This is a genomic window from Sphaerotilus uruguayifluvii (assembly GCF_013294065.1).
GTDB classification, from domain to species: Bacteria; Pseudomonadota; Gammaproteobacteria; order Burkholderiales; family Burkholderiaceae_C; genus Sphaerotilus; species Sphaerotilus uruguayifluvii.
This window is the reverse complement of the sequence record NZ_JABSNM010000001.1, coordinates 77,925-302,187: the sequence shown is the minus strand read 5'-3', so window position 1 is coordinate 302,187 and position 224,263 is coordinate 77,925. Positions and strand designations below refer to the sequence as shown.

At 71.1% G+C, this 224,263-nt stretch carries 198 protein-coding genes, 1 pseudogene and 1 riboswitch (1 of these 200 running past the window's edge); of the genes and pseudogenes, 93 read left to right on the top strand and 106 right to left on the bottom strand.

What is annotated here, in order from left to right:
- The 4 genes in view from HNQ01_RS01325 to yajC are tightly spaced (at most 58 nt apart) and all read right to left on the bottom strand, a layout consistent with a single transcriptional unit that may run on beyond the window.
- Window positions 1-2,111, bottom strand: partial view of a DUF1631 family protein gene (locus HNQ01_RS01325; RefSeq protein WP_173803505.1) — the 5' portion only. The gene continues 529 nt to the left of window position 1, outside the view; the window shows 2,111 of its 2,640 coding nt (coding positions 1-2,111); the start codon lies at window positions 2,109-2,111; its stop codon lies off the left edge, out of view.
- Between the two features lie 55 nt (window positions 2,112-2,166).
- Window positions 2,167-3,210, bottom strand: coding sequence for a protein translocase subunit SecF (gene secF, locus HNQ01_RS01320; RefSeq protein WP_173803504.1), 1,044 nt, complete (start codon window positions 3,208-3,210; stop codon window positions 2,167-2,169).
- 16 nt (window positions 3,211-3,226) lie between these two features.
- The gene (gene secD / locus HNQ01_RS01315; protein ID WP_173803503.1) at window positions 3,227-5,140 is read right to left on the bottom strand and encodes a protein translocase subunit SecD; all 1,914 of its coding nucleotides are present in this window, start codon (window positions 5,138-5,140) and stop codon (window positions 3,227-3,229) included.
- A 58-nt stretch (window positions 5,141-5,198) separates the two neighbouring features.
- Window positions 5,199-5,522: a preprotein translocase subunit YajC gene (gene yajC, locus HNQ01_RS01310; RefSeq protein WP_173803690.1), complete on the bottom strand. Its 324-nt coding sequence runs from the start codon at window positions 5,520-5,522 to the stop codon at window positions 5,199-5,201.
- A gap of 142 nt (window positions 5,523-5,664) precedes the next feature.
- Here yajC and HNQ01_RS01305 point away from each other — a divergent pair, with 142 nt between their 5' ends.
- A complete protein-coding gene (locus HNQ01_RS01305) occupies window positions 5,665-7,026 on the top strand; it encodes a bifunctional diguanylate cyclase/phosphodiesterase (RefSeq protein ID WP_173803502.1) in 1,362 nt (453 codons plus the stop codon).
- Here HNQ01_RS01305 and HNQ01_RS01300 read toward each other — a convergent pair.
- Together HNQ01_RS01300 and HNQ01_RS01295 are read right to left on the bottom strand one after the other, a co-directional pair.
- A complete protein-coding gene (locus tag HNQ01_RS01300; RefSeq protein WP_173803501.1) occupies window positions 7,007-8,698 on the bottom strand; it encodes a S8 family peptidase in 1,692 nt (563 codons plus the stop codon). The two genes, HNQ01_RS01305 and HNQ01_RS01300, sit on opposite strands and share 20 nt — an antisense overlap.
- 234 nt (window positions 8,699-8,932) lie before the next feature.
- Window positions 8,933-11,005: an ATP-dependent helicase gene (locus tag HNQ01_RS01295; RefSeq protein WP_173803500.1), complete on the bottom strand. Its 2,073-nt coding sequence runs from the start codon at window positions 11,003-11,005 to the stop codon at window positions 8,933-8,935.
- Between the two features lie 103 nt (window positions 11,006-11,108).
- Between HNQ01_RS01295 and HNQ01_RS01290 the strand changes: the two genes are divergently transcribed.
- Complete coding sequence (locus HNQ01_RS01290; RefSeq protein WP_173803499.1) at window positions 11,109-11,384, top strand: VF530 family protein; 276 nt, start codon at window positions 11,109-11,111, stop codon at window positions 11,382-11,384.
- Between the two features lie 20 nt (window positions 11,385-11,404).
- Here the strand turns inward: HNQ01_RS01290 and HNQ01_RS01285 are convergent, their stop codons facing one another.
- Together HNQ01_RS01285 and cynS are read right to left on the bottom strand one after the other, a co-directional pair.
- Entirely contained in the window at window positions 11,405-14,311 is a 2,907-nt protein-coding gene (locus tag HNQ01_RS01285) for an ImpA family metalloprotease (RefSeq protein ID WP_173803498.1), read from the bottom strand.
- A gap of 127 nt (window positions 14,312-14,438) precedes the next feature.
- Window positions 14,439-14,882 carry a cyanase gene (gene cynS, locus HNQ01_RS01280; protein ID WP_173803497.1) on the bottom strand — a complete coding sequence of 148 codons (444 nt, stop codon included), beginning with the start codon at window positions 14,880-14,882 and terminating at the stop codon, window positions 14,439-14,441.
- Between the two features lie 130 nt (window positions 14,883-15,012).
- Between cynS and HNQ01_RS01275 the strand changes: the two genes are divergently transcribed.
- Window positions 15,013-15,735, top strand: coding sequence for a DUF1345 domain-containing protein (locus HNQ01_RS01275; protein ID WP_173803496.1), 723 nt, complete (start codon window positions 15,013-15,015; stop codon window positions 15,733-15,735).
- Window positions 15,736-15,739: 4 nt separating this feature from the next.
- Here HNQ01_RS01275 and gndA read toward each other — a convergent pair whose 3' ends face one another.
- From gndA to HNQ01_RS01260, 3 genes are all read right to left on the bottom strand, one after another.
- On the bottom strand, window positions 15,740-17,161 hold the full coding sequence (gene gndA, locus HNQ01_RS01270) for an NADP-dependent phosphogluconate dehydrogenase (RefSeq protein WP_173803495.1): 1,422 nt from the start codon (window positions 17,159-17,161) through the stop codon (window positions 15,740-15,742).
- Between the two features lie 154 nt (window positions 17,162-17,315).
- Window positions 17,316-17,876: a cytochrome b gene (locus HNQ01_RS01265; RefSeq protein WP_173803494.1), complete on the bottom strand. Its 561-nt coding sequence runs from the start codon at window positions 17,874-17,876 to the stop codon at window positions 17,316-17,318.
- Between the two features lie 128 nt (window positions 17,877-18,004).
- On the bottom strand, window positions 18,005-18,637 hold the full coding sequence (locus HNQ01_RS01260; RefSeq protein ID WP_173803493.1) for a biliverdin-producing heme oxygenase: 633 nt from the start codon (window positions 18,635-18,637) through the stop codon (window positions 18,005-18,007).
- 282 nt (window positions 18,638-18,919) lie between these two features.
- Between HNQ01_RS01260 and HNQ01_RS01255 the strand changes: the two genes are divergently transcribed.
- A complete protein-coding gene (locus HNQ01_RS01255) occupies window positions 18,920-21,181 on the top strand; it encodes a GAF domain-containing protein (protein ID WP_173803492.1) in 2,262 nt (753 codons plus the stop codon).
- Here HNQ01_RS01255 and HNQ01_RS01250 read toward each other — a convergent pair.
- The 3 genes from HNQ01_RS01250 to HNQ01_RS01240 all read right to left on the bottom strand — a co-directional run bounded on the left by HNQ01_RS01250 (window position 21,165) and on the right by HNQ01_RS01240 (window position 23,965).
- Complete coding sequence (locus HNQ01_RS01250) at window positions 21,165-22,133, bottom strand: DUF3616 domain-containing protein (protein ID WP_173803491.1); 969 nt, start codon at window positions 22,131-22,133, stop codon at window positions 21,165-21,167. The genes HNQ01_RS01255 and HNQ01_RS01250 overlap by 17 nt on opposite strands.
- 43 nt (window positions 22,134-22,176) lie before the next feature.
- Window positions 22,177-22,659 (bottom strand): GreA/GreB family elongation factor, encoded by a 483-nt coding sequence (locus HNQ01_RS01245; protein ID WP_173803689.1) that lies wholly within the window; start codon window positions 22,657-22,659, stop codon window positions 22,177-22,179.
- Between the two features lie 301 nt (window positions 22,660-22,960).
- Window positions 22,961-23,965, bottom strand: a complete 1,005-nt coding sequence (locus HNQ01_RS01240) for an Abi family protein (RefSeq protein ID WP_173803490.1) — start codon at window positions 23,963-23,965, stop codon at window positions 22,961-22,963.
- A 110-nt stretch (window positions 23,966-24,075) separates the two neighbouring features.
- Between HNQ01_RS01240 and HNQ01_RS22270 the strand changes: the two genes are divergently transcribed.
- The gene (locus HNQ01_RS22270) at window positions 24,076-24,204 is read left to right on the top strand and encodes a hypothetical protein (RefSeq protein ID WP_286180418.1); all 129 of its coding nucleotides are present in this window, start codon (window positions 24,076-24,078) and stop codon (window positions 24,202-24,204) included.
- A pseudogene (locus HNQ01_RS01235) lies at window positions 24,146-24,969 on the top strand (IS5 family transposase). The gene HNQ01_RS22270 and the pseudogene HNQ01_RS01235 overlap by 59 nt, the downstream one beginning before the upstream one ends.
- Before the next feature lie 110 nt (window positions 24,970-25,079).
- On the opposite strand, the gene HNQ01_RS01230 reads toward HNQ01_RS01235, so the two are convergent.
- From HNQ01_RS01230 to glmS, 5 genes are all read right to left on the bottom strand, one after another.
- Window positions 25,080-26,948 carry a hypothetical protein gene (locus HNQ01_RS01230; protein WP_173803489.1) on the bottom strand — a complete coding sequence of 623 codons (1,869 nt, stop codon included), beginning with the start codon at window positions 26,946-26,948 and terminating at the stop codon, window positions 25,080-25,082.
- Window positions 26,945-27,460, bottom strand: a complete 516-nt coding sequence (locus HNQ01_RS01225; RefSeq protein ID WP_056642957.1) for an ABC-three component system middle component 2 — start codon at window positions 27,458-27,460, stop codon at window positions 26,945-26,947. Before HNQ01_RS01225 ends, HNQ01_RS01230 begins: the two co-directional genes overlap by 4 nt.
- Window positions 27,448-28,449, bottom strand: coding sequence for an ABC-three component system protein (locus HNQ01_RS01220; RefSeq protein ID WP_217427360.1), 1,002 nt, complete (start codon window positions 28,447-28,449; stop codon window positions 27,448-27,450). The genes HNQ01_RS01225 and HNQ01_RS01220 overlap by 13 nt, the downstream gene beginning before the upstream one ends.
- Before the next feature lie 23 nt (window positions 28,450-28,472).
- Window positions 28,473-28,889, bottom strand: coding sequence for a hypothetical protein (locus HNQ01_RS01215; protein ID WP_173803488.1), 417 nt, complete (start codon window positions 28,887-28,889; stop codon window positions 28,473-28,475).
- Between the two features lie 307 nt (window positions 28,890-29,196).
- Entirely contained in the window at window positions 29,197-31,059 is a 1,863-nt protein-coding gene (glmS, locus tag HNQ01_RS01210; RefSeq protein ID WP_173803487.1) for a glutamine--fructose-6-phosphate transaminase (isomerizing), read from the bottom strand.
- A 161-nt stretch (window positions 31,060-31,220) separates the two neighbouring features.
- Between glmS and HNQ01_RS01205 the strand changes: the two genes are divergently transcribed.
- On the top strand, window positions 31,221-31,709 hold the full coding sequence (locus HNQ01_RS01205) for an Lrp/AsnC family transcriptional regulator (RefSeq protein ID WP_173803486.1): 489 nt from the start codon (window positions 31,221-31,223) through the stop codon (window positions 31,707-31,709).
- 1 nt (window position 31,710) lies between these two features.
- Here the strand turns inward: HNQ01_RS01205 and HNQ01_RS01200 are convergent, their stop codons facing one another.
- Together HNQ01_RS01200 and glmU are read right to left on the bottom strand one after the other, a co-directional pair.
- Window positions 31,711-32,148 (bottom strand): J domain-containing protein, encoded by a 438-nt coding sequence (locus HNQ01_RS01200; protein WP_173803485.1) that lies wholly within the window; start codon window positions 32,146-32,148, stop codon window positions 31,711-31,713.
- On the bottom strand, window positions 32,145-33,533 hold the full coding sequence (glmU, locus tag HNQ01_RS01195) for a bifunctional UDP-N-acetylglucosamine diphosphorylase/glucosamine-1-phosphate N-acetyltransferase GlmU (RefSeq protein WP_173803484.1): 1,389 nt from the start codon (window positions 33,531-33,533) through the stop codon (window positions 32,145-32,147). The genes HNQ01_RS01200 and glmU overlap by 4 nt, the downstream gene beginning before the upstream one ends.
- A gap of 121 nt (window positions 33,534-33,654) precedes the next feature.
- Between glmU and HNQ01_RS01190 the strand changes: the two genes are divergently transcribed.
- Window positions 33,655-34,503: a DUF6279 family lipoprotein gene (locus HNQ01_RS01190; protein WP_173803483.1), complete on the top strand. Its 849-nt coding sequence runs from the start codon at window positions 33,655-33,657 to the stop codon at window positions 34,501-34,503.
- Here HNQ01_RS01190 and HNQ01_RS01185 read toward each other — a convergent pair.
- A complete protein-coding gene (locus HNQ01_RS01185) occupies window positions 34,484-35,161 on the bottom strand; it encodes a DUF4136 domain-containing protein (RefSeq protein WP_173803482.1) in 678 nt (225 codons plus the stop codon). The genes HNQ01_RS01190 and HNQ01_RS01185 overlap by 20 nt on opposite strands.
- Before the next feature lie 59 nt (window positions 35,162-35,220).
- Complete coding sequence (gene ttcA, locus HNQ01_RS01180) at window positions 35,221-36,219, bottom strand: tRNA 2-thiocytidine(32) synthetase TtcA (RefSeq protein WP_173803481.1); 999 nt, start codon at window positions 36,217-36,219, stop codon at window positions 35,221-35,223.
- A gap of 129 nt (window positions 36,220-36,348) precedes the next feature.
- Between ttcA and ppk2 (HNQ01_RS01175) the strand changes: the two genes are divergently transcribed.
- On the top strand, window positions 36,349-37,275 hold the full coding sequence (gene ppk2 / locus HNQ01_RS01175) for a polyphosphate kinase 2 (protein WP_173803480.1): 927 nt from the start codon (window positions 36,349-36,351) through the stop codon (window positions 37,273-37,275).
- A gap of 25 nt (window positions 37,276-37,300) precedes the next feature.
- Here the strand turns inward: ppk2 (HNQ01_RS01175) and HNQ01_RS01170 are convergent, their stop codons facing one another.
- Complete coding sequence (locus tag HNQ01_RS01170; RefSeq protein WP_173803479.1) at window positions 37,301-37,672, bottom strand: dihydroneopterin aldolase; 372 nt, start codon at window positions 37,670-37,672, stop codon at window positions 37,301-37,303.
- 30 nt (window positions 37,673-37,702) lie between these two features.
- On the opposite strand from HNQ01_RS01170, the gene HNQ01_RS01165 reads away from it, so the two are divergent.
- Window positions 37,703-38,821 carry a class I SAM-dependent methyltransferase gene (locus tag HNQ01_RS01165; protein ID WP_434801472.1) on the top strand — a complete coding sequence of 373 codons (1,119 nt, stop codon included), beginning with the start codon at window positions 37,703-37,705 and terminating at the stop codon, window positions 38,819-38,821.
- Window positions 38,822-38,836: 15 nt separating this feature from the next.
- The gene (locus HNQ01_RS01160) at window positions 38,837-39,028 is read left to right on the top strand and encodes a DUF2905 domain-containing protein (protein WP_173803478.1); all 192 of its coding nucleotides are present in this window, start codon (window positions 38,837-38,839) and stop codon (window positions 39,026-39,028) included.
- Window positions 39,029-39,040: 12 nt separating this feature from the next.
- Here the strand turns inward: HNQ01_RS01160 and HNQ01_RS01155 are convergent, their stop codons facing one another.
- A complete protein-coding gene (locus tag HNQ01_RS01155; RefSeq protein ID WP_173803477.1) occupies window positions 39,041-40,273 on the bottom strand; it encodes a multifunctional CCA addition/repair protein in 1,233 nt (410 codons plus the stop codon).
- A 191-nt stretch (window positions 40,274-40,464) separates the two neighbouring features.
- On the opposite strand from HNQ01_RS01155, the gene HNQ01_RS01150 reads away from it, so the two are divergent.
- Window positions 40,465-41,082 (top strand): PEP-CTERM sorting domain-containing protein, encoded by a 618-nt coding sequence (locus tag HNQ01_RS01150; RefSeq protein ID WP_173803476.1) that lies wholly within the window; start codon window positions 40,465-40,467, stop codon window positions 41,080-41,082.
- 31 nt (window positions 41,083-41,113) lie between these two features.
- Here the strand turns inward: HNQ01_RS01150 and HNQ01_RS01145 are convergent, their stop codons facing one another.
- Window positions 41,114-42,079, bottom strand: a complete 966-nt coding sequence (locus tag HNQ01_RS01145) for a complex I NDUFA9 subunit family protein (RefSeq protein ID WP_173803475.1) — start codon at window positions 42,077-42,079, stop codon at window positions 41,114-41,116.
- 4 nt (window positions 42,080-42,083) lie between these two features.
- A complete protein-coding gene (locus HNQ01_RS01140) occupies window positions 42,084-44,162 on the bottom strand; it encodes a lytic transglycosylase domain-containing protein (RefSeq protein WP_173803474.1) in 2,079 nt (692 codons plus the stop codon).
- 210 nt (window positions 44,163-44,372) lie between these two features.
- Here HNQ01_RS01140 and HNQ01_RS01135 point away from each other — a divergent pair, with 210 nt between their 5' ends.
- A complete protein-coding gene (locus HNQ01_RS01135; protein WP_173803473.1) occupies window positions 44,373-44,969 on the top strand; it encodes a 5-formyltetrahydrofolate cyclo-ligase in 597 nt (198 codons plus the stop codon).
- Window positions 44,970-45,112: 143 nt separating this feature from the next.
- Here HNQ01_RS01135 and HNQ01_RS01130 read toward each other — a convergent pair whose 3' ends face one another.
- From HNQ01_RS01130 to ppk2 (HNQ01_RS01110), 5 genes are all read right to left on the bottom strand, one after another.
- A complete protein-coding gene (locus HNQ01_RS01130) occupies window positions 45,113-45,718 on the bottom strand; it encodes an OmpW/AlkL family protein (RefSeq protein WP_173803472.1) in 606 nt (201 codons plus the stop codon).
- A 179-nt stretch (window positions 45,719-45,897) separates the two neighbouring features.
- Window positions 45,898-46,755: a methylenetetrahydrofolate reductase [NAD(P)H] gene (metF, locus tag HNQ01_RS01125; protein ID WP_173803471.1), complete on the bottom strand. Its 858-nt coding sequence runs from the start codon at window positions 46,753-46,755 to the stop codon at window positions 45,898-45,900.
- Between the two features lie 52 nt (window positions 46,756-46,807).
- Entirely contained in the window at window positions 46,808-47,566 is a 759-nt protein-coding gene (locus HNQ01_RS01120; RefSeq protein ID WP_173803470.1) for a TlyA family RNA methyltransferase, read from the bottom strand.
- 22 nt (window positions 47,567-47,588) lie between these two features.
- The gene (gene ahcY / locus HNQ01_RS01115; protein ID WP_173803469.1) at window positions 47,589-49,022 is read right to left on the bottom strand and encodes an adenosylhomocysteinase; all 1,434 of its coding nucleotides are present in this window, start codon (window positions 49,020-49,022) and stop codon (window positions 47,589-47,591) included.
- 150 nt (window positions 49,023-49,172) lie between these two features.
- Window positions 49,173-49,259: riboswitch (S-adenosyl-L-homocysteine riboswitch) on the bottom strand.
- Between the two features lie 77 nt (window positions 49,260-49,336).
- Complete coding sequence (gene ppk2 / locus HNQ01_RS01110; RefSeq protein ID WP_217427359.1) at window positions 49,337-50,599, bottom strand: polyphosphate kinase 2; 1,263 nt, start codon at window positions 50,597-50,599, stop codon at window positions 49,337-49,339.
- A 137-nt stretch (window positions 50,600-50,736) separates the two neighbouring features.
- On the opposite strand from ppk2 (HNQ01_RS01110), the gene purT reads away from it, so the two are divergent.
- Together purT and HNQ01_RS01100 are read left to right on the top strand one after the other, a co-directional pair.
- The gene (gene purT, locus HNQ01_RS01105) at window positions 50,737-51,939 is read left to right on the top strand and encodes a formate-dependent phosphoribosylglycinamide formyltransferase (RefSeq protein WP_173803468.1); all 1,203 of its coding nucleotides are present in this window, start codon (window positions 50,737-50,739) and stop codon (window positions 51,937-51,939) included.
- 65 nt (window positions 51,940-52,004) lie between these two features.
- Window positions 52,005-53,078, top strand: a complete 1,074-nt coding sequence (locus tag HNQ01_RS01100) for a ProQ/FINO family protein (protein WP_173803467.1) — start codon at window positions 52,005-52,007, stop codon at window positions 53,076-53,078.
- 105 nt (window positions 53,079-53,183) lie between these two features.
- Here the strand turns inward: HNQ01_RS01100 and metK are convergent, their stop codons facing one another.
- Window positions 53,184-54,365: a methionine adenosyltransferase gene (metK, locus tag HNQ01_RS01095; protein ID WP_173803466.1), complete on the bottom strand. Its 1,182-nt coding sequence runs from the start codon at window positions 54,363-54,365 to the stop codon at window positions 53,184-53,186.
- A gap of 207 nt (window positions 54,366-54,572) precedes the next feature.
- Between metK and HNQ01_RS01090 the strand changes: the two genes are divergently transcribed.
- The 10 genes from HNQ01_RS01090 (at window position 54,573) to HNQ01_RS01045 (ending at window position 65,146) form a co-directional block, all read left to right on the top strand.
- Complete coding sequence (locus tag HNQ01_RS01090) at window positions 54,573-55,484, top strand: lysophospholipid acyltransferase family protein (protein WP_473964404.1); 912 nt, start codon at window positions 54,573-54,575, stop codon at window positions 55,482-55,484.
- The gene (locus HNQ01_RS01085; RefSeq protein WP_173803464.1) at window positions 55,481-56,377 is read left to right on the top strand and encodes an LpxL/LpxP family acyltransferase; all 897 of its coding nucleotides are present in this window, start codon (window positions 55,481-55,483) and stop codon (window positions 56,375-56,377) included. The genes HNQ01_RS01090 and HNQ01_RS01085 overlap by 4 nt, the downstream gene beginning before the upstream one ends.
- Entirely contained in the window at window positions 56,377-56,781 is a 405-nt protein-coding gene (mntA, locus tag HNQ01_RS01080; RefSeq protein ID WP_217427358.1) for a type VII toxin-antitoxin system MntA family adenylyltransferase antitoxin, read from the top strand. Before HNQ01_RS01085 ends, mntA begins: the two co-directional genes overlap by 1 nt.
- Window positions 56,771-57,196 (top strand): type VII toxin-antitoxin system HepT family RNase toxin, encoded by a 426-nt coding sequence (gene hepT / locus HNQ01_RS01075; protein WP_173803463.1) that lies wholly within the window; start codon window positions 56,771-56,773, stop codon window positions 57,194-57,196. Before mntA ends, hepT begins: the two co-directional genes overlap by 11 nt.
- A 12-nt stretch (window positions 57,197-57,208) precedes the next feature.
- Window positions 57,209-58,084 (top strand): diaminopimelate epimerase, encoded by an 876-nt coding sequence (dapF, locus tag HNQ01_RS01070; RefSeq protein ID WP_173803462.1) that lies wholly within the window; start codon window positions 57,209-57,211, stop codon window positions 58,082-58,084.
- Window positions 58,085-58,197: 113 nt separating this feature from the next.
- The gene (locus HNQ01_RS01065) at window positions 58,198-58,893 is read left to right on the top strand and encodes a DUF484 family protein (protein WP_173803461.1); all 696 of its coding nucleotides are present in this window, start codon (window positions 58,198-58,200) and stop codon (window positions 58,891-58,893) included.
- 200 nt (window positions 58,894-59,093) lie between these two features.
- On the top strand, window positions 59,094-60,959 hold the full coding sequence (locus HNQ01_RS01060; protein WP_173803460.1) for an adenylate/guanylate cyclase domain-containing protein: 1,866 nt from the start codon (window positions 59,094-59,096) through the stop codon (window positions 60,957-60,959).
- A gap of 74 nt (window positions 60,960-61,033) precedes the next feature.
- Complete coding sequence (locus tag HNQ01_RS01055; RefSeq protein ID WP_217427357.1) at window positions 61,034-62,236, top strand: phosphatase PAP2 family protein; 1,203 nt, start codon at window positions 61,034-61,036, stop codon at window positions 62,234-62,236.
- A 1-nt stretch (window position 62,237) separates the two neighbouring features.
- A complete protein-coding gene (locus tag HNQ01_RS01050) occupies window positions 62,238-64,388 on the top strand; it encodes a S8/S53 family peptidase (RefSeq protein ID WP_173803458.1) in 2,151 nt (716 codons plus the stop codon).
- 176 nt (window positions 64,389-64,564) lie between these two features.
- On the top strand, window positions 64,565-65,146 hold the full coding sequence (locus HNQ01_RS01045) for a hypothetical protein (protein WP_173803457.1): 582 nt from the start codon (window positions 64,565-64,567) through the stop codon (window positions 65,144-65,146).
- Here the strand turns inward: HNQ01_RS01045 and xylB are convergent, their stop codons facing one another.
- The 8 genes from xylB to HNQ01_RS01005 form a co-directional block, all read right to left on the bottom strand.
- Window positions 65,147-66,613: a xylulokinase gene (xylB, locus tag HNQ01_RS01040; RefSeq protein WP_173803456.1), complete on the bottom strand. Its 1,467-nt coding sequence runs from the start codon at window positions 66,611-66,613 to the stop codon at window positions 65,147-65,149.
- A 35-nt stretch (window positions 66,614-66,648) separates the two neighbouring features.
- A complete protein-coding gene (locus HNQ01_RS01035; protein ID WP_173803455.1) occupies window positions 66,649-67,584 on the bottom strand; it encodes an AraC family transcriptional regulator in 936 nt (311 codons plus the stop codon).
- Between the two features lie 17 nt (window positions 67,585-67,601).
- Window positions 67,602-69,014 carry a D-arabinitol 4-dehydrogenase gene (gene dalD, locus HNQ01_RS01030; protein WP_173803454.1) on the bottom strand — a complete coding sequence of 471 codons (1,413 nt, stop codon included), beginning with the start codon at window positions 69,012-69,014 and terminating at the stop codon, window positions 67,602-67,604.
- A gap of 32 nt (window positions 69,015-69,046) precedes the next feature.
- On the bottom strand, window positions 69,047-69,781 hold the full coding sequence (locus HNQ01_RS01025) for an SDR family oxidoreductase (protein WP_217427356.1): 735 nt from the start codon (window positions 69,779-69,781) through the stop codon (window positions 69,047-69,049).
- Complete coding sequence (locus HNQ01_RS01020; RefSeq protein WP_173803452.1) at window positions 69,781-70,812, bottom strand: ABC transporter ATP-binding protein; 1,032 nt, start codon at window positions 70,810-70,812, stop codon at window positions 69,781-69,783. The genes HNQ01_RS01025 and HNQ01_RS01020 overlap by 1 nt, the downstream gene beginning before the upstream one ends.
- A 35-nt stretch (window positions 70,813-70,847) precedes the next feature.
- Window positions 70,848-71,678, bottom strand: coding sequence for a carbohydrate ABC transporter permease (locus tag HNQ01_RS01015; RefSeq protein WP_173803451.1), 831 nt, complete (start codon window positions 71,676-71,678; stop codon window positions 70,848-70,850).
- A 20-nt stretch (window positions 71,679-71,698) separates the two neighbouring features.
- On the bottom strand, window positions 71,699-72,559 hold the full coding sequence (locus HNQ01_RS01010) for a carbohydrate ABC transporter permease (protein WP_173803450.1): 861 nt from the start codon (window positions 72,557-72,559) through the stop codon (window positions 71,699-71,701).
- A 134-nt stretch (window positions 72,560-72,693) separates the two neighbouring features.
- Window positions 72,694-74,004, bottom strand: coding sequence for an ABC transporter substrate-binding protein (locus tag HNQ01_RS01005; RefSeq protein WP_173803449.1), 1,311 nt, complete (start codon window positions 74,002-74,004; stop codon window positions 72,694-72,696).
- Between the two features lie 336 nt (window positions 74,005-74,340).
- Between HNQ01_RS01005 and HNQ01_RS01000 the strand changes: the two genes are divergently transcribed.
- The gene (locus HNQ01_RS01000; protein ID WP_173803448.1) at window positions 74,341-75,522 is read left to right on the top strand and encodes a class I SAM-dependent rRNA methyltransferase; all 1,182 of its coding nucleotides are present in this window, start codon (window positions 74,341-74,343) and stop codon (window positions 75,520-75,522) included.
- A gap of 33 nt (window positions 75,523-75,555) precedes the next feature.
- Here HNQ01_RS01000 and HNQ01_RS00995 read toward each other — a convergent pair whose 3' ends face one another.
- Complete coding sequence (locus HNQ01_RS00995; protein WP_173803447.1) at window positions 75,556-76,062, bottom strand: TlpA disulfide reductase family protein; 507 nt, start codon at window positions 76,060-76,062, stop codon at window positions 75,556-75,558.
- A 146-nt stretch (window positions 76,063-76,208) separates the two neighbouring features.
- Between HNQ01_RS00995 and HNQ01_RS00990 the strand changes: the two genes are divergently transcribed.
- The 3 genes from HNQ01_RS00990 to HNQ01_RS00980 all read left to right on the top strand — a co-directional run bounded on the left by HNQ01_RS00990 (window position 76,209) and on the right by HNQ01_RS00980 (window position 79,583).
- Window positions 76,209-76,799, top strand: a complete 591-nt coding sequence (locus HNQ01_RS00990) for an Lcl domain-containing protein (protein WP_173803446.1) — start codon at window positions 76,209-76,211, stop codon at window positions 76,797-76,799.
- Between the two features lie 111 nt (window positions 76,800-76,910).
- Window positions 76,911-78,362, top strand: a complete 1,452-nt coding sequence (gatB, locus tag HNQ01_RS00985) for an Asp-tRNA(Asn)/Glu-tRNA(Gln) amidotransferase subunit GatB (RefSeq protein WP_173803445.1) — start codon at window positions 76,911-76,913, stop codon at window positions 78,360-78,362.
- Between the two features lie 81 nt (window positions 78,363-78,443).
- Window positions 78,444-79,583, top strand: a complete 1,140-nt coding sequence (locus tag HNQ01_RS00980) for a branched-chain amino acid ABC transporter substrate-binding protein (protein ID WP_173803444.1) — start codon at window positions 78,444-78,446, stop codon at window positions 79,581-79,583.
- On the opposite strand, the gene HNQ01_RS00975 is transcribed toward HNQ01_RS00980, so the two are convergent.
- Window positions 79,584-80,255, bottom strand: a complete 672-nt coding sequence (locus HNQ01_RS00975; protein WP_173803443.1) for a hypothetical protein — start codon at window positions 80,253-80,255, stop codon at window positions 79,584-79,586. It abuts the gene before it with no gap.
- Window positions 80,252-80,947 (bottom strand): orotate phosphoribosyltransferase, encoded by a 696-nt coding sequence (pyrE, locus tag HNQ01_RS00970; RefSeq protein WP_173803442.1) that lies wholly within the window; start codon window positions 80,945-80,947, stop codon window positions 80,252-80,254. The genes HNQ01_RS00975 and pyrE overlap by 4 nt, the downstream gene beginning before the upstream one ends.
- 18 nt (window positions 80,948-80,965) lie before the next feature.
- Between pyrE and HNQ01_RS00965 the strand changes: the two genes are divergently transcribed.
- From HNQ01_RS00965 to pelG, 9 genes are all read left to right on the top strand, one after another.
- A complete protein-coding gene (locus tag HNQ01_RS00965) occupies window positions 80,966-81,775 on the top strand; it encodes an exodeoxyribonuclease III (protein WP_173803441.1) in 810 nt (269 codons plus the stop codon).
- A 154-nt stretch (window positions 81,776-81,929) separates the two neighbouring features.
- A complete protein-coding gene (locus HNQ01_RS00960; protein WP_286180385.1) occupies window positions 81,930-82,616 on the top strand; it encodes a hypothetical protein in 687 nt (228 codons plus the stop codon).
- Between the two features lie 238 nt (window positions 82,617-82,854).
- On the top strand, window positions 82,855-85,695 hold the full coding sequence (locus HNQ01_RS00955; RefSeq protein ID WP_173803440.1) for a bifunctional glycoside hydrolase/polysaccharide deacetylase family protein: 2,841 nt from the start codon (window positions 82,855-82,857) through the stop codon (window positions 85,693-85,695).
- Window positions 85,661-89,494 carry a tetratricopeptide repeat protein gene (locus HNQ01_RS00950; protein WP_173803439.1) on the top strand — a complete coding sequence of 1,278 codons (3,834 nt, stop codon included), beginning with the start codon at window positions 85,661-85,663 and terminating at the stop codon, window positions 89,492-89,494. The genes HNQ01_RS00955 and HNQ01_RS00950 overlap by 35 nt, the downstream gene beginning before the upstream one ends.
- A gap of 78 nt (window positions 89,495-89,572) precedes the next feature.
- Window positions 89,573-90,124: a penicillin-binding protein activator LpoB gene (locus HNQ01_RS00945; protein WP_173803438.1), complete on the top strand. Its 552-nt coding sequence runs from the start codon at window positions 89,573-89,575 to the stop codon at window positions 90,122-90,124.
- A gap of 16 nt (window positions 90,125-90,140) precedes the next feature.
- Window positions 90,141-91,523 (top strand): PelD GGDEF domain-containing protein, encoded by a 1,383-nt coding sequence (locus HNQ01_RS00940; protein WP_173803437.1) that lies wholly within the window; start codon window positions 90,141-90,143, stop codon window positions 91,521-91,523.
- The gene (locus HNQ01_RS00935) at window positions 91,520-92,596 is read left to right on the top strand and encodes a hypothetical protein (protein ID WP_173803436.1); all 1,077 of its coding nucleotides are present in this window, start codon (window positions 91,520-91,522) and stop codon (window positions 92,594-92,596) included. The genes HNQ01_RS00940 and HNQ01_RS00935 overlap by 4 nt, the downstream gene beginning before the upstream one ends.
- Window positions 92,593-94,158: a GT4 family glycosyltransferase PelF gene (gene pelF / locus HNQ01_RS00930; protein WP_217427354.1), complete on the top strand. Its 1,566-nt coding sequence runs from the start codon at window positions 92,593-92,595 to the stop codon at window positions 94,156-94,158. The genes HNQ01_RS00935 and pelF overlap by 4 nt, the downstream gene beginning before the upstream one ends.
- A complete protein-coding gene (gene pelG, locus HNQ01_RS00925; protein ID WP_173803435.1) occupies window positions 94,134-95,501 on the top strand; it encodes an exopolysaccharide Pel transporter PelG in 1,368 nt (455 codons plus the stop codon). The genes pelF and pelG overlap by 25 nt, the downstream gene beginning before the upstream one ends.
- Here pelG and HNQ01_RS00920 read toward each other — a convergent pair.
- The 3 genes from HNQ01_RS00920 to HNQ01_RS00910 form a co-directional block, all read right to left on the bottom strand.
- Window positions 95,488-97,452, bottom strand: a complete 1,965-nt coding sequence (locus HNQ01_RS00920) for an ATP-binding protein (protein WP_173803434.1) — start codon at window positions 97,450-97,452, stop codon at window positions 95,488-95,490. The two genes, pelG and HNQ01_RS00920, sit on opposite strands and share 14 nt — an antisense overlap.
- Complete coding sequence (locus HNQ01_RS00915) at window positions 97,449-98,519, bottom strand: HD domain-containing phosphohydrolase (RefSeq protein WP_173803433.1); 1,071 nt, start codon at window positions 98,517-98,519, stop codon at window positions 97,449-97,451. Before HNQ01_RS00915 ends, HNQ01_RS00920 begins: the two co-directional genes overlap by 4 nt.
- 85 nt (window positions 98,520-98,604) lie before the next feature.
- Window positions 98,605-99,594: a Bug family tripartite tricarboxylate transporter substrate binding protein gene (locus tag HNQ01_RS00910; protein ID WP_173803432.1), complete on the bottom strand. Its 990-nt coding sequence runs from the start codon at window positions 99,592-99,594 to the stop codon at window positions 98,605-98,607.
- Window positions 99,595-99,700: 106 nt separating this feature from the next.
- Here HNQ01_RS00910 and HNQ01_RS00905 point away from each other — a divergent pair, with 106 nt between their 5' ends.
- The 3 genes from HNQ01_RS00905 to HNQ01_RS00895 all read left to right on the top strand — a co-directional run bounded on the left by HNQ01_RS00905 (window position 99,701) and on the right by HNQ01_RS00895 (window position 104,478).
- On the top strand, window positions 99,701-101,242 hold the full coding sequence (locus HNQ01_RS00905; protein ID WP_173803431.1) for a DUF2868 domain-containing protein: 1,542 nt from the start codon (window positions 99,701-99,703) through the stop codon (window positions 101,240-101,242).
- Window positions 101,239-102,777: a DUF3482 domain-containing protein gene (locus HNQ01_RS00900; RefSeq protein ID WP_286180383.1), complete on the top strand. Its 1,539-nt coding sequence runs from the start codon at window positions 101,239-101,241 to the stop codon at window positions 102,775-102,777. The genes HNQ01_RS00905 and HNQ01_RS00900 overlap by 4 nt, the downstream gene beginning before the upstream one ends.
- 141 nt (window positions 102,778-102,918) lie before the next feature.
- On the top strand, window positions 102,919-104,478 hold the full coding sequence (locus HNQ01_RS00895; RefSeq protein WP_173803430.1) for a methyl-accepting chemotaxis protein: 1,560 nt from the start codon (window positions 102,919-102,921) through the stop codon (window positions 104,476-104,478).
- Window positions 104,479-104,484: 6 nt separating this feature from the next.
- Here the strand turns inward: HNQ01_RS00895 and HNQ01_RS22265 are convergent, their stop codons facing one another.
- The gene (locus HNQ01_RS22265; protein ID WP_173803429.1) at window positions 104,485-105,600 is read right to left on the bottom strand and encodes a glycosyltransferase; all 1,116 of its coding nucleotides are present in this window, start codon (window positions 105,598-105,600) and stop codon (window positions 104,485-104,487) included.
- Entirely contained in the window at window positions 105,597-106,313 is a 717-nt protein-coding gene (locus tag HNQ01_RS00885) for a sugar transferase (protein WP_473964403.1), read from the bottom strand. Before HNQ01_RS00885 ends, HNQ01_RS22265 begins: the two co-directional genes overlap by 4 nt.
- Window positions 106,314-106,697: 384 nt before the next feature.
- Here HNQ01_RS00885 and HNQ01_RS00880 point away from each other — a divergent pair, with 384 nt between their 5' ends.
- The 7 genes from HNQ01_RS00880 to HNQ01_RS00850 are packed head-to-tail and all read left to right on the top strand — an operon-like array spanning window position 106,698 to window position 116,117.
- Window positions 106,698-108,113 carry a Wzz/FepE/Etk N-terminal domain-containing protein gene (locus HNQ01_RS00880; RefSeq protein ID WP_173803427.1) on the top strand — a complete coding sequence of 472 codons (1,416 nt, stop codon included), beginning with the start codon at window positions 106,698-106,700 and terminating at the stop codon, window positions 108,111-108,113.
- 14 nt (window positions 108,114-108,127) lie between these two features.
- On the top strand, window positions 108,128-109,045 hold the full coding sequence (locus tag HNQ01_RS00875) for a hypothetical protein (protein ID WP_173803426.1): 918 nt from the start codon (window positions 108,128-108,130) through the stop codon (window positions 109,043-109,045).
- Between the two features lie 2 nt (window positions 109,046-109,047).
- Complete coding sequence (locus tag HNQ01_RS00870; RefSeq protein WP_173803425.1) at window positions 109,048-110,337, top strand: oligosaccharide flippase family protein; 1,290 nt, start codon at window positions 109,048-109,050, stop codon at window positions 110,335-110,337.
- Window positions 110,334-111,668 carry an oligosaccharide repeat unit polymerase gene (locus tag HNQ01_RS00865; protein ID WP_173803424.1) on the top strand — a complete coding sequence of 445 codons (1,335 nt, stop codon included), beginning with the start codon at window positions 110,334-110,336 and terminating at the stop codon, window positions 111,666-111,668. Before HNQ01_RS00870 ends, HNQ01_RS00865 begins: the two co-directional genes overlap by 4 nt.
- Entirely contained in the window at window positions 111,665-112,753 is a 1,089-nt protein-coding gene (locus HNQ01_RS00860; RefSeq protein ID WP_173803423.1) for a glycosyltransferase family 2 protein, read from the top strand. The genes HNQ01_RS00865 and HNQ01_RS00860 overlap by 4 nt, the downstream gene beginning before the upstream one ends.
- Window positions 112,754-112,777: 24 nt before the next feature.
- Window positions 112,778-113,845, top strand: a complete 1,068-nt coding sequence (locus tag HNQ01_RS00855; RefSeq protein WP_173803422.1) for a glycosyltransferase family 4 protein — start codon at window positions 112,778-112,780, stop codon at window positions 113,843-113,845.
- Between the two features lie 13 nt (window positions 113,846-113,858).
- On the top strand, window positions 113,859-116,117 hold the full coding sequence (locus HNQ01_RS00850; RefSeq protein ID WP_173803421.1) for a polysaccharide biosynthesis tyrosine autokinase: 2,259 nt from the start codon (window positions 113,859-113,861) through the stop codon (window positions 116,115-116,117).
- On the opposite strand, the gene HNQ01_RS00845 is transcribed toward HNQ01_RS00850, so the two are convergent.
- From HNQ01_RS00845 to HNQ01_RS00830, 4 genes are all read right to left on the bottom strand, one after another.
- Window positions 116,111-117,091 carry a right-handed parallel beta-helix repeat-containing protein gene (locus HNQ01_RS00845; RefSeq protein ID WP_173803420.1) on the bottom strand — a complete coding sequence of 327 codons (981 nt, stop codon included), beginning with the start codon at window positions 117,089-117,091 and terminating at the stop codon, window positions 116,111-116,113. The two genes, HNQ01_RS00850 and HNQ01_RS00845, sit on opposite strands and share 7 nt — an antisense overlap.
- Before the next feature lie 401 nt (window positions 117,092-117,492).
- Window positions 117,493-118,026 (bottom strand): GDP-mannose mannosyl hydrolase, encoded by a 534-nt coding sequence (locus HNQ01_RS00840; protein ID WP_173803419.1) that lies wholly within the window; start codon window positions 118,024-118,026, stop codon window positions 117,493-117,495.
- Between the two features lie 66 nt (window positions 118,027-118,092).
- The gene (locus HNQ01_RS00835) at window positions 118,093-119,391 is read right to left on the bottom strand and encodes a YfiM family lipoprotein (RefSeq protein ID WP_173803418.1); all 1,299 of its coding nucleotides are present in this window, start codon (window positions 119,389-119,391) and stop codon (window positions 118,093-118,095) included.
- A gap of 49 nt (window positions 119,392-119,440) precedes the next feature.
- Window positions 119,441-120,103 carry a hypothetical protein gene (locus HNQ01_RS00830; RefSeq protein WP_173803417.1) on the bottom strand — a complete coding sequence of 221 codons (663 nt, stop codon included), beginning with the start codon at window positions 120,101-120,103 and terminating at the stop codon, window positions 119,441-119,443.
- A gap of 295 nt (window positions 120,104-120,398) precedes the next feature.
- Here HNQ01_RS00830 and HNQ01_RS22520 point away from each other — a divergent pair, with 295 nt between their 5' ends.
- Together HNQ01_RS22520 and HNQ01_RS00820 are read left to right on the top strand one after the other, a co-directional pair.
- Entirely contained in the window at window positions 120,399-123,035 is a 2,637-nt protein-coding gene (locus HNQ01_RS22520) for an SNF2-related protein (protein ID WP_173803416.1), read from the top strand.
- 55 nt (window positions 123,036-123,090) lie between these two features.
- A complete protein-coding gene (locus HNQ01_RS00820) occupies window positions 123,091-123,717 on the top strand; it encodes a DUF4126 domain-containing protein (RefSeq protein WP_173803415.1) in 627 nt (208 codons plus the stop codon).
- On the opposite strand, the gene HNQ01_RS00815 is transcribed toward HNQ01_RS00820, so the two are convergent.
- The 7 genes from HNQ01_RS00815 to argS all read right to left on the bottom strand — a co-directional run bounded on the left by HNQ01_RS00815 (window position 123,686) and on the right by argS (window position 130,408).
- Entirely contained in the window at window positions 123,686-123,937 is a 252-nt protein-coding gene (locus HNQ01_RS00815) for a hypothetical protein (RefSeq protein ID WP_173803414.1), read from the bottom strand. The two genes, HNQ01_RS00820 and HNQ01_RS00815, sit on opposite strands and share 32 nt — an antisense overlap.
- A 169-nt stretch (window positions 123,938-124,106) precedes the next feature.
- Entirely contained in the window at window positions 124,107-125,774 is a 1,668-nt protein-coding gene (gene rpoN / locus HNQ01_RS00810; RefSeq protein ID WP_173803413.1) for an RNA polymerase factor sigma-54, read from the bottom strand.
- A 7-nt stretch (window positions 125,775-125,781) separates the two neighbouring features.
- Window positions 125,782-126,558 carry an LPS export ABC transporter ATP-binding protein gene (lptB, locus tag HNQ01_RS00805; RefSeq protein ID WP_173803412.1) on the bottom strand — a complete coding sequence of 259 codons (777 nt, stop codon included), beginning with the start codon at window positions 126,556-126,558 and terminating at the stop codon, window positions 125,782-125,784.
- Window positions 126,555-127,130, bottom strand: a complete 576-nt coding sequence (gene lptA / locus HNQ01_RS00800; protein ID WP_173803411.1) for a lipopolysaccharide transport periplasmic protein LptA — start codon at window positions 127,128-127,130, stop codon at window positions 126,555-126,557. The genes lptB and lptA overlap by 4 nt, the downstream gene beginning before the upstream one ends.
- A gap of 179 nt (window positions 127,131-127,309) precedes the next feature.
- The gene (locus tag HNQ01_RS00795) at window positions 127,310-127,981 is read right to left on the bottom strand and encodes a thiol:disulfide interchange protein DsbA/DsbL (RefSeq protein ID WP_173803410.1); all 672 of its coding nucleotides are present in this window, start codon (window positions 127,979-127,981) and stop codon (window positions 127,310-127,312) included.
- 56 nt (window positions 127,982-128,037) lie between these two features.
- Window positions 128,038-128,691 (bottom strand): SPOR domain-containing protein, encoded by a 654-nt coding sequence (locus HNQ01_RS00790; protein WP_173803409.1) that lies wholly within the window; start codon window positions 128,689-128,691, stop codon window positions 128,038-128,040.
- 31 nt (window positions 128,692-128,722) lie between these two features.
- The gene (argS, locus tag HNQ01_RS00785; protein ID WP_173803408.1) at window positions 128,723-130,408 is read right to left on the bottom strand and encodes an arginine--tRNA ligase; all 1,686 of its coding nucleotides are present in this window, start codon (window positions 130,406-130,408) and stop codon (window positions 128,723-128,725) included.
- Between the two features lie 97 nt (window positions 130,409-130,505).
- Between argS and HNQ01_RS00780 the strand changes: the two genes are divergently transcribed.
- From HNQ01_RS00780 to HNQ01_RS00745, 8 genes are all read left to right on the top strand, one after another.
- Entirely contained in the window at window positions 130,506-131,849 is a 1,344-nt protein-coding gene (locus HNQ01_RS00780) for a serine/threonine-protein kinase (protein ID WP_173803407.1), read from the top strand.
- 114 nt (window positions 131,850-131,963) lie between these two features.
- On the top strand, window positions 131,964-132,248 hold the full coding sequence (locus HNQ01_RS00775) for a PsiF family protein (RefSeq protein WP_246606962.1): 285 nt from the start codon (window positions 131,964-131,966) through the stop codon (window positions 132,246-132,248).
- 76 nt (window positions 132,249-132,324) lie between these two features.
- Entirely contained in the window at window positions 132,325-132,765 is a 441-nt protein-coding gene (locus HNQ01_RS00770) for a CopD family protein (protein WP_173803406.1), read from the top strand.
- 9 nt (window positions 132,766-132,774) lie between these two features.
- Window positions 132,775-133,941 (top strand): VanZ family protein, encoded by a 1,167-nt coding sequence (locus HNQ01_RS00765; RefSeq protein ID WP_286180379.1) that lies wholly within the window; start codon window positions 132,775-132,777, stop codon window positions 133,939-133,941.
- An 18-nt stretch (window positions 133,942-133,959) separates the two neighbouring features.
- On the top strand, window positions 133,960-134,289 hold the full coding sequence (locus tag HNQ01_RS00760; protein ID WP_173803405.1) for a (2Fe-2S) ferredoxin domain-containing protein: 330 nt from the start codon (window positions 133,960-133,962) through the stop codon (window positions 134,287-134,289).
- On the top strand, window positions 134,286-134,903 hold the full coding sequence (locus tag HNQ01_RS00755) for an alpha/beta hydrolase (protein WP_173803404.1): 618 nt from the start codon (window positions 134,286-134,288) through the stop codon (window positions 134,901-134,903). The genes HNQ01_RS00760 and HNQ01_RS00755 overlap by 4 nt, the downstream gene beginning before the upstream one ends.
- 86 nt (window positions 134,904-134,989) lie before the next feature.
- Entirely contained in the window at window positions 134,990-136,141 is a 1,152-nt protein-coding gene (locus HNQ01_RS00750) for a D-alanyl-D-alanine carboxypeptidase family protein (protein WP_173803403.1), read from the top strand.
- Window positions 136,142-136,158: 17 nt separating this feature from the next.
- Window positions 136,159-136,443 carry a YbeD family protein gene (locus HNQ01_RS00745; protein WP_173803402.1) on the top strand — a complete coding sequence of 95 codons (285 nt, stop codon included), beginning with the start codon at window positions 136,159-136,161 and terminating at the stop codon, window positions 136,441-136,443.
- Window positions 136,444-136,489: 46 nt separating this feature from the next.
- On the opposite strand, the gene HNQ01_RS00740 is transcribed toward HNQ01_RS00745, so the two are convergent.
- Window positions 136,490-136,699: a DUF2788 domain-containing protein gene (locus HNQ01_RS00740; protein ID WP_173803401.1), complete on the bottom strand. Its 210-nt coding sequence runs from the start codon at window positions 136,697-136,699 to the stop codon at window positions 136,490-136,492.
- Between the two features lie 80 nt (window positions 136,700-136,779).
- Window positions 136,780-137,499: a DUF2189 domain-containing protein gene (locus tag HNQ01_RS00735; protein WP_286180378.1), complete on the bottom strand. Its 720-nt coding sequence runs from the start codon at window positions 137,497-137,499 to the stop codon at window positions 136,780-136,782.
- A gap of 134 nt (window positions 137,500-137,633) precedes the next feature.
- Between HNQ01_RS00735 and HNQ01_RS00730 the strand changes: the two genes are divergently transcribed.
- The 3 genes from HNQ01_RS00730 to HNQ01_RS00720 all read left to right on the top strand — a co-directional run bounded on the left by HNQ01_RS00730 (window position 137,634) and on the right by HNQ01_RS00720 (window position 139,777).
- Window positions 137,634-138,173: a helix-turn-helix domain-containing protein gene (locus tag HNQ01_RS00730; protein ID WP_286180377.1), complete on the top strand. Its 540-nt coding sequence runs from the start codon at window positions 137,634-137,636 to the stop codon at window positions 138,171-138,173.
- A gap of 382 nt (window positions 138,174-138,555) precedes the next feature.
- The gene (locus HNQ01_RS00725; RefSeq protein WP_173803399.1) at window positions 138,556-138,843 is read left to right on the top strand and encodes a hypothetical protein; all 288 of its coding nucleotides are present in this window, start codon (window positions 138,556-138,558) and stop codon (window positions 138,841-138,843) included.
- Between the two features lie 82 nt (window positions 138,844-138,925).
- Window positions 138,926-139,777, top strand: a complete 852-nt coding sequence (locus HNQ01_RS00720; RefSeq protein ID WP_173803398.1) for an HDOD domain-containing protein — start codon at window positions 138,926-138,928, stop codon at window positions 139,775-139,777.
- A 20-nt stretch (window positions 139,778-139,797) separates the two neighbouring features.
- On the opposite strand, the gene HNQ01_RS00715 is transcribed toward HNQ01_RS00720, so the two are convergent.
- Together HNQ01_RS00715 and HNQ01_RS00710 are read right to left on the bottom strand one after the other, a co-directional pair.
- Window positions 139,798-140,274: an Lrp/AsnC family transcriptional regulator gene (locus HNQ01_RS00715; protein WP_173803397.1), complete on the bottom strand. Its 477-nt coding sequence runs from the start codon at window positions 140,272-140,274 to the stop codon at window positions 139,798-139,800.
- 77 nt (window positions 140,275-140,351) lie between these two features.
- The gene (locus tag HNQ01_RS00710) at window positions 140,352-141,290 is read right to left on the bottom strand and encodes an esterase/lipase family protein (RefSeq protein ID WP_173803396.1); all 939 of its coding nucleotides are present in this window, start codon (window positions 141,288-141,290) and stop codon (window positions 140,352-140,354) included.
- Between the two features lie 147 nt (window positions 141,291-141,437).
- On the opposite strand from HNQ01_RS00710, the gene HNQ01_RS00705 reads away from it, so the two are divergent.
- A complete protein-coding gene (locus HNQ01_RS00705) occupies window positions 141,438-143,135 on the top strand; it encodes a long-chain-fatty-acid--CoA ligase (protein WP_173803395.1) in 1,698 nt (565 codons plus the stop codon).
- Between the two features lie 109 nt (window positions 143,136-143,244).
- Here the strand turns inward: HNQ01_RS00705 and HNQ01_RS00700 are convergent, their stop codons facing one another.
- The gene (locus HNQ01_RS00700) at window positions 143,245-143,664 is read right to left on the bottom strand and encodes an SET domain-containing protein (RefSeq protein ID WP_173803394.1); all 420 of its coding nucleotides are present in this window, start codon (window positions 143,662-143,664) and stop codon (window positions 143,245-143,247) included.
- A 739-nt stretch (window positions 143,665-144,403) separates the two neighbouring features.
- Here HNQ01_RS00700 and HNQ01_RS00695 point away from each other — a divergent pair.
- Together HNQ01_RS00695 and HNQ01_RS00690 are read left to right on the top strand one after the other, a co-directional pair.
- Window positions 144,404-145,546 carry a branched-chain amino acid ABC transporter substrate-binding protein gene (locus HNQ01_RS00695; RefSeq protein ID WP_173803393.1) on the top strand — a complete coding sequence of 381 codons (1,143 nt, stop codon included), beginning with the start codon at window positions 144,404-144,406 and terminating at the stop codon, window positions 145,544-145,546.
- A 249-nt stretch (window positions 145,547-145,795) separates the two neighbouring features.
- Complete coding sequence (locus HNQ01_RS00690; RefSeq protein ID WP_173803392.1) at window positions 145,796-148,474, top strand: bifunctional acetate--CoA ligase family protein/GNAT family N-acetyltransferase; 2,679 nt, start codon at window positions 145,796-145,798, stop codon at window positions 148,472-148,474.
- 19 nt (window positions 148,475-148,493) lie between these two features.
- On the opposite strand, the gene HNQ01_RS00685 is transcribed toward HNQ01_RS00690, so the two are convergent.
- Both HNQ01_RS00685 and HNQ01_RS00680 read right to left on the bottom strand, forming a co-directional pair.
- A complete protein-coding gene (locus tag HNQ01_RS00685) occupies window positions 148,494-149,348 on the bottom strand; it encodes a 2OG-Fe(II) oxygenase family protein (protein ID WP_173803391.1) in 855 nt (284 codons plus the stop codon).
- On the bottom strand, window positions 149,345-149,677 hold the full coding sequence (locus HNQ01_RS00680; RefSeq protein ID WP_173803390.1) for a nucleotide pyrophosphohydrolase: 333 nt from the start codon (window positions 149,675-149,677) through the stop codon (window positions 149,345-149,347). The genes HNQ01_RS00685 and HNQ01_RS00680 overlap by 4 nt, the downstream gene beginning before the upstream one ends.
- Window positions 149,678-149,729: 52 nt before the next feature.
- Between HNQ01_RS00680 and HNQ01_RS00675 the strand changes: the two genes are divergently transcribed.
- The 5 genes from HNQ01_RS00675 to kefC all read left to right on the top strand — a co-directional run bounded on the left by HNQ01_RS00675 (window position 149,730) and on the right by kefC (window position 154,433).
- A complete protein-coding gene (locus HNQ01_RS00675) occupies window positions 149,730-150,599 on the top strand; it encodes a Rossmann-like and DUF2520 domain-containing protein (protein WP_217427353.1) in 870 nt (289 codons plus the stop codon).
- Between the two features lie 92 nt (window positions 150,600-150,691).
- Window positions 150,692-151,129 (top strand): hypothetical protein, encoded by a 438-nt coding sequence (locus HNQ01_RS00670; RefSeq protein WP_173803388.1) that lies wholly within the window; start codon window positions 150,692-150,694, stop codon window positions 151,127-151,129.
- Between the two features lie 90 nt (window positions 151,130-151,219).
- Complete coding sequence (locus HNQ01_RS00665; protein ID WP_217427352.1) at window positions 151,220-152,029, top strand: DNA/RNA non-specific endonuclease; 810 nt, start codon at window positions 151,220-151,222, stop codon at window positions 152,027-152,029.
- 12 nt (window positions 152,030-152,041) lie between these two features.
- Window positions 152,042-152,593: a glutathione-regulated potassium-efflux system oxidoreductase KefF gene (gene kefF / locus HNQ01_RS00660; RefSeq protein ID WP_173803387.1), complete on the top strand. Its 552-nt coding sequence runs from the start codon at window positions 152,042-152,044 to the stop codon at window positions 152,591-152,593.
- Window positions 152,594-152,597: 4 nt separating this feature from the next.
- Complete coding sequence (kefC, locus tag HNQ01_RS00655) at window positions 152,598-154,433, top strand: glutathione-regulated potassium-efflux system protein KefC (RefSeq protein ID WP_173803386.1); 1,836 nt, start codon at window positions 152,598-152,600, stop codon at window positions 154,431-154,433.
- An 11-nt stretch (window positions 154,434-154,444) separates the two neighbouring features.
- Here kefC and HNQ01_RS00650 read toward each other — a convergent pair whose 3' ends face one another.
- Window positions 154,445-155,134 carry a transaldolase family protein gene (locus HNQ01_RS00650; protein ID WP_173803385.1) on the bottom strand — a complete coding sequence of 230 codons (690 nt, stop codon included), beginning with the start codon at window positions 155,132-155,134 and terminating at the stop codon, window positions 154,445-154,447.
- 130 nt (window positions 155,135-155,264) lie between these two features.
- On the opposite strand from HNQ01_RS00650, the gene HNQ01_RS00645 reads away from it, so the two are divergent.
- A complete protein-coding gene (locus HNQ01_RS00645) occupies window positions 155,265-156,494 on the top strand; it encodes an ROK family transcriptional regulator (protein ID WP_173803384.1) in 1,230 nt (409 codons plus the stop codon).
- On the opposite strand, the gene HNQ01_RS00640 is transcribed toward HNQ01_RS00645, so the two are convergent.
- Both HNQ01_RS00640 and HNQ01_RS00635 read right to left on the bottom strand, forming a co-directional pair.
- Window positions 156,475-157,443 carry a pseudouridine synthase gene (locus HNQ01_RS00640; protein WP_286180376.1) on the bottom strand — a complete coding sequence of 323 codons (969 nt, stop codon included), beginning with the start codon at window positions 157,441-157,443 and terminating at the stop codon, window positions 156,475-156,477. The two genes, HNQ01_RS00645 and HNQ01_RS00640, sit on opposite strands and share 20 nt — an antisense overlap.
- Window positions 157,440-158,588, bottom strand: a complete 1,149-nt coding sequence (locus HNQ01_RS00635; RefSeq protein WP_173803383.1) for an endonuclease/exonuclease/phosphatase family protein — start codon at window positions 158,586-158,588, stop codon at window positions 157,440-157,442. Before HNQ01_RS00635 ends, HNQ01_RS00640 begins: the two co-directional genes overlap by 4 nt.
- A 184-nt stretch (window positions 158,589-158,772) precedes the next feature.
- Here HNQ01_RS00635 and HNQ01_RS00630 point away from each other — a divergent pair, with 184 nt between their 5' ends.
- The 3 genes from HNQ01_RS00630 to HNQ01_RS00620 all read left to right on the top strand — a co-directional run bounded on the left by HNQ01_RS00630 (window position 158,773) and on the right by HNQ01_RS00620 (window position 165,101).
- Window positions 158,773-159,783, top strand: coding sequence for an AEC family transporter (locus tag HNQ01_RS00630; protein WP_173803382.1), 1,011 nt, complete (start codon window positions 158,773-158,775; stop codon window positions 159,781-159,783).
- 135 nt (window positions 159,784-159,918) lie between these two features.
- The gene (locus HNQ01_RS00625; protein WP_173803381.1) at window positions 159,919-164,541 is read left to right on the top strand and encodes an EAL domain-containing protein; all 4,623 of its coding nucleotides are present in this window, start codon (window positions 159,919-159,921) and stop codon (window positions 164,539-164,541) included.
- A complete protein-coding gene (locus HNQ01_RS00620) occupies window positions 164,538-165,101 on the top strand; it encodes a hypothetical protein (RefSeq protein WP_173803380.1) in 564 nt (187 codons plus the stop codon). The genes HNQ01_RS00625 and HNQ01_RS00620 overlap by 4 nt, the downstream gene beginning before the upstream one ends.
- A 16-nt stretch (window positions 165,102-165,117) precedes the next feature.
- On the opposite strand, the gene ypfJ is transcribed toward HNQ01_RS00620, so the two are convergent.
- The 6 genes from ypfJ to HNQ01_RS00590 all read right to left on the bottom strand — a co-directional run bounded on the left by ypfJ (window position 165,118) and on the right by HNQ01_RS00590 (window position 170,183).
- A complete protein-coding gene (gene ypfJ, locus HNQ01_RS00615) occupies window positions 165,118-166,011 on the bottom strand; it encodes a KPN_02809 family neutral zinc metallopeptidase (RefSeq protein ID WP_173803379.1) in 894 nt (297 codons plus the stop codon).
- An 88-nt stretch (window positions 166,012-166,099) separates the two neighbouring features.
- Window positions 166,100-167,014, bottom strand: coding sequence for a LysR family transcriptional regulator (locus HNQ01_RS00610; protein ID WP_173803378.1), 915 nt, complete (start codon window positions 167,012-167,014; stop codon window positions 166,100-166,102).
- Between the two features lie 146 nt (window positions 167,015-167,160).
- The gene (locus HNQ01_RS00605) at window positions 167,161-167,472 is read right to left on the bottom strand and encodes a 4a-hydroxytetrahydrobiopterin dehydratase (RefSeq protein WP_434801475.1); all 312 of its coding nucleotides are present in this window, start codon (window positions 167,470-167,472) and stop codon (window positions 167,161-167,163) included.
- Window positions 167,473-167,815: 343 nt separating this feature from the next.
- Window positions 167,816-169,111, bottom strand: a complete 1,296-nt coding sequence (locus tag HNQ01_RS00600; RefSeq protein ID WP_173803377.1) for a hypothetical protein — start codon at window positions 169,109-169,111, stop codon at window positions 167,816-167,818.
- Between the two features lie 116 nt (window positions 169,112-169,227).
- A complete protein-coding gene (locus tag HNQ01_RS00595; RefSeq protein ID WP_173803376.1) occupies window positions 169,228-169,788 on the bottom strand; it encodes a hypothetical protein in 561 nt (186 codons plus the stop codon).
- Window positions 169,789-169,895: 107 nt separating this feature from the next.
- The gene (locus HNQ01_RS00590) at window positions 169,896-170,183 is read right to left on the bottom strand and encodes a hypothetical protein (protein ID WP_173803375.1); all 288 of its coding nucleotides are present in this window, start codon (window positions 170,181-170,183) and stop codon (window positions 169,896-169,898) included.
- Window positions 170,184-171,339: 1,156 nt separating this feature from the next.
- Here HNQ01_RS00590 and HNQ01_RS00585 point away from each other — a divergent pair.
- The 4 genes from HNQ01_RS00585 (at window position 171,340) to HNQ01_RS00570 (ending at window position 178,903) form a co-directional block, all read left to right on the top strand.
- A complete protein-coding gene (locus HNQ01_RS00585) occupies window positions 171,340-172,038 on the top strand; it encodes a haloacid dehalogenase type II (protein ID WP_173803374.1) in 699 nt (232 codons plus the stop codon).
- A 60-nt stretch (window positions 172,039-172,098) separates the two neighbouring features.
- Window positions 172,099-174,306 (top strand): malate synthase G, encoded by a 2,208-nt coding sequence (locus HNQ01_RS00580; RefSeq protein ID WP_173803373.1) that lies wholly within the window; start codon window positions 172,099-172,101, stop codon window positions 174,304-174,306.
- 266 nt (window positions 174,307-174,572) lie between these two features.
- Window positions 174,573-177,515 (top strand): ATP-binding domain-containing protein, encoded by a 2,943-nt coding sequence (locus HNQ01_RS00575; RefSeq protein ID WP_173803372.1) that lies wholly within the window; start codon window positions 174,573-174,575, stop codon window positions 177,513-177,515.
- Between the two features lie 176 nt (window positions 177,516-177,691).
- Window positions 177,692-178,903: a multidrug effflux MFS transporter gene (locus tag HNQ01_RS00570; protein ID WP_173803371.1), complete on the top strand. Its 1,212-nt coding sequence runs from the start codon at window positions 177,692-177,694 to the stop codon at window positions 178,901-178,903.
- On the opposite strand, the gene HNQ01_RS00565 is transcribed toward HNQ01_RS00570, so the two are convergent.
- The 4 genes from HNQ01_RS00565 to HNQ01_RS00550 form a co-directional block, all read right to left on the bottom strand.
- Entirely contained in the window at window positions 178,893-179,069 is a 177-nt protein-coding gene (locus HNQ01_RS00565) for a DUF1328 domain-containing protein (RefSeq protein ID WP_173803370.1), read from the bottom strand. The two genes, HNQ01_RS00570 and HNQ01_RS00565, sit on opposite strands and share 11 nt — an antisense overlap.
- A 44-nt stretch (window positions 179,070-179,113) precedes the next feature.
- Complete coding sequence (locus HNQ01_RS00560) at window positions 179,114-179,290, bottom strand: hypothetical protein (RefSeq protein ID WP_173803369.1); 177 nt, start codon at window positions 179,288-179,290, stop codon at window positions 179,114-179,116.
- A 1-nt stretch (window position 179,291) separates the two neighbouring features.
- Window positions 179,292-179,504, bottom strand: a complete 213-nt coding sequence (locus HNQ01_RS00555; protein WP_173803368.1) for a CsbD family protein — start codon at window positions 179,502-179,504, stop codon at window positions 179,292-179,294.
- Window positions 179,505-179,565: 61 nt separating this feature from the next.
- Window positions 179,566-179,751 (bottom strand): CsbD family protein, encoded by a 186-nt coding sequence (locus HNQ01_RS00550; protein ID WP_149505006.1) that lies wholly within the window; start codon window positions 179,749-179,751, stop codon window positions 179,566-179,568.
- Window positions 179,752-179,889: 138 nt separating this feature from the next.
- On the opposite strand from HNQ01_RS00550, the gene HNQ01_RS00545 reads away from it, so the two are divergent.
- On the top strand, window positions 179,890-180,186 hold the full coding sequence (locus HNQ01_RS00545) for a hypothetical protein (RefSeq protein ID WP_173803367.1): 297 nt from the start codon (window positions 179,890-179,892) through the stop codon (window positions 180,184-180,186).
- A gap of 1 nt (window position 180,187) precedes the next feature.
- Here HNQ01_RS00545 and HNQ01_RS00540 read toward each other — a convergent pair whose 3' ends face one another.
- Entirely contained in the window at window positions 180,188-180,862 is a 675-nt protein-coding gene (locus HNQ01_RS00540; protein WP_173803366.1) for a YiaD family glycine zipper/OmpA-like lipoprotein, read from the bottom strand.
- A gap of 219 nt (window positions 180,863-181,081) precedes the next feature.
- Between HNQ01_RS00540 and HNQ01_RS00535 the strand changes: the two genes are divergently transcribed.
- A complete protein-coding gene (locus tag HNQ01_RS00535; protein WP_173803365.1) occupies window positions 181,082-182,380 on the top strand; it encodes a THUMP domain-containing class I SAM-dependent RNA methyltransferase in 1,299 nt (432 codons plus the stop codon).
- Between the two features lie 66 nt (window positions 182,381-182,446).
- Entirely contained in the window at window positions 182,447-183,271 is an 825-nt protein-coding gene (locus HNQ01_RS00530; RefSeq protein ID WP_173803364.1) for a hypothetical protein, read from the top strand.
- 21 nt (window positions 183,272-183,292) lie between these two features.
- On the opposite strand, the gene HNQ01_RS00525 is transcribed toward HNQ01_RS00530, so the two are convergent.
- The 7 genes from HNQ01_RS00525 to HNQ01_RS00495 all read right to left on the bottom strand — a co-directional run bounded on the left by HNQ01_RS00525 (window position 183,293) and on the right by HNQ01_RS00495 (window position 191,308).
- Window positions 183,293-184,021, bottom strand: a complete 729-nt coding sequence (locus HNQ01_RS00525) for a DUF4197 domain-containing protein (RefSeq protein ID WP_173803363.1) — start codon at window positions 184,019-184,021, stop codon at window positions 183,293-183,295.
- 55 nt (window positions 184,022-184,076) lie between these two features.
- A complete protein-coding gene (locus HNQ01_RS00520) occupies window positions 184,077-184,514 on the bottom strand; it encodes a ribbon-helix-helix domain-containing protein (RefSeq protein WP_173803362.1) in 438 nt (145 codons plus the stop codon).
- A 15-nt stretch (window positions 184,515-184,529) separates the two neighbouring features.
- Complete coding sequence (locus HNQ01_RS00515; RefSeq protein WP_173803361.1) at window positions 184,530-185,105, bottom strand: DJ-1/PfpI family protein; 576 nt, start codon at window positions 185,103-185,105, stop codon at window positions 184,530-184,532.
- A 137-nt stretch (window positions 185,106-185,242) separates the two neighbouring features.
- Window positions 185,243-185,707: a hypothetical protein gene (locus HNQ01_RS00510; RefSeq protein ID WP_173803360.1), complete on the bottom strand. Its 465-nt coding sequence runs from the start codon at window positions 185,705-185,707 to the stop codon at window positions 185,243-185,245.
- A 114-nt stretch (window positions 185,708-185,821) separates the two neighbouring features.
- Window positions 185,822-186,526 carry a response regulator transcription factor gene (locus HNQ01_RS00505; protein ID WP_173803359.1) on the bottom strand — a complete coding sequence of 235 codons (705 nt, stop codon included), beginning with the start codon at window positions 186,524-186,526 and terminating at the stop codon, window positions 185,822-185,824.
- Window positions 186,523-188,391, bottom strand: a complete 1,869-nt coding sequence (locus HNQ01_RS00500) for a PAS domain S-box protein (protein WP_173803358.1) — start codon at window positions 188,389-188,391, stop codon at window positions 186,523-186,525. Before HNQ01_RS00500 ends, HNQ01_RS00505 begins: the two co-directional genes overlap by 4 nt.
- Window positions 188,369-191,308: a chemotaxis protein CheB gene (locus tag HNQ01_RS00495; protein ID WP_173803357.1), complete on the bottom strand. Its 2,940-nt coding sequence runs from the start codon at window positions 191,306-191,308 to the stop codon at window positions 188,369-188,371. Before HNQ01_RS00495 ends, HNQ01_RS00500 begins: the two co-directional genes overlap by 23 nt.
- A 232-nt stretch (window positions 191,309-191,540) precedes the next feature.
- Between HNQ01_RS00495 and HNQ01_RS00490 the strand changes: the two genes are divergently transcribed.
- Both HNQ01_RS00490 and HNQ01_RS00485 read left to right on the top strand, forming a co-directional pair.
- Window positions 191,541-192,860 carry a tryptophan--tRNA ligase gene (locus HNQ01_RS00490; RefSeq protein WP_173803356.1) on the top strand — a complete coding sequence of 440 codons (1,320 nt, stop codon included), beginning with the start codon at window positions 191,541-191,543 and terminating at the stop codon, window positions 192,858-192,860.
- 2 nt (window positions 192,861-192,862) lie between these two features.
- Complete coding sequence (locus HNQ01_RS00485) at window positions 192,863-193,636, top strand: Crp/Fnr family transcriptional regulator (RefSeq protein WP_173803355.1); 774 nt, start codon at window positions 192,863-192,865, stop codon at window positions 193,634-193,636.
- Window positions 193,637-193,725: 89 nt separating this feature from the next.
- On the opposite strand, the gene HNQ01_RS00480 is transcribed toward HNQ01_RS00485, so the two are convergent.
- Window positions 193,726-194,739 (bottom strand): LLM class flavin-dependent oxidoreductase, encoded by a 1,014-nt coding sequence (locus tag HNQ01_RS00480; protein ID WP_173803354.1) that lies wholly within the window; start codon window positions 194,737-194,739, stop codon window positions 193,726-193,728.
- An 85-nt stretch (window positions 194,740-194,824) separates the two neighbouring features.
- On the opposite strand from HNQ01_RS00480, the gene HNQ01_RS00475 reads away from it, so the two are divergent.
- Window positions 194,825-195,460 carry a tRNA-uridine aminocarboxypropyltransferase gene (locus tag HNQ01_RS00475; protein WP_173803353.1) on the top strand — a complete coding sequence of 212 codons (636 nt, stop codon included), beginning with the start codon at window positions 194,825-194,827 and terminating at the stop codon, window positions 195,458-195,460.
- On the opposite strand, the gene HNQ01_RS00470 is transcribed toward HNQ01_RS00475, so the two are convergent.
- Window positions 195,426-196,760, bottom strand: coding sequence for a leucine-rich repeat-containing protein kinase family protein (locus tag HNQ01_RS00470; protein ID WP_353621615.1), 1,335 nt, complete (start codon window positions 196,758-196,760; stop codon window positions 195,426-195,428). The genes HNQ01_RS00475 and HNQ01_RS00470 overlap by 35 nt on opposite strands.
- A gap of 160 nt (window positions 196,761-196,920) precedes the next feature.
- On the opposite strand from HNQ01_RS00470, the gene HNQ01_RS00465 reads away from it, so the two are divergent.
- The gene (locus tag HNQ01_RS00465; RefSeq protein ID WP_173803352.1) at window positions 196,921-199,194 is read left to right on the top strand and encodes an EAL domain-containing protein; all 2,274 of its coding nucleotides are present in this window, start codon (window positions 196,921-196,923) and stop codon (window positions 199,192-199,194) included.
- A 7-nt stretch (window positions 199,195-199,201) separates the two neighbouring features.
- On the opposite strand, the gene HNQ01_RS00460 is transcribed toward HNQ01_RS00465, so the two are convergent.
- Both HNQ01_RS00460 and HNQ01_RS00455 read right to left on the bottom strand, forming a co-directional pair.
- Window positions 199,202-200,317: a 3-deoxy-7-phosphoheptulonate synthase gene (locus HNQ01_RS00460; protein ID WP_173803351.1), complete on the bottom strand. Its 1,116-nt coding sequence runs from the start codon at window positions 200,315-200,317 to the stop codon at window positions 199,202-199,204.
- Between the two features lie 29 nt (window positions 200,318-200,346).
- Complete coding sequence (locus tag HNQ01_RS00455; protein ID WP_173803350.1) at window positions 200,347-203,964, bottom strand: indolepyruvate ferredoxin oxidoreductase family protein; 3,618 nt, start codon at window positions 203,962-203,964, stop codon at window positions 200,347-200,349.
- A 128-nt stretch (window positions 203,965-204,092) separates the two neighbouring features.
- Between HNQ01_RS00455 and HNQ01_RS00450 the strand changes: the two genes are divergently transcribed.
- Window positions 204,093-204,587, top strand: a complete 495-nt coding sequence (locus HNQ01_RS00450; protein WP_173803349.1) for an Lrp/AsnC family transcriptional regulator — start codon at window positions 204,093-204,095, stop codon at window positions 204,585-204,587.
- Here the strand turns inward: HNQ01_RS00450 and HNQ01_RS00445 are convergent.
- Together HNQ01_RS00445 and HNQ01_RS00440 are read right to left on the bottom strand one after the other, a co-directional pair.
- On the bottom strand, window positions 204,544-205,455 hold the full coding sequence (locus HNQ01_RS00445; RefSeq protein WP_173803348.1) for a DMT family transporter: 912 nt from the start codon (window positions 205,453-205,455) through the stop codon (window positions 204,544-204,546). The genes HNQ01_RS00450 and HNQ01_RS00445 overlap by 44 nt on opposite strands.
- Window positions 205,452-205,877 (bottom strand): MerR family transcriptional regulator, encoded by a 426-nt coding sequence (locus tag HNQ01_RS00440; RefSeq protein ID WP_173803347.1) that lies wholly within the window; start codon window positions 205,875-205,877, stop codon window positions 205,452-205,454. The genes HNQ01_RS00445 and HNQ01_RS00440 overlap by 4 nt, the downstream gene beginning before the upstream one ends.
- Window positions 205,878-205,930: 53 nt before the next feature.
- Between HNQ01_RS00440 and HNQ01_RS00435 the strand changes: the two genes are divergently transcribed.
- Entirely contained in the window at window positions 205,931-207,013 is a 1,083-nt protein-coding gene (locus HNQ01_RS00435) for an MBL fold metallo-hydrolase (RefSeq protein WP_173803346.1), read from the top strand.
- Here the strand turns inward: HNQ01_RS00435 and HNQ01_RS00430 are convergent, their stop codons facing one another.
- From HNQ01_RS00430 to HNQ01_RS00410, 5 genes are all read right to left on the bottom strand, one after another.
- The gene (locus HNQ01_RS00430; RefSeq protein ID WP_173803345.1) at window positions 207,014-207,838 is read right to left on the bottom strand and encodes a ParA family protein; all 825 of its coding nucleotides are present in this window, start codon (window positions 207,836-207,838) and stop codon (window positions 207,014-207,016) included. It lies immediately after the preceding gene.
- Window positions 207,839-207,876: 38 nt separating this feature from the next.
- Window positions 207,877-208,491 carry a LysE family translocator gene (locus tag HNQ01_RS00425; protein ID WP_173803344.1) on the bottom strand — a complete coding sequence of 205 codons (615 nt, stop codon included), beginning with the start codon at window positions 208,489-208,491 and terminating at the stop codon, window positions 207,877-207,879.
- Window positions 208,492-208,507: 16 nt separating this feature from the next.
- Complete coding sequence (gene rsmG / locus HNQ01_RS00420) at window positions 208,508-209,158, bottom strand: 16S rRNA (guanine(527)-N(7))-methyltransferase RsmG (RefSeq protein WP_173803674.1); 651 nt, start codon at window positions 209,156-209,158, stop codon at window positions 208,508-208,510.
- Window positions 209,148-211,145 carry a tRNA uridine-5-carboxymethylaminomethyl(34) synthesis enzyme MnmG gene (gene mnmG, locus HNQ01_RS00415; protein WP_173803343.1) on the bottom strand — a complete coding sequence of 666 codons (1,998 nt, stop codon included), beginning with the start codon at window positions 211,143-211,145 and terminating at the stop codon, window positions 209,148-209,150. The genes rsmG and mnmG overlap by 11 nt, the downstream gene beginning before the upstream one ends.
- Before the next feature lie 81 nt (window positions 211,146-211,226).
- Window positions 211,227-211,874, bottom strand: a complete 648-nt coding sequence (locus HNQ01_RS00410; RefSeq protein ID WP_173803342.1) for a UPF0149 family protein — start codon at window positions 211,872-211,874, stop codon at window positions 211,227-211,229.
- A gap of 105 nt (window positions 211,875-211,979) precedes the next feature.
- Between HNQ01_RS00410 and HNQ01_RS00405 the strand changes: the two genes are divergently transcribed.
- Entirely contained in the window at window positions 211,980-212,258 is a 279-nt protein-coding gene (locus tag HNQ01_RS00405) for a YkgJ family cysteine cluster protein (RefSeq protein WP_173803341.1), read from the top strand.
- Window positions 212,259-212,311: 53 nt separating this feature from the next.
- Window positions 212,312-212,935 carry a glutathione S-transferase family protein gene (locus HNQ01_RS00400; RefSeq protein WP_173803340.1) on the top strand — a complete coding sequence of 208 codons (624 nt, stop codon included), beginning with the start codon at window positions 212,312-212,314 and terminating at the stop codon, window positions 212,933-212,935.
- Between the two features lie 60 nt (window positions 212,936-212,995).
- Here HNQ01_RS00400 and HNQ01_RS00395 read toward each other — a convergent pair whose 3' ends face one another.
- The 5 genes from HNQ01_RS00395 to HNQ01_RS00375 all read right to left on the bottom strand — a co-directional run bounded on the left by HNQ01_RS00395 (window position 212,996) and on the right by HNQ01_RS00375 (window position 217,004).
- Complete coding sequence (locus HNQ01_RS00395; protein ID WP_173803339.1) at window positions 212,996-213,316, bottom strand: BON domain-containing protein; 321 nt, start codon at window positions 213,314-213,316, stop codon at window positions 212,996-212,998.
- A 167-nt stretch (window positions 213,317-213,483) separates the two neighbouring features.
- A complete protein-coding gene (locus HNQ01_RS00390) occupies window positions 213,484-214,371 on the bottom strand; it encodes a helix-turn-helix transcriptional regulator (RefSeq protein WP_173803338.1) in 888 nt (295 codons plus the stop codon).
- Window positions 214,372-214,525: 154 nt separating this feature from the next.
- Window positions 214,526-214,990, bottom strand: a complete 465-nt coding sequence (locus tag HNQ01_RS00385) for a methylated-DNA--[protein]-cysteine S-methyltransferase (protein ID WP_286180374.1) — start codon at window positions 214,988-214,990, stop codon at window positions 214,526-214,528.
- A 65-nt stretch (window positions 214,991-215,055) separates the two neighbouring features.
- A complete protein-coding gene (locus HNQ01_RS00380) occupies window positions 215,056-216,516 on the bottom strand; it encodes an Ada metal-binding domain-containing protein (protein ID WP_173803337.1) in 1,461 nt (486 codons plus the stop codon).
- A gap of 347 nt (window positions 216,517-216,863) precedes the next feature.
- Window positions 216,864-217,004 carry a hypothetical protein gene (locus HNQ01_RS00375; protein WP_173803336.1) on the bottom strand — a complete coding sequence of 47 codons (141 nt, stop codon included), beginning with the start codon at window positions 217,002-217,004 and terminating at the stop codon, window positions 216,864-216,866.
- 309 nt (window positions 217,005-217,313) lie between these two features.
- Between HNQ01_RS00375 and HNQ01_RS00370 the strand changes: the two genes are divergently transcribed.
- Both HNQ01_RS00370 and HNQ01_RS00365 read left to right on the top strand, forming a co-directional pair.
- Window positions 217,314-218,294, top strand: a complete 981-nt coding sequence (locus tag HNQ01_RS00370; RefSeq protein WP_173803672.1) for a M14 family zinc carboxypeptidase — start codon at window positions 217,314-217,316, stop codon at window positions 218,292-218,294.
- Window positions 218,275-219,192: an alpha/beta fold hydrolase gene (locus HNQ01_RS00365; RefSeq protein WP_173803335.1), complete on the top strand. Its 918-nt coding sequence runs from the start codon at window positions 218,275-218,277 to the stop codon at window positions 219,190-219,192. The genes HNQ01_RS00370 and HNQ01_RS00365 overlap by 20 nt, the downstream gene beginning before the upstream one ends.
- On the opposite strand, the gene HNQ01_RS00360 is transcribed toward HNQ01_RS00365, so the two are convergent.
- Together HNQ01_RS00360 and HNQ01_RS00355 are read right to left on the bottom strand one after the other, a co-directional pair.
- Window positions 219,117-220,280 (bottom strand): glycerophosphodiester phosphodiesterase, encoded by a 1,164-nt coding sequence (locus tag HNQ01_RS00360; RefSeq protein ID WP_173803334.1) that lies wholly within the window; start codon window positions 220,278-220,280, stop codon window positions 219,117-219,119. The two genes, HNQ01_RS00365 and HNQ01_RS00360, sit on opposite strands and share 76 nt — an antisense overlap.
- 82 nt (window positions 220,281-220,362) lie before the next feature.
- Complete coding sequence (locus HNQ01_RS00355) at window positions 220,363-220,815, bottom strand: Lrp/AsnC family transcriptional regulator (RefSeq protein ID WP_173803671.1); 453 nt, start codon at window positions 220,813-220,815, stop codon at window positions 220,363-220,365.
- 104 nt (window positions 220,816-220,919) lie between these two features.
- Here HNQ01_RS00355 and HNQ01_RS00350 point away from each other — a divergent pair, with 104 nt between their 5' ends.
- From HNQ01_RS00350 to HNQ01_RS00340, 3 genes are all read left to right on the top strand, one after another.
- Window positions 220,920-221,546, top strand: a complete 627-nt coding sequence (locus HNQ01_RS00350; protein ID WP_173803333.1) for a LysE family translocator — start codon at window positions 220,920-220,922, stop codon at window positions 221,544-221,546.
- An 87-nt stretch (window positions 221,547-221,633) separates the two neighbouring features.
- On the top strand, window positions 221,634-222,965 hold the full coding sequence (locus tag HNQ01_RS00345; protein ID WP_173803332.1) for an ATP-binding protein: 1,332 nt from the start codon (window positions 221,634-221,636) through the stop codon (window positions 222,963-222,965).
- The coding region (locus HNQ01_RS00340; RefSeq protein WP_173803331.1) for a tetratricopeptide repeat protein at window positions 222,962-224,263 on the top strand (1,302 nt) is incomplete at its 3' end. The genes HNQ01_RS00345 and HNQ01_RS00340, both read left to right, overlap by 4 nt.

Here is a 224,263-nt window from a genome sequence, read left to right as displayed (position 1 = left end):
ACGCCGGCCGAGCCCATGCCCTCGCGCAGGCGCTTGAGCAGCGGCGGCAGCCGGCGGATCGCCTCGGCGCGCTCCTCGCGCGAGACCTTGGCGCTGGCCAGCCAGATCAGGTCGGAGGCGACCTTCGTCATCGCCTTGGTCTGCTCGCTGTTCGGGCTGGTCTTCACCGCGGTGGTCGCCAGCACGTCGGCCCAGACATGGAACAGGAACTCGCGCACGCTGTCGTGGACCGGCACCTTGTCGAGCATCTTGCGCATCTCGATGGTGTACTGGATCGCCATCGTCTCGCGCTGCTCGATCTGCTGCGCCAGCGACACGCCCTTGCTCGCGGCGACATGCTCGGTCTTGAAGTATTCCTCGACGAAGCGCTCGAACTCGGTCAGCACGGTCTGGAAGACGCGCCTGCCGGTGTCCGGATAGGCCTCGACGACCTGGACCACGCGCTTGATCTCGCGCTCCATCGGCTCGCTGACGCCGGCGGCGTCGACCTCGAAGCCCATCACGCAGCCGCCCATGCGGTCGATCAGCTTGCGCGCCGGATGGTCGATCGTCGCGAAGAAGTCCGGCTCGGCGATCGCCACCCGCAGCACCGGCATCTGCAGCCGGGCGAACCACACCCGCACCGCGGCCGGGATGCGCTCCTCGGTCAGCAGGCTCTGGAACATCAGCGCGACGATCTCGATCGTGGCGCGCTCGACCGGCGTCGTGGCCGCCTGCTTCAGCGCGGCCTTGCGGGTCTGCAGCTCCTGCAGCAGCCCCGGCGTCGACACCGGCTGCGACAGCACCGGCACGCCGTCGGCCCCCTGCGCGCCCTCCTCGAAGCGGCGCCGCACGGCGACCTCGGCATCGCTGATGGCCGCATTCAGCGCCGGCGAGGCCGGCGGATGCGGCTGGGCCACGGTCGGGCTGTAGAAGTCGGGCACCTGACGCGCGACCAGCCGGTTGAGCTGGCCCAGCACGGCCTCGGCGCGTTCGATGCTGTGCAGCAGCCCCGGCGAGCGCGTCACCTGCAGGCCGGGCGAATGCGTCATCACCCGGGTCTCGTCATGCACTCCGGCGTGCACCGGCAGCGCACCAGGCAGCCGGCCCGGCAGCTCGGCCATCACCGTGGGCTCGTACATCCGGCCGTGCCGGCTGTCGCGGCCGGCCGCGTGCGCATCGCCCGAGGCACCGCCGCTGCCCCCCGGCCCTCCGCCACCGGCCCCGCCAGCGCCAACGCCGCCGCTGCCCGCACCGCCACCGCCCGCACCGCTGCCCGCGCCGCCGCTGGCCCAGCCGCCACCCAGTGCGCCACGGCCCGAAGACCCGCCGGGCGTGGGAAAGCGCTCGGAGGGCAGAGGCATCATCACCGTCGGCGCCGCGCTGCCGGCGCCCACTCCGCCCGGCATGCCGCCGCCACCGCCACCCGTGCCGCCCCCGCCCACCTGGGCGGACATGCCGGACTGCGACAGCGGACCGTCGGAGCGGCCGCGCCGGATGTAGCTGCGCAGGTCGATCTCCGGGCAGACGCCCTGACCGACCAGCCAGCGGTTGGTCTCGTGATAGGCCTCGTGGATCAGCGCGGAGAACTCCTCGTGCAGCGGCTGCTGCAGCGCGCGCCAGGCCTCGATGCCCAGGCCGGCCGCGCGCCAGCTGTCGATGGCCGCTCGCGCCAGCGCATGCGGGCGCAGCACGTCCTGCGCGTCGAGCTCCTCGCGCCGCTCGAGCGCGGACATGCGGAAGCGCAGGTCGGAGAACTCCCAGACCGCCTCGTCGCCGACCGCCGCCATCGCCATCTGCGACACCAGGATCTCCTGGTCAACCGAGTCGTCGTCGACGATCGCCAGCTCGTCGAGCTTCGTGGCGCCCTTGCGGCTGCCGCCCAGGCCGGAGACCGCCTGGATCTGCCCGGCGAAGGCCCGGTTCCAGGCCGGCGCCAGCCGCGGCAGGTCGACCAGCAGGTCGCGGTACTGCGCGTGCAGGCCGGAGGGCGCGCGCGCCTGCTCGGCGACCAGATCGCGCAGCCGCTCGATCAGCGCATGCGCCACGCCCGGCATGGTCCTCGCCAGATGCTCGCAGTAGAGGCGGCGGGCCTGCGCGGCGAGAACCGAAGAGGGGGAGACGGTGGCCATGGGCTGCAGGCGGCGAAGCGATCTGAAAAAATAGTGTGTACTACTTTACACCAGCCTATACCACCGCCCCGGCATTCGGATCGTTCGGATCGTGATCCTTGCGGGCGCCGCTGACCAGGTCCTCGCGCTTGACGCCCAGCCACATCGCGATCGCCGCCGCGACGAAGACCGACGAGTAGATGCCGAACAGGATGCCGATCGTCAGCGCCACCGCGAAGTAGTGCAGCGTCGGGCCGCCGAACAGCAGCATCGACAGCACCATCATCTGCGTCGAGCCGTGCGTGATGACCGTGCGGCTCATCGTGGACGTGATCGCGTGGTCGATGACCTCGGGCGTGGTCATCTTGCGGTACTTGCGGAAGGCCTCGCGGATCCGGTCGAAGATGACCACCGACTCGTTGACCGAGTAGCCCAGCACCGCCAGCACCGCCGCCAGCACCGCCAGCGAGAACTCCCACTGGAAGAAGGCGAAGAAGCCCAGGATGATGATGACGTCGTGCAGGTTGGCGATGATCGCCGCGACCGCGAACTTCCATTCGAATCGCACCGCCAGGTAGAGCACGATGCCGGCGACGACGAAGCCCAGCGCCTTCAGGCCGTCCTCGGCCAGTTCCTTGCCGACCTGCGGGCCGACGAACTCGCTGCGGGTCAGCTTGAGCGGCTCGGTGGCGCTGCTGCCGCTGCCGACGCCGCAGATCTGGCGGCTGACGGTCTCGCCCTTGTCGGTGGTCACCTGCACCGGCTTGACCAGGCCGTTCTCGGCCGCGCACAGCTGGGCGAAGACCCGGCCGACGACCTCGTTCTGCTTGACGCCCTCGCGCAGCGGCAGGCGGATCAGCACGTCGCGCGAGGTGCCGAACTTCTGCACCTGGACCTCGCCGAAGTTCATCGCCTCGACGGTGGCGCGGACCCGGGCGATGTCGGCGCTCTGCGCGTACTCGGTCTCGATGACCGTGCCGCCGGTGAACTCGATCGACAGGTGCAGCCCGCGGGTGAACAGGAAGAACACCGCGGCGGCGAAGGTGACGAACGAGATGATGTTGAACACCAGCGCATGCCGCATGAACGGGATGTCGCGGCGGATGCGGAAGAATTCCATGGCGTGATTCCCTGGCTCAGGCCTTCGGCGGGGTGACGGCGGACGACGAGGACGCGGCCGCGGCGCCGCCCGGCTGGGCGGCCGGCTTCCAGACCTGGCCGATCGAGACGGACTGCAGCTTCTTCTTGCGGCCGTACCAGAGGTTGACCAGGCCGCGCGAGAAGAACACCGCCGAGAACATCGAGGTCATGATGCCCAGGCAGTGCACGACCGCGAAGCCGCGCACCGGACCGGAGCCGAAGGCCAGCAGCGCGACGCCGGCGATCAGCGTCGTCACGTTCGAGTCCAGGATGGTCGCGAAGGCGCGGTCGTAGCCCAGGTGGATGGCCATCTGCGGCGAGGTGCCGTTGCGCAGCTCCTCGCGCACGCGCTCGTTGATCAGCACGTTGGCGTCGATCGCCATGCCCAGCACCAGCGCGATGGCGGCGATGCCCGGCAGCGTCAGCGTGGCCTGCATCATCGACAGGATCGCCACCAGCAGCAGCAGGTTCACGCCCAGCGCCAGCGTCGAGAAGATGCCGAACAGCATGTAGTACGCGCTCATGAACACCGCGATGGCGATGAAGCCGTACAGCACGCTGTCGAAGCCCTTGGTGATGTTCTCGGCGCCCAGGCTGGGGCCGATCAGGCGCTCCTCGATGATCTCCATCGGTGCCGCGAGCGAGCCGGCACGCAGCAGCAGCGCGGTGTCGGCCGACTCCACCGGCGTCATCGAGCCGGAGATCTGCACCCGGCCGCCACCGATCTCCGAGCGGATCACCGGCGCGGTCACGACCTCGCCGCGGCCCTTCTCGAACAGCAGGATGGCCATGCGCTTGTTGATGTTCTCGCGGGTGACGTCGCGGAAGATCCGCGCGCCGCGCGCGTCGAGCGTCAGGTGCACGGCGGGCTGGTGGTTGTCGTCGAAGCCGGCCTGCGCGTCGGTCAGGTTCTCGCCGGTCAGCAGCACCTGGCGCTTGACGATGATCGGCACGCCGCCGCGCTCCAGATACTTCTCGGTGCCGAAGGGCACCGGGGCACCGCCGGTCAGCGCGGCCTGGGCCTCCGTGCTGTCGTCGACCAGGCGGACCTCCAGCGTCGCGGTGCGGCCGATGATGTCCTTGGCCTTGGCCACGTCCTGCACGCCGGGCAGCTGCACGACCACGCGGTCGGCGCCCTGCTGCTGGATCACCGGCTCGGCCACGCCGAGCTCGTTGATGCGGTTGTGCAGCGTGTTGATGTTCTGCGTCAGCGCCTGCTGCTGGATGTTGCGCACCGACTCGGGCTTGATGCGCCCGATCAGCTTCGGCTCGGCGGCGTCGCCGCCCTCGCTCCACAGCAGCTCGGGCTGCGCGCCCGTCAGCAGGTCGCGCGCCTTGTCCAGCGTCTCGCGGTCGCGCAGGCGCACCTCGATGGTGTCGCCGCTGCGCTGGATGCCGCCGTGGCGGATCGACTTGTCGCGCAGCAGCGTGCGCACGTCGCCCGACAGCGACTCGGCCTTCTTCGTCAGCGCCGCGGCCATGTCGACCTGCATCAGGAAATGCACGCCGCCGCGCAGGTCCAGACCCAGGTACATCGGCAGCGCGTGCAGGCCGGTCAGCCATTGCGGCGAGCGCGACACCAGGTTCAGCGCGACGATGTAGGACGGATCGGCCGCATCGGGATTGAGCGCGCGGATGATGGCGTCGCGCGCCTTCAGCTGGGTGTCGGTGTCGCCGAAGCGGGCGCGCACCGAGGTGCCCTCGAGCTGCACGAAGTCAGGCTTCAGGCCGGCGGCCTGCAGCGCCTGCTCGACGCGCGGCACCAGGCCGGCGTCGATCTTCAGCGTCGCCTTGCCGCTCGAGACCTGCACCGCCGGGGCCTCGCCGAAGAAGTTGGGCAGCGTGTAGAGCAGTCCCACCACCACCGCGATGGCCAGGATCAGGTACTTCCACCAGGGGTAGCGATTCATCGTGCGGCCCGGGAACGAGGAGAAACGGAAAGGACGAAGGGAGGAAGCGAGCGGGTGCTTACTTGACGCTGCCCTTGGGCAGCACCTGCACCACCGCGCTGCGCTGGCACTGGACCTCGACGCCGGAGGCGATCTCGATCGAGACGAAGGCGTCGGCGACCTTGGTGATGCGGCCGATCAGGCCGCCGGCGGTGACGACCTCGTCGCCCTTGCCGAGCGCGTCGATCATCGCCTTGTGCTCCTTCTGCTTCTTCATCTGCGGGCGGATCATGATGAAGTACAGCACCACGAACATCAGCACCAGCGGCAGCATCTGCATCAGCGACGAGCCGCCGGCGGCAGCGCCGCCAGCCGTCTGGGCGTAGGCATCGGAAATGAACAGCACGTTCGGGCTCCTGGAGAACGGTCAGAGAACGGGACAAAGCTCACGATTGTAGGGCCGCCCGGGAACCGCGCAGCCCGCATCCGGGCGTCCCGCGCGGGCCGGGGGTCAAGCGTGCGTGCGGGACCTCCGATATCGGCGCATGGACAGCCCGTCTCCCCTCCCCTGCGCCGACTCCCGGCTGCACCAGGCCCTCGAGGCCTCCGGTGGCGGCACGCTCGTGCTCGTCGGGCTGCCCCGGCTCGACGAGATCGTCACGACGCTCGGCGCCGGCCTGAGGGAGGCGGTGCTGCAGGCGGCGGCCGAGCGCCTGGCACAGACCGCCGGCGGCGAGACCGGCCTGTCTGCCGCGACGGTGCTGCGCCGCGGCGACCGGCTCGCGCTGGTCTGCGCCGAGAGCGGCGACGAGGCCGCGCAGCGCGCCCGGGCCTGGGTGCTGGCGCTCGAGGCGCCGCTCGAGGTCGCCGGGCAGCGCTTCTCGACGGGTGGCTGCGCCGGGCTGGCCCGCATCGACGCCGGCGGCGCGCACGAGCCGCAGCGGCTGCTGCGCCAGGCCGACCGGGCCTGCCACGAGGCGATGCGCCGCGGCCGCGGCAGCTGCCTGCTCCACGACGACGCGATGACGCAGCAGGCGCTGCGCCGGCTGCGCCGCGAGGACACGCTGCACCGCCAGCCGCCACCGGCCGCGCCGGAGCTGCGCTTCGACCTGCAGGCCGACATGTGCACCGGCGCGCTGACCGGCGCGGTGGTGCTGCCGCAGTGGCCCGGCGGCGGCCTGGGAGAACACCACGACCTGCTGGAGACGGCCGCCGAGGCCGGACGGCTGCCGGAAGTCGGCGCGCTGCTGCTGCAGGCGGTCGGCCGGCAGATCCGGCTCTGGCGCGACCAGGGCCTGGACGTGCCGGGCCTGTCGGTGGAGCTGCCCGCCGCGCTGTGGCGGGACCGTGCGCTGGTGTCGATGACGCTCGACGCGCTGGTCGACCAGGGCCTGCCGGGCGGCGTGCTGACGCTGCAGATGGACGCGGCCGCGCTCGATGGCGAGCCCGGGGCTCTGCGCGCGACGCTGCGATCGCTGCGGGCCACCGGCGTGCGCATCGGCCTGGTGCGCTTCGGCGGCGAGCGGGCGCTGTCGCTGGCGGCGCTGGGCCGGCTGCCGGTCGACGAGCTCACGCTCGATGCCGGCGTGCTGTCCCGGCTCGGCCACCGCGACGGCGTGCGCCTGGCCGCGGCGCTGATCGGCATGGGCCGCGCGCTCGGCCAGCGCATCGTCGCCGAGGGCGTGCGCAGCGAGGACCAGCTCGACTTCCTGCGCAGCCGTCACTGCGACGAGTTCCAGGGGCCGCTGCTGTCGCGCCCGCTCGACCCGTCGACGATGACCCAGGTGCTGATGCACGCGCGCATCCAGCACCGCCTGGTCATGGACTCGCATGTCGGCGAGCCCTCGACCCGCGGCACGACCGCGACAGGCGGCGTGCGCGCCGCGCTCACTGCTGCAGCAGGTTGAGCAGGTACTTGCCACCGGTCGTGCCGGTGCCGCCGGCACCGTAGACCACCCGGGCATAGTAGGTCGCCGCGGCGGTCGTCGAGTTCGTGACCTTGACCGTCTCCGGCAGACCGGTCCCGTTCAGGCTCGCGGCCACCTGCGTGCCGGCGCTGTTGTACAGGTAGAGCTGGTAGTTCTGCGTCGAGACCGCCATGTTCAGCGTCGCCGACAGCACCTTGCCGGCCGCCACGGAGACCTTGTAGTAGTCGGTGTCGGTGCTGGCGGAAAGCGTGCCGCTGACGGCCGCATGGGCGGCCGAGACGGTCTGTGCCGTGCCCAGCGTGTTGTTCGACTCGACCTCGGTCACCGCCGTCGGCAGCGAGCCCATCGCGGTGTCGACCGCCTTCTTGGCGTCGACGATGCCGGCGCCGATGGTCTTGATGCTGTCCGGGGTGACCGGGAAGGGCCGTGCCGAGCTCTTGAGCATCGTCTCGACCTGGTCGGGCGTCAGCGCGCTGTTCTTCGACAGCATCAGCGCGACCACGCCGGCCACGTGCGGCGTCGCCATCGAGGTGCCGGCGTAGGAGGCGTAGGCGTCCGCGCCGGGCACGGTGGCGCCGCTGTTGAGCGTCGACAGCACCGAGACGCCGGGCGCGGCGACGTCGACCAGGCTGCCGTAGTTCGAGAACGAGGCCCGCGCGCCGGTGCGGTCGACCGCGCCGACGGCGACCACGCCGGTGCAGTTGGCCGGCGTCTGGGTCGAGGCGTAGGCGTTGGCGTTGCCCGCCGCGACCACCACGACCGTGTTGCGCGAGCGCGCCGAGTTGACGGCCGCCTGCATCGTGGTGCCGCAGCTGCTCGCGCTGCCGCCGAGCGACAGGTTCAGCACCCGCGCCGGATAGGCGTTGGCCGGCAGCCCGGTCACCGTGCCGCCCGAAGCCCAGACGATGCCGTCGGCCACGTCGGACAGCGAGCCCCCGCAGGTTCCCAGCACACGCACCGGCACCACCTTGGCGCCGTGGGCCACGCCGGCCACGCCGGTGGCGTTGTTCGTCACCGCCGCGATCGTGCCGGCGACATGGGTGCCGTGCCAGCTGCTGGAGCCGGTGCCGCACCAGTCGCCCGGATCCTTGGCATCGCTGTCGCGGGCGTTGCCGTCGTTCGAGACGGTGGTGCTGGCGATCAGGTCATAGCCGCCGACGATGTTGGCGGCCAGATCGGCGTGCGGCCGGTAGCCGGTGTCGATCACCGCCACGTAGACGCCGGTGCCGGTCGAGCGGTCCCAGGCGGCCGGCAGGTTGATGCCGGCCACGGCCTCGTAGTAGTGCCACTGGGTGCCGAAGCTGGTGTCGCTCGGCACGAGCTGCGGATAGAGGCGGATGTCGGCCTCGACCGACTCGATCTCCGGATCGCCCGCCATCAGGTCCGCGCCCAGCGTGCGGATCTGCGCGACGGTCATCGCGCGGTCGAGCTTCATGACGCGGCCGCCATGGAACATGTCGCGCTTGTGGGTCAGGCCGATGCCGGCGCGCTGGCCGGCCTGGGCGATGCGCAGGTCGGCGCCGCTGCGGCTCGACGAATCCCGGTACTTGATGATCAGCTGATCGGTGGTCTGCGCCTCCTGGCGCGCCAGATCGACGCTCGGGCCGCCCGCGCGGGCGCCCGCCGCCAGCATCACCATCAGGGCCGCCATGGCCACCGGATTCCTCAATCCCCGCATCGACATGCTTCGTCTCCCGTGCGCCACGCGAGGCGCACGGCCCCCGGCCCGACCCCCGGACCGATGCTCCGGGCAGCGCCTCCAGGTCATCACATGCGACGGGGAGTATCGACAGGAAAAAAGAGGGTATTTGCGGGGCTTATCAAAAAATAACCAGTGCAACGTCTCTGATGCGTCTTTTCACACACTGAATACACATGAGTACCATCAGACAGGCCGCTCCGGGGTGGCCTGGGCCGCGCGCGCCGCGAAGGCCGCGCGCTGCGCCGCCAGCCGCTCGCGCGGGTTGACCTTGGCGACCTGCTCGTCCAGGCGCATCTCCTGGATGAAGCGGCTCGGGAAGGCGCGGCGGATCTCGCGCCCGCGCTTCTGGCGCAGCAGCGTCGTCACCAGCAGCGTGCGCCGCGCGCGGGTGATGCCCACGTACATCAGCCGGCGCTCCTCCTCCAGGCGCTCGGACGTCATCTCCTCCTCCTCGCGCTTGAAGGGCAGCGTGCCCTCGTTGATGCCGACCAGCACCACATGCGGCCACTCCAGGCCCTTGCTGGCGTGCAGCGTCGACAGCGTGACGACGTTCTGGTCGGCCTCGCCGCGCTCGGCCAGGCTCAGGATCACGCTGATGGTCTGCGCGACGTCGAGCACGCTCTTCGTCTCGGTCTGCACCTGGCCGCTGCCGTCCTCGGCGATCTCGCCGCCGCAGCGCCGCGCGATCCAGTCGATGAAGTCGAGCACGTTGGACCAGCGCGCCGCCGCGACCTTGGGGTTCTCCTCGCTGTCGAGCAGGTGCTGCTCGAAGCCGAGCTCGCCCAGCCATTCCATCAGCATCGGCCGCGCCGCCTCGGCGCCCACCGTGTGGCGGGCGCGGTATTCGAGGTCGTTCACGTAGCGGCCGAACTCGTGCAGCGAGCCCACCGCCTTCGCCGAGAGCGCCGTGCCGATCGACTCCTGGAACAGCGCCTCGAACAGGCTCACCCGCCACTTGCCGGCGAAGTCGCTCAGGGCCGCCAGCGTCGTGTGGCCGATGCCGCGCTTCGGCGTGGTGATCGCGCGCAGGAAGGCCGGGTCGTCGTCCTGGTTGACCAGCAGCCGCAGCCAGGCGCACAGGTCCTTGATCTCGGCGCGGTCGAAGAAGCTCTGGCCGCCGGAGACCTTGTAGGGGATCTGCGCCTTGCGCAGCGCCTCTTCGAGCTTGCGGCTCTGGTGGTTGGCGCGGTAGAGGATGGCGAAGTCGCGCCACTCGGTCGAGCCGGTGTGCTCGCCCGCGGTGTTGGCGCGGATCGCCAGGATGCGCGCGGCCGCCCGCTCGGCCTCGTGCTCCTCCTGGTCGCACTCGACCACCTTGACCGGCTCGCCCTGGCCGAACTCGCTCCAGAGCTTCTTCTGGAAGATCTTGGGGTTCAGCGCGATGACGTTGTTCGCAGCGGTCAGGATCGCGCCGGTGGAGCGGTAGTTCTGCTCCAGCGGGATGACCTTCAGGTTCGGATAGTCCTGCGGCAGGCGCTTGAGGTTCTCGATGGTGGCGCCGCGCCAGCCGTAGATGCTCTGGTCGTCGTCGCCCACCGCGGTGAAGATCCCCTGCTCGCCCACCAGGGCCTTGAGCAGCTCGTACTGGGTCGCGTTGGTGTCCTGGTATTCGTCGACCAGCACATGGCGCAGCGTGCGGCGCCATTTCTCGCGGGCCGCCTCGTGCTGCTGCAGCAGCTTCAGCGGCAGGCCGATCAGGTCGTCGAAATCCACCGCCGAGTAGGCCGCCAGACGCTCCTCGTAGAGCTTCATCACCCGGGCGGCGACGCGCTCGTCGTCGTCCTGCGCGGCGGCCTCGGCCTGCTCGCAGCTCAGGCCGTTGTTCTTCCACAGGCTGATGGTCCACTGCCAGCGCCGCGCCACCGCCGCGTCGGTGGTGCCGCCGGCGTCCTTCAGCACGCCCAGCACGTCGTCGGCGTCCAGGATCGAGAACTTCGGCTTCAGGCCGAGCATCTCGCCGTCCTCGCGCAGCATGCGCACGCCCAGGGAGTGGAAGGTGGCGATCACCAGATCCTTCGACGCCCGCGCGCCCACCAGCGAGCGTGCCCGCTCGCGCATTTCCTGCGCCGCCTTGTTGGTGAAGGTGATGGCGCCGATCTGCTTGGGGGCCAACCCGGCCTGCAGCAGCCGGGCGATCTTGTGGGTGATCACCCGCGTCTTGCCCGAGCCGGCGCCGGCCAGCACCAGGCAGGGGCTGTGCAGGTGGTGGACGGCTTCGAGCTGGGCGGGATTGAGGGTCGAGGGGGCGTCGGCCATGGCGGGGCTCCGGGGACGCAGCGGCAGGGACTGCGGGCGGCGGATGATAGCCAGCCCGTCCCGACCCGGCGCGACGGTCCACAATCGGTCCATGCAACCGCCCATGCAAACGCCCCCGCCCGCGCCGGCCCAGCCGCGCAACCCGCTGCACGGCCTGACCCTGGAGCGCATCCTGACCGAGCTGGTCGCCCGCTACGGCTGGCCCGGCCTGGCCGAGCGCATCGCGCTGCGATGCTTCAGCGACCAGCCCAGCATCGCCTCCAGCCTGAAGATGCTGCGCCGCACGCCCTGGGCGCGCGAGAAGGTCGAGGGGCTCTACCTGTTCATGCTGCGCGAGCAGCGCCGCGATGCGCGCGACGCGCGCCCGCCGCGGCCCTAGACCCGCGCCGCGCCCGCCGCTCAGTAGCCGGACGGATAGCTCGCCGCGGCATTCACCCGCACCGGAGCGCCGACACGCGCCGGGATCTGGCTGACCTGGCTCATCGGGAACAGCAGCGGCTCCACCGGCGTGCGGCCGTGCGCGGCGACCTGCGCCGCGGCGGTGGCGGTGTAGGTCACGCCCCACAGGTCGAACAGCGGGCGCAGGTCGCGGCCGACGATGAAGGAGGCCGCCACCAGCATGAAGTCGTTGCCGCTGATCGACGACGGAAAGCTCGCGTAGGTGCCGAAGCCGTAGCTGGCGGCCACCGCCGGCCAGTTCGCCTTGTTCGCGTCGAAGTTGCGGTCGAGCAGGTGCAGCAGCGTCATCAGCGCCCAGCCGTCGCCCAGCGCCGGGTTGTGGTGGCGCGCATGCTCGACGAGCTGGCGGTAGAACATCAGCCGCGCCGAGTTGTTCGCCGCATAGGCGGGGTCGGACCAGATCGCTGCATAGGCCGAGGCGACCGGATCGGTGCTCGCCTGCGCCGCCTTCAGCGTGTCGAAGACGGCCTTGCCGGTGCCGGAGCGGTCGACCAGCGGGCTGGCGAGTCCAGCCGGCGTCAGGTTGTAGCGCATGCGCTTGTGCACCGGGAAGATGTTGTTCGACACCTCGCCGGACTGCCCGCCGTGAATGTTCAGCCGCGATCGCTGCAGGTTGTGGCCGATCTCGTGCGACTCGCCCCAGCCCAGCGGCTGGAAGGCCCAGTCCTGGTCGTAGGGATTGCCGCTGCAGCCGCTGCCGCAGGTGGCGTGCACGTCGCTGATGACGTGCTGCATCACGTCGCGGCGGTGCTGCGTGCCGGTGCAGTCCCAGCCCTGCGCGCTGCAGAAGGCCGCCACTTCCGGCGACAGCCGGTACTGCCCGGGCGTGGCCGCGTTGAAGCCGGCCAGCTCGTAGGTGTCCTGGATGGTGTAGCTCCAGGTCTCGGCGACCAGGCGCGAGAGATCGCCGCCGTACAGGGCCAGGCTCTGGCGGAAGTTCGGCAGCGTCGAGTGCAGCGTCAGCGTGTCGGTGGCCAGGCCGACCCAGTTCGTCGGCGTGGCGGCCAGCTCGGCCTGGAAGGCGGCGACCTGCGCCGGATCGGTCGCGTCGCGCAGCACCGGGTGCGTCGTCACGCCGCTGACCTGCACCGTCACCGTCTGCGCGCCGCTGGCCGCGGCGTCCACATGCAGGAACAGCGGCCCGCCGTAGGCGCTGGTGACCACCTTGGGCTGGCCCGCCACCAGCGCCGCGCGCGGCGAGGCCAGCTGCGTCGGCCGGTCCAGCCCGGAGGGCTCGTTGAAGACCCAGGTGGTGTCGCGCAGCATGTTGATGCCGACCCGCACCGCGCCGGTGCCGGCGTCGGTGCGCACGATCTTGATGCGCCGCCCCGGCATCACGTAGAGCCCGGTCATCACGTCGCGGGTGCCGCTGACCGGCAGCGTCACGGTGACGGTGCGCGTCAGCGCCGGCGTGGTGGCCGGGATGGCGCCGGAGAAGTTGCCGAGGTTCTTCGCCACCGCCGCGTAGGGCCGGTGCTGGAAGGAGACGATGTCGGAGAAGTGGGCGCGGTAGAAGTCCGCGCCGTGGCGCAGCTTGCTCATCGGATAGCTGACCGGCTCGCGGTACTTGTCGCCCAGCAGCACCAGCAGCTTCTCAAGCCGGTAGCCGGCGGTCGAGAAGATCGCGCGGCCGCTGGCGTCGAGCTCGCGCAGCGCGGTGCGCAGCGCACCGGCCGGCGTGCCGAACTCGGCCATGTAGGTCGCGTCGCCCGAGCAGCCGACGCGGCCGTAGCTGCTGGTGCAGCCGCTCCAGGTCGAGGTGAAGGTGCCGCGGTCGAGCCGGTCGACCAGGGCCTGCACCGCGCCGAGCCCGGCCGGCATCGCCGGCAGCGTGGCCGCGTCGAAGGCCTGCAGGCCGTTGTCGGCCCAGTAGTTGTTCGTCACCGTCAGGCCGAACTGCTCGAGCAGCCGGCCCGAGAGGTCGTTGCTGTCGCGGTAGTGATGCAGGTAGAGCACCGGGATGCCGCGCGACTGCGCCGCCTGCACCGCCTTCATCACGGTCGGCCCGTCGTAGGCCTGCGGGCCCTGCTCGCGGCCGATGACCAGCAGGTGCGCGCCCTGCAGGCAGGCATCGAGCCGGTCGCCATCGCAGCGGTTGTCGGCCTGCGTGGCCGGATTCGTCGTGATCCCGTTGATCGTCACGCCGGGAAAGGTGCTGGCCAGCCAGCTGCGGGTGCGGCCCTCGTGCGGGAACCAGTAGGTCTCGGTGCCGGGCAGGTGGGCGGTGACGACCTTCAGTCCGGCGAAGCTGGTGCGCCGCGTCAGCCAGGCGATGGTGCGCTGCATCAGCTGGTCCGTCGCCGCGTTGCCGCGCACGCCCAGCGGATTGCCGCCGAAGGCGGCGTAGCGTGTGCCCGAAGGCAGCGTCCCGGCCACCGCCAGCACGCTCGGGGTGCCGGCATTGCCGCCCTTGTAGCTCCAGTTGCTGACCAGGATCGGCCGGTTCTGCGTCGTGTCGAGCAGCGAGAACCACACCGAGTCGTGCGACGGGTTCCAGTCCAGCGGCCCCAGCGTGCCCGGGCCGCGCGAGCCGTCGGCATTCAGGCCGAACAGCGCCTGCTTGATCGCGGCGTACTCGGCCGGCTGCGCGGCCAGCAGCGTGCGCGTCGCCGACATCACCTGGGCCAGCGTGACCCCGGACGCATCGCCGGTGCCGGTGGCGGCGGTGACCGGATCGACGACGGCCTGCGCGCGGGCCTGCGGCGCCGCGCCCGACGAGGTCTCCGACGCCTCGCCGCCACCGCCGCAGGCCGCCAGCAGCGCCGAGGCGCCCAGCGCGCAGGCACGGACGCGGGCACGGGCACGCCAGACGGACAGCGACGCAGACGGGGACAGGACGGGATTCATGGCGCGGACCTTTGCGGAAATTCACGTTTCTTCGTGATCCGGCATTGTGGTGGCGCGCACCCTGCCCGCCCTGACCCGCGATCCCCCGCGTTCAGGGGGACAGGTCCGGCCGTCGCGAGACGGGGACTCAGTAGGTCTTGTACGGCAGGAACTTGCCGCTCATCGTGATGCTGACCCGGTCGCCCTTCGGGTCGGGCTCGCGCTGCAGGTCCATTCGGAAGTCGATCGCGCTCATGATGCCGTCGCCGAATTCCTCGTGGATCAGCTCCTTGAAGGTCGTGCCGTAGACGCTGACGAGCTCGTGGAAGCGGTAGATCAGCGGGTCGGTGGGCACCGAGGTCGGCAGCGAGCCCTTGTACGGCACCACCTGCAGCCAGCGCGCCTCGGCCTCGCTGAGGTCGAACAGGCGGGCGACGACCGCCGCCTGCTCGGCGTCGAGCGTCATCTGGCCCAGGCAGGCGGCGGTGACCCACTCCTTGCTGAGCCCCACCTCGCGGGCCACGTCGGCCCACTTCAGGCCCTTGGCCACCTTGGTGGCGATGATCTTTTCGGTCACGTCGAGTCGGCTCATCTGCGGTCTCCATCGGTTCGGATCGCTGCACCGGCACGGTGCGGCGTGCCGGGGGTCTGCAAGCGACATGCCCAGGCCTGCGCCGGTGCACGCGCATCGCGCGGCCGCACGATCGCGCACACTCGGGCGCATGGCGAAGACATCCCCGAGACAGGCTCCCGCCGCGCGGCGGCTCCGGCATCTGGCACGGCTGTGGGCCCCGGTGAGCGCGCGGCCGCGGCTGCTGCTGTCGGTCGCGGTCGGGCTGCTGGCGGGACTGCTGCTGTCGCTGGCCGACACCGGCGGGCTGCTGCCGCGGCCGGTCACCCGGCTGGTCGTCGCGTGGAACGCCGGCGCCTGGCTCTATCTGGCGCTGGCGGGCTGGATGATGGTGGCGGCCACGCCGTCGCAGATCGGCCGGCGGGCTCGGCGCGAGGACGAGGGCGCGCGCACCATCCTGGCGCTGGTGGTGGCCGCGGCGCTGTGCAGCCTGGGCGCGATCGTCGCCGAGCTCGGCGGCGCGCGCGACCTGCACGGCAGCGCGCGCATCACGCACATCGCGCTGGCGGTGGCCACCATCGTGTCGTCCTGGGCCTTCACGCAGGTGATGTTCGCGCTGCACTACGCCCACGACTACTACCTCGCGCGCCAGCACGGCCAGCCGCCCGGGCTGGCCTTTCCCGACACCGAGGAGCCCGACTACCTCGACTTCCTGTATTTCGCGGTCGTCATCGGCACCTCGGGCCAGACCGCCGACATCGCCTTCGCCAGCCGCGCGATGCGGCGCGTCGGCATGGTGCACTGCGTGCTGGCCTTCGTCTTCAACACCAGCCTGGTCGGGCTGATGATCAACGTCGCGTCCGGGCTGATCTGAGCGCTCAGCCCTGCACTTCCGGCCAGACGGTGTGGAAGGACTGGCCGGCCGGGCGGTCGAGGCGCTCGTAGGTGTGCGCGCCGAAGAAGTCGCGCTGCGCCTGCAGCAGGTCGGCGGGCAGGCGCGCGCTGCGGAAGGCGTCGAAGAAGGCCAGCGAGGCCGACATCGCCGGCACCGGCACGCCGGCCAGCATCGCCTGCGCCACCACCCGACGCCAGGCCGGCTGCGCGCCGTTGAGCGCCGTCTCGAAATACGGCGCCAGCATCAGGCTGGCCGGGGCCTGGCCGTCGGCATGGGCCTCGGCGATGCGGTTGAGGAACTGCGCGCGGATGATGCAGCCGCCGCGCCACAGCCGCGCGATCGCGCCCAGGTCGAGGTTCCAGCCGCGCTGCGCGCTCGTGGTGCGCATCAGGTCCAGGCCCTGCGCATAGCTGACGATCTTGCTGGCGTAGAGCGCCTGGCGCAGCAGCTCGACCCACTCGGCCGCCGGCAGGTCGATGCGCGCCTCGGGGCCCTGCAGCCGGGTGCTGGCCACCAGCCGCGTGGCCTTCATCGACGACAGGATGCGCGCGTCCACCGCCGCGCCCATCGTGCTGACCACCACCGCGTTCTGCGCCGCGTTCATCAGCGTCCACTGGCCGGTGCCCTTCTGGCCGGCCTTGTCGAGAATGACGTCGACGATCGGCGCGCCGGTGTCCGGGTCGCGCTGCGCCAGGATGCGCGCGGTGATCTCGATCAGGTAGCTGCGCAGCTCGCCGCGGTTCCACTCGTCGAAGACGGCGGCCATCGCGTCGGTGTCGAGGCCGGCGGCGCGCATCAGCGCGTAGGCCTCGCAGATCAGCTGCATGTCGCCGTACTCGATGCCGTTGTGGACCATCTTGACGTAGTGGCCCGCGCCGCCCGGGCCGATGTGCGAGACGCAGGGCTCGCCGTCGACCTTGGCGCTGATCGCCTCGAACATCGGCCGCAGCGCGGTCCAGGCCTCGACCGGACCGCCGGGCATGATGGCCGGGCCCTTGCGCGCGCCCTCCTCGCCGCCGGAGACGCCGGCGCCGACGAAGCACAGGCCGCTGGCGGCCAGCTCGGCCGAGCGCCGCTCGGTGTCGGCGAACAGGCTGTTGCCGCCATCGACCAGGATGTCGCCCGGCGACAGCAGCGGCGCGATCTTCGCGATCACGTCGTCCACCGGCGCGCCGGCGTTGACCATCATCAGCACCTTGCGCGGCGCAGCCAGGCTGGCGACGAAGTCGGCCAGCGACTCGAAGCCGTGCAGCCGCCCGGTGGTGTCATCGGCCACGCTGCGCGCCACCGCCTGCGGCGAGCGGTCATGCAGGCTGACGTCGAAGCCGTGGTCGGCGAGGTTCAGGGCCAGGCTGCGGCCCATCACCCCCAGGCCGATCAGGCCGATGGGATGCTTGGTGGTCATGCGGGAGTCCGGTTCTTTTCGGGAAAACCCTCGATTTTCCATGCAGCCCGCTGTCGACCGGCTGTCAGGGGCTCCCGTGGGGCGGGACGGGCGCGCCCGGACTATCGACGCCGCGCCATGCGGACTTGACCGGCCCCCCCCCGCCCGGCGCGCGTCAGCCGCGCGGCGCCATCGCGCGCAGCACGCCGTCCTTCAGCACCAGATGGTGATAGATCGCCGCGGCGGCGTGCAGGCCGGCCAGGTTCAGGATGATGTCGCCGAGCAGGCCGTGGACCTCGCCCCAGTCGGCCATCGGCGCCAGCGCGGACTGCGCGATGAAGGGCATCTCGTTGACGCGCAGGCCGCCCAGCAGCGTCAGCGGATGGCCCTCGCTGCCCAGCGCCAGCATCGCGGTGACCGGCACGGCCAGCATCAGCAGCCACAGCAGGCCGTGCACGAGGTGCGAGACCGCGCTCATCCAGCCGGCCATCTCGAAGCGGGGCCTGGCCGGGCGCAGCGCGACCCAGACCAGCCGCAGCAGCGTCAGGACGAAGACCAGCACGCCGAGCGACTCGTGCGTGACGATGTCCCAGCGGGTCGCCGGGTCGAGCCCGTCGTGCATCTGCCGGCCGAAATGCTCGGGGCCGAGCACGAAGGCGGCCAGCACCGCGGCGGCGGTCAGCCAGTGGAAAGCCCGGCTCAGCGGGTCGTAGACGGATCGGGGGGAAACGGCCATGGAACGCTCCTGGAATGAATTCGGATCGCGCGCCGACGCGCGGGAGCGCAGCCGACGGCTGAGCTCCATCCTGTCGCATCCACCTGAAGCTGGGGCGCGGGTGTGGCGCCCGCGGCACGGTCCGCCGCTCAGACGGTGACCGACAGCTGCCGGCGGCTGTGCCCGGCCAGCTCGATCATGCAGCCGAAGGCCTCCTGCGCGCCGCGCACCGCCGCCTCGACCTGCTCGCGCCGCGACAGCCGCTGCTCGAGCAGCTGCAGCAGGGCCTTCCAGCGCGGCCCCATGCCCTCGACCGCCAGGCTGCGCAGCTGCAGCGGCGCCAGCCGCTCGCCCCAGCGCCGGCGCAGCACCTCGCCGCCCAGCAGCGAGCCCTCGAGCACGTAGACCATGCCCAGCCGGCAGGCCTCGCCCTCGGCGCGGGGCACGGACCAGTCGAAGCGCGCCTCGGGAATCCAGCGCAGCAGCCCGGTGTCCACGCCGGCCTGCACCGCCTCCTCGACATCGCGCTCGATCAGCGCCAGCCGCGCGGCCGGCGACCAGCGCTCGCCCCCGGCCAAGCCCAGCCGCAGGTCGCGCAGCCCCGGCTCGAGCGCACGCAGCCACGCCGCCATCAGGCCGATGTGGTGCAGATAGTCGAGTCGGTTGATGTAGGCGCCCGACAGGGGCATCAGGCGGTCGAGCTGCTGGTGCAGCGCGTGGGTGCCTTGTCGAAGCGCGGTCAGCGCCAGGCCGGCATGGGCGTCGGCGGAGAGCGAGGTCATCGGGAGCGTCGGGAAGGAGCGGACACAAGGGGCGCGGGAGCGCCGGCACGCGGCCAGGGCGCGGCCCCGATTGTCCGTGCGGCGGCCCGCCGGTCTGTAGGACGAGACCGCGGATGCGCGCTTTTCTGCACGCGCGCTGATCCAGCGCAGCAGGGCCGCGACGGCGGAATCGATCCCGGGATGTCGTCCTGCAACAGGGGCACGCCTGCCCCTACGCCCGCCCGTTTCATTTCTGGTTCAATCCGCCCGGAAACCCCGGGATACCATGCACAAGGAGAGCCGATGCCGGACGACGCCACAGAACATCCGCCCGGCTCCCCGGACCTGAGCAACTGCGACCGGGAACCCATCCACATTCCCGGCGCCATCCAGCCGCACGGCGCGCTGCTGGCCTTCGATGCGGACCTGCGCCTGTGCGGCTGGAGCGCCAGCGCGAGCGACTGGCTGGCGATCCGGCCGGCGCCGGACCGGCCGGCCGCCGCGCTGGGGCTGGGCGAGGAGGTGCTGGCGCTGCTCGACGAGTGCCTCGCCTCCGCCGCGCAAGGCGAATCGCCGCCGCTGTCGGGCGAGGTGCAGGCCAACGGCCATCTGTTCGACGTCGTCGTGCACATGCACCGGCAGCGCGTGCTGCTCGAGTACGAGATCCGCCATGTCGGCTCGCCCGAGATCGCCTCGTTCGCGCTGCAGGCCAACCGGGCGATCAGCCGGCTGCGCCGCACCCGGCAGGCCGAGGAGCTGCTGCAGATCGCGGTGCACGAGATCCGCAAGCTCACCGGCTTCGACCGGGTCATGGCCTACCGCTTCCGCCACGACGACAGCGGCGACATCGTCAGCGAGGACGTCGCCGACGACATGGACCCCTACCTGGGCCGCCGCTATCCGGCCTCGGACATTCCCGCGCAGGCGCGCAGGCTCTACACGATCAACACGCTGCGGCTGATCGCCGACGTGGCCTACCGCCCCTCGCCGCTGCTGTGCCGGCCGGACGTCGTGCCGCTGGACCTGAGTCATTCGATCCTGCGCAGCGTCTCGCCGATCCATGTCGAGTACCTGAGCAACATGGGCGTGCAGGCCTCGATGAGCGTGTCCATCGTCGTGCGCGGCCGGCTCTGGGGGCTGATCGCCTGCCATCACCGCCAGCCGCTGCTGGTGCCGCACTCGGTGCGCATGGCCTGCGACGTGATGGCGCAGGTCATCGCCACTTCGGTCGAGGCGGCCGAGACGCGGCGCGCCGAGGGGCGCTCGCGCCAGTGCGCGCAGCTCAACAGCGCCATCGTGCAGGACTACGTCTCGTCCGACGATCTGGCCGCCACGCTGGGCGCGCACGCGCCGGACATGGCGCGGCTGCTGGAATGCGACGGCTTCGCGATCGTCAGCCGGCAGGGCCGCGAGGTCCAGGCCGGCGCGACGCTGCCGGCCGGGCTGCCGCAGCAGGCGCTGGCGAGCCTGGCCGACGCGAGCACCGACATCGTCTGCCGCAACGGCGTGGCCGACTGGCCCGCGGGCACGGCGCCCGCATCACCCTGGGTCGGGCTGCTGGCGATCCGCTGCGACGCGGTCGAGAACCTGTGGGCGCTGTTCTGGCGCCTCGAGCAGATCGAGACGGTGCGCTGGGGCGGCAAGCCCGAGAAGCTGGTGCGCATCGGCCCGCTGGGTCCGCGGCTGACGCCGCGCGGCTCCTTCGAGGAATGGAAGGAGACGGTCTCGGGCTGCGCCGTGCCCTGGACGGCGGCCGACATCGACTGCGCGCAGGAGCTGCTGCACGCGATCCACCGCGCGCTGAGCGCGCGCATGAGCGAGCTCGACCGTGCGAAGAACCAGATGCTGGCCATCCTCGGCCACGACCTGCGCGATCCGCTGCACAGCATCAGCATGGCCGCGCAGATCATGACGCGCCACCACGATCCGGCCTCGCTGGGCCGGCGCATCCACGAATCCAGCGGGCGCATGCAGAAGCTGATCGCGCACATGCTGGACATGAGCCGCATCCGCAGCGGGCTGGGCCTGGGCATCCGGCGCAGCGACACCGACCTGTCGGCGCTGCTGTCGAGCCTGGTCGACGAGGCCGAGATCGCGCACGGCCGGCTGCCGCACCAGCGCGCGATCGAGGCCGACGTTCGGGGCCGGCTCGACGCCGACCGCGTCGGCCAGCTGGTCTCGAACCTGCTCGGCAACGCGCGCCATCACGGCGACCCGGCCCGCGCGGTCGAGGTCGCTCTGCGCGGCGAGACCGACGAGACGGGCCGGCCGGTGGCGGTGCTGGGCGTGGCCAACGTGGCCGCCCCGATCCCGGCCGAACGGGTCGCGCGGCTGTTCAGCCCCTTCAAGGACGCGGGCAGCGAGGCCGGAACCGGCGCGACCGCCCACCGCGGCCTCGGCCTGGGCCTGTACATCGCGCGCCAGATCGCGCTGGAGCACGGCGGCGACCTGAGCTACCACCACGAGCACCGTCCGGGCGACGCCGGGCCGGGGTGGGTGATCTTCGTCGCGCGGCTGCCGATGGGCGACGGGGCGGCCTCCTCTGCGCTCAGGGTTGGAGCGTGATGCTGCGGAACGCCTGCGCCGCCATCGGCCGGTCCTTGCACGCCACGCCGTTGGTCACGACGCCGCCGTCATCGCTCAGCAACTGCAAGGTGCCGCCACCTCCCAGCGGCTCGAACAGCACCTCCGGCCTGAAGCCGACGAGTTCACTGCTGTCGACGATCCGCGGCGCGTCGTGCTTCTGGCCCGACCAGCGGTACAGCGTGAACGCACCGGCGTCGGCAGCCGGCCCGGCGACGATCCAGTAACCACGGCCGTCCAGGGCACGTTCGATGCTGCGAACACCACGGCCGCGCAGTTCGAGCAGGATGGGCTCGCCGAAGCGTGCCTTGCGCCCGGACGCGGCCGTCACCAGCTCCGCGGGGTTGAGCAACGGCACCAGCAGCGCACGGCCGTTGGGCACCGGGTTGCGGAATCCGACCAGCAGGCTGCCATCGGGCATCGCCGCCAGCCCTTCGATGTTGAGCCCGCCGGGCGCCTCGGGGGCAAGCCGCGCTGCATCGCCGAGACGCAGACCCGCCAACGTCGGCGCGGCGGCCAGGTCGTCGAGCAGCCCGCGGTAGGGCGTTCCTGCCGGGGTGACGCCCGGCTGCGCACCCGGAACGATGTCGGTGGCGAAGAAACGCTGCCTGTCGGGCCGCAGCTTGCCCTTGCTGTTGCGGCCGTGCGAAGCGATCCAGTAGATGCGCTGGCCGACAGCCGCCGCCGCTTCGAGATCCGACTCCTTGTTGCCGCTGTCGAGGAAGGCGGCGAGCGGCGCCTCGCCCACGGGCTCCGGCCGGCCTCGCCGGTAGACGCGCAAGGTGTTGTCCTCGTCGCCCGCGACGACGAAATGATCGGCGTCCAGGGCGACAGCGGCCGACGCGTCGCATGGACCGCGGTAGGTCATGGCGGCTGAGGCGGGTGCGCCCGACGCGGAGCCGGCGAACAGCGTCAGCGCGAGGGCCGACAACATCGAAACGGCGTGGGGCAATGGCATGCTGATCCTTGCTTGCGGCTCAAAGCACTCGCAGCACCTCGAACTGGAGTCGCTTGGGGGCGACCTGTACCGACACCTCATCCCCCTCGCATCTGCCCAGCAGGGCCCTGCCCAACGGGGCATCGGTGCTGATGACCTGGACGATCTGAGCGCCGCTGACCAGTTGCATGCTGCCGCCATCGGGGCCGAGAAAGAGCCGCTGCTGCCTGTCTTCGGCATCGACCAGGCAGACCAGCGCACCGAGCTGGATGCCTTTGCCGGCGTCGTAGGGCAGCGGGCGGAACTGGCGCCAGCGGGCCAGCGCCTGGCGGATGGCTGCGGCGCGACGGGCCTGGCCGGTGGCCAGGTAGGCGGCTTCGAGCCCCAGGGTGTCGTACTTGTTCTCGGCGATGTTTTCTTCGTGGGTCGCCGTTTCATGGGCCTCCCGCACGGCCTCTTCGGCCTGCAGCAGGTCTTCGGAGAGCCGTTGCAGGACCTGCTGCTGCTGCAAGAATTTATCCATGGGTGCGGTGGGCGTCTCGAACAAGCAGGGGGGCTGGTCTTGATTATGGAGGGCTCCACCAGCCTTCGACGGGTCTGTTCATGGCACACCAGTCCTCAGCTCCCTGGCAAAGCTCGCAGCCCGCACGAAGGTGAAATAGCGACCTCTTCGCGGGCGTGATGCCGGGTTTGGCACCCCGAATGGCGCTGGACGGGCCGGGACTCGGCTGGCTACAATGGCTGCAACACGGCCCCTGTCGGTTGATGCGCTTCGGTGCAAAGACTGCTCAGGGGTTTTTTCATGGCTGGCCCGATCCCAAGGGTCACCAAGGGCGTGTCTGCCAGCCGGGATCCACGCCCATGCCGTGCAGATTGAGTCCCAGGTGATCTAGCGCGGGGAAGTCCTCCTCCAGCAGTCGCTTGAACCGCTGGCCCCACTGCGATGCTGGATGGATGATCTTCAGCAGATGGTGCGCGATGCAGAAAAGCTGGAACGGGCGTGCCCGCAGTTGGGCATCTGTGTGAAAGGCGGTCAGCGCGGGGACTTCTGCCGGAGGCGGCAGCTTCGGCTGGTCCACCACGTTGCGGTTCCACAGCCGGCTGTGGTGGGCGCAGACATTGCGCAGGTAGTTCAGGCTGCGCAGCCATGTCGCGAAGATGCGGCCGTTGCTCACGCCGTAGCACTTGGCGATGTGGTCCTGGTCGGCTTCCTTCAATCCCCCGTAGAGACGCGAGAGCGCCCCGAAGTCCCAGACCTCGCAGGCCACCCAGATCGCCAGCGGCAGGCCATAGCGGCTGCGATTGTGCTCGATGAATTTTTCCTTCGAGCGGTTGATCAGCCGGGCTTGATGGGCCAGCCAGTCGTGGTGCGTGGTCAGTCCGGTCTTGGGGTCGAGGGCGGCGCTGAAGCTGTGATGGAAGAGATCCGGTTTCAGGTAGGCGAACCGGTCTTGGCGGCCCAGGTGATGCGACACATCCACGCGCAGCGCCACCTCGATGCGCTCCAGCGCATCCAGCACGAGCAGGCGCAGCTTCTTGTCGAAGATGTACAGATCGACAGCGTTCTGGAAAGTGGCGACGGGCTTGAAGGTGTCCAGCACGAACGATTCCGTGCGCACCTTGGCGGGCTTGCGGCCTGTGGCCGGATCGAGCGGGCAGCAGATGCCCGAACGTTCGCGCATCGCGTACCAGTAGCCGCTGAGCCGGTAATAGCCGATGCGCTCCAGGCATTCCAGCGCCTTGGGCCGGTCGGTCACGATCAGGCCGCGCCGGTGCAACTCGTCGAGCTGATCTTCGTAGCTGCGCCAGGGTTTGCTGTAGAGGGTCATCCGATCACCAGAAAGCGCGAAAAACTGGCAGTGTGGCGCAACGACTGCGACAGGTCATCTGCTGGTGGGGCGGTGTCGCCGCGCACTCGCATCGGTACACTGACTTCACGATGGATACCGCCTTCAGAGCAGCCAACAAAACACAGTCATCACCATGGAAGTCTGAATTGTTGAAGGCCGATGAAAGACAAGGAAGTCAGCGCAGCCCTGTGGAAGAAGTTGGAGCCGTTGCTGCCTGAGGCGCCACCGCGCTCAGCCAAGGGGGGCGGCCGCGGGTGGATGATCGGCGAGCGTTGAACGGGATCCTGTTCGTGTTGCGCACCGGCATAGGCTGGGAGCACCTGCCTCAGGAACTGGGCTACGGCAACGGCATGACGTGCTGGCGACGGCTGAGAGCCTGGCAGGCTGCGGGCGTGTGGCACCGGCTGCATCTGGCGTTGCTGGCGTTGCTGGCGTTGCTGGCGGAGCTGCGGGGCGCGGGTCAGCTCGATTTCAGTCGAGCGTGTGTGGATGGGGCCAGCGTGGCCAGCCCCCGGGGGGCGAGTTCACGGGGCCGAACCCGACGGGCCGGGGCAAGCTCGGCAGCAAACGCCACCTCGTCACCGACGGCGCAGAGGTGCCGCTGATGTTCTGCGTGACGGGGGCGAATCGACATGACTCGGTGGTGTTCGAGGAGCTGATCGATGCATTGCCGGCGGTGGCGGGGCTGCGGGGGCGTCCTCGACGGCGGCCCGACAAGCTGCATGCCGACAAGGGCTACGCGCTTCGAGCGTTGCCGCAGCCATGTGCGGGCCAGGGGCATCAAGGTGCGCATCGCGCGCCGAGGTGTCGAGAGCCGGGAGCGGCTGGGACGTCACCGCTGGGTGGTCGAGCGCACCCATGCTTGGCTGGCGGCGTTTGGAAAGCTGCGCATCCGCTTCGAGCGTCAGGCCCAGACGCATGTCGCCTTGCTCAGCCTGGCCTGTTGCGTCATCTGCCTGCGCACGCTGGTTCGGTTTTGTTAGTTGCTCTAAGGCACCAGTTGTAGTGACAGGTGGTGCCACTCCAGCGCGAGCCCGAGAGCCTCAGCGTAACAACTGCGCGGCATCGAACTGGGCAACGGCCACATCAAACGTCAACCGGTATGGCGGGCAAGAAGCCCATAGCGTCCGTCGCCGACCAGACCGGTGAAGACCTTGATGTACGCCAGGTCCTCGATCGCAGCAGGCGGGTCGGAGTTTTCGATGACGATGACCTGCAGCTTCTCCTCCAGGCTGGCGAGATGCTTGTAGAACTTCTCGGCGAGGCTTGTCGCCTTCAGCGCCTTCTCGTCGTCCGACAGATCGCCGTGCTTTGACTTCAGCGGCTCACGGTACGTCAGCAGCGGGGTGTCGAGCACCAGGAAGCCGGGATGCGGTAGGCCCTTGTCAATGCAGTGCACGGCGACTGCCACGTTGAAGGCCGCATGCAGCACGGCGCGGACACCCTTGCCGTTGGCGTCCCTGGCCTTGCCGGCGACAGTGATGTCGTTGGCCTTTGCGTCGAACTGGATCTTGTCCGCATCCGGGAAGCCCCACTCGGTCAGGACCGCTTTGACGGTCTCGCCGAACTCGAAGAGCACCGTGGATTCAGGGCCAACGGGAAGAGGGTCGCGCTCGCTTTTCGTGGATGCCGCGGCGATCTCTGCTCGGCGGCTGGCCAACTTTTCACGCCGCAGGTGCAGGTCGATCAGCTTGCGCAGTTCAGCGCGCTGGGCGTTGTAGTTCTCGAAGCTGCTCCGCAGCGACGCTTCCGTGGGGCGTAGGTCCAGGGCTCGCTGATCGAATTCTTCAATCTGGTCCTCGAGTGACGCGATGGAGGTCGTGAGCGCCAATGCCTCGGCGTGCAGCGAATCGACGACGTGAGCCAGTTCGCGCTGCTCACGCTCGATCTTGCGCGCTTCGGCTGCCGCGGCCGTATGCGCCATCGAAATCTCTTTGGCGGCGTGCTGGTGCTTCTGCGCGCCGGGCGGGGCGCCGCAAACCGGGCAATCACGGCCGGCCATGGCGGCCAGCAGGCTGCCGCCCTCCTCGATGGAATGCAGCCGGTCCAAGTCGGAGCTGTAGACCGCCTGCAGCTTGGCGAAGCGTTCCTGGGTGATGTCGAGTTCTGCCGCTCGTGCAGTGAGTTCCTGGCGGCGGTCAACCGCGGCACGCCGCTTGGCGGCGTTGTCATCCAGCATAGTCTGCACGGCCTGCAGCTCGGCGGTGGTCGTAGCGCCACTGGCGTCCCGTTCCGCGAGCTGTGCGTCCACCTGCGTCCGGTCTGCCGGCGCGTCGCCCAGTTCCTTGTCGAGCTGCGCCAGCATCTCGTCGACGAGCTCCAGTTTGGCCGCCTTGGCGGCAATCCGCGCGGGCTCGGTGGGGACTGTCACGGTGGCCGCGTCGTCCTGACCGGTGAGGAGCAGCTTGAACAGGTTTTGATCGAGGGTGCGCTCCGTATAGCTGTTCGACACGTAGGCGGGGCTGCGCTTGGACATGATGTCCTCCTCCCCAACCACGGCGAACTTCGCCAGTACGCGGAAGGCCAGCTGTTCCTTCTCACCGCTGGCATTGCGCACGATCCACCGGTCCTGCAGGCCCAAAGTCTCGAGGATCCGGTAGGAGACAGAGTCGGTTGCCTTCGCGCTGTGCTTCCATGACAACACCTCTCCCTTGCCGGTCGGGTGGGAGGTGATGAGACCCGGGAAGAGCTTAAGGTTTCCACCCTTGGTCGCGCGATACAGGGTGAACTCGCCCTGGTCGCCAAGGGTCAAGCCGAGCCAGACTGCGTCGTAGGCCTTGATTTCATCGGTCTTTGGAAGCTTGGAAACCGCGCCGAGCATGAAGAGCACAGCGTCCGATGCGAACGACTTGCCGGTGTTGGACGCGCCGTAGACGATATTCAGGCCGTCGACGAATTCAAGTTTGGCAGGCTCAATGTTGGGCCCGGTGAAGGCCAGGTGGCGCAGCCGGATACCGTTCATGCGCGTGCTCCCGCAAACGTCTCTTCAACGCGGAAGTCGGCGGTCCACCGCCCGATTCGCTTTTCCATCTGCTCGCGCATCTCTGCGGCCGGCTTGTTGGCAAAGCGCTCGGCCATCCACTGGGCGCGCTCCTTGAGCGCGACGGAATACGATGCCTGCAGCAGGTCGAGATAGATCGGGGCGTCGTCGCTCGCGCCGAAGGTGATGCCGTCTTCAGTCTCGAAGACGTCGACGAGGTGTAGCTGCTGCATCAGCCGAAGGCTCTTCTCTACCAGCGGACGTCTCACCACGAGCTCGGCCGCGCGGTTAGGCAGATCCGGGTGCAGACTGCTCGGGGCATCTGGGTCGTCGAGATCCCCGGTGTGAACGACCAGGTGGTCGAGCCAGGTCATCTCCAGCAGGTCGCAACGCCGCGGATGGAAGGCTTCCAGCACGACCAGCGCGCGGATGCCTGTTTCGAGCGTGCTGTTGAAGGGGTGCGTGCTGGGCGCCGGCCTATCTACCGATCCCATGGCATGACCCCCTCGTTGGCAAGCAGGTGGCAGGTGCCCTGCTTGACCTGCGGTCCGGCATGCCGGCCCAGCACGCCGGAAGCTTGCAGCAGGGCGGCCTGCTGCATGACCTTGTTCAGGCGTGCGAACTTGTTGGAGTGATCGGCGTCGTGGACGTCGACGACGCCGTGGTGGACCTCGTCGCGGAAGGTCTGGACGAACTCCTCCGGCGTCGAGTCACGGTAGAAGCGGTCGAACGCCGTGGCGTCGAAGAAGCGGGTGCGCTGGATCTTGAGATGCGGCCCCACATCGGAGCAGGCCAGCGCGGCATCGGGATCGGGGTAGGTACCCGGCCCCCGCTCCTCGTACACCTTCAGCAGTTGGCCGAGGTAGGCCGATTCGCTGGCGTGGATCGCAGCGGGCACGACGCCCCTGGGGCTCTGGCCGGGGTCGGCATCAAACCATTTGACCAGCGCCGGCATGCATGCCGGATCCTTGGCCAGCAGCCTAGCGTCGAGCCAGTGGACGTTCGCGAAAGCGAAAGCCCTGATCTTGGCCTCGATCTCCGGCGTCAGCTTTACCGTCGCGTTCTCCACCAGGTCACCCGCGATGTACGTGTCCCAGCGATCCAAGAACGCCTGCTTCAGCCGGTCCGGGTGCGCGACGAACTCGCGTACCTTGCGCACGACGCCCAGGGGCGCCACGAAGGTGTAGGCCCGCGGCAGCGCGTACGCGCCTGCCGCCGAGTGCATGAAGATCTTGCCCAGCTCTACGAACAGCGCCTTCTCGGACAGCGGCTTGCTAAGCTGCTTGCACTGGAAGTTGTCCCATGGCCCGTCCATCCGACGGTCGGTGACGTAGCCCGTGACATCGCGGCCCAGGTCGCCCGTGCCGCTCCACCGGTCGTGCGAGTGGTAGTCCTCGCAACGCTGGTGCAACCAGTCGTCGACGAAGTCCTCGAGCGCCTCCGCGGTCAGCACGGAGATCAATCCGGGGTAGTTCTTGTGCAATGGGGCTCCTCCCAGGTCCGATCTTAGATGGGGCGTCGATATCTGGCGGGCCGATGATAGCGACGCCTGAAGCTGTCCACGGTGTCAGCGCGGCGCCGGGCCCGGCCGTAGACCAGCGCGTCGCGAATCTCGACGTCAAGGCCGGCGACCAAGCGCACTGGCGCTTTGGTGGTCAGGTCGGATCGGCTGCAGGCGACCGCCAGGCCGTTGGTGCTGCCACGGTTTTGCACGTGGGCCTGTGTTGCCCTGAGCAACCCGCCCGAGTCAGAGTTGGCAGGCAACTCCACATTCTTTAGGCTCAGCGTGAACGCATAGACTTCGTGGCGCCAGGCATCCTTCAGCCACTTCGATCCGAACGACCACTTTGCGGCAAGGAGTTGGAGACAATCAATGTCTCGGGTGGGTCGGCTGCGCAGTTCGCCCCAGCCAGGACCGGTCATCCAGAATCGGACTGCCGCCGCACCCTATCGAGTACCCGGTCTCCGATGCGCAGCGGTCATACGAGCCGCAGCACATCGAATGTCGGGTGACGAACGCGGCGGTCGCTCGGACCGTCTGCCGTGAATGACTCTGACCAGTCTGATCCAGTCGCTCTTGAGATGCACGCGGTGAAAGGCAAGGTGCGCTGGGCGCTCGGCAGATGTCAAGTTGGCGGGGAGCAGCCGGCTTTCGCAATCCGGAGCGTCCCGACCAACTTTATTTCTCACCGACCGACTTTATTTGTTCCAGTCAGGCCTAACGACTAGATCACTCCACCGTCACCGACTTCGCCAGATTGCGCGGCTTGTCGACGTCGGTGCCGCGGGCGCAGGCGGTGTGGTAGGCCAGCATCTGCAGCGGCACGACGTGCAGGATCGGGCTGAGCGCGCCGTAGTGCTCCGGCATGCGGATGACGTGCACGCCCGGCTCGTTCTCGATGCGGGTGTCGGCGTCGGCGAAGACGAACAGCTCGCCGCCGCGCGCGCGCACTTCCTGCATGTTGCTCTTGAGCTTTTCCAGCAGCTGGTCGTTCGGCGCGACCGTGACCACCGGCATCGAGGCGTCGACCAGCGCCAGCGGGCCGTGCTTGAGTTCGCCTGCGGGATAGGCCTCGGCGTGGATGTAGCTGATTTCCTTGAGCTTGAGCGCGCCTTCCAGCGCGATCGGGTAGTGGCGGCCGCGGCCCAGGAACAGCGCGTTCTGCTTGGGCGTGAACAGCTCGGCCCAGGCGATGATCTGCGGCTCCAGCGCCAGCACCGACTGCACGGCGGCCGGCAGGTGGCGCAGGTTGCGCAGGCCGGCTTCCAGGCCGGTCTCGGGGATGGAGCCGCGCTGCTTGGCCAGCACCAGCGTCAGCAGGAACAGCGCGACCAGCTGCGTCGTGAAGGCCTTGGTCGAGGCCACGCCGATCTCGGCGCCGGCGTGCGTGATGAAGGCCAGCTTGCACTCGCGCACCATCGCGCTGGTGCCGACGTTGCAGACGGTCAGCGTCTGCTCCATGCCCAGCGAGCGCGCGTGCTTGAGCGCGGCCAGCGTGTCGGCGGTCTCGCCGCTCTGGCTGATGGTGACCACCAGCGTCTTCGGGTCGGGCACGCTCTCGCGGTAGCGGTACTCGCTGGCGATCTCGACCGCGCAGGGGATCTTGGCGATCGACTCCAGCCAGTACTTGGCGGTCAGGCCGCTGTAGGAGCTGGTGCCGCAGGCCAGGATCAGCACCTTGTCGACCTGCGCGAACACGTCGGCGGCGCCGTCGCCGAACAGCTCCGGCGTGATCGCCTCGATGCCCTCGAGCGTGTCGGCGATGGCGCGCGGCTGCTCGAAGATCTCCTTCTGCATGTAGTGGCGGTACGGGCCCAGCTCGGCCGCGCCACTGTGGGCGTTGACCGTCTTGACCGGACGCTCGACGCGCACGCGCGCGCCGCCTTCGCCCCGGGCGGTGATCCAGTACTTGCCCTGCTGCAGGTCGACCGCGTCGCCCTCTTCCAGGTAGATGATCTGGTCGGTCACGCCGGCCAGCGCCATCGCGTCGGAGGCGAGGAAGTTCTCGCCCTGGCCGACGCCCAGCACCAGCGGCGAGCCCTCGCGGGCGCCGACGACGCGCTGCGGCTCGTCCTGGCAGAAGACGGCGATCGCGTAGGCGCCCTTCAGGCGCGGCAGCGCGGCCTCGACCGCGGCGAACAGGTCGCCGTCGTACAGCGAGTCGACCAGGTGCGCGATGACCTCGGTGTCGGTCTGGCTGACGAACTCGTAGCCCCGGCCCTTCAGCTCGTCGCGCAGCTCGTCGTGGTTCTCGATGATGCCGTTGTGCACCAGCGCGATGCGGCCGGCGCGCGCGCTCTTGGCGTCCGTGCCCGGGCCGTGCGAGAAGTGCGGGTGGGCGTTGTGCACCGCCGGCACGCCGTGCGTGGCCCAGCGGGTGTGCGCGATGCCGATCAGGCCTTCGACGCCTTCCTGCGCGACCTGCGCGTCCAGCTCGGCCACGCGCGAGGTGCTGCGGGTGCGGCGCAGACCGCCGCCCTGGTGCACCGCGACGCCGCAGGAGTCATAGCCGCGGTACTCGAGCCGCTGCAGACCCTGGATCAGGATGGGGACGATGTTGCGCTGACTGACCGCGCCGACGATGCCGCACATGGGTGTTTGCCCTCAGGAAGTGGAAGCAGGCCCGCATGGTAGGCAGACTCGTGTGAAATGAATGAGCAAAAAATTATCGCTTTTGACTCAAAACATCTCCTTGCAATCAGAATGCAATGAAATAACAATTTGAAGTCATTTCTTGAGGAAAGATTGCAATCATGACGACCCCCATCTCGGTGGACGCCATCGATCTGAAGCTGCTCGACGAGCTGCAGCGCGATGCGTCGCGCTCGAACCAGGCGATCGCCGAGGCGGTCCATGTCTCGGCCGCGACCAGCCTGCGCCGCGTCAAGCGGCTCACCGATGCCGGCATCATCGAGCGCACCGTCGCGATCCTGTCGCCCGAGGCGCTCGGCCACGGCCTGACCGCGATCGTCGAGATCACGCTCGACCGCCAGGCCATCGACCGCATCGAGGCCTTCGAGGCGCGCGCGGTGGCCGAGCCGGGCGTGCAGCAGTGCTACCGCACGCAGGGCGGCCCGGACTTCGTGCTGATCGCGCAGGTCGCCGACATGCCGGCCTATCAGGCGCTGGCGCAGCGCCTGTTCACCAGCGACGTGAACGTGCGCAACGTGCGCTGCTTCTTCAGCGTGCACCGCGCCAAGAGCGGCCTGCAGATCACGCTGCCCGCGAAGCCGCTCGACTGACTCAGCGCCCGCGCAGCTTCGACATCCAGCCCTGCGGCGGCCGCGCCGCACGCTCGCGCGCCAGCCAGGCGTCGTAGACCGCGCGTCGCACCGGATCGCCCAGCACCGCGCGCGCCAGGCGGCGGTCGTCGGAGCGCATCTGCTCGGTGCGCGCCTCCTCGGCGGTGCCTGCACTGGCGGGCGGCGGCTTCAGGCGCTCGCCCGGCGGTCGCGGCGGCAGCAGGCCGGCGGCGACGCGGTGCCAGGCGATCTCGATTTCGGCCTCGGTGCAGTCCTCCGGCAGGCCCAGGCGCTGGTAGTGCGTCGGCTCGATCGGCAGCACGCCGGCCGGCACCGGGGCGGGCGCCGGGGCCGGCGCGGACGACGCGGCCGCCGGCCGCGTGCCCGACAGGCTGCGCCACAGGCCGGCCAGACCGCCGGTGCCGGCAGTGGCGTTCATTTCTTGGCCTTGACCGGACGGCTCCAGCCGCCGATCGAGAGCTGCTTGCCACGCGCGACGGCCAGCTCGCCGGCGCCGACGTTCTTCGTGATCGTCGAGCCGCCGCCGACGGTGGCGCCGGCGCCGACGGTGATCGGCGCGACCAGCACGCAGTTCGAGCCGATGTGCACGTCGTTCTCGATGACGGTGCGGTGCTTGTTGGCACCGTCGTAGTTGGCGGTGATGCTGCCGGCACCGTAGTTGACGCGCTCGCCCACGGTGGCGTCGCCCAGGTAGGCCAGGTGGTTGGCCTTGGCGCCGTCGGCCAGCGTCGAGTTCTTGACCTCGACGAAGTTGCCGATGTGCACCTCGCGGCCCAGCCGGGCGCCGGGGCGCAGCCGCGCGAACGGCCCGACCAGCGCGCCCTCGCCGACCTCGGCGCCGGCCGCCTCGCCGTCGATGCAGGTGAAGGGGTGGATCACCGCGCCGGCGGCGATGCGGGCGTTGCGGATCACGCAGTTGGCGCCGATCTGCACGTCGTCGCCCAGCACGACCGTGCCCTCGAAGACGCAGTTGACGTCGATGGCGACATCGCGGCCGCACGACAGCGTGCCGCGCAGGTCGAAGCGCGCCGGGTCCATCAGCCGCACGCCGGCCTCCATCAGCGCGTCGGCCTGCTCGCGCTGGAAGCGGCGCTCCAGGTCGGCGAGCTGCACCGGGCTGTTGACGCCCAGCACCTCGGTCTCGCCGGTGGCCTGGGTCGCGACGACCGGCACGCCGTCGGCCACCGCCATCGCGACGATGTCGGTCAGGTAGTACTCCTTCTGGGCGTTGTCGTTGCTCAGCCTGGCCAGCCAGCGCTTCAGGTGCGCGGTGGGCGCGGCCATCATGCCGGTGTAGCCCTCGCGGATCTGGCGCTGCTCAGGGGTGGCGTCCTTGTGCTCGACGATGGCGCGCACCGCCTCGCCCTCGCGCACGATGCGGCCGTAGCCGGTCGGATCGGCCAGCACGACCGTCAGCAGCACCAGCCGCTCGCCGGCGCAGGCCTGGATCAGCGCCCGGGCGGTTTCCGCCTTGACCAGCGGCACGTCGCCGTTCAGGATCAGCGTGGTACCCGACTCGGGCAGTTCCGGCACCGCCTGCTGCACCGCGTGGCCGGTGCCGAGCTGCGGCTCCTGGCGCACGAAGGCCAGCGGCGCGTCAGGCAGCGCGCGGCGCATCGCCTGCTCGACCTGCTCGGCGCCATGGCCGGTCACGGTGATCAGGCGTTCCGCCCCCAGTCCGATGCCGGTCTCGAGGACGTGCTGCAATAGGGGCCGACCAGCGAGCGGGTGCAATACCTTCGGGCGGGCAGACTTCATCCGCGTGCCCTTGCCAGCGGCCATGATCACAACATCGAGCGACATGCGCAGATCCTCTCTCAAGCGTGTTCCGAATGTTCCGGACGGTGTCGAATCGCGGATTATCCGGATTGCCATGGCGCCACGACGACTCTGCAGCCTTAAGTGGTGGCAGCTCGTGTCGGTTTTGGCTCTGATCCTCCCCCTGTCCGGGTGCAGCACGGTCGGTCTGGCCTATCGGCAGGCCGACACGCTGGCCTGGTGGTGGCTGGACCGGCGCTTCGACTTCGACGACGCGCAGGCGCCGCGGGTGCGTCAGGCGCTGGCGCAGTGGCTCGACTGGCACCGTCGCCGCCCGCTCGGCGAGGACACCGCGCTGCTCGAGGACTTGGCGCGCGAGGCCAGCGCCGACACCCGGACCGAGCGCACCTGCCGCTGGTGGCAGACGCTGGTCGACCGCCAGGCGCTCTATCTGCAGACGCTGGCCTCCGGGCCGCTGGCCGACGTGCTCGCCGGCCTGAGCGACGCGCAGCTGCGCCACCTGCAGCAGGCGCTCGACGAGGACAACCGCGACTGGCGCGACCGCTTCCTGCGCGGCGACGCCGACCAGCGCCAGCGCGCCTCGCGCGAGCGTGTCATCGACCGCGCCGAGCTGGTCTACGGCCGGCTGGACGCGGCGCAGCGGCGCTTCGTCGGCGAGCGGCTGCGTGCCTCGCCCTGGGATCCGGTGCGCTGGATGGCCGAGCGCCAGCGCCAGCAGCGCGACCTGATCGAGACGCTGCAGGCGCTGCGGACCACGCCCGAGCGCGAGCGGCGCGCCGCGCTGCTGCAGGCGCTGGCGCGGCGCGCGGTCGAGCCGGACGAACAGGAAGCGCGCCAGTACCGCGAGCAGCTGCTGCGCTTCCAGTGCGAGCTGGCCGCCGACCTGCACAACCGCACCGACGCCGGGCAGCGGCGCGACGCCGCCGAGCGGCTGCAGGGCTGGGCCCGCGACCTGCGCGCCGCGGGCGCCCCGGTCACGGCAGCTGGACCGTGACCCGGCGCGCGCCGGCCGGCAGATCCGGGAAGCCCTGCAGGCCGGCGCCGAACAGCAGCGGCAGGTATTCGGGCCCCGAGTAGCGCGCCTCGTGCTCGATGCGGATCTCGAGCAGGCGCTCGCGGCTGGCGCGGTCGACCAGCAGCATCAGCAGCTGCTGGCGCTCGTAGACCTCCTGCCAGCCGAAGCCGGCGCCGAAGCCCGTGCCCACGCCGATGCCCACCGAGCCGTGGATGCGCCGGTCGGGCGGCGGCGGCACGCGGCGCAGCGGCGCGACAGGCCCGGGCCAGGGATCGGCGAACGGCGACAGCACCCGGCTGCGCCGGCCGTCGAGCTGCACCAGCACGTCGGCCTGGGCGGTGCTGGCGGCCGGGCCGAAGCCGGCCTGCGCCAGCGCCTGCGCCGCGGCCTGCTCGAGCTGCTGCTGCGCGGCCGCATCGGCCTGCTGCGAGGGCAGCCGGTCGAAGGCGTAGCGGCCCGGCCGGCGCCCGGCCGGCCAGGCGCCGAAGGTCGCCACGTCGACGCTGATCTGCTTCAGCAGCGCGCAGCCCGGCAGCAGCGCGGCCAGCGGCGCCAGCGCGCCCAGCGCCAGCAGGCGCCGGCGGCGCATGCCCGGGTCCGTGCATGGGAGCAGGGACGAAGCGGTCATCGTGTCCATCGGGCAGTCTCCTGGCGGGGTCATCCGGGCGCGCCCGGTCGGGTCCGGGGCGGGGCGCGTCAGTCCTGCGACGGCGCGGCCGGGGACGTCAGCGTGCGGCGCAGCGCCTCCAGCGAGATCGCGGCCTCGGCCGGCAGTCCCGCCTCGGCGGCGGACGGCGTCGCGCAGGCGTCGTCGTCCTCATCATCGTCGTGGTCGAAGGCCTTGTCGCCCATCGGGTCGGCCTTGCCGGTCGGGCGGATGGTCTCGAAGGGGAAGAGCTTGCGGTCCATCAGGTGCGACGGGACCACATGGCTGAAGGCGCGGTGCATGTTGTCGATGCGGCCCGGGAACTTCTGGTCCCACTCGCGCAGCATCTTCTTCACCTGCACGCGCTGCAGGTTCTCCTGGCTGCCGCACAGGCTGCACGGGATGATCGGGAACTGGCGGTGCGCGGCCCAGCGCTCGATGTCGGTCTCGGCGACATAGGCCAGCGGGCGGATCACGGTGTGGCGGCCGTCGTCGCTGACCAGCTTCGGCGGCATGCCCTTCAGGCGGCCCTGGAAGAACAGGTTCAGGAAGACGGTGCCGAGGAAGTCGTCGCGGTGGTGGCCCAGCGCGATCTTGTTGGCGCCCAGCTCGCCGGCGACGCGGTACAGGATGCCGCGGCGCAGCCGCGAGCACAGGCTGCACATCGTGTCGCCCTCGGGAATCACGCGCTTGACCACCGAGTAGGTGTCCTGGTTCTCGATGTGGAAGTCGACGCCGCGGCTCTTCAGATAGGCCGGCAGCACGTCGGCCGGGAAGCCCGGCTGCTTCTGGTCGAGGTTGACCGCGACGATCGAGAAGCTGATCGGCGCGCGCTGCTGCAGGTTCAGCAGGATGTCGAGCAGCGAGTAGCTGTCCTTGCCGCCCGAGAGGCAGACCATCACGCGGTCGCCGTCCTCGATCATGTTGTAGTCGGTGATCGCCTGGCCGACCTGGCGGTGCAGGCGCTTGGACAGCTTGTTGATCTCGTGCGCGGCACGGCGCTCGGCCTCGGTCGGCTGGGCGGTGGAGGTGGGTTCGGAGGTCTGCATGATGGGCGGGATTGTCGGTCAAGCGCATCGCCACGGGCCGTGCGGGGATGCCCGCGGCGCGCGCGCTGTCACGGCCCCGCCACGACAGGACGCCAGCATCCCGGTCGGACCCTGCTGCCCTTGCCGCCCATGAACACGACCCTGCCCCCCGACGACGACCTGATGCGCCGCCTGCACCGCGACCTGCGCGACGACCTGGACGAGGAGATCGAGCTGGAGTTCGAGGACCGCCACCTCGACGCGACGGCCCTGGCCGAGGGGCAGCCGGCCGCCGGCTCCGATGCCGAGTCGCGCCGGCGCTACTTCAGCGAGCTGCTGCGCCTGCAGGCCGAGCTGGTGCGGCTGCAGGACTGGGTGGTGGCGACGGGGCACAAGGTCGTCATCCTGTTCGAGGGCCGCGACGCCGCCGGCAAGGGCGGCGTGATCAAGCGCATCACCCAGCGCCTGAATCCGCGCGTCTGCCGGGTCGCCGCGCTGCCGGCGCCCAACGACCGCGAGCGCACCCAGTGGTATTTCCAGCGCTATGTCTCGCACCTGCCCGCCGGCGGCGAGATCGTGCTGTTCGACCGCTCCTGGTACAACCGCGCCGGCGTCGAGCGCGTCATGGGCTTCTGCACCGACGACCAGTACGAGGAGTTCTTCCGCTCCGCGCCGGAGTTCGAGCGCATGCTGGTGCGCTCCGGCATCCAGGTCATCAAGTACTGGTTCTCGATCTCGGACGACGAGCAGCGCGTGCGCTTCCTGGCGCGCATCCACGACCCGCTGAAGCAGTGGAAGCTCAGCCCGATGGACCTGGAGTCGCGCCGGCGCTGGGAGGACTACACCAAGGCCAAGGAGGTGATGCTCGAGCGCACCCACATCGCGGAGGCGCCGTGGTGGATCGTGGCCGCCGACGACAAGAAGCGCGCGCGCCTGAACTGCATCCATCACCTGCTCGGCCAGATCCCCTACGGGGACGTCGAGCAGCCGCTGATCGCGCTGCCCGAGCGCGAGCGCCACGAGGACTACACCCGCAGCCCGGTCGCGCCGGAGCTGTTCGTGCCCGAGGTCTACTGACGCGGGATCCTCCGGCCGGACCGGCTCACCACTGGCCGGTCTCGATGCGGATCGCGACCTCGCAGTCGTCGAAGATCTCCAGCTTGGCGATCTTCACCCGCACGCCCAGCACGCCGGGCAGGTCCATCAGCCGCGAGGCGACCTGGCCGATCAGGCTCTCGAGCAGGTTGACGTGGCGGGCGGTGCATTCCTCGATGACGATGGAGCGCACGCGGCGGTAGTCGAGCACATGGGTCAGGTCGTCGTCGCGCGGATGCAGCGGCTGGCTGCCGAGGTTGAGCTCGACGTCGACGGCGATCGGCTGGGGAGCCTCCTTCTCGTGCTCGAGCACGCCCAGGCTGGCATCGAAGCGCAGGCCGGTGAGCGTCAGGATCTGGGTGCCGCGGGTGGTGGACATGGAAAGGGCTCGGGTTCCTACAATCGGCGGGTGAATGCCGCCTCCACTCCCAGTGTAGCCAGCGACCCGCTGGCCCTCCTCATCGCCGACGAGATCCGCCGCCACGACGGCTGGATCGGCTTCGAGCATTTCATGGCGCTGGCGCTGTACCAGCCCGGCCTGGGCTACTACAGCGGCGGCGACCGCCAGTTCGGTGCCCTGCCCGCCTCGGGCAGCGACTTCGTGACCGCGCCGGAGCTCTCCGGGCTGTTCGGCCGCGCGGTGGCGCGCCAGCTCGCGCAGGCGCTCGACGCCACCGGCACGGCCGAGCTGTGGGAGTTCGGCGCCGGCTCCGGCGCGCTGGCCTCGCAGCTGCTGGAGGCGCTGGGCGACCGGATCACGCGCTACACCATCGTCGACCTGTCGGGCACGCTGCGCGAGCGCCAGCGCCAGACCTGCGCCGCGCGGGTGCCGCAGCACCTCGACAAGCTGCACTGGGCCGACGCGCTGCCCGAGCGCTTCGAGGGCGTGGTCATCGGCAACGAGGTGCTCGACGCGATGCCGGTCATGCTGGTGCACTGGAACGGCGCACAGTGGCTGGAGCGCGGCGTGGCGCTGGACGCGCAGGGCCGCTTCGCCTGGGCCGACCGGCCGACGGCGGAACGCCCGCCGGTGGAAGGCCCCTTCCTGCCCGGCACCGTCACCGAGCTGCCGCGCCAGGCCAGCGGCTTCATCCGAACGCTGGCGGCGCAGCTCGCGCGCGGCGCGGCCTTCTTCGTCGACTACGGCTTCCCGGAGCACGAGTTCTATCACCCGCAGCGCACCGGCGGCACGCTGATGTGCCACCGCGGCCACCAGGCCGACGCCGATCCGCTGGTCGACGTCGGCCGCAAGGACCTGACCGCGCATGTCGACTTCACCGCGGTGGCGCTGGCCGGGCAGGATGCCGGGCTGGAGGTGCTGGGCTACACCTCGCAGGCGCGCTTTCTCTTCAACTGCGGCCTGCTCGCCGACCTGGAGGGCGCCGACCTGCGCGAGCGCGCAATGGCGCAGAAGCTCGTCACCGAGCACGAGATGGGCGAGCTGTTCAAGGTGGTCGGCTTCGTGACGCCGGCCGAGGTCTTCGACCCGATCGGCTTCGCCGCGGGCGACCGCAGCCACACGCTCTGAACGAAGGCCCGGGCTGTGCGCTGGCTGATCGTCTTCGTGCTGACCTGCCTGGTCTGGAACGGCCTGCAGCCCTGGCTGGAGCGCTTCGGCCTGGGCCGGGTGCCGGGCGACTTCAGCGTGCGCGTCGGCCGGCGCACCTGGCATTTCCCGCTCGGCTCCAGCGTGCTGATCACGCTGGTCGGGCTGGCGCTGGCGCGCTGGCTCTGATCCGGCGCCGGATCAGCCGGGCTCCGCCACCGCCGCCGCCACCGCCGCGATGCGCGCCTGCTGCAGCGCCTGGCCGATCGCCGGGCCCTTCAGGCCGCGCGCCAGCGCCTCGGCGCTGACCGCCCCGGAGTCGACCGCGCGCGCCGCCGCCAGCGCGCCGCGCAGCCGGTCGGCCTGCGGATAGGGCCGCTCCTCGAAGCCGAGCCGGCCGCGCGCGTCGCACTCGCAGGCCTGCAGCGCCTGCTCGAAGCGCTCGGGCCGGCGCCAGGCGTCGCAGCGGTCGAAGAGCCGCACCAGCGCCTCCGCACCGAAACTGGCGCTGGCGTGCAGATTGCCGTGCTCGCGCGCCACCACCTCGGCCAGCTCGCGGCACTCGACCGGCACGCGCAGCCGTGCCGCCAGCGGCCCGAGCAGCTTCACGCTGCGGCCTTCGTGGCCGAGGTGGCGCGGCAGGATGTCGGCCGGCGTCGTCGCCTTGCCCAGGTCGTGCGCCAGGCAGGCGAAGCGCACCGGCAGCGCGGTGCCCAGCCGCTCGGCCATGTCGAGCACCATCATCAGGTGCACGCCGGTGTCGACCTCCGGGTGGTAGTCGGCGCGCTGCGGCACGCCGAAGAGCGCATCCACCTCCGGCAGCAGCCGCGCCAGCGCGCCGCAGTCGCGCAGCACCTCGATCATGCGCGAGGGCCGCGCCTCCATCAGCCCGCGCGACAGCTCCTGCCAGACCCGCTCGGGGACGAGCGCGTCGACCTCGCCGGCCTCGACCATCGCGCGGCACAGCGCCAGCGTCTCGGGCGCGACCGAGAAGTCGGCGAAGCGCGCCGCGAAGCGCGCCAGCCGCAGGATGCGCACCGGATCCTCGGCAAAGGCCGGCCCGACATGGCGCAGCACCCGCGCCGCGAGGTCCGCCTGGCCGCCCCAGGGATCGACCAGCGTGCCGTCCTCGTCCTGCGCCATCGCGTTGATCGTCAGGTCGCGGCGCGAGAGGTCGTCCTCCAGCGTCACCTCCGGCCCGGTGCGGAAGACGAAGCCGTGGTAGCCGGGGCCGGTCTTGCGCTCGGTGCGCGCCAGCGCGTATTCCTCCTGGGTGCGCGGATGCAGGAAGACCGGAAAGTCGCGCCCGACCGGCAGGTAGCCGGCCGCACCCATGAGCTCGGGGGTCGCTCCGACGACGACCCAGTCCCGGTCGCCCGCGTCCCGGCCAAGCAGGCGGTCACGCACCGCGCCGCCGACGAGAAAGACCTTCATCGGCCGCGCTCCCGGCGCAGCGACCGGCTCGTCGGGCGAGCCTTTCGTTGCAATTGACACGAATGGTCCTCCCGCAACCCAGGGGTGGTATCGAAGTGTTTCATGCTGTCCAATAATGCAGTGGCACTGCGTCGTACCAATTGTGAGCGCCGATCGGCGACAGGGCAGACGGTGCACAGGGAGCACTCATCATGGCAGTAACGAAGCATTCTCGCGCCGCCCTGCTCGGGCTGGCACTGGCCGCCGGCAGCGCGATCGCGCAGGCCGCGCCCTACACCGAGCAGGAGGCCCTGGGCATCGGCTGGAACGACGCGCTGTCGCTGGCGCAGTCGCTCGGCACGCTGCCGCTGGACAGCTCGCTGAGCGTCGACGGCTCGCGCATGAGCAATGTGGCCGGGGGCAGCTCCACGGACTTCTACAGCGTCGTGCTGCCGCAGAGGATGTGGCTGACGCTGACGCTGACGCCCGACAGCGCCAGCGCGATGCCGGTGCTCGGCCTGTTCCAGGGCAGCTCGGTGGCCACCGGCACGCTGGCCTCGGCGCTGGACAACGACGCCGGCGACGGCCTCAGCCGCCTGACCTTCAACCTGCAGCTCGATCCGGGCACCTACTACGCCGGCGTGATGGGCTACCGCAACCACTGGTGGGACTTCGACGGCGGCGGCAACGCCGGCTGGAACTACCGCCTGACGATGTCGGCCTGGAACACCGTCGCCTCGCCGGCGCCGGAGGCCTCGACGCTGGCGATGATGCTGTCCGGCCTGGGCCTGATCGGCCTGGCCACGCGCCGCCGCGCGGCACGTCGCTGAGCCGGCCCCGCGGCCTCCGACGCCGCGGGACTCAGGCGCGGCCGGCGCGACGCCGGTCCGCGTCGGTCGGTCCGCCCGCCAGCAGCGGCGCCATCACCGCGCCGACCGAGGACGGCCGGATGCCCAGCGCCGCCAGCCCGGGCAGGCGCCCGGTCGCGACATTGGGCACCTTCATCGAGTCGAGGTTGTCGCCCGACATCAGCGGCTCGCCCGGCAGCAGGCCCAGCGCGCCCGCCTGCAGCCGCCCGGCCCAGTCCGGCAGCGGCAGCACCGGGCGCTCGTGACCGCTCCAGCGTCCGGCCAGCCGCACCAGCTGGCCCAGCGTCCAGATCTCCGGCCCGGCGCACTCGATGACCCGGCCCGCGGTGGCCGGATCGAGCAGGCAGCGCACCAGCGCCGCGGCCACGTCCTCGACCCAGACCGGCTGGAAGCGCGCGTCCGCGCCGGCCAGCGCCATCACCGGCGCCAGCGCCTGCAGCCGCGCGAACAGGCGGATGAAGCGGTCGTCGGCGCCGAAGATCACGCTCGGGCGCAGGATCGTCAGCGCCAGCCCCGGGGCGCTGCGCAGCACCTGCTCGCCGGCGGCCTTGCTGCGCAGGTAGCGCGACGGGGCCGACTGCGGATCGCCGTCGGGCACGCCCAGCGCGCTGACGTGGACCAGCCGCGACACGCCCGCACGCTGGCAGGCCGCGGCCAGACGCTGCGGCAGCACGACGTGCGCAGCCTCGAACTGCGCCGCGCTGCCGTGCAGGATCGCGACCAGGTTGACCACCGCGTCGACGCCCTCGAGCAGCCGCTCCAGCGTGGCCGGATCGTGCACGTCGGCGGCCACGCGGCGCACCGTCGGCAGCGTCGCGAGCGCGCCGCCGCGGGTCGGCCTGCGGCTGGGCACGACGATGGAGCTGCCGGCCGCGGCCGGCTCGGCCGCCCAGCGCGCGGCCAGCGAGCGACCGACAAAGCCGGTGCCTCCGAGAATCAGCAGCTTGCGAGGGACCATGGCATCAGGGGAGCTGGGGGTTTTCAGGCGGCGCACCGACCGGCCGCGGGCCGATCGCCGGCTGCAGCCGCGGCTTGATCGTCACGACCGGCCGGCCGGAGAGGACCGCGGCGTAGTCGCTGGCATTGGACAGCACCTTCTTGACATAGTCGCGTGTCTCGGTGAACGGGATGGTCTCGGCCCAGGCGGCCGTCTCCATCACCGGCCCGTCGCGCCAGCGCCGCGGCCGGTTCGGCCCGGCGTTGTAGCCGGCGGCGGCCAGCGCCTGCGAGCCGCCCATGTCGTCGAGCACCAGCTTCAGGTAGCCGGTGCCCAGCTTCAGGTTGGTCAGCCGGTCGGTGATCTGGCCGTCGCCGTAGGGAATGCCGAGCCGGCGCGCGGTCCAGCGCGCGGTCGCCGGCATCACCTGCATCAGACCGGAGGCGCCGACGCCGGAGCGCGCGTCGACGATGAAGCGCGACTCCTGGCGGATCAGCCCGTAGACGAAGGCCGGCTCGATGCCGACCTCGCGCGCGACCGCCAGCACGTCCTCGCGGAAGGGCGTCGGGAAGCGCTGCGCGACGTCGATCTCCTCGCGGGTGCGCTCGCTGGTGTTGATGCAGCGGTCCCAGAGCTGGTTGTCGCAGGCATGCTGGGCGGCGGCGAGCAGCTGGCGATCGCTCATGTCGCGCAGCGAGAAGTTCCACTCGCGCACGCCCTCGCTGCGCAGGCCCAGCGCGATCATCGCCATCGCGCGGCCCAGGCCGGCATGGCGCACCGCCTGCACGCGCTCCTCGGCGCTGAGCGGCGCGGGCCGCGGCGGCAGCGCCTGCGGCCGGCCGAGATCCTCGGCGGCGAGCTTGCCGTAGAAGTTCGGCTGGCCGGCGATGCGCTCGAGCAGCAGCGCCGCGGCGCTGCGCTGCGCCTCGCCCTCGGCGCCGGGGCGGGCGCTGGCCTGCAGGCTGCGCGCCTTCCAGTAGACCCAGGTCGCGTCGGCCTGCGCGGTCGCGCTCATCGCGCCGATCGCCTCGACGATGCGCGCCCAGCGGTCGCCCTCGTCGCTTCGCAGCGCCGCGCGCACCCGCCAGGCCAGCGGCTCGTCGTTCCACTCGACCTCGCGCTCGCCCAGGCCGGCGCGGCGGAACCAGCCGTCGGCCTCGGGCATCAGCTTCATCGCCGCCTGGCGCGCGACCGTGCCCCAGGCCCAGGACTGCGCCTCGACCGGCAGCTGCGCCAGCCAGCGGTTCTGCAGCTCGGCGGCGGCCTGCGCCGGGTCCCCGGCGGCCAGGCGCGCCAGCGCCATCAGGATCAGCTCGACGCCCTGGCGGCTGCCGGCATCGCCCCGCCGCGCCAGGAAGCGCTGCGGCTGCTCGAAGAGCTCCGGCAGCGCCGAGGCGTCCTCGCCCAGCACGCCCAGCGCCTGGCGTGCGGCGTTGAGCTTCTTCGCCTCGGCCGCCTGGCGTGCCTTCAGCCACAGGTCGGAGGCGCCGAACTGGCGTGCGCCGTACAGCGTCGAGGCCAGCAGCGTGCAGCCGTCGTCGCCGTCGCGCTGCGCGAACCAGGCCGTGCGCGCGGCCGCACGCACGTCGTCGCCGGTCATGTGGCGCAGCACCATCGCGTAGCAGGCGACCTCGCGGTCGTCGTTCATGCGGTAGCGCGCATGGTCGGTGGCGAAGTTGCGCCAGTCGCGCCGCCGGCCGAGCTCGAGCAGCCAGTCGTTGCGCAGACGGTCCTCGACATAGCTGCCGCTCCAGCGGGCGTAGAAGGCGTTGACCTCGTCCTGCGTCGACTCGGACAGCCGGTTGCCCAGCTCCCAGTAGTCGGCCCACATCGCCAGCGGGTGGCGCGCCTCGATCAGCGTGTCGCGGTGCACCCGCAGCCGCGCGCGGTCGCGCTTGCGCAGCGCATCGCGCGCCTGGACCAGCCGGTCGTCGAGCAGGCGCTGCTCGGGCGTGCGGCTCGACGCCGAGGTCTCGACGATGTCGGAGGACTGGGCGCCGGTGGTCGCCGGCAGCAGCAGGCAGACGCTGGCAGCCAGCGCGAGGGCGGAGGCAGCCGCCGCGCGTGCGGTGCCGCCACGACGGGCAGGAGAGGTTCGAGTCATGGTGTCTTTGTCGGATCGCCGGCCCCCGGGTTCCGGCCGCCGGACGGCGCGCGGTCGTCCGGACCCGAGTGTAGGCGCGGCGACCGTGACCGGCTGCACGAGGGCATGCAAGGTCGGGTGGCGCGCCCGGCCATCGGCCCGCGCCGATTTGCCGCGGCGCAGCGACGCACGCACAATCGACCGATCCGCCATGCCCCCTGCGCCGCCGCGATGACCACTCCGACCTTCAAGCTGCCCGATCCGCCCCGCGACAAGGCCGTGCTGCGCAAGCAGCTCCAGGCCGAGCGGATGTCGATGAGCGACCGCCACCAGCGCTCGGTCCACCTGCAGGAGGTGCTGATGGTCTGGCTGCTGACCCGCACCGAGAAGACGATCGGCGCGTTCTGGTCGATCAAGGGCGAGTTCGACGCGCTGCCGGCGCTCTACCGCTGGAGCGAATCCGACCCCTCGCGCCGCATCGGCCTGCCGGTCATCGACAAGAAGACGCGCCAGCTGCGCTTCCATGTCTGGTACCCGGGCTGCCCGATGGAGGAGGACGCCTACGGCATTCTCAAGCCCAAGGACACCGAGGAGTTCCACCCCGAGCTGCTGCTGGTGCCCTGCGTCGGCTTCGGGCCGAAGGGCGTGCGTCTGGGCTACGGCGGCGGCTTCTACGACCGCACGCTGGCCTCGCTGCATCCGATGCCCTACACCGCCGGCATCGGCTACGGCCACGGCTTCATTCCCTGGCTCGAGGCCGAGCCGCACGACGTGCCGCTCGACGCGATGCTGACCGAGGAAGGCACGGTCTGGCAGCGCGACGCCTGACCTCGCCCCGAACGGACAAAGGCTTCCCGCAAAGGGGAGCGGCCGTGGCAGTTGCCTGCCACGGCCGCGGTCTCTCTCCCCGACGCTGCCCCCCGGGCGCTTGAGGCCGCCCGGTCACCCCGCAATCGGATCCGGATCCGGGATCAGAACTTGTAGCCGACGCCCACGCCGACCAGCACCGGATCGACCTTGATCGTGCCCAGCGTCGTGCCGGCAGCGCTCAGGTCGGTGCGGATCCAGACCTTCTTGACGTCCAGGTTGACCGACCAGTTCTTGTCGATCATGTAGTCGGTGCCGATCTGCAGCGCGCCGCCGAAGCTGTTGCGGTCGATGTCCAGACCGGCCGGCAGGTCGACGTTCGAGAAGCGGGTGTAGTTGACGCCGGCGCCGACGTAGGGCTTGAAGCCGCCCAGGCCGAGGTCGGTGAAGTGGTACTGGACCGTCAGGGTCGGCGGCAGGTGCTTCAGCGTGCCGATCTTGGTGCCGTTGGCCTTGACGTCCTGCTTCTGCGGATAGGTCAGGATCAGCTCGGCGGCCAGGTTCGGCGTGATGAAGTAGGTGAAGTCGACTTCCGGCAGGGTCTTGTGATTGATGCTCACGTCCAGACCGGGAACCGTGTCCTTGTTGGCCGGGTCGAGATTGACCGCGCGGGCGCGCACCAGGATGTCGCCGGCCGCGGTCTGGGCCGAGGCGAACGGCGTGGCGACGAGGGCGGCAACGGCAGCGAGGGCAAGGCAGGTCTTGTTCATGGCGGGCTCCTGAGGGAATTCGGTTTCCGGCACCTCCTTGGCACCGGGCATGAATCCATTGGAGCCTGACGCGCCGGCTGTCGACTTGCGGCGGCTCAAGTCGCCGCCCGCGCGCCTCTCGGGGCGCAGCCGGCTTGACCTGCGTCAGATGCGCACCCGCGCGCTGTCGCTTTTGCGCATCACGCGTGCGGCAGCAGCTCGAGCCGGCGGCAGATCTCCAGCACCGTCGCGCTGGCGTTCATCGTGTAGAAGTGCAGCGCCGGCACGCCGGCGCAGCGCAGCTGCTCGCACAGGTCGGTCACCACGTCCAGGCCGAAGGCGCGGATCGAGGCGCTGTCGTCGCCGAAGCTCTGCAGGCGCAGGCGGATCCAGCGCGGCACTTCCGCGCCGCAGGTGTCGGCGAAGCGCAGGATGCCGCTGGAGTTGGTGATCGGCATGATGCCGGGCACCACCGGGATGTCCGCGCCCAGCGCCTGCGCCTCCTCGACGAAGCGGAAATAGGCGTCCGAGTTGAAGAAGAACTGCGTGATCGCCGAGTTCGCGCCGGCGCGGGCCTTGGCCGCGAAGGCCTGCACGTCGGCCTGCGGCGACTTCGCCTGCGGATGCATCTCGGGATAGGCCGCCACCTCGATGTGGAAGTGGTCGCCGGTCTCGGCGCGGATGAAGCCCACCAGGTCGCTGGCGTGGCGGAACTCGCCCATCGGGCCGAAGCCGCTGGGCAGGTCGCCGCGCAGCGCGACGATGCGCTTCAGGCCCATCGCCTTGAACTGCGCCAGGCGCTCGCGCACCGACTCGCGCGTCGCGCCGATGCAGGTGAAGTGCGAGGCCGCCTCGCGGCCCTCGTCGAGGATGGCCTGGACGGCGCCGATCGTGCCGTCCTGCGTGCTGCCGCCGGCGCCGTAGGTCACCGAGCAGAACTGCGGCTCCAGCACATAGAGCTCGCGGCGCACCTGCGCCAGCCTGGCCGTGCCCTCGGGCGTCTTCGGCGGGAAGAATTCGAGACTCAGCGGCAGCGAGGCCGCGGGGGTCGTCGTCATGGGAGAAGTCTCCAGCGGGAGAGAAAATCGTCGGCGCGACGCCTTCGGCCGGTCAGCCGGCGCGACGCGCGTGCATCAGGAATTCGCGGTTGCCGTCGCCGCCGGTCACCGGGCTGTCGAGCCAGGCCACCACCGCGAGGCCGCAGCCGGCCGCGGCCTCGCGCAGCTTGGGCTCGACCCGCGCCAGCGCGGCCGCGTCCTTCACCAGCCCGCCCTTGCCGATGTCGCCGGGCTGCAGCTCGAACTGCGGCTTGACCAGCATCAGCAGATCGCCGGCCGGGGCCAGCAGCGGCGCCAGCGCCGGCAGCACCAGCGCCAGCGAGATGAAGGACAGGTCGCCGGTGATGAAGCCGAAGCCCTCGGCCGGACACGCCGCGCCCAGATCGGCCGCCACCAGATGGCGCGCGTTGACGCCCTCCAGCGCGGTGACGCGGGCGTCCGCGCGCAGCCGCGGGTGCAGCTGGCCGTGGCCGACGTCGAGGCCGACCACCCGCGCGGCGCCGCGCGCCAGCAGCACGTCGGTGAAGCCGCCGGTGCTCTGGCCGACGTCGAGCGCGACCCGGCCGGCCACCGCCAGCCCGGTCGCCGCCAGCGCGCCGTCGAGCTTCAGGCCCCCTCGCGACACCCAGCGCAGCTCGGCGTCGTCGGTGATCTCGATCTCGCAGCCCTCGGGCAGCTCGTCGCCGGCCTTGCGCGGCACGCTCCAGCCCCGGGCCCCGAGCCAGCGCACGGCGCCCTGGGCGATCAGCCGCTGCGCGGCCGAGCGCGTCGGCGCCAGGCCGCGGCTCACCAGCATCTGGTCGGCACGCATCTCGGCAAGCGCTCCGGGCCGATCAGTAGCGGTAGGTGTCGGGCTTGTAGGGGCCGGCCACCGGCACGCCGATGTAGGCGGCCTGCGCCTCGGTCAGCGTGGTGAGCTGGGCGTTCAGCGTGGTCAGCTGCAGGCGCGCGACCTTCTCGTCGAGGTGCTTGGGCAGCACGTAGACCTTGCCGATGTCATAGGCGTCCTTGTGCGCGTACAGCTCGATCTGCGCCAGCGTCTGGTTGGCGAAGCTCGACGACATCACGTAGCTCGGATGGCCCGTGCCGCAGCCCAGGTTCACCAGGCGGCCGCGCGCCAGCAGGATGATGCGCTTGCCGTCCTCGAAGACGACATGGTCGACCTGCGGCTTGATCTCCTCGAAGCGGCACTTCTCTTCCAGACGGGCGACCTGGATCTCGTTGTCGAAGTGGCCGATGTTGCAGACGATGGCGTTGTTCTTCATCGCCGCCATGTGCTCGTAGGTGATGACGTCGCGGTTGCCGGTGGTCGTCACGAAGATGTCGGCCTGTGCGGCCGCCCATTCCATCGTCACGACGCGGTAGCCTTCCATGGCCGCCTGCAGCGCGTTGATCGGGTCGATCTCGGTCACCCAGACCTGGGCGGAGAGCGCGCGCAGCGCCTGCGCCGAGCCCTTGCCCACGTCGCCGTAGCCGCAGACCACGGCGATCTTGCCGGCGATCATCACGTCGGTGGCGCGCTTGATGCCGTCGACCAGCGACTCGCGGCAGCCATAGAGGTTGTCGAACTTCGACTTGGTGACCGAGTCGTTGACGTTGATCGCGCGGAACATCAGCTGGCCCCGGGCCGACATCTCGTTCAGGCGGTGCACGCCGGTGGTGGTCTCCTCGGTCACGCCGAGGATCTGCGCGCTCTTGCGGCTGTACCAGGTCGGGTCGACCGCCAGCTTGGCCCGGATCGAGGCGAACAGCTCGCGCTCTTCCTCGCTGCCCGGATTGGCGATGACCGACGCATCCTTCTCGGCCTTCTTGCCCAGGTGCATCAGCAGCGTCGCGTCGCCGCCGTCGTCCAGGATCATGTTCGGGCCTTCGCCCTCGGTGCCGGCCGGGCCGAAGTCGAAGATGCGGTGGGTGTAGTCCCAGTAGTCCTTCAGCGTCTCGCCCTTGTAGGCGAAGACCGGCGTGCCGCGGGCCACCAGCGCGGCGGCGGCATGGTCCTGGGTCGAGTAGATGTTGCACGAGGCCCAGCGGACCTGCGCGCCCAGCGCCTGCAGCGTCTCGACCAGCACGCCGGTCTGGATGGTCATGTGCAGCGAGCCGGTGATGCGCGCGCCCTTGAGCGGCTGGCTCTCGGCGAATTCGCGGCGGATCGCCATCAGCGCGGGCATCTCGCCCTCGGCGATGGTCAGCTCCTTGCGGCCCCAGTCGGCCAGCGAGAGATCGGCGATGTGGAAGTCGCGGAAGACGGATTCGACGGCAGCGTTCATGTCAGCAAGCTCCAGAAGTTCCAGAAGTGGAACCGTCCGGCCCGCGCGGTCGTCGTCGGCAGGAAGGCCCGGCGGGCGCGGCACGAAGCACGATTGCCGTGCGATGCGCGCAGCTCACCCCGGGATTCCCGGCCGCGTCGGATGCGGTCGGACGGGTGAGCGCCGTTGCCTGTGGGAAGGGGTCCGAGCCTGGGGCGGTCGTCTGAATCGACCGGCCTTGCAACGCTCCTCGGACACGAGGCCCGGATTGTAGCGGCGGCCGGCCGCGCCAGCCGCCGCGGATCAGCCCCGGCGCGGACCGGGTGATCCGGCGATCAGCTCGCGCCGCTCGAGGCGAGCTGGTCGTCGCCGGCCGGGCCGCTGCCCACCAGCGCCGGCCGGCCGACGATCAGCGGATCCACCGGCCCGATGGTCGACAGATCCTTCGCGCGGTAGGGCATGCGCTGCAGCACGAAGCGCATCGCGTTCAGGCGCGCGCGCTTCTTGCAATCCGACTTGATCACCGTCCACGGCGCATCCGGCGTGTCGGTGTGCAGGAACATCGCCTCCTTGGCGCGGGTGTAGTCGTCCCACTTGTCGAGCGAGGCCTTGTCGATCGGGCTGAGCTTCCACTGCTTGAGCGGGTGCGTCTCGCGCTCCTTGAAGCGGCGGCGCTGCTCGGCGCGGCTGACCGAGAACCAGAACTTGAACAGGAAGATGCCGTTGCGCACCAGATTGCGCTCAAACTCGGGCGCCTCGCGCATGAACTGCTCGTACTGCGCGTCGGTGCAGAAGCCCATGACGCGCTCGACGCCGGCGCGGTTGTACCAGGAGCGGTCGAACAGCACGATCTCGCCGCGGGTCGGCAGGTGCTGCACGTAGCGCTGGAAGTACCACTGGCCGCTCTCGATCTCGCTGGGCTTCTCCAGCGCGACGACGCGCGCGCCGCGCGGGTTGAGGTGCTCCATGAAGCGCTTGATCGTGCCGCCCTTGCCGGCGGCGTCGCGGCCCTCGAACAGGATGACGACGCGCGCGCCGGTCTCCTTGACCCAGGCCTGCAGCTTCAGCAGCTCGACCTGCAGCCGGTACTTCTGCTTCTCGTAGGCCTTGCGCGACATCAGGTGGCGGTAGGGATAGGCGCCCTCGCGCCATCCCGGGGCCAGCTCGGTGTCGGGGTCGACGCCCGGCGTCGGCACCGGGCGCCGGCGCGCGGCCATCGAGCCGCGCAGCAGCGCCAGATCGTCGGGCGAGGAGCCGGCGATCAGCGCCTGCAGCTGCTCGCGCCAGACGGTGTCGTCGATCTCGCCGCGCTGGCGCCGGGCCATCACGTCCGACAGCGCCATCTCGCGCGCGGCCACCGCCGCCTCGGTCGCGGCGCGGACCTCGTAGCGCTCGAGCCCGCGCGCGGTGATCGGCGCGGACTTGTCGGTCATCTCGACCGGCGCGGCCGCCTTGCGCCGCCGGGGCGGCCGCGGCGCGGCGGCGGCAGCGGCCGCCACGGCGGGCAGCTCGCTCGCCACCTCGGGGGCGACGGCAGCGGCGGCGGGGTCGGCGGCCGGGGTGGAGTTCGAGGCGCGGGAGCGGGTGCGAGCGGTCATGGCGGGATCCCTGGTCGGTGTTCGAGATGGGTGCGGATGACAGCATCATGAAAATCCCGCGCTGCGCCGTCCTTGCGGAGGGTCAATTTCCGGCCAGCCTTCACAATCCCGGCTCCACCCCACCGCCAGGAGCCCGGATGAAGCCCATCGGAACCCCGCTGTCCGCCCATGCCACCCGCGTCATGCTGCTCGGCAGCGGCGAGCTCGGCAAGGAAGTGCTGATCGCGCTGCAGCGCCTCGGCGTCGAGACGATCGCGGTCGACCGCTACGAGAACGCGCCGGGTCAGCAGGTCGCGCACCACGCCCGCACGATCGCGATGAGCGACGCGGCGCAGCTGCGCGCGCTGATCGAGGCCGAGCGGCCCGATCTGGTGGTGCCCGAGATCGAGGCGATCGCCACGCCGGAGCTGGAGCGGCTCGAGGCCGAGGGCGTCGTGCGCGTCATCCCGACCGCCCGCGCCGCGCGCCTGACGATGGACCGCGAGGGCATCCGCCGCCTCGCCGCCGAGACGCTCGGCCTGCCGACCAGCCCCTACCGCTTCTGCGACTCGCTCGAGGAGCTGCAGGCGGCGATCGACGCCGGCATCGGCTATCCCTGCGTGGTCAAGCCGGTGATGAGCAGCTCCGGCAAGGGCCAGAGCCGGCTCGACGGTCCCGACGACGTGCGCAAGGCCTGGGACCACGCGATGGCGGGCGGGCGCGTCAGCCACGGCCGCGTCATCGTCGAGGGCTTCATCGACTTCGACTACGAGATCACGCTGCTGACGGTGCGCGCGCTCGGCGCCGACGGCCAGGTCGAGACGCACTTCTGCGACCCGATCGGCCACCTGCAGGTGAAGGGCGACTACGTCGAGAGCTGGCAGCCGCACCCGATGCGGCCGGCGGCGCTGGCCGAGGCGCAGCGCATCGCGCGCGCCGTCACCGACGACCTCGGCGGCCAGGGCCTGTTCGGCGTCGAGCTGTTCGTCCGTGGCGACCAGGTGTGGTTCAGCGAGGTCAGCCCGCGCCCGCACGACACCGGCATGGTGACGATGTGCACCCAGTGGCAGAACGAGTTCGAGCTGCACGCGCGCGCCATCCTCGGCCTGCCGGTGGACACCGCGCTGAAGTCGGCCGGCGCCAGCGCGGTCATCTACGGCGGCGTCGAGGCCGAGGGGCTGGTCTTCGACGGCGTCGACGAGGCGCTGCGGGTGCCGCGCTCCGAGGTGCGCCTGTTCGGCAAGCCCGAGAGCTTCGAGCGCCGGCGCATGGGCGTGGCGCTGGTGCGCGACGAGGACGTGGAGAAGGCCCGCGAACAGGCCCGTCTGGCGGCCTCGAAGGTGCGTCCGCGCTGCCCCTGAGGGAGTCCGGTCGCGACTCGGGCCACAATCTCGTCTTCCGTTTCCATCACCGTTCAACCAGAACCATGTCCACCCCCGAGATCCCGACCGACGCCGAGGTCACCGCCGCCACTCCGGCTCCCGAGACCCCCGCGCCGATCGAGGTAGCCGCCGTCTCCGGTCCGGCCCTTGACGCCGCACCCGAGATCGCCGCCGAAACGGCAGTCGAGGAGACCGCGGCCGCACCGAGCCCGGCCAAGACTCCGGACATGAGCCCGGCCGAATGCGCCCGCCAGCTGCGCGAGCGCTTTCCGGCGCTGTTCGACGGTCCGGCCCGGCCGCTGAAGCTGCGCATCCAGGCCGACATCAAGGAGCGTGCGCCGGGCGTGTTCAGCCGCGCGACGCTGTCGGCCTTCCTGCGCCGCCACACCAACACCACCGCCTATCTGGTCGCGCTGACCAAGGCCGCCAGCCGCACCGACCTCGACGGCCAGCCCGCCGGCGACATCAGCGACGAGCACCGCACGGTCGCGCAGCAGGAGCTCGACCGCCGCCGCGCGCTGCACCAGGAGCGCCGCGCCCAGGAAGCGAAGCAGCAGCGCGAGTCGCGCCGCGGCGCCGCCCCGCAGGGCGAGGCCGCCGCGGGCGAGCCGGCCCGCGAGCCACGTGAACCGCGCGAGCCTCGTGAGGCACGCCCCCCGCGTGCACCGCGTCCGCCGCGGGGCGAGGGCCGTCCGCCGCGCGAAGCCCGCGATTCTCGTGAACCGCGCGCCCCGGGCAGCCGCCCGCCGCGCCAGGACCGCGACGCCCAGCCCCGCCCGCCGCGGGGCGAGCGTCCGGAGCGTCAGGACCGGCCCGCACGGCCGCCGCGTGACGAGGCCGCCCGTGCAGCCGCGGCACCGGTGCGCCAGGAGGCTCCGGTCGAGCGCGTGCAGGACGATCCGCAGCGCCGCGAGCGCGCCCAGCTGCTGCGCGACTTCGAGCGCAGCTCGCTCAAGCGCTCGAGCTTCTGCGTGCTGCGCGGCGTGCCCGAGGACCAGCTCGACGTGCTGCTCGAGCAGGCGCGCCGCGAGGCCGCCGAGGCCCCGGCCCGCGCGCCCCAGCGCGAGGAGCAGGGCGAGCGCCGCCCTGGCGGCCCCGGCCGGCCGCCGCGCCGCTGAGGTCGGCCGCCGTCGACACGAGCTCGACGGGCGACGCTGAACCCGCAGCACGAAGAAGAAGGGGCCGCAGCTGCGGCCCCTTCTGTCATGGCGTCAGTGCCCGCTTCACAGGCCGGCGGCGGCGCGCAGCAGCTGCGCCTTGTCGGTGCGCTCCCAGGCGAACTCCGGCTCCTCGCGGCCGAAGTGGCCGTAGGCGGCGGTCTTCGAGTAGATCGGGCGCAGCAGGTCGAGCATCTGGATGATGCCCTTCGGGCGCAGGTCGAAGTGCTCCTGCACCAGCGCGGCGATCTGCGCGTCCGGGATCACGCCGGTGCCTTCGGTATAGACCGTGATGTTGATCGGGCGGGCCACGCCGATGGCGTAGCTCACCTGGATCTGGCACTGGCGCGCCAGGCCGGCGGCCACGATGTTCTTGGCGACGTAGCGCGCGGCGTAGGCAGCCGAGCGGTCCACCTTCGTCGGATCCTTGCCCGAGAAGGCGCCGCCGCCGTGCGGGCAGGCGCCGCCGTAGGTGTCGACGATGATCTTGCGGCCGGTCAGGCCGCAGTCGCCCTGCGGGCCGCCGATGACGAAGCGGCCGGTCGGGTTGATCAGGTACTTGGTGTCCTGCAGCCATTCCTTGGGCAGCACCGGCTTGATGATCTCCTCGATGCAGGCCTCGTAGAAGCTGGCCTTCATCTTCGTGGCCGTCTCGGACTGGTCCGGGCTGTGCTGGGTGGAGAGCACCACGGTGTCGATGCTGTGGGGCTTGCCGTCCACGTAGCGCATCGTGATCTGGCTCTTGGCGTCCGGGCGCAGGAAGGGCAGGCGGCCGTCCTTGCGCAGCTGGGCCTGGCGCTCGACCACGCGGTGGGCGTAGTAGATCGGCGCGGGCATCAGCTCGGGCGTCTCGTCGCAGGCGTAGCCGAACATCAGGCCCTGGTCGCCGGCGCCGGTGTTCAGGTGGTCGTCGGAGGCGTGGTCCACGCCCTGGGCGATGTCGTTCGACTGCTTGTCGTAGGCCACCAGGACCGCGCAGCCCTTGTGGTCGATGCCGTAGTCGGTGTTGTCGTAGCCGATGCGCTTGATCGTGTCGCGCGCGACCTGGATGTAGTCGACATGCGCGTTGGTGGTGATCTCGCCGGCCAGCACGACCAGGCCGGTGTTGGTCAGCGTCTCGGCGGCCACGCGCGAGCGCGGGTCCTGCGCCAGGATGGCGTCGAGGATCGCGTCCGAGATCTGGTCGGCCACCTTGTCGGGGTGCCCCTCGGACACCGACTCGGACGTGAAGAGGAAATCGTTCGCCACTTATAAACTCCTGTGATCCAAACAAGCTTTTCGGCGCGTGTCGCCGTGCTGTTGAGGAGCCTGCGGCGAACGCTTTAGCGGCATTTTTTCCACTTCTGCCGGAAATCTTGCGAGATCCGGCGGTGTGGCGTGCCCGGTCGGGGACCGGATCCGTCGCCCCGCAAGTTGTTCCTTAACTCGGCGAATGTGACGAATTCTATGCCCGTGATCGCCTCCCTGTTCAAAGCCGCCTCGAAGGCCCCGCTGCCGTTGCTCCACCGCGTCGGCGCGCTGCTGGGCTGGATCACCTGGTGTGCCTCGCCGACCTACCGGCACCGGATGCGTGCCAATGTCGAGCAGGCGGGTCTGCCGTGGGCGCAGGCGCGGCCCGCGGTGGCCTCGGCCGGACGCATGGTGGCCGAGCTGCCGTGGCTGTGGTGCCGCCGGCCCGAGGTGCCGCTGGGCGACATCGTGCGCTGGGAGGGCGCCGAGCATGTCGAGGCGGCGCTGGCGCGCGGCCGCGGCCTGGTGATGCTCACGCCGCACCTGGGCTGCTTCGAGATCATCGCGCAGGCCTATGCCGAGCGCTGGGGCGGCCAGCGCGCGATGACGGCGCTGTACCGCCCGGCGCGCCAGCCCTGGCTGCGCGACCTGGTGGCGCAGTCGCGCAATCGCCCCGGCCTGGAGACGGCGCCGGCGACGCTGGCCGGCGTGCGCCAGATGATCCGCGCGCTGCGCAAGGGCGGCACCATCGGCCTGCTGCCCGACCAGGTGCCGCCCGACGGCCTGGGCGCGTGGGCGCCCTTCTTCGGCCGCGAGGCCTACACGATGACGCTGGCTGCGCGCCTGGTGCAGCAGACCGGCGCCGACTGGCTGCTGCTGGCCTGCGAGCGCCTGCCCGGCGGGCGCGGCTTCGTCATCCGCGCCAGCCTGCCCAACGAGGCGCTGCCCGCCAGCACCGAGGAGCCCGACGCCGAGCGCCTGGCCGTGCGCAGCGCCGGCGTCGTCAACCGTGCGATGGAGCGGCTGATCCGCCAGAATCCCGGCCAGTATCTGTGGGGCTATCACCGCTACAAGGCGCCGCGCGCGCTGGCGGAGCCGGCCCCCGCGCCCGCGCCTGCTTCCGACGCTTCCGCATGAAATCTGTTCTCTCCAACCTGGCTGCCCGGCTGGTGCTCGGCCTGCTGTGGCTGCTGCACTGGCTGCCGATGGGCCTGCAGCACCGGCTCGGCCTGGGCCTGGGCGCGCTGCTGTGGCGGCTGGGCACGTCGCGCCGGCGCATCGCGCTGCGCAACCTCGAGCTGTGCCTGCCCGAGAAGACGCCCGCCGAGCGCGAGGCCATTGCCCGCGCGCACTTCGGCTGGCTGGGCCGCAGCTTTCTCGAGCGCGGCATGCTCTGGTATGCCTCGCGCGAGCGGCTCTCGCGGCTGATCCAGGTCGAGGGCGACGTGAAGCTGGCCGAGCGCAGCGAGCGCCCGGTGATGTGGCTGGCGCCGCACTTCCTGGCGCTGGACGTCACCGGCGTGAGCATCCTGCTGAACCAGAACCGCCACGCCGGCTCGATCTACCAGGCGCAGAGCAACCCGGTCTTCGACGCGGCGATGCGCCGCGGCCGGCTGCGCTTCGGCAACGCCGAGATCTTCGCCCGCAGCGAGGGCGCGCGCGCGCTGATGCGCGCCATCAAGCGGGGTGACGCCTTCTTCAACCTGCCCGACATGGACTTCGGCGCCCGCGACGCGGCCTTCGTGCCCTTCTTCGGCGTGCCGGCGGCGACGCTGCTGGCACCGTCGCGCATGGCGCGCGCGCTGGGCATGGTGGTGCAGCCGGTGGTTGGCGAGATGCTGCCCGGCGGCCAGGGCTGGCGCATCCGCTTCCTCGAGCCCTGGACCGACTTTCCCACCGACGACGCCGTGGCCGACACCGCGCGCATGAACCGCTGGATCGAGCAGGAGGTGCGCCGCCTGCCCGAGCAGTACCTGTGGGTGCACAAGCGCTTCAAGACGCGGCCCGAGGGCGAGGCGGGGCTGTACTGATGGACGCCCTGCCCGTCGCCGCCCTGGTCGATCACCTGCGCCGCCACCTGCCGGCGCTGCTGGCCGTCTACGGCTTCGGCAGCCGGGTGCAGGGCACGGCCGGCGCCGACAGCGATCTGGACCTGGCTGTGCTGGTGGCCGGCCGGGCCGACGTGCTGCAGCTGTGGTCGCTGTCCGGCGACCTGGCGGATCTGGCCGGCTGCCCGGTCGACCTGATCGACCTGCGCGCCGCCTCGACCGTCATGCAGTACCAGGTCATCACCACCGGCCAGCGCTGGTGGGCGCTCGACAGCCAGGCCACGCTCTGGGAAGCGGCCGTGCTCAGCGACAAGACCGAGCTCGACGAGGCGCGCCGCCCGCTGCTCGAGGACATCGCCCGCGAAGGACGCATCCATGGCCGCTGACGACGTGCTGATCAACAAGGCCGCGACGATCGAGCGCTGCGTGGCGCGGGCGCGCGAGGAATACGAGCGCGGACCGGACAGCTTCGCCACCGACTACACCCGCCAGGATGCAGCCATCCTGAACATCCAGCGCGCCTGCGAGGCCGCCATCGACATGGCGCAGCACCTGGTGCGGCGCGAGCGCCTGGGCGTGCCGCAGAGCTCGCGCGACGTGTTCGAGCTGCTGGCGCGCGCCGGCTGGCTCGACCCCGCGCTGGCGGCCGGCCTCAAGCGCATGGTGGGCTTCCGCAACATCGCGGTGCACGACTACCAGACGCTGCAGCTGCCGATCACCGTCGCGGTGATCACGCTGCATCTGGACGACTTCCTGCGCTACACCCGGGCGCTGCTGCTGCGCGAGGGCAGCGCCGGATAATCCCTGCCCATCATGCGACTTCCCTTCACCAAGATGCACGGCCTCGGCAACGACTTCGTCGTGTTCGATGCCACCCGCGCGCCGCTGGCGCTCAGCGAAGAACAGCTGCGCTTCGTCGGCGACCGGCGCTTCGGCATCGGCGCCGACCAGATCCTCGTCGTCGAGCGCCCGCAGGGGCCGGACGCCGACTTCCGCTACCGCATCTTCAACGGCGCCACCGGCGAGGAGGTCGAGCACTGCGGCAACGGCGCGCGCTGCTTCATGCGCTTCGTGCGCGAGAAGGGTCTGAGCGACCGCGACGAGGTGCGCGTCGAGACGATGAACAACCGCATCGTGCTGCGCATGCAGGCCGACGGGCGCGTCACCGTCGACATGAACCAGCCGATTCTCGAGCCCGCGCGCGTGCCCTTCGATCCGTCCGGGCTGCAGCCGCGGCTGGAGAACGGCGCCGAGCTGTGGCCGCTGGCCAACCCGGCCGCGCCTCAGGAGCAGGTCGAGGTCGCGGTGGTGTCGATGGGCAACCCGCATGCGGTGCAGCGCGTCGACGATGTCGACAGCGCGCCGGTGGCGCAGGTCGGGCCGTGGGTGGAGTCGCATCCGCGCTTTGCGCGCAAGGTCAACGCCGGCTTCCTGCAGGTGGTGGCGCGCGACCGGGTGCGGCTGCGGGTGTACGAGCGCGGCGCCGGCGAGACGCTGGCCTGCGGCACCGGCGCCTGCGCGGCGGTGGTGGCCGGCATCCGCCTGGGCTGGCTGGACGCGCGCGTCGACGTCGAGACCCGCGGCGGCGAGCTGACCATCGAGTGGGACGGCCCCGGCAGCAGCGTGCGCATGACCGGCCCGGCGGTCACCGTGTTCGACGGCGAGGTGCGGCTGCCGGACGCGCGCTGAGCGCGCGGCGTGCTGCGCACTGCGCGGCTTGCGCATTCAAGGCGCGGATGAACGGCCTCAACCCGGCTTTTCCTTCGGGTGGGGCGGACGCGCCTGCGCTACCCTCACCCGCCATGAGCAGCATCCAGGGCCGCCTCCAGGCCCTTTCCGAAGACGACATCGCCAGCTATCTGGTGCAGACGCCGGGTTTCTTCGAGCGTCATGCCGAGCTGCTGGCCAATGTCGAGCTGGCCAACCCGCATGGCCAGCGCGCCGTCTCGCTCCAGCAGCGACAGATGGAGATGCTGCGCGAGCGCATCCACGGCCTCGAGCGCCGCATCATGGAGATGATCCGCCACGGCCAGGAGAACGCCGCGCTGTCGGACCGGCTGCACCAGTGGATCCGCGGCCTGATGCTGGTGAGCGATCCGCGCGACCTGCCCGAGCTGCTGGTGATCGACCTGCAGGAGCAGTTCCGCATCCCGCAGGCGGCGATCCGGCTGTGGGACGTGGCGCCGGCCTTCGCGGCCGAGCCGGTGGCCCAGGCCGTCGGCGCCGAGATGCGCCGCTTCGCCTCCAGCCTGGCCACGCCCTACTGCGGCTCGCACACCACGCTCGAGGCGGTGCAGTGGCTGCAGCAGCCCGCGACCGTCGCCTCGCTGGCGCTGCTGCCGCTGCGGCGCAGCACCACCTCGCCGGCCTTCGGCCTGCTGGTGCTGGGTTCGCCCGACCCGACCCGCTACGCGCCCGAGATGGGCACCGATTTCCTGGTGCGCATCGGCGAGCTCGCCAGCGCCGCCGTCACCCGGCTGCTGCCCGGCGAGGACTGATCGCGTCCGGCCCGCCCGGCGATACCGAAGAGTACGGAGAAAAACTGCCGGAAGCCTCCGTCCAGGGCTGGCCATAAGTCATCCTGGCGCCGGATCGACACGATCGGGTACGGCTTTGCCCGCAGAATAGCGCCGAGCCGCGAAAATACCCTCAGGTACCGGTCCTTGCGGTCCGGTCCTCGCGCCCCTCCTGCCCGCGCATGCCCCAGACCGACGCCCCGTCTCTGCCCGACTCCCCGCCGACCGCTGCCGCGGTCGCAGCGGACACCGCCGTCTCGGTGCTGTCCGGGCTGACCTGGGTGGCGCGCTCGGTCGTCGTGATCGACATCATCGAGTCGGTGCGGCTGATCCAGGAGGACCCCGAGGACGTCATCGCGCGCTGGCAGCGCTTCGACGCGACGATGCGCGGCACGGTGCTGCCGATGCACCACGGCCGGCTGGTCAAGAGCCTGGGCGACGGCATGCTGCTGGAGTTCGACACCGCCACCGACGCGATCGCCGCGGCCCGCCAGGCACACCGCGAGGTCGAGGCGCTCAACGCCGGGCGCCCCGCCGCCCGCGCGATCCGGCTGCGCGCGGGCATCACCAGCGGCGAGGTGGTCGTCGGCGAGATCGACATCTACGGCCACACCGTCAACCTCGCCGCGCGGCTGGCCTCGCTGGGCGGCGCGGGCCAGACGGTCATCTCGGCGAGCGTGCGCAGCCAGATCGTCGCCGGGCTCGACGCCGAGATCGAGGACCTGGGCGACTGCATCCTCAAGCATGTGGCCCAGCCGGTGCGCGCCTTCCTGATCCAGGCCGACACGCCCGACGTGCACGCGCTCGAGCCGGCGCCGCTGGCGCAGTGGCCGGTGCAGCCGCTGCGGCCGACGATCGCGGTCGTGCCCTTCGAGACCGAGGTGTTCAGCGGCGACTCGCTGTCGCTGCGCCTGGGCGAGGCGCTGGCCGACGAGATCACCTGCTCGCTGTCGCGCAACGGCGCGCTGAAGGTCATCTCGCAGCTGTCGGCCGCCGCGTTCGCGGGCCGCTCGCACCGCATCGCCGCGATCCGCCAGCACCTGCGCGTCGACCATGTGCTGACCGGCCGGCTCTACGCCGACGGCGACCGCCTGGCGCTGACGCTGCAGCTGGTCGAGACCCGCACCGAGAGCGTGCTGTGGTCGGACCGGGTCAAGAACGCCAGCATGCGCGGCGTCTTCTGCGGCGACGATCCGATGATCACCGACCTGTCGCACCGGGTCGGCAAGGCGCTGACCTCGCGCCAGGTCGAGCGCGCGCGCACCGAGCCGCTGGCCTCGCTGGAGAGCTACTGCCTGCTGATGGCCGCCATCACGCTGATGCACGGCGTCTCGCGCGAGGACTTCGAGCGCGCGCGGCTGATGCTCGAGGCGCTGATCGAGCGCGACCGGCGCCATCCGCTGCCGCATGCGTGGCTGGCGAAGTGGCATGTGCTGCGCGTGCAGCAGGGCTGGTCGGACGACCTGCACCGCGACTCGCTGCAGGCCAGCGACTGCACCCGCCGCGCGCTCGACCTCGATCCGCGCTCGTCGCTGTCGCTGACGATGGACGGCTTCGTGCAGAGCAACCTGCACAAGGACCTCGACGGCGCGATGCTGCGCTACCGCCAGGCGCTCGACGAGAACCAGAACGAGCCGCTGGCCTGGCTGCTGCTGGGCACCAGCCATGCCTTCCGCGGCGAGGGCCAGGCGGCGACCGAGGCGGCCGAGCAGGCGCTCGAGCTCTCGCCGCTCGACCCGATGCGCTACTTCTTCGAGTCGCTGTCGGCGACCGCGGCGCTGTCGGCCGGCCAGCACGAGCTGGCGATCCGGCGCGCGCGCCGCTCGCTGCAGCTCAACCGCCAGCACACCTCGACGCTGCGCGTGATCACGATCGCCCAGGCCTGCCTGGGTCGCCTCGACGAGGCACGGGCCACCTGCTCGGAGCTGATGCGGCTCGAGCCCAGCCTGACGATCTCCAGCTACCGCAGGCGCTCGCCCAGCACCGGCCATCCGACCGGCGACATCTGGTGCGACGCGCTGGCGGCTGCCGGCGTGCCGCCGGGATAGCGCACAGGACAGCGCCACCCCGCACGCCATTTTCAACTTCACGAGTTCGTGAACCGGGAGAGAGAAGAATGATGATGAAGCGTCGACATGTGCTGGAAAGCATGCTGGGTGGAGCCGGTGGCGCCGGTGGCGCAGGCGGAGCCGGAGGGGCCGGAGGGGCCGGAGGGGCCGGAGGGGCCGGGGGTGCAGGCGGAGCCGGCGGCGCAGGGGGTGCGGGTGGCGCCGGGGGGGCGGGCGGCGCCGGGGGCGCCGGGGGCGCAGGCGGCGCAGCCCGCTTCGTCGACAGTCCGCTCGATGCCGCGGCCGCGCTGACCAACCGCGACGGCCTGATCGGCGGCGACGTGCGCGCCTCGCTGGCCGACCTGCGCATGTGCCCGGTCGACGCGAGCGGCCCGCTCGGCGGCTGGGAGCCGTGGGTGCGCGACGCGGTGCTCGATGCCGAGGCGATGCACGGCCTGGACTGGACGCCGGAGGGCGAACGGGGCTTCTCCGTCGGCTGGCGCGAAGGCAACGGCCGGCTGCATTCGATCGTCTCGCTGCTGCGCCCGCGCGATGCGCTGGCCACGACGATGGGCGCGCAGGTCGAGCAGGTCATCGCGCACGCCGACCTGCGGGCCGACCGCTATTCCGAGATCCTCGCGCAGATCCCGCAGCTGGTCAGCGGCTGGACCGCGATCGCCGGGCTGCACCGCGACCGCACGCCGGCGACGCTGGCGCTGATGGGCGTGGCGATCCGGCTGGCGATCGCCGTCGAGATGCGCATCAAGCATGCGCTGGCGGTGCCGCGGCCGGTGCAGTACTCGCCGCTGGTGCAGCCGCCGATCCAGACGCCCTCGCACAGCGCCTTCCCCAGCGGCCACTCGACCGAGGCGCACTGCGTCGCGCGGGTGCTGATGGCGGTGTCGCACCACGGCCCGCTGTCGCCGGTCGGCGACATGCTGCTGCGCCAGGCCGCGCGCATCGCGATCAACCGCACCGTCGCCGGCGTGCATTTCCCGATGGACAGCCGCGCCGGCCAGATCCTGGGCACCGGCCTGGCCGAGTACCTGGTCGGGCGCTGCGTCGCCGGGCATGCGGTGCAGTACCGCCGCTTCGACGCGCAGGACTACCTGGAGGAGAACTTCGTCGGCCCGCGCCTGGACCGCGTCGACGCCAACACCCGCGGCCTGACGCTGGGCAGCACCGCGACGCCGCCGGCGTCGGCGCTGCTGGGCTGGCTGTGGACACGCGCGCGCGCCGAATGGGCCACCGGCGACGAGACCACGGAGTGCAACTGACATGGACGACGGACACCAGGATGCCGCCGTCTGGCAGGCGCTGCCCGGGCCGGCCCCGGAGCCGGGCGACCGGCGGCCGGCGCCCGACGCCTGGCTCGACTGGGTGCGCGAGACCGGCTGGCGCGAGACGCACCGGCTGCGCCCGCTGACCGCGCCGGCGCGCCGGCACTGGCTGCTGGTGGCGCTGCGCCCGGGCACCGGGCTGGACGACTGGCTGGCGCGGCTCGCGCCGCTGTCGCCGGACTGGCTGCGGGTGCCCTCGCGCTACCGCCGCCGTCCGGCGTGGCTGGCAGGCCTGCGCCACCTGACGCTGCAGCTCGAGACCGGGCTGGTCGGCTGGCTTGGCGGCGCGCCGCTGCCGCAGGCGCTGCGCGACGGTCCGGCCGCGCTGGGCCAGGCCGCGCTGGCGCTGCGCGACGCGATCGAGCGCTTCGAGCTCGGCTTCGCCGCCGATCCGGCCGACTGGGAGCCCGCCCGCCCCGCCGCACCGGCGACCGCGCCGATGGCCACGCCGGCCGCCGCACCGGCGCTGCCGGCCCCGCGCTGCGTCGTCGGCGTCATCGACGACGGCATCGCCTTCGCGAACCGGCGGCTGTGCCGCGTCGACGCGCAGGGCCGACGCCGCACCCGGCTGCTGGGCCTGTGGGACCAGGGCGCCACGCCCTCGCCGATCGACGCGCGCTGGGGCCTGGGCCGCCTGATCGAGCCGGCCGAGATCGACGCCGCGCTGGCCGGCGCCGGGCCGGACGCCATGCTCGACGAGGACTGCGCCGCCGAGCTGCTCGGCTACCACGAGGCGCGCCGGCACGCGACCCACGGCACGCATGTGATCGACCTGGCCGGCGGCGCCGAGCCCGAGCTGGCCGCGGCGATGCCGGCGCTGGTGGCGGTGCAGCTGCCGCCGGCGGCCATCGCCGACACCTCCTGCGCCGCGTCGAAGGTCTTCATCGTCGATGCGCTGCACTACGTGCTCGACCGCGCCGACCAGGCCTGCGCGCAGGCGCAGACGCATCTGCCACCGCCGCCGGTGGTCATCAACCTCAGCTTCGGCGACACCGCCGGGCCGCGCGACGGCAGCTCGCTGTTCGAGAGCGCGCTCGACGAGCTGATCGGGCTGCGCCGCGCGGTCGCGCCCTTCGAGGTGGTGCTGCCCGAGGGCAACAGCCGGCTCGAGCGGCTGCATGCGCACGCGCGGCTCGACCGTGCGCTGCCGCTGGCGCTGGACTGGCATGTGCAGCCCGACGACGGCACCTCGAACTTCGCCGAGCTGCGCGTGCCGGCCAGCTCAGGCGACACCCGGCTGCGCCTGACGCTGCAGCCGCCCTCGCATGCGCGCGCCGACGCGCTCGTGCTCGAGATCGACCCGAACGCGCCGCCGGCGACGCGGGTGCTGCGCCGCCACGGCGAGGCGATCGCGCTGGTCGGGGTGCATCCGGAGGGCGCACACGCGCACGGCCGTGCGCTGCTGGTGCTGCTGGCGATCGGACCGACCGCGGCCGACGTCGACTGGCCGGAGCCGGCCCCCTCGGGGCGCTGGCACCTGCGGCTGGAGCTGCTCGCCGGCCCGGTGCTGCCGGTGCGCGTGGACGTGCAGCGCGACGACAGCGCCTTCGGCCGCGCCACCCGCGGCCGGCCCTCGTGGCTGCAGGACAGCGGCTACCGCCAGCATGACGACCTCGGCCGTCCTCTGCTCGACGACGAGCGCGACGCCAACGGCCGGCCGCTCAGCGCGGTGCGCCGCAGCGGCACCATCAACGCGATGGCCACCGGACATGCGGTGCGGGTGATCGGCGGTGCGCTGCGCCTGCCCGGAGGCGCGTTCACGCCGGCACCCTACAGCAGCGTCGGCTCGGCCGGCGAGCTGCTGCCACAGCGCATGGCCCGGCCTCTGGCGCTGACCGAGGACTCGCCGGCGCTGCCCGGCGTGCTGGCCAGCGGCACGCGCAGCGGCAGCCGCGTCGCGCTCAGCGGCACCAGCATGGCCGCGCCGCAGTGGGTGCGCCAGATCGCCGCGGCCTGGATGGGCCACGCCCTGCCCTCGCCGATGGGCGCCTGCGCCGACATCGTCGGCACGCCGCGCACCATCATCGGCGCCGATGCGGAGCTCGCGATGCGCTCGGCCCGGCGCCGCGGCGACCCGGCCGCACGCTGATCGCACGGCCCGAAGACCGACTTTTCCACAGCCCCGCCTGTGGAAAAGTCGCCTTCAAGGACGCCGCACCCCGCAATGGCGAACCGGCAAGACCGCGTTCTCCACAAGGGCACAGGGGGAGTGCGACCATGGTTATCCACAGGACAGGCTGTGGATAACCCTCGTGGAGAACGCCGATGTCGCCGACCGACGCCGTGCTGGTGCAGACGCTGCTGGCCGCCGCGGTGCGGCTGTCCGGACTGCCGGCGCCGCCGGCCGGGCAGGCGCTGCCGCCCCTGCTCGAGCTGCCGCGGGCGGACCTGCGCGAGCAGGCCTGTCCCGGCCATCCGCGCGACTGCGCGCCGCTGGTCGCCTGGCATGACGCCGCCGGCGGCCGGGTGCTGCTGAGCGACCAGCTCGACTGGCGTGCGCAGCCGGTCGACCGCTCCTTCGTGCTGCACGAGCTGGTGCATGTGCTGCAGGCCGCGCGCCCGCGGTCCGCGCGCACCGAGGCCGACTGCGCCAGCGCGCTCGACGACGAGCGCCTGGCCTACCGGGTGCAGAACGCCTGGCTCGAGGAGCAGGACCTGCCCCAGCGCTTCGGCGGCACGCTGCATTTCATGCGCTGCGCGGCCGCGCAGGTCGACGGCGACGGCCGCCTGCAGCTGCGCCGCGCCAGCGGCGACGGCGATGTCGAAGGCCTGATCGGCGACCTGATGCGCCGCCGTGGCATCGCGCTGCCGGACGGCCGCCCGCAGGCCAGGCCGGCCGCGAGGTGATCACACCGGAAACAGCCCCGCCACCGCCCGGTACAGCGCCCTGAAGCGCGCATGGCGTGCGGCCAGCCGCGCGGTCTCGGCCGGATCGGGCTGGAAGGTCGCGGCGATCTCGGGCGCGGGGCAGACCTCGTCGAGCGTGCCGCCGTCGGCCAGCCAGGCCAGGCGCGCCGCGCCCAGCGCGCCGCCGGCCTCGCCGCCGTGGCGGGTGACCATCGGCACGCCGATCGCGTCGGCCAGCAGCTGCGCCCACAGGCCCGAGCGCGCGCCACCCCCCACCAGCGTGAGGTGGGCCACCTCGCCGGGCTGCACGCCCAGCGCGTACCAGCCATCGAGCAGGCCGAAGGTCACGCCCTCGATCACCGACCAGCCCAGCGCGGCGGCGTCGTGCTCGTTGGTCAGTCCGAAGAAGCTGCCCTGCGCGTGCGGGTTGTTGTGCGGCGTGCGCTCGCCGTTCAGGTAGGGCAGGAAGAGCGGCGCGCGCTCGCGCTGCTCCGGGCTCAGCCGCGCCACCTGCTCGAGCAGCGCGCCCTCGCTGGCGGCACCCACCAGCCGCGTCACCCAGCTCAGGCCGTTGGCGGCGCTGAGCATCACGCTCATCTGGTGCCAGGTGCCGGGCAGCGCGTGGCAGAAGGCGTGCATCGCGCTGGCCGGGTTGGGGCGGAAGCGGTCGCTGGTCAGGAAGATCACGCCCGAGGTGCCCAGCGAGACGAAGCCCTCGCCCGGCCGCACCGCGCCGATGCCGACCGCGCTGGCGGCGTTGTCGCCGCCGCCGCCGGCGACGATCACGCCGGCCGGCAGGCCCCAGCGTGCGGCCAGCTCGGGCCGGAGCGTGCCGGACGCCTCGCTGCCCTCGACCAGCCGCGGCATCTGCGCCTCGGTCAGGCCGCAGGCGGCCAGCACCTCGGGCGACCAGCGCCGCTCGGCCACGTCCAGCCACAGGGTGCCGGCGGCGTCGCTCATCTCGCCGACACGCTCGCCCGTCAGCATGAAGCGCAGCCAGTCCTTGGGCAGCAGCACGGTGGCGGTCTTCGCGAAGACCTCCGGCTCGTGCCGACGCACCCACAGCAGCTTCGGCGCGGTGAAGCCGGGCATGGCCAGGTTGCCGGCGATCGCGTGCAGGCTCGGGCAGGCGGCCTCCAGCTCGGCGCATTCGGCGCCGCTGCGGCCGTCGTTCCAGAGGATGGCCGGGCGCAGCACCTCGCCGGCGGCATCCATCAGCACCGCGCCGTGCATCTGGCCCGACAGGCCGATCGCGCGCACCTGCGCCAGCGCGGCGGCCTGCCCGGCCTGCAGCCGTGCCATCGCGCGCGTCATCGCGTCCCACCAGTCGGCGGGCGACTGCTCGCTGTGCAGGGGCGCGGGGCGCTGCACGGTCAGCCGCTCGCCGACGCTGGCCACGAGGCGGTGCTGCCGGTCGAGCAGCACCAGCTTGAGCTCGGAGGTGCCGAGATCGATGCCGAGGTACATGGGAAAAGGTCCTGCGGAAAGGCCCGGGCGGGCGCTCAGGCCGCGCCGCCGAAGCGGTTGTCGGCCTGCTTGCGGAACTCGCTCGGCGTCAGCCCCTTGATCTCGAGGAAGCGCCGGTTGAAGTTCGCGACGTTGTTGAAGCCGACCTCGAAGCAGATGTGCGTGATCAGCCGGTCCGATTCCATCAGCAGCTGGCAGGCGCGGTTGATGCGGACGCGGTTGACGAAGTCGGTGAAGGTGTTGCCGGTGGCGCGGCGGAAGAAGCGGCTGAAGCGGCTCTCGCTCATGCCCAGCTCGGTGGCGATGTCGGCGGCGGAGAAGGCCTGGCCGAGGTTGTCGGTGATGCGGCTGACCACCGCGTCGATCTGGTCGAGCGAGTCGTCGTCGTCGATGCTCTGCATCTGCACGTTCGACAGCAGCCGGTAGTCGGTGCAGGCGGCCAGCTCGGCGAGAAAGTCGCAGAAGGCGGCGAAGCGGCGTGCGCCGCGGGTCTCCTTGACCTTCTGCCAGTGCTGCTGCGCGCGCTCGCCCTGGCCGAAGAACTCGATGCCGTGGCGCGCGCGCTCGAGCAGCGGCAGCACCTCGGCCAGCTCCGGGATCAGCTCGGCCGCGCGCACCAGCGGGTCGTGCGAGAACTGGATGACCATGTCGCGCAGCGCGACGCCGCCCTCGGGCAGATCGGTCGACAGCCAGTTGTGCGGCAGCCGCGGGCCGGTCAGCACCAGATGGCCGGGCTGGAACTGCCCGATCCAGTCGCCGACGAAGGCCTTGCCCGAGGTGCTGGTGATCAGGTGCAGCTCGTACTCGTCGTGGTAGTGCCAGCGCGCCAGCGGCGTCGGGAAGCCGTGCGAGAGGCAGCGGATGAAGCCGACCTCCTGCGGCGATTCGTAGCCCAGGTCGGGCGAGCGGGCGTAGTCATGCTCCAGCTCGGGCTTGAGCTGGCGCGGCACCGAACGCGGCCGGGCGGGCATCGAGGCGCCTCCGGGCCTCAGCGCGCGCCGGCGCCGGGATGCGCGGCGACGAAGGCCGTCACCCGCGCGCTGGCGCGGCGCACCGCGTCCACCAGCCGCGCGTCGCCCGCCAGCTCGCCCCACAGCGGCGCGTCGGCGCAGAAGGCCGCCACCGGGTCGGCGGCGTCGCAGATCGCGTGCGCGACCGCCGGGTCCATCGCCTGGTCCTGGTAGGTGTAGGGAATGCCGCCGCGATGCCAGACCTGCAGATAGGCCAGGAAGAGCGCCGGCAGCATCGCCACGCTGTCGATGGTGGCGCCGGCGGCCAGGCGCTCGCGGATGGTCGGCGCGATGAAGCCGGGGATCTTGCTGAAGCCGTCCATCGCCACGCGCTGGTTGGTGTCGCGGATGGCGGGGTTGCCGAAGCGGTCGAGCACCACGTCGCGGTACTGCGGCAGGTTCAGCGGACAGGGCTTCTCGGGCGTGTCGAGCACCGGGATGGTGTCGTCGGTGACGTAGTCGAAGGCCATCTGGCGGATCGCCGGATCGTGCGTGCCCTCGTGGATGTAGAGGTAGCCCACCAGCGTGCCGGCCCAGGCGATGCACGAGTGCGTCGCGTTGAGCAGGCGGATCTTGGCCTCCTCATAGGCATCGACCGACTGCACCATCTCGACGCCGACCGTCTCCCAGGCCGGGCGGCCGGCGATGAAGCGGTCTTCGATGACCCACTGGATGAAGCTCTCGCCCATCAGCGCGGCCGGGTCGTCCACGCCGGTGGCGGCCAGCACGCGCTCGCGCACGTCGGGCGTCGGGCGCGGCGTGATGCGGTCGACCATCGCGTTCGGGCTGGTGGTGTTCGTCTGCACCCAGGCCAGCAGCGCGGCGTCGCCGACGAGTTCGATGAACTGCAGCAGGCCGCCGCGCGAGCGGTCGCCGTTGTGGCGCAGGTTGTCGCAGTTGAGCAGCGTGACCGGGCCCGCGCCGCTCTTCATGCGCGCGCGCAGCAGGGCGGTCAGCGCGCCGTAGATCGTCGAGCCGGGCTGGCCGGCGCGCGCCGCGTCGAGGTCGGCGCGCAGGTCGGCGAAGGTGGCCAGGTCGAGCCGGTTCTGCGCGTCGAGGTAGTAGCCGGCCTCGGTGACGGTGAAGGAGATGATCTTCGTGTCGCTGCTCGCGCCTTGCGCGATCAGGCCGGCCAGGTCGGGCGTGTACGGGATGACCTGGCGGATCGAGGTGATGCGCGTGTAGCGGTGCTCGCCGGCCGGCGAGATGGTCTCCAGCGTGTAGGCGCCGCCCTGCGCGGCCAGCGCGGCGATCGTCTCGGCCATGTCGGGCCGGGTGTTGCCGCCGGCCAGTTGCCAGCCGGTGTCGCCGCTCTGGATGAGCTCGTGCAGGTAGACAGCCAGGTGGGCCCGGTGGAACGAGCCCAGGCCGAGGTGCAGGATGACGTTCATGGTGGGGCGTCTTGTCGGAAGGGGTGTTCTGCTCAGAGATCGAAGTTCGAGGGCATCAGCACGACGTCGCGGATGGTCACGCCGCGCGGCCGGGTCAGCATGAAGGTGATGACCTCGCCGATCTCGGCCGGCTCGATCAGGCTGCCGGAGGCGCGTGCCTCGGCCAGCCTGTCGGCGGGCCAGTCGGCGATCAGGCCGGTCAGCACCGGGCCCGGCGAGATCGAGCCGACCCGCAGGCCGTGCCTGAAGACCTGGCGGCGCGTGGTCTGCACGAAGCAGTCGATCGCCCACTTGGACGACGCGTAGACCGGCTCCCACGGCGTGGGGTAGTGCGCCGCCAGCGAGCTGGTGACGAGAATGTCGCCCGAGCCGCGCTCGATCATGTGCGGCAGCGCGTCGCGCACGTTCTTCATGACCACCGCGACGTTGAGCTGCAGCATGCGGTCGATCGCATCGGTGTCGGCATCGACCAGATCGCCGCCGATGTAGAGCCCGGCGTTGGCGTGCAGGATGTCGAGCCGGCCGGCCCGGGCCAGCACCTGCGGCACCAGCGTGCGGCACTGCGCGGCGTCGAGCAGGTCGAGCTGCAGCGGGATGACCGCGTCGCCATGCTCGGCCTGCATCGCCGCCAGGCCGGCGGCGTCGCGGTCGACCAGCACCACGCGGGCACCGCCGGCCAGCAGCGCCTCGGCGCTGGCGCGGCCGATGCCGGAGGCCGCGCCGGTGATCGCGGCCACCTGGCCTTCGAAAGGACGGTTCTTCATCATCAGCCTGCCCGTGCGGCGCGGCCCTGGGCGTCGAAGCGGTGCGCATTGGCCGCCTCGACGAAGACGCCCACGCGGTCGCCGTTGTGCAGGTTCGAGCGCACCGGCTGGCGCGAGACCAGCTGCGCGCCGCTGTCGACGGTGACGTAGATCAGCGTCTCGGCGCCGAGCGACTCGACCAGCTCGACCGTGCCCGGCAGGCCGCCGGCCGGGGCCTGGGCGGCCGCCTGCAGCGTCACGTCCTCCGGACGCAGGCCGACGAAGCCCCCCGCGGGCACGCCGGCCACCTGCGGCAGGTGGCGGCCCTCGACCACGTTCATCTGCGGCGAGCCGATGAACTGGGCGACGAACTGGTTGGCGGGGCGGTCGTAGAGCTCCAGCGGGGTGCCGACCTGCTCGATCAGGCCGTCGCGCAGCACGACGATGCGGTCGGCCAGCGTCATCGCCTCGACCTGGTCGTGGGTGACGTAGATGGTGGTGGCGCCCAGGTCGCGGTGCAGCTTGGCGATCTCGACGCGGGTCTGGCCGCGCAGCGCGGCGTCCAGGTTGGAGAGCGGCTCGTCGAAGAGGAAGACCTTCGGGGCGCGCACGATGGCGCGGCCGATGGCCACGCGCTGGCGCTGGCCACCCGACAGCGCCTTCGGGGTGCGCTCCAGGTACTGGGTCAGGTTGAGGATCTTCGCGGCGCGCTCGACCTTCTCGCGGATGACGGCGGGGTCTTCCTTGGCGAGCTTGAGCGCGAAGCTCATGTTCTCGAACACGCTCATGTGCGGGTAGAGCGCGTAGCTCTGGAACACCATCGCCAGGTCGCGCTTGGAGGAGGGCGCGTGGGTGATGTCGCGGCCGTCGAGGATCAGGTTGCCGCCGTCGATGTGCTCCAGGCCGGCGATCAGGCGCAGCAGCGTGGACTTGCCGCAGCCGGACGGGCCGACGAAGACGATGAACTCGCCCTTCTCGATGGTGAGGTCCACGCCCTTGATGGCGCGGTGCTCGCCGAAGAACTTCTCGATGCCCTGGAGTTGCAGGTAGGCCATGGGAGGTTGTCTCGTGGAATGGTTGACTGCGCCGGTCACTTCACGGCGCCGAAGGTCAGGCCCTGCACCAGCTGCTTCTGGCTGAACCAGCCGAAGACGACGATCGGGGCGATCGCCAGCAGCGAGGCGGCCGACAGCTTGGCCCAGAACAGCCCCTCGGGGCTGGAGTACTGCGCGATCAGCGCGGCCAGCGTGCCGGCGTTGGAGGCGCTGAGGTTGAGCGACCAGAAGGCCTCGTTCCAGCTCAGCACCAGGCACAGCAGGCCGGTGGAGGCGAAGCTGCCCAGCGACAGCGGCAGCAGCACTTTCGTGGCCTCCTGCCAGAGCGTGGCGCCGTCCATGCGCGAGGCCTCCAGGATCTCGGGCGGAATCTCGCGGAAGCCCGAATAGAGCATCCAGACCATGATCGGCAGGTTGGAGAGGGTGAAGACGATGATCAGCCCTGCTTGCGTGTCGAGCAGCGCGGTCTTCTGTGCCATCACGTAGACCGGCACCAGGGCGCCGACGGCCGGCATCATCTTGGTGGAGAGCATCCACATCAGGATGTCCTTGGTCCGCGGGCCCTTGAAGAAGGCCATCGCGTAGGCGGCCGGGCCGGCCAGGAGCAGGCCCAGCAGCGTCGACAGCACGCTGGTCACCACCGAGTTCCAGGCGTAGTGCAGGTAGTCGCTGCGCTCCTGCACCTCGTGGAAGTTCTCCAGCGTCGGGGTGAAGAAGACCTGCGGCGGCACCGCGATGGCCTGCAGCTCGGTCTTGAAGGCGGTGAGCGCCAGCCAGCCCAGCGGGAAGAACAGCACCAGCGTGACCAGCCAGGCGGCCGCGGTGCGCGCCAGCAGCACTGGCGTCAGGGTCGAGGGTCGGGACATGGGATTCTTTCCTCGCAGGCTCACTTGTCCAGGCTCTTGCCGACCAGACGGATCAGGAAGGCTGCGGCGATGTTGGCCAGCACGACCGCGAACAGCGCACCGGCCGAGGCCACGCCCGCGTCGAAGTTCAGCAGCGCCTGCTTGAAGATCAGGAAGGCCATGTTGGTGCTGGCGTCGCCGGGGCCGCCGCCGGTCGTCGTGAAGATCTCGGCGAACACGCTGAGCAGGAAGATCAGCTCGATCATCACCACCACCGCCACCGAGCGGCTCATGTGCGGCAGGTACAGGTAGCGCAGCTGCTGCAGGTAGTTGGCGCCGTCCATGCGCGCCGCCTCCAGCTGCTCGCGGTCCATCGACTGCAGCGCGGTGACGAAGATCAGCGTCGCGAACGGCAGCCACTGCCAGCTCACCATGATGATCACGCTCAGCAGCGGCCAGTCCGTCAGCCAGTCCACGGGCGCGGCGCCGAAGGCCTGCCAGACCTGCGCCAGCACGCCGTAGATCGGGTTCATCATCATGTGCTTCCACAGCAGCGCGTTGACCGTGGGCATGACGAAGAAGGGGCTGATCAGCAGGATGCGCACCAGGCCGCGGCCCGGGAACGGGTCGTCGATCAGCAGCGCGATCGCGCCGCCCAGGCCCACCGTGATCACGATGACGCTGCCCAGCAGCAGCAGCGTGTTGATCACCGAGGTCGTGAACGACGGGTCGGTGACGAAGTATTCGAAGTTCTCGAGCCCGACGAAGCCGCTCTGGTCGGGCTGCATCAGGTTGTAGCGGATCACGCTGAAGTACAGCGTCATCACCAGCGGCACGATCATCCACAGGAAGAGCGTGGCCACCGCAGGCGCCATCAGGGCGCGGGGCAGGAATCGGTTCATGGGTCCACCATCGTGCGCGGCCGGTCAGGTCGTGGAGGGGGTCGGAGGTCGCCCCCCCGGCCCGTCTCCACGCCTGCCGGCCATGCCTCACCTCACCACAGGGAGAGGGTCGAGAAGTCGGCTACATCACGTCTTCACTTGTAGTAGCCGGCCTTCTTCATCTCGCGCTCGGCCGCCTGCTGGCTGGTCTTCAGGGCGGCGTCGACCGAGGTCTTGCCGGCCAGGGCCGCGCTCATCTGCTGGCCGACGGCGATGCCGATGGCCTGGAACTCGGGGATCGCCGCGAACTGCACGCCGATGTAGGGCGACTTCGGCAGCGTCGAGTCGGTCGGGTTGGCGCTGTCGATCGCGGCCTTCTCGGCGGCGGCGAAGCGGGCAGCCTTCTGGAACTCCGGCGACGCGTAGGTCGACTTGCGGGTGCCGGTGGGCACGTTGGCCCAGCCGTTGGTCTTGGCCACCAGCTGGATGTAGTCCTTGCTGGTCGCCCAGGTGATGAACTTCTGCGCCGCGTCGACCTTCTTCGAACCGGCCGGAATCGCCAGATTCCACGACCACAGCCAGTTGGCGCCCTTCGGCGTGTTCATCGTCGGCGCCTGGGCGAAGGCCATCTGGTCGGCGACCTTGGACTGCTTCGGATCGCTGACGAAGGAGGCGGCGATGGTGGCGTCGATCCACATGCCGCACTTGCCGGCGTTGGTCAGCGCCAGGATCTCGTTGAAGCTGTTGGCCGACGAGCCCGGAGGGCCGTAGTTCTTCAGCAGGTCGACGTAGAAGTTGATCGCGTCCTTCCAGGGCTTGCTTTCCAGCTGCGGCTTCCACGACATGTCGAACCACTGGCCGCCGAAGGTGTTCACCAGCGTCGACAGGAAGGCCATGTTGTCGCCCCAGCCCGGCTTGCCGCGCAGGCAGATGCCGTACACGCCGTTCTTCGGGTCGTGGATCTTGGCGGCCAGGTCCTTGATGTCGGTCCAGGTCGGCTTGTCGGCGACCTTCACGCCGGCCTTGTCGGCCAGGTCCTTGCGGTACATCAGCATCGACGACTCGCCGTAGAACGGCGCGGCGAAGAGCTTGCCGTCGACGCTCAGGCCGCTGCGGATCGCCGGCAGCAGGTCGTCGGCGTCATAGGCGGCGTCGGTCTTCAGTTCCTGCAGCCAGCCCTTCTTGCCCCAGATCGGCGCCTCGTACATGCCGATGGTCATGATGTCGAACTGGCCGCCCTTGGTGGCGATGTCGGTGGTCACGCGCTGGCGCAGCACGCCTTCCTCCAGCGTCACCCACTTGACCTTGATGTCCGGGTTGGCCTGCTCGAAATGCTTCGTCAGCTTCTGCATCTCGATCATGTGACCGTTGTTGACGGTGGCGATCACCAGTTCGGTGGCGGCGTTCGCCAGGCCGGCGGTCAGGCCGAAGGCCAGGGCCAGGGAGGCCTTGAGCGTCAGTTTCATCATGTGTCTCCTCGCGGGATGGAACAGGAACGGACTACGGGTGAAGCGGCCGGGGCCCCGGCGGTGCAGCGCTGGCACCGGGCTGGAGCGGTCAGCCCCGATCGACAGGCGCAACGATAGGTGCTGACGGATGCACCGATTGATACGGATGCAGCCCATTCCTGTACTTCATTGCACGCACAGACCCGGGTTTTCCATAGGTACACGGAAGAAAGTACAGATTTGTACTTTCTTGCGCCAATTCGCTGCAATGCAGCATCGAAACTGGCGTGTTCCTCGGTCATCGCAGGTCGCGGACCTGCCGGGAGCGGACGGCTCGCGCGACAATCCCGCCCCATGAAAGTCATCCGTCTGCGTGAAGGCAAGGAGCGCTCGCTCCTGCGCAAGCATCCCTGGGTGTTCCAGGGCAGTGTCGAAAAAGGCAAGGCCGACCCCGGCGAGACCGTGCGGGTCGAGAGCCACTCGGGCCAGTTCCTGGCCTGGGCCGCGTTCAGCCCGAGCTCGATGATCCGGGTGCGGGCGTGGAGCTTCGACGAGGCCGAACGCATCGACGCCGACTTCTTCCGCCGCCGCGTCGAGGCGGCGGTGGCGATGCGTGCGCGCCTGGGGCTGCGCAGCAACGGCGTGCGCCTGATCCACGGCGAGGCCGACGGCCTGCCGGGCCTGATCGTCGACCGCTACGAGGACATCCTGAGCGCCCAGTTCCTCAGCGCCGGCACCGAGCGCTGGAAGCCGCAGATCGCCGACGCGCTGCTGGCGGCCACCGGCTGCACGCGCCTGTTCGAGCGCAGCGACTCCGGCGTGCGCCAGATGGAGGGCCTGCCGGCGGTCAAGGGCTGGCTGCGCGGCGAGGGCTCGACCACCGTGACGCTGCACGAGCACGACATCCGGCTCACCGTCGACGTCGAGGAAGGCCACAAGACCGGCTACTACCTCGACCAGCGCGAGAACCGGGCGCTGTTCGCGCGGCTGGTGCGCCAGCTCGGCTGCCAGTCGGTGCTGAACTGCTACAGCTACACCGGCGGCTTCAGCGTCTCGGCGCTGGCCGGCGGCGCCACCGAGGTGGTCAGCGTCGACTCCTCCGGCCCGGCGCTGGCGCGCGCCTCGGCGCATGTCGAGCTCAACGGCTTCGATCCCGCGCACCACACCGCGCTGGACGCCGACGTCAACGGCACACTGCGCCAGATGCTGAAGGACGGCCGCCAGTTCGACGCCATCGTGCTCGACCCGCCGAAGTTCGCCCCCAGCGCCGCGCACGCCGACCGCGCCAGCCGCGCCTACAAGGACATCAACCGCCTCGGCCTGAAGCTGCTCAAGCCCGGCGGCCTGCTGCTGACCTTCTCATGCTCGGGCGGCATCGGCGCCGAGCTGTTCCACAAGATCGTCGCCGGCGCCGGGCTGGACGCCGGCGTGGACGCCTACATCCTGCAGCGCCTGGAGGCCTCCAGCGACCACCCGACCACGGTCAACTTCCCCGAGGGCGAGTATCTGAAGGGGCTGGTGCTGCTGAAGCGCTGACGAGCGCCGGTGCACCGAAGCCGGGGAGCGCGCTCAGGCGTTCTCCGCCAGCAGCTTCTCCAGCAGCAGATGCAGCTGCTGGAAGTCGGGCTCGCCGACGTAGCGCTTGACGATCTCGCCCTTGCGGTTCAGCACGAAGGTGGTCGGCGTGAGCTGCACCTGGCCGTACTGGCGCGCGATCTCGCCGGTGTTGTCGATCGCCACCTTGAAGGGCAGCTGGCGCGACTCGGCGAAGCTGGAGACGTAGGCCGGCGGGTCGTAGCTCATCGCCACCGCCAGCGTCTCGAAGCCCTTGTCCTTGTACTTCTGGTGCGTCTCGATGATGTGGGGCATTTCCTTGACGCAGGTGGTGCAGCTCGTCGCCCAGAAGTTCACCAGCACCACCTTGCCCTTGAGCGCCTGCTCGGAGGTCTGCTTCGTGCCGTCGAGCAGCGTGTAGCTGATGGACGGGGCCCGGTCCTTGCCCCCGACCGCGAACGAGGCGGTCACGGCGAGAGCGGCAACGACGACGGCGGCGAGGGCGATGCGGGTGGCTTTCATGATGCGGACGAGTTTAAGGCAGCGGAAGGCCTGCTGTTCGGGCGGACGCGGGCCGGGACGGGCCGGACAATGAACCGGTTCGTTCCAGGCTTCGTTCCCGATTTCCCCCTCCGGGTTCCCGGACCCGCACCGGCCTCGCCCCTCCCATGCGCAGACTCCCGACCTCGCTTCCCCTGGCCACCGGCGTGCTGCTGCTGGCGACGCTGCTGCCGCCCGCAGGCGCGACGGCGGCCGCACCGGAGCCGCGCGGCACGGTCGCACCCTCGCGCGACGGCCAGCTCGTGGTCGACATCGACAGCGGCCTGGCCTGGGCGCGCTGCGTCGAGGGCATGCGCTGGAACGGCCGGCGCTGCACCGGCACGCCGCTGCGGGTGACGCAGTCGCAGGCCAACGACCTGGCCGCGGCCCGGCGCCAGGCCGACGGCCGGCCCTGGCGCGTGCCGCGCGCGATCGAGCTGCGCCGGGTGATGCAGCGCGGCGACGCGATGGACGGCGGGCTCGGGCGGCTCTTCCCGGACACGCCGCCGGACTGGCAGTGGACCGCCTCGGCCAGCATCGACGCCAGTCCGGTCAACGTCTACAGCTACGACAACGTGATGCGCGGCCGCACCACCGAAAGCGACGACCGGCTCGACGGCCTGCACGCCTGGGCGATCGACGCGCGCAGCGGCCGCGCCCGCCCGGACATGCCGCGCGACACGCCGCTGCCGGTGCGGCTGGTGCGCCCGCGCGACTGAACGCGACCGGGCGCGACCGGGACTGAAAGCGGAGCCGGAGTTTTGCCGGGGGACGCGGCGATGCCGTAGCATTTCCGCTTTGCGTCCGCGCTGCAGCAAACCGCCCGCCCCATGACCGCCTCCCTTCTCGTGCGTGGCTACGAAGTCGTCATCGGCTTCGAGACCCATGCCCAGCTCTCGACCCAGTCGAAGATCTTCTCCGGTGCCTCGACCCGTTTCGGCGCCGAGCCCAACACCCAGGCCTGCGCGGTCGATCTGGCGCTGCCCGGCGTGCTGCCGGTGATGAACCGCGGCGCGGTCGAGCGTGCGATCCAGTTCGGCCTGGCCGTCGGCGCGACCGTCGCGCCGATGTCGATCTTCGCCCGCAAGAACTACTTCTATCCGGATCTGCCCAAGGGCTACCAGATCAGCCAGTACGAGATTCCGGTCGTGCAGGGCGGCCACATCGACTTCCTGGTCGATGGCGTGAAGCACCGCATCAACCTGACGCGCGCCCACCTGGAGGAGGACGCCGGCAAGTCGCTGCACGAGGACTTCCACGGCATGAGCGGCATCGACCTGAACCGCGCAGGCACCCCGCTGCTGGAGATCGTCTCCGAGCCGGAGCTGCGCTCGTCGAAGCAGGCGGTCGAGTACGCCCGCGCGCTGCACACGCTGGTGGTGTGGCTGGGCCTGTGCGACGGCAACATGCAGGAAGGCTCGTTCCGCTGCGACGCCAACGTCTCGGTGCGCCGCCCCGGCCAGCCCTTCGGCACCCGGCGCGAGATCAAGAACCTCAACAGCTTCCGCTTCCTGCAGCAGGCGATCGATTTCGAGGTCAACTGGCAGATCGACCAGATCGAGGACGGCTTCGAGATCCAGCAGGCCACCGTGCTGTTCGACCCGGATACCGGCGAGACGCGCATGATGCGCACCAAGGAAGACGCGCACGACTACCGCTACTTCCCCGACCCGGACCTGCCGCCGCTGGTGATCGCGCCGGAATGGGTCGAGCGGGTGCGCGGCGAGATGCCCGAGCTGCCGGCCGCGCTGGCCGAGCGCCTGCAGGCCGAGCACGGCCTGCCAGCCTACGACGCCTCGATGATGACCGCCAGCCGCGCCACCGCCGACTACTTCCAGGCCGCGGTGGCCGCCTGCGGCGCACCGAAGCCGGTGGCCAACTGGATCATGGGCGAGATCAGCAAGCGCCTGAACGCGGACGGCGGCGACATCGCCTCCGCGCCGGTGGGCGCCGCGCTGCTGGGCGCGCTGATCCGCCGCATCCAGGACGGCACGATCTCGAACAACGCCGCCCGCCAGGTCTTCGACGCGCTGTGGAGCGGCGAGACCACGGACGTCGACGCCGTCATCGAGGCCAAGGGCCTGAAGCAGATGAGCGACACCGGCGAGCTCGAGGCCATCCTCGACGCGGTGCTGGCGGCCAACGCCAAGTCGGTCGAGGAATTCCGCGCCGGCAAGGACAAGGCCTTCAACGCGCTGGTCGGCCAGGCGATGAAGGCGACCAAGGGCAAGGCGAACCCGGCCCAGGTCAACGAGCTGCTGAAGAAGAAGCTGGCGGGCTGATCCGGCCGCGCCAGCGACACCCCGGCCTGCGCCGCGACCCGGCGCAGGTCTTTTTCATTCGTCCCACCAGGATCGAGAGACATGACGACATCCCGCAGGATCTGGCTGAACGCGCTGGCGCTGGCCGGCTTCGGTCTGGCCGCCGCCGGCCCGCTGCACGCCCAGGAGCGCGTGCGCATCGGCTTCATGAGCCCGCTGACCGGCCCGCAGGCCGCCAGCGGCATCGACAACCGCGACGGCGCACAGCTGGCGATCAAGGCGCTCAACGCGCGCGCGATCAAGGTCGGCGGCAAGCCGGTCCAGTTCGAGCTGGAGGTGCAGGACGACGGCGCCGATCCGCGCCAGGGCGTGCAGGTCGCGCAGGCGCTGGTCGACAAGGGCCTGAAGTTCGTGCTCGGGCCCTACAACTCCGGCGTGACGCTGCCAGCCTCGCGCGTCTTCGCCGACGCCGGCGTGCTGGTGCTGACGGTGGCCTCGAACCCGAAGGTCACGCAGCCGGCCCAGGCCAACCTCTTCCGCATCGGCGCGACCGACAACCAGCTCGGCGCCAAGATGGCGACCTACGCGGCGCAGGACCTGAAGGTCGCCACGATCGCGGTGATCGACGACCGCACCGCCTACGGCCAGGGCGTCGCGCAGGAGTTCATCGACCAGGCGCAGAAGCTCGGCATCAAGGTCGTCGCCCGGGAGTACACCAGCGACAAGGCGACCGACTTCAGCGCCATCCTGACCGGCGTGCGCGGCGCCAGGCCCGATGCGGTCTTCTACGGCGGCTACTCGGCGCAGGCCGGCCCGATGCTGCGCCAGATGCGCTCGCTGGGGCTGAAGGCGCCGCTGCTCGGCGGCGACGGGCTGTGCTCGTCGGAGACGGCCACGCTGGCGCAGATGAGCGCCGACCTGAACGTCTACTGCACGCAGGGCGGCGCGCTGATGGACCGCAGCGACCGGGGCCGCGCCTTCGTCGAGCGCTACCGCGCCGAGTACAGGCGCGATCCGCTGACCTACGCCGCCGCCTTCCATGACGGCGCCAACCTGCTGGCCGCGGCGATCGAGGCCACGCAGTCGCTGGACCCGAAGAAGCTCGCCGAGCACATCGCCCGAGGCAGCCATGCCGGCGTGGCCGGCGACTACGCCTACGACAGCCGCCACGACCTGCGCTCGTCGGCCGTGACCGTCTTCACCTTCAAGGGCAAGGACGTCGTCGCGCTGAAGAGCCTCTGATCAGCGCGCGGCGGTCGGCGCGGGCGACGGTGCAGCCAGGCTGCCCGGCGCCGCGCCGGCCCAGAGCTGGCGCAGCCGCGCCAGCTCCTGGTCGAGGATCTGGCTGATGCGCCGCATCTCGGCCTTGTGGTGCTGCATCACGTCCTTCTGGACCTGGGTGGCGGCCTCGTTCTGGTCGAACTTCTGGCGCAGCGCCGGCGGCATCTCGCGGCCCTTGTAGAACTCGCCCTCCTCGCGCAGCTGGCGACGCTCGCGCTCGAGCTCGTCCAGGCGCTTCTCGGAGGCGGCCAGCGCGTGGCGCAGCGGCTCGAGCGCCTCCTCGCGGGCCTGGCGGTGGCGCTCCTCGTCGGGGTAGCGGTTGAGCAGGTTGCGGTCGAGGCGCACCGCCTCGCGGCGCGCGTCCTCGGCCTGCTGGTCGCGGCGGCGGCGCACCTCGGCGGCCGAGCGCTCGTCGGCGGTCATCGACGGCGGCAGGATGCGCCGCACCGAGCCGTCGGCGCCGCGCACCTGCTGCTCGCGGTCCATGCACTCGGCGATCGGGCGATCGGCGGTCAGGCGCTGGCCGCGGGCATTGACGCAGGAATAGATGTCGGCCCGCGCCGGCAGCGCGACCGCGCCCAGCGCGGCGGCCAGCACCAGCCCGACGGGAACGCGAGCCGCCGCGCGGCTCACATCTGCACCCCGTAGCGGTCGCGGTAGGCCTGCACCGCCGGCAGGTTGCCGGCCAGGCGAGCGTCCTGCTGCGCGCGCAGGTAGGCCAGCAGGTCGGCCAGCGTGGCGATCGCCACCACCGACAGGCCCAGGTCGCGCTCGACGAACTGCACCGCCGAGTGCTCGGCATCGACGCCGTTCTCGCTGGCCTTCTCCTGGCGGTCCAGCGCGATGGTCACGCCGCAGGGCGTGGCGCCGGCGGCCTTGATCATCGCGATCGACTCGCGCACCGAGGTGCCGGCCGAGATCACGTCGTCGATGATCAGCACCCGGCCCTTGACCGGCGCGCCCACCAGCGTGCCGCCCTCGCCGTGGTCCTTGGCTTCCTTGCGGTTGTAGGCGTAGGGCACGTTGCGGCCCAGGCGCGCCAGCTCGATGGCCACCGCCGCCGCCAGCGTGATGCCCTTGTAGGCCGGGCCGAACAGCATGTCGAACTCCAGGCCCGAGTCGATCAGCCGGCGTGCATAGAATTCGGCCAGGCGGCCCAGCCGGGCGCCATCATCGAACAGGCCGGCGTTGAAGAAATAGGGCGACATCCGCCCCGCCTTGGTCTTGAACTCGCCGAAGCGCAGCACGCCGGCGTCGACTGCGAAAGCCACGAAATCCTGGGCGAGGGCATCGGTGCGGGGGAAGCTTGCGTCTGAGGTCGTCATCTCGGAAGGTCTTTGCACGTGCGTCTGGTCAGCCTCAATCTCAATGGCATCCGCTCAGCGGCCACCAAGGGCCTGCACGCGTGGGTCGAATCGGTACGCGCCGATTGTATGGGGGTGCAGGAGCTCAAGGCACAGGCTCCGGACCTGAGCCCGGCGCTGTCCGCCATCGACGGGATGCAGGGTTTCTTCCATCACGCGCAGAAAAAGGGCTATTCGGGGGTGGGTGTCTACAGTCGCGTCACGCCGAGCGACGTCATCGCCGGGCTCGGCGACGAGGAGTTCGACGCGGAAGGGCGCTACCTTGAAGCCCGTTACGACTCGCCACATCGGCGGCTGTCCATCATCAGCTGTTACTTCCCGAGCGGTTCATCCTCGGAGGAGCGCCAGCAGGCGAAATACCGCTTCCTGGCCCGCATCGCGCCGCACCTGCGCGCGCTGCGCCAGAGCGGGCGCGAGTTCGTGCTGATGGGCGACGTCAACATCGCGCACCGCGAGGCGGACCTGAAGAACTGGAAGGGCAACCTGAAGAACTCCGGCTTCCTGCCCGAGGAGCGCGCCTGGATGACGACGCTGCTGACACCGCTCGACGCGGGCGGCGGCGGCCTGGTCGACGTCTACCGCCACCTGCATCCCGACACCACCGACGCCTGCTACACCTGGTGGAGCAACCGCGGGCAGGCGCGGGCGAAGAACGTCGGCTGGCGCATCGACTACCACCTGGCCACGCCCGGCCTGGCCGGGACGGCGCGCGCCGCATCGATCTACAAGGACAGCTGGTTCAGCGACCACGCGCCGCTGACCATCGACTACGACACCGCGCTGGCGTGACCCTCCTCACGTCAAGTGAAAGATGGCCGTGGCCTGTCCACCTGATGGCCGATGCTGCCCCGACGGTACCTGCCTAGGCTGTGAAGGACGACGCAGGACGGATCGCCGCGATCCGCCCCCCGCCCCACCCCGTCACCGAAGGAGGACCGACACCATGACGACGACGACATCCCGCCGCACCGAGATCCGCAGGACCGCCCTGCTGCCGACGCTGCTGGTCCTGGCCGGCGCCGCGCTGGCCCCGCAGGCCCGCGCCGGCGAGGTCTACATGAATGCCGGCCTGCCCGGCATCGGCATCGGCTACGCCCACCCGCTCGACAGCAGCTTCACCGTGCGCGCCGACTTCATGACGATGGGCTCGCGCTCGAAGTCGACCACCGAGGAAGGCATCAACTACGAGGGCCGGTACAAGCTGCACCGCCTGGCGGTGCTGGCCGACTGGTTCCCGTTCCAGGGCAGCTTCCGCCTGACCGGCGGCCTGAGCTCGAACCAGTACAAGGTCAGCCTCGACGCCTCCGGCGCGAACGGCTCGCTGACCATCGGCGACCGCACCTACACCACCACCGCCGCCGACGGCCTGAACGTCGAGGTCAAGTTCCCGAGCGTGACGCCCTATCTGGGCATCGGCTGGGGCCACCAGAGCGCCTCGGGCTGGCGCTTCGGCGCCGACGTCGGTGCGCTGATCGGCCGCGCCAAGGTCAGCGCGACGGTGCGCGGCGCGCTGGCGAGCCAGCCCGACATCCAGGCCAACCTCGACAAGGAACTGGCCGAGCTGCGCGACGGCGCCGGCAAGGTTCGCGCGATCCCGCAGATCAGCTTCACCGTCGGCTACAGCTTCTGATCCCGGCCGGCAGCGCCGGCACGCCGATCCCGCAGGGCGCCCCTTCCGCAAGGAGGGGGCGCCTTCGTCTTCGTGCCGCCAGGATGGACGCGCCGCATCGTTGCTGCTTTCTTTCGGTTTGGTTACGCCCGCCCCAGGCTAAGGCACGCATCAGTACCCATCCCCCTGTTTTCACAAATAATCAGAAAGAGCGGAAAAATTACTTGACTTTTTCATATTGAACAGAGGGAGGGATCGGGTGCGTCACGCGGAAGAGCGCAAGGAGCTTCGGCGGACCTGCCCGCTGCCGGGGCGGCTGGACGGACTGGTGTCGCGGCTGCTGATCGGTCTGGCGCTGCTGCTGGCGCTGGTCGCGCCGGCCCGGGCCGCGGACCCGAGCGTGGCGCTGTTCTACGGCGAGCATCCGCCCTGGACCGAGCTGGCCGCCTTCGACTGGGTCGTGCTGGAGCCGGCCTACCACGGCGACATCGCCGCCCGGGTGCGCGCCGCGCCCCACACCCGCTTTCTCGCCTACGTCTCGGTCGGCGAGGTCAGCCGCCACAGCGCCCGCCACGACGAGGTGCCCGCGGCCTGGCGCATCAGCCGCAACCGCGACTGGAACAGCTCGGTGATCGACCAGCGCCCGGCCGACTGGCCCGCCTGGTTCGTCGAGCATGTCGCGCGGCCGCAGTGGCAGCTCGGCTACCGCGGCTTCTTCCTCGACACGATGGACTCCTACCAGCTCGCCGCGCGCACGCCCGAGGAGCGCGCCGAGCAGGAGGCCGGCCTGGTGCGCGTGGTGCAGGCGCTGCGCGCGGCCTTTCCCGACGCGAAGCTGGTGACGAACCGCGGCTTCGAGGTCCTGCCGCAGATCGCGCCGCTGGTGGACATGGTCGCGGCCGAGTCGCTGTACCGGGGCTGGAATCCGGCGACGCTGCGCTACCGCGCGGTCGCGCAGGCCGACCGCGACTGGCTGCTGGCACGCCTGGGCGAGGTGCGCGAGCGCCATCGCCTGCCGGTGCTGGCGATCGACTATGTCGCTCCGGGCGAGCGGGCGCTGGCCCGCGAGACGGCGCGGCGCATCCGCGCGCACGGCTTCATCCCGTGGATCGCCGCGCCGGAGCATGACGTGCTCGGCCTCGGCGCGATCGAGGTGCTGCCGCGGCGCGTGCTGGTGCTGCATGACGCGCCGGTGGCGCGCGACAGCGCCGAGCTGACCTACGCCGAGGCCTTCCGCTTCCTGGCGATGCCGCTGCAGCACCTCGGCCTGGTGCCGGTCTTCGTCAATCCGGACGAGCAGCCGCTGCCGGCGCTGCGCCGGCTCGGTCCGCTGGCCGGCGTGGTCACGCTGTTCAGCAACGACCGCTCGCGCCCGGCCACCGCGGCGCTGCTGCGCGAGGCCATCGGCGAGGGCCTGCATGTGGCGTCCTTCGGCTGGCCCGGCCTGGGCGAAGCCGGCGTGCTGGAGTCGGTGCTGGGGCTGCGCCGGCCGAACGGGGCCGCGCCGGCGGTGGCGCCGGTCACCTTCAGCCGCAAGGACCCGGCGATCGGCTTCGAGGCCATGCCGGTGGCCGGCCGGCTCGACTTCGTGCGGCTGGCCGCGCCGCCGGACTCCGAGGTGATGCTGCAGATGCGCGACGCCACCGGCGCGACGATGGACGCCATCGCGCTGACGCCCTGGGGCGGCTATGTCTGGCCGGGCCTGGGCCTGGCCGGGCTGGCGGCCGGGCGCGACGAGTTCCGCTGGACCCTCGATCCGATCGCCTTCCTGCGCCGCGCGCTGGCGCTGCCGGCGATGCCGGTGCCCGACACGACCACCGAGAGCGGCCGGCGCCTGCTGCTGGTGCACATCGACGGCGACGGCTTCCCGAACCGCAGCGACCTGCCCGGTGCGCCGCTGGCCAGCGAGGTGCTGCTGCGCGAGATCCTCGAGCGCTACCGCGTGCCGATCACGATGTCGGTGATCGAGGGCGAGGTCGCGCCGCACGGGCTCTACCCGAAGCTGGCGCCGCAGATGGAGGCGCTGGCGCGGCGCATGTTCGCGCTGCCGCATGTCGAGATCGCCTCGCACACCTTCTCGCACCCCTTCGAGTGGAGCGAGGTCGAGCGCGGCGCCTTCGGCAAGGGCTATGCGCTGGACATCCCCGGCTACCGCTTCGACGCCGAGCGCGAGATCGGCGGCTCGATCCGCTACATCGAGTCGCGGCTGGCGCCGCCGGGCAAGAAGGTGGTGCTGCTGCAGTGGAGCGGCAACACCAACCCGGGCGAGGCGACGCTGGCGGCGGTCGAGCGCGCCGGCGTGCTGTCGATCAACGGCGGCGAGACGATCGCCACGCGCGCGCAGCCGTCCTACACGCACGTCGCGCCGCTGGGCATCCGCAAGGGCGAGCACTACCAGGTCTACGCGCCGAACCAGAACGAGAACGTCTACACCAACCTGTTCACCGGGCCGCTGTACGGCCACGAGCGGGTGATCCAGACCTTCGAGCTGACCGAGCGGCCCTACCGGCTCAAGCCGGTCAACCTGTACTTCCACACCTACGCCGCCTCGCGCCGTGCCTCGCTGGAGGCGCTGCAGCGCGCCTGGCGCTGGGCGATGGCGCAGCCGCTGCACCCGGTCTTCACCTCGGACTGGGTCCGCAAGGCGCTCGACCACGAGGACATCGTCGTGGCGCGCGGCGACGGCGGCTTCCTGGTGCGCGGCACCCGCGCGCTGCGCGAGCTGCGCCTGCCGGCCGAGGCCGGCGTGCCGCAGGTCGGCGCCAGCCTCGGCGTGGCCGGCTGGAACGAGGCCGCCGCCGGCGAGCGCTATGTGCATGTCGCCGCCGACCAGGCCTGGATCGCGCTGGGCGAGCGCGCCGACGCCGCGACGTCCGTCGCCGAGGCCAATGCCCGCATCGACGCCTTCGAGCGCGACGGCACCACCACGCGGCTGCGGCTGAGCGGCCATGTGCCGCTGAGCCTGAGCCTTCGCCATCCGGCCGGCTGCAGCGTCAGCCTCGACGGCCGCCGCCTCGGGGCCGTGCGCGTCGCCGACGGCCTCCACCACTACGCCACTTCCCGCGATGGAACAGAGACGCTCACGATTGGTTGCCCCTGACGCCACCGGGCTGCGGGCGCGCATCCTGTCGACCGGCGGCCTGCTCGCGGTCGCGGGCATGGTCGTCGTCGCGCTGGTGCAGCTCTTCCCGCGCCAGGAGCTGATGGAGCGGCTGCGCGCCGAGCCGCGCAACGACGAGCTCAGCGTCAGCTACCTGGCCAACCTGCTGACCAGCGAGCCCGACAACGACGAGCTGCGCATGCTGCTGGCCGAGCGCCACTTCGCGCTGAAGCAGGCCGACCGCGCCGAGGCGGCGCTGGCGCCGATGCAGGGCCGGCTGATCGCCAGCACGGAGACGCGGCTGCGGCTGTCGCGGCTGAACTACCAGCTGCTGGAGCTGCGCGCCAACGCCGCGCCGCCGGGCAGCGACGCGGCGCGCCTGCTGCGGCTGCAGCAGGTCTCGGCGCTGCAGGACCGGCTGCTGCTGGAGTGGCCGACGCCGGACCTGCTCGACTGGGCGCGCAAGGCGGTCGCGCTGGAGCAGCTCGGGCTGGCGCAGCGCTTCCATGCACGCATCCGCTTCGACGCCGACGCCGACCGCCAGCCCTGGTTCGCCGAGGCGGTGCGCACCGCGATCTGGGCGCAGGACCACGCCGGCGCGGCGCAGCTGCATGCCCGCGCGATCGAGGTGGTGCCGCCGGAGCGCCGGCGCCAGCACCTGCGCGAGGCGCTGCGCATCCTGCAGTCGGGCAACCGGCTCGGCGAGGCGCTGGCGCTGGCCGAGCGCCACGACGCGCTGGTCGGCGACGACCGCGAGATGCTCGAGTACCTGACCCGGCTGGCGCTGGCGGCCGGTCGGCCCGACGAGGCCGAGCGCTATGCACGCCGGCTGCTGCGCATGGGCGCGCAGGCGCCGGGCTCGCCGGCCTGGCTGGCGGCGATCGGCCCCTGGGTCGAGGCGCTGCTGCCGGCGGCGCAGGCCGCGCCGGCGTCCCCCGCGTCCCCCGCCCCCTCGGCCTCGGCACCGGAGGGCGCGGCCGCGCCGCTGCTGCCGCCGGCCGGAGTCGGCGATCCGCGCCTGCCCTTCGACGACGAGGCCTACACCCTGGCCTGGCAGACCTTCCTGGCCAGCCGCCGGCTCGACGAGGCCTGGCGGGTGGCGGCCGCCGCGGTGCGCCAGCGCCCTCAGGACACGGTCTGGATGGAGCGCCTGGCCCAGGTCGGCGAATGGTCCGGCCGGGCGGCGCAGTCGCTGCCGCTGTGGCAGGAGCTGGCGCGGCTGGCCACGCTGAGCCGCGACGCGGCGCTGCAGCAGCGCGCGCTGGCCGGCGTGCAGCGCCTGGCCCCGGGCCTCAACGACGACGAGGCGCTGCTGGCGACCTGGCGCGAGGTGGCGCAGCTGCGCCGCCTCGGCGACGACGAGGTGCTCGGCCTGGTGGCGATGACCGAGCGGCTCGGCCGCCCCGAGGAAGGCCTCGTCTGGCTGCGCGAGGCGCAGCGCCGCCAGGCCTCGTCGCGGCTGCTGCAGGCCGAGGCCGACCTGGACGAGCGCATGGGCGAGATGCCGGCGGCGATCGACGCGCTGCGCCGCCTGGCCGCGCGCGACGGCATGACGCCGGCACGCTCGGCCCGGCTGGCGACGCTGCTGGCGCTGCGCGCCGATCCGCAGGCGGCCTTCGAGGCGATGCAGCCGCTGGCCGCGCGCGTGCCGCCCGACGACATCGCCTGGTGGCGGCTGATGGGCTCGCTGGCCTGGACGCTGCAGCGCGAGACCGAGGCGCGCCAGGCGCTGGCGATCGTGACCGCACGCGAGGACTTCGACGCGACCGAGGCCGACCGCCAGATCCAGCTGCTGCGCGAGAGCGATCCGGGGGCCGCGGCCGCCTTCGCCGAGCGCGCCTGGCGAAGGCTGAAGCTCGACGGCTACCTGCTGACCGCGCTGGACCTGCGCTGGGAGCGGCGCGACCTCGCCGGCATGGAGGCGCTGTTCGCGGCGGTCGACGGCGAGGCGCTGCAGCGGCTCGACCGCGAGTCCTATTTCTGGATGCTGCGCGCGCAGTGGCGCCAGGCCCGCGGCGAGCTGCTCGCGGCGGTGGCGGACATGCGCCGCGCGCTCGACGCCGCGCCCGACCATGTCGGCACCCGCACCGCCTTCCTGTTCCTGCTGGTCGAGTCCGGCGGCCGCGGCGAGCTGCAGCGCCTGCTCGGCACCTGGCTGGAGGAGGCGCAGGCCGACCCGGCCTACGACGCGGCCTACGCCGCCGGCTACGTCGAGCTCGACCTGCCGCGGCGCGCGCTGCCCTTCTGGCGCCGCCAGGCCCCGCTGCACCGCGACGACGCGCTGTGGAACGCCGCCTACGCCGACGTGCTCGACGCCGCCGGCCAGGGCGCGGCGGGCCAGGCGGTGCGCCACCATGCGCTGGAGCTGACGCGCCGGCAGCTGCGCGCGCTGGCGCTGCGCACCGACACGAAGGCGCCGGCCGAGCGCCAGGCGCTGAGGCTGCAGCGCGCGCGCCTGCTGCTGGCGACCTCGCAGGGCGACGGCGACCTGCGCGTGATCCGCGACCTGCTCGCGCCCGGCGGCCTGGTCGGCGACAGCAGCGATCCGCGCGTCGCCGCGGCCGCGCGCGATCTGGTGCTCGACTGGCTGATGGCCTCGGAGCGCCACGACGAGGCGCGGCTGTGGCTGTGGCGCCATCACGGCCGCACGGTGCTGACGCCGACCTGGATCTCGATGGCGATGGCGCTGCACGAGGGCGATCTCGACGAGGTCGGCCGGCTGCTCGAGCGCCCCGACGGCGCGCGGCTGCCGCCGGCGCTGCAGGCCGAGGCGCTGCAGGCGCTCGGCCATGACGGCCGCGCCCAGGCGCTGCGCGCGTCCTGGCTGGAGCTGCACGACGACGACGCGCTGCACGAGGCCCATGCCGAGGTCGCCTGGGCACGCTCGCGCCGCGTCGAGTTCGGTCTGGAGCACCGCCGCGACGGCCTGCGCGCCGACGTGCGCAGCCTCGGGCTGCAGCTGCCGCTGGGCGAGCGCAGCCGGCTGGCGCTGCAGGCGCGCCACGCCAGCCAGCACGGCGACGGCCTCGCGCTCGGGCAGGTCGCGGCGGTCGACCGCGAGATCGGCGCGACGCTGCAATGGCAGCCCGACCGCGCCATCGACACCGAGCTCTCGCTGGGCGCACGCTCGGCCGAGCGCGACTTCCCGACCGCGGCACTGACGCTGGCGCTGCGCCCGCTCGGCCGGCTGCAGCTGCGCGCCAGCGCGGTGCTGAACGCACGCGCCGACGACAGCACCGCGCTGGCGGCCGCCGGGCGGCGCAGCGGCGTGCAGCTCGAGGCCGACTGGCGGCTGTCGACCTTCAACCCGGTGCGGCTGGCGCTGCGCAGCGACCGGCTGTCGCTGCAGGACGGCACCGCGCTGGGCCGCGCGACCCGCCTGGACTGGCAGGTCGCGCAGGTGCTGCGCGGCGCCGCACCCGACCTGTCGCTGCGGCTGTTCGGCCAGTACGGCCGCTACCGCGCCGACGCCGGCCCGCTGCCGGGCTGGACCGCCGCGCTGACCGCCGACGCCAGCCTGCCCGGCAGCGGCTTCTTCGTGCCGGACGACTACGCGCTGCACGGCATCGGCCTGAGCGCCGGGCTGGGCGCGCGCGAGGGCTTCAGCCGCGCCTGGCGCCCCTTCGTCGACGCGGACCTGACGACGCACAGCCGGCTCGGCAGCGGCTGGAGCGCCGGCATCGGCGCGGCCGGACGGCTGTTCGGCGGCGACCGGCTGATGGTGCAGTGGAACGCGACCCGATCCGGCCCCGGCGGCGACTCGCGCGCGATCTCGGTGCGCTACCTGCTGCCGTTCTGACCTTCCAGCACCGCCTGCGCCGCCCGCCCTCCCACCCCGCACCGACCCGTGAAGCAACGAGAAACCAGGAACCTCACCATGACCAGGCAACCGCTCTCCGTCGTCCGATTCCTCCGCGTCCTGATGGCGCTGCTGCTGGCCGCGGTGGCGACCGGCTGCAGCGTGATGGACCGCAGCCGCAGCGCGGCACCCCTCGAGGCCGGCGCGCGCTGGGTCATCCTGCCGATGGCCAACCACACCGAGACGCCGCAGGCCGGCCTGCGCGCCGAGGTCATTCTCGAGTCGCTGCTGCGCCAGCGCGGCGTGCAGGCGCTGGCGCGCCCGCCCGCCGGCGCCGGGGCCGACCTGATGGGCGACCTGCCCGACCGCCGCCTGCAGGCCGACTCGCAGCGCTGGGCCGCCGAGCAGGGCATCCGCTACGCGCTGACCGGCGCGGTCGACGAGTGGCGCTACAAGGTCGGCGTCGACGGCGAGCCGGCGGTCGGCGTCGTGCTGCAGGTGATCGACCTGCAGTCGGGCGATGTCGTCTGGACCGCCACCGGCGCGCGCTCGGGCTGGAGCCGCGAGGCGCTGTCGGCGGTCGCGCAGAAGCTCATGCGCGACCTCCTCGGCGACCTGACGCTGCGCTGAGCCGGGAGCCGACGCCATGCTGGCCTCCCGCCTGAGTGCCGACGCGACCGCGCAGGACGGCCTGCACGCGCTGGTGTCGAGCCGCACCCGCCCGGCCTGGATCGCGCTCGAGGTGGTCGTGATGACCGTCGGCGTGATCGCGCTGGGCCACGCGGTCGCGCCGCGCGATCCGCTGCTGGTCCAGGCCGCGATCCCGTGGAGCTGGTTCGCGCCGATCCTGGTGGCGCTGCGCTACGGCGTGCTCGCCGGTCTGGCCTCGATGCTGATCGAGCTGCTGGCCTGGCGGCTGCTGCAGGGCGGCTCGCCCGAGGCGGTCTTCCCGTCGCTGCACTTTCTCGGCGGCCTGCTGCTGACGATGACCTGCGGCGAGTTCAGCGGCCTGTGGCGCTCGCGCATCCGCCGCCTGGCGCAGGCCAACGCCTACCTGGAGGACCGCATCGAGCGCGTGACCAAGCGGCTGTTCATGGTGCAGCGCTCGCACGACGTGCTCGAGCAGGACCTGCTGCTGCAGCCCTCGACGCTGCGCCAGGCGCTGGGCGACATGCGCCGGCGCTCGCTCGCCGGCGAGCTCTCCGGCCCGGGGGCGGCGCGAGCCTTCCTGGACTTCCTGGGCGTGCACGGCCAGATCGAGAGCGCGCAGGTGCTCGCGCTGGGTCCGTCCGGCCAGGCCGACGGCCCGGTGCTGGCCCATGTCGGCCAGATCGTGCCGGTGCATCCGGACGATCCGCTGGTGCGCCATGCGCTGGCGAACCAGCGCCTGGCGCACCTGCAGTCGGACCTGCCGGCGCACGAGGCCGCCACCGACCACCTGGTGGCCGCGCCGCTGACGCTCGGCCAGGGCGAGCACGCGCTGCTGGTGGTCAGCCGCATGCCCTTCCTGGCGCTGCACGACGAGGCGCTGGAGCTGATGGCGGTGCTGTGCTCGGCCTTCTCGGACGCGGCGCTGGTCGGCGCCGAGGTGCCCGAGCTGCTGCGCCACCTGCCCGACTGCCCGGTCGAGTTCGCCGAGGAATGCAGCCGGCTCGACCGCATCGCGCGCGACTTCCGCATTCCCAGCCAGATCGTCGTGCTGAACTTCGACGATCCGGCCCGCGCGGCGACGCAGCGGCGCTGGGCCGAGCGGCGCGCGCGCACGCCCGACGTGATCTGGCCGGGCAGCCTGGCGGGCGGACGCGAGCGCCTGGTCACGCTGATGCCGCTGGTCGGCCGCGCCGCGGTCGACGGCTACCTGCGCAGCGTCGCGCTGTGGCTGGCGCAGCGCCAGGGCCTGGGCGAGGCCGAGCAGGAGCAGGCCGACCTGGCCTCGATGGGCATCCGCGCCGAGACGGTCACGCTGGGCGACGCGCCGCTGGCGCGCACGCTGGGCACGCTGCTGGGCAGCACCGGAGCACGGCCATGAGCGCGCCGGCGATCGCCGCCGCGATCGCGCTCGAGTCGGCCGCGGTCTGGCGGCTGGCGCTGTCGGGCTCGTCCACCGGCGCGCTGCTGGTCTTCCTGGCGCTGCACGCCGCGGCCAGCGCGCTGCTGGCGCTGATGCTGCTGCCGCTGCTGCCGGCGCGGCTGCGCACGCCGCGCACCGCGGTGCTGGCGCTGCTGTCCGCGCTGGCCTTCTTCATGCCGGGGCTCGGGGCGATCGCGCTGCTGCTGGCGGTGCTGGCGATGCGGCTGGCGCCGGTGCAGGTGCCGGTCGAGACCTTCCGGCTGGCGGCGCCGCCGCAGTTCGAGCTGTCGATTCCCGAGCCGGCGCGGCGCTTTCGCGGCCTGAGCGTGCGCCAGCTGCTGATCGACGTCAACGCCACCGCGGTGCTGCGCAGCCGCGCGCTCAACGCCATCGCCGCCAAGCCGGCGCGCATCGCCGGCGACCTGCTGCGCCGGCTGCTGCGCGATCCGGTCGAGGACCTGCGCCTGGTCGCCTACGGCCTGCTCGACCGCCAGGAAAAGGCGCTGCGCGCGCGCATCGAGACGCAGTCGCGCCACCTCGCCACGCTCGAGGCCAGCCCGCTGGGCCGCATCACGCTGCCCGGCCGCATCGAGCCGATCGACCTGGACGCCACCCGCGGCGAGCTGCACCGCCAGCTCGCCGAGCTCAACCACGAGCTGGTCTACCAGTCGCTGGTGCAGGGCGACGTGCGCGAGCACACGCTGGCCCAGGCCGCGTACCACGTCGAGGCCGCGCTGGCGGCCGATCCGCACGACGCGGGCCTGCGCCACCTGCGCGCGCGCATCCGCCTCGAGCAGGGCGACGGCCCGGCCTCGCGCGAGGACCTGCTCGAGGCCGCCGAGCTCGGCCTGCCGGCGCAGCGGGTGCGCCCCTACCTGGCCGAGATGGCCTTCTCGCGGCGCGACTGGCAGGCGGTGCGCGAGGAGATGCGCCGCATCGATCCGGCCAGCGTCACGCCGCGCATGGCGGCGCTGGTGCGCTACTGGCATGCTCCTTCGTCCGCCGCCAGTCCTGCGGGAGATCCGACTTGACCGAAACGACCGCACCGTCCGCACCGGCCCTGCCGCGTGCCGAGTCGGCCGACATCGCGCTGCTGCTCGAGGGCACCTACCCCTACGTCGCCGGCGGCGTCTCCAGCTGGATCCACCAGATCGTCTCCGGCTTCCCGGAGCTGCGCTTCGCGGTGATCTTCCTGGGCTCGCGCCGCCAGGACTACGGCCCGGTGCGCTACACGCTGCCGCCCAACCTGGTCCATGTCGAGGCCCACTACCTGTTCGAGGACGAGGAAGGCTGGCGCCCGCCGCAGCGCACGGTGCGCACCGACCCGCAGGCCTTCGCCGCGGTGCGCCGGCTGCACGAGCACTGGCGCGATCCGGAGTCCGATCCGGACAGCGCGCAGGCGCTGTTCGGCGCCGTCGTCGACCGCTTCGGCGACACGCTCGGCCAGGCGCACTTCCTGCGCGGCGACCAGGCCTGGCAGCACATCTGCGAGCAGTACGAGGCGCACTGCACCGACCCGTCCTTCGTCGACTACTTCTGGACGGTGCGCACGATGCACGCACCGCTGTGGCGGCTGCGCCAGATCGCCGAGTCGATGATCCCGGTGCGCGCCTTCCACAGCGCCTCGACCGGCTACGCCGGGCTGCTCGGCGCGATGTGCAAGCGGCGCTGGCAGCGCTCGCTGGTGCTGTCCGAGCACGGCATCTACACCAAGGAGCGCAGCATCGACCTGTTCTCGGCGCGCTGGATCTCCGACAACCGCTCGGTGCTGCAGCGCGACCTGACCGAGCTGGGCTACTTCCGCGAGCTGTGGATCCGCTTCTTCCAGGGCATCGGCCGCGCCTGCTACGACGCCAGCGACCAGATCATCGCGCTGTACGAGGCCAACCGGCAGCGCCAGATCGCCGACGGCGCGATGGCCGCACGCACCTCGACCATCCCGAACGGCATCTCGCTGGAGCGCTTCGAGCCGCTGCGCGCGCTGCGCCCGGCCGATCCGCCGCCGGTGCTGTGCCTGATCGGGCGCGTGGTGCCGATCAAGGACGTCAAGACCTTCATCCGCGCGATGCGCAGCGTGGTCAACCGCCTGCCCGAGGCCGAGGGCTGGATCGCCGGCCCCGAGGACGAGGATCCCGGCTACGCCGAGGAGTGCCGCCAGCTCGCCGCCAGCCTCGGCCTGCAGGACCGCGTGCGCTTCCTGGGCTTCCGCCGCCTGGACGAGCTGCTGCCGCAGGTCGGGCTGGTGGTGCTGTCGTCGATCAGCGAGGCGCTGCCGCTGGTGCTGCTGGAGGGCTTCGCCGCCGGCGTGCCCGCGGTCACCACCGATGTCGGCTCGTGCCGCCAGCTCGTCGAGGGCGGCCTCGACGACGAGGACCGCGCCACCGGCCTGGCCGGACGGGTCGTCGGCCTGGCCGATCCGGTCGCGCTGGCCGACGCCGCGGTCGAGCTGCTGTGCGACCGCGAGGCCTGGGAGCGCGCCAGCGCCGCCGGCGCGGCGCGCACCCGCCGCCACTACTCGCTCGAACTCATGCTCGGTCGCTACCGGGCGGTCTACGAAAGGGCCCTGACATGGCAGGCATCGGCTTCGAGCTGAGAAAGCTGCTGCAGCGCGACAGCTACGCCGGCCTGCTCAAGGCCTACGCCTATGCCGGCGTGATCAGCTCCGGTCCGTGGGTGCTGTCGATCGTCGGCATCCTGCTCGTCGGCATGATCGCCGCCGGCTCGGCGGCCGACCGCGAGGTCACCCGCTTCCAGGTCATGGTGACCTGGCTGATCCTGTGCTCGCTGGTGCTGACCGGACCGATCCAGCTCTCCTTCACCCGCTGGGTCGCCGATCGGCTGTTCGAGCGCCGCCGCGACCTGATCGTGCCGAACTTTCTCGGCGCGCTGCTGCTGGTGCTGGCGGGCTGCGGCACGCTGGGGCTGCTGGCCGCGGCGCTGCTCTTTCCCGGCCAGGGCAACCTGCTGCGGGTGCTGATCGGCAGCGGGCTGGCGGTGCTGGGCGGCATCTGGCTGACGACGATCTTCCTGTCGGGCATGAAGCAGTACGGGGCGATCGTGCTGCTGTTCCTGCTCGGCTACGGCGTGACGGTGCTGGCCTCGCTGGGGCTGCGCCGCTTCGGCCTGGAGGGCCTGCTCGGCGGCTTCGTGCTGGGCCAGTTCGTGCTGCTGGCGGGCATGCTGATGATGGTGCTGCGCACGCTGCCGACCGAGCGCATGATCGCGTTCGCCTTCCTGCGCCGCGGCGCGATGTACGGCACGCTGGTCTGGGTCGGCGTGCTCTACAACCTCGGCGTCTGGGCCGACAAGCTGGTGTTCTGGCTCTCGCCGGAGGTCAGCCAGCCCATCATCGGCCCGCTGCGCGCCTCGATCATCTACGACCTGCCGGCCTTCCTGGCCTACCTGGCGATCATTCCCGGCATGGCGGTGTTCCTGGTGCGCATCGAGACCGACTTCGTCGAGTACTACGAGCGCTTCTTCGACGCGGTGCGCGAGGGCGGCTCGCTCGACCAGATCCGCCACCTGCGCGACGAGATGGTCTTCACGATCCGCCAGGGCCTGTACGAGATCCTGAAGATCCAGGGCATCACCACGGTGCTGGTGATGGTGCTGGCCCCGCGGGTGCTCGACTGGATCGGCATCTCGCACCTGTACCTGCCGCTGCTCTACCTCGATGTCGTCGCCGCCAGCCTGCAGGTGGTGCTGCTGGGCCTGCTCAACATCTTCTTCTACCTCGACCGGCGCCGTGTCGTGCTCGGGCTGACCGTGCTGCTGCTGGCGCTCAACACCGGGCTGTCGTGGCTGACGCTGCAGCTCGGTGCGGCCTACTACGGCTACGGCGTCGCGCTGGCGATGATGATCACCGTCTTCGTCGCGATGCTGGCGCTGGAGTCGCGGCTGCACCGGCTCGAGTACGAGACCTTCATGCTGCAGTAGCGGCACGGCGCGACAGCCGCAGCAGCCGCAGGCGCAGCGGCTCGAGCAGCCGCGCCGCCTCGTCGACGCGCTCCTCGCGCGCCAGCGTGCTGATGCGGCGCGCCAGCCGCTCCAGCGCCTGCGCCGAGCAGTTGGCGGCCGCGCCGGCGAGCTGATGCGCCAGCCGGTCGATGCGCGCGGCGTCGCGCTGCGCCACGGCCCGCTCGAGCTCGTCGACGCACGACAGGCTGTCCTCGACCAGCATCGTCACCAGCTCGCCCAGCAGCAGCGCATCGCCGCCGACCCGCTCGAGCAGCGCGGCCCGGTCCAGGTCGACCCAGGCCGGATCGTCGCCGCCGGCCGGATCGGCCCCGGCCGTCGTGGCCGTCGCGTCCGGCGGGTCGCCCGCGTCCACGCCCGCAGCCTCCGGCTCGGCGAACGAGCGCTCCAGCCGCAGCCGGACATGGAAGATGCTGCCGTGCCCGGGCTGGCTGTCGACGGCGATGCTGCCGCCCATCAGCGTGGACAGCCGCGCGCAGATCGCCAGGCCCAGGCCGGTGCCGCCGTGGCGGCGCGTCGCCGGGTCGTCGGCCTGCGAGAAGGCCTCGAAGATGCGCCGCTGCTGCTCGGGCGCGATGCCGATGCCGGTGTCGCGCACCGACAGGTGCAGCTCGTGCACCGTCGCGGTCGCCGGATCGCTGCCCTGCGGCAGGCTCTCGACGCGGACCTCGACCTCGCCGCGCTCGGTGAACTTGACCGCGTTGCCGATCAGGTTGTCGACGATCTGGCCGATGCGGGTCGCATCGCCGAGCAGCACCGCCGGCACGCGGTCGTCGACCTGCAGCGCCAGCCGCAGCCCGCGCCCGGCCGCGGTCGCCCGGTGCGCCTCCAGCCCGCGGGCCAGCAGCGCGCGCGGATCGAAGGGCGCGACCTCGAACTGCAGCTCGGCCGATTCGATGCGCGAGTAGTCGAAGACGTCGCTGATGACCATGCGCAGCGCCTCGGCCGACTCGCGCAGCAGCAGCAGGTGCTCGCGCTGCTCGGCGCCGATGCCGGCCTGCGTGCCCGCGTCGAGCAGCAGTTCGCTCATGCCGAGAATGCCGTTGAGCGGCGTGCGGATCTCGTGGCTCATGACGGTCAGGAAGCGCGTCTTGGCCTCGGAGGCGGCCGCGGCGCGGCAGGCCTCGGCGGTGCGCTCCTCCACCAGCTGGTTCATCATCTGCATCGCCTGCTCGACGGTGCAGTCGCGGCTGCGGATCTGGTCGACCATGGACTGGAAGGCCGCGATGGTGCGGCCGATCTCGTCATGGCCCGGCTCGGGCAGCCGCGCCTGCTCGATGCGGCCCTCGGCGACCGCGGTGGCGGCCACCGAGAGCTCGTCGAGCGGCTGGCTGATGCGCCGCGCCAGCGGCTGCGCCAGCCGGTTCAGCACCAGCCCGGCCAGCGTGGCCGCCAGCGCCATCGCCCCGCTCTGCACCAGCAGGCTCTCGAGCAGGTCGTGCTGGTCGATCTGCACCGTCACGCTGCCGACGCGCTCGCGCAATGCGTCGACCACCGGCACGCTGCGCACCAGCCGGCCGCTGAGCAGCTGGCCCTCGCGGCTCCACAGCGCCGGCGTCGGCGCGCTGCCCCAGGACGCCAGCGGCTCGGTGTGGCCGGCCTCGAAGACCCAGACGCCGCCGACCCGTGGCTGCGACTCGGCGATCGACAGCAGCCGCGAGATCGCGGCCGCGTCGCCGCTCGACAGCGGCTCGGCGAGCATGCGCGCCAGCGTCGACGTCAGCTCGTCGACCTCGCTCTCGGCATGGCGCAGCGCGAAGTGCCAGCCCACCAGCAGCATCGCCAGCACCGACAGCATCAGCGTCAGCCCGGTGCACAGGCTGATCAGCCAGCCGAGCTGGTGGCGCAGCGACAGCCGGCTGGCCCGCCCGACCCACTTGCGCCCGAGCCGATCGATCGGGCCGGCGCTCATGCCGCGGCGACCGGCGCGGGCGGCGGCTCGACGCACTCGTCCTGGTGGCGGTCGTGGATCGCGGTGACCTCGTCCCACGCCGACAGCAGCGCCTCGACGCAGTCCGGGTCGAAATGGCTGCCGGCGTTGTCGATCAGGAAGGTGCGCGCCTCATCGAGCGGCCAGGCCTTCTTGTACGGCCGCTTCGAGGTCAGCGCATCGAAGACGTCGGCCACCGCGACGACGCGCCCGACCAGCGGGATCGACTCGCCGCGCAGGCCCTGCGGATAGCCGCTGCCGTCGAACTTCTCGTGGTGGCTGTGCGCGATGACCGCGGCCATGCGCAGCAGCGGCGAGGGACTGTCGCGCAGGATCTGGTAGCCGATGGCGGCATGCTCGCGCATGATCGCCATCTCCCGGTCGTCGAGCCGGCCGGGTTTCAGCAGGATGTGGTCGGGCGTGCCGACCTTGCCGATGTCGTGCATCGGCGCGGCGCGGTGCAGCATCTCCAGCATCGCCTCCGGCAGGCCGAGCTGGCGCGCGATCAGCCGCGAATACAGCGCCATGCGCACCAGATGCAGGCCGGTCTCGGGATCGCGGTATTCGGCCGCGCGCGACAGCCGCAGGATGGTGTCGTACTCGCGCTCGGCGATCAGGCGGGTGGCGCGCTCGACCTCCTCGGCCAGCGTCGCGGCCCGCTCGGCCAGCGCCTTCTGGCTGCGCCGCAGCGCCAGCATGTTGCGCGCCCGCGCCATGAACTCGGGCCGGTCCACCGGCTTGGTCAGGAAGTCGCTGGCCCCGCGCGCCAGCGCGTCGTAGCGCACCTGCGCCTCGTGGCTGGCGGTGATCATCAGGATCGGCACGTCGGCCTTGCCCGGATGCAGGCGCAGCTGCTCGAGGAAGGACAGGCCGTCGATCACCGGCATCATGTAGTCGAGCAGCAGCAGGTCGAAGTCGTTCGTCAGGCACCACTGCAGCGCCGGCACCGGATCGGTGAAGTCGACGCTGGGCACGTCCGAGAGCTGGCGTGCCAGCGCCTTCAGCAGCGCGACGTTGACCCGGTTGTCATCGACGATGACGATCTGCATGCTTCCTCCGGCGGACGACGCCGGCGGGACGACACGATCCGCCGGACCGGAGAAAGATCGGCCGCCGCAGGCGCCGACTTGAGCGTCACTGCGGCTGGAAGCCGCTGGCGCGGATGATGCGCGCCCAGGTCGCGCGGTAGGCCTGCTCGCGCGCGGCCAGCTTCGGGCCGTCGCTGAAGCCCACGCTCAGGCCCATCGCGGTCAGCCGCGCATGCACCTCGCGCTGCGAGATCACCCGCGCCAGCGCCGCGGCGAAGCGCTCGCGCACGTCCGCCGGCGTGCCCGCCGGCGCGAACACGCCGTAGTAGGGCATGTCCTCGAAGCCTGCCAGACCCAGCTCGGCGAAGGTCGGCACCTCCGGCAGCGCCGCCTGGCGCCGTCCGCCCAGCACCGCGACCACCTTCAGCCGGCCGGCGCGGTGGTTCTCGATGAAGTCGGGAATCGAGCCGACGCCGGCGGCGATCTGGCGGCCGAGCAGGTCGGTGATCATCGGCGCGCTGCCGCGGTAGGGCGCGGCCACCAGGTCCAGGCCGTACTTGTCGCCGATCACCTTGACCAGGAATTCCGGCACCGAGGCCGGCGCCGGCACGCCGATCGCGCCCTTGCCCTGGCCGGGGCCGCGCACCCAGTCGACGTACTCGCGCAGGCTCCTGGCCGGCGTGGCGTCCGACAGCGCCAGCGCGTTGACGAAGTCGGCGAAGCCGGCCACCGGCACGAAGTCCTTCGCCGGATCGAAGCCGGGATGGCGCGACACCAGCGGCAGGATCGAGATGGTGTGGTCGTGGCTGAGGAAGAAGGTGGTGCCGTCGGGCGCGGCCGTCTTGAGCGCCTGCGCGGCGAGCTGGCCGCCGGCGCCGGGCTTGTTCTCGACGATGACCTGCTGGCCGAGCACCTCGTGCAGCCGCTCGGCCAGCAGCCGGGCGATGGCATCGGTGCCGCCGCCGGCAGGGAATCCGACCAGCAGCCGGATCGTGCGGCTGTCGGCTCGGGCGGCCGGCCAGGCGGCGGCGGCGAGCGCCGCGGCCCCGGTGGCCAGGACGGAGCGGCGGGAAGGACGGGCTTGCGGGTCGGTCATGTCGTCGGGATCCTCGGCAGGACGGTGAAAGGGCAGCGTTGCCGTCATGGTAGCCCCGTGCCCGGGTCGGGGGCCTGACGCCGCGCACACGCTAAAGTCACCCGCCATGGACGAGACGAACGCCCGACGGGTGCTGCTGCTGCGCGCCTTCGAGACCGCCCGCCCCGCGCATCCGCTGTGGGGCGAGGACGACCGCCGCTGGGCCTCGCGCGTCGCGCTCGAGGAAGCGCCTGCCGACGACACGCCCGAGCGCTTCCTCGCACGCCGCGCCGAGGCGGCGCTGCGCCGGCTGGGTCCGCGCGAGTCGCATGTGCGCGACTGGCTGGCGCGGCCGCCGTGGCGCGGGCGCTGGATGCCGGCCGCGCTCGGCCTGGGCCTGATGCTCGGGCTGGTGGCCGACGCGCTCGGCCCCGCGCACCGCATCAGCCTGCTGGCGCCGCCGGTCTGGGCGCTGGTGCTGTGGAACGTCGTGGTGATCGTGCTGTCGGTGCTGCACGGCCTGCTGGCGCTGCGCCCGGCGGCGAGGCCGCGCAGCGCCGGCCTGCAGGCCTGGCTGGCGCGGCGCACGCTCGACCTGGGCCGCCTGCTGCGCACCCGCCGCGCCGAGCGCCGGGCGCCGCCGGACGCGCCCGACGCCCCCAGCCTGGCCAGCCTGCTCGATGCGCTGGCGGCGCAATGGCTGGCGCTGGGCTCGCCGCTGGCCGGCGCGCGCGCCGCGCTGCTGCTGCACCTGGGCGCGATCGGGGTGGCGCTGGGCATGATCGCCTCGCTCTACCTGCGCGGGCTGGTGTTCGACTACCGCGTCGGCTGGTCGAGCACCTTCCTGGACGCGGCGACGGTGCACCAGGCGCTGGCGCTGCTGCTCGAGCCGGCCGCGCGCCTGTCCGGACTGGCGCTACCCGATGTCGCGACGCTGCAGGCGCTGCGCGTGGCCGAAGGCACGGCCGCGCTGCCGGCGCCCGGCGGCATCGACACCGCCGCGCCGTGGATCCACCTGTGGGCGATCACGCTGGGGCTGGCGGTGGTGCTGCCGCGCGCGCTGATGGCGCTGCTGGCGGCGCTGCACGCCGCCTGGCTGTCGCGGCGCTTCCCGCTGCGGCTCGACGAGCCCTATTTCCGCGACCTGCTCGGCCAGCAGCGCCGCACCGACGCGCCGCTGCGGCTGCTGCCGCATGCGCAGGCCCCGGCGCCGGCGCAGCTCGACGCGCTGACCGACTGGCTGCGCGCGCACCTCGGCGAGACGCTGACGCTGCAGGTCGCGCCGGTGCGCGGCTACGGCAGCGAGGACGAGGCGGCGCTGCAGGGTGCGGTGGCCGGCGCGCCGGCGATGCTGCTGCCGTGGATCGACCTGTCGGCGACGCCGGAGGCCGAAGTCCACGGCCGCTGGCTGCGCTCGCTGCTGGGCGCGTCGGCCCCGGCGGGACGGCCGGGCCCGCGCCTCGTCGTGCTGCTGGAGGAAGGCGGCTTCGCCGCGCGCTTCGCCGACAGCGCGCCGGCCCGGCTGGCCGAGCGCCGACAGGCCTGGCGGGCGCTGGTCGAGGGCCTGGGCCTGGACTGCGCGCTGCTGCGCGACGGCAGGCCCGACCCGGCCGATGCGGCCAGCCTGGCCGCGCTGTCGGGCACCGACCCGGCCGGAGCCGCCGCATGAGCACCGACATGAACGCCGACCGGGACAGGCCCGCGCCGGCCGGTGCCTCCGGCCGCGACGAGCGCACGCTGGCGCTGACCCTGGTGTCGCACACCAACATCGGCAAGACCACGCTGGCGCGCACGCTGCTCGGGCGCGACGTCGGCGTGGTGCGCGACGCCACGCATGTGACCGAGTTCGCCGACGCGCACCTGCTGATCGAGGCGCCCGACGGCGCGCGGCTGATGCTGTGGGACACGCCCGGCTTCGGCGACAGCGTGCGGCTGGCGCGGCGCATGCGCCAGTCCGGCACGCCGCTGGGCTGGCTGCTCGGCCAGGTCTGGGACCGCTGGCGCGACCGCGCCTTCTGGGCCAGCCAGCAGGCGCTGCGCAACGTGCGCGACGAGGCCGACGTGGCGCTCTATCTGGTGAGCGCGGCCGAGTCGCCCGAGGCGGCGGGCTATGTCGAGCCGGAAATGGAACTGCTGGCCTGGACCGGCCTGCCGGTGATCGTGCTGCTCAACCAGCTCGGCGGCCCGGACGATCCGGCACGCCAGCAGGCCGAGCTGGAGCGCTGGCGCACGCGGCTGCAGGGCTTCGCGCCGGTGCGTGCGGTGCTGCCGCTGGACGCCTTCTCGCGCTGCTGGGTGCAGGAGCTGGTGCTGCTGGGCCGGATCGAGCAGGTGCTGCCCGAGGCGCGCCGGCCGCTGATGGTGCGGCTGCGCCAGGCCGGGCGAGCGCAGCGGCTGGCGCGGCTCGACACGGCGATGCAGCTGCTGGCCGCCAGCCTGGCGCGCATCGCCGCGACGCGCCTGCCGGTCGACGAGGACGGCCTGCTGCGCGGCACGCTGCGCCAGGTCGGCAGCGCGCTGGGCCTGCGCCGCGACGACGAGGCCAGCCCGGTGCAGCGCGCCGGCCGCCAGCTAGCGCAGCAGCTCGACGGCGAGATCCGCGCCAGCACCTCGGACCTGCTGCACCTGCACGACCTCGACGGCGAGGGCCGCGCCGACGAGCTGCTGCAGCAGATCGGCCAGGCCTTCGACCACAGCGAGCGGCTCGCGCCGGGGCCGGCGGCGCTGGTCGGCGCGCTGGTGTCGGGCGCGCTGAGCGGACTGGCCGCGGACATCGCCAGCGGCGGGCTGACGCTCGGCGGCGGCATGATCGCCGGCGGCGTGCTCGGCGCGCTGGGTGCGGCCGGACTGGCGCATGGCCTGAACCTGGTGCGCGGCCGCGACGGCAGCCGGCTGTGCTGGCAGGAGAGCGCGCTCGACCAGCTGGTCGCCGGCGCGCTGGTGCGCTACCTGGCGGTCGCGCATTCGGGCCGCGGACGCGGCCCGTGGAGCCAGACGGCCACGCCCGCGCACTGGCGCTCGCAGGTCGACACGGCGCTGGCCGCCCGCCGAGCCGAGCTCGAGGCCGCCTGGGGCGAGCGCGACGACACGATCGCCACCACCGCACGGCTGCAGGCGCTGCTCGGCGAGGTCGCCGCCGAGGTGCTCGCAGCGCTGCACCCGGACGCTGCCGGCGAACTGCCCCCGCCTCGCCTCGCTTCTTGACGCATCCCGCCGGGCCGGGCGGGCGCACGATCGCCAGTCATCCGCAGGGCGGACGGCCGGGTGCCGTCACGTCCTGCACTCCTTCGTCCCCCCGATCGCCGCCATGCGGACATGACAGCGGCACATGCACCAGGAGCGTTCATGGACAGGCATCTTCCCGGTCTCTCGATCTCGAAAAAGCTCGCGCTGGCCTTCGCGGTGCTTGCCGTGCTGATGCTGGCCGTGGCGGCCACCGCGCTGATGCAGATGCGGCGCATGAACGCGCTGTCCGACGACATCGTCGGCAACTGGCTGCCCAGCGTCGAAACCGTCAACCAGATGCGCACGCTGGCCAACGAACTGCGGCTCACCGAGACGGCACACATCCTGAACACCGACGACAAGACCATGGCCGAGCTCGACAGGCAGCTGGCCGAGACGATCCGGACCTTCGATGCCACGCATGCGGACTATGCCAAGCTGATCAGCAGCGACGAGGAGGCACGCATCCATGACCGGTTCGAGACCGCCTGGAAGAGCTACATGGCCACGCACGCGAAGATGATCGATCTGTCGCGCCGCAACGAGAACGAAGCCGCCAAGAAGCTTCTCGATGGCGAGGGCCGGCAGAGCTTCGCCACGGCCCAGGCCGACCTCGTCCAGCTCGTCAAGATCAACCACGACGGCGCAGGCACGGCCAGCACCGCCTCGGCGGCCGTCAGCAGCCAGGGCCTGTGGATCGTCATCGCCGGCACGCTGGTCGCGCTCGGCGCCGCGGTCGTGATGGCCTGGCGCCTGACCGCCTCGATCACCCGGCCGCTGCACGAGGCGGTCGAGATCGCCGACCGCGTCGCCTCCGGCGACCTGACCGTGCCGATCCACGCCGGCTCGAACGACGAGACCGGCCAGCTCATGGCCGCGCTCGGCCGCATGCAGGCGCGTCTGGTCGAGATCGTCGGCACGGTGCGCGGCAACGCCGAGCTGGTCGCCTCGGCCAGCCAGGAGATCGCGCAGGGCAACCAGGACCTGAGCCGCCGCACCGAGGACCAGGCCAGCGCGCTGGAGCAGACCGCCGCGACGATGGAGCAGCTCGGCTCGACGGTGCGCCACAACGCCGAGAACGCCCGCGAGGCCAGCACGCTGGCCAGCCAGGCCAACCACGCCGCGCAGCGCGGCGGCGAGGTCACCGCCCAGGTCGTCGACACGATGCGCTCGATCAACGAGAGCTCGCGCAAGATCGCCGACATCATCGGCGTGATCGACGGCATCGCCTTCCAGACCAACATCCTGGCGCTGAACGCGGCGGTCGAAGCGGCCCGCGCCGGCGAGCAGGGCCGCGGCTTCGCGGTGGTCGCCACCGAGGTGCGCAACCTCGCGCAGCGCTCGGCCTCGGCCGCGCGCGAGATCAAGACGCTGATCACCGACAGCGTCGCCCGCGTCGACCAGGGCTCGCAGCTGGTCGACCAGGCCGGCGAGACGATGACGCAGATCGTCGAGAACATCCGCCACGTCGGCGAGATGATCGAGAAGGTCAGCCTGGCCAGCCAGGAGCAGAGCACCGGCGTCGGCCAGGTCGGCCAGGCGGTGACGCAGATGGACCAGACCACGCAGCAGAACGCCGCGCTGGTCGAGCAGTCGGCCGCGGCCGCCGACAGCCTGCGCCAGCAGGCGCAGCAGATGGTGCAGGCGATGGCGGTCTTCCGCCTCGCCCACGAGCACTGAGCGGAATCAGGCCGGCGCTGCCGCCGGGGCGCCCTGCCCTGCCGGATGGCGCAGCACCGGCTGCGGCGACAGGCCGTGCGCCATCAGCAGCGCGCCGCGGAAGCGGTTCAGGCCATGGCGATGGCGGGCGCGGATGCGGGCCGCCAGCCCCATGTCGCGGCGCAGCGCGTCCGACTCCACCAGCCGCGCCAGCGCCTGCAGCAGATCGGCGCGCCGCCCGCCGAGCTCGCCCGACAGCGCCTCGATGACACGCTCCCGGTAGGCCGGCGCGCTGGTGGCCACCACCGGCAGCCCGGCCGCCATCGCCTCGGCCAGTCGAGCTGCGCCCAGGCCGGCCGCGTCCGGCGCCAGATACACCCAGGCCGAGGCCAGCGCCGCCGCCCGCGCCGCCGCACCGTCGGCCTCGATCAGCCGCACCTGCGCCGCCTTCAGCAGCGGCTGCACCGACGCCGGCGCCGGCCCGATCCAGCCGAAGCCCGGCTGGCGCACCGGGTCGATGCCCGACATCATCACCGCCAGCTCCGCCAGCGCGCGGGCGACCGTCTCGTCGGCCGCAGCCTCCCCGGTCGCGGCACACGCCACCAGCGGCTGCGGCGCCTCGGCGCGCACCGCCTCGAAGAAGACCTCGTCCACCTCGGCCTCGGCGCCGGACGGCGGCTCGGCCGGCGACGCGCGGTGCAGCGCATCGACCCGGCCCGGCCGCACCAGCAGCACCGAGCGCTCGCCGCGCCCGGGCAGCAGGCGTGCTGCCAGCGCCGGCGCCACGCCGTGCACGAACAGCGGCAGCCCGGGCTGCGGACAGGCGTGCAGCACATGGCGCGCCAGCAGCAGCGCCGGCGTGCCGTGCAGGTGCAGCGCCACCAGCGGCTCGCCAGCCGGATCGGCCGCGGCCTGCAGGCGCTGGCGCAGCGCCGCCGCGATGGCGCGCATCGGCGGCGGCACCGGCACCTGCACGCTGTCCGGACACATCAGGCGCGCCGAGCGCAGCGCCGCCGCGTCGGCGGCCATCGGCAGCACCTCCTGCGCCAGGCCGCCATCGGCCAGCGTCAGCAGCGTCGGCCACAGCGTGCCGCCCTGCCCGCCCGGCCGCAGCCGCGTCACCAGATGGAGCGCGCGGCTCATCGCGCGCCGCTGCCCAGCACCACCACGCGCAGCGTGCGCAGCAGGATGCTCAGCCGCAGCCTCAGGCTGTGCTGCTCGACGAACTCGCGGTCGAGCTCGACGCGCTCGTCGTAGGTGGTGTCGTTGCGGCCGCTGACCTGCCACAGGCCGGTCATGCCCGGGCGCACGCTCAGGTAGTGCCAGCGCACCTGGCCGTAGCGCGGCAGCTCGGCCAGCGTGATCGGGCGCGGGCCCACCAGGCTCATCTCGCCGCGCAGCACGTTGAAGAGCTGCGGCAGCTCGTCGAGGCTGGTGCGGCGCAGGAAATGGCCGATCGGGGTGATGCGCGGATCGTCGGTCAGCTTGTGGTCGCGCTCCCATTCGGCGCGCGCGGCCGGGTCGCGCTCGAGCAGCTCGCGCAGCATGGCCTCCGAGTCGAGGTACATGCTGCGGAACTTCAGGCAGCGGAAGGGGCGGCCGTGCTGGCCGATGCGGTAGTGGCCGAACAGCACCGGCGCGCCGTCGCGGCGCCACACCAGCAGCGCGATCACCGCCATCAGCGGCGCGAACAGCAGCAGCAGCAGCAGCGCGGCGAGCTGGTCCAGGCGCAGGTGCAGCGCCGCCATCAGGCCGGTCGGCGTGCGCCGGCAGCGGTGGCGGAAGCGACTGGCCCCGCCGACGAAGTCCTGCAGCGGACGCGCGGATCCCGCGTCTTCAGGTTGTTTCGATTTCATACAAAAATCTTCCTGCATTGCCGGCCTCGATCGGATCGGGCGTTGTTTTCATGCATTATTCATCCGATCCCTCTCCGACAGATGAAGCCACCTGCAGACATGGGTCACACCGGGCGGCCGCATCGCGGACACTGCGCAATCCGCACCCTGCGCGGCCCATGTTGACGCATGCAAGGATCATCTTGAGCGCAAATATGAATAAAAGTCCAAATATCAGCGCGTGATGAAGCCCATCCCCCGCAGCCCGGCGGCGGCGGAGCGGGTCTCTCCCGTGGCTGCAGGGTGGTCGATGGCGCAGGAATACGCGCCAATCCGATCATCAGCAGTCAAGACTCACGCCTGAATCTCAGGTTTCAATCCGAAACAAGACTCCCGATCGACCCCATGTCGCTTGCCCGTTTCCTGATGGCGCTCCGGGCCCGCTGGCGCCTGGCGCTGGCGGTCCTGGCCTCCGTGCTCGGCCTGACCACCGCGGTCAGCCTGCTGCTGCCCGCGCAGTACACCGCGACCGCCATGGTGCTGGTCGATCCGCGGGCGGCCGATCCGCTGGCCCAGGGCGGCGCGCAGCCGCAGCAGGCCGCGGCCTACATGGCGATGCAGGTCGACCTGATCCAGAGCGAGCGCGTCGCGCGCACGGTCATCGCCGCCACCGGACTGGGCCGCGAAGGCGGCAGCGAACGCACGCTGTGGCGCTCGCGCACCGGCGGCGAGGGCGACTTCGAGTCCTGGCTGGCGGCACGCATGCGCAAGCGCCTGGACGTGCGCCCGGCCAAGGAGTCCGGCGTGATCTCGATCGGCTACACGGCGGGCTCCCGCGAGGAGGCCGCGCAGCTGGCCAACGCCTTCGTGCAGGCCTATGTGGACAACAGCCTGGCGCTGCGCCTCGATCCGGCGCGCAGCAGCAGCGACTTTCTCGGCGAGCGCGCCACCCAGCTGCGCCAGGCGCTCGAGGGCGCGCAGCAGCGCCTGTCGGCCTTCCAGCGCCAGCACGGCCTGCTGGCGGTGGGCAGCGACGAGCGGCTCGACATCGAGACCGCGCGACTGAACGAGCTCTCCAGCCAGCTGGTGGCGCTGCAGGCGCAGGCCGGCGAGTCGGGCAGCCGGCGCAGCCAGGCCGCGGCCAGCCCGGAGCGCTCGCCCGAGGTGCTCGGCCACCCGGTCGTGGCCGGCCTGTCGTCCGAGCTGATGCGCCAGGAGGCGCGGCTGGACGAGATGGGCGCGCGGCTGGGCGAGCAGCATCCGGCGATGGTCGAGCAGCGCGCCACCGTCGCGCGGCTGCGCCAGCAGCTCGCGGCCGAGTCGCGCCGCATCGCCGCGACGCTGGGCACCAGCGACAGCGTCAACCAGCAGCGCCTGGCGCAGGCCCGCGCGGCGCTGGAGGCGCAGCGCGCCCGGGTGCTCGAGCTGACCACCCGCCGCGACGAGGCGCGCGTGCTGCAGCGCGACGTGCAGAACGCGCAGGCCGCCTACGACACGATCGCCGGCCGCGCCACGCAGAGCGCCACCGACAGCCAGGCGCGGCTGAGCAATGTCTCGATCCTGAAGCAGGCCACGCGCCCGGCGCTGCCATCCTCGCCGCAGCTCGACGTCAACCTGGGCATCGCCGCGGTGCTGGGCACGGTGCTGGCGCTGGCGGCCACGCTGGTGGCCGAGCTGCGCGATCGCCGGCTGCGCTGCGCCGACGACGTGCCCGAGCTGCTCGACCTGCCGCTGCTGGTCGAGATCCCGGCGCCGAACCGCGGCGCACGCAGCGCGATCGCCGCCTTCCCGGCCCGCCTGCGCGCGCCCGAGCGCACCTGAGCCGGGAGGCCGCCATGGACAGGATCCCGCGCGAACTCGAGCGCGAACCGGCCGGCACGACGCTGGCGGTGCGCCCGCCCGCCCACGAGCAGCCCCTGGGCGAGCTGCTGCGCGGGATCGGCCCGATCGGGGACGAGGACATCGCCCGCATCGTCGCGCTGCAGGCCGAGCGCGGCCTGCGCTTCGGCGAGGCGGCGCTGGCGCTGGGCCTGGTGCAGCCGGCGCAGCTGCAGCAGGCGCTGGCGCGCCAGTTCGGCTACGCCTGCGTCGATGCGGCCCAGCATCCGCACCTGGCCGAGCTGAGCGTCGCGACCGATCCGCACGGCGAGTGCGCCGAGCTGTGGCGCGACCTGCGCGCGCAGCTGATGCTGCGCGTGCCCGAGGACGTCACGCGCCGGCCGCTGGCGCTGGCCATCGTCAGCCCGGAGCGCGGCGACGGCCGCACCCATGCCGCGGCCAACCTGGCCGTCGCGTTCAGCCAGCTCGGCGAGCGCACCGTGCTGGTCGACGCCGACCTGCGCTCGCCGCGGCTGCACCGGCTGTTCGCGCTGCCGGCCCGGCCCGGCCTGAGTGCGCTGCTGGCCGACCCCGGCTTCGATCTCGAGAGCGATCCCGGCCTGGACCGCATCGACCCGCTGCCCAGCCTGCAGGTGCTGCAGGTCGGCGCGCCGCCGCCCAATCCGCTCGAGCTGCTGCAGCGCGGTCGCTTCGGCGCGCTGCTGGAGGTGCTGGCGCGCCGCTTCGACCGCATCGTCGTCGACACCCCGCCGGCCTGCGACGGCGCCGACGCGCGCGTGATCGCCACGGCCTGCGGCCAGGCGCTGGTGCTGGCGCGGCGCCACCGCAGCCGCGCCGCGGACCTGCGCACGCTGGTCGACGCGCTGCGGCGCGAGTCGGTCGACCTGGCCGGCGTGGTCGTCAACGGGACCTGACGGTGGCCGCACCGACGCCGACCCGCCGCGCGATGCCGGGCCAGCTCGCCGAGCTGGCGCTGACCCATGTCGCCACCTTCGCGTTCCCGCTGGTGTTCGCGGTGGTGTGCGGGCGCACGCTGGGCATCCACGACTACGGCGTGGTGTCCTTCTACGCGGCGCTGGGCGGCTTCCTGGGCATGATCATCGAGTTCGGCTTCGACTGGTACGGCACCCGCGAGGTGGCGCGCCGGCGCGAGGATGCGGCGCACGGCCACCGCACGCTGTGGAACATCACCGCGACCAAGCTGCTGCTGTGCGCGACGGTGGCCAGCGGCTGCGGCGCGCTGCTCGGCCTGATCCGGCCGCAGGACGAGTGGCCGCTGATGCTGGCCTCGCTGGCCTACCTGGTCGGCTTCGCGCTCGACGCCGGCTGGTACGTTCGTGCGCTCGAGCAGACGCGGCTGCTGCTGGCCATCACCACCGGCGTGCGCCTGCTCGGCGTGCTGGTGCTGGTGACGGTGGTGCCGCGGGTGGCGACGATGACCTGCGCGCTGTCGGTCTATGCGCTGGTGTCGCTGGCCACCAGCGGCCTGACCTGGTTCCACCTGCTGCGCCGCGGCCTGGCGCGGCGCGCGCGCATCGACGCCGGCACGATGGGCCGGCTGCTGCGCGGCTCCTGGGCGATCGTGTTCGGCAACGTCAACGGCGCGATGCTGACCAACGGCGGCATCGCGCTGCTGGGCCTGCACGCCGATCCGGCCACCGTCGGCGCGGCCAACCTGGCGCTGCGGGTGCGCATGGCCGGGCAGGCGACGCTGCTGCCGCTGCAGCAGCTCGGCTTCGTGCGCATCTCGGCGCTGGCGGCGCGCTCGCCGGACGAGGCGCTGGCCTTCGGCCGGAAGCTGATGGCCGCGACGCTGGTGGTCGGCGTCGGCGTGGCGGCGCTGTGCATGCTCGCGGCGCCGCACATCGTCGGCTATGTCTTCCACGAGGAGAAGCCGGTCGCCGTCATGCTGGTGCTGCTGCTGGCGCTGAGTGTGCCGATCCAGGGTATCGCCAACCTGTTCGGCCAGCAGACGCTGATCGCGCTGGGCCGCGAGCGCCGCTACGCGCTGATCCAGACCGCCGCGACGCTGGTGTTCTGCGCGCTGCTGGCGGGGCTGACGCGGCTGTCGCAGCGCAGCGCCTACGGCTGGGCGATCGTCGGCGCGGAGTCGACGGTGCTGCTGCTGTCGGCGCTGATGCTGGTGCTGCAGCCGCCGCGCGCGCGCGCCGCGGGGCCGGCCCGGGTCGCCGGGGAGGCCGCATGAGGACCGGACTGCGGACGCTCGCGCCGGCCGCGGGCGGCGCGATGCCGTGGTGGTGCGCGCCGGCGGGCATCGCCGCCGGCTTCCTGCTGCCGCTGATGTTCCTGATCGCCTGGGCCGGCGAGATCCGCCACCCGGCGCTGACGATCCGCGGCGTGCAGGTGCTCGATCTGGACTGGCTGCTGCTGGGCGGGCTGATGATCGTCGCGCTGGCGCTGGGCGGCTGGCTGGGCGCGCAGCTGCAGCCGGCGGCCGGCGCGCCGCGGCGCATCGGCGAGGGTGGCGACCGCGCCGCCATCGCGATCGGCCTGGTGGCGACGCTGGGCTTCGCGCTGTGGTTCCGCGACTTCCTGCTCGACCCGGCGCTGCTGTGGGCGACGCTGACCGGCGCCTACAAGCCCGAGCGCGACAGCATCGAGCTGACGCCCGGCCTGACCTCGCTGGCCAACACCGCGCCGGTGTTCTTCTCGCTGTACGCCTTCCGCCGTCTCGACACCGACCTGCCGCGGCGGCCGCTGCCGCGCGCGATGAACCTGCTGGCGCTGCTGCTGGTGCTGCTGACGGCCTTCCGCGTCTATGTCTGGTCGGAGCGGCTGGCGCTGATCGAGTCGCTGGTGCCCTTCGGCCTGGCGATCGGGCGCTGGGCCGCGGCGCGGCGCGGCGGCCCCTGGTCGCTGCTGCGCCTGGCCGGGCCCTTCGTCGCGATCCCGCTGGTGATCGTCTACTTCGGCGCGGCCGAGTACGCGCGCTCCTGGGCCTCGGACACCTACCAGGGCAAGATGGACTTCTGGGAGTTCGCGCTCGGGCGCTTCGCCGCCTACTACTACACCTCGCTGAACAACGGCGCGAGCCTGCTGGCGAACTCCGCCTGGCCGACCTGGACCTTCGAGTTCACGCTCGAGTGGCTGCACCGCGCGCCGCTCGGCCTGGGCCAGCCCTTCTCGGCGCTGGTCGGCTACGCCGGGCGCAGCTTCGAGCTGCACCTGCTCGCCTACCAGGACCCGGAGTTCAACAGCCCCTCGGGCATCTACGCGGTCATCTCCGACCTCGGCCTGACCGGCGGCGCGCTCTACATGAGCCTGGTGGGCCTGCTCAGCGGCCTGGCCTTCCGCGCCTACCGCGAGGGCCGCCTCGCCGGCGTGGCGATCTACCCGATCTTCTTCATCACCTTCATGGAGATGTACCGCTATCCCTACCTGGGCACCGCGCGCTCCTTCACCTGGAGCTGCGGCATCGTGCTGACGCTGCTGCTGGCCCACCTGATGGCGCCGGCACCGGCGCCGGCCGCGGGTCGCGCTTCCTCCCGGCCGGCCACCGGCGAGGCCGAGGCATGAACCTGCACACGAGCCGCCCGCGGCTGAGCATCGTCGTCGTCAACCGCCGGCGCGAGCGCTTCGTCGCGCACGCGATCGAATCGGCGCTGGCGCAGACGCTGCGCCACGACACGCCCGAGGCGCTGGAGATCCTGATCGTCGACGCCGGCTCGCGCGACGGCTCGCTGGCGGCGATCCGCCGCCACGCGCCGCAGCTGCCGCTGATCGCGCTCGACGACGACAGCGAGGCCGCGGCGATGAACGCCGGCTTCGCCGCGGCACGCGGCGAGCTGATCGTCTTCCTGGAGTCGGAGGACTGGCTGCATCCGGAGGCCGCCGCCGAGGTGCTCGCGGCCTGGCGCCCGGGCGTCAGCAAGGTGCAGTTCCGACTCGACCTGGTCGATGCCGACGACCGTCCGCTGGGCCGCCTGCTGCCGCGCGACCTGCACGGCGGCGCGCAGGCGCTGGCGCTGCTGCGCGAGTTCGGCGCCTACGGCTCGCCGCCGTGCTCGGGCAACGCCTTCCACCGCGACTACCTCGCGCGGGTGCTGCCGCTGGACGAGGCGCCGTGGCATGACGGCGCCGACACCGTGCCGATCCTGCTCGCGCCGGCCTGCGGCGAGGTGCGCTCGATCCCGGTCGCGCTGGGCGCCTGCCGCAGCGGCGGCGAGGACGAGCTGCTGGCCGTCGGCCGCCACGGCTCGCTCGCCGACGCCTGCCGGCGCATCGACCAGGGCAAGCAGGCGCTGTCGTCGGCGCTGGAGCGCCTGGGCATCGCGCACCGCCGCCCGGCGGGGCTGGCGCCGTGGGAGGCGCGCACGCTGGTGCTGGGGCTGCGCTTCGGCGGCGCACCGGCCGGGCTGCCGCGGCGGCGCACCGTCGTGCGCGTGCTGCGCTCGGTGCTGCGCTGGCCGGGCCTGGCGCCGGCGCGGCGGCTGCTGATGCTGGGCTGGATGGTCGCGGTGCTGCTGCTGCCCGACACGCCGGCCCGCCGGATCGCGCGGCTGCACCGGCGCGAGAGCGGCACGGTCGCCGATCCGGGCCGCGAGCCCGACAGCTCGCCCGCAGCGCAGCACCGGCTGGCACGCCTGCTGCGCCGGCTCTGAAGCACGAGGCAGGAGAGCCCGAGCATGCTGATCAACGCCCGTTTCCTGACCCGCCCGGCCACCGGCGTGGACCGCTTCGCCATCGAGCTGCTCGGTGCGGGCGCGCGGCTGGGCCTGCTGCCGCAGGCGCGCGCGATCGTGCCGCAGGACGCCGCGCTGGTCACGCCGCTGCCGCCGGGCCTGGGGCTGGAGCGCGCCGGCCGCCACCAGGGCCACCGCTGGGAGCAGACCGAGCTGCCGGCGCTGGCCGGCGACGAGCCGCTGGTGAACCTGTGCAACACCGCCCCGCTGCGCCACCAGCGCCAGATGGTGGTGATCCACGACGCGGCGGCGGTGGCCAATCCGCGCAACTACGGCTTCGCCTTCCGCCACTGGTACCGGGTCATGCTGGACTCGGTGATGCACCGCGCGCGCGTCGTCACCACGGTGTCGCGCTTCAGCGCCGGCGAGCTCGAGCGCCATTTCGGCCGGCCCTTCCTCGACATCGAGGTGCTGCCCGAGGGCGGCGAGCACATCCTGCGCCTGCCGGCCGATCCGACGGTGTTCGAGCGCCTGGACCTGCAGGGCCGGCGCTACGTGCTGGCGGTCGGCAGCCTGTCGCACAACAAGAACTTCGCCGCGGTGCTGAAGGCGATGGCGCTGCTGGACGATCCCGGCATCGTGCTGGTGGCCGCCGGCGGCGGCAACGCGCGCATCTTCGCGCAGGCCGGCGGCCTGGACCTGGACGACAGCCGGCTGCAGCGCACCGGCTACGTCAGCGACCAGCAGCTGCGCGCGCTCTACGAGGGCGCGGCCTGCTTCGTCTTCCCGTCCTTCTACGAGGGCTTCGGCCTGCCGCCGCTGGAGGCGATGTGCTGCGGCTGCCCGGTGATCTCCTCCGACCGCGCCTCGCTGCCGGAGGTCTGCGGCGACGCCGCGCTCTACTGCGACCCGGACGATCCAGCCACGCTGGCGGCGCAGCTGCGCCGGGTGCTGGGCTCCAGGACGCTGGCGGCCGAGCTGCGCGAGGCCGGCCGGCTGCGCGCGGCGCATTTCACCTGGGAGCGGGCCGCACGCGAGTTCGCCGACCTGATGGACCTGCACTTCGTCTGAGGAGGATTTCCCGATGTCCGCCCTGCCCCGTCCCGAGCGCGTCGCCATCGTCCACGAATGGCTGGTCAACCATGCCGGCAGCGAGAAGGTGGTCGAGCAGCTGCTGAAGATCTATCCGCAGGCCGACCTGTATTCGGTGGTCGACTTTCTCGGCCCCGGCGAGCGCGGCTTCCTGGGCGGGCGGGTCGCGCGCACCACCTTCATCCAGCGCCTGCCGGGCGCGCGCAAGCGCTTCCGCCACTACCTGCCGCTGATGCCGCTGGCGGTCGAGCAGCACGACCTGTCGGGCTACGACCTGATCGTCTCGTCGAGCCACGCGGTGGCCAAGGGCGTGCTGACCGGGCCGGACCAGCTCCATGTCTGCTACATCCATTCGCCGATCCGCTATGCCTGGGACATGCAGCACCAGTACCTGCGCGAGTCCGGCATGGAGGGTGGCATGAAGGGCGCCTTCGCCCGCGCGATGCTGCACTACATGCGGCTGTGGGACAGCCGCACCGCCGCCGGCGTCGATCGCTTCGTCGCCAACTCGGCCTTCATCGGCCGGCGGGTGCGCAAGGTCTACCGGCGCGAGGCCGGCGTGGTGCATCCGCCGGTGGACGTGGCGCGCTTCGCGCTGCGCGCCGACAAGGAGGACTTCTACCTGACCGCCTCGCGCATGGTGCCGTACAAGCGCATGCCGATGATCGTCGAGGCCTTCGCGCGCATGCCGCAGCGCCGGCTGGTGGTCATCGGCGACGGTCCCGACATGGACAAGGTGCGCGCCGCCGCCGGCCCGAACGTGACGGTGCTCGGCTTCAAGGACGACGCCACGCTGGTCGACCACATGCAGCGCGCGCGCGCCTTCGTCTTCGCCGCCGAGGAGGACTTCGGCATCACCCCGGTCGAGGCCCAGGCCTGCGGCACGCCGGTGATCGCCTACGGCCGCGGCGGCTCGCTGGAGACGGTGCGCGGCCGCGGCGACCCGGCGCGGCGCACCGGCGTGTTCTTCGACGCGCAGACGCCCGAGGCGCTGATCGCCGCGGTCGAGGCCTTCGAGGCGCTGCCCGAGCCGATCGCGCCCGAGACCTGCCGCCGCCACGCCGAGGACTTCGCGCCGGAGCGCTTCCGCGAGCGCTTCGCCGCCGAGGTCGAGCGCGCCTGGGCCGCCTTTCACGCGCCGGCCGACGAGGCGGCCCTCGCCCGGCCGGCGCCCCGGCCCTCGGCCCCGATCGCGGCCCCGATGCCGGCCCCGGTCCCGACCCGCGCTGCCGCCCTGCCGATGCCGACGCCCCTGCCCCCGCCCGAACCCACGCCGATGCCCGCCTCCGCCCCTCCGAGCCCGACGCCACGGCACGATCCCGCGGCCGACGAGCCGCAGCTCTCGCCGGAGGTGCATGCCGCCTACCGCCCGATGCCCGATCCGCTGGCGCCGCACGACGAGCCGGCCGCAGGCACGCCGACGCCGCCGGCCCATCCCGGGCGACCGCTCGGCGAGCTGCTGCGCACCATCCGGCCGCTGTCGGACGGCGACATCGCGCACATCCTGGTGGTGCAGAAGCGCCTGCAGCTGCGCTTCGGCGAGGCCGCGGTCGCGCTCGACCTGGCCACGCAGGCCGACGTGCTGTGGGCGCTGGCGCAGCAGTTCAACTATCCCTACTCGCTCGACGCCAGCCGGCTCGGCGCCGGCGGCCTGGTCGTCGCGACCGATCCCTACGGCGCGCAGGCCGAGGCCTTCCGCGAGCTGCGCAGCCGCATCATGGCCGGCCCGCGGGTGCCGATGGCGGTGGTCAGCCCGGACCACGGCGACGGCCGCACCCATGTCGCGGCCAACCTGGCCATCACCTTCAGCCAGCTCGGCGAGCGCACCGTGCTGGTCGACGGCAACCTGCGCGAGCCGGCGCTGCACCGCGTCTTCGGCCTGAAGGAGCGCGCCAGCCTGTCGGACCTGCTCAACGGCCGCCGGCCGCAGCGGCCCTTCGACCGCTCGGCCGACCTGCCGGGCCTGTTCGTCATGCAGGTCGGCGCGCCGCCGCCCAATCCGCTCGAGCTGCTGCAGCAGCCGCTGTTCGGCGTGCTGCTGCGCGAGCTGCAGCGCGAGTTCGACCGCGTCATCGTCGACACGCCGCCGGCACGCGCCTGCGCCGACGCGCGCGTCATCGCCGCGACCTGCGGCCAGGCGGTGCTGGTCGGCCGCAACGGCCGCACCGACGCGCGCTCGATGAACCTGCTGGTGGACCGGCTGCGCCGCACCCGCGCCGACATCGCCGGCGTGGTGCTCAACGCCTACTGAGCCCCCGCGGCGCAGTCGACGCGCGCGCCCAGGACGGCCGGATCCTGGCGTCCGTCGCCCAGGTGCAGCGCCGGCACGCCGCTGTCGTCGACCCGGTTGTCCGCGACATGCAGCCGGCCGATGCCGGGCAGGCGCGGCGGCACGCGCCAGCGGTGCACCTCGACGGCCGCATGGCCGGTCGGCGCGCCGGCGGCCCGGGCCGCGTCCTGCGGCCGGCCGATGCGCTCGAGGCGGTTGCCCTCGACGCGCACCTCGTCGACGCCGCGCGTGTGCCACGAGCCCTCGCGGGCGATCAGGATGCCGGCGGCGCGCAGCACGTCGGCGATGCGGTTGTCGCGCAGCGTGATGTGCTCGCCGCCGACCACCGACAGCCCGCGCCCCCAGCGCCCGCCGGCGACCTCGTTGCCGGCGACGAGCACGTCGCGCACCGGCGCCGCGTCGGCCTCGTAGGACACCACCGAGATCAGGTCGTCGCCGGCGTCGCGCACCCGGTTGCCGAGAATGCAGCCGCGATGGCTGGCGCCGGTGACATGGATGCCGTCGGCCAGCGTGCCGCGCACCTCGGTGCCGGTGATCGCGAAGTCCGAGGCGCCCAGCACCAGCACGCCGGCCGAGGCGGCGCCGTCGATGCGCACGTCGCGCACCCGCTGGCCGGCGCCGCGCAGCACCAGCCGGGACTGCTCGGGCCGGTCGCCGCGGCGCTCGGGACGCGCCGTCAGCCTCAGGCCGAGCACGCCGGTGGCATCGGCCTGGAGCACCAGCGCGTGGTCATGCGGATCGGTGGCCTGCAGCGTGGCCCCGACGCCACGCAGCGTCACGCCGGGCCGGTCGATGACCAGGCTGTGCGCCTGGATGTAACGACCCGGCGGCAGCACCAGCACGGATCCCGGCGGCAGTGTCGCCAGCGCACGACGGATCGCGTCGTCGTCCGGCCGGTCGTCGTCGGCGATCGCGCCGAAATTGCGCACATCCACCTCCGGCCCGGGCAACCCGCAGGCATGCGGGCACGCGGCGGAGACGACGGTGGGGGCGGATGCAGAGGGCGGCGGGGGAGCGGCACGGACGGCCGCAGGGCCGCAGGCGACTGCGGCGAGGATCAGCCCGGCAACGGCCGCCTTCCGGGCCGATCGAGGCCCGTCCTCAGAGAGGTCCTCTCCACGCCGGGGCGGGCCGGCGCCAGTCCGGCGCGTCCGGGTCTGCGACACACTGCCGCGCATCAGGTCCCTTGCTTCCGTGATGACCGGACTTCGCTGGACTGGCACTCGCTGCCCGTCCCCGGCGTGAAGATTCACATGAATGGTAGCCGGGGACTCGGTCGTTCCCGTGACTTGGATTAAACCGAAGTTAAAAAATACGCCACTTGTTAAAACTCGCTTCAGATTGCAAGTCCTGTGGCGGATGCGCCCGTGCGCGGGCCGGTGATCGAGGTGTCCAGATAGGCTTTCGTGTTCGGATGCACCTGCGGGTCGGCCAGCAGCTCCTCGGCGCGGAACCAGCGCAGCTCGCGGTGCTGCGCATCGGCGGCCTGCAGCTCGCCCGCGGGCAGGCGCAGCGTCCAGGCCAGCACGACGTAGTGCGTGCCCAGGCCCTCGACGCCGGCGAAATTGTCCGGATAGAGGTGCTGGTAGACGCCGAGCGGGCGCGCCTGCGCGGCCAGCGCCGCCGGCAGGCCGAGCTCGGCCGCGGCGACGCGCTCGATCGCCTGCTCGACGCGCTCGTCCTTCAGGATGCGCCCGCCGGGCACGAACCAGCTCGCCTGCGCCGGCCGGTTGCTGCGCCAGCCCAGCAGGAGACGGCCCTGCGGATCGAGGCAGATCAGGTCGATCGAGACCAGCGGCGTGTGGCGGATCACCTCGACCAGCGTCTCGCGGGGCAGGCGGGCAGGGAGGGCAGGCTGTGGAGAATTCATCGGGCGGCTCGGATCGGCGGAAGCAGAAAGCACGGGGGTGGACACGAGGCGGCCGGCCGGGGCCGGTCAGCGCAGCAGCGGCCGCGACATCACCCGCTGCTCGATGTCGGCCATCATGCGCCGGTAGGCCGGCGCGCCGATGCCGCCGTAGCGGGCCTGGAACTCGGCCTGCGGCATGAACTCGGGCAGGTCGGCCACCGTCGGCATGAAGTCGTCCTCGGGCAGCGCGTCGCGGCCGGCCGCCGCGCGCAGCCGCCCCGGGTCGTGCACGACGATCTGGCCGAAGCGGGTGCCGGCGCGGTCGGCGGCGAGGTCGTTGAAGCTGAAGCCGCTGCCGTCGCGCGAGTCGGCGACCTCCTTGTACATGCCGATCGCGTCGGCCAGGCGCCCGCCGCCCTCGGCGGCCAGCACCGCCGAGATCAGGAAATGCATCGCGAAGTCGCCGCGGCCGCGCAGGGTCACCTGGCGCGCCGGCGCACGCGGCCAGTCGCGCGCCTGCGGCACGATGCGCGACAGCGGCTGGCCGCTGGCGTGCAGCGCCATGACGATCAGCGCGGCGCGGTATTCCTCGGTCAGCTGCGCGGGCGGACAGTCCAGGCCGCAGCGCCCGCCGGCGAAGGCCAGCATCGGCCGCAGCAGCACCGGCAGTGCCACCGGCTCGGGCGCCTTGCGCGCCAGCCGCGCCAGCTCCGCGGCATGGGCCTGGAGCCGCGGCACCAGCCCCGGCGGCAGCAGCGACTCGCGCAGCCGGTCCGGCGCATCCTCGCGCCAGACATAGGCGACCTCGACCCGGTCGGGCGCGAAGCCGACCCGCTGCACCATGTCGAGCAGCAGATCGACCTGGGGCGCGGCGCCGCGGCGCGCGATCTCGCGGCGCAGCAGCCACTCGGCCAGCGTCGCCGGCACCGGCAGCCGGCCCAGGCGCAGCCGCTCGAGCTCGGGCAGGCCGCCGGTCTCGCGCAGCGCGGCCTCGATGTCGAGCCAGCGGCCGAAGGGCGCGAAGGCCGGCGACAGCTCGACGCTGGCCTGCAGCAGCGCGTGCCCGTCCTGCAGCGTCAGCCGGCTGGGCACATGCAGCAGGCGCTGCGTCGCGTCGTTGAGCAGCAGGTCGACGTCGCGGCCTTCGGCCCGGAAGACCTGCAGCGCCGGCGCGCCGCCTTCGGGCGGGCGGGCGTGCGGCGCCCGGCGCGGGTCGGCCCGCACCAGCTGCTGCTTCAGCCGCACGATGTCGCCGGCGTCGAGCGCGGCGGCATCGCGCGCGACGCCGGGGCGCGAGCGCAGCGCCAGCGCCAGGACCAGCACGAGCAGGCCGGCACAGGCCAGCACGATCCAGGACAGCGGCCGCAGCAGGGAGGCGATCTTCATGAGCGGCGCATCTTAGACGCGCGGCCCGGTCCCGATCCGGGAAAACCCCTCACTCCGCTCCCGGGCCGTCGTCCCGGTCGGGCGGCCCCCCGGACTCCGGCGGGCGCAGGTAGAGGCGGTCCGAGTAGGTCGCCAGCCACTCCGGCCGGAAGGCGACGAAGATCGCCACCACCATGCCGACCAGGAAGGCGTCGCCCCAGGCGGCCAGCCAGCGGCCGATCATCTGCTCGTCCGGATCGAGGCCGGGCGTGGCGCCATGCAGCGCCATCGACAGCGCGCCCGACAGCACGCAGCTCAGTGCGGTCGCGACGAAGCCGCGGCCGAGGATGTAGACGAAGAGCTGGTGGGGCAGCCAGCGCCGCACCGCCGCGCCCAGGCCCAGCGCGATCGTCGCCGGCATGTCGCCGAGCCAGACCAGCCGGTGCAGCGCCTCGGCGCCCTCGAGTCCGGCCATCGCCCAGGTCGCCAGCGCCACCGGCACCATCGCCAGCACCGCCAGCGGCCAGCCGGCCATCATCATCAGCAGCACCGCGCCCGACAGCGGCTGCACCACCGTCGACGCGACATAGCGGTCGGTGCCCCACAGCACCGGCATGACCGCGCACCAGCCCAGCCAGACCCACGGCGGCCCGGCCGGACCGACGACACGCCAGGGGCGCAGCCACAGCGCCACCGCCACCGCCACGGCGGCCAGCACGAGATCGAGTTCCATGGTCCGGCATCGTAGAGGGACCGCGGAGCACCACGCTGACATCGCGCAATCCCCCGGAAAACCCGAACTCGGGCACATCTGCCCCCTCGAGACACACCGATCATCGACGCGAAGCGGGAGTTGGGCCGCCATACCGGCTACAGTGCCGGCCAACGCAAAGGACTTCGCACACCGATCGGCCGGCACAGTCGGCCCAGCCACCATGGCGTCTACCTCATCCCGCAAGACTTCCTCCTCCCGTACCCGCGCCGCGCGCGGAGCGTCCACCCCTGCCGGCGATGACCTGGCTCAGGCCGTGATCGAGCCCGTCGCCGCGGCGCCCGAGGCGCCTGCGCCTGTCGAGGCCGACGCGGCACCGGCCGCAGCCCCGGCCCGCAAGCGCAGCCCGCGCCGAAAGGCCGCCGACGCGGCAGCCGAAGCGCCCGCCGCGCCGGGGGACGCCGTGGCCGTCGCCGAAGCCATGGTCCCTGCCGAGCCGGTCGCACCGGCTCCGGCCGAGACCGTGGCGGAGGCCGCACCGGCCCCGGCGGCCGCTCGCAAGGCCCCGGCACGCGCCCGCAAGACCGCGGCCAAGACGGCAAGCGCGACCAAGACCGCCGCCAAGGCCGCCCAGCCCGCCAAGGCGACCCGCAAGGCCACGCCGGCGAAGGCCAGGGCGAAGGCGGCTCCGGCAGAGGCGCCGGTCGCCGTTGCCGCGCCCGTGGTCGAACCGGCCGTCGAGCCCGTGATCGAAGCCGCGGTCGAACCCGTGGTCGAACCCGTGGTCGAGCGCATCACCGAGCCGGTCCCCGAGGTCGCCGTCGCGCCGAGCGCCGAGACGGCTCCTGCCGAGGCCAGGCCGAAGAAGCGCGCCCCGCGTCGCAAGCCGGCCGCCCAGGCCGTGTCCGAGACCGCAGGGGAGGCGCAAGCGCAGGCAGAAGCGCCGACCGTGGCCGAGCCCGCCGCGCCGACCGCGGACGAGCCGGCCCCGGAGATCGCCGACACCGCCGCCGTGGTCGTCGAGGCCGAGGCACAGGGCGAGCCCGCCTGTGGACAAGCTGTGGATAACACGACTGGAACGCCGGAGGCCGCCGAAGCCGACGCCGAGCAGGCCGCTGCCGCCGAACCGGCCCCCGCCGAGATCGCCGAGCCGGAGGTCGCCGCCCCGGCCGAGCCGCCGGCGCCGCCGTTCAGCCAGGTCACGCTCGAGGACGGCCTGCGCCGGCGTCTGGCGTGGACGGCCGGGCGCGACTGCCCGGCCGAGCTGCTGGCCCTGGCCACGCAGCTCGACGAGCCCAGCGCCGCCGCGCCGCTGGTCAACGACCTGGCGCTGCTGGAGATGGCACGCGTGGCGCGCGAGCGCCGGCACGCGCTGCGCATCGACGAGGCGGTCTGGCAGTGGCTGGCACCGGCACGCGACATGCGCGAACGGGTGCGCCTGCTCGAGAGCCGCCTGCCCGAAGGGCCGGCGAGCCCGCTGCTGGCCGCGCTGGTGGCGCTGCCGCTGCGGCCCTACCAGGGCGAGGGCGCGCTGTACGCCGCCTGCGCCGGCCGCAGCGTGCTGGCCGACGACACCGGCCTGGGCCGCACGGTGCAGGCCGTCGCCGCGCTGCGGCTGATGGCGGCGCAGTTCGGCGCCGAGCGCGCGCTGGTGCTGACGCCGGCCGAGCGCCGTGCCCACTGGGCGGCGCAATGGCTGGCGCTGACCGGCCTGGAGGCGCGCATCGTCGCCAGTGCCGACGAGATCGCCGCCGCCACGCTGGCACCGGCCTCGCCGCAGGCGCCGCTGCTGCTGCTGGCCGACGTCGCGCTGGTGGGCGATGCCGCCGCGCTGGCGATGCTGCAGACGCTGGGCGCCGACACGCTCGTCGTCGACGAGAGCGACGATGCCGATGCCAGCCCGTGGTTGGACACCGCCTTCACCGACGCGCTGGCGACGCTCGAGAGCGCCTTCGCGCTGGTGATCGCGCGGGCGCCGGTCGAGGCCCGGCCGCGCGCGCTGCGCGCCATGCTCGCGTGGATCGACACGCCGCGCCTGGGCGCGCTCGAGCGCCTGGACCGGCTGGAGCAGCAGGCCGACGCGCCCGCGCCCGATCGCCTCGAGGCGCTGGCGCCGTGGCTGCTGCGACGCACGAAGACGCTGGTGCTGCGCCAGCTGCCGGAGACGGTCGAGGCGATCTGCCCGGTCGAGCTCGACGCCGCCGAGCGCCCGCTGCACGACGCGCGTCGCCTGCAGCTGGTGCGCGCGGTGCAGCGCTGGCAGCGCAGCCGCTACCTGTCCGACGCCGACCAGCGCCGCCTGCTGGCGACGCTGCATGCGCTGCGCCTGGGCTGCAATGCCGGCAAGATCGCCACCGCGGTCGAGGGCATCGAGACGCTGCTGGCCGCGCCGGACATGCGCGTGGTGGTGTTCAGCCAGTGGGCGGGCAGCCTGGCGCTGCTGTCGGACGCGCTGGAGGCGCGCGGCATCGCGCATCTGGCGCTGCCGGTCGATGTCGCCGGCGAGGCGCGCCGCGCGCTGATCGGCGCCTTCCAGCAGGATCCGCAGCAGCGGGTGCTGCTGTGCTGCGACGACAGCCCCGGCGGCCAGCTCGGCCTGCGCCATGCGGCCACCGCGATCCTGCATCTGGACCGGCCGTGGAATCCGGCGATGCTGGCGCAGCGCTTCAGCCGCATCCACCGCGCCGACCGCGTGCGCCAGGTGCCGGTGTGCCACCTGGTCGCCAGCGGCACGCTGGAGGAGCGCCTGATGCAGGCGCAGGACGACGCGGCCTCGCGCGAGCTCTTCGTCGGCCTGGTCGACGGCGCGCAGGCCGAGGTCTTCCTCGGCGGCGCGCGCCTGGAGCGCTTCATGGCCGCGCTCGAGGTGCTGACCGGCGTGATGCCGGCCGACACCGCGGCCAGCGTCGCCCCGAAGGCCGAGGCCGCGCCGGAGCCCGCTGCGGCCGCCTGAAGCCCGGCTGAAGGTCGGGCCCCGCCGCGGCGGGGCCCGCTACGATGGCGGCACCATGCCTGCCTCCTTCGGAACCCCGGAGCTGATGTCCGTGGCCGCCACGCTCGGCTGGGCCAGCGGCCTGCGGCTGTACGCGGTCCTCTTCCTGACCGGACTGGCCGGCCGGCTCGGCTGGATCGGCCTGCCCGACGGGCTGCAGTGGCTCGCGCATCCGCTGGTGCTCGGCGCCAGCGGCCTGATGCTGCTGGTCGAGTTCCTCGCCGACAAGATTCCCGGGCTGGATTCCTTCTGGGACCTGATCAGCACGCTGGTGCGCGTGCCGGCGGGCGCGGCGCTGGCCGCGGCGGTCTTCGGGGGCGACGAGACGGTCTGGGCGACGGTCGCCGCGGTGCTGGGCGGCTCGCTGGCCGCCACCGCGCACGCGGCCAAGTCGGCCACCCGCGCGGCGGTCAACGCCTCGCCGGAGCCGTTCAGCAACTGGGGCCTGTCGCTGGCCGGCGATGCGCTGGTGCCGTCGATGCTCTGGCTGGCCTGGCAGCATCCGCTGACGGCCGCCGCCGCGCTGGCGGCGATGACGCTGGCGATGCTGGTGCTGCTGTGGCGGCTCGCGCGCCACCTGCGTGCGCTGCTGGCGCGCATGCGCCGCGCGCTCAGCGGCGCGGAGCCCCCGCAGCCTGCGTGAACACCGGCCGACGCAGGGCGGTGACGCTGAACTGCTCGGCCAGCCGGGCCAGCTCGGGGTGGCCGCAGGCGCGGCACAGGCTCAGGACCGCCTTCGCGTACTCGGGCGGACCGAGCATCAGGTTCACATCGACCTCCTGCCCGGTCTCGCGCCGCAGCAGATCATGGATGCGGCTGGCGATCTGGAGGCGGTCGGTGGCGGGATCTTGGTCGTTGTTCATCGGGGACTCCTGAGTGCCCGATGCCCTTTGCATGCGGCGTGCCGACTGAAATGCAAAAGAAACTGCCCCGGCGCTGGGCAGCCGCACCAGCGCTGCTCGGGGAGATCCCTCGGTCACCCACGCCAGGCGCCAAGGTACCGGCTCGGGAGGCACCCTTGTGGTGCGTTCCTCAGATCGCCTTGCGCAGGTTGGCCGGCGCGATCTTCAGCGCCTCGCGGTATTTCGCGACCGTGCGGCGCGCGACCTGGATGCCCTGCTCCTCCAGCATCGTGCTGAGCTGGCTGTCGGAGAGCGGCTTCCTGACGTCCTCCGCGGCGACGAACTGCTTGATCAGCGCGCGCACCGCGGTGCTGGAGGCGTTGCCGCCGGCCTCGGTGTTCAGGCTGGAGCCGAAGAAGTACTTCAGCTCGAAGGTGCCGAAGGGCGTGGCCATGTACTTGGCGGTGGTCACGCGGCTGATGGTCGACTCGTGCAGGCCGAGCTCGTCGGCGATCTCGCGCAGCACCAGCGGCTTCATCGCGATCTCGCCGTGGGTGAAGAAGCCCTTCTGGCGCTCGACGATGGCCTGGCTGACGCGCTGGATGGTGTCGAAGCGCTGCAGGATGTTCTTGACGAACCAGCGCGCCTCCTGGAGCCGCGCCGAGAGCGTCGCGCCGCTGCCGGCCTCGTCGGCGCCGCGCTGGCCGCGGTGCTGGCGCAGCGCCTGCGCGTACATGTCGTTGATGCGCAGCTTGGGCATCACGTCCGGGTTGAGCACGACGCGCCAGCCGCGGCCCGCCTTCTGCACGATGACGTCGGGCACGACGATGTTGGCCTCGGCGCGCGCGAAGCGCCGGCCCGGCTTGGGCTCGAGCGTGACGATCAGCGACTGCGCGTCGCGGATGTCGTCCTCGTCGGCGCCGGTGGCGGCCACCAGCTTCTTCATGTCGCGCCGCGCCAGCAGCTCCAGATGGCCCTGGCAGATCAGGATCGCGACCCGGCGCGCCTCGGTGGCGTCGTGCTCGCGCAGCTGCAGCACCAGGCATTCGCCCAGGTCGCGCGCGCCCACGCCGCAGGGCTCGAGGTTCTGCAGCCAGCCCAGCGCGCAGCGCAGCCGGTCGAGCAGCTCCTCGCGCAGCTCGGCGGCGGCCTGCGCCTCCTCCGGCGTCGGCGCCTCGGGCAGCTCGGCCTGGTCGATGTCGACCGCGGTGACCTCGCCCGGCGCGGCATCGCGGCCGAGCGACTCGCCCAGCTCCAGACCGACGGCCAGGCGCTCGGCGATCTCCTCGAGCGGGTCGGCCAGATAGCCGTCCTCGGTCAGCGAGTCGATCAGCGCCTCGACCAGCAGCTGGTCCTCGGGCGCCAGGCGCATGCCGCGCAGCTGGCCGCGCAGGTGGTCGGGCAGGCTCTCGGCGACGCTGGAGCGCTCGCTCCAGTCGCTGTCCTCGTCGTCGGGCGCGCCGTTGCGGGCGCCTCCGACGTCGGACAGGCTGTCGTACTCGTCGCCGCCGTGGTCCCAGTCGCTGCTGGCGTCGGCGCTGTCGAAGTCGAGCTGGTCGACGCCGGCGGCCTCGCCCTCGCCCGCCGGAGCGGCCTCGGCGGGCGCATCGGCCGGCGCGTCGGCGGCCGGGCTCCAGTCCTCGCGCTCGCTGGCGGCGGCGGTGCCACCCTCGACGGTGACCGCCTCCGGGCCGCCGCCGCTGTCCTCGTCGGCCTCGAGGAAGGGGTTCTGCTCGAGCATCTGCTCGACTTCCTGATGGAGCTCCAGCGTCGAGAGCTGCAGCAGCCGGATCGACTGCTGGAGCTGCGGCGTGAGGGCCAGATGCTGCGACAGGCGGACCTGAAGGGACGGTTTCATGGGGCGGTCACATCCGGAAGTGTTCGCCGAGGTAGACCTTGCGGACCTGCGGGTTCTCGACGATCGCCGCCGGTTCCCCTTCGGCCAGCACATGGCCCTCGCTGATGATGTAGGCGCGGTCGCAGATGCCCAGCGTCTCGCGCACGTTGTGGTCGGTGATCAGCACGCCGATGCGGCGTGCCTTCAGGAATCCGATGATGCGCTGGATCTCGATCACCGCGATCGGATCGACGCCGGCGAAGGGCTCGTCGAGCAGGATGAAGCGCGGCTGCGTCGCCAGCGCCCGCGCGATCTCGACGCGGCGGCGCTCGCCGCCGGACAGCGCCGGCGCCGGGCTGTCGCGCAGCCGCTCGATCGACAGGTCGGCCAGCAGCGCGCCGAGCTGCTCGTCGATGGTGCGCCGGTCCAGCGGCCGGCCCTGCGCGTCGTGCTGCAGCTCCAGCACCGCGCGGATGTTCTCCTCGACGGTCAGGCGGCGGAAGATCGACGCCTCCTGCGGCAGGTAGGACAGGCCGAGGCGCGCGCGCTGGTGGATCGGCAGGCGCTCGACGCGCTCGCCGTCGATGCGGATCTGGCCGGCATCGGCCCGCACCAGGCCGACGAGCATGTAGAAGCTGGTGGTCTTGCCCGCGCCGTTGGGGCCGAGCAGGCCGACGACCTCGCCGCTGCGCACCGCCAGGTGCACGTCCTTGACGACCAGGCGCGAGCCGTAGCGCTTCTGCAGGCCCTCGGCCTCGAGCCGGCTGTCCGCGCCCGGCGCCAGATCGGATGCGGCGCCGCTCAACGCGCGCCCTCCGCAGGGGCCGCCGGCGCCGAGGCGCCCGACGAGGCCCGCGGCGTCAGCACGCCCCGCACGCGGCCCGGCGCCGCCGCGCCGCCCGGGGTGGCCGACGACGGGCTCGACGCGCCGCCGCCCTGGACCTCGAAGACGTCGCGCACATGGTCGTAGACGATGACCTGGCCGCTGACCTGGTCGGCCGGCGCACCGGCGCGCAGCACGCGCACCTGGGCCTGGCCGAGAAAGCGCACCGTCTCGCTGGCGCTGTCGTATTCGATGCGACGCGACTGGCCCTCGACGATCTCGTCGAGCCCCTCGCGCTTCTGCCGGAAGGCGACGAGCTGGCCGTCGGCGGCGGTCGCGACGGCGAACTGGCCGCCTTGCGGGGTTTCCTTCAATTCGACCTGGGCCGCCTTGAGCTGCAGCGTGCCGCGGGTGATCTCGACCCCGCCGCTGAGCACGCGCACCTTGCGCTTGCCGTCGAGCACCATGCGCCCGGCGTCGAAGGCCAGCGGCTGGGCGCTGTCGGCGCGCTCGGCCTGCGCCGGCAGCACGGCCGCACACAGGAGGATGGCCATCGTCATGGCCCCCGCACGGGGTGCGCGACCTGAGAACCAGCACGGGGTGGCGAGCAGAGCCATCAGCGGATCATCGAAGGCATGAAAATTGCATTGTAGCCCTCGATGCCCCGCCTGTCATCGGCATGATGCCGAGGCCCGGCGCCGGCGATGGCGCTCCGGGCGGAGCGCCGGCGCGATCAGCCGCCCTTGCGCAGCTTCGCGACGAGCTGGTCGGTCAGCGCCAGCGCGCGCACCTGGCCTTCGGGCTCGGGCACGCCCTCGCCGCCGGCCAGCGACGGCGAGGTGTAGTAGCGGCCGTGGATGCCCAGCGCCGGCACGCCGTCGATCTTGTAGGCCTCCGAAAGCTGCCGGCCCTGGCGCACCTTGGTCTGCACGCCGAAGGAGTTGTACATCTCGGTGAACTTCGCGCGGTCGACGCCGTTGGCGACGACGAAGTCGATCACCGCCTCGGGCTTGTCCAGGCGCAGGCCCTGCTGGTGGATGGCGTGGAAGACCTTGCCGTGGATCTGGTCGATCAGGCCCAGGCTCTCGATCGAGGCATACAGCCGCTGCAGCGGCTCGAAGCTCGGGCGGAAGGCCACGTGCACGCGGCGGAACACCACGTCGGCCGGCAGCTTCTTCACCCAGGCCGCCAGCGTGGGCTCGAAGGCGTTGCAGTGCGGGCAGCCATACCAGAAGAACTCGATGACCTCGAACTTGCCCGGCGGCACCGACACCGGCACCGGCTGCTGCAGGCGGACATAGTGCCGCCCTTCCTGGAAGCCGCCCTGGGCAGCCACCGGTCCGGTGGCCAGACCGCCGATGGCGGCCGTGGCGATGCTGCCGACGACGAACTCGCGACGCTTCATGCGATGTTTCCTTTCGATGGGGTTTCCCGGCTCGGACTCCGCGCCGGGCGGAAGGTTCAGCGCGGCACGCGCACCAGCGCGGCGTCGCCGTTGCCGCCGGCCGACACCTGGTCGCGCATGCGCTCGGCGTCCTCGCGGCTGTCGTAGGGGCCCAGGCGCACCCGGTGCATGACCCGGCCGCTCTGCTCGCGCTCGGTGACGCGAGCCTTCAGTCCGTTCATCGCCAGGCGGGCGCGCTGCTGCTCGGCCTCGTCGGCGCTGTTGTAGGCACCGACCTGGACGAAGTAGACATACGGGTCGCCCGCCACGGCCGAGGCCGGCGCGGCCGGGGGCTCGGCGCGGGCCGCGGCCTTCGAGGCGGCACGGGCCGGCGCCGGCGCGCTGGCGGCCTCGGCCGGGCGACGGTCACGGTCGGCGAACGCGGCGATCGGATCGGGTTCCGGCTCGGCCGCGCGCGAGGCCGGCTGGGCCGGCGCCTGCGGACGGGCCGGATTGCGGCCGTACAGCGGCGCGTTCGGATCCCACTGGCGGTTCTTCTCCGCCTCGGCCGCGTCCTGCTCCGGGGTGCGCTGCGGGACCTTGTCGATGAAGGGCACCGGCGCCTTCGTGACGAAGATCGCCACGCCCAGCGCCAGCACCAGACCGACCAGCAGCCCCACCACCATGCCGACGCCGAAGCCGCCGCGCTGAGTCTTCGCTTTCGATGCCATCACCGTTCTCGTCATCGCGCCGCCGGGCGGCTCACATGCGCTCGGGCGCGTTCACGCCCAGCACCGCCAGCGCGTTGCGCAGCACCTGCGCGGTCGCCTGCAGCAGCGCCATGCGCGCGGCCATCGCGGCGGCCGAGCCGTCGAGGAAGCGCACCGCGGCGTAGTAGCTGTGGTAGGCCGAGGCCAGGTCGCGCAGGTAGAAGGCGACGTCGTGCGGCGCCAGACCTTCGGCGGCGCGCGCCAGCATCTCGGGGTACTCGGCCAGCCTGTTCATCAGCGCGAACTCGGTCGGCGCGTCCAGCACCGACAGGTCGGCGGTGGCCAGCACGGCCGGGTCGCCGCCGTGCTCGGCCTTCCACTTCTCCAGCACCGAGCAGATGCGCGCGTGCGCGTACTGCACGTAGAACACCGGGTTCTCGTCGTTGGCCTTCAGCGCCAGGTCGACGTCGAAGACGAACTCGGTGTCGGCCTTGCGGCTGATCAGGAAGAAGCGCACCGCGTCGCGGCTGGTCCACTCGATCAGGTCCCGCAGCGTCACGTACGAGCCGGCGCGCTTGGAGATCTTCACCTCCTCGCCGCCCTTCATGACGGTGACCATCTTGTGCAGCACATAGTCGGGCCAGCCGGTCGGGATGCCGACGCCGGCCGCCTGCAGGCCGGCGCGCACCCGCGCGATCGTGCCGTGGTGGTCCGAGCCCTGGACGTTCACGACCTTGTCGAAGCCGCGCTGCCACTTGTGGACGTGGTAGGCCACGTCGGGCACGAAGTAGGTGTAGCCGCCGTCGGACTTGCGCATCACGCGGTCCTTGTCGTCGCCGTAGTCGGTCGAGCGCAGCCAGAGGGCCCCGCCCTCCTCGAAGGTCTTGCCGGCGGCGACCAGCTTCGCCACCGCCTCCTCGACGCGGCCCGAGGTGTACAGGCTCGACTCGAGGTAGTAGTGGTCGAAGCGCACGCCGAAGGCGCGCAGGTCGAGATCCTGCTCGTGGCGCAGGTAGGCGACGGCGAACTGGCGGATCGAGTCGAGGTCGTCCGGATCGCCCGAGGCGGTGAACTCGCGGTCGTCGGCCTTGACGGTGGCCCGTGCCAGGAAGGCGTCGGCGATGTCCTGGATGTAGTCGCCGTTGTAGGCCGACTCGGGCCACTCGGCGTCGCCGGGCTTCAGGCCCTTCAGGCGGCACTGGGTCGAGTTGGCCAGCGTGGCGATCTGCACGCCGGCGTCGTTGTAGTAGAACTCGCGGTGCACCTGCCAGCCCTGCGAGGCGTAGAGGTTGCACAGCGCGTCGCCCAGGGCGCCCTGGCGGCCGTGGCCGACGTGCAGCGGCCCGGTCGGGTTGGCCGAGACGAACTCGACCATGACCTTGCGGCCGTTGGCCGCGGCCTGGCCGAAGCCGGCGCCTTCGGCCAGCACCTGCGCCACGACCTGCTGGCGCGCGGCGGGCTTCAGGCGGATGTTGATGAAGCCGGGGCCGGCGATCTCCATCGCCTCGACCCACTGCTGCACCGCCGGGCGGGCCTGCAGCGCGGCGATCAGCGCACCGGCCAGCTCGCGCGGATTCTTCTTCTGCGGACGCGCCAGCTGCATCGCGGCGGTGCAGGCGAGATCGCCGTGGGCGGCCTGCTTCGGGCTTTCGAAGGCGGGCTCGATCGCCGCACCCGGCGCGATCTCGGCCAGCGCGTCGCCGAGGGCGGCGAGGAGTTGCTCTTTGGCTTGAATCATGGGGGCGATTCTACGGGGCGGGTCGGCCGAGCAATCCGCACTTGTGTCGGGCAGGGGCCGGTGAAAAGATCACCGTCCCTGTCCGAGCCCGCCGCCGATGATCGATCTTTCCGACCCGGAACTCTCCGACCCGCCGCAGCGCATCGGCAAGTACCGCGTGATCCGCCGCCTCGGCGAGGGCACGACCAGCGAGGTCTTCCTCTGCCACGACGAGTTCAACGACCGCCAGGTCGCGGTCAAGCGGGTGCGCGCCAGCGTGCTGGGCGACGCGACCGACGCGCATGTCTTCGCGCGCTTCTTCGCCTCCGAGGCGGCGCTGGCCGGGCGGCTGCATCACCCCAACGTGGTCGACATCCTCGACGCGGTGCCCGACCCGCACGAGCCCTACGTGGTGATGGAGTACGTGCCCGGCACGACGCTGCGCGCCTTCTGCGCGCCCGACCACCTGCTGCCGCTCGACCAGATCGTCGAAATCGGCTTCAAGTGCGCGATGGCGCTGGGCTACTGCTACCGCCAGGGGCTGATCCACCGCGACGTCAAGCCGGCCAACATCCTGACGCTGGGCACCGACCGCGAGGTGCGCGACATCCGGCTGACCGACTTCGGCAGCGCGCTGAACCTGCGCTCGGACGAGACGCAGATCCACCGCGTCGGCTCGCTGGCCTACATGTCGCCGGAGCAGCTCGACGGCGCCGAGCTCGACGCGCGGGCCGACATCTACGGCCTGGGCGCGGTGCTCTACCACCTGATCGCCGGCCACGCGCCCTTCGAGGCCTCCAGCCAGGCCAGCCTGATGCACCAGATCTGCCACGTCGAGCCGCCCTCGCTGGTCAGCGTGCGCACCGGGGTCACGCCGGCGCTCGATCAGGTGGTGCGCCGCTGCCTGGCCAAGCGCGCCGACGACCGCTATCCCTCGTGGGACGCGGTCGGCGACGCGCTCTCCGGCCTGATCACGATGCAGCACGTGCCGCGCGGGGCGGTGCAGGGCGTGCTCGATTCCGAGCGCTTCACGCTGCTGCGCACCCTCGACTTCTTCACCCACTTCGGCGACGTGGCGCTGTGGGAGGTGGTGCACCGCGCCCGCTGGGAACGCCTGCCCGCCGGCCAGGCGCTGTACCGGCGCGGCGAGGAGGGGCGCACCTTCCACATCATCGCCACCGGCACGCTGGAGGTCTGGCGCGACGGCAGGCGCGTGGCGGTGCTGGGCTCGGGCACCTCGGTCGGCGAGATGGCCTACCTGGCGCCGAACCCGGAGCTGCGGGTGCACAGCACCGATGTCATCGTCACCGACACCGCCACGACGATCTCGTTCACGCCGGAGTCGCTCGCGCGGCTGAGCCCGGCCACCCGGCACCTGTTCGACGAGGCCTTCATCCGGGTGCTGGTGCGACGGCTGCACGCCGCGCACGAAGCGCTGGCGCACCCGCGCCGCATCCTGTGAACGACGCCGCCGCCGTGGCTGTTCAGCACTTCTTCAGGAACACCCGCTTGCCGCCCGGGTGATGCGGCGTTCCAATGGCCTCTCCGTACCCCTCGACACGGGAAGGCCCTCATGATGAAGATGAAGATCCGTCAGCCGCTCGCCCTGCTGGTCCTGGCGCTGGCCGCCGCCGCGCCGCTGGCGCACGCGGCCGATGCCACCTGCGCCACCCAGGCGACCGAGAAGAAGCTCGCCGGCGCGGCCAAGGCCAGCTTCATGAAGAAGTGCGAGCGCGACAGCGGTGCGGCCGCCGCCCCCTCGGCCGCCCAGGCCTCCTGCGAGGGCAAGGCCGCCGAGAAGAAGCTCGCCGGAGCCGCCAAGGCCAGCTTCGTCAAGAAGTGCGTCAAGGACGCCGGCTGACATCGACATCCGCCGGCCGGCGCCGCAGCGCCCTGGCCGGGACGGGGCCGGAAGGCCGGCCGTATCATGAGCCCTCATGGACACGCTCTATCTGGGGCTCAAGACCCTGCACATCATCGTCGTCGCCAGCTGGTTCGCCGGGCTGTTCTACCTGCCGCGCATCCTGGTGAACCTGGCGATGGTCGCGCCCGACAGCCACGCCGAGCGCGAGCGGCTGCTGCTGATGGGACGCAAGCTGCAGCGCTTCGCGACGCTGCTGATGGTGGTGGCGCTGGCGGCAGGCGTGGCGCTGTGGCTGGGCTGGCCGTTCTGGCGCGGCCCGGGCAACGGCTGGCTGCACGCCAAGCTGGCGCTGGTGCTGGGCGTCATCGGCTTCCACCACATGAACGCGCGACTGCTGCGCGGCTTCGAGCGCGCCGAGAACCGCCGCAGCCATGTCTGGTTCCGCGTCTACAACGAGATCTCGGTGCTGCTGTTCGCCTCGATCGTCGCGCTGGTCGTCTTCAAGCCCTTCTGATCCCCCGCGATGATGTCGCCGGCCGGGCTGCCCTCGTCACCGGAAGGACATCGTTCGTCGTCCTGGCCGCTGGCCGGGCTGTGGGCGGCGCTGATCGTCTACGCCAGCCTGCACCCCTTCGGTCCGTGGCGGCTGCCGGTGCTGCTTCCCGGCCAGGGCTGGGCGGACCTGCTGTGGCTGCCCGAGCAGCGCCACAGCCGCTTCGACCTGTGGTCGAACTTCGTCGCCTACCTGCCGCTGGGCCTGCTGCTGGCGCTGGGCTGGCTGCGCGACGGCCACCGGCCGCTGCCGACGCTGCTGAAGGCCGCGCTGTGCGGCTCGCTGCTGTCGCTGCTGATGGAGTGCATCCAGTACGGCCTGCCGGTGCGCGTGCCCTCGCGTCACGACTGGATCATGAACAGCACCGGCGCGCTGGTGGGCGCGCTGACGGCGCTGCTGCTGCTGCGCCTGGGCGTGCTGGCGCACTGGCAGCGCCTGCGCGAGGTGATCTTCGTGCCGCACGGCACGCTGGGCCTGGCGCTGCTGCTGTCCTGGCCGATCGGGCTGCTGTTCCCTCCGCCCGTGCCGCTGGCCACCGGCCAGGGGCTGGAGCGCCTGCTCGACGCGCTCGACACCGTGCTCGAGGGCAGCGCGCTGCAGATCTGGGTGCCGCAGCCCGATCCGCACGCCTCGATATCGCCCGGCGTGGAGGTCATCGCGGTCGCGCTCGGCCTGCTCGCGCCCTGCTGGGTCAGCTTCGTGATGCTGCGCAGGGTGCGCCACCGGCTGGTGACGCTGGGCCTGGCGCTGCTGGGCGGGGTCGGCGCGACCACGCTGTCGACGCTGCTGAACTTCGGACCGGAACATGCGCTGTCCTGGCTGACGCCGCCGGTGCTGCCGGGCCTGCTGATCGGCCTGGTCGTCGGCGCCGCGATGGCCTTCCTGCCACGCCGGCTGGTGGCGGCGCTCGGCCTGATGGCGCTGACGCTGCTGGTCGCGCTGATCAGCCAGACCGGCGACGACCCCTACTTCGCGCTGAGCCTGGACGGCTGGGAGCGCGGTCGCTTCATCCGCTTCCATGGCGTGGCGCAGTGGATCGGCTGGATCTGGCCCTTCGCAGCGCTGCTGTTTCTGCTGATCCAGGTCGCCGCGCCCCACCGCATCCGAGCCCCCGCGACCCCGCCGCGATCAGGGTGACTCCTACAATCCGTGTCCATGAGCAGCTACTTCGAACGCCACATCTTCTTCTGCCTGAACCAGCGTGACAACGGCGAGTCCTGCTGCGCCGACCACGATGCCCAGGCAGCCTTCGACCACTGCAAGAAGCAGGTCAAGGCCGCCGGTCTGGCCGGGCCGGGCAAGGTGCGCGTCAACAAGGCGGGCTGCCTGGACCGCTGCGCCGGCGGCCCGGTCGCGGTGGTCTACCCGGACGCGACCTGGTACACCTTCGTCGACCGCAGCGACATCGACGAGATCGTCGAGTCGCACCTGAAGAACGGCCAGGTCGTCGAACGCCTGGTGCTGGGCGAGGACGTCGGCCGATGAACGCGCACACCGAACGCGCCCGGCTCGCCGGTCCGGCCGGCACGATCGAGATCGCGATCGACCACCCGGCCGATCGCGAGGCGCCGGCCGGCGTGGTGGTGCTGTCGCATCCGCATCCGCTGTTCGGCGGCACGATGGACAACAAGGTCGTGCAGACCATGGCCCGCGCCTTCCTGCAGATGGGCTTGCGCACGGTGCGCCACAACTTCCGCGGCGTCGGCGCCAGCGAGGGCACGCACGACGAGGGCCGCGGCGAGAGCGAGGACCTGCTTGCGGTGATCGCCGCGCACCGCCTGCCCGGGCGCCCGCTGGCGCTGGGCGGCTTCTCCTTCGGCGCCTACGTCACGACGCTGGCCGCCGCGCGGCTGGAGGGCGACGAGCGCGCTTCGCGCCTGCTGCTGGTCGGCCCGTCGACGCAGCGCGCGCGCCCGGCCGACGTGCCGCCCGACACCGTGGTGATCCACGGCGAGGCCGACGACGTGGTGCCGCTGTCGGCGACGATGGACTGGGCGCGGCCGCAGCAGCTTCCGGTCATCGTCATGCCCGGCACCGGCCATTTCTTCCACGGCCAGCTCACGCAGCTGCGCGACCTGATCGTGCGCAGCTGGCGCTGACCGGCCTGCACCTCACCGCCGCCGCGCCGGGGAACCGGCGGGCCGCCCGCGTGTTCCAACACGCACGAACGATTCCGACTGCTCCGATGAAACGACTTCTCGCCTCCCTCGCGCTGGCCGCGCTGCTGCCGCAGACCGTGTCCGCGCAGTCGCTGCCGCAGGCCCCCGAGATCGCCGCGCGCGCCTACGTGCTGCTCGACCTGAGCGCCAACCAGCCGCTGGCCGCCCGCGAGGCCGACACCACCGTCGAGCCCGCCTCGCTCACCAAGCTGATGACCGCCTACCTGGTCTTCCAGGCGCTGCGCGACAGGAAGCTCGCGCTCGACCAGGAGCTGACCGTCTCCGAGCGCGCCTGGCGCACCGGCATGACCGACGCGTCGCGCATGTACATCCAGGTCGGCACGAAGGTGAAGGTCGAGGACCTCATCAAGGGCATGATCGTGCAGAGCGGCAACGACGCCACCGTGCTGCTGGCCGAGGCGGTCGGCGGCTCGGTCGAGAACTTCGTCGCGATGATGAACCGCCAGGCCCAGGCCTTCGGCCTGAAGGTCTCGCAGTTCAAGAATCCCGAAGGCCTGCCGGCCCCGGGCCATGTCAGCACGGTGCGCGAGCTCGGCATCATCGCCACGCGGCTGCTGCAGGACTTCCCCGGCGAGGTGAAGTACTACTCGATCAAGGAATTCACCTTCAACAAGATCACGCAGCAGAACCGCAACCTGCTGCTGTGGCGCGACCCGAGCGTCGACGGCCTGAAGACCGGCTACACCGACGCGGCCGGCTACTGCCTGATCGCCACCGCCAAGCGCGACCTGCCCAACGGGCCGCGCCGGCTGCTCAGCGTCGTCGTCGGCGCCTCGTCGAAGGAGGCCCGCGCGGTCGAGAGCCAGAAGCTGCTGAACTGGGGCTACAGCAGCTGGGACGCGGTCAAGGTCTACGACGCGCGCCAGGCCATCGCCACCGCCGAGGTCTGGAAGGGCGCCAGCGCCAGCGTCAAGCTGGGCACGCAGACGCCGGTGGCCGTCGCGGTGCCGCGCGGCGAGGCCGCGCAGGTCAAGACCCAGCTCGTGCGCACCGATCCGCTGATCGCGCCGCTGAACCAGGGCCAGCAGGTCGGCACGCTGAAGGTGATGTCGGGCACGCGCGTGCTCGCCGAGGTGCCGGTCACCGCGCTCGAGCCGGTCGCGCAGGCAGGCATGTTCGGTCGCGCCTGGGACCAGCTGCGCCTGTGGATGCGCTGAAGCAAGGAGAACCCGAGATGCACACCCCGCCCGTCATTCCGCCCGAGCAGTCGCTGATCGAGTATCCCTGCGCCTTCCCGATCAAGGTCATGGGCCTGCATGTCGAGGGCTTCGCGGCCGCGATCGCGCAGGTCGCGCTGCAGTTCGATCCGGGCTTCGACCCGGAAACGATGGAGCATCGCCCGAGCGCCAAGGGCAACTATCTGGGCCTGACGATCACCATCCAGGCGACCAGCCGCGAGCAGCTCGACGAGCTCTACCGCACGCTGACCACGCACCCGATGGTCAAGATGGTGCTGTGAGGCCCCTGCGAGACACCTGCGAGGTGTCCGTGGGGCCGCGCCCGGGTCAGATCCCGATGACCCAGGCGATGATGCTCTTGGCGACGAAGCCGAGCATGCCGAAGGCCAGCACGACGAACAGGATGAAGGTCCCGAACTTGCCGGCCTTCGACTCGCGCGCGAGCTGCAGCACGATGAAGAGCATGTACAGGATGAAGGCACTGACACCGACGGTCAGACCGAACTGGGCGAGCTGTTCCTCGGTGTAGCCGAACATGGGCAGGCGCGCGAGCGGGGTGGGTGAAGGGCGGCCGCGATGATACGCGCCACCCGGCCCTGCCGGCCCCTACGACGTCGTCAGCGCGCCACGCCCGCGGGCTCCGGCGGCAGCAGATCGCGGTACGCATGCCAGCTCGCATGGCCGAGCATCGGCATCACGAAGACCAGGCCGAACATCAGCGAGGCCAGGCCCAGCAGCGTGAACCCCATCACCAGCACCGCCCAGACGCCCATCGGCACCGGGTTCTCCAGCACGGTGCGCCAGCTCGCCAGCACCGCGTCGCCCACGCCGATCGGGCGGTCGACCAGCATCGGGATCGCGATGACGCTCGACGCGAAGACCGGCGCGGCCAGCAGGCTGCCGAGCCCGAGCCAGATCTCGAACAGCCAGGACTCGCGGTTCGCGACGACATGGCGCAGGAAGTCGATCGGCGTGAGCACCGGCTGCGAGGACAGCAGCGTGATCAGCGCGGCCGAGGTCATCACCCAGCAGGTGCCGGCCGCGGCCAGCAGCAGCCCGAAGGTGACCAGCCGCCGATCCAGCGAGCGCCAGACCGCCAGCACCGTCGACCAGTCGGCCGACTCGCCGCGCTCGAGCGCGCGGCTGACCGCATAGAGCCCGGTCGCCAGGATCGGCGCCACCAGCAGGAAACCCGACAGCGAGCCGGCCATCAGCCAGAAGCGGTCTCGCCCGACCATCATCACCAGCAGGCCGAACGCCGCCATCAGCGCGCCGTGGCCGAAGCCGACCGCGGGAGCCTCGCGGACATCGTGCCACGCACGCTCCAGCCAGGTCATCGGCTGCAGGGGCCTCAGGATCCGCACGGGCAGGGCAGCAACGGCGTGGGCATTCATGCGCCGCATCGTAGGACCGGATGCAAGACCACGATACCCGTGCTGCTCCTAGGTCCGCCGCGGCCTATGATGGCGCCATGATGTTCACCGGTCCGGATCTGGCCACGCTGCGATACCGCAACGCGCTGGCGCTCTTCGACGAATACGTGCGCGCCACCGTCAGCGCCCCCGATGCCGCGGCGCTGCTCGGCCTCGAGCGCCGCTTCGCCGAGCGGCTCGGCATCCAGCCCAGCTACTGGAGCCAGATCAAGAGCCGCTCGCGCCAGATCGGCGACCGGCTCGCGCGCCAGTTCGAGCAGGCCTGCGGCAAGCCCTCGGGCTGGCTCGACCAGACCCGGAGCCTTGCCGCCACCGCCACGCCCGAGCCTGCCCCGACGCCGCAGGGGCCGAGGGATGCGGACGAGCGCTTCATCGTCGATCTGGTGCTCGACTACTACCGCCGCCAGCCCCAGCGCGCACGTCAGCGCCTGCTCGACCTGATCGGCCAGCCCCTGCCCGCTGCCGTGCCCGCGCCGGCCCCGGCCCCGGTGCCCGCCACGCCCGCGCGCGAGGCCGAGGACTCCGCCCTGTGGACCCAGTTCAGCGGCCGTGTCGCGCCGCTGCGACCGCGGCGCTGAGTCCGCCGCAGACCTCACCGCGCGATCCGCGCAGTATCTGACCGTTCGCCACGGGAAAACCCGCCCCCGGAAAAGGAACAATTTCCGGGTATCCGACCTGGGGCGATGTCCATCTTTGGGGGGGCTTCACGACCTGATAAAGGGTCGTTTAGCATGTGCCCCAGATACTGACGCTTCCCGGTTTCCAGAACGACTGCACCGGTCCGCCCACGGACCGGGCGAGCCGCCGCATTGCAGGTCCGCCTGCGTGGCATTTGTTCCTGTTTCGCCGAAATGCGCGTGAATCCGATGAAACCCCGATCGATTTCCAGTTCATCGAACCGAATGACCGTACCGAGCACCTCCCCGCCCACTGATACCTGAACGTATTGCAGGATCCGCCATGAACTCGCTGCTGCCCCTGACGCCTCTGCTCCGCCCCGCCTCGCCGGAGTCCGCCACCGCACCGCGCTCGCGCTTCTTCGCGCTGCGCTCCTGGCTGCGACTGATGCGACTGCGCCGCAACCGCCTGACCGCCCGGCTCAATCGGGATCTGGCCGCGATGGAGGCCTGCGCCAGCGAGGGCGCGGAAATGGAGGTCCGCAGCGTCGAGCTCGACGGCAGGCGCTTCGAGGCGCTCTATCGCCACGGCGAACTGATCTGCCTGATGCCGGATTCGTCACGCTCGTGAGCGTCGCGTGCATGCCGGGGGCAACCAGGCGCCGCCGGCCGCACTAGCATCGGCCGGATCGCCGTCTGACGCGGAACCGGACATGCCCACGACCTTCTTCACCGACCCCGACGCCTGGAGCGCCCGGCTGTGCGCCGAGCCGATCCCGGTCCTGGCCGAAACCGTGGACCAGCTCACCGACCTGGCCCTGCTCGAGGAGCGCAGCGGCAGCGTCGACGCCCACATGATCGCCGATGCGATCGGCGGCGACACGCTGATGACCCTGCGCGTGCTCGCGCACCTCTCGCGCCACCGGGGCAGCCAGCAGGTCACCGACGTCCACACCGTGACCGCAGCGGTCGTGATGATGGGCATCGGCCCGTTCTTCCGTGCCTTTCCGCCCGCCGGGCTGCGCACTGTCGAGGATCTGCTCGCCCGCTCGCCGGAGCAGCTGTCGGCGGTGCGCCGGCTGATGGCCCGGTCCTGGCGCATCGCGCGGGTCGTCACCGAGTTCGAGCTGCAGCATGGCGATTCGCATGCCGCCGCCCTGCAGGTCGCCGCGCTGCTCGGCGACAGCGCCGAGATCCTGCTGTGGTGCCATGCCCCCGACATCGCCCGTCAGCTCGGGCAGGATCCGGACGAAGCCCGGCAGCGGCAGGTGCTCGGCTGCAGCCTGGCTGAACTGCTGCAGGCGCTGATGCGCCACTGGCAGATGCCGGAGCTGCTGCGCACGCTCCTGGCGCCGCAGGACGGACAGGCCGCCACCGCCCCCCAGGGCCGACTGCTGCTGCTGCGGCCGCAGCGCCGCCTGCTGGCCCTGGCCGGCCGGGTGGTCGAGCAGGCCGGCCAGGAGCCTCCTGCCGGCCTGACGCTCGAGGAGCTCGAGGAACTGGCCGGCTGGCTGACGCTGTCGACACCGGCGGCCGAACGGCTGGCGCAGCAGGCGCTGGGCTGAGCCCGCTCCGCCGCCGCCCGTCAGACCGCAGGACGCCCCGACTTGACCTGCGCCAGCACGATGCGGCTGCGGCAGTCGCGCACTTCGGGCCGCGACAGCAGGCATTCGTCGAGAAAGCGGCCGTAGTCGGCCACGTCGCGCACGGTCACGCGCAGCTGGAAGTCCATGCCGTCGCCCAGGCGCAGGCATTCCACCACCTCGGGCCAGTCCTGCGCCGCGGCACGGAAGCGCTCGGCCGGGCCGCAGCCCTCGCCGGGCGGTGCCAGGCGCACGTCGACCAGCGCCGTCAGCCCGAGTCCGAGCCGCTCGGGCGGCACGATGGCCGCATAGCCGGTGATGACACCGGCCTCCTCGAGACGCCGCACGCGGCGCAGCACCGCCGAGGCCGACAACTGCACCTGGGCGGCGAGCTCGTCGAAGGTGATGCGGCCTTGCAGCTGCATCACCTCGAGAATGCGCCGATCGATCGCGTCAAGGGCATGATCCGGATGATCCATGCCGGGATCATTGCAGTTCCAGTGCCACTCATCCTGAATCCGGCCTGAATCTGTTTGGTACCAATGTTGCGGATCGCTCACGGCGCATCGAGCAGCTCCTGCACCAGGCGGTGCAGCCGCGGGTCCTGCAGCATGTCCAGATGGCCCCGGCCCGGCAGCAGCAGATCCTGGCCGGCGCCGTCGAGCCGCGCGCCTGCCGGCGGGAAGACGATCGTGTCGCAGTCGCTGCGCACGCAGACCAGCCGCTCGCGCCAGGCGGCCGACTCGGACTGCGCCAGCGCGGTCAGCCAGCGGCTGCCGCGGCGCATCTGGCGGACATTGGGCAGCAGGGCGCCGAGCGTGGCCAGCCAGGTGCCGCGATGCGGCGAGCCGATCGTGACGACCGGCCCGACCCGGGCATCGACCTCCTCCGGCCGCTCTCCTGCGGCCAGGCGCGAGCGCCGCCAGGCCCGCAGCACCAGCCCGCCCATGCTGTGGGCCACCAGCAGCGGCGGGCGGCCCGTCGTCTCGGCCAGATGACGGATCGCCGCGTCGATGCGGTCGGCATGGGCGTCGATCGACACGAAGGGCGGCTCCAGGCTCGGCGCGATCACCGCCACGCCACGCGCCTGCAGCCAGGGCTGCCAGTCGTTCCAGACCGCCCGGCTGCACAGCAGGCCGTGGACCAGCAGCACGCCGCGCCGGCCGGCCGCCTGGGACAGCGGCACGGGCCGATCGGGCCAGCGGTGCTCGCGCAGCATCTGCTCGAGCAGGAAGAGGCGCCGCGAACAGCGCGACTCCGCCCGCCAGGCCCGCAGCCTCGCCACCGGCCCCGGCCGGGGCAGCGGGTCGTCGCGGTGCAGCAGCGCGGCCAGCACGCCCTCGGTCAGCAGCACCAGCGGGTGCAGCAGCAGCACCAGCAGCGGCGGCCCCCAGGTCGCCAGCGGTCCCAGCCCGGCGCGCAGCGCATGGAGCGGCCAGAACAGCGCCAGCATCAGCCCCAGGCCGACGACGATCCGCAGCGCCCACGCGACCATGTCCTTGTCCCCCTTCGGTCCGGATCATGCCCGTCCTGTCCCGAGAGGGACAGCTCCGGCGCGCCGCTGCGGGCTTGCCCGGAGGCGGACCGGCACGCGGTACTCGAACAATCCGGGCCGTCAAGACACAGCACCGGAGACATGACGATGGACACGCTCCCCGAGCGCCCCTGGCTGGCGCATTACCCGCCCGGCGTGCCGGCCGAACTCGACCTGAGCGATGCCGGCACGCTGGTCGACCTGATCGACGACGGGCTGCGGCGCCACGCCGCGCGTCCGGCCGCCCTCTTCCTCGGCGCGACGACCCGCTTCGGGACGATCGACCGGGACGCGGTGGCGCTGTCGGCCTGGCTGCAGCAGCAGGGCGTCGTGCCGGGCACGCGGGTCGCGCTGATGATGCCCAATGTGCCGCAGTACCTGGTCGCGATCGCCGCGGTGCTGCGCATCGGTGGCGTGGTCGTCAACGTCAATCCGCTCTACACCCCGCGCGAGCTCGAGCACCAGCTGCGCGATGCCGGCGCCGAGGTGATCGTGCTGCTCGAGAACTTCGCCGCGACGCTGCAGGCGGTGATCGCGCAGACACCGGTGCGCCATGTGCTGCTGGCCTCGACCGGCGACATGCTGCCGGCCTGGAAGGGCCGGCTCGTCGACTTCGCGGTCCGCCATGTGCGCCGGATGGTGCCGGAGTTCAGCCTGCCGCTCGACGGCGGCCGCAGCGTGACGCGCTGGCGCGACGCGATCGGACAGGGCCGGGGGCAGACGGTGCGCCCCGTCGTGGTGCGTCCGGACGACGTGGCCTTCCTCCAGTACACCGGAGGCACCACCGGGGTGAGCAAGGGCGCGGTGCTGCTGCACCGCAACATCGTGGCGAACGTGCGCCAGTGCGAAGCCTGGTTCGCGCCGCGGCTGCAGGCCTTCGGCACCGAGCCGCTGACCGGCGTGTGCGCGCTGCCGCTCTATCACATCTTCGCGCTGACGCTGTCGTTCTTCCTCGGCGTGCGGCTGGGCATGCGGCTGATCCTGATCCCGAACCCGCGCGACCTGCCGGCGCTGGTGGACGCGCTGCGCGGCCAGCGCTTCCATCTCTTTCCGGGCGTCAACACGCTGTTCAACGCGCTGGCGAACGATGCCGCCTTCGCGCGGCTGGACTTCTCCGCGCTGGCCGTCAGCAACGGCGGCGGCATGGCGGTGCAGCGCGCCACCGCCGAGCGCTGGCTCAGGGTCACCGGCTGCCCGATCGCCGAGGGCTACGGCCTGTCGGAGACCTCGCCGGTGGCCACCGCGAACCGCCTCGACCTGCACGAGTTCACCGGCACGATCGGCATGCCGGTGCCCTCCACCGAGATCGCCATCCGTGACGACGAGGGCCGCGACCTGCCGCTCGGCGAGGCCGGCGAGATCTGCATCCGCGGCCCGCAGGTGATGGCCGGCTACTGGCAGCGCCCCGACGAGACCGCCAAGGTCATGAGCGCCGACGGCTTCTTCCGCAGCGGCGACATCGGCGTGATGGACGAGCGCGGCCAGGTGCGCATCGTCGACCGCAAGAAGGACATGATCCTGGTGTCAGGCTTCAACGTCTATCCGAACGAGATCGAGCAGGTCGCGAGCATGCATCCGGGCGTGCTCGAGTGCGCGGCCGTCGGCATGCCCGACGAGCACTCCGGCGAGGCGGTCTGGCTCCATGTGGTGCGCCGCGATCCGGCCGTCGACGAGCGCGAGATCGCCGAGCACTGCCGCCGTCACCTGACCGGCTACAAGTGCCCGCGCCGCATCGAGTTCCACGAGTCGCTGCCGCGCAGCAACGTCGGCAAGATCCTGCGCCGCGAGCTGCGCCGCCCGGCCTGAGGGACGGCTTTCCGCCACTTGTCCACCGACTTGTCCACCGCCCGCAGACGCCGGGCCGGCCGATATCCACCGGCCGGCCCGGGCTGTCCACCGGCTGCTCACCGGTTGTTCACAGCTTGCCCACGCAGTTGGGCGCACCGCACTGGCAGCGCATCCCGCCCTCGTGGTGGGTCTCGCCGTAGTTGCAGGTGATCTCCTCGCCGGGCGAGATGTCGCGCATCGCGTAGATCTCGATGCGGCCCTGGCGGATGCGCAGCACCGCATTGGGGGTGCAGGAGTGGTTCGTGAATCGCAGCGGATCGCTCGAACGGGACGCATCGACCGCTCTTCTGGGCGAAATCTCGATCATCATGATCCGTTCGACATGCTTCACGCGCTCCCAGGCCTCATGCACGCTGATGGTCTCGCCGCGGATCTCGCCGATCTTGCGCCGCGCCGGGATGGCCTCGCCGGCAAAGGCGCCGGTGCCGTCGATCTGGCTGGGCGCGTTGTGGACAACATATTTCTGTGGATTGGCAGGCGTGCCCATGGACGGATCCCCGATCGGCAAAAGCCGCGATGGTACGGGTTGCCGTCACCGCCCGCCCGCGCTTGTCCACAGAAGGCTGGGCACAAGCTGTGGATGAATGCGAGTTGTCCAGTGCCGTGAAGAAGAAGCTGTGGACAAGCGCGGCATCCTTCACGGCCGGAACGCGCAGAAATGCGCACCGGTCGCAGGCTCTGGACAACCCTGTGGGAAAGCAGCGGACAGATCGGGAACAACTTCGGGAAATCCGGCGCGTCCCGAAGTTGTTATCACTCTCTCCCATCTTGCTCCACTGGGTCATCCACAGACTTCCAGGTGACTCAACCCGTTGATTCACAAAGAAAAAACAGGGTTACCCACAAAAAATAGGCTCCTCTACTACTATGAACTATCTTTAAAAGACAAGAGAAGACAGGGATAACTTTCTGGGGGAAACCCGGGCAGGAGAAGAGGCTCATGCCCGTTGGAAGAAGACAGGGAAGACGCAGACCGCGCGCGGACAGCACCCGCAGGAGCCGACGCAATGCAAGCAGGAAGAAGGCCAGCAGCCCAGGCAAGGCAGGAGCGCTTGCACGGCACCGTGGCCTGCAAGGGTCTTCAGGTCTTGAGGGAATGCAGGACTCCCGATGCCGGGTCGCCAGGAAACAGGGAGCGCAGGCACCCGCTCGGACCACTGGCATGCATCTTGAAAGAGGACGGGCTCAACTTTCCCAACTTCTCTTCTCTCTGCGGAGACTTCCAGATGAATCACAAGCTCAATGTCGCTCTCGCTGGCCTGGCCCTGCTGGCTGCCGCAGGTTCCGCCTCGGCCCAGGAAGTGGTCAAGATCGGCCATGTGGGCCCGACGAGCGGCGGCATCGCGCACCTGGGCAAGGACAACGAGAACGGCGCGCGCATGGCCGTGGACGAGCTCAATGCCAAGGGCGTGACGATCGGCGGCAAGAAGGTGAAGTTCGAGCTGCTGGCCGAGGACGACGGCGGCGACCCGAAGCAGGGCACGGCGGCGGCGCAGAAGCTGGTGGACTCGAAGGTCGCCGGCGTGGTGGGCCACCTGAACTCGGGCACGTCGATTCCGGCGTCGAAGATCTACAGCGACGCGGGCCTGCCGCAGATCTCGCCGTCGGCGACGAACCCGAAGTACACGCGCCAGGGCTTCAAGACGACGTTCCGTGTGGTGGCGGACGACGTGCACCTGGGCGGGACGCTGGGCAAGTACGCGGTGACGTCGCTCAAGGGCAAGTCGATCGCGGTGATCGATGACCGCACGGCCTATGGCCAGGGCGTGGCCGACGAGTTCGAGAAGGGCGTGAAGGCGGCGGGCGGCAAGACGGTGGCGCGCGAGTTCACGAACGACAAGGCGACGGACTTCACGGCGATCCTGACCAACCTGAAGGCGAAGAAGCCGGACATCGTGTTCTTCGGCGGGATGGACGCGGTGGCGGGCCCGATGATCCGCCAGATGAAGCAGCTGGGCATCAAGGCGAAGCTGATGGGCGGCGACGGCATCTGCACGGGCGAGCTGCCGAAGCTGTCGGGCGGCGCGATGGAGGACGGGCAGGTGGTGTGCGCGGAGGCCGGCGGCGTCGAGGGCGAACAGAAGAAGGCGATGGACGACTTCAAGGCACGCTTCAAGACGAAGTTCAACGCGGACGTGCAGATCTACGCGCCGTACGTGTACGACTCGGTGAACGTGATGGTGGCGGCGATGGAGAAGGCGGGCTCGAGCGACCCGGCGAAGTACCTGCCGGTGCTGGCGAAGACCACGGGCTACAAGGGCGTGACGGGCACGATCACCTTCGACGAGAAGGGCGACATCAAGAACGGCGCGCTGACGATGTACACCTACAAGGGTGGCAACCGCGAGCAGATCGCCGTCGTGCGCTGAGGCGGGTCCCTGACGCCGGATCGCGGGTCACCGCGATCCATGGCGTCCGACGCACCCTGCGGCCCCGACTTGTCCACAGCGCCTGTTGTGGACAGGTCGGGGCTGCGTCGTCTTGAAGACGAAGCGCCGGCGCGAGACTTCTCTGGCGCCTGCCGCTTGTCCCAGCGCAAATGTCCGGGCGCAGGCACGGTTTCGGCAAGGGGCCTGCCGTATGCTGCGAGCTGACCCCGTCACCACGCACGCCGTCCCGTGGACCATCACTTCCTCACCCCCCTGTTCGCCCCGAAGTCCATCGTCGTCTTCGCCGGCCATCCCGATCACCTCGAAGAGGCTCCCGCACTGACACGCACGATGCTCGCGGAGCTGCGCGCCGGCGGGTTCGGCGGCTCGCTGAACTTCCTCGACGTCGACATGACCGGCACGCTGTCGGATCTGGCGCACTCGCGGGCGGACCTGGCCGTCATCGCGCTGCCGCACGAGCGCATCGCCGCGGCGGTCGAGATCGCCGGGCGCATCCGCTGCCGCGCCGCGCTGGTGTTGTCCACAGGGCTGCCGAGCAGCCAGTGCCGCGAGCTGCACGACATCGCGCGCCGCCACGGCATGCACCTGCTCGGGCCGAACTCGCTGGGCTTCCAGCGCCCGCTGCTCAAGCTCAACGCCAGCGTCGCCGGCCGGCTCGCCGCGCCGGGGCCGCTCGGGCTGGTGTGCCAGTCGGGCGCGCTGACCGCGTCCATTCTCGACTGGGCCGCGCGCAACGCGGTGGGCTTCTCCACCGTCGTCTCGCTGGGCGCAAACACCGCCGTCGACCTGCCGCAGGTGCTGGACTTCCTGGCCAACGACGCGGCCACGCAGAGCATCCTGGTCTACATGGAAGGCATCCATGACGCCCGGCGCTTCATGAGCGCGCTGCGCGCGGCCGCGTTCGCCAAGCCGGTCGTCGTGATGAAGGCCGGCCGCCAGCCGGCCGGCTCGACCGCCGCGCTGACGCACTCGGCCGCGATCGTCGGCTCCGACGACGTCTTCGAGGCGGCGCTGCGCCGCGCCGGCGTGGTGCGGGTGCGCTCGTTCACGCAGCTGTTCTCGGCCGCGAAGTGCCTGGCCTCGCGCTACAAGCCGGTCGGCAAGGGGCTGGCGATCATCACCAACGGCGGCGGGCCGGCGGTGCTGGCGGCCGACCGGGCCAACGAGATGGGGCTGGACGTCGCGCACCTGGTCGACACCAGCCGCACCGAGCTGGCCGCGAACCTGGCGCCCCATGCCACGCTCGACTCGATCATCGACCTCGGCGAGGAAGCCACGCCGGCGCAGTTCAAGGCCGCGCTGCAGGCCTGCGCGAAGGACCGCTCGGTCCACGGCGTGCTGGTGATCTACAGCCCCAAGCTCGACAGCGATCCGGACGGGGTGGCGCAGGTCGTCTGCGACCACATCCACCACATGGCCAAGCCGGTGCTGACCTGCTGGATGGGCGACGAGCGGGTGCGCGACGCGCGCATCAAGCTCAACAGCGCGCTGATCCCGACCTTCCGCACGCCGGAGGCGGCGGTGGACGCCTTCGCCAACGTCGCGAACTTCTACCAGAACCAGCAGCTGCTGCAGCAGACGCCGCCGCCGCTGTCGCAGCTGGCCACGCCCGACACCGAAGGCGCGCGGCTGCTGATCGAGAGCGTGCTGGCCGAGCGGCGCAAGGTGCTCACCGAGATGGAGTCGAAGGCGCTGCTGGCGGCCTATCACATCCCGGTCACGCGCACCATGCTGGCGCGCACCGCCGGCGAGGCAATGCTGATCGCCAGCCAGCTCGGCTACCCGGTGGCGCTGAAGATCGATTCGCCCGACATCAGCCACAAGTCCGACGTGCAGGGCGTGGCGCTGAACGTCAGCACGGCCGCGCAGGTGCGCGATGTCTTCAACGACATGCTCGCCGCGGTGCGCCGGGTTCAGCCCAAGGCGCGCATCAACGGCGTGACCATCCAGCCGATGGCGGCCAAGCGGCGCGGGCGCGAGATCTTCATCGGCCTGACCACCGACGATCCCTTCGGCCCGGTCATCACCTTCGGCGCCGGCGGCACGATGATCGAGCTGATCGCCGACCGCGCGATGGAGCTGCCGCCGCTGAACCAGTTCCTGGCGCGCCGGCTGATCGAGCGCGCCCGCATCGCCACGATGCTGGGCGAGTGGCGCGGGTCGCCCGCGGTCGACCTCGAGGCGGTCGAGCAGATCCTGCTGCGCGTGTCCGAGATGGTCTGCGAGCTGCCGCAGCTGCGCGAGATGGACATCAACCCGATCATCGTCGACGAGAGCGGCGCGGTCGCGGTGGATGCGCGCATCGTCATCGACCACGCCGGTCCGACCGCGCGCGACTACCAGCACCTGGCGATCCTGCCCTATCCGAGCCGCTACGAGCGCGAATGGCCGATGAAGGGCGGCGACCTCTACACCATCCGGCCGATCCGCCCGGACGACGCCGACATGCTGCAGGCCTTCACCCGCAGCCTGTCGGAGGAGAGCCGCTACTTCCGCTTCGCCAGCGCGATGCACGAGCTGCCCGCGCGCATGCTGGCGCGCTACACGCTGATCGACTACGACCGCGAGATGGCGCTGGTGGCGGTGCACACCGACCGCGTGCTGGGCGAGGACGGCGAGTTCGTCGAGACCGAGAAGATCATCGGCGTGTCGCGCTACATCACCAACCCGGACCAGACGACCTGCGAGTTCTCGCTGGTGGTGTCGGACGACTACAAGGGCCAGGGCCTGGGCTCGCGGCTGATGCTGTCGATCGCCGACTTCGCGCGCGACAAGGGGCTGGCCCACATCGAGGGCCTGGTGCTGGCGAACAACCCGAACATGCTGCGCCTGATGCGCGGCCTGGGCTACGCGGTGCGCTCTTTCCCCGAGGATCCGGACTTCAAGCTGGTCGTGAAGGCGCTGTGAGGCGGCTCGGGCCGGGGGATCACTTCAGGCCGAGCTCGCGCAGCCGCTCCTCGAGGTAGCTGCCGGCGGTGTGGCGCGCCGACAGCCGCACCTCGGCACGCGGATGCAGGAACAGCGGCATCGAGACGCGCGGACGCCGGGCCGCGTCGCCCTGCGGGTTGACGACGCGGTGCGTCGTCGAGGGCAGCCAGCCGCCGGTGGCTTCCTGCAGCATGTCGCCGGTGTTGATGACCAGCATGCCGGGATCGCAGGGCACCGGGCGCCAGCGGCCGTCGCGGCCCAGCACCTCCAGGCCCGGCGCGGTCGCCGCCGGCAGCACCGTCAGCAGGTTGATGTCCTCGTGCGCGGCCGCGCGCAGCGCGCCGGCGGGCTCGTCGCCCCGCAGCGGCGGATAGCGCAGGATGCGCAGCAGCGTGCGGCGGCTGCCGGCGATCATGTCGGGCAGCGGCTCGGACAGCTGTGCGCGCACCGCCTCGGGCAGTTCCTGCTGCACCCAGCCGAGCAGCTGCACCGCCAGCGCCTCGGCCTGTGCCCGGCAGCGCAGCGCCGCATCGCTCACCTCCTGGGGATAACGTCCGTCCGGATAGTGGTGGAAGAAGGCCTTCAGGTCCCGCTGCGCATGGCCGCGTGCGGTCTCGGAGCGCTCCGGCCCGACGTGGCCGTCCTGCAGGACCGGATCGAAGGGATAGTTGTCCACAGCCGGCGAGCCCAGGAAGGCGTCCCATTCGGCATGGGCGGCCTGCAGCAGCGCGACATCGAGCGGGTGATGCGTCAGCACCGCGAAGCCGGTGTGGCGCAGGCTGTGGACAAGTCGGGCCGGCGCCCGGGCGTCGTGCCCGTCGACGATCGCCGGCAGCAGCGCGGGGTCGCTCATCGCGGTGCGGTCGGGGGCGGGACCGGGTACTTGCGCGCGTTCAGCGCGATCTTGCGCTCGACCGCCGCCTCCAGGTCGATGCCGCAGCGGTCGGCGATCTGCAGCAGGTAGACCAGCACGTCGGAGATCTCCTCGCCGATGTGCTGGCGCACCGCCGGATCGGCGCCGACCTGGCTGGACTGCTCCGGCGTCATCCACTGGAAGATCTCGACCAGCTCGCCGGCCTCGACGACCATCGCCATCGCGAGGTTCTTCGGCGTCTGGTAGGGGTCCCAGCCGCGTTCGGCCGAGAAGGCGCGCAGGCGGGATTGCAGGCTGTGGATATCCATGCGGTCCAGTGTGCATGATGCGGACATGAATGCAAGCCACTCTTCCCCCGACTTGTCCACAGCCCCGGACGCGCTGCCGCCGATCGCGCTGGTCGGTGCCGGGCGGGTCGCGCAGGCGCTGGCGATCGCGCTGGCGCGGGCCGGCATCGCCGTCGCGGCCGTCGGCAGCCGGCGCGAGGCGCTCGGCGCGGGCTGGCCCGAAAGTTGTCCACAGCCCTGTTCTCCACAGGCGGCGGCGGACCGTGCGGTGCTGGTGCTGCTGACCGTGCCGGACGACGCGATCGCGCCGACCGCCCGGGCGCTGCGCTGGCGGCCCGACCACCAGGTGGTGCACTGCAGCGGCGCCACCGAGGTGGCGGCGCTGGCTGCCGCGGCCGAAGCGGGCGCGGCCACCGGCGGGCTGCATCCGCTGCAGATCTTCTCGGATCCGGTGCAGGCGGCCGAGCGGCTGCGCGGCAGCACCGCGGCGATCGAGGCCGACGGCGAGCTCGCGCGGGTGCTGCACCGGCTCGCCGCGCGGCTCGGCCTGCGTCCGATCGTGCTGCCGCCGGGCATGCGGGTGCGCTATCACGTCGCGGCCGGCTATGCGGCGAGCTTCCTGCTGCCGGTGCTGGCGCAGGCGGCCGGCCTGTGGAAAACCTTCGGCGTCGACGAGTCCGATGCGCTGGCGGCGCTGCTGCCGCTGGCGCGCGGCACGCTCGATGCCGTCGAGGGCCGGGGCCTGGCGGGGACGGTGTCGGGGCCGATCGCGCGCGGCGATGCGGGCGTCGTCGCCGCGCACCTGGCCGCGCTCGAGGCGATCGGGGCACCCGAGGCGGCGTTCTACCGCGGGCTGGCGCGTCCGCAGGTCGCGCTGGCGCAGGCCGCGGGCCGGCTCGACGAGGCGGCCGCCGCGCGCCTGAACGACCGGATCGGGCCCTGAGGCCCGGCGCCGCCGCGATCCGCATCGTGGTTCCGCTGCGGCGCGGACGGTGGCACCATCTCTCCCGTCAGCGCTTCTCGAGACGTGACGCCATGAGCCCTGCCGCCGTGCCTCCTCCCGACCCGCCGGACCTGCCTTTGCCCGGACGCCGCGGGCGGCATTACCCGGTGTCCCAGGGCTACCGGCCGGTCTGGCGTTCGCGGCCGTGGTTCCTGCCCGGACGGCGGACCGCGGCGGTGCTGGGCCTGGCCGTCGTCGCGCTGCTGGCCTGGCGCAGCGAGCGCTGGTGGCCGCTGCTGCAGGGGCGCAGCGTCACCCGCGCCGTCCGTCCGGTCGTCGAGGCCGCCGATCCCGCGGCCGCAGGCCCGCTGCAGCCAGGGGCGCGGCCGCCCTCGCCGGAGCCGGCGCCCGCCGAGGTGCCGGCCGCAGCGACCACCCCGCCACCGGTGCCGGTGCACCGCTGCGCCGGCGCCGGCGGGCGGGTCGCCTACGGCCAGACCGCCGACTGCCGCTCCGGCAGCGGTCCCTGAGGTGGCCCTCGGGGCGGCCCGAGGCCGGCCACTGCGGTCTAATTCCGGCTTGACCGTTCTTCACACGACATCAAGCCCGGGGATTTGCACATGACTCCTGTTCCGATGCGCCTGCTGCGCGCCGGCCTGGCCGCGCTGGCCGCGATCGTGATGGCCGCCTGCGGCGGCGGCGACGGCACCGAGGCCGAGAGCCCCATCGCCACCGACGACACGACCGGCCACTGGATCATCGACCAGGACTACGGCGGCTACCGGCTGATCTACGACTGCACCGACCGCACCGCGCTGCACTACCGCTACACGCTGCAGGCCGACAACGGCAGCGTCGCGCGGCCGGCGTCCTTCACGCTGGACACGATGCTGCCGGCGGGCTGCCTGCAGCAGACCAGCACAGCCAGCTACGAGAGCGTGCATGCCGGCTACGACCGCGGCCACCTGGTGATGTCCAATCACATGGACTACGACGCCACCTACATCCGCCGCGCCAACTTCATGAGCAACATCGTGCCGCAGGTGTCGAGCTTCAACCGCGGCATCTGGCTCGACGCCGAGACCGTGGCCGAGTGCTACCGCGACATCGCGCCGGTGCAGGTCTACGGCGGCGTGGTCTACAGCGATCCCTCGAACGACTATTTCCTGTCCAGCCACGGCATCCGCACGCCCGAATACCTGTGGAAGGCGCTGATCACCACCGATCCGGCCACCGGCGCGCAGAAGGCGATCGCCTGGCTGATCCCCAACACTGCCGGACTGGGGCCGCTCGACGGCTACATCGTCAGCATCGCCGAGCTGGAGCGGCGCCTGGGCGCGGACCAGGTCCGCATCAGCGCGTCGGCCGCGCTCAAGGCGATGAAGCCGCAGGCGAGCTGGCCGCTGCCGGCGGGCTGCAGCCTCGACTGAACGGGCCGGCCGATGTCCGCCCCGATCCTCGTCCTGCTCGCCCATCCCGAGCTGCGCCACTCGCGCATCTGCCGCCGGCTGGCGCAGGAGGCGCGCGCCCGGCCCGAGGTCGAGGTGCGCGATCTCTACGCGCTGTGGCCGGACTATGTCATCGACGTCGAGGCCGAGCAGCGCGCGGTCGAGGCCGCCGCGCGGCTGGTCTGGCTGCATCCGGTGCAGTGGTACTCGATGCCGGCGCTGATGAAGCTCTGGCTCGACGAGGTGCTGCTGCCGGGCTGGGCGCATGGGCGCGGCGGGCGCGCGCTGCAGGGCAAGGAGCTCTGGCCGGTGCTGTCGACCGGCGGCCATGCGCGCGACTACCGCCCCGGCGGACGCCACGGCCATGACTTCGCCGACTTCCTGCGCCCCTACGAGCGCGTCGCCGCGCTGTGCGGCATGCGCTGGCGTGCGCCGATGGTGCTGCACGGCGCCGCGTCGATCGACGACGCGGCGCTGGCGGTGCATGCGCGCGAGTTCGTCCACCGCCTGACCGCGCCGGTGCCCGCCGGCCCCCGAGGAGACTGATCCGATGCCCCACGAGAGCCACTGGCTGCAGGCGACGCTGGTCTATCTGGTCGCCGCGATCGCGGTGGTGCCGCTGGCGCGCAAGTTCGGCCTGGGCACGATCATCGGCTACCTGGCCGCGGGCATGCTGATCGGCCCCTTCGGGCTGCGGCTGGTGCGCGACCCGGACGCGATCATGAACATCGCCGAGTTCGGCGTCGTGCTGATGATGTTCCTGATCGGACTGGAGCTGGAGCCGCCGCGGCTGTGGTCGATGCGCCGGGCGATCTTCGGCTGGGGCAGCGTGCAGCTGCTGGGCTGCGCGCTGGCGCTGGGCCTGGTGGCGCAGGCCGGCGGCGTGCCCTGGCCGCTGCCGCTGGTCGCCGGCCTGGGGCTGGCGCTGTCGTCGACCGCGGTGTCGCTGCAGGTCATGCAGGAGCGCAACCTGATGTCGACCTCCGGCGGCCAGGCGGCCTTCGCGATCCTGCTGTTCCAGGACGTCGCGGCGATCCCGATCCTGGCGCTGATCCCGCTGCTGGCGCCGCGGGTGCAGGCCGCCGGCAACCACTGGGGCGAGGCGCTGCGCGCGCTGGCGGTGGTCGCCGGCATCATCCTGGCCGGCCGGCTGCTGCTGCGCCACGCGCTGCGCTGGATCGCGCGCAGCGGCTCGCCGGAGATCTTCACCGCCGCGGCGCTGGCGCTGGTGGTCGCGCTGGCCAGCCTGATGCACGCGGTCGACCTGTCGATGGCGCTGGGCGCCTTTCTCGGCGGCGTGCTGCTGGCCGAGAGCGAGTACCGGCGCGAGCTCGAGACCGATCTGGAGCCCTTCAAGGGCCTGCTGCTCGGGCTGTTCTTCATGGCCGTGGGCATGTCGATCGACTTCCACGTCATCGCCGCGCATGCGCTGCTGGTGGCCGGGCTGCTGGCGGGCTTCCTGGCGATCAAGGCGCTGGTGCTGCTGATGCTGGCGCGCCGCGCCGACGTGCCGGCGCCGGAGCGGCCGGTGTTCACGCTGCTGCTGGCGCAGGGCGGCGAGTTCGCCTTCGTGGTCTTCCAGCAGGCCTCGGACCTGCACGTGATCGACGACGCGCAGACCTCGGTGCTGATCGGCACGGTCGCGCTGTCGATGCTGGTCACGCCGCTGCTGCTGGTGGCGCTGGACCGGCGCGAGCGCCGCCGCGCCGCCCGCGTCGGGCCGGTGACCTCGCCGCATGCGCTGTCGGAGCCGCAGAGCGCGCCGGTCATCATCGCCGGCTTCGGCCGCTACGGGCAGATCGTCGGGCGCATGCTCAACGCCAACGGCATCGCGCCGACGGTGCTCGACCACGATGCCGAGCAGGTCGAGGCGCTGCGGGGCTTCGGCTTTCGCGTGCACTACGGCGACGCGACCCGGCTGGACCTGCTGCGCACCGCCGGCGCGGCCACCGCGAAGGTGCTGGTGGTGGCGATCGACGATGTCGACCAGAGCCTGAAGCTGGTCGACCTGGCGCGCGAGCATTTCCCGCATCTGGTGCTGGTGGCGCGGGCGCGCAACGTGCGGCACTGGTTCGCGCTGCGCGACCGCGGCGTGACGCTGATCGAGCGCGAGACGCTGGACGCCTCGCTGATGAGCGCCCGCGGCGTGCTCGAGCAGCTCGGCTGGCACCCGGCCCATGCGCGCGAGCAGGCGATGCGCTTCCGGCGCCACTCGATCGCCCAGCTCGAGCAGCTCTGGCCGCACCACCGCGACGAGAAGACGCTGGTGTCGATGTCGCGCCAGGGCCGGCGCCAGCTCGAGGAGCTCTTCGCCCAGGAGCGCGCCGAGCGTGCCGCGCGCCCGGAGCGCTGGAGCGACGATCCGCCGGCGCCGCGCGACGACTGAGCGCTCGGCGCTCAGCGCGCCGGATCGTCCTGCGCGTCGGCGAGGAAGACCCGCTCGGCCGCGCGCGTCGGCTCGTGGTCGACCAGTTCGGCGAACAGGGCGGGCGGAATGGTGATCGCCCGCGCGCCCAGCGCGATCACGTCCAGGCAGGCCTGGCGGCTGCGCAGGCTGGCCACCAGCAGCCGCGTCGGCGCGGCGCTGCCCGTGAGCTGCGCCTGCATGTGCGCGATCCGTGCCAGCCCGTCCAGGCCGGCGTCCTGCATCCGGCCCAGGTAGGGCGCCGCGTAGGCCGCGCCCAGCATCGCGGCGAACAGCGCCTGCTCCGGCTCCCACACCGCGGTGAAGGTCACCGGCACGCCGCGGCGCGCCAGCTCGGCGCCGGCGGCCAGGCCCTCGCGGGTCGCCGGGATCTTCACCACCAGCCGGCCCGGATCGGCCAGCGCCACCAGGCCCTCGGCCTCGCGCAGCATCTCCTCGGTCTGCACATGCGTCACCTGGACCTGCACCTGGCGCACCCGCAGGCCCAGCAGCGTCTCGACCAGCCGCGGCACGTCGGCCTGGCGCAGGCCGGCGCGGCGCAGCAGCGTCGGGTTGGTCGTCACCGCATGCACCAGCGGGTGCGGCAGGCAGGTGCGCAGCGCGTCGAGGTCGGCGCTGTCGAGACAGAGGTGGAAATCGGGAAGCGCGGGGGAGGAGGCCATGTCCGCTATTCTCGCGGTACCGCACCGGGTTTGAGCGTGGGGGAAAGAACCTAAGTAAAACTAGGTGATTTACTAATGGAGCGATCCCCGTGCTTCATGCATGCTGGACACTCCGACCGCCTTTCCGACCATGCATTCCCCCTCCGCCGCCCCCTTCGAGCCCGACGAGCGTGCCGTGCGGGGCTCGAACCACAGCGGCATGCGCCAGTTCAACGAGCGCACCGTGCTGCAGGCGATCCGGCTGCATGGCGCGATCGCGAAGGCCGACCTGGCGCGGCTGACGCAGCTGTCGTCGCAGACCGTCTCGGTCATCGTCAGCCGGCTGCTCGACGACGGGCTGCTGCTCAAGCAGGAGCGGGTGCGCGGGCGCATCGGCCAGCCCTCGGTGCCGCTGGCGCTCAACCCGGACGGCGCGATCAGCCTGGGCGTGCAGGTCGGCCGGCGCAGCCTGGAGGTGCTGGCCTGCGACTTCGTCGGCCGGGTGCGCCATCGCCACGAGTTCCACTACGACCTGCCCGATCCGCAGCGCGTGCTGCCCTGCATCGCCGAGGGGCTGGCGCGGCTGCAGCAGCAGCTCGGTGATCTGTGGGCGCGGGTGGTCGGGCTGGGGCTGAGCTCGCCGCTGTCGATGGAGAAATGGTCGAGCGTGCTGGGCTCGCAGGCGCATGGCGCGCTGGCGGGCTGGGAGCACCTGGACCTGCGCCGCGAGGTCGAGGCGCTGACGCACCTGCCGGTGAGCTTCGCCAAGGACACCACCGCCGCCTGCGTGGCCGAGCTGCTGCAGGGCCACGGCACCGCGGTGCGCAGCTTCCTCTACATCTTCGTCGGCACCTTCGTCGGCGGCGGGCTGGTGCTGTCGGGCCACATCGTGACCGGCCAGCGCGGCAATGCCGGCGCGATCGGCTCGCTGCCGGTCGGGCTGGCGCGCGGCGGCGAGCCGCCGCCGCAGCTGCTCGAGGTCGCCTCGGGCTGGCAGCTCGAGCAGGCGCTGCTGCAGGCCGGGCTGGACCCGCTGCAGGTGCAGCACGACGACATCGTCGGGCCGCGCTTCGCCGCGCTGGTCGAGCCCTGGCTGGAGCAGGCCAGCCTGGCGCTGGCGATGACCACCGCCAGCGGCTCGGCGATGCTCGATCTGGATGCGGTCGTGGTCGACGGCTCGCTGGCGCGGCCGCTGATCGACGCGCTGATCGAGCGCACGCGCCGGCGTCTGTCGGTCTATCGCTTCGACGGCCTGCACGCGCCGGCGCTGCTGGCCGGGCGGGTGGGCGCGCATGCCCGCGCGCTGGGCGGCGCGCTGCTGCCGCTGCACACCCAGTTCTTTCCCGACAAGGACATCTTCCTCAAGCCGTCGCTGGGCTGATTGCCGGGCGGCGCATCGACAGCGTGCGCGCGCTCTCGAAGCGCCGCGCGCGGCCGTCGATCGGGTCGACGAAGGCGATCTCGCGCGCGAGCAGGCGCAGCGGCTCGCGCCAGTCGGGCAGCGCGTCCGGCGCCGGCTCGGGCTGCAGCACCGGATAGATGCGGTCGCCGACGATCGGCACGCCCAGCGCGGCCAGATGGGCGCGCAGCTGGTGCTTGCGCCCGGTGAGCGGCTCGAGCCGGTAGCGCGCCAGGCCGCTGGCGGCGTCGTGCTCCATCAGCGCGATGCGGGTGAAGGCGTCGGGCTCGCCGGGCACCTCGTGCATCTGCATGAAGCGCTCGCCCTCGCGTTCGGCCAGGCGGCTGGCGTGCAGGCGCGGCAGCGTCGCGCCCAGCGCCTCGCGCCAGGGCGCGACCGCCTCGTAGACCTTCTCGATCGCGCGGTCGCGGAACAGCGCCTGGTAGGCGCCGCGGCTGGCCGGATCGAGCGAGAACAGCACGACGCCGGCGGTCTCGCGGTCGAGCCGGTGCAGCGGCACCAGCGTCTCCAGCCCGGTGGCCTTCTTCAGCCGCACCAACAGCGTCTCGTGCAGGTGTCGGCCCTTGGGCGTCATCGGCAGGAAATGCGGCTTGTCGACCACCAGCAGCCGCTCGTCGCGGTGCAGGATGACTGCGTCGAAGGGCACCTGCGGCTCGGGCATGTCGAGGCGGCGCCAGTACCAGAGCAGGGGATGTTGTCCACAGGGATCGGACTTGTCCACAGGCCGGCCGTCGGCGGCCAGCACCTCGCCGGCGTCCAGGCGGGCGCGCCAGGCGGCGGCGTCCAGCGCCGGCAGCCGCCCGCAGAGGAACTCGAGCACCGTCGCCCACGGCCCCGGCGCCACCGCGACACGGCTGGCGCCGACGCCGTCGCGCATCGGCGGCACCCAGTCCGGGCGGGGGCGGCTCATGCGCCGGAACGGCTGGACGAGGCGCGAGACTTGGACTTGTCCACAGGCTTTTCAACAGGTTTGTCCACAGCCTTGCCGTCCGGCTGGCCGACCGGGATCAGCAGGTCGGCGATCACCGGACGGTGCTCCGAGCCGCCGCGCCAGCCCACATGCGCCGAGCTCACGCCGATCTCCGGGCTGACGAGGATGTGGTCGATGCGCAGGAAGCTCAGGCCGGGCTTGAGCGAATGGCCGTGCGTGTAGCCCCAGCCGCGGCCGCCGGCCGAGAAGGCGTCGCGCAGGCCCAGGCCGCGGGTCAGGGTCTGCACGACCGAGGCGTGTTCCGGCGCGTTCAGGTCGCCGGCCAGCAGCGTCGGGCGGCGCAGCGGGCCGAGGGCGCGCACCAGCGTGTCGGCCTGCGCCTGGCGGTCGGCGTAGTTCTGGCGCCAGTCGTCCAGGCCCTGCAGCAGCTCGAAGCGGGTCGCGTTCAGGCCTTCGCGCGGCGTCAGCAGGTGGGCGGTGACGATGTCGACGCGCGTGCCGTCGATGTCGACGGTGCAGCGCACGTACTCGTGCTTCTCGCCGCGGAAGGACATGTCCTCGTGGCGGCAGTCCGACAGCGGGAAGCGGCTGGCGACGGCGTACTGGCCGTAGGCGTAGAGCCGGTGCTTCGGCAGCGCGTCGCGCATGCCGTAGGGCAGGTCGCCGGCGCGCGAGACCTCCCGCGCGTCCTGCATCACCAGGATGTCGGGCTGGTGCGTCTCGATCTCGTTGTTCAGCGGCACGAAGCCGCCTTCCCGGAAGGCCGCGCGGTAGGACTTGATGTTGTAGGTCATGAAGCGCACCGCGCGCACCCCGGCGGCGGCCGGGTCGGCCGGCGGCTCGGCGCGGTGCAGCCCGGTGGAGACGTCCATCACCACGGTCAGCAGCAGCGCGACGGCGGCCAGCGCCGCCACGCGCCAGAGCCAGCCCAGCAGCAGCGACAGTCCGAGCGCGAGCAGCGCCGGCACGAGATAGACCAGGAAGGGCATGTAGCGCGCCAGCTCGATCATCGGATCGCGCAGCGGGGCGAAGCGGTACAGCCAGACAAGCGAACCGGTGGCCAGCACCGACACGACGATGCTCAGTCGGGCGAGGCCGCGCAGGGCGGGAGAGGCGAAGGTCACGGCGGGTTCTCCGTCGGATCGGGGTCAGGGGCGGCAGGGCGGGGCAGGCCGGCGAGCATCGCAGGGCGACCTGAAGACAGGCCGGCCGTGCGTGGCCGGAATGCAAAAAGAGCGCAGGCGCGATTGTCCACTGCGGGCGATGACGGATCGGCAGCACCGCGCACCGCAGGGATACTGCCCGACCATGCAGGCCATCCTCACCGTCACCGTCCCGTTCTTCGCGCTGATCCTGATCGGCTACCTCGCCGCGCGGCGCGGGCTGCTGCCGCTGGCGGCGGTGCCGGGGCTGAACGCCTTCGTGCTGTACTTCGCGCTGCCGTGCATGCTGCTGCGCTTCGGGGCGCGGCTGCCGGTGCGCGAGCTGCTCGATCCGGCGGTGCTCGGGCTCTACCTGGCCTGCGCGCTGGCGGTGGTCGCGCTGACGATCGCGCTGACCCGGCGCGCGGCCGGCAACCTGCGCGACGCGGCCTTCGGTGCGCTGGTGGCGGCGTTTCCCAACACCGGCTTCATGGGCGTGCCGCTGCTGGTGGCGCTGGTCGGGGCGGCGGCGGCCGGGCCGGTCATCACCACGGTGCTGCTGGACCTGTTCGTCACCAGCTCGCTGTGCATCGCCATCGCGCAGCTGCATCATGACGATCCGGCCGCCTCGCATGCGGGCGACGCGGCGGCCGCGCGGGCGGCGGTGCTGCGCTCGCTGCGCGCGGCGCTGGCCAATCCGCTGCCGTGGTCGATCGGGCTGGGCGCGCTGATGTCGGTGACCGGGCTGACGCTGCCCGGGCCGGTCGACCGGGTGATCGCGATGCTGGCCGACGCGGCCAGCCCGGTGGCGCTGTTCACCATCGGCGCGGTGCTGTGGCGCTCCGGGCTGGATGCGCAGGGGCGACCCGCGCCGCCGATGCCGCCGCGCCGCTACCTGCCGGTGGCGCTGATCAAGCTGGTCGTGCATCCGGCGCTGGTCTGGGGCGGCGGGCGGCTGGCGCAGCAGGCCGGCCTGGACCTGAGCGACTTCCAGCTGATGGTGCTGACGCTGGCGGCCGCGCTGCCCAGCGCCAGCAACGTCTCGCTGCTGGCCGAGCGCTACCGCGCCGACAACGGCCGCGTGGCCCGCATCATCCTGGCCTCGACGGTGCTGGCCTTCGGCAGCTTCGCGCTGGTGGCGTGGGGATTCGGGGTCGGAGCGGGTTCGGTGAATTGATTTCGATCAGTTCACGGAACGTCCCAAAATGGTATTTCCGCGTTCCTGTGTGAACATCCAGCCCGCATGTGTGTCCACATGATGTCAAGGGGGGCCATGACGGTGTGAGCGCACAGAGGATCGATGGAGACCCGGATGGAGAGGATCGACACGGCGCCGACAGGCTGCGCCGGCATGGTGGGGGTGGGGGCCTCCGCCGGCGGGCTCGAGAGCCTGCGCCAGCTGCTGGAAGGGCTGCCGGAGCATTCCGGGCTGTGCTTCGTTCTGCTGCAGCACATGGCGCCGGCCCATCGCTCGGTGCTGGCCGAGATCCTGCGCCCGCACAGCCGCATGACGGTGGCCGAGCTCGCCGAGGGCGCTCTGCCGCAGCCCGACACCGTGCTGGTCACGCCGAACAACGCCCATGTGCGCTTCGACGGCGAGCGGCTGCGGCTGAGCGAGCCGGAACCGCATTCGCTGCCCCGGCCTTCGATCAACCTGTTCCTGGAATCCCTGGCCATGCATCTGGGGCCGCGTGCCGCGGGCATCGTGCTGTCGGGCACGGGCAGCGATGGGGCCCAGGGGCTGCAGTGCATCCGCGATGCCGGCGGGCTGGTGCTTGTGGAGAGCGCCGACAGCGCGCGCTACAACGGCATGCCCGAGGCGGCCGAGCGGCGTGTCGGCCGTGACCGGCGCATGTCGCTGCAGGCGATGGGCCGGGCCCTGGCGGTGTGGGCCGCCGCGCCGACGAGTCCGCCGATCGGCGAGGCCGACATCCTGGCCGCGGCCGACCGGATCGACGACGATCTGATCGATCCGGCGCAGGGCGCGCCTGATCCCGCCATTCTCGAAAACCTCTTCCAGCGGGTTCGCCAGCGCAACGGCATCAATCTGGCCGACTACAAGGAGCCGACGCTGCGTCGCCGCCTGGCGCGGCGGATGCATGCGCTGGGCGTCGACACGCTGGTCGCCTACCTCGACAGGATCCGCGCCGAACCCGACGAGCTCGACGAGCTGGCCCGTGAAACCCTGATCTCGGTGACGTCCTTCTGGCGCAATCCGCTGGCGTTCGATCATCTGGTCGAGCAGGTCGCGCGGTGCCTGACGCGCAAGCCTGTCGGCGAGCCGGTGCGGGTCTGGGTGGCCGGCTGCGCGACGGGCGAGGAAGCCTATTCGGTGGCGATGGTCTGGCGCGAGGCGATCGGCGATCGCATCGAGACGCATCCGCTCCAGATCTTTGCCACCGACCTGGACCTGGAAGCGATGCAGCACGCTCGCCGCGGCGTCTATGACGTCGGGGCGATCGGCAGTCTGCCCGAGCGGCTGAGTTCCCTGCATTTCCAGCCGGCCGGCGCTCGCGTCGAGATCGACAAGTCCCTGCGCGAGAGCATCGTCTTCTCCCGCCATGATCTGACGCGCGATCCGCCGTTTCCGCGGCTGGACATGATCAGCTGCCGCAACGTGATGATCTACCTGAAGCCGGAGGCTCAGGCTCGCGTGATGCGGATGTTCCATTTCGCGCTGCGCCCGGGCGGGCTGCTGATGCTGGGCCAGAACGAGTCGGCGCTCCAGCACGAGGATCTGTTCCGTTCGCTGGACAAGGACGTGCGGCTGTACGAGCGCCGGGCCGGTCGCTCGCTGGTGTCGCGTCTTGGCAGCGAGGTGCCCGACCCGACGCCCGTGCCGGTGCCCGTGGCGGCCAGTGCGCCGGCCCGCGCGGTCGCTTCCGCGCCGTCGCTGGCCGAGCCGGAGCTGACGCTGCTGCGCCAGGGCGCGCGGCTCTATCTGCCGCCCTGCGTGCTGCTCGACGAGCGCCTGAGGGTGGTGCAGGTGCATGGCGACGTCTCGCCCTTCCTGCAGCTGCGCGCCGGGGCCCAGACCTTCGACGTGCTGTCGATGGCCCGGCCCGAGATCGAGACCGAGCTGCGGCTGCTGTGCGCGCTGCTGGGCGACGGTTCGCGCGACACGCAGCAGTCGGAGGTGGCGCTGGGCCCGGCGCGGCGGCGCCAGCGCTGGCAGATGGTGCTGCATGTCCTGCCCGAGACCGGCGTCGGGCCGGTGCGTCAGGTGCTGCTGGCCTTCCTGCCGCTGCGCGCGCGCAGCCGGCGCGGCCTCACCCCGGCCGAGTCGGGCGCGGCCGGCGCGGCCGAGCTGGCCGATGCGCGCGAGCGCATGAAGAGCCTGATCGAGCAGCTCGAGGCCTTCAACGAGGAGATGCAGGCGCTCAACGAGGAAGCGCAGGCCACCAACGAGGAGTTGCAGGCCAGCAACGAGGAGCTCGAGTCCTCCAACGAGGAACTGCAGGCGACCAACCAGGAGCTGGCCACCGTCAACGCCGAGCTCGGCCACCAGTGGCGGCGCCACCAGCAGCTCGCCGAGGAACTGCAGAGCATCCACAACAGCATCTCGATGCCGATGCTGGTCATCGACGAGCAGTACGGCATCAGCCGCTACAACACGGCCGCCGAGCGGCTGTTCCGGCTCAGCGCAGGCGCGGTCGGTCTGCCGCTGGCGACGATGCACCGGCCTGGCGGCATTCCCGATCTGGTGCCTCTGGTCGCCCAGGCCCGCGCGAGCGCCAGCCCGCTGGTGCTGGACCTGCTCCCCGGCGAGGACGGGCGCGAGTACGTGCTGCACTTCAACCACAACGTGCTGGGCGGCGAGCGCCGCGGCGTGGTGCTGACGGTGGTCGACAACACCGATCTGGCGCGTGCCCAGCGCCAGACCCGCCTGGTCGAGCGGCGCCTGCTGTCGGTGCTCAGCCACGGGCAGGCGCTGATGGCGATCAAGGACACCAGCGGCCGCTACCAGTTCGCCAACCCGCAGTACGCCGCCTTTCTCGGCACGAGCGTGGAGGCGCTGATCGGGCGCACCGACACGCAGGTGCTGCCGGCCGACACCGCCGCGCTGCTGCGCCAGGCCGATCTCGAGCTGCTGCGCGACGGCTCGGCCGTGGAGAGCGAGCAGAGCTTCGTCGTGGGGGGCCGGCGCCAGTGGTGGTGGTCGACCCGCTTCGGGCTGCATGACGCGGCCGGCACGCTCGAGTCGATCGGCGTGCAGGCGGTCGACCTGACCGCAACCCGCCTGGCCGACGAGTCGCTGCGCATCGCCGCCAAGGTCTTCGAGGTCAGCTCCGAGGGCATCATGATCCTGTCCCCCGACGGGTGCATCGAGCGGGTCAACCGCTCGCTGTGCCTGCTTGCCGGCCTTGCCGAGGCCGACCTGATCGGGCAGCGGCCGGACTTTCTCGATGGCGGGCGCAACGGGCCGGCCTTTCTGGCGGGCGTGCTGGCGAGGGTGCTCGAGCAGGGAGGCTGGCAGGGCGAGGTCTGGTGCGAGCGGCCGGAGGAGGCCATGTTCCCGGGCTGGCTCTCGGCCAGCCTGCTGGCGGGCGAGGCCGGCCAGCCTTCGCATGTGGTGGCGGTGCTGACCGACATCACCGCGCTGACCGAGACCCGCGAGAACATGCGCCATCTGGCCACGCACGACACGCTGACCGGGCTGCCCAATCGCAGCCTGCTGATGGACCGCATCAAGCACGCCATCGACAATGCGCGGCGCCATCGCACCGAGGTGGCGCTGTGCTTCATCGACCTCGACCACTTCAAGACGATCAACGACAGCCTCGGCCATGACGCCGGCGACGAGATGCTGAAGCTGGCCGCCCGGCGCATCGGCGAATGCGTGCGCGCCTGCGACACGCTGGCGCGCATCGGTGGCGACGAGTTCGTGCTGCTGCTGGAGAACACCTCGCGCCACGAATGCCTGCTGACGGTCGAGCGCATCACCCGGATGCTGGCCGAGAACGTGCCGTTCCGGGGCACGACGCTGTCGACCGGCGGCAGCATCGGCGTGGCGCTCTATCCGGTCGACGCCAGCGATCCGGCCACGCTGCTCAGCCATGCCGATGCGGCGATGTACCGCGCCAAGACCGGCGGGCGCGGCCGGTGCGAGTTCTACGCCAGCGAGGTCGGCAGCAGCGCGCGCCAGCGCCTGCACATCGAGAGCGGCCTGCGTCAGGCGCTGACCCGCCACGAGCTGCGGCTGTTCTACCAGCCGCAGACCGATCTGGTCAGCGGCGCGGTCCATGGCGTCGAGGCGCTGCTGCGCTGGACGCCGGCGGGCGCGCCGATCTCGCCGGCGGTCTTCCTGCCGATCGCCGAGGAGTCCTCGCTGATCGAGCGCATCGGCGACTGGGTGCTGGACGAGGCCTGCCGGCAGCTGGCGACATGGCGCGCGCAGGGCCATGTGGAGCTGTGCATGTCGGTCAACCTGTCGGCGCGACAGCTGCGCGACAGCGGCCTGCCCGACCGGCTCCAGCAGCTGCTGATCACGCATGGCGTGCCGGGAGAACGGCTGGTGCTGGAGATCACCGAAAGCGCGCTGCTGCGCCGCGACGAGGCGCTGGACCGCATCATGCGGCGCATGGAGGCGCTGGGCGTGCAGCTCTCGCTCGACGACTTCGGCACCGGCTATTCCTCCCTGGCCCATCTGCGTCATCTGCCGATCAGCGAGCTGAAGATCGACCGCAGCTTCGTGCAGGGCATGGCCGACCAGCGCGACGATCGCGAGATCGTCGAGGCGGTCATCGGCCTGGGCCGGGCGCTGGGGCTGCGCATCGTCGCCGAAGGCGTGGAGAACGCCGAGCAGATGGCCTGCCTGATGCAGCGCGGCGGAGCCGACCTGGTGGTGCAGGGCTTCCTGCGCGGCCGGCCGATGGCCCCGGACGAATGCACGCGCTGGCTGACGGACGCGGCGCTGCAGGACTGCCGGGCATGAGCGATCCTTCCGCCCCCCGGGTCCCGATGGCCTCCTGGTACCTGCTCGATGCGCAGGACCGCATCATCGACGTCAGTCCCGACTGGGACGCGGCGGCCGAGGCGGGACATGGCACGGCCAGCGCCTTCCGGATCGGCATCATCGGCCAGCCGCTGACGCGCTTCCTCGCCGGCGACACCACCCGCATGTTCATCGATTCGGCCTTGCAGGCGGCGCGCCTGACCGGCCTGCCCCGGGCGCTGAACTACCGCTGCGACACCCCGCTGCAGGCGCGGCAGATGCAGATGCGCCTGGTGCCCGGTCTGCAGGCCGAGGTCCGGGTCGAGCATGTGCTGCTGCAGTCGCGACCGCGTGCCGCGCCGCTGCGCTTCGTGACCGCTCCGGCCGAGGCTCCGGCGCTTCCCGGCCTGCCGCCCTGGCTGCGCTGCAGCATCTGCCTGTGGGTCTGCACGCCCAAGGGCTACTGGGAGCCGCCCGAGCATCTCCAGGCCGCGCGGCCGCTGCGGGTCGACTACACCGTCTGCCCGCGCTGCCAGGCCGAGATGACGCGGCCGGGCTGAGTCCGCGGCGCGCGCTTCAGAGGCTGCGCGCCTGGAAGGTGTCGCACTGCGCCGGCTGGCCGCTCTGGAAGCCGCGCTGGAACCAGCGCATGCGCTGCGCGCTGGTGCCGTGCGTGAAGCTCTCCGGGCGCACCGCGCCGCCGGCGTTCTGCTGCAGCGTGTCGTCGCCGATCTGGTGCGCGGCGTTCATCGCCTCTTCCAGGTCGCCCTGCTCGAGCCACTGGCGGCCCTGCTGCGAGCGGCTGGCCCAGACGCCGGCGAAGCAGTCGGCCTGCAGCTCGACGCGCACCGACATCGCGTTGGCCTGCGCCTCGCTCTGGCGGTTGCGCAGCGCGTCGACCTTGTCGGTCACGCCGAGCAGATGCTGGACGTGGTGGCCGACCTCGTGCGCGACGACATAGGCCTGCGCGAAGTCGCCTGGCGCGCCGAGCTGGCGGCGCATCGTGTCGAAGAAGTCCAGATCCAGGTAGACCTTCTGGTCGCCGGGGCAGTAGAACGGGCCCATCGCCGCCTCGCCGGTGCCGCAGGCGGTGCGGGTGGCGCCGCGGTAGAGCACCAGCACCGGCTTGCGGTACTGGCGGCCCGATTCGCTGAAGACCTGGCCCCAGACGTCCTCGGTCGAGGCCAGCACCGTCGAGACGAAGCGCGCGCTCTCGTCCTGCGGCTTGGCGTGCGGCGTGCCCTGCGTGCTCTGGCTGACCGGGGCCTGGCCGCCCTGCAGGCTGCCGAGCACGCTGATGACCGTGCCGGGGTTGATGCCGAAGACCCAGCTGGCCACCAGCGCGACCGCGATCGTGCCCAGGCCGACACCGCGGCCGCCGCCGATGCGGATGCCGCCACCGCCGCCGCCGCCGCCACCGTCGCGGCGGTCCTCGATCTGGTCGCTCTCGCGCTGTCCTTCCCACTTCATCGTCGCTCTCCTCGGCGCAGGCTCCCGGTACTCGGGGGTTCGTGAATTGTTGCCGACCTCATGCTGCCATGAAGCGGGCGGCCGCGGCTCATCCTGCAGTCCAGTAGCCCGGTGTCGCGTAGGAGTGCTTCAGGAAGTCGATCCACAGCCGCACCCGCAGCGGCAGGTGGCGCACATGCGGCAGCACCGCGTAGATGCCGTTGGGCGGCGCGGCGTGGGCGTCGAGCACGCTGATCAGCCGCCCGGCGGCCAGATCGGCCTCGACCTCCCAGGTGCTGCGCCAGGCCAGGCCCAGGCCGGCCAGGCACCAGGCGTGCAGCACCTGGCCGTCGGTGCAGTCGAGCCGGCCGGGCGGGCGCAGGTGCTGCACCTCGCCGTCGATCGTGAAGGCCCAGCCGCGCGACTGGCTGGCCTCGGAACTCAGCGTCAGGCATTCATGGCCGCCGCGCATCAGCTCCAGCGGATGCTGCGGCACGCCGGCGCGCGCCAGATAGGCCGGCGCGGCCACGCACAGCCGCCGGTTGTCGGCCAGCCGCACCGAGATCAGGCTGGAGTCGGGCAGGTCGCCGACGCGCACCGCGCAGTCGTAGCCCTCGTTGACCAGATCGATCACCCGGTCGGAGAGGTTCAGCGAGATCGACACCTCCGGGTGCTGCGCCAGGAAGCCCGGCACCAGCGGCGCGACATGGCGCCGGCCGAAGCCGCCGGGCGCGGTGATGCGCACATGGCCGCTGGCCTTGACGCCGCCGGCGCTGACGCTGGCCTCGGCGCTGGCGATGTCGGCCAGGATGCGGGTGCAGTCCTCCAGGAAGGCGCTGCCCTCGTGGGTGAGCGAGAGCCGGCGGGTGGTGCGCACCATCAGCTTCACGCCGAGGCGCTCTTCCAGCGCGTCGAGGCGCCGGCCGATCACGGCGGGCGCCACGCCCTCGGCCTGCGCGGCGGCGCTCAGGCTGCCGCGGCTGACGACGGCGGCGAAGGTTTCGAGCTGCTTGAGACGGTCCATGCGGGGTGGGGGATGGGCAAGAGCGGCGGAAGGGGTGGGCGGCGGAACGAGCGGCCGATGCGCTTGCACGAGGCGGAGTTGCTTGCGCTGCCTCGAGTCCCGCAGTTCGACATCGAGAACAACGCGTCCGTGCGGACGCTCTTTTTTCAGCCGGCATTTCCACGGGCATAGGCACGAGCGATCTGGCGAGCGAGGTTGATGTCTCTGCTGGTGAGGCCGCCGGCGTCGTGTGTGGTCAAGCCGATGTCCACCCGGTTGTAGACATTGCTCCACTCTGGGTGGTGATCCGCCTTTTCAGCGAGCATTGCAACGGCGGTCATGAATGCAAAGGCGCTGACAAAATCTGGAAACGACAACGAGATGTGCAACCTTCCGTCCTGAATTTTCCACTTGCTTGGACCGACACCCGGATCGTTGGCAAGAAAGTGCTCTATTTCTTGCTGAGTCAGTCGCAGTATCAATTGGATTCTCCGGTGGATGCGGTTGATTCCGGGAAGAGCAGGAACTCCAGCTCAAGCACAAACGTGCCGGCTGGAACGAATGAAAGGGCCATCCCCTCGCACTGCGCGTGATACGGAGGACGCTGTCAATAGGCGCCGCGCTTGCCCAGCGCGCATCATGAGACAGCCGCAGCAAAGACCGGTTGTAGTTTTGCGGTCTGCACCTTGTTCTCCCTGTCGGTCGCTGGTTTCTTGTGCGTTGGTTGGATCGTTTGAACGCTGCTCAGACGGGTTTCATAAAAACTCGCCCGGAGAGGTTTTGTTGACTTCGCGGGGATGCCCTTGTAGTTAGGCGTCATCGCTACTCTGCTGCCTTGGAATCGTTCTGTGTACTTGTTTGATTCTGCTTTCGCGCCAGAGTCGCAAGAGCCGACTTTGATATCTCAGCTAGTTTGTCCCGGAGTTCTGGAACAGCGTGTACCGCCTTCGCAAAGGCGGGAGAGTTGACAAGTTCGTGCCAGGGGCTTCCGTGAGACGAGGACTCAACCAGACGCAGCGGGGCTTCTTCCAGCCTGGTAAGTGCTGAGTCGAAAAGGCGGGCTTCGAAGGCCGCATCAATTCTGGCCGCTTCCTTCCGATATCCTTCGTAGGCGCGCGCCACTGCGGCTTTGAATGAGTAGTCTTCGGCGAGACGAAAGCGTTGTCCGATTTGCTTTGTTGCAAGCCAAGCAAACCAGATTGGTGCGCCGATGCTTGCCACCGATAGCAAGGAGTGCATGAGGATCGCACCCCATCTGGGGTCGGGAGCGGAAAGAGCGGTAGAGAGTGTTTGGATTCGCTCTACGCCAAGGTATGCGCCGGCAACCAGAGCTGCAAGTAGGCCCGCAGTCCAGGCGACCATCGACCATCCGAGTCGGGTTGCCCGCTGGTCAAATGCTGCTGCTAGGCCTCTGCTCGTGCTCGCACGGTAAGCCTCCTCACACTGCTTAAGTACCGCCTCGGCCTCCTCGTTCGTCTTCTTCATCGCCTCAGCACGCCTTTGCGACTCCATAGAGTTGCTGGCGGCCTCTTTAGCCTTCAGAGTCGACTCTTCAACTGCTTCGGCGAGCGTCTTTCTGGCTTCAGCTAGGGCTTGTAGATCCAATGGCAGAGACTCCGCAGCGGCGTGAGCACGCTTGATATCGGAAATCTGGGCTTCAAGGGCATCCTTCTTCGGTGCCAGTTGCTCAAGCTCTGCGCTTATCGAGCGCACCCGTCGAGCAAGCGCTGCTGGCATAGCTTTAGAGTCGCTAACGACCTGCCAGTCTAGTATTGTCGAGAGTATTAAACGAAGACCAACAAAGGTGTTTACGTAAGCAGGGACGGCTTGCGGTGAATTACCCCCAAACATCTGCGGCAGAGTGTTCCCCTGCAAAATCTGAAGTCGCCTTGGAATGTCGCGTACCAAAGGCAATAGAGCCTCATCGATTGAATCTGGGTCAGCGTTCCTCAAGTCTCTTGCGAGCATTCGTGGTAATGCAGACAAATCATGTCGTGTCAGGGCCGGACTATGCCAACCAACTGCTTCTGTCATTGTTGAGTCGTTACCCCAGGTGTTTGTAACTTGGGTTGCGAAGGCGTCAAGGGCCTCGCATGCTTTAGTCAGTTCCTCGTTCAACCTAGTTGCTCCCTGTTATTTTTGCTTTGGAGTCCAGCCCCGAAAGCCGCTACATTCGATTATGACGCCTAACGTAAAATTAGACTATATTTGCATAAGATTTCAGAGAGATAATTTCATTCATTGGGGTGCTCTTTTATTTCATATGTATCCCCGCCGATTACTGCTTCTAGATTTGTTTCGCAGTATTGTTTGATGGCATTAATTATTGGAATTAATGGGTGGGTGGTTAAAATTTCCAGGTTGGTTTTCTCATAAATATATCGCCACTCCACAAATGTGTCATCATATGCTTTTAATCCAAGATAGATAGATTCCGTATATCCGTTATGAGATGCAAATTTGGCGATCTCATTTTGAGCTTCTTCAGGAATTTTTTCGAAAAGTTTGCTTAATGCATGCCCTTTACCTCCGGGAGATATTTTTATAGTACCATCACGCCCCTGGTAAATTACACTCCCTTCTATTTCAATCTCGTCTTCCAAGTAACTGATTGAGGCATTGATCGATTTAAGAAATATCTCTGTTGCAAGACAGATATTCACCATGCCTGGAATAAACAACCTTTTATTTTCAGACTCGATCAGAATTTTTCCAGTTTCTGCAAACGCTTTTCCTTGGTAGTATATGGTTCCTAGACATTTGTAGTGAATGACTTTCTTGTAAACTTTTTTCATTTTGATTGCTGGTTGGTTGTGAAGATGTTTTTGATTACATCATGGTCTAACGTTTGAATTCAGCGGACCAGCCAGCGCAGCTGGCGCAGGTCCGCTGCAATGAAAGGTTAAACAGCACCACTGGCTGCCAGCCTCTCGATGAATGCATCACCCTCGGCCGACTCCGAAAGCAGGTAATGCCCGGACCAGTTGTCCCAACCGGCAGCCAACGTGAATTCCGGCACCTGGAAGGACGGGTGAATTTGTTCGCCTGCGCCGAGCACAGCAGTGCCGATGCGAGTGAACTTGTATTCATTGACTAGTAGCGCTGCCAGGCCGTGCCAGGCAGCGTCAGATGCTTCGCCCAACTCCAGCAAAAGATGCCCATTGGCGGCACGATGAACAGTAACGGTCATAGGTGCTGTTTAACGTAATTTAGACCTTACGGCCCCGCTGCCTAACATGTCTGCTGACATCTAACACGTCAGCAAGAATATGCCTAAACTGTTGTCGGCATTGAAGTTTTTTTCTGCCTTGCATGGTTTGCTCCCCGTAAAAACGACCCCAAAGCCTGCACTGCTGGCGTAACCCGTTACGCCCCGAAATGCAGAAACAGCATACCCGCGCCCGGATCCGCTCGTCCACTGCGGCCCCCCCCGTTCGCCAGCCCCTCACATGTAACAACATGCTGAGCAGACCACTGCCCCTTGGCGTCGGTGTAGCATCCATCCCGCTCGCATCCACTGCGGGCACGGGCTTGGCAGCCCGGAAGCTTGGCGCAGCCGCCGCGCCCAACGCGGCTTTTTCACGCCCCTACGGCGCGTGAGCTGCGCGCATGGTTCCGTCTATGGCGGGCCGTGTGGGAGGGGGCAACCCCTGCCGGTCCAAGCCCGGTCTGCCAACCTGCACGGTCTGCCGCCCCTCTCTTGGCAGGGAGGAGCAGCAGGTTCAAATCCTGTCGCTTGGAGCCATTCATGGCTGACGCCCTCCATTTCCCCGCTCGTCTGATCCCCTGCTGGCTGCGCCGCCCGCCACGCCTGCGCTGACCCCGCTCACCACGGACCGACCGACTCCGCGCGCCCCCTGACTTTCTCGGGGCGCCCGTCGGCGTTCGCGCGTCTGCACGTCACGCCACAGGGGTTCTCTTCCACGGACTTGTCGCCCCCTGTGCGCGTCCCGGCTCGGCGCGCGGGCCACCCACGCCGGTAGAGCGGGAACCACGACACCGGCGACCCAGAGGCGCAAGCTGCCACGGGTGTGGTGGGGCGTTCGAGCCCTGAAGGCAGCCTGTCGCGCGCGTCGAAACCGCCCGCGACCCCCGAATGCGACCGACTGACCGACCGAGGGTCCGCGTCACGCCGTTCCGCCAGGGGCCAGCCCGACACGCCGGCGTGATCGCCGCCGCGTGCAGGGTCGAGGCTTGCCCCTTCGCTCCCTCCTTCCCTCCCTCAGGTCCCTCGGAGTGCACCGGCGACAAGTCCTCCGTTCAGGAATTACATGCATTTCAGTCACAAATCATTGAATTTTTGCGCCATCAATGATCTTGCAAGGTTGCAATAAAGTGATGCCACCATGCACAAGCTGTCCGCCGCCACCGCCCCCCAGGCCGTCCTGTTCGACGCCTACGGCACGCTGTTCGATGTCTACAGCGTGGCGCTGGTGGCCGAGCAGCGCTTTCCCGGCCGCGGCGAGGCGCTGGCGCTGCTGTGGCGCGACAAGCAGATCGAATACACCCGGCTGGTGACGATGAGCGCGCCCGACGGCTCGCGCTACCGCCCGTTCTGGGAGCTGACGCGCGATGCGCTGCGCTTCGCCTGCGCGCGGCTCGGCCAGGTGCTCGACACCGACGCCGAACTGGCGCTGATGAACCAGTACCGCCACCTGAGCGCCTTCCCCGAGGTGCGCGAGGTGCTCGAAGGCCTGAAGGCGCGCGGCATCCCGGCCGGCATCCTGAGCAACGGCGACCCCGGCATGCTCGGCATCGCGGTGCGCAGCGCCGGCCTGGGGCCGCTGCTCGACCATGTCATCAGCGTCGAGCCGGCGCGCGCCTTCAAGACGGACCCGCGCGCCTACGCGCTCGGTCCGAAGACGCTGGGCCTGAATGCGCGCCAGATCCTCTTCGTCTCCAGCAACGGCTGGGACGCCATCGGCGCCACCTGGTTCGGCTACACCACGCTGTGGGTCAACCGCGCCGGCCTGCCGCTGGACCCGCTCGGCACCGAGCCCACCCGCATCGGCACCAGCCTGCGCGACGTGCTCGGCTTCTTCTGATCTGATCCGTTTCGTTCCACCCTCCTTCACCGTTCTCACCGCTCATCCGAGGCTGACACCATGACCGACCGCACCCCCATCCACGGCCTGCAAGTGGCCACCGAGCTGTTCCGCTTCGTCGAGGACAAGGTCCTGCCGGGCACGGGCGTCGACTCGGCCGCCTTCTGGGCCGGCTTCGATGCGATCGTGCGCGACCTGGCGCCGAAGAACGCCGCGCTGCTGCTGGAGCGCGACCGCATCCAGACCGAGATGGACGGCTGGCACCAGGCCAACCCGGGCCCGGTCGCCGACATGGCCGCCTACCGCGCCTTCCTGGAGAAGATCGGCTACATCGTGCCGGTGCCGGCCGAGGTGCAGACCACGACCGCCAACGTCGACGACGAGCTGGCCATCCAGGCCGGCCCGCAGCTGGTGGTGCCGATCCTGAACGCCCGCTACGCGCTGAACGCCGCCAACGCGCGCTGGGGTTCGCTCTATGACGCGCTGTACGGCACCGACGCCATCTCCGAGGAAGGCGGCGCCGAGAAGGGCCGCGGCTACAACCCGGCGCGCGGCGCCAAGGTCATCGCCTTCGCCCGCGACTTCCTCGACCAGGCCGCGCCGCTGGTCAACGCCAGCCACAAGGCCGCTGCCGGCTACGCGGTCGAGGCCGGCCAGCTGGTGGTCAAGACCACCGGCGGCGCCTTCACCGGCCTGGAAGTCCCGGCCCAGCTGGTCGGCTACCAGGGTGACGCCGCCAACCCGACCAGCATCCTGCTGGCGCACAACGGCCTGCACATCGACATCCGCATCGACCGCTCGACCGTCATCGGCGCCAGCGACGCCGCCGGCGTGTCCGACGTGGTGGTGGAAGCCGCGCTGTCGACCATTCTCGACCTGGAAGACTCGGTCGCCGCGGTGGACGCCGAGGACAAGCTGGTCGGCTACGGCAACTGGCTGGGCATCCTGCGCGGCACGCTGACCGAGACCTTCTCGAAGGGCGGCAAGGAAATGACGCGCGGCCTGAACGCCGACCGCGTCTACACCGCCGCCAGCGGCCAGGGCGAAGTGGTGCTGCACGGCCGCAGCCTGCTGTTCGTGCGCAACGTCGGCCACCTGATGACCAACCCGGCCATCCTGTGGGGCGCCGACGGCCGCGAGATCCCCGAGGGAATCATGGACGCGGTCATCACCACGACCATCGCGCTGCATGACCTCAAGGGCCTGGGCACGCCGGGCCTGCGCAACTCGCGCAAGGGCTCGGTCTACATCGTCAAGCCGAAGATGCACGGCCCGGCCGAAGTCGCCTTCGCCTGCGAGCTGTTCAGCCGCGTCGAGCAGCTGCTGGGCCTGGCCGACTCGACCGTCAAGCTGGGCATCATGGACGAGGAGCGCCGCACCTCGGTCAACCTGAAGGCCTGCATCGCTGCCGCCTCGTCGCGCGTGGCCTTCATCAACACCGGCTTCCTGGACCGCACCGGCGACGAGATGCACACCGCCATGCTGGCCGGCCCGATGATGCGCAAGGGCGACATCAAGACGAGCAGCTGGATCGCTGCCTACGAGCGCCGCAACGTGCTGATCGGCCTGCAGTGCGGCCTGCGCGGCCGCGCCCAGATCGGCAAGGGCATGTGGGCGATGCCGGACCTGATGGCCGAGATGCTCAAGCAGAAGATCGGCCACCCGAAGGCCGGCGCCAACACCGCCTGGACGCCGAGCCCGACCGCCGCCACGCTGCACGCGCTGCACTACCACCAGGTGCTGGTGTCGGACGTGCAGAAGGCCATCGAGGCCAGCGGCGACGCCGACAACGCCGAGGTCACCACCAAGCTGCTGACCGACCTGCTGACCATTCCCGTGGTCGCCGAGGCCAAGTGGTCCGACGTCGAGAAGCAGCAGGAGATCGACAACAACATCCAGGGCATCCTGGGCTACGTGGTGCGCTGGGTCGACCAGGGCGTGGGCTGCTCGAAGGTGCCCGACATCAACGACATCGGCCTGATGGAAGACCGCGCGACGCTGCGCATCTCCAGCCAGCACGTCGCCAACTGGCTGCACCACGGCGTGGTGACCGAGGCGCAGGTGCGCGAGTCCTTCGACCGCATGGCCGCCAAGGTCGATGCGCAGAACGCCGGTGACGCCGCCTACAAGTCGCTGGTCGCCAACCCGCAGGGCGCCGCCTTCCAGGCCGCGCTGGACCTGGTCTTCAAGGGCAAGGAACAGCCGAGCGGCTACACCGAGCCGCTGCTGCATGCGTGGCGTCTGAAGGTGAAGGCCGGTCAGGCCTGATCAGAGAACAACGTCGACCAGACGAGCGGCGCCCTGCGGGGCGCCGTTTTTTTTGATGGATGCGCGTGGTCGGTGCTGCCATAAATCTTTTGATCCTCGGATCTGATAAATCGTATTTGTGTGAATCTGTTCTCTTTTTTTGCTTTTTTAGGCGAAATTTTCTTGTTCTGGTGAGTATATTCGATCTGCGGCACCATCCAAGTAGAGTAAGACGGTGTTGTATTTTAAGCGGCGGCCTAGCTGTTTTTTGAGGTTTGGGAGTTGGTATGAAATTATCCAGCAAAAAGCAAGTTGAATATTCTATTGAAGAGCTGAGCATTCTTGAGAAGGTTATTGATTACGCTGATCAACAGAAGCGAGACGCGAGAAATGTTTCTGAGGGGGTGGGCGACGATTTTGCGCGGCAGGCGATATTGGCTATGCGTAGAGACGTATCAATCTATGATCAGTTGAGAAAAAATGGATATGTGAAAACTGTGATTATTGATACGGAGTTGGCGGGACGTGTGGTTATTCGACTGACGCCTGTTGAAGCGAGTACGACAGGAACTGGTGCGGAGATCAGTGGCCCGCATTCACCGTTGGGAAGATTGGCTGTTATTGCTTTATTTGGATATGAAGGAGAAAGCGTAAAATGGGGTGAATATCGTGTAAATGAAGTTCGTCTGTTTGATCGATTTGATGGAGTTGACTTCGAGGTAAATGTTAAAAATTTTTTAAGGATGCAGGTTGATGGCGATCAAGGAAGTGCTGAGATAAAAAACCTCCGTCAATTTGTCAAGGGGGGTGCCGTTGATAATTTGCTTTATATTAAATGTGATGAGGTGGAAAAATCAGAAAATCCTGATGGCGTGGTTGACCAGATCGGCATTCAGAGTGATTTGCGTGAGAAAAGTAATTTACGATTTGCATCTGATTTACTTGTTTCAAAAGAGCGTTCTGATGCAGGTGATGATCTATTTTTAGAGATAGACTATGATTTAGATGATGATTTCAGGATTGGATCTGGGGATTCTGCTTCGGATGGTTATTTTGGGTTAAATGAGAGATTTTTCTCTAATCAAACAATTGATCAGAGTCGAATAATTTCCAGGTCCCCGATGGGGCCTATGTTTGTTGAAGGTGTTGCAGGGTCAGGAAAGACATCTGCTGCGCTTGGTCGAATGAAGATGTTGACTACATTTGATATGCGCGCAGTGACTGATGAAAAAAGTTTTTATCAAATACTTGGGGCTGAGCATGATTACTGGGCTAAGGAATATGCTGGTGAATTTTCTCAAATAAGTTGTGTTGGCTTTGTTCGGACGGGGGAATTAATTAGTTACCTTCGTGAAACATGCAAGCGATTAGATATGCATGATTTGCCTGTCTTTGAGTTTGGGGATTTGCGGGCGAAGCTGATAAAACATTACCAACTCACGTCGGGTGGTGGTCGGACATGGATGGGATCCACCGATGATGAGGTCGTTTCACCCGATATAACAACCATGAATTGGCTTCATGCGACTGACCAAGCAATGTCTCGCTACCTTTCGCAGCATTTGATGAAACAGTTGCCAAAACTGGATGAATTGGTTTGTGTTTTTGACGAGAAATTTCGAGGCCAAGTGAAGCGCGTTGGAATCCCAGCGCTCGCGTTGCTGACCAATCGACTCAAGGAAATATGCGAAGAACTTTCCCTTCCTGCGAAACTAGGTGAATTTTCGTTGGATGGGCTTGCAAGTCGAATTGGTGTCATGTGGGATGAGTTGCGCAAGCGCGTGATGGATCCAAATTTGCTATGGGTAGAGGTCGGGACGCAGTCCTTTTTTGCTGCTGATGCGCGTGCGCTGGCGGAGCAAATGATTTTTAAGAAGGCGGCTCTTTATCGTCGATCTGGACAGCGCATGGTCTTTGCTGATGCTCGAGGAATCGTTGATAAAGCCTTGAGGTTTTGTCGCGCTCCTAAGGGACCGGAAGTTTCCTTGGATGTGAATTCCATTGCTTTGCTTAAAGCTGGCCAACTTTTTGTGCGAGATGCAAGGGGTGAAGATTTTCCATGTGTAGTTGTTGGTTTGAATCAATTGTATTTGGCGTTGTCTCCGGAATCTACTGAAAAAATTTTTCAGCGTATTGATAATCAGCTCCAGCCACTCTCTATTCAGAAGGGCTTAGGTCGATTGAAGCTTCCCGTGCACGGAGGAGGTAATTCAACACCAGATTCTGTATTCACTCAACGTATTTTGACTAGGTTAATGGCTCCGTTTCAGGCGCTTCCTGATCTTTATCTGGAGGCTTTGTGTGGGTATATGGAGTGCTTTCCCTCTCGCGATTTGGTGAAGGCTACATCAAATAGATTGGTGAATCTAAGATTAAAAGAAGAGGATAAGGATTTATTGTTGTGTGTTGCGCATGTTTTGTGCCGAGGGTACTCGCAGAAGGCGTTTAAGTCATTGTTGGCGCCACAGGGCTATCAGGCTGTTTTTGTGGATGAAGTCCAAGACTTTACCGAACAACAAGTTTATTTGATGGTGCAGCAGGCAAATAAAAAATATCGTGCCGTGACAGTTGTTGGTGATTTGGCTCAAAAGTTGCATCACGGTAATTCAATCGACGTTGAGGCTTGTTTTCCTGGGCAATCAGTTCCTCGTGTAAAGCTTTCTGATAATCTCAGGCAAACGAATGTTCCTGGATTATCTTTGTTTAGTGCGATTTTTCGATCTGTTTTTAATGGGGATGCCTTGCCTGCACATAAAATTGTGTTGCGTGCTAAGGCGGATGGAGATGCCGTCGTGCGCCCAAAAATTGTCAAGTGTGTTGATAACTCAGAGGTTGATGCAGAAATTTTGAGTGCACTCAAAAAAATAAATGATCACCATACAGTAGCAGTTCTTTTTCCGAACTCAAAAATTGCTGAACGTACATATAAAAGAATGATGGGTGTGCTGCGAGAGGAAATGATTGATGCTGAGATTTCTGAGACAGTTAATCTGTCGCGTCGGCATGTAAGACATTTCGCAGACGTGGCTAATGCGAAAGGGTTGGAGTTTGATGATGTGTTGTTGGTGCATACGGAAAGTTTTGATTTCGATGCTATATCTGATATTAATAGATTTTATGTTGGTATTACTCGCGCAAGACGATCATTAACTCTGGTTCATCGAAAAAGTTCGGTTCATGGGAAACTGTTGGCGGTTATCAAAAAATTTGATGCGCTTTTGAAGAATTGATGGCGAGGGCCCACGATGGGGGCCGCAGTGCCCTGCGTGGGTGCCCGCCTTCGCGGGCATGACGGGGAGGGAGCGCGGGCATGACGGGGGCGGTGGTGCGCGGGCATGACGGGTGTGATCCGGCGCGGCCGCGCGGAAGATGGTGCAATGCCCTCTTTGCCCGCCGCTGCCGCCCGATGCTCGATGCCGCCCTGCTCCGCCATGCCCTGATCCTGGGCCTGATCTCCGCGATCGGGCCGTTCGCGATCGACATGTACCTGCCGGCGATGCCGCAGATGGCGCAGGCGCTGGGCGCGAGCGCGGCCGAGGTGCAGATGAGCCTGACGGCCTTCTTCGTCGCGCTCGGGCTGTGCCAGATGGTCTACGGGCCGCTGTCGGATCGCTTCGGGCGGCGCGTGCCGCTGATGGTTGGGCTGGGGCTGTTCGTGCTGGGCAGCCTGGGCTGCGCGCTGGCGCCGGATGCGCGCACGCTGATCGCGATGCGCTTCGTCGCCGGCGTGGGCGCCTGCGCCGGCATGGTCATTCCGCGCGCGGTCGTGCGCGATCTGCACACCGGCGTCGAGGCCGCGCGGCTCGGCGCGATGCTGATGCTGGTGTTCAGCGTCTCGCCGATCCTGGCGCCGCTGGCCGGCAGCCTGGTGGTGGCGCTGGCGGGATGGCGCTGGATCTTCGGCTGCATCGTCGTGCTGGGGCTGCTCGCGCTGACGCTGGTGCTGACGCAGCTGCAGGAGAGCCGCCCGGTCGAGGCGCGTCGCGGCACCACGCTGGCGGGCACGCTCGCGGCGGTGGCCGAGCTGCTGCGCGACGGCCATTTCCGTGCGCTGGCGCTGACCGGCGCCTTCGCGATGTCGGGCTTCATGGCCTATCTGGGCCATTCGTCCTTCGTGATGATCGAACACCACGGCGTGACGCCGACGCAGTACGGCCTGCTGTTCGGGCTGAACGCCGCGGCCTTCATCGGCGCGGCGCAGCTCAATGTGCGGCTGTGCCAGCGCCACGGCCTGCCGTGGGTGATCCGGCGCGGTCTCGCGGGCTATCTGGCGGCCAGCGCGCTGCTGCTGGCGCTGACGCTCGCCGGCGTCGACCGGCTCGAGGTGCTGGTGGCGCTGCTCTTCGTCGCCTACGGCGGCCTGGGGCTGGTGGCGCCGACGGTGCCGGTGCTGGCGCTGGAGCGCCACGGCGCGATCGCCGGCACCGCCTCGGCGCTGATCGGCACGGTGCAGATGGTCTGCGGCGCGCTGGTGATGTCGCTGGTGTCGGCGCTGGGCGGCCATGCGCATGGCGCGCTGCCGATGGTGGCGGGCGTGGCCGGCTGCGCGCTGCTGGCCAGCCTGGTCGGCCGGCCCGCGCTGTCGTCGGCCGCGGCCACGCCGGCCGCTATCGGCTGATGGCGCGCACGCCCTTGTAGCCGAGCATCAGGAACACGACGGCCACCAGCAGGAACAGCACGAACAGCACCTTGGCGATGCCCGCCGCGCCGGCGGCCATGCCGGTGAAGCCGAACATGCCGGCCACCAGCGAAATCACGGCGAAGATCAGAGCCCACTTGAGCATGATCGGTCTCCTGGTCGAATGGGTCGAATGAGTCGGAAAGGGCGTCAGCCCATCGGTGCCGGGGCGTGTCCGGGCTCGCGCACCGGCTCGCCGATGCCCGGCGGCTGGGGATCCGTGATCGGCGGAGCGACCGGATCGGGCGCCGCCGGCGGCGGCATCTCCTGCGGCGGAACCGGCATCGGCTCCACCGGCTGCGGTGCGGGCACGGTCATCGCGCCCATGTCACCACATCCGCTGCAGGCGTTCCTGCTCCGAGCGCCGCGCCACTCGCCAGCAGGCGTCGCCGAAGCGCGCCTGCTGCAGTCCCGCCATGCGGTCGAGCTCGCCGTCGGCCTGCATCAGCGTGTTCAGGCTGGCCCAGCCGAGGGCCTGCTTCATCAGTCCGCGGGCCGTCACGATGCGGCCCTGGATCTGGTCCCGATTGATCAGCAGCATGGGAGCTCTCCCTGCGAGAGTGGCGTGGTGGCGAGAGGTCAGGCGCCCGGCGTCAGGCCGGTCAGATCTTCTTGACCGCGTCGGCGGCCTTTTCCTTGGCGTCGCCGTAGTTCGACTGGGTCTTGCCGGCGACCTGGTCGATGCGGCCTTCGGCCTCCAGCTTCTTGTTGCCGACCACCTTGCCGGCGGCTTCCTTGATGTGGCCCTTGACGGTTTCCAGGCGGCCTTCGACTTGATCCTTGTTCATGGCATGACTCCTTGGGGTGGGTTGGCTGGTGCGGCGAAGTGCCGTTCCATGGGAGTCATGGTCGCTGCGGGGCGGGCCGGGCTGCATCGGCCGCGGGCGCGGGAGGCTGTAGGACGGCGCGCCTACACTGGCGCCACCATGTCCGACGAGAACCAGATCCTCATTCCCGAGTCCTTCCTCGACCTGCACCGCGACCGCAGCCGCACCCGGCTGCGCACGCCGGTGGCGCAGGTGCGCGAGCGCTACGAGCTCTGCGAGGACCTGTCGCAGCAGCTGGTGGCGCAGGCGCAGCACATCCACTTCGACCTCGGCGTGTCGGAGGACGAGGTGCTGGTGCGCATCGAGCAGGGGCTGGCGCAGCCCGACGCCGGCCTGTCGGCCGACGAGGCGGCCTGGGTGGTGCGCCGCCTGGCCGAGCTGCTGATGTGGGACTGAATCAGCCGCCCGTCTTGGCCGGCTCGCGCAGGAAGATCTCGACGCGGCGGTTCTTCGCGCGGCCCTCGGCGGTGGCGTTGTCGGCGATCGGCTGGTGCTCGCCGCGGCCTTCGGTGTGGATGTGGGCGGCCGGCGCGCCCTGGGCGACCAGGTAGTCGCGCACCGCGTCGGCGCGGTCCTTCGACAGCGGGTTGTTGATCGCGTCGCTGCCCTGGCTGTCGGTGTGGCCGATGATCTGCACGTTCATCGAGCCGTCGAGGCCGCGGGCGAACTTGCTCAGGATCGGCGCCATGTCGGGTCGGATGTTGGCGCGGCCGGTGTCGAAGGAAATGTCGCCGGGCAGGTTGACGCGCAGCTGGTTGTCCTCGGTGCGCGCCACGGTCACGCCGGTGCCGGCGGTGGCCTGCTCCATCTCGTGGCGCTTCTCCTCCATGCGCCTGGACCACAGGTTGCCGGCGACCGCGCCGATGGCGCCGCCGACCACCGCGCCGGTGCCGGCCTTGCCGCCGGTGGTCTTGCCGATGACCGCGCCGACGCCGGCACCGATGCCCGCGCCGATCGCGGTGCCCTTCTGGCTCTGGGTCATGTCGGCGCAGCCGGCCAGCAGCACCGAGGCGGCCGCGGCGGTGGCGACAAGAGAGGTCATGACCAGGCGGGACGGGATGATGTTCTTCATGCGTTTTCTCCAGACGGAAAGGAATCCGGCAGGCCGGGCCGCAGCGAGATCGGCCAGGTACCTGCTGGTGTCACTTTGACGCGACGCAGTCTGTCGCGGTTGACAGGGCTTCGATTCCCGCGGGCTTAAGAAGGTTGCAGGACAGGTGCAACGGCTGTATCCGTTCCTTGCGTTCCTGCGGCCGGACGACGGCGGGCCCGGGGCGGCGACAATCGCGCCATGCCTGCCGTCCTGAACCCCTCGCCCCTGTTCCTTCCCTGCGCCGCCGGCGTCGAGCCGCTGCTGGTCGACGAGGTCCGTGCCATCCTGACGGCCGCCGGTGCGCCGCGTGCGGCCGAGTCGGTCCGTGCGGGCCGCGGCGGCGTGTCGCTGATCGGCAGCCCGGCCACCGCGATGCGGCTCAACCTCGAGAGCCGGCTGGCGCAGCGCGTGCTGTGGCAGGTCGCCGAGGGCGGCTACCGCGACGAGCGCGATCTCTACGAGCTGGCCTGCAGCGTGAGCTGGTCCGACTGGATCACGCCGCGCCAGACGCTGCGGGTGGACACCACCGCGGTGCGCTCGCCGCTGCAGAGCCTGCACTTCGCCTCGCTGCGCATCAAGGACGCCGTCTGCGACGTGATGCGCGAGGACAGCGGCGAGCGGCCGAACGTCGATCCGCACCGCCCCGACCTGTCGCTGGTGCTGCACCTGCACGAGGACCACGCGACGATCTCGGTCGACCTCAGCGGCGAGGCGCTGTTCAAGCGCGGCTGGCGCGAGGCCAAGGGCGAGGCGCCGCTGAAGGAGACGCTGGCCGCGGCGATGCTGGCCGCCGCCGGCTGGCACGGCCGGCCCGAGGACGGCGCGCTGCTCGACCCCTGCTGCGGCGCGGGCACCATCGCGATCGAGGCGGCGCAGATCGCCTGCGGCATCGCGCCGGGCCTGCAGCGCAGCTTCGCCTTCGAGCGGCTGCAGCCCTTCCGCCTCGAGGCCCCGGCCTGGCAGGCGATGAAGGCCGAGGCGCGCGCGCGGGTGCATGCGCCGGCGGTGCCGGTCTTCGCCGGCGACGTGTCCTTCCGGATGACCGACTTCGCCACCCGCAATGCCGAGCGGGCCGGCGTCGCGCACGCGATCGAGTTCAAGACGATGGACGCGCTGCAGCGCCCCTGTCCGGCCGAGCGCGGCGTGCTGGTGCTCAATCCGCCCTACGGCGAGCGCATCGATGCCAAGGGCACCGGCTCGGCCGGCCAGGCCGCGCGCCTGGTGCGCGAGGACTTCGAGGGCGGCGGCACCTCGCAGGCCTTCTTCTCGTCGCTGGCGGCGCACTGGAAGCGCCACTACGCCGGCTGGACCGCCTGGGTGCTGACGCCGGACGCGAAGCTCGGCCAGGCGATGCGCCTGAAGGAGAGCCGGCGCGTGCCGATGTGGAACGGCCCGATCGAATGCCGGCTGCTGCGCTTCGATCTGGTCGCCGGCTCGAACCGCGCCGGCCGGCCGGCCGAGGGCGCACCGGTGCGTGACGCCGATCAAGACTCCTGATACCTAGTGGGGCATATTGACGGGGTGGCTGCCGCACTGGCGGCGGCCGTCCTGCCGGAGTCCGTCATGCCTGCCTCGTCTTTTCCGCGCTCTCTTGCCCTGCCGGTCTCGCGCCGCCGCCTGACGCAGGCGCTCGCGCTGCTGTCGCTGCCGGCCCTGGCGCTGTCGACCGTCCGCCCGGCGCGCGCGGCCCCGCCGCCGGTATCGCAGGCGGCGATGGTCGCGTTCGACGGGCTCTACATTCCGGCGCTGTTCCTGACCGGCGCCGCGCCGAAGTCCGACGAGGGCCCGGCCCGCGCGGGCGCGGCGATGCTGCGCCTGCAGCAGGCGTGGCCGCAGCAGCGCCCCGCGCTGCAGGCGCTGGCGCCGTCGGCGCGCCCGTGGCGCGAGGCGCTGGCGGCGGTGGACCGTCATCTGGCCCGGGCGACCGCCGAGGTCGGCGAGCGCCGCTGGGAAGCCTCGCACGAGACGCTCGAGCGGGTGCGCGAGACGCTGTTCGAGGCCCGGCGCGCGCTCGGCATCGACTACGCGCTCGACGACTTCACCGCCTTCCACGGTGCGATGGAGGCGATCGCCAACCGCAGAGCGGTGCCGCCGGCGCAGCGCGAGGCGCTCGAGCGCGACTATGCCCGCGCGCGGGCGCTGTGGCGCCGCATCGAGCGGCTGGAGCTCGACCCGGCGCGCTGGGGCCTGTCGCCGGCGCGGCAGGCGCAGCTTCGCCAGGGCCTGGCCGACGAGGACCGTGCGCTGGCCCGGCTGTCGCGGGCGCTGGCCGCCGGTGCGCCCGAGGCCGAGCTGCTGCAGGCCGGCGCGGCGCTCAAGGGCCCGTTCGTCAAGGCCTACACCGCCTTCGGCTGGCCGGCGGGCGAGACGCCGGCGCTGGCGGGCTGAGGCCGTCGCCGGCCTCGGCGCTCACCTCAGCGCGCCGAACACCGCCTTGAGAATCCTGCTGCCGGTGCCGATCGGATCCTGGCGGATCTTCTTCTCCTCCTCGGCGATCATCGTGTAGACGCCGTCGAGCGCGCGCTCGGTGACGTAGCGCTCGATGCTGGCCTGCTGCTCGCCGATCAGGCCGAGCTTCTGCGCCTGGCCGGCGATGGCGTTGTACTTCTGCGCCAGCGAGACCTTCTGCGTCGCGGCGGTGACGATGGGCAGGAACTTCTCGCCCATCGGCGTGCGGGTGCGCTCGCGGAAGAACTCGGTCGCGGCGGTCTCGCCGCCCTGCAGCACCTGCAGCGCATCCTTGACCGACATCGACTTGACCGCGCCGACCAGCAGCGACTTCGCCTGCGGCACCGCCTGCTCGGCGGCGCGGTTCATCGCGGTCTCGAGCGCGTCGACGCGCGCGCCCTGGCCGAGCGTGCGCATCAGCTGCGCGGCCTGCTGCAGCCCCTCGGGCAGCGCGATGCGCACCAGCGGGTTGTTCAGGTAGCCGCCGTCGCGGCCGAGCGTGTCGACCGCCACGCCCGCACCGCGCTCGAGCGCGGCGCGCAGGCCCTGGGCGGCCTCGCCTTCGCCCAGCGCATGGGCCGGGCGCAGCGCGAAGGGCGCCAGGCCGAGCAGGCCCAGCGCCAGCAGCCCGCGGCGGGGCAGACGGGCCGGGGCGATCATCAGGTCGACGGACGACGGGGAGCGGGACATCGCGGCATTCCTCCAGCAGCGGTTCTTCGGCAGAACCCGCCGGAGCGCGGGTTCCTCATCTCAACGGCGGGATGATGCCCCGCGCCGACCGCCGCGGGCGCCGTGCCGGAGTCGGGGACAAGCTGGCGGAAACATTCCCCCGCACCGTGCCGCTCTCCGGCAGCCCGCGCAGCACCTCGTCGGCATCGAGCGAGCCGATCGGGATCGACGGGTCGCGCGGCAGCCGCCCCTGCGCGATCAGGCTCTCGTAGCGCAGCGCGCTGACGCGCAGGAAGGAGCTGAAGTTGCCCACCGCGCCGCGCTCGGCCACCAGCTCGTCGTAGAGCCGCTCGATCAGCTGCACCACGCCCAGGCCGTCGCGCCGGGCGATCTCCTCGAGCACCTGCCAGTAGAGGTTCTCCAGCCGCAGGCTGGTGACGACGCCGTGCAGCCGCACCGAGCGGGTGCGGCTGTCGTAGCTGTCCGGATCGGCGCTGACGAAGATGCGGCACATCGCGCGGCGCTCCGTTCAGAGCGCGATGCGCGTGCCCAGCACCTCCAGGAACTGCGCCAGCCAGGCCGGATGCGCCGGCCAGGCCGGCGCGGTGACCAGGTTGCCGTCGGTGATGGCCTGGTCGACGGGAATGCTGGCGTACTCGGCGCCGGCCAGCTCGACCTCGACCTGGCAGGCCGGGTAGGCCGACAGGCGCCGGCCGCGGATGCGCCCGGTGGCCGCCAGCAGCTGCGCGCCGTGGCAGACGGCGGCCACCGGCTTGGCCGCGTCGAGAAAGTGGCGGGTGATCGCGATCACCTCGGCGTTCATGCGCAGGTACTCCGGCGCTCGCCCGCCCGGAATGACCAGCGCGTCGTAGCGCTCGGCGCGCACGTCGGAGAAGGAGAAGTTCAGCGTGAAGCGGTGGCCCGGCTTCTCGCTGTAGGTCTGCTGGCCCTCGAAGTCGTGGATCGCGGTCATCACGAAGTCGCCGGCGGCCTTGCCCGGGCAGACCGCATGCACCGTGTGCCCGACCGCCTGCAGCGTCTGGAAGGGCACCATCGTCTCGTAGTCCTCGGCGTAGTCGCCGCACAGCATCAGGATCTGGCTCATGTCGCGGGGGCCTCCAGGGGTGTCCGCCCGGTGCGGGCGGGATCGACCGCATTGTTGGGCCCGGCGGCGCGGTGCCGGTAGTAGCCGGGTACGCGCAGACCGAGGGTTTTCCCCGGGAAATCCCGCCAGAGCGAGGTTCAGATGAGCACGTCCACCTGCGTCAGCGTGCAGCTGCTGGACGCCGCCGGTGCAGGGGCGGGCAGGGGCACCGGCTGCTCGCGGGTCGCTGACCAGGATGCGGCGGTGGTGCGCAGCAGGGGCGCGGTCGTCGGCAGCGCGGGGTCGGGCAGGTCGGCGATGAGCTGCTCGGCCGCCTGCGCCAGGTCGCGCTGGCCGCGCGCCAGAACCGCCTGCAGCTGTCGATGGTGCGACATGGTTTCCTCCACTCCCTGATGCCAGACAAGCGCCGCCTGCAGCGGCGAGCTCGCGCCCCATGCGCGGGCCAGCCCCCAGGCCGTCGCGACGCTCTTGCCCTGCAGCATCAGCAGGCTGGACTGGGTGCGATGGAGGGCCTGGTCGATCCTCATCAGGGCCTGGGCCATGCGCAGGCCGAAGCCCCCGGCCGGGGGCAGCCTGTGCGTCCAGATGTCCTGCCATGCCATCGCGTGTCTCCCTGAGTCGTGCCGTGCCTGCCTCTCGAACGTGATGCAGTGCACGGGGATTCTGGGAATCCGGCCCTGGCTGGGCAATCCGGGCTGACCGTGCCCGGAGCCGGGTTAACCCCGCAGTGCGCCGGTGGCATGCGGCGCCCGCTCGCCCGCGGCGGGCGGCTCGAGCGCCTGCAGCAGGCGGAACAGGTCGGCCACCTTGCGCGCGCCGAGCTTCTCCATCATGCGGGCGCGGTGCTGCTCCACCGTCTTCAGGCTGATGCCGAACTCGTCGGCCAGCGCCTTGTTGGCCTTGCCGGCCATCACGCCGTCGAGCATGTCGCGCTCGCGCGGGGTCAGCGAGGCCAGCCGCTGGCGGCACTGGGCCTGTTCGCGCTGGCGGTCGCGCGCCGATTCGCGCTGCAGGATCGCCGCATGGATCCAGTCGATCAGCTGCTGCTCGTCGAAGGGCTTCTGCAGGAAGTCGAGCGCGCCGGCGCGCATCGCCCGCACGGCCATCGGGATGTCGCCGTGGCCGGAGATGAACAGCACCGGCACGTCGGCGTGGTGCTCGCTGAGCAGGGCCTGCAGCTGCAGCCCGCTCATGCCCGGCATGCGCACGTCGAGCACCAGCACGTCGCAGTCGAAGGCCCGCGGGTCGGCCAGGAAATCGGCCGCGCTGGCATAGGTGCTCACCTGCATGTCGAGCACATCGAGCAGCATCTGCAGCGAGGTGCGCACCATCTCGTCGTCATCGACGACGCAGACATGCGGGCGGCGAGGCGGGCGCTGCGCCGGGTTCGCCGGGCTCGTGGGGGGTGTCGCGCGGATCATCGGGCGTCTTTCTCGGCCAGGGGCAGGGTGAGTCGGAACTGGGTGCCACCCTCGGCCCGGGGCTCGGCCCAGAGCTGTCCGAGGTGGGCCTCCACGATGGAGCGGCAGATGGCCAGCCCCATGCCCATGCCGTCGGCCTTGGTGGTGACGAAGGGCAGGTAGATGTCGAGGTCGCCGTCCGCGGGCAGGCCGCAGCCGCGGTCGCGGATGCGGATCTCGGCCATGCCCTGCGGGCCGGGCGCGGTGCTCAGCAGCAGCTGGCGCGGCGCCGGGCTGTGCTGCATCGCCTCCAGGCCGTTGCGCACCAGGTTGAGCAGCAGCTGCTCGGCCAGCACCCGGTCGGCCAGCACCGCCGGCACGGCGGGATCGAGGTCGAGCTCGATGCTCGCCTCCAGGCGGCGCGCCTGCAGCTCGGCCAGGTGCTGCACGCTGCGCACCAGCTCGTCGAGCGGCACCGGTTCGCGCTGGACCGTGTCGTGGCGCACCACGTTGCGGATGTGCTGCATGATGCGCCCGGCCCGCATCGCCTCGTCGGCGATCAGCTGCACCGCGCGGCGCACCTCCGCGACATCGTGCGCCGGCGCCTTGTCGAGGCGGCGCAGCGTGGCGGCGCCGAAGTTGCGGATCGCCGTCAGCGGCTGGTTCAGCTCGTGGGCCAGCGCGGCGGCCATCTCGGCCATGCTGGTCAGCCGCGCGGTGTGCTGCACCTGCTCGCGCCACTGCGCCAGCTCGTCGGCCTGGGCCTTCTGCTCGTGCACGTCGCGCACGCTGCCGATCAGGCGCAGCGCGCGGCCGGCGTGGTTGCGCTCCATCACCCGGCCGCGCAGCCAGACCCAGCGGTAGCCGCCTTCGCGCATGCGCAGCCGCACCTCCACGTCGATCAGCGGCAGGCGCTCGCGGATGTGCGCGCTCATCATGCGCGTCAGCCGCTCGCGGTCCTCGGGATGGACCAGCTCGCTCCAGTAGGCGGCGGCCTGCTCCTGCGGGTCGGGCGGGCGGCCGAGCTGCTCGCCGAAGGAGCGCGAGACATGGAAGGCGCCGCGCACCAGGTCCCATTCCCACAGGGCGTCGCCGTGGCCCTCCAGCGCGAAGCGCCAGCGGGCCTCGCTGGCCTGCACCCGCTGCAGCAGCGCGCGCTCCTCGGTGACATCGCGCAGCACGACCATCGCGTGCACGTCGGCCGACAGCCGCAGCATCGACACCTCGACGTCGGCCAGGAAGAGCTCGCCGTCGCGGCGGCGGTGCCACTGTCCGGCCTCGCGCCAGCGCGCGGCGCGGAAGTAGCGCCGCGCCTGGCGCTCGTCCTGCAGCAGCGAGGCGAGCGGCTGCCCGACCAGCGTGGACAGGCTGTGGCGGTACAGGCCGAGCGCAGCCTCGTTGGCGTCGGAGACGATGCCGCGCCGGTCGAGCAGCAGCACCGGGAAGGGCGCCGCCCGGAAGATCGCGCGGTAGCCGCTCTCGGCCGCGCGCAGGCGTCGGTGGTCCTCGGTCTCGCGACGCAGGTCGCGCACGCCGATGCAGCCGATCTCGGTGCCGTCCTCCTCGACCAGCCAGGACACCCGGATCTCGACCGGAATGCGCGTGCCGTCGGCCAGCAGGTGGTAGCGCAGCGGCAGGTGGGTGCGGTGCTGGCCGAAGAGCGCGTCGATCTCCTCGCGGTCGCCGACCAGCGTGTCGTAGCGGCGTGGCGCCGCAGCCTCGAGGCGCTCAGCGCCGTAGAGGCGGTGCGCCACCGCGTTGGCGTCGAGAATCTGCCGGTCCGCATGGCGCACCAGCAGCAGCGCGTCCCACGACACCTCCAGCAGCGCCCGCCGCACCCGGGCGCGCCGGGCACCGGGTGCGTCAGAGCCGGCCGGGCTGTCCATCGATGTCCTGCAGCCGCGTCAGGTCCACCAGCTTGGTGCAGACCGCCACGACCACGCCGTCGTCGGACCGCATCGGGAAGCGCAGCGCGATGAAGCGCACCGTCCGGTCGCCCGCCGGCAGGTCCTCGGTGCGCTCGGAGCCCTCGCCCAGGCGCAGCACCTCCAGGTCGCGCTCGCGGAAGATGCGCGCGATGTCGGGCGGGAAGACCTGCTGGTCGGTCTTGCCGAGAATGTCGCGGCCGTCCAGCCCGGTGAGCTCCTTCAGGAACTGCGCGAAGCGCGGGTTGACGAACTCGTAGCGGCCCGAGGTGTCCTTCACCGAGATCAGCGTCGTCGAGAAGGTCATGATCGCCATGAGCCGCTTCTCCTTGTCGCGCAGCTCGCGCTGGATCTCGAACAGCGGCGTCTCGTCGAGCACGCTGAGCACGCAGCCGCGCAGGTCGCCCTGCGCCGTCAGCCGCGGCGAGGCGCGCAGCAGATAGTGGCGCTGGCCCTCGGTGAGCTGGCGCTCCAGCGGGCGGCGGCTGCGGATGACCTCGTCGACGCTCTCCAGCACCGCCCCGAGCCGGTGGCCGTGCAGCACGTCGCGCAGGCTGTCGCCGATGCGCGAGGGCACCAGGCCGAACAGCCGCGCGGCCATCTCGTTGTAGCGCAGCAGCCGGTGCTGCTCGCCGACGACGACGATGGCGTAGTCGACGCTGCTCTGGATGCTCTCCAGGTCGCCGTTGGCCTCGGCCAGCTCGGCCGACTTGATCTGCAGCTCCTCGTTGACGGTGGTCAGCTCCTCGTTGGTCGACTGCAGCTCCTCGTTGGCCGCCTGCAGCTCCTCGTTGGCGGCCTGGAGCTCCTCGTTGGAGGCCTGCATCTCCTCGTTGAGCGCCTGCGTCTCCTCGTTGGAGGTCTCCAGCTCCTCGATGACGGTCTGCAGGTGCTCGCGCGTGGCGATCAGCTCGTCCTCGAGGTCGCGGGTGAGCATGCCGGCCTGCGGCGCGTCCTCGCGGGTGCTGTCCGGCGCGTCCTCGCCCCAGCGCACCGGCTCGAACGCGATCATCAGCATCGGCTCGGCATCGGGTCCGCCGACCGGATGCACGGCGATGCGGACGCGCTGGCTGCCGTCGCCGGACTCGTGCGTTCGCCCGAACACCGCCGCCTGCTTGTGCCGCGCCTGGTGCACCAGCGTCTGCAGCTCGGTGCGCCACTCCTTGCGCACCAGGGTCAGCAGGTTCAGGTCGACCCGCCCGGAGGGCAGCCGCAGGAAGTCGCCGACATCCCCGAAGACATGGCGCAGGTCCATCTGCGCGTTGACCATCACGCTGGGCGGCACGAAGACCGCCGCCGCCGCCGACAGGAAGCGCTCCTCCGGCGAGCGCGCACGCTGAGGCAGCGGATGACGGTGCGCCGGCACCGCGTCCATCATCAGCGACACGACGGTCGACTTGCTCACCGGCGTGTCGCGCCGGCTGAACAGGCGCTGGTCGCGCTGCACCGTGTCGAACAGGTTCTCGCGCTGGTAGACCGTCTCGGACTTGCCCAGGAACAGCAGTCCGGCCGGCGCCAGCGCGTAGTGGAAGATGTCGAGCACCCGCTCCTGCAGCGAGTTCTGGAAGTAGATCAGCAGGTTGCGGCACGACACCAGGTCCAGGCGCAGGAAGGGCGGGTCCTGCACCACGTTCTGGCGCGCGAACACCACCGTCTCGCGCAGCTCCTTGCTGATCTCGTAGGTGTCGCCGTGCGGCTTGAAGTAGCGCGCCACCAGCGCCGGATCGACGCCGGCCAGGCTGGCCTCGGAGTAGTGGCCGCGCCGCGCGATGCCCATCGCGGCCATGTCGATGTCGGTGGCGAAGATCTGCAGCTTGTAGTCGTGGCGGCTGCTGCCGAGCAGCTCGAACAGCAGGATGGCGATCGTGTAGACCTCCTCGCCGGTCGCGCAGCCGGGCACCCAGATGCGGATCTCGTCGCCCGGGCGCTTGAGCGTCAGCCGCTCGGCCAGCGCCTGGCGCAGCGCGACGAAGGCCTCGGCGTCGCGGAAGAAGGAGGTCACCGAGATCAGGATGTCCTTGCAGAGCTGGCCGAGCTCGTCGGGATTGCGGCGCGTGAAGGCGATGTACTCGTCGAGCGTGGTCACATGGTTGGCGGCCATCCGGCGCAGGATGCGCCGCCACACGGTCGATTCCTTGTAGCCCGAGAAGTCGACCTTGGTGTAGCGCTGCACCTTCGACAGCAGGGTCTTGAGCGTGGCCGGGCTGGCGTCGCCCTGGCCGGGCGGCTGGATCTGGCCGTGGGTGCGCACCAGCCGGGCGATCTCGGCGGCGATCTCGGCCGGCGGCAGGATCCAGTCGACGCACTCGGTGTCGATGGCGGCCTGCGGCATGCCGGTGTACTTGGCGGTGGCCGGATCCTGCGCGAAGGTCAGGCCGCCGCTGGCCTTGACCGCCCGCAGCCCCGAGGCGCCGTCCGAGCCGGTGCCCGACAGGATGACGCCGATCACGTCCTCGCCGCGTGCCTCGGCCAGCGTGTACATGAAGGCATTGACCGAGGGCTTGGGCAGCACCTCCAGCGCCGGCTGGACCAGGTGGAAGCGGTCGTCGCGGAAGTCGAGGTTGCGGTTCGGTGGCGTGGTGTAGATGCTGTTGGGCATCGGCACCATGCCCTCCTCGATCTCGAGCACCGGCATCGAGGTCTCGCGCCCGAGCAGCTGCGCCAGCATGCTGCGGTAGGTCGGCGAGAGGTGCTGCAGCACCACGAACGGCACGTTCAGGTCCGTCGGCAGGTGCGAGATCAGCACCGACAGCGCCTCGAGTCCGCCGGCGGAGGCGCCGACGGCGACGATGAACTGGCGCCGGATCGGGGGAACCTGCCCGGGCGGCCCGAGCGGTTCAGGGGGAGTCGCGACATCTTCGCTGTTCGCCGGGCTCATGCATGTCTCCTGGTCTCCTGGGGCGGCGGGCGCGCGGGCGCCAGGCTCCGGAGCGTGTCGGTGTTCTGTCTGGTTCTGTCCGAAGTGCGGATTTTATCGAGGGGGGGCGCGCCCCGGAGCGCCTGCGGCGCGTCATGACGACGTCGTCGTCAATGTCTTGCGGGGGCCTGCGGATCGGGGCGCGACCGTCGACAATCGCCTGACCGACGATTCCTCGATCCACCTCCGACCCATGTCCACCACCCGCGTCCTGACCGGCATCACCACCACCGGCACCCCCCACCTCGGCAACTATGTCGGCGCGATCCGCCCGGCCATCGCCGCGAGCCGTCGCGACGGCGTCGAGAGCTTCTTCTTCCTCGCCGACTACCACGCGCTGATCAAGTGCGACGACCCGGCGCGCATCGAGCGCTCGCGCATGGAGCTGGCCGCGACCTGGCTGGCCGCCGGGCTCGACCCCGAGCGCGTCACCTTCTACCGCCAGAGCGACATTCCCGAGATCCCGGAGCTGACCTGGCTGCTGACCTGCGTCACCGCCAAGGGCCAGATGAACCGCGCCCACGCCTACAAGGCCGCGGCGGACGCCAATATGGCCGCCGGCGAGGACACCGACGCCGGCGTGACGATGGGGCTCTACTGCTACCCGATCCTGATGGCGGCCGACATCCTGATGTTCAACGCCCACCAGGTGCCGGTCGGGCGCGACCAGATCCAGCACATCGAGATGGCGCGCGATGTCGCGCAGCGCTTCAACCACCTGTTCGGCGCGGCGAGCGGCCGCGAGTTCTTCGTGCTGCCCGAGGCGGTGATCGAGGAGCAGGTGGCGGTGCTGCCCGGCCTCGACGGCCGCAAGATGAGCAAGAGCTACGACAACACGGTGCCGCTGTTCGCCGGCGGCCCGAAGGCGCTGAAGGAGGCGATCGCGCGCATCGTCACCGACTCGAAGCTGCCGGGCGAGCCCAAGGATCCGGACAGCAGCGCGCTGGTGACGCTGTTCGAGGCCTTCGCGACGCCGGAGCAGGCCACGGCCTTCCGCGCCGAGCTGGTGGCGGGCCTGGGCTGGGGCGAGGCCAAGCAGCGCCTGTTCGAGCTGATCGACGCCGAGATCGCGCCGATGCGCGCGCGCTACGAGGCGCTGATCGCGCAGCCGGCCGAGCTGGAGGCGCTGCTGATGGCCGGTGCCGCCAAGGCGCGCGCGACGGCCGCGCCGCTGCTGGCCGCGCTGCGCGATGCGGTCGGTCTGCGCCGCATGGTCGCCGCGCCGGTCGCCGCCGCCCCGAAGGCCAAGGCCGAGAAGGCGGCGCTGCCGGTCTTCAAGCAGTACCGCGAGGCCGACGGCCGGTTCTACTTCAAGCTCGCCGCCGCGGACGGCCGCGTGCTGCTGCAGAGCAGCGCCTTCGCGGGCGGCCGCGAGGCCGGCGAGTGGGTCAAGCGGCTGAAGACGGAAGGGTCGGCGGCGCTGGCCGGCGCGCCGGTCGTGCCGGGCGAGGGCGTCGGCGCCGACGAGATCGCGCAGGCGCTGGACGCGCTGGTCGCCGCGGCGGCCGAATGATGATGACCTGCATGGAGGGGGGCCATGCAGGCGTCACGGCGCAGCGCGAGCGGCTTGGCGCGCCTTGGCGCGACAGTGGCGATCCGCATGTCGCGCGCGCGATGATCGCGCCCGAGAGCTGGTTCCAGACGCTGCCGCGCCCGCTGCAGCTGGAGCTGTCGCGGCGGGTGCAGCCGCGCTACCTGCACGCCGGCGAGCGGCTGTGTGCGCGAGGCGATGCGCCGGACGGGTTCTACGGCCTGTCCGACGGCATCCTGCGCGTCAGCGGTCTCGTCGCACCGGGCGCCGAGGCGCTGCTGGCTCTGGTGCAGCCGCCGCACTGGTTCGGCGAGCTCGGTCTGTTCGACGGGCAGCCGCGCACGCACGATGTGCATGCCGAGACCGACGCGGTCCTGCTGCATCTGCCCCAGGCGGTGATGCTGGCGGTGCTCGAGCGCGAGCCCGCGGGCTGGCTGCATCTGGGACGCCTGCTGGCGGGCAAGATGCGCAGCGTCTTCGTGTCCTTCGAGCAGATGCAGATGCTCGCGCCGCGCGCCCGGGTGGCGCGCCGGCTGGTGATGATGGCCTCGGATCACCAGGTCGACCGGCCGACGCTGCGCCGCGAGCTCGCGCTGTCGCAGGACCAGCTCGCGCGCATGCTCTCGCTGTCACGCCAGACGGTCAACGAGGTGCTGGCCGCGCTCGAGGCCGACGGCCTGGTGCGCCGCCGCCGGCGTGTCATCGAGCTGCTCGATCCGGAGGGACTCAAGGCCGACGGGATGTCCGTCGGGCCGTGAGCCGGCATGGCCGCGGGCGGCGCGACGGATCGTCAGGACTGTGGGCAGGTCTGTGGATAAATCTGTGGACAAACTGTGTATGAATAGGGTCATGCCTCCGGTTCTGCACAGCCCGCGGCCAGCTCCAGCGAGCGCAGCCGCGCGGCCGGATCGAAGGTCGCGCCGGTCAGGATCAGCTCGTCGGCCCGCGTGCGCTCGACCAGCGCGCGCAGGCCGGCGCGCACCGTGCGCGGCGAGCCGACGATGGCCTCGGCCAGCATCCGGTCGACCTGGTGGCGCTCCTGCGGGCTGCACAGCGCGTCGAAGTCGTCCACCGGCGGCGGCAGCGGGCCGCGCTGGTTGCGCACCATGCCGAGAAAGCGCTGCTGCGTCGAGGTGAACAGGCGCTGCGCCGCCGCGTCGCTGTCGGCGACGATCACCTGCGTGCCGACCATCAGAAGCGGGCGCGGGCAGGCCGGCGAGGGGCGGAAGGTGCTGCGGTAGAGCTCGGCCGCCTGCTCGAGCAGGTCGGGCGCGAAATGCGCCGCGAAGGCATAGGGCCTGCCGAGCCAGGCCGCCAGCTGCGCGCCGTACAGGCTCGAGCCCAGCAGCCAGACCGGCACCCGCGTGCCCTGGCCCGGCAGCGCGCGCACCTGCGCGCCGGGCCGGGCCTCCTCCAGATAGCCGAGCAGCTCGGCGACATCCTGCGGGAAGGCCTCCTCGCCGCGGCTGTCGAGCGAGCGCCGCAGCGCCCGCATCGTCGCGCGGTCGGTGCCGGGCGCGCGGCCCAGGCCGAGCTCGATGCGGCCCGGATGCAGCGTCGCCAGCGTGCCGAACTGCTCGGCCACCACCAGCGGCGCATGGTTGGGCAGCATGATGCCGCCGGCGCCGACCCGGATCGTGCGGGTGTGCGCAGCGATGTGCGCGATCAGCACGGCGGTGGCCGAGCAGGCCAGGCCGTCCATGTTGTGGTGCTCGGCGAGCCAGTAGCGGCGGTAGCCGCAGCGCTCGGCATGGCGGGCGAGCTCGAGCGCGTGCGTCAGCGCGGTGGCGGCGTCGCCGCCCTCGGCGATCGGCACCAGATCGAGCACGGACAGCGGAATCGGGTCGGAGGCTGGGATCATCGCGCCATCTTGCGCCGGATCGCCTCCGGCGTCCGTGTGGCCGCGACATGTCCCCATGACCAATTTTTCTGAAACAGAGTTACTCATGGCGGCACACCGTCGCCCGCACTGCCCGCGCTGCGCCCGCCCGACGTCAGCCTGCCTGTGCGATCTGGTGGCGCCTGTGGACAACCGGATCGAGGTGCTGATCCTGCAGCATCCGCTCGAGGCGCGTGAGGCGAAGAACAGCGCGGCGCTGCTGGCGCTCGGCCTGGCGCGGGTGCGGCTCGAGATCGGCGAGACCTTCGATGCGCAGGCGCTGTCGGGCTGGACCGGGCCGGGCGCGCGGCTGCTTTATCCACAGACGCCGCGGGACTTGCACACCGATGAAGACGGGGCAAGATCTGTGGAAAACACGAAATCCGAGTTACTCGACGACCCGGATCCGGGGGTGTCGCCGGCGGTGACCCGCCTGGTGGTGCTCGACGCGACCTGGCGCAAGAGCCTGAAGATGCTGCACCTCAACCCGCTGCTGATGGCGCTGCCGCGGCTGGCCCTGCAGGACCGGCCGCCGGCGCGCTACCGCGCGATGCGCCGGGCCCGCCGGGCCGACCAGCTCTCGACGCTGGAGGCGGTCTGTGCCGCGCTGGCACGACTGGAGCAGGACACGGAGCGCTACCAGCCGATGCTGGACGGCTTCGAGCGCTTCATCGCGCGCTGGCAGGCCCGAGCTGCGCGCTGATGCGCTCGAAGTCCGGCCGCCGCGCGACCTCCGGCTGCAGGCAGTCCTCGCGCAGCGCGGCCAGCCGCGCGCAGCGGACGTCGGACGGATCGTCCGCGCGCTGCAGCAGCTCCTCGACCAGCAGCCCGAAGGCGCGCACCTCCAGCCGCTCCAGACCGGCACGCAGTCCGGCCTCCTCGGGCAGGAAGCTGGCGGCGCCGAAGTCGCTCAGCAGTGCGCGGTCCTGGCCGTTCCACAGGATGTTGTGGGCGTAGAGATCGCCGTGCATCAGGCCGATGCGGTGCAGATGGGCCATGGCCGAGGCCATCGACGCCAGAATTGTCCACAGCTTGTCCACAGACAGGGACAGCCCCTCGGCATAGACGTCGCGGCTGCAGGACGCGAGGCTGGGCGGGCCGGCGAGCGGGCCGAATTCCGGGCCGAGCAGCGGCAGCACCAGCGCTTCGGTGCGTCCCTGCGCATCGGCGACGCGAGCCTCGGCCGCGACGATCGACGCATGGCCGGCAGCGGCCAGGCAGGCGGCCTGTTCGCAGTCGGGCAGGCCGTCGCTGGTCATCGCGGCCTTGAAGCGCTTGAGCGCGACCGGGCGTTCCGGCGCCGCCGGATCATCGCATCGCAAGGCCTTGTGGATAAGTCCGGACGCCCCTTCGCCGAGAAGTCGATCTTCCCTGACATGACAGGCAGATAGCGTGGTGACAGGCGTCGATGCCGACCTGTTGACAAGCCTGTGGACAAATGGGTTTCCGGCCAGCGCCAGCCAGGCCAGGGAAGGGTGCTGGACCAGCCAGCCGGGCGCTGTGGAAAAGCGGTTGGCCGCCAGCCGCAGCAGCGCCAGGTGCGGGCTGGCCGACAGGTCGGGCAATGTCTCGAGCCGGTTGCCGGCCAGCATCAGCTTTTCCAGACGGGGGCGCTCGGCCAGCGTGTCCGGCAGCGTGCCGATGCGGTTGTCGGTCAGGATCAGCCAGCGCAGCGCCGGGGGCAGCGCCGCGTCGGGAACGGTGTCGATCTGGCAGCCACGGAAGCCGATCATCGAAAGTTGTCCACAGGCACCGAGCACCGGTGGCAGCACGGTGAACGGGTTGCCGGAGCCGAAGATCACCCGCAGCCGGTGCAGGCGCGGCAGCGCGTCGGGCAGCGTGCCGAGCCGGTTGTCGCCGAGGTCGAGTTCCTCGAGCGTGTCGGCCAGCGCGAACACCTCCTCGGGCAGCCGCTCGAGACCGCAGCCGCGCAGGTCGAGCCGGCGGGCACCGGCCAGGTCGCCGCGCCGCAGCGCGCTCAGGTTCGGGTTGATCATGCTCATGAATCAGTTCAATAGTTTCAAAAAATGCAATTTGTTCACGTTACGTAAACTGAGGCTGGCACGCGAATTTCTTCATTTCCAGACACACTCGCGACCGCGGATCAGTGCTGTACCTGGCTGACGTGATCACCCTTGTCATCCTGAGCTCCGGAACCGTGCCATGCCCCGTCCCGCCTTCCTGTCCCTTGTGCACAGCGATCATCCCCTGTCGTTGCGCTCGCTGCGGATTCTCGACTCCGTGCCGGAGCCGTACTTCGATGCGCTGACCCGTCTGGCCGCCGATGTCTGTGGCCGGCCGGTCGCGTTGCTGGGGCTGCTCGATCCGGAGCAGGACCGCATCTGGTTCAAGTCGGAGCACGGGCTGAGCGGCCTGGGTCAGATGGCGGCCGACCTGTCGCTGTGCGCGATGACGGCCCGCTCCGGTCAGGCCAGGGTGATCGAGGACGTGCATGCGCTCGGGCTGAAGCCCGCGGGGGCCGGGGGCGTGCCCGGCGCGCTGGCGGCGATGCGGGCCTATGCCGGCGTGCCGCTGCGGCTGTCGGACGGGCAGGTCATCGGCGCGCTGTGCGTCTGCGACCCCGCGCCCGGCCGGCTGGGCGCGCTGGCGCTGTCCTGGCTGGAGCAGATCGCCGCGCTGGCCGCGCGGGCGATCGAGCTGCGCGCGCAGGTGCATCACACCGTCGACGCGCTGCACGACAGCCGCGAGATGCTGCAGGTCACGCTGCGCTCGATCGCCGATGCGGTCATCACCACCGATGCCGAGGGCCGTGTCAGCTGGATGAATCCGGTGGCCGAGCGCATGACCGGCTGGTTCCACCACGAGTCGCGCGGCCTGCCGGTCGAGGCGGTCTATCAGCCGATCGACGAGGACAGCGGCCTGATCGGCGAGCATCCGGTGCGGCGCTGTCTGGTCGATCGCCGCGCGGTGCTTGGCGGTCTGCCGATGCGGCTGTTCTCCCGGGACGGCAACGAGTGCGGCATCGAGGACTCGGCCGCGCCGATCCATGACGCGACCGGTCGGCTGCATGGCGTCGTGCTGGTCTTCCATGACGTGACCGAGCAGCGCCGGCTGAGCCGCGAGATGAGCTGGCGCGCCAGCCACGACCTGCTCACCGGCCTGTTCAACCGCGGCGAGTTCGACCTGCGCCTGCAGCGCGTGCTGCTGCGCACGCGCGAGGCGGGCGGCAGTCATGCGCTGCTGTACATCGACCTGGACCAGTTCAAGCTGATCAACGATGCCTGCGGCCATCCGACCGGTGATCGGCTGCTGCAGCAGATCGGCCAGCTGCTCGGCGAGTGCGTGCGGCCCGGCGACACGCTGGCACGGCTGGGCGGCGACGAGTTCGGCGTGCTGCTCGAGCGCTGTGGCATCGAGCAGGCGCAGCGCATCGCGCAGCTGGTCTGCGAGCGCATGGAGGAGTTCCGCTTCGTGCACGACGGCCGGCGCTTTCGCGTCAGCGCCAGCATCGGCCTGGTGCCGGTCGACCGGCGCTGGCCGCGGGCCGATGCGGTCATGCAGGCGGCCGATTCGGCCTGCTACGCCGCCAAGGAGTCCGGCCGCAACCGCGTGCACCTGTGGTTCGACGCCGACGAGACCCTGCGCCACCGCCAGGGGCAGATGCACTGGGCGCGCCGGCTCGAGCAGGCGCTCGACGAGGACCGCTTCGAGCTCTACGCGCAGCGCATCCATCCGATCGGCCGGCGGGGCGACCGCGGCCTGCACTGCGAGGTGCTGCTGCGCCTGCGCGACGGCGAGAACGGCCGCTGCGTGCCGCCGGGCGTGTTCCTGCCGGCGGCCGAGCGCTTCCACATGGCCGAGCGCATCGACCGCTGGGTGGTGCGCCAGGTCTTTCGCCGGCTCGGCGAGGCGGCCGCCGCGGGCCTGCGGCCCGAGCGCGTCGCGATCAACCTGTCGGGGCAGTCGCTGAGCGATCGCGGCTTTCACGGCTACGTCGCCGATCTGGTGCGCGAGGCCGGCTTCGACGTGCGGGCGCTGTGCTTCGAGGTCACCGAGACGGCGGCGATCACCAGCCTGCGCGATGCGGCACGGTTCATGGCGGCGATGCGCGATCTGGGCATCGGCATCGCGCTCGACGACTTCGGCGCTGGCGCCTCGTCCTTCGGCTACCTGAAGTCGCTGCCGGTGGACGTGCTGAAGATCGACGGCCAGTTCATCCGCGACCTGGGCCGCGACGCGCTGGACCTGGCGACGGTGCGGTGCTTCCGCGACATCGCGCAGGTGGTCGGCGTCACGACGGTGGCCGAGTTCGTCGAGGCCCCGGGCGTGCTCGAGCAGCTCGGCGAGCTGGGCATCGACTTCGCGCAGGGCTACCTGCTGCACCGCCCGGAGCCCTTCTGCACGCTGCTGCGGCAGGAGCTGGCCGGCGTGGCCGCACTCGAGCTCGAGCCTCAGCCCGAGCCGGGTATGGCCTGAGCCGCCCTCAGCCGCGGCGCGCGCGCACCGCCTCGGCCAGCCGGCGCAGCACCGGCGCGGTCTGCGCGAAGCCGATGCAGGCGTCGGTGATCGACACGCCGTGCTTCAGGGGCTGGCCGGCGACCAGGTCCTGACGGCCTTCTTCCAGGTGGCTCTCGATCATCACGCCGGTGATGCGCTGGTCGCCGGCGGCGATGCGGGTGGCGATGTCCTCGGCGACCTCGATCTGGCGGCGGTGCTGCTTGCTGCTGTTGGCGTGCGACAGGTCGACCATCACCTGCTCGCGCAGGCCCGAGGTCTTCAGCATCGCGCAGGCGGCGTCCACATCGGCCGTGCCGTAGTTCGGGCCCTTCGAGCCGCCGCGCAGGATGACGTGGCAGTCGGCGTTGCCGCGGGTCTCGAAGACGGCGGCCACGCCCATCTTGGTCATGCCCATGAAGGCGTGCGGCGCGCTGGCGGCCAGGATGGCGTCGGCGGCGATGCGGATGCTGCCGTCGGTGCCGTTCTTGAAGCCGACCGGGCAGCTCAGGCCCGAGGCGAGCTGGCGGTGGCTCTGGCTCTCGGTGGTGCGCGCGCCGATGGCGCCCCAGGAGATCAGCTCGGCGATGTACTGCGGGCTGAGCAGGTCCAGGAACTCGGTGGCCGCCGGCAGGCCGGCGCCCAGGATGTCGAGCAGCAGGGCGCGCGCGCGCTCCAGGCCCTCGTTGATCGCGAAGCTGCCGTCCAGGTGCGGGTCATTGATGTAGCCCTTCCAGCCCACGGTGGTGCGCGGCTTCTCGAAGTAGACGCGCATCACCGTGACCAGCTCGCCGCGCAGCTCGTCGGCCAGCGGCTTCAGGCGCGCGGCGTATTCCATCGCCTGCGCGTGATCGTGGATCGAGCAGGGCCCGACGACGACGATCAGCCGGTCGTCGCGGCCGTGCAGCACGTCGGCGATCTCGCTGCGCGCCTGCTCGACCAGCGCCTGCGCGGCCTCGCTCACGGGCAGGCGCTCGTGCAGCAGCGCCGGGGTGATCAGGGGGCGCACCGCGTCGATGCGGGTGTCGTCGATGCGGGTGGTGTCGCGGGTGCTGCGGCGCGAGCCGGCTTCACGGTCGTGGCGGGGATCGTCGAGGGTGTTCATGGCGAGATTGTGCGCGGCCCGGCGTGGGTTCATCGCGTCGCGCTGATCGCGATCCCCCGGAACTGCCCGGCCTGCGCGCCGCCGGCCGGCCTGGGGTGGCGCGCCGGGTCGAGCCGGTGCAGCAGCTCGGCCTCCTGCGCCAGGGCGGTTTCCTGGTGGCGCTGGCGCACATGGCCGTAGCCGCGGATCGTCGCCGGCACCGCGGCGATCTGCTGCGCCAGCCGGCGCCTGGCCGGCGCGGCGTCCTGGCGCAGCGCCTCGATCAGTTCGTCCACCCGCGCCTCGTAGGCGGCGAGCAGCACGCGCTCGCCCCGGCGCTCGGCGCTGTGGCCGAAGGGGTCGAACCAGCGGCCGCGCCAGGCTCGGCCGTGCGCCAGCAGCCGCAGCAGCGGCTGCATCCAGCGTGCGTCGAAGCGGCGCTTTTTCGTGCCCAGCCACGGCGGTGCCAGATGGAACTCCAGCCGCCAGTCGCCCTCGTACTGCGCCTTCAGGCTGTCGAGGAAGGCCGGATCGCTCAGCAGCCGCGCGACCTCGTATTCGTCCTTCACGCTCATCAGGCGCAGCAGCTGGGTGGCGACGGTGCGCGTCAGCGCCAGGTCGGCGGGAGCGTCGCTGCCGGGCGAGGGCAGGGCGGCCTCGAAGGCGCGCACCTGCTCGACGCGCTCGCGCCAGCGTGCGGCCCATGCGGCGTCCTGGTAGGCGCTCAGGTGTGCGGTGCCGCGGGCGAGCAGCGCATCGAGCGTCTCGGCGGCCGCTCCGGCGGACGCCAGCGCCGCGGTGGCCGTGTCCAGCAGCGCGCGGCAGCCCTCGGCGTCGCCCGCGGCCAGCCGGCCCAGCGCGAAGGCCGCCCGGTTGGCCTCGACCGCGACGCCGTTGAGCTCGATCGCGCGCTCCAGCGCCGCCAGGCCCACCGGCACCAGCCCGCGCTGCCAGGCAAAGCCCAGCGCGACGATGTTGGAGACGATCGTGTCGCCCAGGAAGGCCTCGGCGAGCTGCTGCGCGTCGAGCGTGTCGAGCCGGTCGGCGCCGGCGGCCCGCTCCAGGCGCAGGCACAGGTCGGCCACCGGCACCTGCGCGTCGGGCTGGTGCATCGAGGCGGCGACCGGCGTCTCATGCCGGTTGGCCACCACGCGGGTGCGGCCGTGGCGCAGCGTCTGCAGCGCCTCGGGCGAGGCGCCGACCACCAGATCGCAGGCCAGCAGCGCGTCGGCCTGCTGCGCGTCGATGCGCACCGGGTGCAGCAGCTCGGGCCGGTCGGCCAGGCGCACGAAGCTCAGCACCGCACCGCCCTTCTGCGCGAAGCCCATGAAGTCGAGCACGCTGGCCGCGCGGCCCTCCAGATGCGCCGCCATCGCGATCAGCATGCCCACGGTGATGACGCCGGTGCCGCCCACCCCGGTGACCAGCAGGTCCCAGGGCGCCTCGTCCAGCGTGTCGGGCCGCGCGGGCGCGGGCAGCGCCTCGACCCGGCGGCGGAAGTCGCTGCCCGCGCCGGTGGCGCCGGTCAGCGCGCCGCTGCGTCGCCGGGGCGTGGCGCCCACCAGGCCGACGAAGCTCGGGCAGAAGCCCTTGGCGCAGGATTCGTCGAGGTTGCAGGCCGAGGCGTCGATGCGGCGCTTGCGGCCCATCGGCGTGTCGATCGGCTGCACCGCGACGCAGTTGGACTGCGCGCTGCAGTCGCCGCAGCCCTCGCAGACGCCGGGGTGGATGTGCAGCCGCCGCGCCGGCGTGTCCATCGCCCCCTTGCGGCGCCGGCGGCGCTTCTCGGCCGCGCAGGTCTGCTCGTAGATCAGCACCGTCACGCCCTTCGTGGCGCGCAGCTCGCGCTGCACCGCGTCGAGCGCGTCGCGGTCGTGGAAGGTGGTGCCGGCGGGAAAGCGCTCGCGCTGGCCGTCGTACCGGCCGATGTCGTCGCTGAGCAGCGCGATGCGCACCACGCCCTCGGCCTCGACCTGACGGGCGATGCGGTCCGGGCTGGTGACGCCGTCGACCGGCTGGCCGCCGGTCATCGCCACCGCGTCGTTGAACAGGATCTTGTAGGTCAGCGTCGCTTTCGCCGCCACCGCCTGGCGGATCGCGAGATAGCCGGAGTGGTAGTAGGTGCCGTCGCCGAGGTTCTGGAAGACATGCGGCTCGCGGGTGAACATCGCGTGCGAGACCCAGTCGACGCCTTCGCCGCCCATCTGGATCAGGCCCTCGGTGTCGCGGTCCATCCAGCTCGCCATGAAGTGGCAGCCGATGCCGGCCTGCGCCCGCGAGCCCTCGGGTACCTTGGTCGAGAGGTTGTGCGGGCAGCCGGCGCAGAACCACGGCGCGCGCCGCGGTGCCTCGGGGGCGCCGGCGGGCAGGCGCGGCACGGTGAAGTCGACGACGAGGGCGCGGCGGTCCAGCCGCGCGTCATGCGCCGCCAGCCAGGCCGCGACCGGCTCGATCAGCCGGGAGGGGCGCAGCTCGCCCAGCTCGCTCAGCAGCGGCGCGCCGCTGCGGTCACGCTTGCCGATCAGCGCCGGCCGGGCGTCGGCGGGCGCGGCGTAGAGCAGCTCGCGCAGCTGCTCCTCGACGATCGGCGCCTTCTCCTCGACGACCAGGATCTCGCGCAGGCCCTGCGCGAAGGCGCGCAGCCGCGTGGGCTCGACCGGCCAGCTCAGGCCCACCTTGTAGAGCCGCACGCCGGCCGCGGCGAGCTGCGCCGGCGACAGCTCGAGCCGGCGCAGCACCTCCATCAGATCCGCATGTGCCTTGCCGACGGTGACGATGCCGACCGTGGCCTGCGCCGACTCGATCACCATGCGGTCGACCGGATTGACGCGCGCGAAGGCGCGCACCGCGTCGAGCTTGGCGTGCAGGCGCTGCTCGATCGCCAGCGAGGGCAGGTCGGGCCAGCGGTAGTGCAGGCCGTCGGCCGGCGGCACGAAGCCGGTCTGCGCGCGCACCGCCTCGGCGGCCTGCCAGCGCGCCGCGGCGCGGGCGATGGCGTCCAGATCGACGGTGGCGCTGCTCTCGACCACCTCGGAGAGCGCCGTCATCCCGACCCAGGCGCCCGAGAAGCGCGACAGCGCCCAGCCGTGCAGGCCGAACTCGATCAGCTCGGCGAGGTTGGCGGGCGACAGCACCGGCATCCGCCAGGCCTGGAAGACGCGGTCGCTCTGGTGCGGCATCGACGAGGACACGCAGCCGTGGTCGTCGCCGGCCACGACCAGCACGCCGCCATGCGGCGAGGCGCCGTAGGCATTGCCGTGGTGCAGCGCGTCGCCGGCGCGGTCCACGCCGGGCCCCTTGCCGTACCAGAGCGCGAACACGCCGTCGACCTCGCGCTGCTGATCGGCCTCGACGCGCTGCGTGCCCAGCACCGCGGTGGCGGCCAGCTCCTCGTTGATGGCAGGCAGGAAGCGCACGCCGGCCGCGTCATAGGCCGCCTTCGCCTTCCAGACCTGCTGGTCCACCTGGCCGAGCGGCGAGCCGCGGTAGCCGCTGACGAAGCCACCCGTGCCCAGGCCGGCGGCGGCGTCGAGCGCGCGCTGCATCAGTGGCAGCCGCACCAGCGCCTGCGTGCCGCTGAGCAGCACCGTGCCGCCGCGCGCCAGCAGCGCGTCCTCCAGCCGGACCTCGGGGCGCAGCAGCGCGTGCGCGGGCAAAGGGGCGTTCATCGCAGGTCTCCGGTTCTTGTCCTGATGCCGGATGACTCTAGGGATCGATGCCGGTAGCGTCGTTCTTTCGTTTCGCGCAGGATCGCCAATTCGAGAACAGGCATTCCGATTGCTGCGGAGAGCGATGAATGGACAGTCCGGATCACCCTGACAGGCTGGATCGGCGCGACGCGCTGATCCTCAACGAGCTGCAGCGCGACTCGCGCCAGTCGGTGGCGCAGATCGCCGAGCGGGTCGGCATGTCCTCGACCTCGTGCTGGAAGCGGCTGCGCGAGCTGGAGGCGCGCGGCGTGGTCACCGGCTACACCGTCACGGTCGACCGCGAGAAGGCGGGGCTGTCGCTGTGCGTGATCGCCGAGGTGAATCTGGCGCCGCACACCGAGGAGACGGTGCAGCGCTTCGAGCGCGCGGTGGCCGCCTGCCCGCAGATCGTCAGCGGCTACAGCACCACCGGCCAGAGCGACTATGTGCTGCGGGTGCTGGTGTCGGACATCAAGACCTACGAGCGCTTCCTGCACGACACCATGTTCCGCCTGCCCGGCGTGACCCATGTGCGCTCGAGCGTGGTGCTGCGCGAGATCAAGGCGCAGGCGCGGCTGCCGGTCGAGGTGCCGGCGGCTTGAGTGCCCGGCCGCCGATCACGCCGGTGGCCAGCCCGGTGCCCAGCAGCACCACGGCGCCGCCGGCCAGCATCGACGCGGTGACCGGCTCGCCCAGGAAGAGGGCGCCCCACAGCGTGCCGAACACCGGCACCAGGAAGGTCACCGTGACCGCCCGGCCGGCGCCCACGTTGGCGATCAGCCGGAAGAACAGCAGATAGGCCAGCGCCGAGCAGGCCACGCCCAGCACCAGCACGGCCAGCCAGGGGCCGAGGCCGGGCAGGTGGTCCGGCCAGCTCCACAGCGCCGGCGGCAGCAGCACCAGCGCCGACACGATCTGCGTGCCCGCGGCATTGACCAGCGCCGGCACGCCCTGCAGGTGGCGGCGGGTGTGGTTGGCCGCGAAGCCGTAGCAGACGGTGGCCAGCAGCATCGCCACGATCGCCCAGCCCGAGCCGCCGGGGCGGAAATCGGCCTTGTCGGCCGCCAGCAGCGCCACGCCGGCCAGGCCCAGCACCAGCCCGAACGCACGGCGCGGCTCCAGTCGGTCGCCGAGCCAGAGCGCGCCGATCACTGCGGTGAAGACCGGCGTCATCGCGTTCATGATCGACGCCAGGCCGGCGGTGATCGACAGCGTGGCCCAGGCGATCAGCAGGAAGGGCAGGCCGGAGTTGAACAGGCCCATCACCGCCACGGCGCCGGCGCGCTCGCGCAGCGCGCCGAGCTGCCCCTTCATCAGCAGCAGCGGCAGCAGGCAGACGATGGCCAGCGCCACGCGCAGCCAGATCAGCGGCACCACGCCGAAATGCGGCACCGCATAGCGCATGAACAGGAAGGAGCCGCCCCAGAGCGCGGCCAGCAAGGTCAGGTCGAGCAGGTCGCGCGGCTTCATCCGGGCACGCCCGGCTCGTGGCGGCTGGCCTCGGCCAGCAGCGAGCGGGCGCGCTCCTCGTGCTGCTCGATCTCCTCGAGCGTGACCCGGATGTCCTCGAGCTGCTGCGTGAGCTGGTCGCGGTGGGTCTGCAGGATGGCGAGAAAGGCGGTGAGCTGCTGCACCGTGTCCGAGGGCGACTCGTACATGTCCACCAGCTGGCGGATCTCCTGCAGGCTCAGGCCCAGGCGCTTGCCGCGCAGCGTGAGCTTCAGCCGGGTGCGGTCGCGCACCGAGTAGACGCGGTTGCGGCCGTCGCGCGCCGGGTCCAGCAGGCCCATGTCCTCGTAGAAGCGGATCGCGCGCGGGGTGATGTCGAACTCGGCGGCCAGCTCGCTGATGGTGTAAGTCGCCGGCGCGACATCTCGGGCGGGGGAGGTCATGGATACACTGCCGTTGACGTTAACGTAAGTCATAGTCTAGCCCGGAGTTCTCCATGGCCAATCCGCTGGAACATCAGCTCTCCTATCCCTTCGGCGACCAGCTGCCGGCCACCGGCACGACGCTGGAGATCGCGCCGGGCGTGCGCTGGGTGCGCATGGGCCTGCCCTTCGCGCTGGACCACATCAACCTGTGGCTGCTGCGCGACCGCGAGGCCGGTCCCGACGGCCGCGAGGGCTGGGCGGTGGTCGACTGCGGCATCACCAGCGACGTGACCCGCCAGGCCTGGGAGCAGATCTTCGCCGAGGGGCTCGACGGCCTGCCGGTGCTGCGGGTCATCGTCACCCACATGCACCCGGACCACATCGGCCTGGCGCACTGGATCACCGAGCGCTGGAGCACGCCCGAGCAGCCCTGCCGGCTGTGGATCAGCGCCACCGACTGGAACGCCGCGCGCACCGCCTCGCGCCAGACCACCGGCTTCGGCGGCGAGGCGGCGGCGGCCTTCTTCGGCAGCCACGGCCTGGTCGATCCGGTCGCGCAGAAGAAGGTGCGCGAGCGCGGCAACTACTACGGCAGCATGGTGCCGGAGGTGCCGGGCCAGTTCCGCCGGCTGATGGACGGCCAGGCGCTGCGCATCGGCGAGCATGTCTGGACCTGCCACGCCGGCCACGGCCACTCGCCCGAGCACATCAGCCTGCACTGCGAGGCGCTGGGCCTGCTGATCTCCGGCGACATGGTGCTGCCGCGCATCTCGACGAATGTCAGCGTGATCGACCTGGAGCCCGAGGCCGATCCGCTGCCGCTCTACCTGGCCTCGCTGGAGCGCATGCGCCGGCTGCCGGCGCAGACGCTGGTGCTGCCCTCGCACGGCAAGCCCTTCCGCGGCCTGCACGAGCGCATCGCGCAGCTGCAGCAGCACCACGAGGCGAGGCTGGCCGACGTGCTGCGCGCCTGCGCGCAGGCGCCGTGCTCGGCCTCCGACATCCTGCCGGTGCTGTTCCAGCGTGCGCTCGACCTGCACCAGACCACCTTCGCGATGGGCGAGGCGATCGCGCATCTGCATGCGCTGTGGCTGTCGGGCGACCTGCGCCGGCTGCGCGGCGCCGACGGCGTCTGGCGCTTCGTGCCGGCCTGATCAGGCCTTGCGGCGAGCGGGGGCGGCGGGCGTCGCGCCGGCCTTGGCCACCGCGGCCTGCACGCCGACGCGCTCGACCATCTCGCGCGCGAACTCGATGAAGGCGACCGAGCCCTTGGCGGTCGGATCGAAGATCACGCCGGGCAGGCCGTAGCTCGGCGCCTCGGCCAGGCGCACGTTGCGCGGGATGATGGTCTTGAAGACCTTGTCGCCGAAGTGCGCCTGCAGCTGCTCGCTGACCTGCTGCTGCAGCGTCATGCGCGGGTCGAACATCACCCGCAGCAGGCCGATCAGGTGCAGCTCGCGGTTCAGGTTGGCGTGGACCTGCTTGATCGAGTTGACCAGGTCCGACAGGCCTTCCAGCGCGAAGTACTCGCACTGCATCGGCACGATCACGCCGTGCGCGCAGGTCAGGCCGTTGAGGGTCAGCAGGCTCAGCGAGGGCGGGCAGTCGATCAGGATGAAGTCGTAGTCGTCCTGGATCTCGGCCAGCGCGAGCTTGAGCCGGCGGTCGCGCTGATCGATCTCGACCAGCTCGACCTCGGCGCCGGCGAGCTCGCGGTTGGCGCCGAGCACGTCGTAGCCGACCCGTTCGACATGCTGGATCGCGTCGGCGGCAGGCGCCGCGCCGATCAGCACGTCATAGACGGTCGCTTCGAGCGCGCGCTTGTCCAGGCCCGAGCCCATCGTGGTGTTGCCCTGCGGGTCGAGGTCGACCACCAGCACGCGCTGGCCGATCCGGACCAGACCGGCGGCCAGATTGACGGTGGTGGTCGTCTTGCCGACGCCACCTTTCTGGTTCGCGATGCAGAAGATGCGTGCCATGGGTCGTGGAAAGGGGAGGGGGTGTTTCTCTTGGCGGCTCAGCTGCGCAGCAGGCGCAGGCCGAAGCCGATCATGCACAGGCCGGCGAGGCGCTGCAAGGCCAGTCCGACGCGCGCGTGCGCGCGCACCTGCGCGGCGATGCGCTCGGCGAAGGTGCACAGCGTCAGGCACCAGACGGCGGTGATCAGCGCGATCGTCAGCGCCATCGCCGCGTAGGTCGGCAGGCCCTGGTGGCGGGCCGGATCGATGAAGAGCGGGAAGAAGGCCATGTAGAACACGATGGCCTTCGGGTTCAGCACGGTGATCAGCAGCGCCTGGCGCAGGTAGCGGCCGGGCGTGATCTCGACCGGGCTGGCGCTTTCGCCCGCGCGGGCTCGCAGCAGCTTCCAGCCGATCCAGCCGAGGTAGCCGGCGCCGGCCCAGCGGATCGCTTCGAACCAGGCCGGATGCGCCGCCAGCACCGCTGCCACGCCGGCCACCGCCAGCCACAGCAGGATCTGGTCGCCGAGGATCAGGCCGAGGGTGGCGGCCGCGCCGGCGCGCAGTCCGCCCCGGGAGGTCGCGCCCAGCAGCGCGAAGGTGCCCGGCCCCGGCAGCGCCAGGAAGACGACGATGGCGGCGCAGAAGGCCCAGAAGTCGGCGATGCCGTGCATGGCGAGGCTCGGCCGCTCAGCGCGGCCGCATCCAGACGATGCAGCGCTCGGCGCCGAGGCCCGGCACCGTCAGCGGCTCGATCGCGAAGACCTCGATGTCCGCCGGCAGCGCGGCGATCTCGTCGGCCGGATGCTGGCCCTTCATCGCCATCCAGACGCCGCCCTCGGCCAGCAGCGGCCGGGTGAGCGCGACGATGTCGGGCAGCGAGGCGAAGGCGCGTGCGGTGATGACCGGCCAGCGCTGCGTCGTGATCGTCTCGACGCGCGCGTGCAGCGCCTGCAGGTTGGGCAGGCGCAGCTCGGCGGCGACCTGGCGCACGAAGGTCGCCTTCTTCTGCACCGCGTCGACGCAGGTCACCTTCAGCGCCGCATCGGTGGCCGCCAGCACCACGCCGGGCAGGCCGCCGCCGCTGCCGACGTCCAGCAGCGTGTCCGCGCCGGCCGCCTGCGCGCGGTGGCGCTGCAGCGGCGCGACCACCGCCAGGCTGTCGAGCAGGTGGTGGGTCAGCATCTGCGCCGGGTCGCGCAGCGCGGTCAGGTTGTAGACCTTGTTCCAGCGCGCCATCAGGTCCAGGTAGCCGAGCAGGCAATCGGCCTGGGCCTCGTCGAGCGTGCAGCCGAGCGCCTCGGCGCCGCGCAGCAGTTCAGGTCGCAGTTCAGGCCGCATCGACATCGCCAGCTCCTTGGGGGGTGAAGCCGCGGAAGCGGTTCTTCTTCAGATGGACCAGCAGCAGCGAGATGGCTGCCGGCGTGACGCCGGAGATGCGCGAGGCCTGGCCCAGCGTTTCCGGGCGATGGCGGTCGAGCTTCTGGCGGACCTCGAAGGACAGCGCGGTGACCTGGGCATAGTCCAGCTCGGGCGGCAGCTTCAGGTGCTCGTACTGGCTGGCGCGCTGCACCTCGTCGTTCTGCTTGTCGATGTAGCCGGCGTACTTGGTGGCGATCTCGACCTGCTCGATCACCGCGTCGGCCAGCGTCGCACCGAGCTGGGTCCGCAGCGTTTCACGTGAAATCATCAATTCGGGGGCGGGCGTCGTGCGGTGGCGCTCGGTGGCCTGCATCAGCGCCGACAGCGTGTCGTGCGTGATGCCGGGGCGGCGCAGCAGGTCGGCCAGGCTGTATTCGCGCTCGATCGCCTTGCCCAGCAGCGGCTCGGCCTCCTCGGCCGGCAGGATGGCCGGGAAGACCCAGGTCGACTTCAGCCGCTCGCTCTCGCGGGCGATGGCGTCGCGCTTGCGGTTGAAGGCGTCCCAGCGGACGTCGTCGATCAGGCCGATGGCACGGCCCAGCTCGGTCAGGCGCAGGTCGGCGTTGTCCTCGCGCAGCTGCAGCCGGAACTCGGCGCGGCTGGTGAACATGCGGTAGGGCTCGGTCACGCCCTTGGTGATCAGGTCGTCGACCATCACGCCCAGATAGGCCTGGTCGCGGCGCAGCGTGAAGGGGCCCTGCTCGCGCACCTGCAGCGCGGCGTTGACGCCGGCGAACAGGCCCTGCGCGGCGGCTTCCTCGTAGCCGGTGGTGCCGTTGATCTGGCCGGCGAAATAGAGGCCGCGGATCGCCTTCGTCTCGAAGGTCGACTGCAGCTCGCGCGGGTCGAAGTAGTCGTACTCGATCGCGTAGCCGGGGCGGGTGATGTAGGCGTTCTCCAGGCCCGGCATCGAACGGATGGCCGCCAGCTGCACGTCGAAGGGCAGCGAGGTCGAGACGCCGTTCGGATAGAACTCGGTCGTCGTCAGGCTCTCGGGCTCCAGGAAGATCTGGTGCGAGTCCTTGTCGGCGAAGCGGTTGATCTTGTCCTCGATCGACGGGCAGTAGCGCGGGCCCACGCCTTCGATCACGCCGGTGAACATCGGGCTGCGGTCGAAGCCGCTGCGCAGGATCTCGTGCGTGCGCAGGTTGGTGTGCGTGATCCAGCACGGCACCTGGCGCGGATGCTGGTCGGCCGAGCCGAGGAAGCTGAACACCGGCACCGGGTCGAGGTCGCCGGGCTGCTCCTCGCACTTCGAGAAGTCGATCGAGCGGCCGTCGATGCGCGGCGGCGTGCCGGTCTTGAGCCGGCCCTGCGGCAGCTTCAGCTCCTTCAGCCGGCTTGAGAGGCTCACCGCCGGCGGGTCGCCCGCGCGGCCGGCCGGGTGGTTCTGCAGGCCGACATGCACCTTGCCGTCCAGGAAGGTGCCGGCGGTCAGCACGACCGCCCGCGCCTTGAAGCGGATGCCGATCTGCGTGACCGCACCGACGACGCGCGCGCCCTCGCCATCGCCCTCGACCATCAGGTCGTCGACCGCCTGCTGGAAGATCGACAGGTTGGGCTGGTTCTCCAGCTGGCGGCGGATCGCGGCCTTGTAGAGGATGCGGTCGGCCTGCGCGCGGGTGGCGCGCACGGCCGGGCCCTTGCTCGAGTTGAGGATGCGGAACTGGATGCCGCCCTCGTCGGTGGCCAGCGCCATCGCGCCGCCGAGCGCGTCGACCTCCTTGACCAGATGACCCTTGCCGATCCCGCCGATCGACGGATTGCAGCTCATCTGGCCGAGGGTCTCGATGTTGTGGGTCAGCAGCAGCGTGGCGCAGCCCATGCGGGCTGCGGCCAGTGCCGCCTCGGTGCCGGCGTGGCCGCCGCCGACGACGATGACGTCAAATTCCTGGGGGTAGAGCATCACGGGCTCCCTGAGATGGGGCCCGCGCGGGGCGCGCGGACAAACCTTCTATTCTAGGTTTGACCGCGTTCCGCGTCAGCATCAAGGGCGGGTGGAATCGGGGCTGCGCATCGGATGGCGCGCCAGCTCGGTGATCGCCTCGGGCACCTGGCGGCTCAGCGTGTCGCGGCCTTCCGGCGAGCCGACCAGCTCCTGCTGCTGCGGCGTCAGCGTTTCCGGATCGGTGCCGAGCAGCACGATCGGCGTCAGCGCATCGGCCAGCTCGGCGTCGTCGAAGACGCGGTTCCAGTAGTCCGGCGCCATCGCGGTGCCTTGCAGGAAGCCGATGCACCACAGCTCGGCGTCGACGATTTCCTGGATCTCCTCGCTGTCCTCGGCCTCGACCTCGGCGATGCCGAACAGCGGCTCCAGGCCGTCCGGATCGGCGCGCAGCTGGCGGTCGATCGACGCGAGATGGCGCAGCACCGACTGCGCGACCTTCTTCGTCTGCTTGCCGCTGCCGAAGGGCGCCTTCTCCGGATCGTCGCTGCCCCAGACCCGCGGGATCCAGACATTGGCGTCGGGCAGCGCGGGCGCCAGCAGCAGCGCGGTCAGGTAGCCGTCGAGGCTTTCCATGTCGGTGATCGCGTCGTCCGCGGTGATGCACGACAGCAGCTCGTCGAGCTCGTCCATGTCCTCCTCGGTCAGCGCGGGATTGTCGATGGCGGGGTTGTACTGGGGCAGTTTCACGTGGAACGACTCCGGCTGTCACGTGGAAAGATGGGCGGCGGCGACCTTCCGCCCGGAAGGGACGCCGCGCAGGGACGGGTCGCAGTGTGGCACGATCAGGCCACCATGGAATGCCGTTCCCGCTGCGCCGCCTGCTGCATCGCGCCCTCGATCTCCAGTCCGATTCCCGGCATGCCGCAAGGCAAGCCCGCAGGCGTGCCCTGCGTGCAGCTCGACGAGGAACTGCGCTGCCGCCTGTTCGGGCGGCCGGAGCGTCCGGCCGTCTGCGGCGGCCTGCAGCCGAGCGAGGACATGTGCGGCGACAGCCGCGAGCAGGCGCTGCGCTGGCTGGGGCATCTGGAGGACCAGACCTGTCCGCCGCCCGGGCGTCGCGCAGCGGACTGACGCGGGCTGGAGCGGCCCTCATGCTTGTCCGGTCCGAACCGAGGAGACACGCGATGAGACTGCACACCACCCGCCGCGCGCCCAATCCGCGCCGCGTCCACATGTTCCTGGCCGAGAAGGGGCTGGAGATCGAGACGGTCGAGGTCGCGCTCGACGGCGTCGCCAATCGCGCGGGCGAGCTGCTGGCGCGCAGCCCCTTCGGCCGCGTGCCGGTGCTCGAGCTCGACGACGGCCGCTGCCTCGGCGAGACGCGCGCGATCTGCGCCTGGATCGAGGGCCGTCACCCCGAGCCGAACCTGATGGGCGTCGACGCCGACGAACGCGCCTTCATCGAGATGCACGACCGCCGCGCCGAGTTCCACCTGCTGCTGCCGATCGCGAACTGGATCCGCCACGGTCACCCGGGCCTGGCGCCGCTGGAGCAGCCGCAGTTCCCGGACTTCGCCGCCTCGCAGGCCGGCAAGCTGAACGAGTTCGCCGCAGTCTTCGATGCCGCGCTGGCCACCCGCCCGTGGTGGGCCGGCGACCGCTTCAGCATCGCCGACATCACCGCCTTCTGCGCGGTGGAGTTCGCGCGCGGGCTGATGCGCTGGCAGCCGGGCGAGCAGGGGCTGCCGAACCTGCAGGCCTGGCGCGACCGGGTCGCCGCACGGCCGAGCGCCAGGGCAGGCATGTGAGACGCCGAGCCGCGCCGGCAGGCCCGGCCGCCGAAACCGATGCGGCAGTTGCCGCGGACGTCAGTCGTTCGTCGTCCACGAACGCAGGAAGGCGGTCACCGAGCTGACGCCCGCGACCTGCTTCGCGGCCAGCATGGCCTCGTTGATGTCGTCGGTGTTGTGCACCCAGCCGGTCAGGTGCACGCGTCCGCCGGGCTGGACCTCGACGGTGATCTCGGGCTTGACCAGATGACTGTCCTGCAGCAGCGCAGTCTGCACTCGGCCGGCCAGTGCGGCCTCGTCGGCCGACGGTGCGGCGTGGGCGGCGTGGGCGGCGGGCAGGGCCAGTGCGCTGGTCAGGGCGATGGCGGACAGGGTCTTCAGCAGAGCGGTCGTGTTCATTCTGGACTCCAAGCAGGGTTCCTGGTGGATCCGCCAGCGACCTGCCGGAAGACGGTCAGGTCGGGGAGCGGAATGGATGTCTCAGCGTCGAGATGCCTGTTGGTGTGGACCTCCCGCCACGATGTTCCGCAGCTTTACGCAGGTTTGCGTGGGCTGCACAAAAAGATTCAGCATGCTGAATGAGCGACTGGCGCAGCGGCCTGCTGCTGTCGCCGCCAGCGCGCCGGCGAGATGCCGAGCCGCTGCGAGAAGACGTGCGTCAGTGCCGCGGCCGAGCTGTAGCCGACGCGCGCGGCGACCTCCGCCACGCCCAGGCCCTGGCGCAGTGCCAGTCGGGCGCAGCGCAGCCGCCAGTCGATCAGGTAGTCGCCTGGCGGCAGGCCGACGGTGTCGGTGAAGCGTGCGGCCAGCGCGGTGCGAGACAGGCCGGCCTGCTGCGCCAGCGTGGCCAGCGTCCAGGGCTGCTGCGGCGAGCGATGGATGGCGTCGAGCACCGATGCCAGCGCCGGATCGGCCAGGCCGGCCAGCAGGCCGGCGCGTGTGCCGCGCGCCAGCTCGACCCGGTGGCGCAGCCACTGCAGCAGCAGCACCTCGACCAGCCTCGGCATGACCGCCGCATGCGCGCTGCCCCCCGCCTCGAACTCCGCGACGATCAGGGCCAGCGTCGCCGCCATCGGTGCGGGCAGGTCGCGCCGCGCCAGCACCAGCCGTGCCGGCAGCGCGTCGACCAGCGGCGTCAGCTCCGGCGGGCCGAGATCGACCTCGGCATCCAGCACCGTCGCCCCCTGTTCGCTCATCGGCGTCAGGCGCTGCCGGCCCGGGCCAGGCAGCCAGATCAGTGCCGGCTGCAGCCACTGTTCGCGCGGCAGCCGCTCGCGGTCTGTGCCCTCGCCCTCGATCTGCAGCGGACCGCGCAGCAGCAGGTGCAGCCGTCCCCGGTACGGCGGCGCCTGGCGCATCGGCAGCGAGATCGCACCGCGGGCGAGCGGCAGAGGCTGGGTCGGGCCGGCTTGCAGCGGAAATCGGGCCAGCAGGGCGTCGAGGCAGTCGTTCATCGGCAGTTTTCAGGCAGGACAGGGATCATGCCAGACAAAGAAAACGCCGAATTATTGATGATTCGTCCGGGCAGACTGAATCGTTGTTTATCGGTTACGTTCTGCTCTTCTGATTTAGTAACTATATGTATCAATCCCTGCCTGACCCGAGGCCTCATGCGTCTGGCCGATGGCCGCGCTGGCGCTCGAAGTCCAGCAGCGCTCGCTTGCGTTCCAGGCCGCCGGCATAGCCGGTCAGCGCACCGTCGCGGCCGACCAGACGGTGGCAGGGAACGATCAGCGACAGCGGGTTGCGACCGGTGGCGGCGCCGACCGCCCGGGCGGCCGCCGGGCGGCCCAGCGCAGCCGCCAGTTCACCGTAAGTCCTTGTCGTGCCGAAAGGAATTTCGGCAAGAGCACGCCAGACCTGCTGCTGGAAGGCGCTGCCCTGCGGCGCGATCGGCAGCGAGAAGTGCTGCCGCCGCCCGCCATGCCAGTCGAGGATCTGGGCGGCGGCCTCGCGCAGCAGCGGGTGCCGCTCGTCGGCGATCCAGTGCGGCGCCGGGCCGTCGAAATGGCGCTGGCCGACGAACCAGGCGCCGGACAGCGCCGGCCCCTGCTCCTGCGCATCGGCCCGCATTGCAAGAATCATCTCGCCCAGAGGGGTTGACAGGCGGCAGAAAATTTCGGATGGCATGGAGATCTTCATGGTCTTCGAGGCGGGAGCGAGGCTTGTCGCCAGAGATGCTGGGCCGCGTAGCTGCGCCACGGGCGCCAGGCCTCGGCGCGGCGCCGGGCTTCGGCGGCCGGGACGTCGCCGAGCATCCGGCCCAGCACCCGGTCGCCTTCCGGCCAGGCGTCGGGCCAGTCGAGCGCGCGCATCGCGATGCAATGGGCCGTCCAGGGGCCGATGCCGGGCAGTTCCTGCAGCCGCGCGATCGTCGCGTCCGGATCGGCGCTGGGGCCGAGGTCGAGCCGTGCGCTCGCGAGCTCGTCGGCCAGCCGGATCAGCGTGGCGGCGCGCCGCCGGGGCAGACGCACCCGGCCGGCCAGGGTGTCGACGTCCAGGCCGGCCAGTGCCTCGGCCTGCGGAAACAGGCGATCCAGCCCGGGCCAGGGCGTGTCGACCGGATCGCCGAAGGCGGCGGCCAGCCGGCCGGCGAGCAGGCGTGCCGCCTCGAGGCTGACCTGCTGTTCCAGCACCGTGCGCACCGCCAGCTCGAAGCCGTCGACGCTGCCCGGGATGCGCAGCCCTGGCGCCTCGGCGGCCAGCGGACCGAGTCGCTCCGCGACGGCCTGCGGGTCGCAGCCCAGGTCGGCGAGCCGGCGCACCGCGTCGAGCACCCGGGGCAGCACCGGCAGCAGGCCGGCCGAGACCTCGAGCGCCAGCGTTCCTGCCTGCAGGTCCGGCGGGCCCAGCGCGATCCAGCCCTGCGCCGTGCCGATGCGCAGCGTGCGCAGCAGCCGGCCGTCGGCGTCGCCGGTCTCGATGCCGGGCCATGCGCGCTGCAGCAGGTTCTCGCTCAAGGCCGTCCAGTCGAAGGGCAGCCGCAGCGCCAGCGCCAGCCGCAGCGTGTCGCCGCCGCTGCCTGCGCCGCGGCGCATCCGGCCGGGGCTCAGGCCGTAGCGGCTGCGGAACAGCGCGTGAAAGCGGCGCAGGCTACCGAAGCCGGCATGCATCGCGATGTCGGTCACCGGCCAGGCGGTGTCGGCCAGCAGCCGCTTGGCCAGCAGCAGGCGCTGGGTCTGCGCATAGTCGATCGGCGAGACGCCGAAGGCCTCGCGGAACACGCGCCGCAGATGGCGTTCGCCGATGCCGAGCCGCGCGGCCAGCGCCGGCAGGCCGGCCCCCTCGCCGTCGAGCTCGCCGGCCTCGATGCGGCGGGCGGCAGCCTGCGCCAGCCGCGAGGGGGCGTCGATCGAGGCGCTGCCGGGCGCCAGCTCGGGGCGGCAGCGCAGGCAGGGGCGAAAGCCGGCCGATTCGGCCTGGGCGGCATGGCGGAAGAAGCGGCAGTTCTCCGGTCGGGGCGTGCGGACCGTGCAGACCGGCCGGCAGTAGATGCCGGTGCTCGTCACGCCGACCAGGAAGCGGCCGTCGAAGCGGGCATCACGGGCGGCCAGCGCCGCGTGGAGCACGGCCGCGTCGGCTGTGGAAAAGGACTGCATCGCATCGATTATCCACAGCCCTGGCCGGCTGTCTCGCCGTTTCCGGACCTTGAATCCGGTCAATTCACGGCGAAGTTGTCAACAAAGTTATGCACAGATTCCCGTCGTCGCCGGCATCACGATCGGCCAGCCTGGAAAAACTGTGCACAGGGCGATCCGAGCGAGACATGAGGATTCAGCAAAAAATCCAGCAAGTCATTGAAATGGAAGGAATAAATTCCACGATGCACCTATGTTGTTCACAGCTTGTCAACAGGAAAGATGATGCTTTTCCCCGTGATCCTCCCATGTCGTCAACCGCTTCCCAACAGGGGGCGGGGGAGGTGGAAAGGGCTGGAATGCTCGACTTATCCACAGATCCGGCGATGCAGCCGACGCGATCTCCACAGCGCGACGATCTCGAAGGCGCCGGCCAGCAGCGCGCCGGTCAGGATCAGCGCGGGATGGGTGAGCATGCGGATCGGCATCGGGGGGCGGGTCGGGCGCATCGTCGGTCTCCGGCAAGGGGCAAGGGGCTGTGGATAACTTGGTCTCCAGAGCGCGATCGTCGCGGCCGGCGATGTCAGGACGGTGACGGCGGTCGGCCTTGTCGCGAGGCTGTCACGTCGGCCGGCTAGCCTGAAGGGTCCGGTCGGGGAGGATCCGGGCCGGATGGGGACAAGCACAAGCACAGGCACGGAAAGAACGGCGGGGTGACGGCGACAGCGGATCAGGTCCATCGGCAGGCGGCGCGCTACGAGCTGGCGGCGCTGGCCGAGCTGGAGCAGCTGGTGCTCGAGGGCGGGCGCTGGCTGCGGATGCGGGTCGCCTGCGAGGTCGAGGTGGCCGGCCGGCGCTTTCCGGTGCCGGTGATCACGCTCGGCAGCGACGATCCGCAGGCGCCGGCGGTCGGCCTGTTCGGCGGCGTGCACGGCCTGGAGCGCATCGGTGCCGAGGTGGTGCTGGCCTATCTGCGCACGCTGGTGCGCCGTCTGCCCTGGGACCGGGTGCAGCAGCGCCAGCTCGAGTCGCTCAGGCTGGTCTTCATGCCGCTGGTCAATCCGGGCGGGCTGTGGCTGGGCACGCGCGCCAATCCGCAGGGCGTCGACCTGATGCGCAATGCGCCGCAGGATGCCGTCGGCCGGGTGCCCTTCCTGGTCGGCGGCCAGCGCCTGAGCGCGGCCCTGCCCTGGTACCGCGGCCCGGCCGGTGCGCCGATGCAGGCCGAGAGCCGGGCGCTGTGCGAGGTGGTCGAGCAGGAACTGCTCGGCCGGCCCTTCAGCCTGGCGGTGGACTGCCATTCCGGCTTCGGGCTGCATGATCGGATCTGGTTTCCGTACGCCTGCCGCCGCGAGCCGATCGGATGGCTGCCGGAGCTGCATGCGCTGAAGGCGCTGCTCGATGCCAGCCAGGTGCATCACCCCTATGTCTTCGAACCGCAGAGCCGGCTCTACCTCGCGCACGGCGACCTGTGGGACCACCTGAGCCTGGGCGCGCAGGCGCGCGACGCCCGCGCGGTCTTCCTGTCGCTGACGCTGGAGATGGGCTCGTGGCTGTGGGTGCGCAAGAACCCGCGCCAGCTCTTCTCGCGCGACGGCCTGTTCAACCCGCTGATCGCGCACCGGCAGCAGCGCGTGCTGCGCCGCCACATCGGCTGGCTGGATTTCCTGACCCGGGCGGCCAGCGGCCATGCGCTGTGGCTGCCGCAGGGCATCGAGCGCGAGCGCTGCCGTCGCGAGGCGCTGGCGCACTGGTATCCGGAACATGATGCGGAACACGATGGATCGACCCGGGCATGAGCATGAGTTCCCTTCCCGCGGCGACCGGCCGGTCTGCGTGCTGCTGCGCGGGCTGAGCCGCGACGCGCGCCACTGGGACGGCTTCGACCGCCACCTGTCCCGGGCCTGGCCCGGAGCGGCACCCCGGCTGCTGATGCCGGATCTGCCCGGCAACGGGCGTGCGCATCTGCTGACCAGCGCGAGCCGGATCGAGGCGATGGTCGAGCCGCTGCGCGAGCAGGTCGCCGAGGCCGGGCTGGCCGGGCGGCCGCTGCATCTGCTGGCGATGTCGATGGGCGCGATGGTCGCGATCGCCTGGGCGCAGGCCCATCCGCGCGAGATCGCCGGCCTGGTGCTGGTCAATACCAGCGTGCGGCCGTTCAGCCGCTTCTGGCAGCGCCTGCAGCCGCGCGCCTGGCCGGCGCTGCTGGCCAGCCAGGCCGGGCTGCTGCCTCCGGCCGAGCAGGAGGCGGCGATCCTGGCGCTGACCAGCCGCATCGCCGCCGACTCGCCGGGCGCGAAGGCGCTGCTGGCGCGCTGGACCGACTGGCAGGAGGCCTGGCCGGTGCGGCGCAGCAACGCGCTGCGCCAGCTGCTGGCGGCGGCGCGCTTTCGCGCGCCCGATCAGGCGCCGCCGGTGCCGGTGCTGCTGCTGGCCGGCGCCGGCGACCGGCTGGTCGATCCGGTCTGCAGCCGGTCGCTGGCCTCGGCCTGGCGGGTGCCGCTGCACGAGCATCCGCAGGCCGGCCACGACCTGCCGCTGGACGACCCGGCCTGGGTGGCCGCCGAGGCGGCGGCCTTCCTGGCGCGACAGCCGTCGCCGGCCGTCGCGCCCGCCGCGGCTCAGAGCCCCTTGACCGCCGCCACGCCGGTGCCAGGGAAGTCGGTGAAGACGCCGTCGACGCCGAGCTTCATGTAGTACTGCATCTCGGCCTTCGGGTCGGTGAAGCCGTAGCCGCTGGCGTCGTTGCGGAAGGTCCAGGTGTGCACCATCAGGCCCTTGGCGTGCGCCATCTCGATCACGCCGGTGCTGCCGTCGACGCGGCGGTCGTTGATGGTGATCTTGCCGTCGCCGTCGCGGTCGACCTTGTCGTTGACCGTCTTCACCAGATAGGGCTTCCACGGGCCGACCGCGTCGGCGTAGGTCTTGACGAAGTCCAGGCCGGCGCTGGTCAGCAGGTCCGAGAACAGCCGCGTGTCGCCCGACACCACGAAGTCGTAGGGCTGGCGGTAGGGCGCCACCAGCGACATCGAGCCGTCGTCGTTCACATCGTCGGCGTCGATCAGCTGCACCAGGCGGATCTTCGTCTTCGTGCGCAGGTACTGCAGGTTCGAGACCTCGAAGGACTGGATGAAGACCGGCGCGGTCGCGGTGCTGCCGTAGATCGGGTGCAGCGTGGCGAGCAGCTTGTCCTCGAAGACGTTGGCGCCGAACAGGCCCTTGTGGAAGGTCGAGTGCTTGATCTCCGGGTAGATGCCGACGCTGCGGCCGGCCTTGGCGCCCTCGGTCTGCGCCAGGTTGATGACCTCGGCCAGCGTCGGGATCTCGTACAGGCCGTCGAAGGCGGTGGAGCGGCCGGCGCGCGCCTGCTTCGCGCGCAGCGTCTTGATCTCGGCCAGCGTGAAGTCGCTGGCGAAGTAGGCGGTGGTCGAGACGCCGTCGACCAGCTTCGTGGTCTTGCGGCTGGTGTCGAACTTGGTCGCGACGTCGGTGGTGTCGTCGAGCATCGGCTCGTGGCGGGCGATCATCACGCCGTCCTTGGTCAGCACCAGGTCGGGCTCGATGAAGTCGGCGCCGCGCGCGATCGCGCGCTCGTAGGAGGCCAGCGTGTGCTCGGGCAGCTCGCCGCTGGCGCCGCGGTGGCCGATGACCAGCGGGGCCGCGCCGCTCAGGGTCTTGTAGGTCGCGGCGGCGGGCGCCGGGGCGGTGTCGTCGTCGCCGCCGCCGCAGGCCTGCAGCAGCGAGAGCGTGGCCGCGGCCACCAGGATCCGGATGCGGATGCGCATGAGAAGTCTCCGTGCGTGTCGATGTCGACGGAGATTCTGTAAAGCGGGGGTGACAGCGCGGTGAAGCGGCCGTGTCGGCCGCTCACAGCGGCAGCGGCCGGTCCGCGATGATGCTCTTCATCACCAGGGTGGACGACAGGCGCAGCACGCCCGGCAGCCTGGAAAGCTCGCGGTCGTACAGCAGCTGGAAGGCGCCGAGGTCGCGGGTCACGACATGGAGCATGAAGTCCGGGTCGCCGAACAGGCGCTCGGCGCGGATCACCGCCTGCACGCCCAGCACCGCCTCCTCGAAGGCCTGCACGCTCTCGCCGCTGGTGTCGCGCAGCGAGACGAAGACGATCGCCGAGAACTGCAGCCCGACCGCCGCCGCGTCGATCTTCGGCGCATAGCCGGTGATCACGCCGCCGGCCTCCAGCGCGCGCAGCCGGCGGTGGCAGGGCGACAGGCTCAGGCCCACCTTCTGCGCCAGGTCGGTGACGGAAATGCGCCCGTCCTGCTGCAGCTCGGCAAGAATCTTCCGGTCGATCGCGTCCATGAAGAAAATTCTACTCAGGATGCGCATCGCGGCGGGAAAGATCGGCAGCACTTTCCCGGCCGGAATTCCTACGATCCCGGGCAAGGATGAAAGGAAAAGCCACGATGTCTGCCGCTCTGCTGCTCGCGTTCTGGGCCGTGTCGATCTCGCTGGTGCTGGTGCCCGGCGCCGACTGGGCGTATGCGATCGCCGCCGGCCTGCGCGAGCGGGCCATCGCGCCGGCGATCGCCGGCATGCTGCTGGGCTATCTGGCGATCACGCTGGTGGTGGCGGCCGGGGTCGGCGCGCTGGTGACCCGGTACCCGGAGCTGCTGACGCTGATGAGCCTGGCCGGCGCGGCCTATCTGCTGTGGCTGGGCGCGCAGGTCATCCGCCATCCGGCGGTGCCCGAGGCGGGGCAGGGCGCGGCGGGGCGCGCGCAGGACTGGGTGCGGCGCGGCTTCCTGGTCAGCGGCATGAACCCGAAGGCGCTGCTGCTGATGCTGGCGCTGCTGCCGCAGTTCACCCGCGCGCAGGCGCCCTGGGCGGTGGAGCTGCAGATCGGCGCGCTGGGTCTGGTGCAGATGCTCAACTGCGCGGTGGTGTATTCGCTGGTGGCGGTGGCCTCGCGGTTGGTGCTGCGCACCCGGCCGGCGGCCGCACGCCGGGTCAGCCGCCTGTCGGGCGTGGCGATGATCGCGGTGGCGGCGCTGCTGCTGGCCGAGCAGCTGGCGCGGCACGCCTGTTTGTAGGTCCCCAGCGGGCCGCGAAGCGCGCGTGAACCGCCGAAGCAAACGGTGCTGTTCCTACAATGGGCCCTCGCCCCAGGAAAGTCCGCGATGCCCTATCAGCCGCCACAACATCTGCTCGAAGTCCTGCAGAAGATTCAATATGAAGAGGCGCTGCCTGCAGGTGATCCGCGGTATGTGGACACGCAGACGGCTCGCGGCAGCGAGCGCACGTTTTCCCGTCTGGCCCGCAAGATCGGCTGGGATCCGGCGTCCAACCAGTTCTTTCCGCCAGGGCAGAGCCATGTGCTGTTCTTCGGCCATGTCGGCAGCGGCAAGACCACCGAGCTGCGCCAGTACGCGCAGCGCCTGAACGACTCGAAGCGCTTCCGCGTCATCGAGGTCGACGCGGTGGACAAGCTGGACGTGAACAACCTGCAGTACACCGACGCGCTGATGGCGATGGCCGAGACGCTGGTGGCCCATCTGCACGCGAAGGGCTGTCGCCTGAGCGAGGCCGACCTGGCACCGCTGCAGCAGGCGATGGCGCGCATCGTGACGACACGCAGCGACGGACGCGAGCTCAGCGCCGAGATCAGGACGGTGGCCGAGGCGGGTGGCGGTCTGCCGGGCTTGCTGAAGCTGCTGGCGACCTTCACCGCCGCGGCCAAGACCAATGCCACGACCAAGACCGAATGGCGCCGCGAGATTGCCAACCATTTCACCGCGGTGGCGTCGGCCTTCAACGGGCTGATCCGGCGCGCCGAGGCCGTCCTGAAGGACGCCGGCGAGGCCGAGCGGCTGGTGTTTCTGCTCGACGGCATCGACAAGCTGCGTGGCGACGACACCCAGCGCTTCTTCGTGCAGGACGCCGAGCAGCTGCTGTCGATCCAGGCATTCGTCATCTACACCGCGCCGCTGCACCTGAAATATGGCGGTCAGCTCGCCGGCAAGCTCGATGCCGATCTGGTGCTGCCGATGATCAAGTTGCAGGAGCGCGACGGCAGCCGGTGCGAAGCGGGCTGGACGGCGCTGCATGAGCTGCTGCTGCGTCGCATCGACCGGAGCCTGTTTGCGAGCGAGGCTGAAATCCACCGCCTGATCGAGCACAGCGGCGGGCATCCGCGCGAGCTGCTGCGGCTGCTGAAGCTGTGCTGCGAATATGCCGACGACCGGATCGATGCCGCCACCGTCGAGCGGGCGCTGGCGCAGCTGGCGGCCGACTACCGCTATTTCCTGGAGCCCGAGGATTACCCGCTGCTGGTGCAGCTCGACCACGACGAGAACCACGGCGGCAACGACGAGCGCACGCGCCAGCTACTCTACCGGCTGGCGCTGCTGCAATACAACGACGGCAGCTGGCGGCGCAGCCATCCGGTGGTGCGCCGGCTGGACGGGTATGTGAAGGCCCGCCAGGCCACCGCGTCGCCGGGAACGCCGTGAACACGCCGGCCCGGCCGATCTTCGACGCCGAGCAGGCGCGGCTCGCGGCCGCGGCGCACTTGCCGTCCGAGCTGTTCGTCGAGTTCCAGCGGCTGGCCAAGGCGCTGATCCATGGTCCGGCCTTCCAGCTGCTGATGGTCGACTGCCGCGATGAACGGCTGAGGGCGCGGGTGCTGGCGTCGCTGGGGGAACTGCAGCAGCGCGCCGGCTTGCGCGGTGTCGAAGTCGTGCTGCATGAGCCGGTGGCGGGTGATGTGTCCGCGCAGGAAAGCCGTCTGATCGAGGCCGCGCGCGACCATGAGGTGATTCACCTGCTCGGCGCCAGCGTCTGGATGGACGACGCGGCGTGGCAGTCGTTCAACCTGGTGCGCGAGCGGCTGGCGGTGCAGGTGCGGGTGCGGCTGGTGTTCTGGCTGAACGAGGCGGCGATCACCCGCGTGGCGCGCCATGCCCCCGACATCTGGGCGTGGCGTGGTGGCGTCTATGCTTTTGTTGTACATGCCCCGGTTTTTGCCGAGGAGGAGATCCATAGACATTCCCTCGTCAGTGCAGAGCGTGTTCGGGCGGATTTCGATAATCGCAGCATGAAGGAGCGGTATCAGCGCATGGCCGAGATCCGTTCGCTGCTCAGTAGCACCTCGACGCTTTCGGATGATTTGCGGGCGCCGTTGCTTGAAGAGCTGGCGGGTCTCCAGGCCTCATTAGGAGAAAGTCAGCAAGTCATTGATCTTGTGGAAAGGGAAATTCTTCCCTTGGCTGATCGAATGGCTGACTCCCGGCTGATGGCTGAGGCATGGATCCATTGGGCCGATGCGAAGAATTCCCTGGGTGATCCCGATGTGGCCTTGCAGACCTGTCGCGAGAAGATTCTTCCGATTCAGGTCCGTCGATCGGACGAGCGCGAGGTCGCCATGACCCATGGCCGAATTGCAGACATCCTGCGGTCGCGCGGGCAGCTCGATGAGGCGCTGCGCCTGCTGCGGGAGGAAGTGCTGTCAGCCTTTGAGAGGCTGGGCGATGTGCGCTCGAAGGCGGTGACACAGGGCCGAATAGCGGACATCCTGCAGTCGCGCGGGCAGCTCGATGAGGCGCTGCGCATCCGGCTGGAAGAAGAGTTGCCGGTCTATGAGAGGCTGGGCGATGTGCGCTCGAAGGCGGTGACGCAGGGCCGAATAGCGGACATCCTGCAGTCGCGCGGGCAACTCGATGAGGCGCTGCGCATCCGGCTGGAAGAAGAGTTGCCGGTCTATGAGAGGCTGGGCGATGTGCGCTCGAAGGCGGTGACGCAGGGCCGAATA

Bases quoted from the DNA above. Each gene is read 5' to 3' on its own strand.
- secD (WP_173803503.1), bottom strand. From the start codon at position 5,140: ATGAATCGCTACCCCTGGTGGAAGTACCTGATCCTGGCCATCGCGGTG.
- purT (WP_173803468.1), top strand. From the start codon at position 50,737: ATGAAGCCCATCGGAACCCCGCTGTCCGCCCATGCCACCCGCGTCATG.
- HNQ01_RS01275 (WP_173803496.1), top strand. From the start codon at position 15,013: ATGGCGAAGACATCCCCGAGACAGGCTCCCGCCGCGCGGCGGCTCCGG.
- HNQ01_RS01225 (WP_056642957.1), bottom strand. From the start codon at position 27,460: ATGGGATCGGTAGATAGGCCGGCGCCCAGCACGCACCCCTTCAACAGC.
- HNQ01_RS00555 (WP_173803368.1), bottom strand. From the start codon at position 179,504: ATGCTGCTGATCAATCGGGACCAGATCCAGGGCCGCATCGTGACGGCC.
- HNQ01_RS00450 (WP_173803349.1), top strand. From the start codon at position 204,093: ATGGACAGTCCGGATCACCCTGACAGGCTGGATCGGCGCGACGCGCTG.
- HNQ01_RS00915 (WP_173803433.1), bottom strand. From the start codon at position 98,519: ATGCAGATCGTCATCGTCGATGACAACCGGGTCAACGTCGCGCTGCTG.
- HNQ01_RS01230 (WP_173803489.1), bottom strand. From the start codon at position 26,948: ATGAACGGTATCCGGCTGCGCCACCTGGCCTTCACCGGGCCCAACATT.
- HNQ01_RS00935 (WP_173803436.1), top strand. From the start codon at position 91,520: ATGAGCGCGCCGGCGATCGCCGCCGCGATCGCGCTCGAGTCGGCCGCG.
- HNQ01_RS00900 (WP_286180383.1), top strand. From the start codon at position 101,239: ATGAGCACCGACATGAACGCCGACCGGGACAGGCCCGCGCCGGCCGGT.
- pelG (WP_173803435.1), top strand. From the start codon at position 94,134: ATGGCAGGCATCGGCTTCGAGCTGAGAAAGCTGCTGCAGCGCGACAGC.
- HNQ01_RS00680 (WP_173803390.1), bottom strand. From the start codon at position 149,677: ATGGATATCCACAGCCTGCAATCCCGCCTGCGCGCCTTCTCGGCCGAA.
- HNQ01_RS01045 (WP_173803457.1), top strand. From the start codon at position 64,565: ATGTCGCCGACCGACGCCGTGCTGGTGCAGACGCTGCTGGCCGCCGCG.
- HNQ01_RS01005 (WP_173803449.1), bottom strand. From the start codon at position 74,004: ATGAAACTGACGCTCAAGGCCTCCCTGGCCCTGGCCTTCGGCCTGACC.
- HNQ01_RS00345 (WP_173803332.1), top strand. From the start codon at position 221,634: ATGCCCTATCAGCCGCCACAACATCTGCTCGAAGTCCTGCAGAAGATT.
- cynS (WP_173803497.1), bottom strand. From the start codon at position 14,882: ATGAGCCGACTCGACGTGACCGAAAAGATCATCGCCACCAAGGTGGCC.
- HNQ01_RS00480 (WP_173803354.1), bottom strand. From the start codon at position 194,739: ATGATCCCAGCCTCCGACCCGATTCCGCTGTCCGTGCTCGATCTGGTG.
- HNQ01_RS00710 (WP_173803396.1), bottom strand. From the start codon at position 141,290: ATGGTCGCGTGGGCGCTGCGGATCGTCGTCGGCCTGGGGCTGATGCTG.
- HNQ01_RS01060 (WP_173803460.1), top strand. From the start codon at position 59,094: ATGCCCCAGACCGACGCCCCGTCTCTGCCCGACTCCCCGCCGACCGCT.
- argS (WP_173803408.1), bottom strand. From the start codon at position 130,408: ATGATTCAAGCCAAAGAGCAACTCCTCGCCGCCCTCGGCGACGCGCTG.
- HNQ01_RS00640 (WP_286180376.1), bottom strand. From the start codon at position 157,443: ATGAGCCGCCCCCGCCCGGACTGGGTGCCGCCGATGCGCGACGGCGTC.
- HNQ01_RS01020 (WP_173803452.1), bottom strand. From the start codon at position 70,812: ATGGCCTACCTGCAACTCCAGGGCATCGAGAAGTTCTTCGGCGAGCAC.
- HNQ01_RS00455 (WP_173803350.1), bottom strand. From the start codon at position 203,964: ATGAACGCCCCTTTGCCCGCGCACGCGCTGCTGCGCCCCGAGGTCCGG.
- HNQ01_RS00580 (WP_173803373.1), top strand. From the start codon at position 172,099: ATGACCGACCGCACCCCCATCCACGGCCTGCAAGTGGCCACCGAGCTG.
- HNQ01_RS00475 (WP_173803353.1), top strand. From the start codon at position 194,825: ATGGCGGCACACCGTCGCCCGCACTGCCCGCGCTGCGCCCGCCCGACG.
- gndA (WP_173803495.1), bottom strand. From the start codon at position 17,161: ATGACCACCAAGCATCCCATCGGCCTGATCGGCCTGGGGGTGATGGGC.
- lptA (WP_173803411.1), bottom strand. From the start codon at position 127,130: ATGGCCATCCTCCTGTGTGCGGCCGTGCTGCCGGCGCAGGCCGAGCGC.
- HNQ01_RS00885 (WP_473964403.1), bottom strand. From the start codon at position 106,313: ATGAAATCGAAACAACCTGAAGACGCGGGATCCGCGCGTCCGCTGCAG.
- ypfJ (WP_173803379.1), bottom strand. From the start codon at position 166,011: ATGAAGTGGGAAGGACAGCGCGAGAGCGACCAGATCGAGGACCGCCGC.
- HNQ01_RS01240 (WP_173803490.1), bottom strand. From the start codon at position 23,965: ATGACCCTCTACAGCAAACCCTGGCGCAGCTACGAAGATCAGCTCGAC.
- HNQ01_RS00590 (WP_173803375.1), bottom strand. From the start codon at position 170,183: ATGACCGTTACTGTTCATCGTGCCGCCAATGGGCATCTTTTGCTGGAG.
- kefC (WP_173803386.1), top strand. From the start codon at position 152,598: ATGCCCCACGAGAGCCACTGGCTGCAGGCGACGCTGGTCTATCTGGTC.
- dalD (WP_173803454.1), bottom strand. From the start codon at position 69,014: ATGAACGTCATCCTGCACCTCGGCCTGGGCTCGTTCCACCGGGCCCAC.
- HNQ01_RS00770 (WP_173803406.1), top strand. From the start codon at position 132,325: ATGGACACGCTCTATCTGGGGCTCAAGACCCTGCACATCATCGTCGTC.
- HNQ01_RS01170 (WP_173803479.1), bottom strand. From the start codon at position 37,672: ATGTCCACCACCCGCGGCACCCAGATCCTGACGCTCACCGGCCTGCGC.
- HNQ01_RS00355 (WP_173803671.1), bottom strand. From the start codon at position 220,815: ATGGACGCGATCGACCGGAAGATTCTTGCCGAGCTGCAGCAGGACGGG.
- HNQ01_RS00840 (WP_173803419.1), bottom strand. From the start codon at position 118,026: ATGAATTCTCCACAGCCTGCCCTCCCTGCCCGCCTGCCCCGCGAGACG.
- HNQ01_RS00430 (WP_173803345.1), bottom strand. From the start codon at position 207,838: ATGGCACGCATCTTCTGCATCGCGAACCAGAAAGGTGGCGTCGGCAAG.
- HNQ01_RS01100 (WP_173803467.1), top strand. From the start codon at position 52,005: ATGTCCACCCCCGAGATCCCGACCGACGCCGAGGTCACCGCCGCCACT.
- HNQ01_RS00665 (WP_217427352.1), top strand. From the start codon at position 151,220: ATGACTCCTGTTCCGATGCGCCTGCTGCGCGCCGGCCTGGCCGCGCTG.
- HNQ01_RS00980 (WP_173803444.1), top strand. From the start codon at position 78,444: ATGACGACATCCCGCAGGATCTGGCTGAACGCGCTGGCGCTGGCCGGC.
- HNQ01_RS01130 (WP_173803472.1), bottom strand. From the start codon at position 45,718: ATGAACAAGACCTGCCTTGCCCTCGCTGCCGTTGCCGCCCTCGTCGCC.
- HNQ01_RS00485 (WP_173803355.1), top strand. From the start codon at position 192,863: ATGACCTGCATGGAGGGGGGCCATGCAGGCGTCACGGCGCAGCGCGAG.
- HNQ01_RS00945 (WP_173803438.1), top strand. From the start codon at position 89,573: ATGACCAGGCAACCGCTCTCCGTCGTCCGATTCCTCCGCGTCCTGATG.
- HNQ01_RS01305 (WP_173803502.1), top strand. From the start codon at position 5,665: ATGGACAGCCCGTCTCCCCTCCCCTGCGCCGACTCCCGGCTGCACCAG.
- HNQ01_RS00880 (WP_173803427.1), top strand. From the start codon at position 106,698: ATGTCGCTTGCCCGTTTCCTGATGGCGCTCCGGGCCCGCTGGCGCCTG.
- HNQ01_RS01205 (WP_173803486.1), top strand. From the start codon at position 31,221: ATGACGACCCCCATCTCGGTGGACGCCATCGATCTGAAGCTGCTCGAC.
- HNQ01_RS00705 (WP_173803395.1), top strand. From the start codon at position 141,438: ATGGACACGCTCCCCGAGCGCCCCTGGCTGGCGCATTACCCGCCCGGC.
- HNQ01_RS00695 (WP_173803393.1), top strand. From the start codon at position 144,404: ATGAATCACAAGCTCAATGTCGCTCTCGCTGGCCTGGCCCTGCTGGCT.
- HNQ01_RS00565 (WP_173803370.1), bottom strand. From the start codon at position 179,069: ATGCTCAAGTGGGCTCTGATCTTCGCCGTGATTTCGCTGGTGGCCGGC.
- ppk2 (WP_173803480.1), top strand. From the start codon at position 36,349: ATGAACACGACCCTGCCCCCCGACGACGACCTGATGCGCCGCCTGCAC.
- HNQ01_RS00745 (WP_173803402.1), top strand. From the start codon at position 136,159: ATGCACACCCCGCCCGTCATTCCGCCCGAGCAGTCGCTGATCGAGTAT.
- glmU (WP_173803484.1), bottom strand. From the start codon at position 33,533: ATGTCGCTCGATGTTGTGATCATGGCCGCTGGCAAGGGCACGCGGATG.
- HNQ01_RS00820 (WP_173803415.1), top strand. From the start codon at position 123,091: ATGCCTGCCTCCTTCGGAACCCCGGAGCTGATGTCCGTGGCCGCCACG.
- HNQ01_RS00505 (WP_173803359.1), bottom strand. From the start codon at position 186,526: ATGATCCGCGCGACACCCCCCACGAGCCCGGCGAACCCGGCGCAGCGC.
- HNQ01_RS00760 (WP_173803405.1), top strand. From the start codon at position 133,960: ATGAGCAGCTACTTCGAACGCCACATCTTCTTCTGCCTGAACCAGCGT.
- HNQ01_RS01085 (WP_173803464.1), top strand. From the start codon at position 55,481: ATGAAATCTGTTCTCTCCAACCTGGCTGCCCGGCTGGTGCTCGGCCTG.
- HNQ01_RS00875 (WP_173803426.1), top strand. From the start codon at position 108,128: ATGGACAGGATCCCGCGCGAACTCGAGCGCGAACCGGCCGGCACGACG.
- HNQ01_RS00835 (WP_173803418.1), bottom strand. From the start codon at position 119,391: ATGAAGATCGCCTCCCTGCTGCGGCCGCTGTCCTGGATCGTGCTGGCC.
- gatB (WP_173803445.1), top strand. From the start codon at position 76,911: ATGACCGCCTCCCTTCTCGTGCGTGGCTACGAAGTCGTCATCGGCTTC.
- HNQ01_RS01025 (WP_217427356.1), bottom strand. From the start codon at position 69,781: ATGATGAAGAACCGTCCTTTCGAAGGCCAGGTGGCCGCGATCACCGGC.
- HNQ01_RS00895 (WP_173803430.1), top strand. From the start codon at position 102,919: ATGGACAGGCATCTTCCCGGTCTCTCGATCTCGAAAAAGCTCGCGCTG.
- HNQ01_RS00920 (WP_173803434.1), bottom strand. From the start codon at position 97,452: ATGAGCGCCGGCCCGATCGATCGGCTCGGGCGCAAGTGGGTCGGGCGG.
- HNQ01_RS00735 (WP_286180378.1), bottom strand. From the start codon at position 137,499: ATGACCTGGCTGGAGCGTGCGTGGCACGATGTCCGCGAGGCTCCCGCG.
- HNQ01_RS01155 (WP_173803477.1), bottom strand. From the start codon at position 40,273: ATGAAGGTCTTTCTCGTCGGCGGCGCGGTGCGTGACCGCCTGCTTGGC.
- HNQ01_RS22265 (WP_173803429.1), bottom strand. From the start codon at position 105,600: ATGAGCCGCGCGCTCCATCTGGTGACGCGGCTGCGGCCGGGCGGGCAG.
- kefF (WP_173803387.1), top strand. From the start codon at position 152,042: ATGTCCGCCCCGATCCTCGTCCTGCTCGCCCATCCCGAGCTGCGCCAC.
- HNQ01_RS00425 (WP_173803344.1), bottom strand. From the start codon at position 208,491: ATGCACGGCATCGCCGACTTCTGGGCCTTCTGCGCCGCCATCGTCGTC.
- HNQ01_RS00720 (WP_173803398.1), top strand. From the start codon at position 138,926: ATGCCCACGACCTTCTTCACCGACCCCGACGCCTGGAGCGCCCGGCTG.
- HNQ01_RS00620 (WP_173803380.1), top strand. From the start codon at position 164,538: ATGAGCGATCCTTCCGCCCCCCGGGTCCCGATGGCCTCCTGGTACCTG.
- HNQ01_RS00765 (WP_286180379.1), top strand. From the start codon at position 132,775: ATGATGTCGCCGGCCGGGCTGCCCTCGTCACCGGAAGGACATCGTTCG.
- HNQ01_RS00795 (WP_173803410.1), bottom strand. From the start codon at position 127,981: ATGAAGCGTCGCGAGTTCGTCGTCGGCAGCATCGCCACGGCCGCCATC.
- HNQ01_RS01295 (WP_173803500.1), bottom strand. From the start codon at position 11,005: ATGGCCGACGCCCCCTCGACCCTCAATCCCGCCCAGCTCGAAGCCGTC.
- HNQ01_RS00630 (WP_173803382.1), top strand. From the start codon at position 158,773: ATGCAGGCCATCCTCACCGTCACCGTCCCGTTCTTCGCGCTGATCCTG.
- metF (WP_173803471.1), bottom strand. From the start codon at position 46,755: ATGACGACGACCCCCGCGGCCTCGCTGCCGCTGAGTCTCGAATTCTTC.
- HNQ01_RS01065 (WP_173803461.1), top strand. From the start codon at position 58,198: ATGAGCAGCATCCAGGGCCGCCTCCAGGCCCTTTCCGAAGACGACATC.
- HNQ01_RS01150 (WP_173803476.1), top strand. From the start codon at position 40,465: ATGGCAGTAACGAAGCATTCTCGCGCCGCCCTGCTCGGGCTGGCACTG.
- dapF (WP_173803462.1), top strand. From the start codon at position 57,209: ATGCGACTTCCCTTCACCAAGATGCACGGCCTCGGCAACGACTTCGTC.
- HNQ01_RS00550 (WP_149505006.1), bottom strand. From the start codon at position 179,751: ATGAACAAGGATCAAGTCGAAGGCCGCCTGGAAACCGTCAAGGGCCAC.
- HNQ01_RS00570 (WP_173803371.1), top strand. From the start codon at position 177,692: ATGCTCGATGCCGCCCTGCTCCGCCATGCCCTGATCCTGGGCCTGATC.
- HNQ01_RS00730 (WP_286180377.1), top strand. From the start codon at position 137,634: ATGATGTTCACCGGTCCGGATCTGGCCACGCTGCGATACCGCAACGCG.
- HNQ01_RS01185 (WP_173803482.1), bottom strand. From the start codon at position 35,161: ATGGACACGATGACCGCTTCGTCCCTGCTCCCATGCACGGACCCGGGC.
- HNQ01_RS00470 (WP_353621615.1), bottom strand. From the start codon at position 196,760: ATGAGCATGATCAACCCGAACCTGAGCGCGCTGCGGCGCGGCGACCTG.
- hepT (WP_173803463.1), top strand. From the start codon at position 56,771: ATGGCCGCTGACGACGTGCTGATCAACAAGGCCGCGACGATCGAGCGC.
- HNQ01_RS01215 (WP_173803488.1), bottom strand. From the start codon at position 28,889: ATGACCGGTCCTGGCTGGGGCGAACTGCGCAGCCGACCCACCCGAGAC.
- HNQ01_RS00460 (WP_173803351.1), bottom strand. From the start codon at position 200,317: ATGAACACCCTCGACGATCCCCGCCACGACCGTGAAGCCGGCTCGCGC.
- HNQ01_RS00440 (WP_173803347.1), bottom strand. From the start codon at position 205,877: ATGACCTCCCCCGCCCGAGATGTCGCGCCGGCGACTTACACCATCAGC.
- HNQ01_RS01290 (WP_173803499.1), top strand. From the start codon at position 11,109: ATGCAAACGCCCCCGCCCGCGCCGGCCCAGCCGCGCAACCCGCTGCAC.
- HNQ01_RS00515 (WP_173803361.1), bottom strand. From the start codon at position 185,105: ATGAGCCAGATCCTGATGCTGTGCGGCGACTACGCCGAGGACTACGAG.
- HNQ01_RS00385 (WP_286180374.1), bottom strand. From the start codon at position 214,990: ATGCGGGCCGATGCGCAGGAGCAGGGGCCGGCGCTGTCCGGCGCCTGG.
- HNQ01_RS00365 (WP_173803335.1), top strand. From the start codon at position 218,275: ATGGATCGACCCGGGCATGAGCATGAGTTCCCTTCCCGCGGCGACCGG.
- HNQ01_RS00405 (WP_173803341.1), top strand. From the start codon at position 211,980: ATGGAATGCCGTTCCCGCTGCGCCGCCTGCTGCATCGCGCCCTCGATC.
- HNQ01_RS01140 (WP_173803474.1), bottom strand. From the start codon at position 44,162: ATGACTCGAACCTCTCCTGCCCGTCGTGGCGGCACCGCACGCGCGGCG.
- HNQ01_RS01260 (WP_173803493.1), bottom strand. From the start codon at position 18,637: ATGACCTCGCTCTCCGCCGACGCCCATGCCGGCCTGGCGCTGACCGCG.
- HNQ01_RS00830 (WP_173803417.1), bottom strand. From the start codon at position 120,103: ATGGAACTCGATCTCGTGCTGGCCGCCGTGGCGGTGGCGGTGGCGCTG.
- HNQ01_RS00850 (WP_173803421.1), top strand. From the start codon at position 113,859: ATGTCCGCCCTGCCCCGTCCCGAGCGCGTCGCCATCGTCCACGAATGG.
- ttcA (WP_173803481.1), bottom strand. From the start codon at position 36,219: ATGCAGACCTCCGAACCCACCTCCACCGCCCAGCCGACCGAGGCCGAG.
- HNQ01_RS00950 (WP_173803439.1), top strand. From the start codon at position 85,661: ATGGAACAGAGACGCTCACGATTGGTTGCCCCTGACGCCACCGGGCTG.
- HNQ01_RS01035 (WP_173803455.1), bottom strand. From the start codon at position 67,584: ATGCCCGCCCGGCCGCGTTCGGTGCCGCGCCAGCTCAAGCCCGAGCTG.
- rsmG (WP_173803674.1), bottom strand. From the start codon at position 209,158: ATGCGGCCTGAACTGCGACCTGAACTGCTGCGCGGCGCCGAGGCGCTC.
- HNQ01_RS00650 (WP_173803385.1), bottom strand. From the start codon at position 155,134: ATGGCCTCCTCCCCCGCGCTTCCCGATTTCCACCTCTGTCTCGACAGC.
- HNQ01_RS00490 (WP_173803356.1), top strand. From the start codon at position 191,541: ATGTCCACCACCCGCGTCCTGACCGGCATCACCACCACCGGCACCCCC.
- HNQ01_RS00700 (WP_173803394.1), bottom strand. From the start codon at position 143,664: ATGGGCACGCCTGCCAATCCACAGAAATATGTTGTCCACAACGCGCCC.
- HNQ01_RS00350 (WP_173803333.1), top strand. From the start codon at position 220,920: ATGTCTGCCGCTCTGCTGCTCGCGTTCTGGGCCGTGTCGATCTCGCTG.
- HNQ01_RS00375 (WP_173803336.1), bottom strand. From the start codon at position 217,004: ATGCGCCCGACCCGCCCCCCGATGCCGATCCGCATGCTCACCCATCCC.
- xylB (WP_173803456.1), bottom strand. From the start codon at position 66,613: ATGTACCTCGGCATCGATCTCGGCACCTCCGAGCTCAAGCTGGTGCTG.
- HNQ01_RS00435 (WP_173803346.1), top strand. From the start codon at position 205,931: ATGGCCAATCCGCTGGAACATCAGCTCTCCTATCCCTTCGGCGACCAG.
- HNQ01_RS00715 (WP_173803397.1), bottom strand. From the start codon at position 140,274: ATGGATCATCCGGATCATGCCCTTGACGCGATCGATCGGCGCATTCTC.
- HNQ01_RS00585 (WP_173803374.1), top strand. From the start codon at position 171,340: ATGCACAAGCTGTCCGCCGCCACCGCCCCCCAGGCCGTCCTGTTCGAC.
- HNQ01_RS00530 (WP_173803364.1), top strand. From the start codon at position 182,447: ATGCCTGCCTCGTCTTTTCCGCGCTCTCTTGCCCTGCCGGTCTCGCGC.
- HNQ01_RS00725 (WP_173803399.1), top strand. From the start codon at position 138,556: ATGAACTCGCTGCTGCCCCTGACGCCTCTGCTCCGCCCCGCCTCGCCG.
- HNQ01_RS00510 (WP_173803360.1), bottom strand. From the start codon at position 185,707: ATGGCATGGCAGGACATCTGGACGCACAGGCTGCCCCCGGCCGGGGGC.
- HNQ01_RS00535 (WP_173803365.1), top strand. From the start codon at position 181,082: ATGCCTGCCGTCCTGAACCCCTCGCCCCTGTTCCTTCCCTGCGCCGCC.
- HNQ01_RS01120 (WP_173803470.1), bottom strand. From the start codon at position 47,566: ATGCGTGCCGACCAGATGCTGGTGAGCCGCGGCCTGGCGCCGACGCGC.
- HNQ01_RS00560 (WP_173803369.1), bottom strand. From the start codon at position 179,290: ATGGGCGCGATGACCGTGCCCGCACCGCAGCCGGTGGAGCCGATGCCG.
- HNQ01_RS01050 (WP_173803458.1), top strand. From the start codon at position 62,238: ATGGACGACGGACACCAGGATGCCGCCGTCTGGCAGGCGCTGCCCGGG.
- HNQ01_RS00995 (WP_173803447.1), bottom strand. From the start codon at position 76,062: ATGAAAGCCACCCGCATCGCCCTCGCCGCCGTCGTCGTTGCCGCTCTC.
- HNQ01_RS00740 (WP_173803401.1), bottom strand. From the start codon at position 136,699: ATGTTCGGCTACACCGAGGAACAGCTCGCCCAGTTCGGTCTGACCGTC.
- HNQ01_RS00865 (WP_173803424.1), top strand. From the start codon at position 110,334: ATGAGGACCGGACTGCGGACGCTCGCGCCGGCCGCGGGCGGCGCGATG.
- rpoN (WP_173803413.1), bottom strand. From the start codon at position 125,774: ATGAAACCGTCCCTTCAGGTCCGCCTGTCGCAGCATCTGGCCCTCACG.
- HNQ01_RS00855 (WP_173803422.1), top strand. From the start codon at position 112,778: ATGCTGATCAACGCCCGTTTCCTGACCCGCCCGGCCACCGGCGTGGAC.
- HNQ01_RS00790 (WP_173803409.1), bottom strand. From the start codon at position 128,691: ATGGCATCGAAAGCGAAGACTCAGCGCGGCGGCTTCGGCGTCGGCATG.
- HNQ01_RS00400 (WP_173803340.1), top strand. From the start codon at position 212,312: ATGAGACTGCACACCACCCGCCGCGCGCCCAATCCGCGCCGCGTCCAC.
- HNQ01_RS01285 (WP_173803498.1), bottom strand. From the start codon at position 14,311: ATGAATCCCGTCCTGTCCCCGTCTGCGTCGCTGTCCGTCTGGCGTGCC.
- HNQ01_RS00910 (WP_173803432.1), bottom strand. From the start codon at position 99,594: ATGACCGACCCGCAAGCCCGTCCTTCCCGCCGCTCCGTCCTGGCCACC.
- pyrE (WP_173803442.1), bottom strand. From the start codon at position 80,947: ATGACGACCTCAGACGCAAGCTTCCCCCGCACCGATGCCCTCGCCCAG.
- HNQ01_RS00500 (WP_173803358.1), bottom strand. From the start codon at position 188,391: ATGGACAGCCCGGCCGGCTCTGACGCACCCGGTGCCCGGCGCGCCCGG.
- HNQ01_RS01245 (WP_173803689.1), bottom strand. From the start codon at position 22,659: ATGGATAAATTCTTGCAGCAGCAGCAGGTCCTGCAACGGCTCTCCGAA.
- HNQ01_RS01200 (WP_173803485.1), bottom strand. From the start codon at position 32,148: ATGAACGCCACTGCCGGCACCGGCGGTCTGGCCGGCCTGTGGCGCAGC.
- HNQ01_RS22270 (WP_286180418.1), top strand. From the start codon at position 24,076: ATGGATACCGCCTTCAGAGCAGCCAACAAAACACAGTCATCACCATGG.
- HNQ01_RS00750 (WP_173803403.1), top strand. From the start codon at position 134,990: ATGAAACGACTTCTCGCCTCCCTCGCGCTGGCCGCGCTGCTGCCGCAG.
- HNQ01_RS00645 (WP_173803384.1), top strand. From the start codon at position 155,265: ATGCATTCCCCCTCCGCCGCCCCCTTCGAGCCCGACGAGCGTGCCGTG.
- HNQ01_RS01000 (WP_173803448.1), top strand. From the start codon at position 74,341: ATGAAAGTCATCCGTCTGCGTGAAGGCAAGGAGCGCTCGCTCCTGCGC.
- HNQ01_RS00775 (WP_246606962.1), top strand. From the start codon at position 131,964: ATGAAGATGAAGATCCGTCAGCCGCTCGCCCTGCTGGTCCTGGCGCTG.
- HNQ01_RS00495 (WP_173803357.1), bottom strand. From the start codon at position 191,308: ATGAGCCCGGCGAACAGCGAAGATGTCGCGACTCCCCCTGAACCGCTC.
- HNQ01_RS01265 (WP_173803494.1), bottom strand. From the start codon at position 17,876: ATGGCCGTTTCCCCCCGATCCGTCTACGACCCGCTGAGCCGGGCTTTC.
- HNQ01_RS00990 (WP_173803446.1), top strand. From the start codon at position 76,209: ATGCGCAGACTCCCGACCTCGCTTCCCCTGGCCACCGGCGTGCTGCTG.
- HNQ01_RS01145 (WP_173803475.1), bottom strand. From the start codon at position 42,079: ATGGTCCCTCGCAAGCTGCTGATTCTCGGAGGCACCGGCTTTGTCGGT.
- HNQ01_RS00360 (WP_173803334.1), bottom strand. From the start codon at position 220,280: ATGCGCATCCGCATCCGGATCCTGGTGGCCGCGGCCACGCTCTCGCTG.
- HNQ01_RS01010 (WP_173803450.1), bottom strand. From the start codon at position 72,559: ATGAACCGATTCCTGCCCCGCGCCCTGATGGCGCCTGCGGTGGCCACG.
- HNQ01_RS00445 (WP_173803348.1), bottom strand. From the start codon at position 205,455: ATGAAGCCGCGCGACCTGCTCGACCTGACCTTGCTGGCCGCGCTCTGG.
- HNQ01_RS01250 (WP_173803491.1), bottom strand. From the start codon at position 22,133: ATGTTGTCGGCCCTCGCGCTGACGCTGTTCGCCGGCTCCGCGTCGGGC.
- HNQ01_RS00520 (WP_173803362.1), bottom strand. From the start codon at position 184,514: ATGTGCCGCATCTTCGTCAGCGCCGATCCGGACAGCTACGACAGCCGC.
- HNQ01_RS01135 (WP_173803473.1), top strand. From the start codon at position 44,373: ATGACCACTCCGACCTTCAAGCTGCCCGATCCGCCCCGCGACAAGGCC.
- secF (WP_173803504.1), bottom strand. From the start codon at position 3,210: ATGGAATTCTTCCGCATCCGCCGCGACATCCCGTTCATGCGGCATGCG.
- HNQ01_RS00545 (WP_173803367.1), top strand. From the start codon at position 179,890: ATGTCCGACGAGAACCAGATCCTCATTCCCGAGTCCTTCCTCGACCTG.
- HNQ01_RS00755 (WP_173803404.1), top strand. From the start codon at position 134,286: ATGAACGCGCACACCGAACGCGCCCGGCTCGCCGGTCCGGCCGGCACG.
- HNQ01_RS00390 (WP_173803338.1), bottom strand. From the start codon at position 214,371: ATGAACGACTGCCTCGACGCCCTGCTGGCCCGATTTCCGCTGCAAGCC.
- mnmG (WP_173803343.1), bottom strand. From the start codon at position 211,145: ATGCTCTACCCCCAGGAATTTGACGTCATCGTCGTCGGCGGCGGCCAC.
- HNQ01_RS00815 (WP_173803414.1), bottom strand. From the start codon at position 123,937: ATGAACAACGACCAAGATCCCGCCACCGACCGCCTCCAGATCGCCAGC.
- HNQ01_RS00960 (WP_286180385.1), top strand. From the start codon at position 81,930: ATGACGACGACGACATCCCGCCGCACCGAGATCCGCAGGACCGCCCTG.
- HNQ01_RS01300 (WP_173803501.1), bottom strand. From the start codon at position 8,698: ATGGCGGCCCTGATGGTGATGCTGGCGGCGGGCGCCCGCGCGGGCGGC.
- HNQ01_RS00575 (WP_173803372.1), top strand. From the start codon at position 174,573: ATGAAATTATCCAGCAAAAAGCAAGTTGAATATTCTATTGAAGAGCTG.
- glmS (WP_173803487.1), bottom strand. From the start codon at position 31,059: ATGTGCGGCATCGTCGGCGCGGTCAGTCAGCGCAACATCGTCCCCATC.
- HNQ01_RS00540 (WP_173803366.1), bottom strand. From the start codon at position 180,862: ATGAAGAACATCATCCCGTCCCGCCTGGTCATGACCTCTCTTGTCGCC.
- HNQ01_RS00940 (WP_173803437.1), top strand. From the start codon at position 90,141: ATGCTGGCCTCCCGCCTGAGTGCCGACGCGACCGCGCAGGACGGCCTG.
- HNQ01_RS00395 (WP_173803339.1), bottom strand. From the start codon at position 213,316: ATGAACACGACCGCTCTGCTGAAGACCCTGTCCGCCATCGCCCTGACC.
- HNQ01_RS01015 (WP_173803451.1), bottom strand. From the start codon at position 71,678: ATGTCCCGACCCTCGACCCTGACGCCAGTGCTGCTGGCGCGCACCGCG.
- HNQ01_RS00860 (WP_173803423.1), top strand. From the start codon at position 111,665: ATGAACCTGCACACGAGCCGCCCGCGGCTGAGCATCGTCGTCGTCAAC.
- HNQ01_RS00380 (WP_173803337.1), bottom strand. From the start codon at position 216,516: ATGCAGTCCTTTTCCACAGCCGACGCGGCCGTGCTCCACGCGGCGCTG.
- HNQ01_RS00670 (WP_173803388.1), top strand. From the start codon at position 150,692: ATGAGCCCTGCCGCCGTGCCTCCTCCCGACCCGCCGGACCTGCCTTTG.
- HNQ01_RS00370 (WP_173803672.1), top strand. From the start codon at position 217,314: ATGCGGGTCGCCTGCGAGGTCGAGGTGGCCGGCCGGCGCTTTCCGGTG.
- HNQ01_RS01055 (WP_217427357.1), top strand. From the start codon at position 61,034: ATGAAGCGTCGACATGTGCTGGAAAGCATGCTGGGTGGAGCCGGTGGC.
- HNQ01_RS00685 (WP_173803391.1), bottom strand. From the start codon at position 149,348: ATGAGCGACCCCGCGCTGCTGCCGGCGATCGTCGACGGGCACGACGCC.
- HNQ01_RS00780 (WP_173803407.1), top strand. From the start codon at position 130,506: ATGATCGATCTTTCCGACCCGGAACTCTCCGACCCGCCGCAGCGCATC.
- ppk2 (WP_217427359.1), bottom strand. From the start codon at position 50,599: ATGACCGCTCGCACCCGCTCCCGCGCCTCGAACTCCACCCCGGCCGCC.
- HNQ01_RS01255 (WP_173803492.1), top strand. From the start codon at position 18,920: ATGCCGGACGACGCCACAGAACATCCGCCCGGCTCCCCGGACCTGAGC.
- mntA (WP_217427358.1), top strand. From the start codon at position 56,377: ATGGACGCCCTGCCCGTCGCCGCCCTGGTCGATCACCTGCGCCGCCAC.
- HNQ01_RS00525 (WP_173803363.1), bottom strand. From the start codon at position 184,021: ATGTCCCGCTCCCCGTCGTCCGTCGACCTGATGATCGCCCCGGCCCGT.
- HNQ01_RS00595 (WP_173803376.1), bottom strand. From the start codon at position 169,788: ATGAAAAAAGTTTACAAGAAAGTCATTCACTACAAATGTCTAGGAACC.
- HNQ01_RS00905 (WP_173803431.1), top strand. From the start codon at position 99,701: ATGGACGAGACGAACGCCCGACGGGTGCTGCTGCTGCGCGCCTTCGAG.
- HNQ01_RS00610 (WP_173803378.1), bottom strand. From the start codon at position 167,014: ATGGACCGTCTCAAGCAGCTCGAAACCTTCGCCGCCGTCGTCAGCCGC.
- HNQ01_RS00465 (WP_173803352.1), top strand. From the start codon at position 196,921: ATGCCCCGTCCCGCCTTCCTGTCCCTTGTGCACAGCGATCATCCCCTG.
- ahcY (WP_173803469.1), bottom strand. From the start codon at position 49,022: ATGAACGCTGCCGTCGAATCCGTCTTCCGCGACTTCCACATCGCCGAT.
- HNQ01_RS00625 (WP_173803381.1), top strand. From the start codon at position 159,919: ATGGAGAGGATCGACACGGCGCCGACAGGCTGCGCCGGCATGGTGGGG.